Source organism: Streptomyces sp. XM4193, from assembly GCF_023072595.1.
In the GTDB taxonomy this organism is placed as follows: Bacteria; Actinomycetota; Actinomycetes; order Streptomycetales; family Streptomycetaceae; genus Streptomyces.
In genome coordinates this window covers 230,687-458,235 of record NZ_JALLGK010000004.1, presented here as the reverse complement: position 1 = coordinate 458,235, position 227,549 = coordinate 230,687, and the positions used below count along the sequence as shown (strand labels likewise).

Sequence of the window (227,549 nt, the reverse complement as noted above, 5' to 3'; positions counted from 1 at the left end):
AGCAGCAGGGCGCGAAGTTCGCCGACTACTTCGACTTCGCCGAGCCGTTCACCGAGCTGCCCAGCCACCGGGTGCTGGCGATGCTGCGGGGCGAGAAGGAGGAGGTCCTCGACCTCGGTCTCGATCCGCTGGCCCCGGGAGAGGCCGAGCAGGCGGGCCCGACCCCGTACGAGGTGGCGATCGCGGACCGCTTCGGCATCCAGGACCGGGGGCGCCCCGCTGACAAGTGGCTGCGCGAAACGGTGCGTTGGGCCTGGCGCACCAGGGTGCTGGTGCATCTGGGCATCGATCTGCGGCTGCGGCTGCGGCAGTCGGCCGAGGACGACGCGGTCGGCGTCTTCGCCTCCAACCTCCGCGATCTGCTGCTCGCCGCGCCGGCCGGCACCCGCTCCACGATGGGGCTGGACCCGGGGCTGCGGACGGGTGTGAAGGTCGCCGTGGTCGACTCGACCGGCAAGGTGTCGGCCACCAGCACGATCTACCCGCACGCCCCGGCGAACAAGTGGGACGCCTCGCTCGCCGTGCTGGCGGCGCTGGCGAAGGAGCACTCCGTCGACCTGGTGGCGATCGGCAACGGCACCGCCTCCCGGGAGACCGACCGCCTCGCCGGCGAACTCATCACCCGCCACCCGGAGTTGAACCTCACCAAGGTGATGGTCTCCGAGGCCGGCGCCTCGGTGTACTCCGCCTCCGAGTACGCCTCGCGCGAGCTTCCGGAGCTGGACGTGTCGCTGCGCGGCGCCGTCTCCATCGCCCGTCGGCTCCAGGACCCGCTGGCGGAGCTGGTCAAGATCGACCCCAAGTCGATCGGTGTCGGCCAGTACCAGCACGACCTCGCCGAGACCAAGCTCTCGCGGTCGCTGGACGCCGTCGTCGAGGACTGCGTGAACGGCGTCGGAGTGGACGTCAACACCGCCTCGGCGCCGCTGCTCTCCAGGGTCTCGGGCATCAGCCCGACCCTCGCCGAGAACATCGTCTCCCACCGGGACGCCAACGGCCCCTTCCACAGCCGCAAGGAGCTCAAGTCCGTCGCCAGGCTGGGGCCCAAGGCCTTCGAGCAGTGCGCCGGCTTCCTGCGCATCCGCGGCGGCGAGGACCCGCTGGACGCCTCCAGCGTGCACCCGGAGTCCTATCCGGTGGTGCGCAGGATGGCCGGCCGGACGGGCGGCGCGGTGGGCGATCTGGTGGGCAACACCGCGGTGCTGCGCTCGTTGAGGCCGGATCAGTTCGTGGACGAGACCTTCGGACTCCCGACGGTGACGGACATCCTGCGGGAGCTGGAGAAGCCGGGTCGCGACCCGCGGCCGGCGTTTCGCACCGCGACCTTCAAGGAGGGCGTCGAGAAGATCGGTGACCTCGCCGAGGGCATGGTCCTCGAGGGAGTGGTGACCAATGTCGCCGCCTTCGGGGCGTTCGTGGACATCGGCGTGCACCAGGACGGCCTGGTGCACGTCTCGGCGATGTCGAAGAACTTCGTGAAGGACCCCAGGGAGGTGGCGGGGCCCGGCGATATCGTCCGGGTGAAGGTGCTCTCGGTCGACGTGGAGCGCAAGCGCATCTCGCTGACCCTGCGGCTGGACGACGAGGTCCCGGCGGCGGGCGAGCGTCCCCGGGGCAGGGGCGACGCCTCCGGCCGGCGCGGCGGCGCGGAGGGCGGCGGTGGCGGCCGGGGCCGTTCCGGCGCGGGCCGCGAGGACGGCGGCGGCAGGCGGCAGGCAGGCGCGGGCCGCGGCGCCAAGGGCGGCGGCGCGGGTCGGCGCGAGGCTGCGCCGAGCGGCGCGATGGCCGACGCCCTGCGCAAGGCCGGGCTGCTGGACGGCCGCGGCTGAGCCGGTTTCGAGGCGGTACGGCTGCCCGGCTCTGCTGTCGGGGCTGTCGGGGCTGTCGGGGCTGTCGGGCAGCCGTACCGGACGTGCCCGCGCGCCGGCTCTTATTCCGTTGACTCGCCCCGTCGGGCGTCCTACGGTCGTCCGTGGCCCTGTCGTCGAGGTGAGGAGAGGCCGTTGCGCATCTGAGGTCATGAGACACCGTGTGCCCCTGGTGGCGACCGTGCACGTGCACATTCCGTGCGCCGGTTCGGCCCCTTCCCGCCGAGAAGCGTTCTGCTTCCCGCGGCGGACTCCACGTGTGTGACCTCGGAATGCGAGCCGTCTCCCGGCCCCATCCGTCCTCGCCCTCTCAAGGGCCGGGTGTCTCCTGTGCTGCTCCCCATTTCGCTCGACGGCCGCAGGAGGCCTCATGTCATTCGCGTCATCCTCCGCTCCCCCTCCCCCGCGCCCGGTCGACAGCGGCGGACCCGGCGCTGCCTGGTCCGTGCTCGCCGACGGGCTCACCTTCGCCTGGCCGGACGGCTCCCCGGTCTTCGAGGACCTCAGCGTCAGCTTCGGCTCCGGCCGCACCGGGCTCGTCGGCGACAACGGCACCGGCAAGTCGACGCTGCTGCGCCTGCTCACGGGCGAGTTGACGCCCAGCGCCGGCACCGTACGGGTCTCCGGCGAGCTCGGCCGGCTGCCGCAGGACCTCGGGCTGCACACCGACCGCAGGGTCGACGAGGTGCTGGAGATCGCCGACCGGCGTCGTGCACTGCACGCGATCGAGGCCGGTGACGCCTCGGAGGAGAACTTCACCGCGCTCGGCGACGACTGGGACGTCGAGGAGCGCGCCTCGGCGACGCTGGCGGGCCTCGGCCTGGCGCACATCGGGCTGGACCGCACCGTCGGCGAGGTCTCGGGCGGCGAGGGCGTACTGCTGCGCCTGGCCGCACTGCTGCTGCGCCGTCCCGAGATCCTGGTTCTCGACGAGCCCACCAACAACCTCGATCTGGCAGCACGCCGGCGGCTGTACGAGGCGGTGGAGGGCTGGCGCGGCGTACTGCTGGTGGTCAGCCACGACCGGGAACTGCTCGAACGGGTCGACCGGATCGCCGAGTTGCGCGAGGGCCGGGTCCGCTTCTTCGGCGGCAACTACACGGCGTACGAGGAGGCCGTCGCCACCGAGCAGGCGGCGGCCGAGCGCGCGGTGCGCGTCGCGGAGGGCGATCTGAAGCGGCAGAAGCGCGAACTCTCCGACGCGCAGGAGAAGTTGTCCAAACGGGTGCGCTACGGCAACAAGATGCACGCCAACAAGCGGGAGCCGAAGATCGTGATGAACGCGCGCAAGCGCGAGGCCCAGGTCTCCGCGGGCAAGCACCGCATCATGCACGAGCAGAAGCTCGCTCAGGCGGGCGAACGCCTGGAGGAGGCGTCCGAACTGGTCCGCGACGACCGGGAGATCCGGGTCGATCTGCCCAGCACGGAGGTCCCTTCGGCCCGTCAGGTGCTGAGCGTGCGCGAGCTGGTGCTGCGCACCGGGAGCCGGGTCACCGTCGATCTGCACGGTCCCGAACGAGTGGCGCTGACCGGCGCCAACGGCTCGGGCAAGACCACGCTGCTGCGGACCGTGGCGGGTGAACTGCCCGCACAGGAGGGCGGGTTGACGCTCCATGTGCCGATGCGCTTCCTGCCGCAGCGGCTGGATCTGCTGGACGACGGCTTGTCGGTCGCGCGGAACGTCGCCCGCTTCGCCCCTCGGGCCGGCGACAACCGGATCCGGGCGCAGCTCGCCCGCTTCCTCTTCCGGGGCGCCGCGGCCGACCGGCTCGCGGGCGGGCTCTCCGGCGGCGAACGCTTCCGCGCGAGCCTGGCCGCACTGCTGCTGGCCGAGCCGGCACCGCAACTGCTGATGCTCGACGAGCCGACGAACAGTCTCGACATGGCGAGCATGCGGCAGTTGGTCACCGCGCTGGAGTCCTATCGGGGCGCACTGATCGTGGTCAGTCACGACCCGGTCTTCCTGCGGTCGATCGGCGTGGACCGGTGGCTCGCGCTGGACGAGGAGCTGACAGAGATCGATCCGCTGTAGCGGCCGCCGGGCGGGGCGGCGCCGCGAGGCGGCGCTGTGCGGCGGCCGGGCGGGACCGGCCGCCTCCCGCACACGGGCCGGCGCGGCGGCAAACTCCGGTCCACCGAAACGTCATCCACACAGGGTTACTCAGGCGTAGCGAGCACTGCTTGAATAGACAAGCCAGCGCGTCAGCCCCAAGTCTCCCCCAGGAGCGACAGGTGTCCCACCGTACGAATCGAAGGAAATCCAGGCAGTTCGGCACGGTGCGTCTCGCCGCGCTGACCACCGCACTCACCGCCGTGTGCGCAGCAGCGGCCGTACCCGCGGCGCACGCGCAGTCCGAGCGCACACAGCCCGAGCGCACACAGTCCGAACGCGCGCAGTCCGAGCCGTCCGAATCCTCGGGCCCGGCGCTGCGAGTGCTCAGTCACAACGTCTTCCTCTTCAGCAAGCTGCTGCACCCCAACTGGGGTCAGGACCACCGTGCCGCGCAGATCCCGCGGCAGGACTGGTTCGGCGGCAACGACGCGGTGGTGCTCCAGGAGGCGTTCGACAACTCCTCCTCGGACGCCCTGCTGGAGAACGCGGCGGACCGGTACCCGCACCGTACGCCGGTGCTCGGCCGCTCCCGCGACGGCTGGGACGCCACCCACGGCGCGTACTCCGCCGCCGCCGTGGAGGACGGCGGGGTCGCGGTGCTCAGCAAGTGGCCGATCGTGCGCAGCGAGCAGTACGTATACGAGGAGGGCTGCGGCATCGAGGCGCTGTCCCAGAAGGGCTTCGTCTACACGGTGCTGGACGTGGCCGGCAGCAACGTCCACCTCGTGGGCACGCACACGCAGTCCACCGACCCTGGTTGTGCGCAGGGGCGCCCGGCCGAGGTGCGCAGCGCCCAGTTCCGCGAGTTGAGCGCGTTCCTGGACCGCAAGGAGATCCCGGCCGACGAACAGGTCCTGGTCGCCGGGGACTTCAACGTCGACTCCCACAGCGAGGAGTACCCGCGGATGCTCGCCGACGCGGGGTTGGCGGACGTCGACAGCCGCAGCGGACTGCCGTACTCCTTCGACACCGAGGACAACTCGGTGGCCGCCGACCGCTACCCGGACGACCCGCACGAGAACCTGGACCACGTGCTGCACCGCGAGGGCCACGCGCGGCCGCAGTCCTGGGGCAACGAGGTCGTCGCGGAACGCTCCGAGCCGTGGACGGTGCGCAGTTGGGGCAAGGAGTACACCTACACGAACATGTCCGACCACTATCCCGTCGTCGGCGGCTGAGCGTACGCTCCCGCACACCCCATGCGGCTGGGCCCGGTCTGTCGAGCAGACCGGGCCCAGCCGCGGGATCAACGCAGGCGGGCGATCAACTCCCCACGCCCACCGACTCCTTCTCCTCGGCCGCCGGCTTCTGCGTGGACAGCTTCTCGCCCTCCACGTCGACCGACGGCAGCGCGCGGTCGAGCCACTTCGGCAGCCACCAGGCGGAGCGGCCGAGCAGTGCCAGCACGGCCGGCACCAGAGCCATCCGGACCACGAAGGCGTCGAAGAAGACCGCGATCGCCAGTCCGAAGCCCATCATCTTGATCATCGGCTCGTCCGAGGCGATGAATCCGGCGAAGACACTGATCATGATGACGGCCGCCGCGGCGACGACCCGAGCCCCGTGCGCGAAGCCGGTGACGACGGCCTCGTGCGGGCTCTGCCCGTGCACGTACGCCTCGCGCATCCGCGTCACCAGGAACACCTCGTAGTCCATCGCCAGTCCGAAGACCACGCCCACCAGGAAGATCGGCGCCATCGAGACGATCGGACCGGTCTGGGCGACACCGAGCAGGTCGGCGAGCCAGCCCCACTGGAAGACCGCCACGACGGCGCCGAGCGCGGCCAGCACGGAGAGCAGGAAGCCGAGCGCCGCCTTGAGCGGGACCAGCACCGAGCGGAAGACCAGCATCAGCAGCACGAAGGCGAGCCCGACGACCAGTGCGAGGTAGGGCACGAGCGCGTTGTTGAGCTTCTCGGAGAAGTCGATGTTCATCGCGGTCGAACCGGTGACCATCACCTCGGCGCCGGTCTCGGACCGGGTCTCGCCCGAGGTGTCGCGGATCTCGTGGACGAGGTCCTGGGTCTGGGTCGCGGTCGGACCGGTCTCCGGGACGACGTTCAGCATGGCGGCGTCGCCCGCGCGGTTGAACTCCGGCGGGGTGACGGCCAGCACGCCGTCCAGCGAGCCCAGTTGCTTCGCCACGCCCTGCACCGCGGACTGCGGGTCGCCTTCGACGTCGTTCGTGTCGACGACCACCATCAGCGGGCCGTTGGCTCCGGGTCCGAAGCTCTCGGCGATGATGTCGTACGCCTTGCGCTGGGTGGACTCCTCGGAGCGCGAGGAGTCGTCGGGCATGCCGAGTTCGAGCTGGGTGACCGGAAGCGCGATGACACCGAGCCCCAGCACCGCGGTCAGCAGCACCGCCACCGGGCGCCGCAGCACCAGCTTCGCCCAGCGGGTGCCGAGCGACTCCTTCGGCGTGGCCGGGTGGGCCCCGCCCTCGCCCTCGTCGCGGGTCTTGCGGGTGCGCCGGCCCAGCACCCGGTCGCCGGCGAAGCCGAGCACCGCGGGCACCAGGGTGAGCGCGACCAGTACGGCGATGGCGACGGTGGCCGCGGCGGCCAGACCCATCTTGGTGAGCAGCGGTACGCCCACCACCGCCAGGCCCGCGAGGGCGATCAGCACGGTGAGACCGGCGAACACCACGGCCGAACCGGCGGTGCCCACGGCGCGTCCCGCCGCGGTGTCGGCGTCGTAGCCCTCGGCGCGTTCGGAGCGGTAGCGGGAGACGATGAACAGCGCGTAGTCGATGCCGACCGCCAGGCCGATCATCGCGGCCAGGATGGAGGTCACCGCCGACATGTCCATCAGCGGGGCGAGCGCGATCACGCCGCCGACGCCGATGCCCACCCCGACCAGTGCGGTGATCAGCGGCATGCCCGCCGCGACCAGCGAACCGAAGGTGATCACCAGGACGATCGCGGCGACCAGCACACCGATGACCTCACCGGTTCCGGTCTCCGGCTCGGTCTCCAGCGCGGTGCCGCCGGTCTCCACCACCAGGCCGGCGTCGCGGGCGGACTCCGCGACCTTCTCCAGCGCCTCGCGGGACTCCTCGGTGACCTCGCCCATCGGCGCGTCGTAGAGGACCGTCGCGTAGACCGTCTGCTGGTCCTTGCTGATCGCCTTGGCCTCGTAGGGGTCGACGACGCCGACGACGTCCTTGTCCTTGCCGAGGCCGGCGACGGCCCGGTCGACGGTGCTCTTCGCCTCGCCGCCGGTCAGGCGGGTGCCGTCCTCGGCGCGGAAGACCATGCGCGCGGTGGCGCCGTCGGCGTTGGCCTCGGGAAAGCGCTCCTCGAGCAGGTCGAAGGCGCGCTGGGTCTCGGTGCCCGGCATGGCGACGGACATGCCGGGTGTGCTGGCCGCGGTCGCGGCGCTGAACCCGATTCCGGCCAGCAGCGCCAGCCAGATCAGCGCGACGATGCCGCGGCGCCGGAATGAGAACCGGCCTAGTGCGGAGAGAAGTGTTGCCACGGGGGTAGCTCCCGTCGGTTCGTACGGTGGGCAGGGTCTGGCGCGCCTCGGGGCCGGTCTCGGCCCCGGGCGGTGGGTGGTGCGGTGGGTCCCGGTCCGCCCGGCCGCCGTGGGCGCGGCGCTCGGGCCGGTCCGTCCCCGGGTCGGCGGTGGGCGGAGGTCAGTCCCCCGGGGGTCCCTTCGGGTCGGTGGCCGGGCCGGCGGACTGCGGGCCGGTCGAATCAGGAGCGGTGGCCGGCACGGGCTGCGCGGAGTCGCCCTCGACGGGCGCTCGCAGTCCGAAGATCGGCAGTACGACCTCGTCGACCAGGGTGACGACGTACTCCTCGTCCGGCTCCAGCCCGTCGATGAAGACGCGCGAGAACAGCGCGCCGAAGATCAGATGCGGCACGTACTTCACCGCGGACGGCACCTCGGCGATCTCGCCCCGCTCGACCGCGGCGTCCAACAGCCGCTGGAACGCGACGAGTTCGGGCTCAATGATCGTCTCGCGCATCGCGCGCAGCAGCTCGCCGTCCGCCTGCATGGCGGAGCCGAGCGCCCGCATCAGCGGTACGTCCCTGGCGGCGTCGCGCCCGGCCCATCTGGCCAGCTCGCGCAGGTCCTCGACCAGGCTGTCGCGGCCGAGCCCCTCCATCGGGGGCGGCGGCGCACCGCACAGCTCGATCGCGGAGACGACCAGCCGCGACTTGTTCCCCCACTGGCGGTAGAGGGTTGCCTTGCTGGAACGGGTGCGACTGGCGACGGCGTCCATCGTCAGCGCCTCGTAACCCACTTCGCGCAGCAGGTCCAGCACCGCGTCGTAGAGCTCGCGCTCGCGCTCGGGGGTGAGCTTGCTCCGTCCCGAAAGCGGGCTGCGGCTGCATCGGATCGACATGCCCGGCACTCCTCGACGTGCTCGGTGGAACCGCCATCGAAACGGTTCCGTACTCCAGAAGCGTAGGGAGCGGCGATGCGAAACGCAAGCGGATCGATACGGCTGAGTTTCGCATCACATGCCGTACGCCGCACGGCTCGTCGGCCGGACGCTCGTCTCACGGACGCACGCCTCACCGGACGCTCGTCTCACGGGTGCACGCCTCACCGGACGTCGGCGGACTCCAGGATCGCGCGCAGACGCGACAGGCACTCGGCGACGAAGGCGGGGAAGGTCGTCCAGTAGTACGGCACACCGCTCACTGCCACCGCGACGGCCCACGCACGGGCCCGCGACCAGGTCGCGTCGTCCAGGCCCGCGGCGTCCCAATACGCCTGCCGGGCCTCGGACGGAAGGTCCCACACGGGCGCGTGCTCGGCGTCGGGGAACCCCACCGAGAGGCAGCCGAAGTCGATGACCGCCTGCAACTTCCCCTGCCGGACCAGCAAATTGGAGGGTTTGAGATCGCCGTGCAGCCAGACCTGCGGGCCGGACGGCTCGGGCAGCGCGAGCCCGCACTCCCACAGCTCTCGCAGCCGCGCGAGGTCCAGGTCGAGCCCGCGGATCGCACCGCAGGCGTCGAAGGACTCGCCGATCCGGCTCGCGCACGCGCGCAGCACGCCTCCCCGGTACCCGCCGAGCTCTCCGCGGCGTTCGGCACCCAGCAGCGGCGCGGCGTGCAGACTCCGCACGACCTCGGCCAGATCCGCGCCGAAGGCGGGCCAGTCGGCCACCGTGCCGGCAGCGGCCTCCTCGCCCTCGATCCAGCGGTGCACCGACCAGACGAGCGGGAACACCGGACTCGGCACACCAGCGTGCACCGGCTCGGGGACGCGGCAGGGCAGATGCGCCGCCAGCCGCGGCAGCCACTCCTGCTCCTTGCGCACCGCCCCGGCGTTGTCCCGGGTGCGCGGCAGCCGTACGAGCAGCCGGTCGCCCAGTCGGTACATCGTGTTGTCCGTCCCGGCGCCCGCCGGCGAGACGGACAGGTCCTGCCACTGCGGGACCTGCTCGCGCAGCAGCGCCCGCACGACGCTCTCGTCCGCACCGACCTCGTTCTCGTGAAGTGCCACGCCGGCACTCTCGCGAACGGACGCGCTCGGGGCCACCGAATTACCCGCGCCCGAACCACCGCGGCACGCGGCGGGTGAACGGCTGTCGCTCCGTGCGGGTTTCACAACTTCGCTGAGACAGCGATACTGCACAACACGGTCGCCACCGGTGCGCGGACCGTGGCACCACCGAGGGACGAGAGCGAGAAGGGCAGCGCGGATGACCGAGAACTCCGAGCACACTGAGCACGCCGGCCCGGCCGCCCTGACCGTCGACGAACTGGCGGCGCGCGCCGGGGTGACGGTGCGCACCATCCGCTTCTACAGCACCCGCGGACTCCTGCCCCCGCCGCGGATCGGGCCGCGCAGGGTCGGCCGGTACGACCACGGACATCTGGCGCGGCTGGCCCTGATAGAGGAGTTGCAGAGCCAGGGCATGACGCTCTCGGCCATCGAGCGCTACCTCCAGCGGCTGCCCGAGGAGACCACCGCCCAGGACCTGGCGATTCACCGCGCACTGGTCGCCTCCTGGATGCCGGACAGCGCCGACGAGGTGACCCGGGAGCAGCTGGAGCGCCGGGCCGGCCGGCCGCTTGCCGACGCCGACATCGAGCGGCTGGAGGCGATGAACGTGCTGGTGCGCGGAGCGGATCCGGCGGTCTTCGAGGTGGACGCCGGTCTGCTGCCGCTGGGGGTGCGGCTGTTGGAGCTGCCGATCTCCCAGGAGGCGGTGGTCAGATCGCGGCAGCTGATGCTGGACCACGCGCGCCAACTGGCGGGCGAACTGAGCAAGTTGTTCCGCGAGGAGGTCTGGGACCCGTACCGCTCGCAGCAGCCCGACGAGGAGGAGGTGGAGCGGATGAAGACCCTCTCCGCCCATATGCAGCCGCTCGTGGTGCAGGCCCTGCTGACGGCGTTCCAGCGTTCACTGCGCGAGGAGTTGCGGGGCACGTTCCCCGAGGAACGCGCCCCGCGACTCGGCCCGCGCTGAGCACCCGGCCCGCCGCAGGGCGACCGGGACGGAACGCCGGGTCGGCCCGGCGTTCCGGGGCCGGTCAGCTGTCGCGGAAGGTCTCCCCCGCCGCTGCCTTCGCCAGCAGCAGCTCCGGCGGGGCGAAACGGTCGCCGTAGCGCTGCTGCAGCTCGCGGGAACGCTCAACGAAGCCGTTCAGGCCGCCTTCGTAGCCGTTGATGTACTGGATCGCGCCACCGGTCCACGGCGGGAAGCCGATGCCCATGATGGAGCCGATGTTGGCGTCGGCGACCGAGGTCAGGACGTTCTCCTCAAGACAGCGGACGGTGTCCAGCGCCTCTGCGAAGAGCATCCGCTCCTTCATGTCCGCGAACGGGATGTCGGGGGCGGGCTCCTTGGTGAAGTGCTCGCGCAGACCGGGCCAGAGCCGGGTGCGCCGGCCGTCCTCGTACTCGTAGAAGCCCGCGCCGCCGCTGCGGCCCGGCCGCTCGAACTCGTCGACCATGCGGTCGATCACGGCCTCCGCCGGGTGGACCGGCAGCTCTGCTCCCTGTGCCAGCAGGGCCTTTCGGGTCTCGTCGCGGATCTTGCGCGGCAGTGTCAGCGTCAGCTCGTCCATCAGGGACAGGACCTTGGCCGGGTAGCCGGCCTGGGCCGCGGCCTGCTCGACGGAGGCCGGCTCCACGCCCTCGCCGACCAGCGCGACACCCTCGTTGATGAACTGGCCGATCACCCGAGAGGTGAAGAAGCCCCGGCTGTCGTTGACCACGATCGGGGTCTTCTTGATCTGGCGCACCAGGTCGAAGGCGCGGGCGAGCGCCTCGTCGCCGGACTTCTCGCCGCGGATGATCTCCACCAGCGGCATCTTGTCGACCGGCGAGAAGAAGTGCAGCCCGATGAAGTCCGCTTCGCGTTCGACACCGGTGGCCAGCTCGGTGATGGGCAGCGTGGAGGTGTTCGAGCACAGCAGCGCGTCCGGCTCGACGACGTGCTGGATCTCCTGGAACACCTTGTGCTTGAGGTCGGTGTTCTCGAAGACCGCCTCGATCACCGCGTCGCAGCCGGCGAGGTCCTCGACCTGGGCGGTCGGTGTGATGCGGGCGAGCAGCTCGTCGGCCTTCTCCCGGGTGGTCCGGCCGCGCGAGAGGGCCTTCTCCACCAGGGCGCGCGAGTAGTCCTTGCCCTTCTCCGCGGCCTCGGTGGTGACGTCCTTGAGCACCACCTCGATACCGGCCCTCGCACAGCTGTAGGCGATGCCCGCGCCCATCATCCCGGCGCCGAGCACCGCGGCCCGGCGGACCGTACGGGGTTCGACGCCGGAGGGGCGGCTGGCACCCGAGTTGACCGCCTGGAGGTCGAAGAAGAACGCCTGGGTCATGTTCTTGGAGGTCTGGCCGACGACCAGCTCCGTGAAGTACCGGCTCTCGATGGTCTGCGCGGTCTCGAAGTCGACCTGGGAGCCCTCGACCGCGGCGGCCATGATGTTGCGCTGGGCCGGGTAGGGCGCGCCCGCGGTCTGCTTGGTGAGGTTGGCCGGGAAGGCGGGCAGGTTGGCCGCGAACTTCGGGTGGGCCGGGGTGCCGCCGGGGATGCGGTAGCCGTCGGCGTCCCAGGGCTGGCGTGCCTGCGGGTTGGCACGGATGTGGGCGAGCGCGGAGGCGAGCATCTCCTCGCGGGTGGCGACGACTTCGTGCACCAGCCCCTTCTCCATCGCCCTGGCCGGGTGGTACTGCTGCCCCTGGAGCAGGACGTTCAGCAGTGCGTCGGCGATGCCCAGCAGCCGCACCGTGCGCACCACTCCGCCGCCGCCGGGCAGCAGACCGAGCGTGACCTCGGGCAGGCCGATCTTGGAGCCGGGCGCGTCCAGCGCCACCCGGTGGTGGCAGGCCAGGGCGATCTCCAGACCGCCGCCGAGCGCCGCGCCGTTGACCGCGGCGACGACCGGGACGCCGAGCGTCTCCAGCCGGCGCAGATCGCGCTTGACGCCCAGGCCCCGCTCGAAGACCTGCGGTGCCGTCTCGGGGGTGGCGCGGATGAGGAGGTTGAGGTCGCCGCCGGCGAAGAAGGTCTTCTTCGCGGAGGTGACGACGACGCCGCGCAGCGCGTCCCCCTCCGCCTCCAGCCGGTCGACGACGGTGGTGAGCGAGGTGATGAAGCCCTCGTTCATGGTGTTGGCGGACTGGTCGGGGTCGTCCAGCACGAGGGTGACGATGCCCTCGGCTGCGGTGCCTTCGTGGCCTTCGACGCCCCGCTCCCAGCGGATGGTGGTGGGCTCGGACATGTGTGAGGTCTCCTGGCGGATCGGGCGGTTGAGGACGGGGCGGACGTCAGAGACGCTCGACGACGGTGGCGATTCCCATGCCGCCGCCGACACACAGCGTGGCCAGGCCGTACCGCTGGTCGCGGCGCTCCAGCTCGTCGACGAGGGTGCCGAGGATCATCGCGCCGGTGGCGCCGAGCGGGTGGCCGAGGGCGATCGCGCCGCCGTTGACGTTGACCTTGTCCAGGGACAGGCCCATGTCGCGCACGAAGCGCAGCACGACGGCCGCGAACGCCTCGTTGATCTCCACGAGGTCGATGTCCTCGATCGTCAGGCCGGCCTTGGCGAGCGCCTTGCGGGAGGCGGGGGCGGGGCCGGTGAGCATGATCGTCGGGTCGTCGCCGGAGACGGCGGCGGAGACGATGCGGGCGCGGGGGGTGAGGCCGTGGCGCTCGCCGACCTCGGCGTTGCCGATGGCCACCAGCGAGGCGCCGTCGACGATGCCGGAGGAGTTGCCCGCGTGGTGGACGTGGTCGATCCGCTCGACCCAGTGGTACTTCTGCAGCGCCACCGCGTCGAAGCCGCCCATCTCGCCGATACCGGCGAAGGAGGGCTTGAGCTTCGCGAGCGAGTCGGCGGTCGTACCGGGCCGCAGGTGCTCGTCGCGGTCCAGCACGGTCAGCCCGGAGCGGTCGAGGACCGGTACCACGGAGCGGTCGAACCGCCCTTCCTTCCACGCCTGGGCGGCACGCTCCTGGGACAGCTCCGCGTACTCGTCGACGTCGCGGCGGCTGAAGCCCTCGACGGTGGCGATGAGGTCGGCGCCGATGCCCTGGGGCACGAAGTTGGTCTCGAAGCTGGTCATCGGGTCCATCGCCCAGGCGCCGCCGTCGCTGCCCAGCGGTACGCGCGACATGGACTCCACGCCGCCCGCGAGGATCAGGTCCTCCCAGCCCGAACGGACCTTGGCCGCGGCCAGGTTGACCGCCTCCAGACCCGAGGCACAGAAGCGGTTCTCCTGGAAGCCGGCGACGGTGTCCGGCAGTCCGGCCGCGATGGCGGCGATCTTGGCGATGTCCGAGCCCTGGTCGCTGTGCGGGCTGACGACGCCCAGCACGACGTCGTCGATCGCCGCCGGGTCCAGGTCGGGGAAACGGCGCCGGACCTCGTGGATCAGTCCGACGACCAGGTCGATGGGCTTGGTGCCGTGGAGCGAGCCGTTGGCTTTGCCGCGCCCCCTGGGGGTGCGGACGGCGTCGTAGACGAACGCTTCGGTTGTCACGGTCTGCGGCCTTTCACTTGCGGGAGTTCAGCGGTGGTGGCGGGGACGGATACGGCTGGGGGTCGGACGGGGTGGGGCTGGGTCGCGGCTGGGTTGCGGCTGAAGGACGGCGGGGCGTGCGGACCGTGCGGAGCGGTCAGCCGAGCAGCGAACGGCCGATGATCTCCTTCATGATCTCCGTGGTGCCGCCGTAGATCGTCTGGATACGGCCGTCGACGAACGCCTTGGCGACCGGGAACTCGGCCATGTAGCCGTATCCGCCGTGGAGTTGGAGGCACCGGTCGGTGACCCGCTTCTGCAGTTCGGTCGCCCACCACTTGGCCATCGAGGCGTGCACCGCGTCGAGCCCGCCGGCGGAGTGCTCGGCGATGCAGCGGTCCATGAAGCTGCGGGTGACGGCGATCTCGGTCGCCATCTCGGCAATCTCGAACCGGATGTGTTGCAGCTTGGCCAGCGGACGGCCGAACGCCTCTCGTTCCTTCACGTACTTCTTGGTGAGCTCCAGCAGATGCTCGGCGGTGGCCACGGCGGCGACGGCGATCCCGATGCGCTCCTGCGCCAGATGCGTCATCAGGTGGATGAAGGCGCCGTTCAGCTCGCCGAGCAGATTCTCCTTCGGAACCACCACGTCGTCGAAGAACAACTCGGCGGTGTCCTGGGCCTTCTGGCCGATCTTGTCCAGGTTGCGGCCGCGCTCGAAGCCCTCGGCGCCGCGTTCGACGACCAGCAGGCTGAGCCCCTTGGCGCCGCCCTCGGGGCTGGTCCTGGCCACCACGACGACCAGATCGGCCAGGATCCCGTTGGAGATGAACGTCTTCGCGCCGTTGAGCACCCAGTGGTCGCCCCGGTCCTCCGCGGTGGTGCGGATCCCCTGGAGGTCCGAGCCGGCGCCGGGCTCGGTCATCGCGATGGCGGTGATGGTCTCGCCCGAGCAGAAGCCGGGCAGCCAGCGGCGCTTCTGCTCCTCGGTGGCGAGCGCGAGGAGGTAGGGGCCGATGATGTCGTTGTGCAGGCTGAGGAAGAGCCCCGAGGCGCCCGCCGTCGCGAACTCCTCGACCAGCACGGCGCTGTAGCGGTAGTCCGGCTCGCCACCGCCGCCGTACTCCTGCGGCATCGCCATTCCCAGCAGCCCCTGGCGGCCCGCGGCCAGCCAGGCGTCCCGGCTGACGATGCCGTCCTTCTCCCACTGGTCGTGGTGCGGCAGCACCTCCTTGGCCAGGAAGGTCCTGACCGATTCACGGAAAGCGTCGTGGTCCTCGGTGAAGATCTGGCGCGGCATGGTCGTCATGGCTGCTGCCTCTCGTCGGGCCGACGGCAGACGGCCGGGCGGCGGGTGGTGGCTGGTGCGGCGGCTCGTGGCTGGTGCAGGGTTGGTGGCTCGTGCGGGCGGTCAGTCGGGCGGCTGCGACCTCACCGGAGCGGGACTGTCCGGGTCGGTGGAGCCCTCCGGCCGGGCCAGGGCGGGCACGCCCCAGTCCGCGGCCACTTCGGCGGTGTGCCCGCCGATCGGCGCGGGGGCGGTGCGCACCGTGGTGGGGGTGGCGGAGAAGCGCGGTGCGGGCGCCGGCTGGGTCAGCCCGTGCCGTTCGACGTACGTGCCGCGTGCGGCGAGATGCGGGTGGTGCGGCGCCTCGGTCATCGAGAGCACCGGCGCCACGCAGGCGTCGCTCTCGGCGAAGACCCGCGCCCACTCGTCCCGGCTGCGGGTGCGCACCCGGGCGGCGATGATCTCGCGCAGCTCGCCCCAGCGGGTGAAGTCCTCGCGCGGCGGCAGCCGTTCACTGTCCACCACCGTCGGCCCCGCGCCGTCCCCGGCCAGCCCGAGGAGTGCCAGGAACTCCGCGTAGAACTGCGGCTCCAGAGCGCCGACGGCCAGGTGGCCGCCGCAGGCGGTCTCGTACACGCCGTAGAAGGGGCAGCTGCCGTCGAGCAGATTGACGCCCCGGCGGTCCTGCCAGGCCCCCGCGGCGAGCATGCCGTGCAGCATCGCGGTCAGATGGCTGGTGCCGTCGACGATCGCGGCGTCCACCACCTGTCCCCCGCCGCCGGCCCGTACGTGGTGCAGCGCCGCGAGCACGCCGGTGACCAGGTAGAGCGAGCCACCCGCGTAGTCGCCGAGCAGGTTGATCGGCGGTACGGGGGCGCCGTCGGCCGGACCGATCATGCCCAGCGCGCCGGTGACGGCGATGTAGCCGATGTCGTGGCCGGCGCGCGGCGCGAGCGGGCCGTCCTGGCCCCAGCCGGTCATCCGGCCGTACACCAGGCGGGGGTTGCGCGCCGTGCACGCCTCGGGGCCGACGCCCAGTCGCTCGGCCACGCCGGGGCGGTACCCCTCGATCAACACGTCGGCGCGCTCGGCGAGTTCGAGCACGGCTCCGGGACCGTCGGACTTGAGGTCCACCACGACGGAGCGCTTGTTGCGACCGGTGAGGTCGTGTGCGGGATCGATGCCGAGCGCCGCCCCGCCGGGGCGGTCCACCCGCACCACGTCCGCGCCCAGATCGGCCAGGAGCATACCGGCGAACGGTCCGGGTCCGATCCCGGCCAGCTCCACGACCCGCACCCCGGCCAGCGGCCCGTACTGCTGCGACTGCGCTGTCATCGCACCTCTTCACCGCGTGTGACACCAATGATGTAACACCGGTGATGCTAAGAACGTGTTCCACTTTGCACAAGCCCCCTCGGACGCACGGCGCACCTTCCCCGGCGGAACACCGCCCCGTTGGCGCGAAGCGCCTCTGCGCGGCCCCGCTCGGTGTGCCCGCCCCGCCACGCCGTACGGTCGGGAACACCCCAGGACAAGGAGCAGACGTGCCAAGGAAGTACGACGTCGTTCTCTTCGGTGCCACCGGGTTCGTCGGCCGACTCACCGCCGAGTACCTGGCCGAGAACGCACCCGAGCACTGCCGTTGGGCGCTGGCGGGCCGCGACACGGCCAAACTCACCGCGCTGCGCGCCGAGTTGGCCGCCCGCTTCCCCGAGCTGGCGGAACTGCCGCTGCTGCGCGCCGACTCCGGCGACCCCGACTCACTGCGCGAGCTGGCCGGCTCCACCCGGGTGCTGGCGACGACGGTCGGCCCGTACCTGCAGTACGGCGAACCGCTGGCCGCCGCCTGCGCCGACGCCGGCACCGACTATCTCGACCTCACCGGCGAGCCCCAGTTCGTCGACACCGTGTACGTCAACCACCACGCCCGCGCCCGGGAGACCGGCGCCCGGCTGGTGCACGCCTGCGGCTTCGACTCCGTGCCGCACGACCTCGGAGTGCTGTTCACCGTGCTCCGGATGCCGCAGGACGTTCCGCTGCGCGTGGAGGGGTACGTCCGCGCCAAGGCCGGGATGTCCGGCGGCACCTTCGCCTCGGCACTGGAGTCGTTCGCCCGTTGGCAGACCATGTCCGCCACCGCCAGGGCCCGCCGCGAGCTCGAGCCCCGCCCCCGCGACCGGCGCATCTCCACCCCGGTCGGCCGGATCCGTCGCGCCAAGGGGATGCCGGCCTGGGCCGTACCGCTGCCGACCATCGATCCGCAGATCGTGGGCCGTTCGGCGGCCCAACTGGAGCGGTACGGGCCGGACTTCGAGTACCGGCACGCCGCCGCGGTCCGCCGGCTTCCGGTGGTGGCCGGCGGAGTGCTGGGGGTCGCCGGCATCGCACTGGCAGCCCAGATCCCGCCCGCGCGGCGGAAGTTGGGCGCGAAGCTGGCCCCCGGAGACGGACCGAGCGAGAGCCGCCGGGCCAGGAGCTGGTTCTCGGTGCGCTTCACCGCGACCGGAGGCGGACAGACCGTCCGCACCGAGGTCAGCGGCGGGGACCCCGGCTACGGCGAGACGGCGAAGATGCTCGCCGAATCAGCGCTCTGCCTGGCCTTCGACGAACTGCCGCACACCAGCGGGCAGGTGACGACGGCCGTCGCCATGGGCGAACCGCTCATCGAGCGGCTGCGCGCGGCCGGCATCGTCTTCCGGGTGGCCTGAGGCACGGCGCCGCCCGGTCCGCGTCCGCGTCGGCCTCCGCGTCCGCGTTCCGGCGAGGGCGGGCGCGGTACGCGGGCGGGCGCGGTACGCGGGCGGGCGCGGTACGCGGGCGGCGGGCGAGAGACCGCTGCCCACCCCGGGTGCCGGCCGCTCGTCGCCGAGGCCGCGGCCCGGTGCGGGGTCGGCCCGGTGCGGGACGGCCCGGCCCGGTGCGGGGCGGGCCGGTTCAGCCGGGTGCGGCGAGTGCGTCGCGGCAGAGCCGGTCGGCGAGGCGGGTGGTCTCCGGCTGGCGGTACTCCCTGGCCAGCGACAGGACGTGCGCGCACGCCGCGTCCGCCGAGACCCGGTGGCCCGCCGACACGTACACCGGTTTGACGCCGCGCCGGGTGCGCAGGGCGGCGCCGACCTCCTCGCCGGTCTCCGGGTCCAGCAGCGGCGCCCGGGCACCTCGCTCGGCGCCCAACTCGCCGTGGTGGAAGCCGAACGGGTTCTTGGCGACACCCAGGCAGGGCATCGCGGTGACCACGCCCAGATGACTCGCCAGTCCGAAGCGGCGCGGGTGCGCGAGCCCGTAGCCGTCGCACACCACCAGGTCCGGCCGGGCGTCCAGCCGGGACAACGCCTCGAGCACCGCCGGCAGCTCCCGGAACGCCAGCAGTCCGGGACGGTAGGGGTACGGGACGGGTCCGCGGGCCGTCGCACTGTGCACCACGCGCAGCTCGGCCGCGTCCAACAGCACTGCCGCCGCCGCGAGTCGGCCGCCCGCGTCGTCGTACGCCACGTCCACGCCGGCGACGAGTGTGCCCGGCGCGCCGGGTGCCGGGGAGGAGTCGACGAGGTCGACCCGACCGCGCAGCCTCAGCTGCGTCGCCACCGCCTCCTCGTCGTCGGCCGGGGTGCGGTGCTCGTCCGTGGTCCTCATCCGCCCCACGCTACGCCCCTGTTCACCGCGCCCGGTCCGCACTGCGGCGGGTCCGCACGGCACGCGGCAGCACACCGCACACACCACCCGGCACAGGGCAGAGCCGGCACCGGACCGCGGCGCGCAGTGCCGCCGGGTCCCGCCCGACAGATCCGGCGCTCGTCTAGCGTGGCGGTCATGACGCGTTGCGAGAGCCCGCACGACCGTCCGCCCGAGGACGCCGGTTGGCGCGAGGCGGGTGGACGGATCTGGTCACGGCTGGGCGGCGACCCCGCCGATCTGCGGCGGCTGCGGCACGTTCGCGCGCACGGGCTCGCGGCGCGGCTGCCGGTGCTGGATCTGGCGCGCGCCACCACCGGTGTGTGCGCGCTGGCCGCGGCCGAGTACGCGAACCCGGGCGCCCGGGTGGAGCTGTCGGACGCCCGGGTGGTGGCGGCCTTCCGCAGCGAGCGGCTGCTGCGCGTCGACGGCCGGGCGGTGAACGGGTTCGCGCCGCTGTCCCGGTTCTGGCGCACCGCCGACGGCTGGGTGCGCACCCACGCCAACTACCCGCACCACCGTGCCCGTCTGCTCGCGGCCCTCTGCCTCCCGGACCCGGGCGCGGACAGCGAGCAACTGGTCGAACGGGTCGCGCGGACGCTCGCCGAACGCGACGCCGAACAGGTGGAGCGGGAGGTCTTCGCCGCCGGTGGTCTCGCGGTGGCCGTACGCACGCCCGCGCAGTGGCGGGCGCATCCGCAGGGCGCCCTCGGCGCCGGCGAACCGCTGCTGCCGGCCCCCGTGCGGTTGGACGGTGCCGCGCCGATCGCGCCGCAACGGCCTTCCCGTCTGCGGGTGTTGGACCTGACGAGGGTGCTCGCCGGGCCGGTGGCCACCCGTACGCTCGCGCTGCTCGGCGCGGACGTGCTGCGGGTGGACCCGCCGCAGCTGCCGGAGAGTCCGCAGACCCACGCCGATGTCGGCATCGGCAAGCGCACGACCCGGCTCGATCTGGCGAACGGCGGGGACCTGCGCACGTTCCGGGAGCTGCTCGCCGAGGCCCATGTGGTCGTCACCGGCTACCGGCCCGGCGCGCTCGACAGGTTCGGGCTCTCCCCCGACGCGCTGGCCGAGCGCAGAGCGGGGCTGGTGGTCGGCACGCTCAACGCGTGGGGCGAGGAGGGGCCATGGGCGGGACGCCGCGGTTTCGACAGCCTGGTCCAGGCCGCCTCCGGCATCGCGCTCGTCGAGGGGGACGAAGAGCGCCCCGGGGCGCTGCCGGCCCAGGCGCTGGACCACGGCACCGGCTATCTGCTGGCCACCGCACTGCTGCGGGCACTGAGCGCGCAGCGCGCGGGCGAGCCCGGCAGCGTACTGGTACGGGCGGTGCTCGCCCGCACCGCACACGCCCTGCTCGACTGGCCGCCCAACGCCCCGGACACGCCCGGCGCCGGGCCGGGACGCCCACCCGGCGGCGGTGCGCCGACGGCTGGGGACACCGACCCGGAACCCCTGCTCCTGGAGCGGGACAGCCCCCTCGGCAGACTGCGGTACGCCGCCCCGCCGCTGGTCCACGACGGCGGCCCGGACGACTGGTCCCGAGCGCCGGGCGTCCCCGGCGCCGATCCACCGTGCTGGGAGCCCCGCTGACGGCCGGTCGGACGCCGGCGCCCGCAGCCCGTTCCGGCGGACCCGGGACGACGGACCCTAGTGCCAGCCGCCGTGGCCGCCCGAGTGCGGGTCCTTGGGGCCCTCCGGCAGCTCCCGGCCCTCGCCCCGCTCCCCCTTCTTCGGCTTCTTGCGGCGCACGTCGACGCCGCCCCAGAGGGCGAGCCCGCTGACCGTGATGCGCGGTGCGCCCGCGGTGCCGGTGCCGGTGGCGCCCTGCTCGAACCCGCCCATGATCCCGATGCCGGTGACCTCCACCTCGGCGTCGTGCGGGACGATGATGTCGATGCCGCCCATGATCGCGAACGCCTTGATCTCCACGTCGCGGTCCTCGAACCGGGCCTGACGCAGGTCGATCTCGCCGCCGCCCCAGAGGGTGAAGCAGCGGAAGATCCGCGGCATGATCCAGCTGCCCTTGCGCACGAACCCGCCCATCACCGCGACTCCGGTGCGGGAGGTGGGGGTCGCGCCGTAGCGGTCGCGCCAGCGCTGGACCGACGCTCCGGCGGTCTGCGTACCGTCCGCGGCCCCGAGCGCCGTGTCCGAGCCTGGTTGCGGCAGATCCTGCACCAGCGGCACCAGTTCACTGCGGGTGCGCGAGGCGTACGTGGCTTCCAGGCGCTCCTCGAACTCCTCGGTGGTCAGCCGTCCTTCGGCATAGCCGTCTCGAAGCCGTTCGGCGATGGCGTCGCGGTCCGCGTCGGAGGCGCGCATCTCGGGGAGGTCCTTGGTCATGGCGAAAGCCTACGCAGGGAGTTGCGGCCGAGCGAGGCCGGAGTCCGCCCGGCGGGAGCGGCCCGCTCGCTCCCGGTCGCGACGCGGGCGCACCGGCATCACGACCGGTGGCGCACCGGCCGTCAGGAGCCGACCCGCACGAGCGGTTCGATCACCACGACAACGGCGATTCCGGCGACCAGCACCGCTCCGGCGACCCTGGTCCGGCCCCAGCGGCTGAGCACGATCGCGGTACCGGAGCAGATCAGCGCGACGCCGTACAACCCCAGTGTCACCAGCGAGGGTTGGGCCGCGAAGCGCACCACCATCCCGACGGCGACCACGACCATCACCACCGCGGCGGTCACCGCGCGCACCAGCCGTGCCTGGCGTGGCGTCAGCCGCCCCCTGCGCGGAAGAACGGAGGCGGCTGCGGACTGGTCACCCTGACGGAGCGCGGTCATGTTCACGAGCGTAATCGGTCGCCCCACGCGGGGTCACCACCAGGTCCGTGGTCAGATGCGCCAGCCCGCGGCGCGCGACCCTGCGGCCGCCGCGTCCGTTCCCGGCAGCCGGCCCGCAGGACCCGGCACCCGGCGCGGCGGACGGGCCGAGACCGCCGGACGAGCGGACCCCGGCAGCCGATCGGGACGCGGCGTGCGAGTGGGCCGGCGGCCGGACCGGGGGCAACAGCTCGGCGTGCACGGAGAGTTCGACCGCGCCGAGTACGCGCCGCAGCGAGCGCGGCAGCGAGTCGTCGCCGACGAAGGCCGCCACCGTCGAGGGCGCGGATCCCGGCTGGCGGTAGCTCAGCGCCACCGGCCGCACCGGGACCGCGGCGCGTACGGCGGCGTCGAACACCGCGGGACGGAACGGCCCCTGGCGGCGTCCGCACCAGGTGGTGCCCTGAGGGAACGCCACCACCGTCGCCCCCCTCCCCCAACGCCCGCGCCAACCGGTCCACCACCAACGGCAGTTCCCTGAGCCGCCGCCGCTCGATGAACACCGTCCCGGCGGCGCGGGCCAGAGCGCCGATCACCGGATAGCTGTCGACCTCCGCCTTCGCAAGCATCCGCCCCGGAGACACCGCCGCCAGCACCACCACGTCCAGCCAGGAGATGTGGTTGGCCACCACGAGCGCCGGGCCCCGGCCGCGCCGGCCGCGCACCCGAAGCCGTACGCCCAGCGCGCGCAGCAGCGTCCGGGACCACAGCCGCACCAGCGCATACCGCAACCGGCGGCCGGTGCAGGCGCACACCGGCGCGCAGAGCGCACCGACGCACAGCACCGCCGCGGTTGCGGCGACCCGCAGGGCGATACGGGCCGCACCGGCCGAGGGCGGCGCGGCCGGCAGGCACCGTCCGACGGTGCACGTCGCGGACGGCAGCCAGGGCCCGGCCGCACCGCCGTGGTAGCCGGTCATCGCGGGGCGAGCCCCAGAAAGTGCCGCAGATAGCGGGGGTTGGTGTCGCGGAGCGAGAGCAACACATAGAAGTCGGCGGCGTCGAACTCCGGATCGTGGGCCGGCTCACCGCAGACGCGGGCGCCCAGCCGCAGATAGCCGCGCAGCAGCGCGGGCAGCGGCGGCGGCTCGGTGAACCCGGCCCGCCCCCGCGCGAGTTCTGTGCCCGGCGGCAGCCAGGGACGGCGCGGGCGCACCCGGTGCTCGACGGGCGCCGCCCAGCGCCCGGCCGAGGTGCGCCGGTACACCTCCGCGGCCACCGCGCCGCCGTCGCCCAGCGGTACGGAGCAGCAGCCGGCGAGCCAGTTGTGCCCGCTGCCGATCAGATAGCGGGCGATGCCGGCCCACATCAGCGCGATCACCGCACCGTCCCGATGGTCCGGGTGGACGCACGAACGCCCCACCTCACCAGGTCGTTGTGCAGGGACGCGTGCGGGGCGAGGTCGAACTCGGCGTCCGCGTAACGCCCTTCGGCCGCGCGGGCGCCGTGCGGCGGGAGCAGTCGGTAGGTGCCGACGACGGCGCCGGTGGCCTTCTCGGTGACGAGCAGATGGTCGCAGTGGGCGTCGAACCGGTCGCTGTCCAGGCCGTTGTCCGCTCCCGGCAGCCGCGCGCCGAACTCCGCGCCGAACACCTCGTGTCGCAGTCGCTGCGCGGCGCGCACCTGGCCGTCGTCGACCGCGAGAGCGACGGTGTAGCCGCCCTGCGAGGCGGCGTCGAAGACGGGCGGCCGGTGGGTGGGGGCTGCAGGTCGGCGGGTGAGGACGGTGGGTGCGGTCATGGCGCGCTCCTGGACTGTGGCCTGGACGGCTTCGGGGACGGAAGACTTGCCGCGACCTCCTTCCTCCCCGTGCGCGTTGGATGTGCGGTGGCCGGCCGACGTCGAGCCGATGTGCGCGGGTTGAAGGGTCTGCGGCTGCGTACGGCCAACCGACGCACGGGTGACGCGCCGTGGCCCCGCAGGCGCCGCGGGGGTTGCGAGCCGGCCCCGCCCGCACGCACCGCACCCCGCCGCACGCACCGCGCCCCGCCCGCACGCACCGCACCCCGCAGCCCCACGCGCGGACCGCACCACGCCGCGCGACCCACGCGTCCGCGCACCCGCTCGGAAGATTTCTGTCCGCCCCGACTACTGCGCGGGCGGGGGCAGTTGGCAGAATCTGCGCATGACGGGCGGCGCGACCCGGCGCGGCAACTGCCCGAGGCACCGACTGACGGGAGCGGACGTTGACCCGGTCGAACTTCACCGTCGAGGTGAGCGGCACCTCCGGATCGCACGCCGGGCTCTGGCCCGAGGGCGAGATCTTCATGCTGCTCCCCGAGGGGGAGCACCGCGCGGAGAACGCCCTGGCACGCGTCGGGCTGGTGAAGGCCGGCGGCCCGCTGAGCCCCGACGAGGCGACCTTCACACCCTCGCCCGAACCGGCCGGCGGCCCGACCACCGTCACCGAGGTGGAGACCCGTACGGCCAGGCTGGCCCGACAGGACGAGGAGCACCCCGTGCTCGTCCTGCACGACCCGGACAAGCGGTTGGTCTGCTCGGTGCACCCCGATCCGCTGGCCAAGGGCGAGCCCCAGCAGTTCTCGGTCTACGACGACCACGGCGAGCAGCTGTGCCACATCTCACGCGGGCGCTCCGCCCGCAGCCGCAGGGCGTACTGGCGGATCGACCAGCCGGGCGGCGAAGCACCGCTGATCGGCTACAAGGGCACCGTGGCCGGCTGGCTCGGCTTCGCCCTGCTGACGCCGCTGTGGCTGCTCTTCTTCGCGGTCTCCCTGCTCATCACCCTGGTGACACTGGGCAACACGACCGACCTCATCGTCTGGAGCTGCCCCCGCCGCACCGCCTGGCGCCGTCCGGGCACGCTGCGGGCCGCGATCACCTTCCGCTACATGAACTCCCTCTACGCCTGGGACGATTCACTGGCCGACCACCGCATCGTCCACGCCCAGGCAGCCCTCCACCAGTTCACCAAGTACCGCGCGGAAGGCTGACCGCGGCCCTGCGCGCGCACCGCACCACCGCCCCTGCGCGGCGGCCGGGCGCGGCTCGTCGGCCCCGGGGTGCCGGGTGCGGTGGGCTGCGCGACACTGGCGTCATGCCGGAGCTGCCAGAGGTCGAGGCCCTGCGCCAGTACCTGACGGACGCGGTGGCGGACTGCCGCATCGCCTCGCTGACGCCTGTCGCGGTGAACGTGCTCAAGACCTGGGACCCACCGCTGGAGGAGCTGGTGGGCCGGGTGTGCACCCGGGTCGAGCGCCACGGAAAGTTCCTGGACCTGTGCACGGCGGACGGGCCGCATCTGGTCGTCCATCTGGCCCGTGCCGGCTGGCTGCGATGGCGCGCCGAGGAGCCCGCCCGCACCCGGCCGGGTCGCGGGCCGCTGGCGCTGCGGCTCCGACTCGCGGACGGCCGCGGCGGGTTCGACCTCACCGAGGCCGGCACCCAGAAGCGACTGGCGGTGTACTGCGTGCACAGACCCGAGGACGTGCCCGGTGTCGCACGGCTGGGGCCCGAGCCGCTCGCGGACGCCTTCGACGTCACCGCGTTCGCCGAACTGCTGAGGGGCCGGCGGCACCGGATCAAGGGCGTGCTGCGCGACCAGAGCGTCATCGCCGGCATCGGCAACGCGTACTCCGACGAGATCCTCCATGCGGCCCGGATGTCGCCCTACCGGCTCGCCTCCGATCTCGACCCCCGGGAGGTCGGGACGCTGTACGAAGCGATGCGCGGCACGCTGCTGGGGGCGGTGGAACGCGCGAGGGGGCTCGCAGCGCAGGACCTCAAGTCCGAGAAGAAGAGCAGTATGCGGGTGCACGGCCGGGCGGGGCTGCCGTGCCCGGTGTGCGGTGACACGGTGCGCGAGGTCTCCTTCCGCGACTCCTCGCTCCAGTACTGCCCCACCTGCCAGACCGACGGCCGCACCCTGGCCGACCGCCGGATGTCGCGACTCCTGAAGTAGACCGGCCCACGCACCGCCCCGCCCCGCACCGGCCAACCGGCCCCGCGTCGGCGCGCCTCCGGTCGCCCCCGGGCCGGTGACACAGGCGTCGGTCGGGCGCGGCCGGCGGCGGGCCGGTCGGCCTCACCCGGCCGTCGAGCGCGGTCCCACGACCGACCGCCGCCGCCAGCAGACCGCCGCGACGACCGCGACGGTCAGCACCGCGGAACCGCCCGCGACCGCCGCCGTGCTGATCTGCCCCTGGCCGCCCTCGTCGGCAACGGCGTTGCGGACGGGCCCGGTTGCGCCCTCGGCCCGGTCCCGACCGTCCTGCCGGGCGTCGCGCTGCGGCCCGGCCGCGGCGGTGCTCGTGTCGCTGCCGCCGGCTCCGTCCTCGGCGTCGGGTGGCGTCTCGTCGATGCGGAAGGCCGCCGCCCACTGCTCGCCTCCGGGGCAGACACCGTGCACGTCCCACTCGGAGGTACGGCCGCCGGGGCGCGAGTCGTCGAACTCCGCCTTCTTCGAGATCTTCGCCCGGCCCCGGTAGGACGGCCCGCCCCGGGGGTCCTCCTCCTCGGGCGTCACGCGCGTCAGCCGGGCGCGCTGCCCGGTGAAGGCGGGTGAGCGGGCCTCGATGCGCCGCGGTGCCCCGCCCTCAACGCGGTCGCAGCTGACCAGCACCGTCACCGTGCTGCCGGGTTCCACCAGACGCGGGGTGGCGTCGGCGTCCGCGGCAGCCGCGGGCCCGGCCGCCAGGGCGAGCAGACAACCGGCGCCGCCGAGAGCGGACAGCAGCTGGGGAACAGGACGCATGGTGCTCTCCGTCTCCTCGGCGCTTCACCCCGGACGCCCTATGCGACATTCCGGTCACGCCGTGTGGCACCACGCTAGATTTCGGGCCCGCGCGCCGCACGCGCCGTACGACCAACCCGGTGAGCGGCGCGAATCGGGCCGCTGCGGAGCCGTCCGGCAGCTCTCCGGGCCGTTCGTCGGCCCGGCCCCGCGGGCGGTCAGTGACACCCGCGTGGCACTCAGTGACTTCCTGCCGGAACGGCGGCGATCGGGCAACGGGCGTGCAGCAGCACGGCGTTGGCGACCGAGCCCAGCGAGAAGGACGGCGGACGCAGTCGGTGGCGGTGCTTGCCCACCACGACGAGGTCGGCCGACTCCGAGGCCGCCACCAGCCGCCCGGCGGCGTCGCCGGGAGCGACGATGTGCTCGACCTGGACATCCTTGAAACGGCCCTGGAGGAACGGCCGCAACCGTTCCCGCTGCGCGTCCTCGGCGATCTTGGCGATGGCCGGGCCCTCCCCCTCGCCGGGGTCCGGGTAGTTGCCGAGCAGGGCCAGAGTGGAGAAGGGAACGGCGTGGGTGGTGACGACCTGCAGCAGCGCCTCGCTCCGCTGGGCCTCGGACAGCGCGAACTCCACCACCTCCGTGGAGGTCTCCCCCGGTTCGAGGCCCAGCACCACGCGTCCGTGGGACTCCGTGTCCGTCTCGCCGGCGCGGTCGCGGTGCGGGACGACGACGACCGGGCAGGTCGCCCTGGCCGCGGCGGCGCGCCCGTTGGAACCGAGCAGCAGGCTGGTGAAGCCGCCCCGGCCGCGCGAGCCCAGCACCAGCAGCTGCCCGTGGCCGCTCATGTCGGGCAGCGCGGCGGCGGGAGCGCCGCTCAACGTCGTGTAGCGCACCTCCGGCAAAGCTTTGCGCTCGGCAAGTCGCTCCCGCACCCAGTCCAGAACAGGGTCCTGACCGGCGGGCGGCGCCATGGGCTCGGTGCTCGCGAGACTGTGGGCGTTGGGCGGCCAGGACCACACGTGCACGATCAGCACTTCCACACCGCGCTGCGAGGCCGCCGCGAGCGCCCAGTCCAGTGCGCGCAGGCTGTGCCCGGAGCCGTCCACCGCGGCGATTACGGGGAGGGCGGTCATCTCGAATCAGTCCTCTCGGCACCGAGGGCGGGGTCCACGGGGTTGTCCGTGCCCCCAGGGTGCGCCTGCTCTCCGGGCACCGCGACAGCTGAGGTCCGGCCGTGCGGCCCTCGCGGGGCCCCGGCCGACCGCTTCGTGCGACCTCCGCCGTGCCTCTCGGCCACCCGCGACCGACCTCAGGGTGTCACTGGGTGTCACTGGGTGTCATTCGGGGTTCGGACGGTGCGCGCCGACCCCGGACCTCCGGGCCGGTCGTACCCGAAGGGATGAACCAGCGACCGGGCGCGAGGGGACGCCGACCTCGGCAACCACCCGTTCCCTGTACACGACATGATCGTCTTCCTGGCCAATTGGGCCGGTTTGCAAGGGACTTGAAAGGACGTCAGGATCAAGATCAACTGACGTCGGATCAGGTAGCCGGTGTAAATAAACGTGTCGTCATAGTTATGCTGCTTCCGGTTCAGCATCGGGGGTTGCGTTCACGGCCGGTCCGTTTGGTGTGCCCGGATGCTGTCCTTTCGCCTGTCGTCCCACATTTCTCTGTTGGTTGAGGCTGCTGATGACTCGTCGTGCTGGATCGCCTCCCGGAGGTTCCCGGCCCGCCTCGGCTCTCGTCTGGGTACTACCCACCGCGGTGACCGCGGTCGCCGCTCTCGCGGCGACCTTCCTGGTCTCCTCGGGCGCACGAGTGCCGATTGCCTGGATTGGCCTTGCGGCCACCGTCTCCGTGGCGGTGACCGCCGCCGAAGCCGCGCGCCGGGGCCGATTGGCCGCGGCGCTGCGTGCGGAGGTCCAGGAGCGGAACGCTGCTCTTGCCAGGCAGGAGGCCGAGACCGCACGCCTGGCGCAGCAGCAGCTGCCGGGCGTCGTCCGCAGGCTCCGCCAGGGCGACTTCCCCGAGGACGTGCTCAAGGACCTCTCCGACGACTCCCCCGCCGGGCTCACCCCGGAGTTCAGGGCCGCGCACCAGGCGGTGCTGCGGACCGTCGTGGACGCGGTGTCGGCCGAGGAGGACCTGCGCGACTCGGCACAGCGCGCCTTCGTGAACATCTCCCGCCGCGTCCAGGCCATCGTCCACCAGCAGGCCAGTGAGCTGCGCGGGATGGAGGACCGGCACGGCCAGAGCCCGGCGGTCTTCGGTGACCTGCTGCGGCTGGACCACGGCACCGCGCTGATCGGACGCCTGGCGGACAGCATCGCCGTGCTCGGTGGCGCCCGTCCGGGCCGTCAGTGGAGCCGTCCCGTGCCGCTGTTCAGCGTGCTGCGCGGTGGCATGTCGCGGATCATCGACTACCAGCGGGTCGAGCTGCACTCGGTCTCCGAGGTCGCGGTCGTCGGTCCCGCGGTGGAGCCGCTGATCCACGCGCTCGCGGAGCTGCTGGACAACGCCACGCGTTACTCTCCCCCGCAGACCCAGGTCCATCTCACCGCCGTGGACGTCCAGTCCGGCATCGCCATCGAGATCGAGGACGGCGGTGTCAGCCTCAGCGAGGAGGCCCGTGCCCGCGCCGAGCGGATGCTCCAGCAGGCCCAGGCCGGCCTGGACGTCAACGACCTCGGCGAGACCCCCCGACTCGGCCTCGCGGTGGTGGGCCGGCTGGCCCAGGCGTACGGGTTCCAGGTGTCGCTGCGCACCTCCGCCTACGGCGGTGTGCGCGCGGTCCTGATCGTTCCGCAGGAGCTGATCACCACCGCGCCGGCCACCGGCAGGGCGCACGGTATCGGTGCCTCGTCCGGGCCGCGCCCGACCAGCCCCCGCAGGGTCCCGGAGAAATCCGCCGTGACCGAACAACCCGCGGCCGAGCCCACGCTCCGCGCCGTCGCCCCGCTGGACCGATCCGGCGGTGGCCCCGAGAGCATCCCCGAAGTCACCGAGCGCACGCTCAGCGGGCTACCGCAGCGCAAGCGACGCAACCGCGTGACAACCCCGGCGAACCACGAACCGGCCCCGGACGAGGCGAAGAGCGAGCAGCCGCCCGTGGAGCCCGGGATGTGGATGGCCGCGTTCCAGAGCGGCGTGACCGGCGAAGGCGCCGGCTCGTCCTCCCCCGCCACAAGTAACCGTGAAGCGTCTTCGGAAAAGAGTGAGCAGCCATGATTCAGCAGCGGCCCAACCTGGACTGGATGCTCAAGGACCTCGCCGACAGTGTGCCGCAGACCCGACATGTGGTGGTGCTATCGGCCGACGGACTGCGCATGGGCGCGCACGGCTCGGACGACGACACCGCCGACCGCCTCGCCGCGGCCTGCGCCGGACTGCAGAGCCTGGCGGGCGCGGTGGCGGCCGAACTCCCGCGCAGCGACGGGCAGATGCGGATGGTCGTCATCGAGCTGGACGGCGGCTTCTTCTATCTGATGGCCGCGGGCTCGGGCGCCTATCTCGCCGTACTCGCCGACGAGGGCGTGGACGCCGGGTTGATCGGAGCCCGGATGCGGGACCTCGTCGCCAGGATCGGTCAACACCTCAGCACTCCCCCACGCAATGACGGACCGGTCGAATGAGAGAGGGTGACCAGGAATGGGACGAGGGATCGCCCGAGAGGCTTTACGTCATCACCGGAGGGCGTAGCGCCTCCACCGCGGACAGCTCGCTCGACCTGGTCACCCTGATCGTGGCCAGGTCCGGACCGACAGCCGGCATGCAGCCGGAAGCGGCGTCCATCCTGCGGATGTGCCACTCGCCACTTTCGGTGGCGGAGGTCTCCGCCTATCTCGAACTGCCGATGAGCGTCGTCACCGTGTTGGTCGACGACCTCCTCGCCTCCGGCAAGATGCATTCGCGCGCGCCGGTGGCCGCGGCTCAACTCCCCGACACCGCACTGATTGAGGCAGTGATCCATGGACTTCAAAGGCTCTGAGACGGTCGCCGGGCCGCGGAGCGAGGACGCACTGCCGGAGACGGCCACCGCCGCGGTCAAAGTGGTGGTGGTGGGCGGCTTCGGCGTGGGCAAGACCACGCTGGTCGGCTCGGTCAGCGAGATCCGTCCGCTGACGACCGAGGAGACGATGACCCAGGCCGGGGTCGGCGTCGACGACACCGTGGGGGTGGAGCGCAAGACCTCCACCACCGTCGCGATGGACTTCGGTCGAATATCTCTCAACGAGGAGTTGGTCCTCTACCTCTTCGGCACCCCCGGTCAGCAGCGGTTCTGGTTCCTGTGGAACGGACTGTTCGACGGTGCGCTCGGCGCCGTCGTGCTGATCGACACCCGCCGTCTGGAGGTGAGCTTCGACGTCATCGGCCGGCTCGAGGAGCGGGGCGTCCCGTTCCTGGTGGCGGTCAACTCCTTCCCCGACGCGCCCGGTTACCCGCTGGACGAGCTGCGCGCCGCGCTGGACCTGCCCGGCAGCGTGCCGATCGTCGCCTGCGACGCGCGCGACCGGGCCTCCAGCCGTGACGTGCTCATCTCTCTGATGCGCTATCTCCACTCGCTCGCCGCCACCCGGGAGGTCTCGTGAGCACCCCCTCGCACAGCTCGGCCCCGCCGCCGGGCTGCCCCGCCCACCAGCTGGGCCAGGGGCAGCTGCGCAGGCTCTACGGCCCGGAGGCGGAGGGCGATCCGAGCGCCCTGTACGACGAGCTGCGCGCCGAGCACGGCCAGGTCGCGCCCGTGCTCGTGCACGGCGACCTGCCGGCCTGGCTGGTGCTGGGCCACCGGGAGAACCTCGACGCCGCCCGTACGCCCTCGCGCTTCTCCCGGGACTCCCGCCACTGGCGGGCCGCCCAGGAGGGCCTGGTGCCGCCGGACCACCCGCTGACGCCGATGACGGCGTGGCAGCCGGTGTGCCACTTCGTCGACGGCTCCCAGCACGAGCGGCTGCGCGCGGCCGTCACCGGTTCGCTGGCGCGGTTCGACCGCAGGGGCGTGCGGCGCTATGTCACGCGCTTCGCCCACCAGTTGGTGGACCGCTTCGCGGACGCCGGTGAGGCCGAACTGGTCGCCGAGTTCGCCGAGCATCTGCCGATGCTGGTGATGACCCAGCTCATGGGCATGCCCGAGGAGTACGGCCCGCGGCTGGTGCAGGCGGCCCGTGACCTCATAAAGGGCACCGAGACGGCGGTGGAGAGCAACGACTACGTCACCACCGCGCTGCGGCAGCTGGTGGAGCGCAAGCAGACCCAGCCGGGCCACGACTTCGCCAGCTGGCTGATCGAGCACGAGTCGGCGCTCAGCACGGACGAGGTCACCGAGCATCTGCGGCTCGTCCTGATCGCCGCGTACGAGACGACCGCCAACCTGATCGTCAACACGCTGCTCATGGTCCTCACCGACCGGCGCTTCCGGGCCAGCCTGTCCGGCGGTCACATGACGCTGCCGGACGCGCTGGAGCAGGTGCTGTGGGACGCACCGCCGCTGTCGACCGTGCTCGGGCGCTGGGCCACCGGCGACACCACGCTCGGCGGTCAGCAGATCAAGACCGGTGATCTGCTGCTGCTGGGGCTCGCCGCCGGGAACACCGACCCGGAGATCCGCCCGGACCTCCACCAGCCGGTGCACGGCAACCGCTCCCACCTGGCCTTCAGCAGCGGGCCGCACGAGTGCCCCGGTCAGGACATCGGCCGGGCGATCGCGGACACCGGAATCGACGTGCTGCTCGCCCGGCTGCCCGATCTGGGTCTGGGGGTGAACGAGACCGAGCTCGTCTGGGACTCGTCGCTGATGTCCCGTCATCTGCGGCAGCTGCCGGTGCGGTTCACCCCTGCGCAGGAGCGTCGCGGCAAGCCTGCCGCCTCGTCGCCGGCGCCGGAGCCGAGCACTCCCGCTCCGGCACCCGCGGCACAGCCGGACCGGGCCGCCAGGACGCCGCATCAGGCGACGTCCTCCAACCCCCTGCCGCCGCCCAATCCCGCTTCGGGGCCCGCCCCCGAGCCGGACCGGCGCAAGGAGCAACGCCCTTTGTGGCTGCGGCTGTTCGGCGGCAAGTGAGGCGCTGAAGAGGTTTCGCCAGGAGCGGCGGCCGACCGGTGAACGGTCGGCCGCCGCTCCGTTGTGCGGTGCGTGCGGCCTCCGCTCAGGCGGCCAGCTGGTCCCACCACCACGCGATCGACGGAATCGGCGGCGGCCCGGGGTCCGGGTCGCTCGGGGTGTCCCGATAGCTGATCTCGAACGCCGCGCCCGGCACCGGCAGGGGGTGCCGGTTGCGGGGGCTGGCGTACCGCGGTGCGGTGCGCTCGCCCTCGATGAAGCCGGTGATGTAGTAACCCAACGCGCTGGTGTAGCGCCGGAGTTCGGCGTCGCCCTCCTCGTTCAGCCGTGCGCGCAACCGCAGGAAGAGCGACATCGCCCGGTCGCGCAGCGCCACCGCTTCCGGCAGCACGTCCGCCGGGGTTCCGCCGCGCGCGTGCACGAGCACATTGACCAGGTTCTGGTCGGGGACCTCGAGGTGGTCCTCCTTGGCGAACGAGAACAGGTCGTTGTCGCAGCTCACCACGAAGCCCGCGGCGTCGGTGAGCGCCTGTACCGGCGCCGAGTACAGCACGTCCGGCGCGAGGTGGATTCCCTCCGCCGCCTCGACGAACGTCATCGTGAAGCGCGTGCCGTTGACCGAACCGCGCATGCCCGCGAAGTCGTTGAGGGCGGGCATCACACCGCGCTCGGTGTTGGCGGTCTGCCAGGACGCTCCCAGCAGCCAGTCCCTGGCGCCCTCGCCGAACCTCCGCAGCTGGTACGGCGAGAGCAGCTGCCTGCTGCGCCGCACCAGGTCGTCCAGGGAGGCGGTCAGACGCGACTGCGGCAGCATCGAGGAGCCCGGGGCTTCGATGGCACGGATCAGCCGGGCGCTGTGGTCGGTGATGTCGGCCGCGCCGGTGCCCTCGTCGCCGCTGTCGTGCCAGTCGTCGAGGGCGGTGGCCCAGTAGTTCCAGAGGATGAACAGGAGCAGGATGTCCTGGTCGCCCCGCGGCGCCATCCGACAGCTGTAGTCGACCGCGTTGCAGGCCAGGCCCCAGGCGCGCTCGGTCGCGTTCGGGTAGACGTCGAACTCGTCGACCCAGGCCAGCGCCCGCTGTTCGATCTTCTCCACTTCGGGGTGCAGCAGTTCGCCGCGCTCGTCGGGACAGTAGAACGGTGGCAACCGCCAGCCGATGGCCGGTTCACGGCCGGTGGGCGCGGGCATGTTCAGCTCCCCTTGCGGAAGAGCAGCAGCCGGGTCTCGACCGCGTGGTCGCGCCAGATCCGGAAGAGCTTGCCGTGGGTGAGCGCGGACTCCGTCAGCCTCTCGCGCTTGATCGGCGAGGGCTCGCCGGTGCGCTCCGCCCGCTCCAGCTCCGCGGTGCTCCAGGCCATCGACTGGACCCAGAACTCGGCGACGCCGTCGGTGATGTCCTCGTCCTGCTCCAGTTCGAGGCCGGCCTGGCGGGCGGACTGGATGTACTCGGTGAGGGTGCCGAGCCGCGTCTTGTAGTAGGCGTCGATGAACTCGGTCCACTCGGGACGGCAGATGAAGTGCTCCTGGATGCCGAACCAGCCGCCCGGACGCAGCGCCTTCGCGGCCACCGCGAACAACCGTTCGCGGTCCATGTAGCCGGAGCTCTCGATGGCGACGGCGCCGTCGTAGCGGGCCTCCTCGTCGAGTTCGTGCACATCCTGGGCGCGTGCCCGCACCCGGTCGGAGACCCCGGCCTGACGTGCGAGGTCGTCGATGACGGGTATGTGGTCCTCGGCCACCGTCAGCCCCTGCACGGAGGCGCCGTGCTTCTGCGCCCAGAAGATCGAACCTCCGCCCAGCCCACAGCCGATGTCCAGGATCTCCCCGCTCGGCCGGTGGTCGACGCGCCACTGCTGCGCGGCGTGCGTGAGCACTCTCTCCTGCGAGTCGGTGATGCGGCGGCGCAGCACGTCCTGCGCGACGGTGGTGTTCGGCGCCTCGTCCTTGCCGAAGAGTCCCAGGTGGAAGTGGACGCGGGGGCCGGGGCCGTACTTGTGGAGGATGTCCTTGGTCTTGCGCGAGTAGTACAGCGGAACCTGTGTCTCGTCGAACGCCGGACCTGAGGCGTCGTTCATGACGAGGTCGTTCTCCATGCGGGATCTCCAGAGTGATCAAGCTGCGGGGCCAAGCGATCAAACATTGCCCATGATGAACACTCACAATCTCACAGTGATCGGAACGTGACACTCCTCATCGCCAACTGCGTGTATTACAGGGGGATTTGATCGCATCTGACGCCACAACAGAAGTCCCGTGAATCTGACTTCGCATCACCTGACACATCGTCATCGCATGCGGCTCCGGCCGGAGAGTGACGGCGCTTCGGAACGAGGTGCCGACGACGCGGTTGCAACCTCGGACCCACCGGAAGGGTGGGTGCGCTCGTCACGGCCTCCGTGCCCGAGCAGTGGACCTCGCTGCCGACGAGTCGAACCCTCGCGAGTCCGCGCGGCAGAGCACGGGCCCCAACTCGAGCCTGCTCACGGCGTCGAGACACCGGCGTCAACACTGCTTCACTCCATTCGCCAGTGAAAGTGCCTATTTCGGGTGACTTGACGGAATGGCGCGACACCTTCTGCGGACCGGAGCCGCATTGTCGTCTGCGGGAGACGCGCCTCGCCGCGTCGGCGGCGGCTCCCGATCGTCGTTCCTTCGCACGCTCACAAGGAGACAGAGCTATGCAGCTCAATCGGAAGATCGCCGCCGGACTGGCCGCGGGTGCGCTCGCCGCGGGTCTGATGGGTTCGGTGCCGGCCGTGGCCAACACCCACGGTGCCGACAAGGCCCCCGCACCGCAGGCCGAGCAGGTCCGCGCCGTCGGAGGGACCGTGATCGCCCGTACCGGCGTGATCATCCGCGCCTACCCGACGACGACCTCCGCCAACCTCGGCTCCTACGCCTACGGCGCGCGCGTCCAGCTCCGCTGCCAGGCCGCCACCGAGAACGTCCAGGGCAACCGCCTGTGGTTCAAGCTCGCCAACCGCTCCGGCTGGGTCGCCGCCCGCTGGGTGCAGAACGACGCACCGCTGCCGACCTGCGTCCCGACCATGGTGAAGAAGGACGAGATGCCGGAAGGCAAGTAGAGCTCACCCTCTGCTCTCGTTTCCGAGCGGCCCCGGACTCCCACCGAGCCCGGGGCCGCTCGGCGTGTGCCACGAGTGGCGTGGTGGGCGCGCACGGGGCGGGCGGGGGCCGGCGGCGCGTACGGGACCGGCGGTGCGTACGGGACCGGCGGTGCGTACGGGACCGGCGGTGCGTACGGGACCGGCGGTGCGTACGGGGGCGCACGGACCGTACCGGCGTGCGGGCGCGGGCAGGGCCGGGACGGGCGGCCGGGGTCAGCCGGGCAGTGGCCAGTGGCTGAGACGGAGCCGGCTGGTGCACCGGATCTCCTCACCGGTCACGGGGTCGGTGAACTCCAGTGCGCGGGCGAGGAGTTGGAGCGGGCGGTCCCAGTCGTCGACACCGTGACGCACCGCGTCGGGCCCCGGCGGCGCGGTTGCCGAGTCGGGGCGGTGCGGGGCGGGGCGGTGCGGGTCGGGGCGCTCCGAGTCGGCGAGGTGCGGGGCGGGGTGGTGGGCGTCCGGGCGGTGGTCGTCGGGGAAGAGCGGGTCGTGCAGCAGGGGCAGGCCGAGGCCGCTCATGTGCAGCCGCAGCTGATGGGTACGGCCGGTGGTGGGCAGCAGCCGGTAGCCGGCCAAGCCGTCGCGGTGGCCGAGGAGTTCGATGCGGCTCTCGCTGTTGGGCTCGCCCGGGAGCTCCACCGCGGCGAGTCTGCCCGGAACCTTCTCGATGCGGTTGCGGACGGTTCTCGGGAACGTCAGCGCCGGATCGTGGCGGGCGACGGCCACGTACTCCTTGCGGACCCTGCGGTCCTGGAAGAGCGACTGGTAGGCGCCCCGGTCGGCGGGGCGGACGACGAAGAGCACCAGGCCGGCGGTGAGCCGGTCGAGGCGGTGGGCCGGCTGGAGTTCGGGCAGCGAGAGTTCGCGGCGCAGCCGGGCCAGAGCGGTCTCGGTGATGTGGCTGCCGCGGGGGGTGGTGGCGAGGAAGTGCGGTTTGTCGGCGACGACGATCCGCTCGTCGCGATGGACCACGCCAACCGGGAACGGCACCGCTTCCTCGGGCGCGAAGTCACGGTGGAACCAGACGTACAGGCCCGGCTCGTACCGGGTGCGGGCCTCGATCGACCCGCTCGCGGTGACGAAGCGGCCCCGCTCGACCATCCGGTCGAACTCGTCGGCGCCGGCGAACTCGGCGTACCGCTCGCGCAGATGGTCCACCACCGTCGCCCAGCGGCGCTCGGGGTCGGGCGGCAGCCTCAGCCGCACCGGGTCGATGCCGTGCCGCTGCTCCAGCGGCGCGGGCGGGGGCGCACTGCGACGGCGGCGTCTCATGGCGGTGACCACTTCCCTGGTGCGGCCGAGGCGGGCACGGCGTACGGACGCGCGCCGGACGCGTTCCGTTCCGGCGCGTGTCCGGCCGGCCCTTACAGGTCGTACAACAACGAAACAGGACCCCCACCGAGATGGAGGTCCTTCGCTGTGTCCGAGGGGGGACTTGAACCCCCACGCCCGATAAAGGGCACTAGCACCTCAAGCTAGCGCGTCTGCCATTCCGCCACCCGGACCGGTGAGCGTCGCGGCCTGGGCCGCGGCGACGGGGACAACAATACCAAGCCCCCGGAGTGCTTCTCACCTCCATTGCCGGTGGATTCGTTGCACGGATTCCGATTCGCCGGAAATGACGGGCGGGATCCGTTCACCGGCCCGTCCTCAGCCGGTCTCCCCCACGCTTCACAGCACCGGTCCGCGCAGCACCGACCGAGCGGGACGGGGCAGGACGGGACGGGACGGGGACGGCGTTGCGGAAACGTGGCGGCACCGCAACCCGAGCGGCAGGGCTGCCCGCAGGAGGCGCCCCACCGCCCGGGTGCGGTGTCCGTCAGCGGCGCTCGCGCGCCGGTGGCCGGATCAGTGGCCGGGGCGGCAGCGCAGGGAGCGCAGGTACTCGGCCGAGCGTCGGGCGGTGCTCAGGGAGCCGGCGGGGTTGGTGTTCGGGTCGGGAGCGTCGTCGCGCTCGACGAGCCAGTGGTGGTAGCGGCGGCGACGGCCCCTGGCGACGGCCGAGATGAACTCGACGTAGTCCAGGTCGCCGTAGCCGACGTCCGTCTGCTCGTAGCCCTCGGGCAGCGCCTCGTCGTGCTCGCCGTCCTTGACGTGGAAGAGCGGGAAGCGGTCGGGGTCGGCCAGCACGTACTTCAGCGGGTCCAGCGGGTCCGGGGTCCCGTCGGGGCGCTTGCTGAAGCGGTGCTGGGCGACGAAGGCCCAGTAGATGTCGAGCTCCAGCTTGACCAGCTTCGGGTCGGTCTCGGCCATCAGCAGGTCGTAGAGGCGGACGTCGGGTGCGTCCAGGGCGAAGCTGAACTCCTCGCTGTGGTTGTGCTGGTAGAAGGCGAGGCCCCGCTTGCGGGCGGCGGCTCCGTAGACGTTGAACTCCTCGGCGGCGCGCTTCCAGCCGTCGACGGTGTCGCCGTAGCGGTTGGGGTTGTTGGGCGTGCCGATGTAGGGAACGCCCAGTTCGGCGGCGTCGTCCAGCACCTTCTCCAACTGGGTGGCGAAGGTGTACGCGTTCGGGTCGCCGCCGTCGGCGTGGTAGCCGACGTGGCTGCCGATGGCGCGCAGACCGTTCTCGCGGAGCAGCCGCTTGAGCTGCCGGATCGAGATGTCGCCGGTCCCCTGGGTGTAGCCGGCGAACTCGACCTCGTCGTAGCCGTGGCGGGCGAGTTCCTCGAAGACCGGGCCGAAGCCCAGTTCCTGGACCTGGTCCCGCAGGGTGTAGAGCTGGATGCCCAGACGCCCCTTGGGAAGCAGGCGCTGTCTGCCGAACCCGCTCGCCTGGGCGGGGCTTGCCGCGCCGGCCAGCAGCGCGGCGGCGCCGGCGCCCGCCGCGACACCGAGGAAGGAGCGGCGGTCCAGTGCGGCGCGCAGGCTGTCGTAGCGGTCGGAGGATCGGTGCATGGCGGAGTCTCCTTGGCGGGTGCGGTGGGTGGTGCGGAAGGTGGACGGTGCGGCAGGTGGACGGTGCGGCTGTCGTGCGGTGGGTGGTGCGCGGCGGGTGGGTCGCGCGGGGGTGGTGCGGCGGGTGGGTGGGGACGGGGGTGCGGGCCGGGTGGGGAGGCGGTTTCGGGCAGGGGAGGGTGCGGCGGTGGGTTGTGCGGAACGCCACGGCGTCGGGGAGGCGCCGCAGGCGCGGTGCGAACGGGCGCGGGTCGTGGGCCCCGAGCGGAGCCGGGGCGCCCACGGGCGCGCTAGTCCGGTGCGGAGAGGTCGAGCAGCAGGTCCTTCACCGAGGTCGCGGGTACGCCGCCGCCCTCGTCCAGGACGCCGTCCAGCGCTTCGGGTTCGGAGCAGATGAGCATCGGTCCGTCCTCCTCCCGGTCCGGCAGACGGCCGTGGCTGCCGCGGATGGGTGAGGGGTCGAGCGGCACGACGGCCATCCGGTAGCGCATCCCGATCTTCTTGCGGGCGAGCGCGGTGGCCGCCCGCACCTTGACGTACGGGTCCTGCGGGTCCATGAAGAGTTCGACCGGGTCGTAGCCGGGCTTGCGGTGGATCTCCACCAACCGGGCGAAGTCCGGGGCCCGTTCGTCGTCGAGCCAGTAGTAGTAGGTGAACCAGGAGCGGGGTTCGGCGACGGCGACGAACTCGCCCGCCCGCGGGTGGTCCAGGCCGTGGTCCTTCTTGCCGGTCTCGTCGAGGAGTTCGGCGACTCCGGGGAGCTCTTCGAGCACCTCGCGGACGGTGGCCCGGTCGGCGGGGTCGCGCACGTAGACGTGCGCCAGCTGGTGGTCCGCGACGGCGAACGCCCGCGAGGTGGCGGGGTCCAGGTACTCCATGCCGTCCTGGGTGTGCACCTCGACGAGTCCGGCCCGGCGCAGCGCCCGGTTGATGTCCACCGGCCGGTCGACGGCGGTGATGCCGTACTCCGAGAGCACCACCACCCGGCGGCCCAGCTCGCGCGCGTCGTCGAGCAGTGGGCCGAGCGCGGTGTCGATCTCGCGCGCGGCGGCGTGCGAACGGGGGTCGTCGGGGCCGTAGCGCTGGAGGTCGTAGTCCAGGTGCGGTACGTAGGCCAGGGTCAGGTCGGGCCTGCGGGTGTGCAGCAGATGGCGGGTGGCGTCGATGATCCACTGCGAGGAGGTCAGTCCGGCCCGCGGTCCCCAGAAGGTGAAGAGCGGGAACTCGCCGAGCTTGTCGACCAGTTCGTCGTGCAGCTCGGGCGGGCGGGTGTAGCAGTCGGGCTCCTTGCGCCCGTCGGCGTAGTAGATGGGGCGCGGGGTGACCGTCCAGTCGGTGTCCGCGCCCATCGCGTACCACCAGCAGACGTTGGCGACGGTGTAGCCGGGGCGGCGTTCGCGGGCGGTGTGCCAGATCTTGTCGCCGCCGACGAGCGCGTTGTGCTGGCGCCACAGCAGTACGTCGCCGAGCTCGCGGAAGTACCAGCCGTTGCCGACGATGCCGTGGTCGGTCGGGAGCTTTCCGGTCAGGAAGGTGGACTGGGCGGCGCAGGTGACCGCGGGCAGGATGGTGCGCAGCGGCGCCGAGGTGCCGCCGGAGGCGAGGGCCCGCAGCCGCGGCATGTGGGTCAGCAGCGCCGGGGTGAGCCCGACGACGTCGAGGACCAGCAGTGGCTGGACTCGGGGTGTGGTCACGGCTGCTCCTTGAGTCCGAGGTCGGTCAACAGGTCGCGGGCGACGACGAGTTCGGCGGCGATGCCGTCGGCCAGCTCGTCGGCGTCGGTGGGGCGCAGGCCCTCCGGGAGCGCCTGCCAGGTGTAGGTCTCCACCTCCAGGTGGTGGGTGCGGGCGCGCGGGCCGCCCAGGAGGTGGCCGAGCGTCTCGCGCAGCACCTGGAGGGTGGAGGTCAGCGGCGGCTCCAGCTCCGCGTGCAGCGGCACGTGGAGGTGGACCCGCCAGGGACCGTCGGTCGCCAGCGCGTGCTCGCCGGCCAGCGCCAGGTCGAGGTCGTCTGCGCCGCGCACGCCCCCCGGCGCGGCGACGCGGGTCTGGTGCAGGAAGCGCGGTTCGACGAAGCGCTCCAGCGCCGCGCGCTCGTGCGGCTCGTGCGGCCGGGCACTGTGGAGGGCCGCGGAGAGCTGCACCTTGTGGACCGGCACCCGTGCCTCGTCCAGCAGGGCGACGGCTGCCGCGGGGTCCTCGAAGGCGGTGGCCAGATGGCAGGTGTCCAGACACATGCCGACCCGGTCGACCGGCGGCGCACCCGGTGCCCGCAGCGCCGCCACCGCCTGGGCGGTGGTCTCCACGGTGCAGCCCGGTTCGGGTTCCAGCCCGATCCGGATGCGGCGGCCGGTGCGCGCCTCCAGCGCGTCCAACTCCTGTGCGAGAGCGCGGAGTTGTCCGTGGGCGACGGCCAGGCGTTCGGCGTCGAAGTCGGTGCGCCAGGCGAGCGGCAGAGTGGAGACGGTGCCCTCGGTGACGTCCTCGGGCAGCAGCTCCGCCAGCAGTTCGGCGAGGCGGACGGTGTGCCGCAGGCGCTCGGGTTCGGTCCAGTCCGGCCGGTACACCCGGTACTTGACGCGTTCGTCGCCGAAGCCCTGGTAGGGGAAGCCGTTGAGCGTGACGACCTCGAGGCCGCGCCGGTCGAGTTCGCCGCGCAGCTGGTCCAGCCGTCGCCGATCGGCGACGAGCGCCTCGGCCGCCGGATGGGCGAGCCACAGTCCGATGCCGAGCCGGTCCCGGCCGAGCCGGCGGCGGACCGGCTCGGCGTGGTCGCGGAGCTGGGCGATCACACCGTCCAGCGTTTCGGCCGGGTGGACGTTGGTGCAGTACGCGAGGTGGACGGTCGAGCCGTCCGGGTGGCGGAAGCGCACGGGCTCACTCCCCGCCGCGCAGCACGGAGTTGCCCTCGTGGGTGGGTGCGGCGGGCTCGGCCGCGTCCAGTTCCAGACGGCCGCTGAGGCCGTAGAACTCCACCGGGTTGCGCCACAGGACGAGGTCCACGTCGTCCTCGGTGAAGCCGGCCGCGAGCATCGCCTCGCCGACGCGCCGCGGGGTGAGCGGGTCGCTGTTTCCCCAGTCCGCGGCGGAGTTGACCAGGACGCGCTCGGTGCCGTGGGAGCGCAGCAGCGCCACCATGCGGTCGGGGTCCATCTTGGTGTCGGGGTAGATGGAGAAGCCGCGCCAGCAGCCGGAGTCGGTGGCGGCGGCGACGGTGGTCTCGTTGAGATGGTCGATCAGTACGTGCTCGATGGGCAGGTCGGACTCCCGCACTACGTCCAGGGTGCGGGCGAGGCCGGCGGCCTTGTCGCGGTGCGGGGTGTGGACCATGGCCGGCAGCTCGTGGTCGACGGCCATCTGCAGCTGGGCGGCGAGCGCGCGGTCCTCGGCCGGTGTCATGGAGTCGTAGCCGATCTCTCCGACGGCGACGACCCCGTCCTTGGCCAGATAGCGCGGCAGCTCCTCCAGCACCGGGAGGCAGCGGGGGTCGCCGGCCTCCTTGGGGTTGAGCGCGATGGTGCAGTGGTGGGCGATGCCGTACTGGGCCGCGCGGAAGGGCTCCCAGCCCAGGAGGGCGTCGAAGTAGTCGTAGAAGCTGGCGGGATGGGTGCGCGGCTGACCCAGCCAGAAGGAGGGTTCGACCACGGCGCGCACCCCGGCGTCGTACATCGCCCGGTAGTCGTCGGTGGTGCGGGAGGTCATGTGGATGTGCGGGTCGAAGATGCGCATCAGATCTCCTGGCCGGTGGGGCGCTGCTCGCCGGGGGCTGTCGGTTGGGGGGCTGCGGGGCCGTCCACGAGGGACGGGGCGGTCGTGGAGCGGCCGGTGGCGGGGTGGTCGGTGACCGAGTGGTCCGCGACGGGCCGACCGGTGGCGGGATGGTCGGGGGCCGGGTGCGCCGGGACGGGGTGCGCGGCGAGTTCCAGCAGCCGGTGCAGGTCCTCGGGCACGGTGCGGCCCGCGGCGGTGCGCTCGGCGGCGAAGTCCCGCAGCATCCGGGCCAGTTCGTCGTCTCCGGCGGCGCGGGCGGCGAGGTCGTGCACCTCGGCCAGCGGGATTCCGACGAAGAGGCACTTGAGGACGGCCTGGCGCCAGTCGTGCGGCGCGAGGCAGCGGGCGCCGTAGGGTCCCAGCGCGGCGGCGACCAGCCGCGGGTCGTTGGTGCGCAGCGCGTCGTGCACCAGCTCCGACCCGTCGGTGTCCGGGGGCAGTTCGGGCAGGGCCTCCAGTACGGCGAGGCGTTCGGCGGCGTTGCCGCGCCGGTAGAGCTCGGCCAGGCGCTCGGCCGGCGGGCGGTGCTCGACGAGCAGCGCGACCCGCACCCGTACGGCGTGCGGCGCACCGCAGGCCCGTTTCGCCGCGGCGAAGGAGATCTCCAGTCGGTCCGGCTCGGCGAGCGCGCGCTCGAACCAGTCCTGGGCACGTTCGTCGAGCTCGGACCGGAGCGCGCCGAGCCGGTCGCGGTCGGCCGCGGTCACCGCTGGGCCGCCTTGAGGAAGTGGAGGGACTGCTCCGCGAGCGCAGGACCGGCGTGGGAGTCCCTGGGCAGCTCGACCGAGACCAGGCCGCGGTAGCCGGCGTCGGCCAGCGCGGTGAGCACCGGTGAAAAGTCGATCTCGCCCTGGCCGAAGGGAAGGTGCTCGTGCACGCCGCGGCGCATGTCCTCGATCTGGACGTGCCGCAGCCACGGCGCGCTCTGTTCGACGCACACCTCGGGCGCAAGGGGCTCCAGGCACTGGCAGTGCCCGATGTCCAGGGTCAGGCCCAGCTCCGCCGGATCGCCCAACTCCTCGCGGAGCCGGTGGAATCCGGCCAGGTCGCCGAGGAGATGGCCGGGCTCGGGCTCGACGGCCAGCGGTGTGCCGCGCCGCCGGGCGCTCTCCAGGATCTGCTCGAAGCTGTGCCGCAGCCGTTTCCAGCCCTCCTCCTCGGTGGAGCCCTCGGGCAGCACACCGCTGAAGCAGTGCACGGCGTGCGCGCCGAGGTCGGAGGCGATCTGTACGGCGGTCTCCAGCAGCGCGACCCGGGTGGCGCGCGCCAGCGGGTCCGCCTCGACGAGGGTGGGGTGGTGCTTGCGGCGCGGGTCGAGCAGGTAGCGGGCGCCGGTCTCCACCGTGACGCCGAGGCCGTAGCGGTCCAGGGTGTCCGCCAACTGCCGGGTGCGGAAGGCCAGTCCGGGCGCGAGCGGGTCGAAGTGCATGTGGTCCAGCGTCAGCGCCACCCCGTCGTAGCCGAGGTCGGAGAGCATGACGACGAGATCGCCGAGCCTGAGGTCGGTGAGGCCGTTGGTGCCGTAGGCCAGTCTGAGGCTGCTCATGTGGGGCTGACCTTTCGGGATACGCGGCGGGCCAGCGGCAGCAGGGCCAGCAGCGGCAGGGCGGTGGTCACGGCACCGGCGCGGGCGGCCAGGGACGCCTGCAGCGGGATCATCGCGCGGATGCCGCCGCCGACGGCTCGTTGCAGCAGCGGCGGTGAGGGGTTGAGGGCGGCGTGGGTGTAGCCGCGTCCGCAGGTGGTCGCGTAGAGCGCCGCGCCTCCTGCGGCGGTCGCCTCGGTGGTGGTGCGCGGCGGACGCAGGCCGGTGAGGTGACCGGTGACGGCGGCGGTGGTGGCCAGCGCCGTCAGCGGAGCGAGCGAGGAGCCGCCCCCCACCTCCTCGCGCGAGACCGTGGTCACCGCGAGCGTGTGCGCGCCGAGCACTCCGGCCGCGGGGAGGGCTCTGGCCATCTCGGCGGGGCGGGTGGCGGCGGCGCCGAGCAGCACGTCCAGGGTGCGCGCGGAGGCCATCGCGGCGGGCCCGGCCGGGGTGTTCTTCAGCCACAGGTCGTACGCCCAGACGCTCGCCGCCAGTGCGCTCGCGGTGCGCAGCGCGGGCCGGCCGGCCGCCGCCGCGAAGCCCAGGCCCGCAGCGGTCAGGCCGACCGAGGCGCCGAGCGCCGCGGCGGGGCTGATGCGGCCGGCCGGGATCGGGCGGTCGGGTCGCTCGACCGCGTCGATCCTGCGGTCCGCCCAGTCGTTGAGCGTCATGCCCGCCTCGTAGAGGCAGAGCGAGGCGGCGGCGGCCAGCGCGGTACGGGCGCGCGGCGGGCCGCCGGTGGCGGTGGCGCCGACCAGCGCGTCGCCGGGGACGCTGAAGACCGCCGACACCCGCAGCAGCGACGCCCAGTCCCGGGCGCTCATGCGCGGTCCGCCAGACGCTCGGCCAGCTGCGCCAACTCCCGCTCCTGGCCGGCGAGATCGGCGGGCCCGCTGTCCGGGTCCTTGAAGTAGAAGCCGAGCCCGTCGACGGGTCCGCGCAGCCCGAGGGCGTCGGCGCGGGCGAGGATGCGCGCGAGGTCCAGTACGAGCGGCGCGGCGAGCGCGGAGTCGCAGCCCTGCCAGATGGTCTGGAGGATCATCCGGGAGCCGAGGAAGCCGTCGAAGGCGATGTGGTCCCAGGCGGTCTTCCAGTCGCCGAGCGCGGGCACGTCGTCGATGTGCACCTCGCCCTCGGGGACCTCGGGGAGGTTCTCGGCCAGTACGCGCTCCTTGCCGGCGTTCTTGGCCGCGGCCGCGGCCGGATCGGCGAGTGCCGCGCCGTCGCCGCCGCCCAGGAGGTTGGTGCCGGACCAGGCGCGCACGGTCAGCGCACGGCTGCGGAACATCGGCGCCAGCACCGAACGCAGCAGCGTCTGGCCGGTCTTGCCGTCGCGGCCGGCGTACGGCACCTCGGCGGCGCGGGCGGTGTCCTGCAGGTCGGGGTGGTGCAGCCCGGTGGACGGGGTGAAGTTGACGTATCCGCAGCCGGCGCGCAGGGCCGCGGCGGCGTACAGCGAGCTGGGCGGCAACTGCCCCTGGGCGGCGGCCGGTTCGGTGCTGGCCACATTGACGACGACGGTCCGCTCCAGGCCGTTGTCGCGGGTGAAGTCGGTCAGGTCGGCGGCGAAGCGCTCGATGAGTTCCTCGGTGGTGCGGGTGTCGCCTCGCTCGGGACCGCCCGGGCGTATTCGGCGTTCGACGGCGGCCAGTTCGGCGGCGACCGCGGTGGGCAGTCCGTGGGCGAGCACCCCGGCGCCGACCAGCTCCTCGGCGCGCTTGGGCAGCGGGGTGCAGGCGGTGTCGTGACCGCCGAACAGGAGGTCGGACAGCGGCGGCAGGGCGCTGTCGGCGAACACCGGGGTCTCGGTGAGGAGTCCGGTCGGCGGCTGGAGACCGGCGGCGAGGGCGGCGCAGCCCACGATGGTGGTGGTGGCGACCGAGCCCCTGGCTCCGATCAGCCACACCCCGGTGCGTGGTCGGTCGCCCGGCGACCGCTCGCCGCTGTCGGGCTGCGGGGCGTCGTGCGCTGTCACGTCGTGGTTTCGCTCACTCACGTGGGTCTCCAAGGGGGTCGTACGGGCCGCTGGTTGCTCTGGGTGGTGCGGGGTGGGACGGGTGGAGCGGCGGGGAGGAGTCGGCGATCTCCTCCCCGCCGCGGTGGTCAGCCGCGGCCCCCCTCGGGCCTGCGGGTGACCGGTCGTGGCAGCCGTCGTACGTCCTCGACGGATGCCTGCTCAGTCGCCCCGGCCGACTCGGGGTTCACGGTCGGTGGAGTCGGTGTGGGCCGTGGGCTCTTTGGGGGCCGTGGGGTCTTGGGGCTCCGTGGGGTCTGTCGGGTCCGTGGGGTCTGTCGGGTCGCCGAGGTCCTGGATGCGGATGTCGCGGAAGGCGACCTCGTCCTCGTCGCCGTGGTTCTGGATGCCAATGTGTCCGCGTGTCAGGTCACGGTCGGGGTCGGTGCTGGTGAAGTCGTTGATCTTGATGTCGTTGAGCCAAATCTGGATCCGGTCCTCCTCTACCCGGATCTCGTAGCTGTTCCACTCCCCCGGCGGGTTCAGTGCGGCGTCGCGGGCTTCGATGTCGGCGGACTGGAAGCCGTAGATCGCACCGGTGGTGCGGTCCTCGGCGTCCGTGGCGTCGATCTGGATCTCGTAGCCCTGGTTGACCGCGTCCATCGGGTCGTCGCTCGCCGGGAAGCCCACGAAGACACCGGAGTTGTCGTCTCCGGCCATCCGCCAGTCGAGCTTGAGGGAGTACGCGCCGAACTCCTGGGCCTCGTACCAGAGCAGTCCCATGCCGCCCACGGACGTGAGGGTCTTCTCCCCCTCGTCCAGGACGAACGAGCCCGGCCCGGCCTGCTTCCAGCCGTCGGTGCCGGTGCCGTCGAAGAGCTGCTTCCACTCCTCCTCGGCGCCGTCCGGGGAGCAGTCGGCTTCCTTCTCGCCGGTGGCGTACTGGATGCCGCCGAGGAGGTGTTGGCGGAACGCCGGCTCGGTGAAGGACTCCTTGGTGTGGCCGCCGCCGGTGTAGAAGGCGCGACCGCCCTCGTAGGGCTGGCACCAGGAGATGGGGTGGTCCTCGCCCATGTTCCCGCCCTGGTACGAGCTCTCGTCGAGAGTCGCCAGCACCTTGGCGCGGTCGCGGGGGTTGGTGCCGTAGTTGTACCACTCGTCCGTCCGCTCCCAGGTGGGGTCGAGATGGGCGGTGGCGGGGTGGTCGTGGTCCTCGACGTTGATCTGCGCGGACTGGATGTGCGGGTGGGAGTCGAAGTACGCGCCGACCAGGCCGCCGTAGAACGGCCAGTCGTACTCGGTGTCGGCCGCGGCGTGGACGCCGACGTAGCCGCCGCCGTCCTCGACGTAGCCCTCGAAGGCGTTCTGCTGCTCCTCGTTCAGCACGTCGCCGGTCGTGGAGAGGAAGACCACGGCCTGGTACCGGGCGAGGTTCTCGGCGGTGAAGTCCGCCGCGTCCTCGGTGTCCTCGACCGCGAAGCCGTGCTCGGCGCCGAGCTCCTGGATCGCGGCGATGCCGTCGGGGATGGAGTCGTGGCGGAAGCCCGCGGTCTTGGAGAAGACCAGGACCGTCGACTCGGCCTGCTCGCCGGTGGTGCCGCTCGCCTCGTTCGGTTGGGCCTGCGCGGGCAGGGCGGCCGTCCCCAGTGCGAGGACGGCCGCTGCCGCGGCCAGGCGGGTGCTCTTCACCATGGCTGCTCCTGCTTCCCGTGCGTCAGTCGGTGGTCAGGGTGAAGTCGTCGACCTGGAAGAGGTCGTCGCCCTCGCCCCCGGTGAAGACCAGGTGGAGGGTGTCCTCCGCCGACGGGTCCTCGGGTGCGGTGATCGCGGTGCTCACTTCCTCGAAGGTGCCGCTGCCGCCGGTCGCCGGTACGTCGACGGTGCCGAGCAGCTCGCCGTCGGCGCCGCCGAGCCTGATCTCGATCGCGCCGCCGTCGCTCCCGGCGGCCACCTCGGCGCTGAACTCGGTTACGCCCGCCAGGTGGTAGGGGGTGAAGGAGATCCAGTCGCCGTTGCCGATCGAGCCCACGGCCTTTCCGCCGGCCGCCGCGTCGTTCTCGACGACGGAGGCGCCCTCGGAGGCGTCGAAGTGCTCGGCCTGGCGGTGCTTGGGCTGGAGCTTGTTCTGGTCGTGGGTGGTCAGCGGCGGCAGCTCACCGGCGCCCTGGTCGGTGTACTCGGCGTCGAAGACTCCGAAGATGTTGGCGTTGGGGTCGTGCTCGCCGTCGGCCGAGGTCTTGATCGTGCCCGAGCAGCCGTTGGCCGAGGTGATGGGGTGGCCGTGGCTGTCGTGGCCGAGGACGTAGGTGACCTTGACCTTCTCGCAGTCGATCTCGCCGTCCTCGGGGTCGGTCACCTCGACCTCGAAGGGGATCTCGTCGCCGAAGCTGAAGAGCGAGCCGTCGGCGGGAAGCTTGAGCTCGACGGTGGGCGCGGTGTTGCCGACCGTGATGTGGACGCTGGCGCTGCCCGTCTTGCCGGTGGTGTCCTCGGCGGTCACGGTGGCGACGTAGGTGCCGTCCTCGGTGTACGTGTGCGTGGGGTTCGCCTCGTCGGAGGTGCCGCCGTCGCCGAAGTCCCAGCTGAAGGTGAGCTCGTCGCCGTCGGCGTCGTCGCTGCCCTCGGTGGAGAAGGCGACCTCCAGCGGACCCTGCCCGCTGGTCACGTCGGCGGAGGCGCGGGCGACCGGGGAGTGTCCGTCGGTGGCGTTCTCGATGCGGTAGAGCGCCGAGTTCTCGTCGCCGTTGAAGTAGCCGGTGCCGTAGTCCAGTACGTAGAGCGCGCCGTCGGGGCCGAACTCCATGTCCATCACCTGGGTGCCTTCCCAGAGGAAGTCGTTGATGGACTCGACCTGGCCCTGGTCGTCCTGGGAGATGCGCTTGATCCACTGCCGGCCGAACTCGCCGGCGAAGAAGTCGCCGTCGTACTCCTCGGGCAGCGCGATGTCGGAGCCGCTGTCCGGGTCGTAGCGGTAGACCGGGCCGCCCATCGGGGACTCGGAGCCGTCGCCGAACTCGGGCACGGAGTTGCCGTCGTAGTTGATCCAGCCGGGCTTGGCCTCGGGCAGCTCGGTCAGGCCGGTGTTGTGCGGGGAGTTGTTGACCGGGTTGGCGCAGTCGAACTTCTCGCCCGAGGACTGGTCGGCGAAGTCGTAGTCGACGTAGGCGTCGTTGTCGCCGTGGCAGTAGGGCCAGCCGTAGTTGCCGGCCTCGGTGATCCGGTTGAACTCGACCTGGCCGGAGGGTCCGCGGGAGTCGCTGGCGGAGCCGGCGTCGGGCCCGTAGTCACCGAGGTAGACGGTGCCGGTGGGCTTGTCGACGCTCATCCGGAAGGGGTTGCGGAAGCCCATCGCGTAGATCTCGGGGCGGGTCTTGTCGGTGCCCTCCGCGAAGAGGTTGCCCTCCGGGATGTCGTAGCTGCCGTCCTCGCCCACCTTGATGCGCAGGACCTTGCCGCGCAGGTCGTTGGTGTTGGCGGAGGAGCGCTGGGCGTCGAAGGAGGGGTTGCGGTCGGCCCGCTCGTCGATCGGGGTGTAGCCGTCGGACTGGAAGGGGTTGGAGTCGTCGCCGGTGGAGAGCAGCAGGTTGCCGTCGCCGTCGAAGGCGATGTCGCCGCCGACGTGGCAGCAGATGCCGCGGTTGGCCGGCACGTCCAGGACGGTCTGCTCGCTGTCCGGGTCGAGCTTGTTGTTCTCGTCGAGGGTGAAGCGGGAGAGGCGGTTCACCCCGTCGAAGGGTTCGAAGTCCGCGGCGTCGCCGGTCTCCGGTGCGTCGCCCGAGGGGGTGTCGAGCTTCGGCGCGTAGTAGAGGTAGATGGCCCGGTTCTCCTCGAACTGCGGGTCCACGCCGATGCCCTGGAGGCCCTCCTCGTCGTGGTCGTAGACCTCGACGCGGCCGGCCAGGCTGGTGGTGCCGCCGGAGTCGGTGATGCGTACGGCGCCGTCGCGGGAGGTGTGGATCACCGAGCTGTCGGGGGTCACCGCCATCGTCATCGGCTCGCCCATCTCGGGCTCGCCCTTGGCGAGGGTGACCTGCTGGAACTCGGCGGCAGCCGGGTTGTCGGGGGCGTCGGGCCCGTCGGACGGCTGATGCGCGGCGGCCGGGCCGGCGGCGCCGAGGGCACCGCCGATCAACAGCGCGCTCGCGCACGCCGCGAGCGTGGTGCGGAACCTCTTGGGTGTCCTGTGCACGCGTGTCCTCCATGAGGTTGTGCGGTCATGAGGTGCGGTTGACACAGGCGCGCGCCGTCGCGCCGGGCTTCTGCTCCTGGCCGGGCTCGCGAGCCGGGCCGGCGGGGGTGGGGTGAGGGGTCGGATCGGTGTCGGAAAGAGGTGCCGAGCAGGGGGAGTTGCGTGAGGGGGCGCTCGGCTCCTGTACACACCATGGGACCGTAACCGTGATCGTCTGGTTCGGAAAGACCTTTGACAAATGGGAAGTTGACTTCATCCTCGATCAGGACAAAGCGGGATTCGGGCATGGGAACGAGCCCGGCAGAGCGTGAAGATCACGTCTGCCGGGCTTTCGCCGGCCGTACACCGGGTCGTCAACACCCGCTCAGCTGCGGGGCGTTGACGACCGCGGCGGGGTCAGTCGGGTGTCAGTCGCTCCCGAAGGCCGCGTCGAAGCTGGCGCTCGGGGGCTCGTAGTCGTACGCCTTGAGCTTCGCCAGCGCCTCGGGCGCACCGGCGAGCCGGTCCATTCCGGCGTCCTCCCACTCCACCGAGATCGGGCCCTGGTAGTCGATAGCGCGCAACATGCGGAACACGTCCTCCCAGGCGACGTCCCCGTGGCCGGCGGAGACGAAGTCCCAGCCCCGGCGCGGGTCGCCCCAGGGCAGGTGGGAGCCGAGCCGGCCGTTGCGGCCGTCCAGGCGCCTGCGTGCCTCCTTGCAGTCGACGTGCAGGATGCGGTCCCGGAAGTCCCAGAGAAAGCCGCTGGGATCCAGGTCCTGCCAGACGAAGTGGCTGGGGTCGAAGTTCAGGCCGAACGCGCTGCGGTGGCCGACCGCCTCCAGGGTGCGGTGGGTGGTCCAGTAGTCGTACGCGATCTCGCCGGGGTGGACCTCGTGGGCGAACCGCACGCCCTCGGCGTCGAAGACGTCCAGGATCGGGTTCCAGCGGTCCGCGAAGTCCTGGTATCCGTCCTCGATCATCTTCGGAGGCACCGGCGGGAACATCGCCACCAGATGCCAGATCGGCGATCCGGTGAAGCCGATCACCGTGCGCACCCCGAAGGCAGCGGCCGCCCGTGCGGTGTCGGCAATCTCCGCCGCCGCACGCTGCCGCACGCCCTCGGGCTCGCCGTCGCCCCAGATGCGCGAGGGCAGGATGAGGCGGTGGCGCTCGTCGATGATGGCGTCGCTGACGGCCTGGCCGACCAGATGGTTGGAGATCGCCCAGCACTTGAGCCCGTACTTCTCCAGCAGCTCGTGCCTGCCCTGGATGTAGCCGGGCTCGTTCAGTGCGCGGTCGACCTCGAAGTGGTCGCCCCAGCAGGCGAGTTCCAGACCGTCGTAGCCGAAGTCGCGCGCGTGCGCGCAGACCTCCTCCAGGGGCAGGTCGGCCCACTGGCCGGTGAACAGGGTGAATGACCTGGGCATGGGACCTCCGTGACTAGCCGGCGGCGGCTGTGGGCTCGGTGGACTGGACGGGCTCGTGGACGAGGGGGGTGTAGACGCAGTCGCTGTGCGCACTCTCCTCCACCGCGGCCAGCACCCGCTGGACCTGGAGACCGTCGGCGAAGGACGGCTGCGGCTGCCGTTCCTCCGCGATGGCACGCACCAGGTCCGAGGCCTGGTGGACGAAGGTGTGCTCGTACCCCAGACCGTGGCCCGGCGGCCACCAGGCGGAGAGGTAGGGGTGCTGCTCCTCGGTGACCAGGATGCGGCGGAAGCCGGAGTGGCTGGCCGGTTCCGTCTGGTCGTGGAACTGGAGCTCGTTGAGCCGCTCCAGGTCGAAGGCGAGGGATCCCCGGTCGCCGTTGAGCTCGATGCGCAGCGAGTTCTTGCGACCCGCGGCCATTCGGCTCGCCTCGAACGAGGCCAGCGCGCCCGAGGCGAAACGACCGGTGAACACCGCCGCGTCGTCGACCGTGACCGCGCCGCGGGCGGCCGGGTCCTCGGGCAGCGGACGCTCGGTCACGAACGTCGCGATCTGCGCCGAGACACCGGCGAGCAGCTCGCCCGCCAAGTGCTGGCCGAGGTCGACGATGTGCGCGCCGAGATCGCCGAGCGCCCCCGAACCGGCGGCCTCCTTGCGCAGCCGCCAGGCCAGCGGGAACTCGGGATCGACCAGCCAGTCCTGGAGGTAGGTCACCCGCAGATGGCGCAGCGTGCCGATGCGCCCCTCGGCGACCATCTGCCGGGCCAGTGCCAGCGCGGGCACCCTGCGGTAGTTGAAGCCGACCATCGCCAACTGCCCACGGGCACGGGCGGCTTCGGCGGCGGCCACCATCGCCTCCGCCTCCTCGACCGTGTTGGCCAGCGGCTTCTCGCACAGCACGTGCTTGCCGGCCTCCAGTGCGGCGATGGCGATCTCCGCGTGGCTGTTGCCGGGTGTGCAGATGTCGACGAGCGAGACGTCGTCACGGGTGATCAGTTTGCGCCAGTCGGTCTCGGTGGCGGCCCAGCCCAGCCGGGAGGCGGCCTGCTGCACGGCGACCGGATCCCGGCCGCAGAGGGCGGCCATGTACGGCTTGCGGGGCAGGTCGAAGACGCGCCCCGCGGTGCGCCACCCCTGTGAGTGGGCGGCACCCATGAAGGAGTAGCCGACCATGCCGACCCCCAGCACCGGGAGTTCGGACGGCTGCGGTTCGCCGTCCTCCTTCCCGGGCTGGACGGCGGCACGGTCGGTCTCGGCGCTGGTGGTCACAGCGCCCGAAGTGGTCGACACGGATGTCCCCCTGTCAGTTGAAGCCGGTCGGCATGTACTCGTCGACGTTGTCCTTGGTCACGACGGCCGAGTAGAGGGTCAGCGAGGCCGGGATCTCGAACTCCGCCAGCCCGCCGATGCCCTTGCCCTGGGCCAGTGCGCGCGCCAGATCGATGGCGGAGGCGGCCATGGTCGGCGGGTAGAGCACAGTGGCCTTCAGTACGCCCTTGTCCGCCTTGATGGCGTCCATGGCGTGCTTGGAACCGGCGCCGCCGACCATCAGGAACTCGTCCCGGCCGGCCTGCTCGATGGCGCGCTCGGCGCCCACGCCCTGGTCGTCGTCGTGGTTCCACAGGGCGTCGAACTGCGGCTGGGCGCGCAGCAGTTGGGCCATCTTCGACTGCCCGGACTCGACCGTGAACTCGGCGGCCTGACGGGCCACCTTCTTGATGTTCGGGTAGTTCTTCAGAGCGTCGTCGAAGCCCCTGGTGCGATCCTGGGTCAGCTCCAGGTTGTCGACGCCGGCCAGCTCGACGACCTTGGCGTTCTTCTTCTTCTTGAGCTGCTCGCCGATGTAGCGGCCGGCGTTGAGGCCCATGCCGTAGTTGTCGCCGCCGACGTAGCAGCGGTACGCCTGGGGGTTGTCGAAGATGCGGTCGAGGTTGACGACCGGGATTCCGGCCCGCATCGCCCGCAGGCCCACCTGGGTCAGCGCCTTGCCGTCCGAGGGCAGGATGACCAGTACGTCGACCTTCTTGTTGATCAGCGTCTCGATCTGGCCGATCTGCTGGGCGTTGTCGTTGGAGCCCTCCGTCATCTCCAGCGTGACGTCCTCGTACTTCTCCGCCCGGCCCTTCGCCTGCTCGTTGACCGCGTTCAGCCAGCCGTGGTCGGCCTGCGGACCGGCGTAGCCGATGGTGACCTTCTTGCCGGGCTTGTCGTCGGCCACCTGGGCGGCCGAGTCCTCGCTCTTGCTGTCGTTGCTCTCGTTGCTGGTACAGCCGACCAGCATGGCGCCGGCGGACGCCGCCGCGGCGCCGAACAGGAGTCTTCTGCGGCTCGTACTGACCGCCTGCGCTGCTGAGTTGAGCGACTTCATGGCATTTCGACCCTTCACTGATTGCCGCTTCGAACGGGTGAAACCTCTGGGTGGGGCTGGATGGTGCGGGGTGGCTCTCGGGCCGCGGGCGCCGGCCGTCGCGCCGGTGGTGGCACTCGTCCACCGGCCGGTGGCGCGGCGCTAGTTGTCCGTGCGGTTGAGCCTGCGCTGGAGCAGTACGGCGGCCACGATGATCGCGCCCTTGGCGATCTGCTGCGGCGCGCTCTGCAGGTTGTTCAGCGCGAAGAGGTTGGTGATCGTGGTGAAGATCAGCACGCCCAGCACCGAGCCGACGATGGTGCCGCGACCGCCGGAGAGCAGCGTGCCGCCGATGATCGCCGCGGCGATGGCGTCCAGCTCGTACAGGTTGCCGTTGGTGTTCTGGCCGGAGCCGGTGAGGATGATCAGCATGAACGCCGCGATGCCGCAGCACAGCCCGGACAGCAGGTAGAGCATCAGGCGCTGGCGCTTGACGGCGATACCGGCCAGCCGGGCCGCCTCGGCGTTGCCGCCGATCGCGACGGTGCGCCGGCCGAAGGTCGTACGGTTGAGCAGCAGCCAGCCGAGCACCGTCACCACCGCGAAGACCAGCACCAGCGGGGGTATGCCGAGGACGTAGGCGTCCCGCTCACCGAGGCTGAGGACCGAGTCGACGGTCACCATCTGGGTCTTGCCCTCGCTGAGCTGGAGCGAGAGACCGCGCGCGGAGGCCATCATGGCGAGGGTGGCGATGAAGGGGACCATCGGCCCGTAGGCGATGAGCACCCCGTTGATCAGTCCGGCGCCCAGGCCGACCAGGACGGCGCACATCAGCATGCCGCCGAAGCCGAAGTCCTGGGTGGCCAGCGTGGTCGCCCAGACCGAGGCGAGCGCCACCATCGCCCCGACGGACAGATCGATGCCGCCGCCGATGATCACGAAGGTGATGCCGACCGTCACCACGCCGATCACCGACGCCTGGGTCAGGATCAGTTGGAGGTTGCCGGTGCTCAGGAACTGGTCGGGCTTGGTGAGCGCGCCGACCAGTACGAGGATCGCGAGCACGCCCAGCAGTGCGAGCGTGCGCAGGTCCACCCAGCCGGGGAGCGCGGGCCGGGCCGCGCTGCTCGTCGGCGGCCCCGCTGGGTCTGTCTTGCTGAGGGAGGGCGGGGAGTTCAACACTTAGGGCCTGCCTTCCGGCTCTGGCGAGCCTTCCATGACGAGATCGAGCACCCTGGACTCGTCGAGTTGCTCCGCGGGTGCGGTGTGGACGACGCGGCCCTCGCGCAGGACGAGCACCCGGTCGGCGAGCCCGAGCACCTCGGGCAGTTCGCTGGAGACGAGCAGGACGGCGACGCCCTGGTCGGCCAGCTGGCGGATGAGCGCGTACAGCTCGGAACGCGCACCGACGTCGACGCCCCTGGTGGGCTCGTCGAGCAGCAGCACCCGGCAGCCGCGCAGCAGCCAGCGGGCCAGTACGGCCTTCTGCTGGTTGCCGCCGGAGAAGGTGCGCACGGCGCGTTCGGGGTCGTTGGGGTGGAGCGCGAGCTCCCCGGTGCGCGCGCGGGCGGCCGTGCGTTCGCCCTCGCGGTCCAGCCAGCCGCCGGTGGAGAAACGGGGCAGCGAGGAGAGCGTGACGTTGCGGGTGACCGACTCCATCATCAGCAGGCCCTGGGCCTTGCGCTCCTCGGGGGCGAGCCCCAGGCCGGCCTTCACGGCCGCCACCACGCTGCCGGTGCGCAGCGGCTTCCCGTCCAGCACGACCCGTCCGGCGGTCGGCCTGCGCGCGCCGTAGACCGTCTCCAGGATCTCCGACCGGCCGGAGCCGACCAGTCCGGCCAGGCCCACGATCTCGCCGGGCCGCACCACCAGGTCCACCGGCTCGAACTCGCCGCGCCGGGCGAGCCCTTCGACCCGCAGCACGGGTTCGGCGCTCTCGTCGAGCGGCTCGGTGCGGCGCGGGAAGGAGTACTCCACGTCGCGGCCGGTCATCAGCGCGACGATGTCCCGGGTGGCGGTGGACTGCGCGGGCAGACCGCCGGCGACCGCGCGCCCGTCCTTGAGCACGGTGACCCGGTCGCCGATGCGGCGGATCTCCTCCAGGCGGTGGGAGATGTAGATGACGGCGACGCCGTCCGCGGTCAGCTCGGCGACGATGCGGAAGAGGTTCTCCACCTCGTCCGGGTCGAGCACCGCGGAGGGCTCGTCCATCACGATCAGCCGCACCTCGTGGGAGAGGGCCCTGGCCATCGAGACGATCTGCTGCCCGGCGGCGGAGAGTTCGCCCACCAGGGCGCGCGGGCTGATCTCCGGGTGCCCGAGGCGGCTCAGCAGCGAACGGGTCGCCCGCTCGGCCTCGCGCGCCCGGATGAAGCCCGCGGTCGCCAGCTCGTGGCCCAGGTGGACGTTCTCGGCCACCGACAGATGGGGCACCAGGTCGAGTTCCTGGTAGATGGTGGCGATCCCCTTGGCCGTGGCGGCGCTCGGCGAGCTGAGCGTGACCGGGGCGCCCTGCCAGGTGATCTCTCCGTCGTCCGGCTGGTGGGCGCCGGCCAGGACCTTGATCAGCGTGGACTTGCCCGCGCCGTTCTGTCCCAGCAGGCAGTGCACCTCACCGGGCGCGACCTCCAGATCGACGCCGTCCAGCGCGCGTACACCGGGGAAGGACTTGGTGATGCCGGTCATGGTGAGCACCGGCGGCACCCGGGAGGGCCGCTCGCCCTGCCTGCCGGAGGCGTCCGGTGGCGGTGCGGAGGGCGGCTCCTGGACGGGCGGCGACTCGGGGGGTGAATCCTTGGGCGGGGGAGCCATGGCTGGCCTCCTGGGCAGTGTGTGCGCCGGTGTGCGGGCAGGACTGATCGCGGTGCGGGCGCGGGTACGCGGAAGCGGCTCGTGCGTGTCAACCGCTCGGGGACCGGGACGAGTTGACGAAATGTCAGGATGTTGCGGGCGGGATACGGGCCTTGCGTGTGCGGTGGTGCGGGTGCGGTGGTGCAGGTGGTGCGGGTGGTGCTTGTGCGGTGGTGCGGATGTGCGGTGCCTGTGCTGCGGCTGTGCGGGGCGGAAGAGCTGTCGCGGGAGAGGTCAGGCGGAGGAGAAGACGTGGTCGCTGATCAGCCGCGCCGCGCCGGTGACCCCGGCGGCGGCACCCAACTCCCCCAGCACGATGGGCAGGTTGCCGGTCGCAAGCGGCAGCGACTGGCGGTAGACCTGGGTACGGATGCTGGCGAGGAGGTTGTGGCCGAGGCCCGTCACCCCACCGCCGATGATCACCAGACCGGGGTTGAAGAAGCTGACGAGCCCGGCCAGCACCTGTCCGGTGCGCGCACCGCCGGCCCGGATGAGCTCCAGACTGGCGGCGTCGCCGGCCGCTGCCGCCGCGGCGACGTCGACCGAGGTCAGGGTGCCGGCCGCGGCCAGTCGACTGGCGAGCTCCGGCGAGCCGCCCTCGGTGGCCGCGATCTCCGCGTCCCTGGCCAGGGCCGCACCGCTGAAGTAGGCCTCCAGGCAGCCGGTGTTGCCGCAGGCGCACGGCCTGCCGTCCGGCTCGGCCCGGATGTGGCCGATGTCGCCGGCGCTGCCGGTGGTGCCCCGGTAGACCTGGCCGCCGACCACGATGCCGCAGCCGATACCGGTGCCGATCTTGACGCAGATGAAGTCGCTGACGCTGCGGGCGACTCCGGCCTGCTGCTCCCCCATGGCCATCAGGTTCACGTCGTTGTCGACCATGACCGGGCAGCCGAGCTCCTGGCTCAGCGCCTCGCGCACCGGGAACCCGTCCCAGCCGGGCATGATCGGCGGCGCGACCGGAACGCCCTCGGGGTAGCGGACCGGGCCCGGAACACCGACCCCGGCACCGTCGAACTGGCCCGCCAGGCCGTCGTCCTGGAGCTTTCTGGCCATGGCGAGCGCCTGCTCGAAAACGGCGACCGGCCCCTCGCGCACGTCCATGGGCTGGTTGAGGTGGCCGAGGATCTCCAACTCCGCGTTGGTCACCGCGACATCGATCGAGGTGGCACCGATGTCGATGGCCAGAAAACGCAGCCCGGGCGCGATCCGTACGTTGTGCGAGCGGCGTCCGCCGCGGGAGGCGGCCAGTCCGTCGGCGACGATCAGCCCGGTCTCCAGCAGGCGGTCCACCTCGACGGCCAGCTTGGACCGGGAGAGCTCGACCCGGTCCCCCAGCTGCGCCCGGGAACTCGGCCCGCCGTCGCGCAACAGCCGCAGCAGTCTTGCCTGGTGAGGGTTGGCAGGTCGTGCCGTCATACGTCTCACCCTGCCCTCCTTCCCCGGCCTGAGGTGGGGAACCCGTGCCCCGTACCGTCCGGCGGTCGCGACGGACTGGTGCCGGCGACCGGCCGCTACGACCGTGGCGATGCTCAACATCCCGCCGTGGGGCGGGCTTTCACCAGGGAACGTAGCAGCGCTCAGCTGGACTGGGAAGAACTTTGACAGCACATAGCCAAACTTCTTCTCCTGAAAGGACAAAGATGTGACGCGCAGCAATCGGGCCGTCTCCTACCAACCGGTACGCCCGCACCCGCCCCACCACCACGGACGCCACCGCCCGGACCCGGCCCCTCCGCCGGCGGAGCCGCGCCCGACCGGCGGCCTCAGGTGCGCCCCTGCTCCTGCGCCTCGCCCAACTCCCCGGCCGGTCCCATCCAGTCCGCGCGCACGACGGTGAAGCCGGCCTCCTCGTACGCCTCGCAGACCCGCACATCGTCGTCGACCACCACTCGCACCCGGCGGCGCTCGGCCAGCGACCGCAGCAGAACGAGCTTGGCCACCCTCGCGGGGCGGAAGTCCCGGTTCTCCCGCATCCAGAGCTCGCCCGCCGGCAGGCCCTGCTCGGCCAGCCAGCGCTCGGTGTCGCGGCGACAGCGCTCGGGCCGACCCGTGACGTACCCCAGCTCGCACTCCCGGGCCCACTCGCGCGCGAGCCGCACCCCCTCGGGCAGCGGCGGGTCCTGCCGGGCGGCTCGGAAGAAGGCCGCCCAGTCCTTCGGCCGCGACTCCAGGAAGTGGAGTCGGTGCCGGGTGTCGCAGAGAGTGCCGTCCAGGTCGAAGACGGCCAGGGGCGCCGGATTGCTGGTCACCGCATCGCTCATGGCGGCAGCGTAGGGCCTGTCCGTCGGTCCCTGCCGGATCGGTGGGTGAGCGCCGCTGCCCGGCGCGGACCCGGGCGGCGGGCAGCGGGGTCTGTCGTTCGGGTGCCCCCGGGCGTCGCGCCGGGCGGTGGACGGAGTCGGAGCGGACGCGGCGGCGGGACAATGGGCAGGCACCTCGCCCCGACCAGTTGCAGGAGTCCACATGGGACGCGTCACCGTACGGCGCCCGGTCACCCGGATCCGCGGGGGCTCGGTCAGCCGCCGCCCCGACACGCTCGTCGCCGAGGAGCCGATGGAGATCAGGCTGGGCGGCAGGCCGCTCGCCATCACGATGCGCACTCCGGGCGAGGACTTCGCGCTCGCGGTCGGCTTCCTGGTGAGCGAGGGCGTACTGGCGCGGCACTCCGAGCTCAGTGGTGTCGCCTACTGCGCCGGCACCGCCATGGACGGGGACGTTCCGTACAACACGTACAACACCGTGGACGTACGGCTGGCGCCCGAAGTCCCGCTGCCGGACGTGAGCCTGGAGCGCAACGTCTACACCTCCTCCTCCTGCGGGCTCTGCGGCAAGGCGTCGCTGGACGCGGTGCGCACCCGCAGCCGCTGGCCGCTGCCGCCCGCCGGCGGGGACCGGCTCTCCACCGACACCCTCGCCGAGCTGCCGGACCGACTCCGTTCCCGGCAGCGGGTGTTCGACCGCACCGGCGGACTGCACGCCGCCGCGCTCTTCCGCTTCGACGGCGAACTGGTGGACGTCGCCGAGGACGTGGGGCGCCACAACGCCGTCGACAAGCTGGTGGGCCGCGCCCTCCAGGAGGACCGGCTGCCCTTGGCGCACACTGTGCTGATGGTCTCCGGCCGCGCCTCCTTCGAGCTGGCGCAGAAGGCCGTGATGGCCGGAATCCCGGTGCTGGCGGCGGTCTCCGCGCCGTCGGCGCTGGCCGTGGAGCTGGCCGAGGAGACCGGGCTCGGGCTCGCCGGATTCGTGCGCGGCACCTCGATGAACCTCTACGCCGGCGAGGACCGGTTCGCGCTCCCCTCCCCCCGCGACGCCACCGCCCCGACGTCCCGGCCGGATTCCGCTTCCGCCCCGTCCGAGCCCGACGCCACCACGCCGAATTGACCGAGGAGCAGCCCGTGCCGATCGCCGATTTCTGGTTCGACCCGTCGTGCCCCTACAGCTGGACCGCCTCCCGCTGGCTGCTGGAGGCCGCCGAGGTACGGGAGTTGGAGCTGCACTGGCACGTGATGAGCCTGTCGATCCTCAACGAACACCTCGACGAGGACCCCGAGGGCGACACCGAGGGGTATCTGTGGGGGCCCGCACGGCTGTGCGCGGCCATCGCCGAACTGCACGGCGAGCAGGCCCTCAGCCGCTTCCACACCGCGTACGGAGAACAGGCCCTGGTGCGGGGCGAGTGGCCCGGGTTCGAGGCCCCGCTGGCCGCCGCCGGCCTGCCGACGGACCTCGCCGACACGGCGTGGACGACCGCGTACGAGGAGCCGCTGCGCGCTTCGCACGCACAGGCCGTGGCTCTGGTCGGAAACCGCGTCGGAACGCCGGTGCTGGCGATCACGGAGGAGGACGGGGAGCGGCACGCCCTGTTCGGGCCCGTGGTCGCCCCGGTGCCTCGCGGTGAGGCGGCGGGGCGGTTGTGGGACGGGGTGCGTGCGCTCGCGACGACGCCGAACTTCTACGAGTTCCGCAGGCCCGCCCCCGGCGACCCGCCGCTCTGATCGTCCGGGCCGGACGACGGGTCGTCCGCAGCCGTGGCGCCGGACGGGCCCGGGGAACCCCCCGAACCGGAGTCGTCCGGCGCGTCCCCCGGGTGCGGGACGTCCGGGGCGGCCTCCTGGTCCGGGACGTCCGGCGCGTCCCCCGAACCCGGGACGTCCGGGGCGGCCTCCGTCCGTGTCGCCTCGGCCGCCGCCGCGTCGGCCGCCGCCTCCGCGCGCTCGGCCCGGCGGCCGAACCGTCTGGCGATCACGGCGCACACCATCAGCTGGAGCTGGTGGAAGAGCATCAGCGGCAGCACGGCCAGCGACGCCTGGGCGCCGAACAGCACGGCGGCCATGGGCAGTCCGGCGGCCAGCGACTTCTTGGAGCCGGCGAAGAGCAGGGTGATCCGGTCCTCGGTGGCGAACCCGACCTTTCGGCCGGCGTACCAGAGGAAGCTCAGCATCAGCGCCAGCAGCACCGTCTCCGCGCCGAAGAGCCCGACCAGCCGCCACGGGGAGACCGCGCTCCAGACGCCCTCGTTCATGCCCTGGCTGAACGCGACGTAGACCACCAGCAGAATCGAGCCGCGGTCGGCGCGGGAGAGCAGGCTGCGGTGGCGGGCGAGGAAGTCCCCGATCCAGCGCCGCAGCAGCTGGCCCGCGACGAAGGGGGCGAGCAGCTGGGCGCCGATGCCCAGCATGACGTCGGCGGAGAACCCCGCCACCTCGGTGCGGATCAGCAGCGCCGCGAGCAGCGGGGTCAGCACGATGCCCAGCATGCTGGAGTACGTCGCGGCGCAGATGGCGCCGGGCACGTTGCCGCGCGCGAGCGAGGTGAAGGCGATGGAGGACTGCACGGTGGAGGGCACGATGCACAGGAAGAGGAGCCCCATCCACAGTTCCTCGGTGAGCACGTGCGGCACCAGGCCCCTGGCGGCGAGCCCGAGCAGCGGGAAGAGGACGAACGTCGCGCAGACCACGGCCAGATGGAGCCGCCAGTGGCGCAGCCCGTCCACCGCCTCCCGGGTGGACAGCCGCGCGCCGTAGAGGAAGAACAGCAACCCGATCGCGATCTTCGCGGCGAGAGAGGCGACCTCCTCGGCGCTTCCACCGACCGGGAGCAGGGCCGCCAGTACGACCGTGGCGAGGAGCAGGACGAGGAACGGGTCGAGCAGTCGTACCAGGCGGCGCATGGAGAACACTGAATCACGGGGCGCAGGACCGTCGCCGCTCCCCGCGGTGTTATCTCCGGCACGTACCCGGGGCATGCTGCGGACAGGGACCGGGCACCCGCCGGACCGGAACGGAACGAGGAGGCCCGCATGTGGAGATCCCGCGAAGGGCTCGACCGGTCGGCCCGAATCCCGGGCCCCGCAACGGTCGTTGCCCGGCGACCGCCTTCCCGACTCCGACTTGATCGGTTAACGTCAGCAGGCTGTGTGTGCACCACAGCACAGCGTTGTGAGGGAGAGAGCAACCGTGCGTGAGTTCACCGCCCCGCCGCTGACGACCGTCCCGCAGTCGGGGGGCCTGGCCGACTCGGTCTTCGAACGTGCCGAGAAGGACCCCGGACAGGTGGCGCTCGCACGCAAGGACCGCGACGGGGTCTGGCGGGATGTGACCGCGGCACAGTTCCGCGACGAGGTCCTGGCCGTCGCGAAGGGGCTGTTGGCCGAGGGCGTCCGGTTCGGCGACCGCGTGGCGATCATGTCCAGGACGCGCTACGAGTGGACTCTCTTCGACTACGCGCTGTGGACCGTCGGCGCCCAGTCGGTGCCGGTCCATCCCACGGCCTCCTCGGAGCAGGTGGTGTGGATGTTCTCCGACGCGGACGTCACCGCCGCGGTGGTGGAGTCCGAGGACCACGCCATGACCGTCGGCGCCGCGATCGGTCAACTCCCGCTGCTCAAGCGGCTGTGGCAGCTGGACGCCGGTGCCGAGGAGCAGCTGCGGGCAGCCGGGGAGCGCATCGACAGCGAAGTGGTCCACCGCCACCGGATGGCGCTCACCCCGGACACCGTGGCGACGATCGTCTACACCTCGGGCACCGACGGCCGTCCCAAGGGGTGCGTGCTGACCCACTCGCACTTCATGTCGGAGTGCGACAACGTGAGCGCCTTCTGTCGGCCGCTCTTCAGCTCGGGCCTCAAGCAGCCTCCCTCGACGCTGCTCTTCCTCCCCCTCGCCCATGTCTACGGGCGGATGGTCCAGGTCGCCGCGCTGCGCGCCGGAGTCCGCATCGGCCACCAGCCGGAGCTCAACGCGGAGGCCCTGCTGCCCGATCTGCGGACGTTTCGGCCGACGTACATCCTCGCCGTCCCCCACCTCTTCGAGCGGATCTTCGACGGCAGTCGCCGCGCGGCCGAACTCGAGGGCCAGGCCGACGCGTTCGACAAGGCCGTGGACGTGGCAGTGCGGTACGCCGAGGCGGTGGAGCGCAAGGCCTTCGGCGAGGGCCCGGGGCCGGGGGCGAAGCTGCGCATGCAGCACCAGCTGATGGACCGCCTGGTCTACGCCAGGCTGCGGGAGGCGCTCGGCGGCCGGCTGCGGTACGCGGTGTCCGGCGGCTCCTCGATGGACCGCCGCCTCGCGCTCTTCTACGACGCCGCGGGGTTGCGGATCTTCGAGGGCTACGGACTGACCGAGGCCACCTCCACCGTCACCACCAACCCGCCCGAGCAGACGCGCTTCGGCACCGTGGGCCGGCCGATTCCGGGCACGACGGTCCGCATCGCCGAGGACGGCGAGATCCTGGTGCGCGGCGGGCAGGTCTTCGCCGGCTATCTGCGCGATCCGGCGGCCACCGCGCAGGTGTTGAAGGACGGCTGGCTGGCCACCGGCGACCTGGGCGAGCTCAGCGAGGACGGCTACCTCACGCTGACCGGCCGCAAGAAGGACATCCTCGTCACGTCCGGCGGAAAGACCCTCTCCCCCACGGTGCTGGAGGACCGGGTGCGCAGCCATCCGCTGGTCGCCCAGTGCGTGGTCGTCGGCAACGACCGCCCCTTCCTCGCCGCGCTGGTCACGCTGGACCCCGACGCGGTGGCCCACTGGCTGGCGATGCAGGAGCGCCCCGCCCCCTCGCCCGCCGACCTGGTCAACGACGCCGGGCTGGAGCGCGAGATCCGCCGTGCCGTGGTCGCGGCCAACACCCAGGTCTCCAGGACCGAATCGATCCGCACCTTTCGCATACTGGGCCAGCGGTTCACCGAGGAGCAGGGGCTGTTGACCCCTTCGCTCAAGCTCAGACGCCGGGCGATCGAGAAGGCCTACGAGCACGAGATAGACGCCCTGTACCGCGCTGCCTGAGGCGGTCGGCCGCCCGCCTCCGTGCGCACCGGCACGCTCGCGGGCCCGTCCGCCGCGGGGCGCGGCCCCGTGTGCCGCCGGGCGCACCCCCGTCCCCCTCGCCCCGCCTCCCGGTGCGCCCTCGTACTGTGTGTTCCCGCCGGGCGCAATCGTTCCGTGTGCCCGCGTCCCCGGCGGCCCTGTGCGTGCCGCGGTGTCGCGGGGGCGGCCGCGTGGCATCGTGCGCGGACCGGGTCCGGGGGGGGCGAATTCGCCGCACGACCAATCCGACCGCGCCTCGGCTACGAACCGCAGGTGAAGCCGCGTATGGGAGGAACACACATGGGGTCTGAACGCCCAGCAGTCCACCGCCGGTCCGTCGGCCCGGTGACGAAGAGTGGTGCGGTCCTATGAAGGAGGCCGTCCACATCTCCGGTGTCACCGATCCGGGACCCGATCTCCAGGAGCTGTTGAACCACGTCGCGCGCGGCGACGCGGACGCCTTCGCCGCGGTGTACGACCGGGTCTCGGCTCCGGTGTTCGGCCTCGTGCGCAGCGTGTTGAGGGACCCCGCCCAGGCCGAGGAGGTCGCCCAGGAGGTGATGGTCGAGGTCTGGAGGCGTGCGGCGCACTTCCAGCCCGACCGCGGCAGCGCCATGGGATGGATCATGACGCTGGCGCACCGCCGGGCGGTGGACCGGGTGCGTTCCGCGCAGGCGGCGACCGACCGCGAGGAGAAGGCGGCGCTGCTGGAGCGCACACCCGCGTTCGACGAGGTCACTGAGCAGGTCGAGGCGCGGCTGGAGGCCGAGCAGGTACGACGGTGCCTGCGCACGCTGACCGAGTTGCAGAACCAGTCGGTCACGCTGGCCTACTACCGCGGGCTGACCTACCGGGAGGTGTCCGAGCTGCTCTCCGTCCCGCTGGGCACCGTCAAGACCCGGCTGCGGGACGGTCTGATCCGACTTCGTGACTGCCTGGGGGTGACCGGATGAGCTCCGCCGACCTGCACACACTGACCGGCGCGTACGCGGTGCACGCGCTCTCCGAGGAAGAACGCGCGGCGTTCGAACGGCACTTGTCGGCCTGCCGCCCGTGCGCGGAGGAGATCTCCGAGCTGAGCGCCACCGCCGCGCGGCTGGGCCAGGCCGTGAGCGACGCCCCGCCGCCGGAGATGCGGCAGCGGGTGCTGGACCAGATCGCCACCGTGCGGCAGGAGCCTCCGAAGGTGTCGGCCCGTGGGCGCGGGGGACGCGCGGGCGGCGCCCGTACGGCCCGCGCACTGCCGAGGCTGGTGCTGGCGGCCTGCCTGGCGGGGGTGGCGGCGTTCGGCGGCATCGCGGTGTGGCAGTACCAGCAGGCCGAGGACGCCCGGCAGCGCGCCGAGCAGGCCCAGCAGCGGTCCACCGACATCAGCGCCCTGCTGACCGCCCCGGACGCCAGCGTCGAGACCAGTGAACTGCCGGGCGGCGCCACCGGCACGGTGGTGGTCAGCCGCGAGCGGAACCAGGCGGCGTTCCTCGCCTCCGACATGCCGACACCGCCGCGCGGCAAGGTGTACCAGCTCTGGTTCAACGACGGTGGCACCATGCGTTCGGCGGGCCTGATGGACGCGCAGTCCGCGCGCCCCGCGACCGTGATGGCCGGAGACCTGGACCGGGCCTCGGGAATGGGCATCACCGTGGAGCCCGCCGGCGGTTCCGACCAGCCGACGTCCGAACCGTTGGCGGAGATGGAGTTCCCCGGATGAGTCCGGATCCCGAACGCAGGGTGGCGGTGGTGCTGTTCACCGCCGACCTGCGCGTGCACGACCATCCGCCGCTGCACACCGCCGTGCGGCGCGCCGACGCCGTCGTCCCGCTGTTCGTGCGGGACGACGGGGTGCGGGCGGCTGGGTTCGTCGCCCCCAACCGGGCGGCGTTCCTCGCGCGTGCGCTGGAGTCGCTGGACGAGGAACTGCGCGCCAGGGGCGGGCGGTTGGTGGTGCGCGAGGGCGCGGTGGCCGAGCAGGTGCGCGCGGTCGTCGAGGAGGTCGGCGCCCAGGAGGTGCACCTGGCCGCCGATGTGAGCGGCTACGCGGCGCGGCGCGAGGAAGCCCTGCGCACGGCGCTGGAGGGTACGGGAGCCGCGCTGCACGTTCACGACGCGGTGTGCACGGTGCTGCCGCCGGGCGAGGTGACGCCGACCGGCAAGGACCACTTCGCGGTCTTCACGCCGTACTTCCGCCGCTGGTCGGGGAGTTCGCCCCGCTCGGTGCTCGCCGCGCCGCGGCGGCTGGAGGTGCCGCCCATCGCCTCGGCCGCGCTGCCGCCGCTCGAGGTGTCCGGCGTCTCGCCCCGACTGGCGCCCGGCGGCGAGCGGGAGGGCCGGGAGCGGGTACGCCGCTGGCTGGCGCGTTCGGCGAGCGGTGTCGACGCCTACGAGGAGCGGCACGACGACCTTCCGGGCGACGCCACCTCGAGGCTCTCGCCCTATCTGCACTTCGGCTGCCTCTCCCCCGTCGAACTCGCCGACCGCGCGCAGCGGCACGGCGGTGTCGGGGCGGAGGCGTTCGTGCGGCAGCTGGCGTGGCGCGACTTCCACCACCAGGTGCTCGCGGCCCGTCCGGCCGCGGCGCACGCCGACTACCGCTCGCGCGGCGACCGTTGGCGGAGCGGCGCCGCGGCCGAGCGCGACGCGCAGGCGTGGCGCGAGGGCCGTACCGGTTACCCGGTGGTCGACGCGGCGATGCGGCAGCTGAGCGCGGAGGGCTGGATGCACAACCGCGCCAGGCTGCTGGCCGCGAGCTTCCTGACCAAGACGCTGTATCTGGACTGGCGGGTGGGCGCCGCGCACTTCCTGGAGCTGCTGGTCGACGGCGATGTGGCGAACAACCAGCTGAACTGGCAGTGGGTGGCGGGCACCGGTACCGACACCCGGCCCAACCGGGTCCTCAACCCCCTGGCGCAGGCCAGGAGGTTCGACCCGGAGGGCGTGTACGTACGACGCTGGGTGCCGGAGCTCGCCGGGGTCGCGGGACGTGCGGTGCACGAGCCGTGGAAGCTGCCCGCCGAGCGGCGCGCGGAGCTGGACTACCCGGAACCGCTGGTGGAGTTGGGCGCCGGGGCGGACCGTATGCGCCGCGCCCGCGGTCTGGACCGGCCCGGCTGAGCACCGTGCGGGCGCCCGGTGCTCGGCCGGCGGGACGGTTGACGCGGGTCGAGTCGGGCACGGCGGATCCGTCGAGTGCGGCGGGCGGGTCTGGCGCGGCAGACCGGTGAGACGGGGTGGGCGCGGCGGGCGGGTCAGCCGTGGCGGGCGAAGAGCTCGCGGAGGCCCGCGAGATCGGCCTCCTTCTGCGCCTCGTCCTTGTACCGGCCCTCCTCCTCCCGGCCCTCGACGAGGACTTCCGGGGTGAAGGAGAGGCCGAAGAGGTAGCCGCGCAGGCAGTAGTCGAAGCCGGACTCGCCGAAGAGGTCGATCTCCTCGCTGCGGCAGTACTCCTCCAGCCCGTCGGAGACGTGCCAGCTCTCGCCGTCGCACCAGAAGACGCCGCCGGCATAGTGGATGGCCCGGCCCGCGGAGTCCGTGAGGTTCAGCGACTCGTAGTTCTCCGGGCGGTCGCGGACCAGCGCGACCAGGGACTCGGGAACGCCCTCGTACAGCGACTCCTGGAGGGCGAAGTCGTCCTCGGCGTACAGGTTCAGCGACGCCTCGTGGTCGAAGGTCAGCAGCAGCACGCGGCCGTCCTCCGCGAAGTACCAGACCGCGGACTGGCCGCCGCCGTCGTTCCAGGCCAACCGGCGTGCGCCGGCCACCTCGACCGGCTTGACGCCCGCAAGCTCGTCCATGACGGCGGCCCTGCGCCGTACTTCCGGGAGGGGTGTCGCCACCAGGGCGTTCCACGTCTCGTTGCTCATGGCCGAAGGCTATCCACCACCTCTGACAACACCGGCCCCGCCCGACCCGCCGCTTTCCGTGTCCCCTCGGGTGACGCGGTTGCCGTCGGGTGTCGGCGGGTGTCGGCAGGCGTCGGCGGATGTCGGCGGATGTCGGCGCGAGCGAGGGTGGGCCCGTCCGTCGGTCCGAGAAGGCGAACCGGCAGATGCTGTCGCGGCGTTGCCGACCCTGGAGGACGAGCTCACGGAAGCGGCCGGGGAGCCGTTCGCGCTGCCGGTCCCGCTCCGCCCGCTCCTGCTTCAGGACGGACTTGCTGTTCCGTCAGGGTTGCGTGCCTCGGTGATGCAGTCGTGCAGCCGGTTGCGCACGGCCCGCAGGTCGGTCATCTTCCGGTCGAGACGGTCGCGTTCGGCCTCGAGCAGGTCCAGCAGTTCCGGTGACGCCTCACCGGAGTCGGTGAACGGCAGGACCTCGCGGATGATTCTGCTGGGCAGGCCCACGGAGTAGAGCTGCTGGATCAGCCCGACCCGTTCGACGGCGCCGGCCGGATACCGGCGCTGGCCGCCCGGACTCCGGGTGGAGTGCAGCAGATCCTGCTGCTCGTAGTAGCGCAGCGCCCTGACGCTGACGCCCGCCTTCGCGGCGACTTCCCCGATCCGCACCACGGCCTCCCGACTCGGCTCCAGCTCTCGCTTGCACCTGACACTGGCGTCAGGTTTTAGCGTAGCGAACACCGGGGCGCACCAGCCCTTGCCGGCTCCGGAGCAGTGCCCCGCACATCTCCGACCCACCTCTCGGGTCCCGGGAAGATCAGCAATGTTCAGCAGAAACACGGCCGTGATCGGCGGGAGAGCAGCGTGATCGACATGACCGACGCCAAGACCATCGTCGTCCTGGGTGCCACGGGACAGCAGGGAGGATCGGTCGTCGCAGCGCTGCGGGCCGACGGCTGGGCCGTGCGCGCGGTCGTGCGGGACCCGTCCGGCCGGCGGGCCCGTTCCCTCTCCGCCGCCGGTGTCGAAACCGTCCGCGGTGACCTCGGGGACCCGGAGTCCCTCCGCGCGGCCTTCGCCGGCGCCCACGGTGTGTTCAGTGTCCAGCCGAACTCCGGGCAGGCGGAATCCGAGGTGACCGACGAGGACGAGGTCCGCTTCGGCACGGCAGTGGCTGACATCGCCCAGCACTGCGGCGTCGCCCACCTCGTCTACAGCTCGGCGGTCACCGCGGGCTCGACAACGGGGGTCGGTCACCTCGACACCAAGAACCGCGTCGAGGCCCATATCCGGAATCTCGACATCGCCGGCACCGTCGTTCGACCAGCCACGTTCATGGAACTCCTGGTGACCCCCGGAACGGGGCTCGCCCGGGGGCACCTGTCCTTCCTGATGCGCCCCGACCAGGCCATGCAGTTCATCGCGGTGCGCGACATCGGCCGCATCGTCGCCGCGGTCTTCGGCGCACCCGGTCGATACGTCGGCCGCACCATGGAGATTGCCGGTGACGCTCTCACCGGCAGCGACCTGGCCGAGCAACTGACCCGGGCCGCTGGTCGGCCGATCGGATACACCCGGCTGCCGACGACGCCGGAACAGAACGAGGTCCTGGGCAGGTTGGCAGCACTCGTCGACGACGGCAGGCTGGCGGGCAACGCGAACCTCGACGCCTTGCGCACCGAGTTCCCTTCGCTGTTGCGCTTCGACCAATGGTTGGCGGGCCCCGGTGCGGGCCTGCTCGACCGGGCGCTCCGTTCCACGGACACGGGCATCGCTCCGCGCTGAACAAGGCCCGCTGTGCGATCCGGCCGGGCCCGGGTGCGGCCGGCCACACCTCGGTCAGAAGCTCGGGCAGGGCGGGCGAGAGGTGCCGATCAGGGTGCTCGCCACCGGCGGATCAGGCCGTGGCGGGGAACGTCGGGCTGTCGCGGATCCGTGCGAGCAGTTCGGGCACCTCGTACGTCCCGGTCTCCGCACCGGGCATCGTCGCCCGTCGGAAACCGCTGGTCGTCCAGATCGCCCAAGCAGCGGCCGAAGTTGTGGCCGGGGCTTGAAGATCTCCCAACACGACGCCGAGCAGGAGACGTTGCCGACAGCCACCGGCTCCGGCTTCGCTCCGCCCTGATCGTGCGGACGGGGACGGCCAAACGCAGTCCGCCGAGCGAGGTCGGCAGTCCGGGCCCCGGAACTGCACGATCGGCGAGCCGATGCTCACCGGTTCGGTGTCAACCGCTGTGCGGCTGTTCTCCGAGGCCGGTCAGGGTGGTGCTCCGCAACTGCCGGTCGAGGGTGTGCACCAGGCGTGTGACCGGTCTGTGCCCTTGCGGGATCCGCGGATAGCGGCGGAGGACGGCTGTGAGCGACGGGGTGGCGCAGCGCAGTGCGCAGCCCATCGGGTCCTGCCCGGGGCGGAGTTCGGGACACAGCTCGAAGACCCGGACGGTGTGCGCCGCGGCGCGCAGGATGTGGTTGACCTGGGCGGCGTCGGCCAGCGGATGGAGGTAGGCGGAGGCCGCGGCGTCGCCCGCCGCCGTCGCCGCGTGGAAGGCGGCCGGCGAGGAGGACTCCCGGCCCGCACGGTGCGCCGCGGGAGCCGTCACCCGCTGGGCCCGGGACCGGGGTTGCCCGCCGGCGAAGGCGGCTGCCGCCAGCAGGGCCTCCCGGGGCCGGTCGTCCTGCGGATGCGCTGTCTCGAAAACCGGCAGCACCTGCTCGGCGCAGGCGAGCGCGAAAGCGGTGACGGCCCTGATGTCGTCCGTCGTCAGGGGGAGGTCGGGGGTGCGCGGGGGTTTTCTGCCCGAGGGGCCCGGCTGGAGGTTCATGCACAACGATCGTAACTTCGAACCTTCGGTGGAGGCTTGGCCGGCCTTCGCCCCGTTCCTGCGGGGCTTGGAGCCGTCGAACCTTCAAAGGAGAGTGGGATGCGACCAGTCGATCTGGCACGCGCGGTGGCTCTCTCGCCGCAGGCGGTGCGCAACTACGAGGAGTGGGGCGTGCTGCCGCCCGCTGCGCGGCTGCCCAACGGGTACCGGCGGTACGGACCGTTGCACCTGGCGGCGCTCAGAGCCTTCGTCGCGCTGGTCGGAGCTGCCGGCCACGGCCCGGCGCGCGAGATCATGGCGGCCTTCCAGTCCGGCGAACCGGCCCACGCCTGGGAGACCTTGGACGCGGTGCACGCGCGGGCGCTGACCGAACGGCGCACCGTACGCCTCCTCGACGCGGCTCTGGACACCGCCGACGGGCGGTCGGCCCGAGGGCCCGGGAGCAACGCCGATGAACAGCCGCTCGGGTCGGGGGAGCTGGCCCGCAGGGTCGGGGTCACCACGACCGCGCTGCGGGGCTGGGAGCGGGCGGGGATCCTCTCACCACCACGGGGACGCACCGGACATCGCCGCTACGGCCGCCGGGACGTCCGCGACGCCGAACTGGCGGCGCTGCTGCGGCGATCCGGCCACGGCCTCACCGAGATCGCCTCCGTGCTGGCCGAGATCCGTCTGCGCGGGGGCGTCGGCCGCGCACGGCAGGCGGTCCGGGAACGCGCCCGCACGATCGACCGCGACGCCCGCGCACTGCTGTCCGCCTCGGCCGCGCTCTCCGGCTATCTGGCGCTCCGGGAGGAACGGTCGGGCCCGGCGGACGGGACGCAGCCGCCCTGACACCGCCGCACTCACCCGCACTCAGCCGCGCACCCCCGCACGCCGCCGTCGGACGCGCCCGCCGCGCCCCCGGGCCGGTGCACGCACCCGGACGACCGGCGCGCCCCGAACCGCCGCACACCGACCCGACCGCCGTGCGCCAGAACCGCCGCGCACCCCGGACCGCCGCGCACCCCGGACCGCCGTACGCCCCGGACCGCCGTGCCCGGCCCCGGACTGCCGCCGGGCGTACGGCGGTTGGCGTCGCTCAGCCGCGCTTCGGCGGCAGCGGGAAGAAGCCGCTGGTGCGGGCGGCGTACTCGGCGAAGCCCGGGCGGTCGGCCATGCTCTTCTCCAGCAGTCGCTTCCCGCTCCCGACGGTCAGCAGCAGGCTCATGACCACCGGCGAGACCAGCACCGCCGCCGCGACCGCCGGGTCACCGGCGGCCAGCAGGAACAGCCCCCACCAGACGGCGAAGTCGCCGAAGTAGTTGGGATGCCGGGTGTACTGCCACAGCCCGCGATCCATGATCATCCCGCGGTGGGCCGGATCGGCTTTGAAGCGGGCGAGTTGATGGTCTCCGACCGCCTCGAAGAAGATTCCGACGCACCACAGCAGGACACCCGCCACCACCACCGCGGGGACCGGTTCGGGGAGATAGCAGGCGGCCTGCACCGGCAGCGAGATCAGCCAGACGAGCGCGCCCTGGAGCAGATAGACCTTGCGGAAGGCGTAGGCGTCCCTGCTGCCGGGGGCCTTGCTCAGCATCCGCTCGTAGCGCGGGTCCTCGCCGTGGCCGGCGCCGCGCCGGGCGATGTGCACCGCCAGCCGCAGACCCCAGCCGGCGGTCAGCACCAGGGTCAGCAGCCGCAGCCCGCCGTGGCCCTGGCCGGCCGAGAGCAGGTACGAGACCAGGGCCACCGCGGCGAAGGCCGCGCCCCACGCGCTGTCGACGATCCGGTGCATGCCGCGGGAGCGCGCCAGCAGGAAGGTGACGCACATGACCGCGAGCGCGGCGAGCGCGGAGTACAGCAGGTTGGTGGCGAAGTCCGCCCAGGGGTAGTCGTTCACGCCGCCACCCGCTGCGCGCCGAACCGGTCCGTCGCGGCCCCGTCGAAACCGCTGTCGCCCTCGGCGGTGGGCCGCACCGCGAGCAACTGGTCGACGCCCATGCGTCGTTCCTCGAAGGCCAGCGCACCGCCGACGAGGTAGAGCTGCCACACTCTGGCCGTCTCCTCGCCGACCAGTGCGACCACCTCGGTCCACCGCTCCTGGAGCGTGCGGTACCAGGCCCGCACGGTGTGGACGTAGTCCTCCCGCATCGACTGCACCTCCCGCACCTCCAGCCCCGCGTTCTCCAGCAGGGTCACGGTGTCCCCCATCGGACGCATGTGCATGTCGGGGGCGATGTACGCCTCGATGAACGCGCCGCCGCCCGGCGCCACCGAACCCCGCGACATCTGCTGGACGAGGAGCCGGCCGCGCGGACGCAGCATCCGGTGCAGGAGCGCGGCGAACGCCGGGTACTCGGCGTCGCCGACGTGCTCGCCCATCTCCACCGTCGCCACCGCGTCGTAGGAACCGTCGCCCCTCAGATCGCGGTAGTCCGTGCGGCGCACCTCCACCAGCTCCTCCAGGCCGCGCTCGGCCGCCTGCCGGCGCACGTGCGCGGCCTGCTCCGCCGCGAGCGTGACGGCGGTGACCCGCACCCCGTAGCACTCAGCGGCGTACAGGGTCAGCGAGCCCCAGCCGCAGCCGACGTCCAGGAGCCGCATCCCGGGGGCGAGCGCCAGCCTGCGGCAGATCAGGTCCAGCTTGGCCCGCTGGGCGTCGTGCAGACCGTACGCGGCGGCCGAGCCGTCCTCCCGAACCGCGCGCGCCCCGGGCTCCCGGGCCCAGTGGGCGCAGGAGTAGGCCATCGTCGGGTCCAGCAGCAGGGCGTAGAAATCGTTGGAGAGGTCGTAGTGGTGGGCGATGACGGCCTCGTCGCGGGACTTGCTGTGCAGCGCGCCCTCGGGTCGGGCCTCGCTGCGCGGACGCGGCGGGCGCGGGCCCACCGCTCCCAGCCGCAGTGCGGTCCTCGCCGCCCGCAGACCGGTGCGGTCGCGCACCAGGCTCCTGGCCGTCGGCGGCCGCAGACCGCCCTCGCGCACCGCGCTCCACACGGCGCGCAACCCCTCCGCGAGGTCTCCCTCCACGGTCAGGTCGCCGCTGATGTACGCGCGGGCCAGGCCGAGTTCGTCCGGCTGCCAGACCAGGTGGCGCAGCGCCCGGCGGTGGCGCAGCACCAGCACCGGGGCATCGGCGGGCCCGCTCTCGCTGCCGTCCCAGGCGCGCAGCCGTACCGGCAGCGGGCCGCCGAGGAGTTCGCCGACGAGGCGGGTGATCTGGGGTGCGGCTCCGCTCACTGGGTGGGCTCCTCTGTGCTGTCGGACCGGGCCTTCCCGGTCGGTGTGCCGGTTGCCCCGGACGGTGCGTCGGACGCGCCGGGTGTGCCGGGTGTGCCGGGTGCGGTGAGCAGGAACTGCTGGACGTCGAGGTAGCCGGAGCGGAACCCTGCCTCGGAGTAGGCGAGGTAGAAGGTCCACATGCGGCGGAACGTCTCGTCGAAGCCCAGCTCCTCGACCTGCTCGGCGCGGGCGTGGAACTCCTCCCGCCACAGTCGAAGCGTCTCGGCGTAGTGCGGGCCGAACCCGGCGCTCCGGGTGATCTCCAGGCGCGGCGCGGCCTGTTCGGCGACCGCCTCGGTGGAGGGCAGCATCCCGCCGGGGAAGATGTACTTCTGGATCCACGTGTGGGTGCGGCGGGTGGCGAGCATCCGGTCGTGCGGCATGGTGATGGCCTGGAGCGCCACCCGGCCGCCGGGAGCGAGCACATCGGCCAGCTTGGCGAAGTAGGTGGGCCAGTACTCCACGCCCACGGCCTCGATCATCTCGACGCTGACCACCGCGTCGTACTCGCCGGTCACCTCCCGGTAGTCCCGCAGCTCGACGGTGGCCGCGTCCCGGTGGCCGGCTGCCGCGATACGGCTCAGCGCCAGCTCCCGCTGTTCCCGGGAGAGGGTCACACTGGTCACCCGGGCGCCGCGTGCGGCGGCCCTGATCGCCAACTCGCCCCAGCCCGTGCCGATTTCGAGCACACGAGTGCCCGCGCCGACCTCCGCGAGGTCGAGCAGCCGGTCGATCTTGCGGTGCTGCGCGTCGGTCAGCCGGTCGGGCGTGGCGGGCAGCGAGCGGAAGATGCCCGAGGAGTACGACAGGCTGCTGTCGAGGAAGAGCGCGAAGAGGTCGTTGGACAGGTCGTAGTGGCGGCTGATGTTTCGCCTCGAACCGCTCGGGGTGTTGCGCTGGGAGCCGGGCTGGCGCGCCGCCCAGACGCCGCGCAGCCGTTGCAGCGGGGCCGGGACCAGGGTGGCCATCTCGGAGGCGAGCACCGTGAGGACCGCGACGAGGTCGGGGGCGTCCCACTCGCCCGCGAGATAGGACTCGCCGAAGCCGATCAGCCCGGTGCGGCCGAGTCTGGCGTGGAAGGCGCGCGGATCACGGATCTCCATCAACGGGCCGCCCTGCCCGAGGAGTTCACCGTCGGGCAGGCGCACCCACAGGGGCAGCCGGGCGACCGCCCGGCGCAGCAGCCGCTCGGTGACACGCCTGCGGACGGCCGAGGCCGACGGCACCGAGGCGACGTCCGGCCAGCGTTCGGGGTCGATCGCGCTGGGGCTCGGGGAGAGGGTCGTACTCACTCCACACCTTCCTGGGGCTGGTGACGGGGACGGGGACGCACGGGCAGGCCGCGCAGCCAGAGCAGCACTCCGTGCGCCCTGATGGCGGCGCTGACGGCGAGCGTCGGCCAGGGGTGCCGGACGGCTGCCCGCAACAGGGCGGCCGTGCCCGGCGGTTGGCGTTCGCCGCGCACGGTCGCGGTGAACGGACGGGAGCCCTCGTGCTCCCAGTGGACGGCGAGGTCCACGAGGCGCTCGGGCAGCGGCAACCGCATCCGGTAGCCGCCCTCGACGGGCAGGAACGGCGAGACGTAGAACTCCTTGGCCGTCTCGGCGCGGCCCCGCTCGTCGGTGCGCAGCAGGTAGCAGTGACGCTCGCCGTAGGTGTTGTGGACCTCGGCGACGACGCAGCGAAGCCGCCCCTGCGGGTCGTGGCACCAGTACAGCGAGAGCGGGTTGAAGACATGGCCGAGGACGCGTGCGTTGGCCAGCATCAGAACGCGTCCGCCGGCCAGGTCGACGCCCCGTGCGGCCAGGAAGCGCTCCAGCCCCTCGCGGATGGTGGGCGCGGTGCCGGCGAAGTGGTCGGCGGAGCGGAAGCGGGCCAACGGCCGCAGCAACAGCGGAAGCCGGGGCGGCCGGGCGAGGTCGATCAGCCACATGTACGTGCGGTGGCGCACCAGGTGCCGCTTGGGTGCCGTGCGCACATGGGTGACCCGGCAGCGGTAGAGAGCGGCGGCCGCGGGCGGGTCCGGTGGCGCGCTCGTGGGCGCGTTGTGCTCCTGGTTCGCCCGGGCGGGGTGCGGCGCGTTCACCAGCGCACCCCCAGCGCCGCCGCGGCGTCGACCCCCGAGCGGCAGCCGTCCTCGTGGAAGCCCCAGCCGTGGTAGGCGCCCGCGTACGCGGTGACGGGCCCGGCCAGCTCGGGCAGCCGCAGCTGCGCCGCCCTGGTGCGATGGGTGAAGACGGGGTGCTCGTAGACCATTTCGGCGAGCACCAGACCCGGGTCGATCCGGTCGCCGCCGCCCAGGGTGACGACGTACTCCCGGTCGGCGTCCAGCCGTTGGAGCCGGTTCATGTCGTAGCTGACGCGTACGTCGTCGGCTCCGGTCTCGCAGTGCGGCATCAGGTAGTTCCACGAGGCGCGGGCACCGGAGCTGCGCGGCAGTACGGAGGTGTCGGTGTGCAGCAGCGTCGCGTTGCGCGAGTAGCGGAACGCGCCGAGGACTTCGCGCTCGTCCGGGGTGGGGTCGTCGAGGAGCGCGAGCGCCTGGTCGGGGTGGACGGCGACGACCACGCCGTCGGCCTCCTCGACGGCGCCGCCGGCGCTCTCCAGCCGCACGCCGTCGGCGGTCCGGCGCACCGAGCGCACCGGGGAGCCGAGGTGCACGGCGGTCAGCTGCTCGGCGATGCGGTCGACATAGCTGCGCGAACCCCCGGTGACGGTGCGCCAGGTGGGCGAGCCGCCGACCGAGAGCATCCCGTGGTGGTCCAGGAAGCGGAAGAGGTAGAGCGCGGGGTAGCGCAGCGCGGTCTCCGCCGGGCAGGACCAGACCGCCGAGACCAGCGGAATGGCGAAGTGGCTGACGAAGTACGGCGAGAAGCGGGAGCGGCGCAGGAAGTCGCCGAGGGTGACACCGGCCGCCGTCCCGTCCTCCCCCTCCGCCGCCGGGCCGGCGGCCGAGCCCTCGGAGTGGGCGTCGGCCTGCCGCAGCAGTGCCCTCGCGGCACGGTGGAAGCGCGGCACCTCCGCGTACATGCGCAGGGTGCGGGGGCGAAGTGCCCGACTCGGCTTGGCGAACAGCCCGGCCGGGCCGCGGGCTCCCGCGTACTCCAGACCACAGCCCTCGCACCGCACCGACATGCTCATCTCCGACTCCTGCGTGGCGACGCCGAGTTCGGCGAAGAGCCGCAGAAGGTTCGGGTAGGTCCGCTCGTTGTGGACGATGAAGCCGGAGTCGACGCGGTGGACCCGGCCGTCCGGGGTGGTGAGGTCGTGGGTGTGGGCGTGGCCTCCGAGCCGCTCGTCTGCCTCGTGGAGCGACACCTCGACGCCGCCGCGCTGCAGCACATGTGCCGCGGTCAGGCCCGCGACTCCGCTGCCCACCACGGCGATTCGGCGCCGGTCTGCCGCCATGTCGGTCCTCCTGAGTGTTCGGTGCGCGGGGTTGCGCCGGAGCACGCGCGCGCTCGCGACGCGTCTGTCGCGGGTGATTCGGTGCCGCGGGCGGAACGGATTGGTCCGGCGGCACGAAAGTCGAGCTCGGAGCCGATTTTTCATTTGTTCGAGTGAACGACCAATCCGCCCCCGCAGCAGCACCGAATGCGGGGTGTGACGGGAAACAGAGCACGGAAAGCGACACGCAACGCACTTGCCGCGTTCAGCGGAGTGCTGGCCGCCCTGGCCGCGCTCGCCTTCGCCGAGCTCGCTTCCGCCGCGGTACGACCGGAGGCCTCTCCGGTCACCGCGGTCGGCTCGGCGGCGATCGACCAGGCACCGACTCCGGTCAAGGACTGGGCGATTCGCACCTTCGGCGAGGACGACAAGCTGGTGCTCCAGCTCGGCATCGTCGCCGTACTCACGGTGTTCGCGCTGGTGGCGGGCGTACTGGCGCAGCGGTTCCGATGGCTCGGCACCGCCGGAGTGCTGGCGTTCGGACTGGTCGGCGCGGGAGCCGCGCTCAGCAGGCCGAACAGCGGACCGACGGACGCGCTGCCCTCGCTGGCCGGCGCACTGGTCGGCGCGGTGGCGCTCCATCTGCTGATCGAGGCCGTGCGCCGCGCCCCCTGGCTCGCCTCCGACGAACAACGCACGCCCGACGACGAGGCGGAGTCCGACCTCCCCGGGACCGACGCCCCGCCCCCCGGCGGCACGCCCCGTGACCGCGACGGAACGGCTTTCGACCGGCGCGGATTCGTTGCGGTGGCAACAGCGACGGCTGCCGTCTCGGCGGGTGCGGGCCTGCTCGGCAGGCATCTCAACGCCGGTACGGGCGCCGAGGCCGCCGCCTCGCGCGAGGCGGTACGGCTGCCCGCGCCCCGTTCGGCCGCGCCGACGATCCCGCGCGGCGCGGAGCTGGCGGTGCGCGGCGTGGCGCCCTTCACCACCCCCAACCGCGACTTCTACCGCGTCGACACCGCGCTGGTGGTGCCGAAGGTCAACGCCGACACCTGGCGGCTGCGCATCCACGGCAAGGGCGTACGGCGGGAGTTGGAGCTGGATTTCCAGGACCTGCTCTCGCGGGGCCTGGTCGAGCGCGACATCACGATGTGCTGCGTCTCCAACCAGGTCGGTGGCCCGTACGTGAGCAGCGCCCGGTGGCTGGGCGTACCGCTGGCCGAGCTGCTGCGCGAGGCGGGTGTGCGTCCCCCCTCCAAGGGCGGGCCGGCCGACCAGCTGGTCTCCAAGTCCGTGGACGGGATGACGATCGGCACTCCGGTGGAGACCGTGATGGACGGCCGCGACGCGATGCTCGCGGTCGGGATGAACGGCGAACCGCTCCCGTTCGTCAACGGTTTCCCGGTGCGGATGCTCGTTCCGGGTCTGTACGGCTACGTCTCGGCCTGCAAATGGCTGGAGGAGCTGGAGCTCACCACCTTCGAGGACACGGACGTGTACTGGGTCAAGCGCGACTGGGCGCAACGGGCGCCGGTCAAGACCCAGTCCCGCATCGACGTGCCCGAGCCGCTGGCCACTCTCAAGCCCGGCACGGTACGGGTGGCCGGTGTCGCCTGGGCGCAGCACCGCGGGATCGACCGGGTCGAGGTGCGGGTCGACGAGGGCCCCTGGCAGGAGGCCAGGCTCGCGGCCGAGCACACCAAGGACACCTGGCGGCAGTGGGTCTACGAGTGGCCCGCCCGTCCGGGACGTCACCGGCTGGAGGTCCGCGCCACCGACGGCGACGGCGAGCTCCAGACCGGTGAGCGCGTCGGGACCGTACCCGACGGCGCGACCGGCCGGCATTCGGTGGTGGTCAACGTGGACTGACCCGCCGGCCGCACGTTCCGCCCGCGACGCGGCCCCGGAACCGGCCGGCCCCGCCCGCCCGGCGGGAGACCGACCCGGTGGCCCACACCCCCGTGGTGCACCGACACCCCTGTGGGCGAGCTCCGTTCGGAGCCTCGCCACACCTCGCAACCCCTTGGAGATGAATCACATGAACGCCCGTATCCGTCGCAGCACCATCGCCGCCGTCGCCGCCCTCGTTCTGCCCTTCTCGGTCATGGCCTGCGGCAGCGACGACAGCGACAGCAGCAGCGACGACAGCACCGCGGCAGGCGAGGAGACGCCGGGCCAGGACGACAGCGACAAGTCCGAGGAGAGCGACGAGAAGGAGACCGCGTCCGAGCCCTTCGGTCCGGGCTGCGAGGCCGTTCCGGAGAGCGGTGACGGCAGCTTCGACGGCATGGCCAAGGACCCGGTGGCGACCGCCGCCGGCAACAACCCCGCGCTCTCCACCCTGGTGAAGGCCGTCGGTGCCGCGGACCTGGGCGACACGCTCAACTCCGCCGAGGACATCACGGTGTTCGCGCCGACCAACGACGCCTTCGACAAGATCCCGAAGGCCGACCTGGACGCCCTCCTCAAGGACAAGGACGCCCTGAGCAAGGTCCTCACCTACCACGTCGTCGACGAGCGCCTGGCGCCGAAGGACCTGGAGGACGGCGAGTACGCGACGCTGGCCAAGGAGAAGCTGACGGTCGCCGGTTCGGGCGAGAAGTACGAGGTCAACGACGAGTCGAAGGTCGTCTGCGGCAACGTCCAGACCTCCAACGCCACGGTCTACATCGTCGACACCGTGCTGATGCCGGCCAAGTGACCGGTACCGCCCGCCACTTCGGCGGGCGGCGCACACCTTCCGGTCGGGCCCGCGCGGTCCGGGCCCGACCGGAAGCGGAATCCGCCGGGGGCGGGGCCATCGTGAAGTCGCGTCGGCCCCGCCCCTGGTGGGCTGTGACGGGACGCCGCGGACACCGCTTCCGAAGAGTGCGGGTATGAGCGGAAACGGAAGCTCTTGCCGTACCCCACCGGTGGCCATAACTTCACCCCCATGGAACTCGAGCTGCGGCATCTGAAGGTCATTCGGGCGATCGGTCAGGAAGGCAGCCTGACCAGGGCGGCCACCACTCTCGGGCTGGCGCAGTCGGCGCTCAGCGGACAGCTGAAGCGCATCGAACGCGCCCTGGGCGGGCCGCTGTTCGAACGCGACCGCGCCGGCGCACGTCCCACCCCGCTCGGCGAGCTGGTGCTCACCAGAGCCAGAGTCCTGGTCCCGGCCATGCGCCAGCTCCAGGACGACGCACGAAGATTCGCCAGCTCCTGGCAGGACTCGCCGCGCTTCCGGATCGGGAGTTCGCACGGGCCGCTGCTGGGGGCGCTGATCGACCGGATCTCGGTGACCCACCCGGAGGCGCTGCTCTCGACGCACACCTCCTGGTCCACCACCGAGCTGTGCGAACTGCTGGTCGAGGGCCGACTGGACTTCGTGCTGACCGGCGTCTGCGGGCAGAGCGCTCCCCCGCGCTCGGACGCCCTGGACTGGCGCACAGTGGGCCGCGATCCGGTCTTCGTGATGCTCGGCGAGGGCCATCCGCTCGCCGAGGAACCGCAGTTGGAGCTGAGCAAGCTGGCCGAGCAGCGCTGGGCGAAGGCCCCGGGCGAAGGCTGCTTCCGGGACTGCTTCACCGCCGCGTGTGCCCGCGCGGGCTTCACCCCGATCTCCTTCTTCGAGACCGACGCCTCGGCCTGCGTCGAACTCGTCCAGCTCGGCAGGGCGGTGGGCCTGTGCCGCGCCACCTTCCCGCCCACCCCCGGCGTGGTGACGGTCCCGCTGGCCGGTACGCCGCTGAGCTGGCGTCACATCATCGGCTACGACCCGGAGTCGACCGCCGCGAGCACCGCGGCCTCCGTACTGCTGCACGCCCGCCAGGCGCACTCCGAGGCCGCCCGCCGCAACCCCCGCTACGTGGACTGGCTCGCCGCCAACGAGCTGTTCGGTACTGCTCACTGACGGTCCGATATGCGGTTACATCACATGACAAGAGGGCCACTCTGACAGGTACACGCCGCGCGTTCGACTGGCTACTTTGTGACCGACCCCACATAGAGCAGCGAGGAGAACCCCCATGCTCCGTAGCAGACGTACCGCGATCGCCGCCGCCGCCGTCGCGGTTGCGGCACTCGGCGTCACCACCCTGCCCAGCGTCGCCGGCGCGCAGCAGGCCACCCCCGACAGGACCGCAGCGGTCGAGAAGGCGACCGAGGGCGTCAGCTCCGGCCTGCTGAAGGCCATGGAGCGCGACCTCGGCCTCACCGCCGACCAGGCCAAGGTCCGCATCGCCAACGAGGCCGAGGCGCTCAAGCTCGAGCCGACCGTCCGCAAGGACCTGGGTGCCGCGTTCGCCGGCTCCTGGGTGACGCAGAAGAGCGCCGACCTCTTCGTCGCCACCACGGACAAGTCGCAGCTGGCCGCGATCGAGAAGGCGGGCGCCACCGCCAAGCTCGTGGACCACAGCGTCAAGTCCCTGGAGAAGGCGCTCAAGAAGCTCGACACGGCCGCCGAGAAGTCGGCCGGCACGGTCGCGCCGGTGCGCTACCTCGACGTCAAGACCAACAAGGTCGTCGTCCTGTCCGCGAAGCCGGCCGAGGCGAAGAAGCTCGTCGCGGCCAGCGGTGTGGACGCCGGCGCCGTCAAGGTCGTCAAGTCCGACGAGGCGCCGCAGCCGATGTACAACCTGGTGGGCGGCGACGCCTACTACATGGGCGGCGGCCGCTGCTCGGTCGGCTTCTCCGTGCGCCAGGGCAGCACCCCCGGCTTCGCCACCGCCGGCCACTGCGGCCGCGTCGGCACCGCCACCTCCGGCTACAACCAGGTCTCCCAGGGCACCTTCCGGGGATCGGTCTTCCCCGGCAGTGACCGCGCCTGGGTCGCGGTGAACAGCAACTGGACCCCGACCCCCACGGTCAAGGGCTCCGGTTCGCGGGTCGCCGGCTCCCAGCAGGCCCCGGTCGGCTCCAGCATCTGCCGCTCGGGTTCCACCACCGGCTGGCACTGCGGCACGATCCAGCAGCACGGCACCAGCGTGACCTACCCGGAGGGCACCATCACCGGTGTCACCCGCACCTCGGTCTGCGCCGAGCCCGGTGACTCCGGCGGCTCCTACATCTCGGGCTCCCAGGCCCAGGGCGTGACCTCCGGCGGCTCCGGCAACTGCCGCACCGGTGGCACCACCTACCACCAGCCCATCAACCCGATCCTCAGCGCCTGGAACCTGACCCTGGTCACCGGCTGACGATCGTCCCGCTGAGGGAACCCCGGCACCGCCGGGAGCGCAGACCGAGCACGACTCGGCAGCGCCGAGCACCACGGCGCACCGCGGCCCGCCGGATCATCGATCCGGCGGGCCGTCGGCATGTGCGCACCCGCGCGCCTCCCCGCCGCCGCGCGCCCCGCCTCCCCGCGCGCCTCCCCGCGCGCCTCCCCGCGCGCCTCCCCGCGCCGGCTCTACGCCGGATCGCGGTCCATCGTGCGGGAGCCGCCGACCGGGAGGTTCCACAGGTCCTGCGCGCGGTTGCCGGCCGCGGCCCAGGCCCGCAGCAGCCGCTCTCCCGGCTCCAGCGGCGGCTCGCCGGAGAGCAGGAAGGTCGCCCAGTGCATCGGCGCCATGCAGCGGGCGCCGAGGTCGGCGTGGGCCCGCACCGCCTCCTCGGGGTCGGTGTGCACCGGACGCAGCATCCAGGACGGGTCGTACGCCCCGATCGGCAGCAGCGCCAGATCGATGCCCGGGTGGCGGCGGCCGATCTCGGCGAACCAGTGCCCGTAGCCGGTGTCCCCGGCGAAATAGAGCCGGTGGCCGGCCTCGCGACTGAGCACCCAACCGCCCCACAGCGAGCGGCAGGTGTCGGTGAGGGTGCGACGGGACCAGTGGTGGGAGGGGACGAAGTCGAAGCGGACGACGCCGCCCTCGGGCGAGGGCAGCTCCGCCGCCTCCCACCAGTCCAGCTCGGTGACGTCGGTGAACTTCCGCCTGCGGCACCAGCCGGCCAGCCCCGCGGGCACGAACAGCGGTGTGCTGCGCGGCAGTCGGGCCAGCGTGGGGGCGTCCAGATGGTCGTAGTGGTTGTGCGAGATCACCACCGCGTCGATCGGCGGCAGCGCCTCCCAGGCCACTCCGACAGGTGTCACCCGCTTCGGAGTGCCCATGATCTTGCCGGACCAGACCGGGTCGGTGAGCACCGTCAGCCCGCCGATCCGGACCACCCAGCTGGCGTGCCCCGCCCAGGTGACCGAGAGCCGTCCGGTCGCCGGCTCGGGCAACGGCGCCGGAGCGTACGGGAGTTGGTCCAGCTGCGCGCGTGCGCTCTCGGAGGGCCGCAGCGATCCGGTACGGGCGGCCCTGAACAGAGTGCGGAAACCCGGCAGCGGGCTGGTGAGCCGGTCGGAGAAGCTGCGCGGCCAGTCGCGGCGCTCGCCCCTGCGACGTGGAGCGGCGAGCTCCGGAGCGGTGAACTCCTCGCCACCGCCGGGGAGTTCGTCCCCCGAACCGGCCTGCTCGGTCTGCTCAGTCATCGCTGTCCCTCAATCTCTGCGGGTCCCGGTCAGTGAGGTGAGCAGGCGCCGCAGCCGCCGCGACGCCTCTGGTTCCCACGCCGCCCGGCCCACCGCCGGTTCCGGCTCCCGGGCCGCCGCCCGGTCCGGGCCCGGCCGCGCGGGGGCGAGCAGCTGTGTGTCGAAGCGCGCCCGCAGGGTCTGCGGCGGCTCGCCCAGCCGGTGTCCGCCGCGCACCCAGGGTCCGCCGAGCGCCACCGTCAACTCGGCTTCCAGGGACGCCGATCCGGTTGCTCCGCGGCGCCGCAGTTCCGGTCCGAACGGCGACAGGTCCGCGTAGAGCGCGCCGCCCAGACGCGGCGGGCGGCACACCGCGCCGGCTTCCACCAGCGCCCGGTGGAGCCTCGCACCGTACGCCGCGCGGGCCCGTACCCGTGCGCGGTGCTCGGTGCGCAGCGCCTCCGGCTCCTCCAGCGCGACCGCCACCGGGCCCCGCGCCTCCTCGGCGAGGCCGACGCCGAGATCGAGCAGCACACGCTCCACCGCCCGGGCCAGCTCCGCCCCGCGCCGGGTGTGCGGGAACCTGGCCGCCGCGGCGGGCGGGCCGTCGGGGAGCAGCGCCTCCCGCAGATCCACCAGTACGACGGCGGTGCCCGCCTCCGGCAGTCCTCCCGGCACCTCCAGCATCTGAGCAGGCGAGACGATCACCGTCTCGTGCGGATCGAAGGTGGTGTCCCGTCCGCTCTCGTCGCTGATGATCAACAGCCCCAGGGAGGCGGCCGCTTCGCACACCTCGTGCAGCAGCTCCGGCGGTGCGCAGGTGCCGGTCGGGTCGTCCGCGACCGAAAGCACCAGCACCCGGGGGTCGGCGCCGGCGGCACGCGCCCTGCACACCGTCTCCAGCAGCGCGAAGGGGTCGGGCACTCCCCCGCACTCCGCGGGCACCGGCACATGATGGACGGGCCGTCCCAGCAGCCTCGCCTGCGGCTCGTACCAGTCGGCGCAGGGTCGGGGGAGCACGACCGCGCCCGGCCCCACGGCGGCCAGCAGCGCCAGCAGCAGCACGGAGCCGCCGGGAGCGAGCACGACCCGCTCGGGCTCGGTGTGCAGGCCGCGCCGCCGCCAGTAGCCGGCGGCGGCAGCCGTCGGGGCGCCGGTCGCGACCTCGCCTCGCGCCATACCCACCTCCGCTCGCCGTGGCGCCCGCGCTCGGGCGGGAGCAGCACCGCGTTCCACACTCGCAGAAGCCGCGTCCGGCCGCCGCTCAGCGGGGTGCGCACCGCCACGGGTGGAAAACGCCGGGCAGGGTAGCGTTCCCGGGGTGAAGAGCAGAGTGAGCAGGGTCGACAACGTACTGTTCCGGAAGGTCGCCGGTCGCAGGCTGCCCGGGGCCGACCGGGTGCTGCCGCGGCTGAGCCGCAGCGCCAACCACGGTCTGCTGTGGTTCGGTACGGCCGCGGCGATCGCCACCCTCGGAAGTGACCGGGCCTCGGCCCGGCGCGCCGCGCTGCGCGGCACCGCCTCGCTGGCCCTGGCCTCGCTGGTGACCAACACACTGGCCAAGCGCGCCGTCCGGCGCGACCGCCCGCTGCTCGGTCCGGTGCCCTCCATCCGCCACCTCAAGCGGCAGCCGCACACCACGTCCTTCCCCTCCGGGCACTCCGCCTCGGCCGCGGCGTTCGCCACCGGAGTGGCGATGGAGTCCCCGGCCCTGGGCGCGGTGGTGGCTCCGGTGGCCGCGGCAGTGGCGTTCTCCCGCGTCTACACGGGGGTGCACTACCCCACCGACGTGGCCGCCGGCATCGCCATCGGCGCGGGCGCCGCACTGGTCGTACGCCGGCTGCTGCCGTCCAGACAGCTCGTACCGCCACCGGTGCGCGCCTCGGTGCGCGCTCCGCGACTGCCGGACGGCGCGGGCCTGGTCGTCGTCGCCAACTCCGGTTCCGGCCCGACGGACGAGCCGCCGGAGGAGGTCATAGGCGCGGCGCTGCCCGAGGCCGAGGTCATGGTCTTCGGCCGGGACGGCGACGAGGACCTGCCGGCCGTGCTGTCCAGGGCCGCCAAGCGCGCGGCCCAACTCGGCGGAGCGCTGGGGGTGTTCGGCGGTGACGGCACCGTCGGTGCCGCGGCCGGCGCGGCGTTGGAGGAGGGGCTGCCGCTGGCCGTGCTGCCCGGCGGCACCCTCAATCACTTCGCCCACGACCTGGGCATCTCCGAGGTCTCCGAACTGCGCGAGGCGCTCGCCTCCGGCGAGGCGGTCGAGGTCGACCTCGCCCGCTTCGGCGAGCACGGCACCTTCGTCAACACCTTCGCCCTCGGCGTCTACCCGGAGCTGGTGCGGGTGCGCGAGCGCTGGTCCCCCAGGATCGGCAGCTGGCCCGCCGGAGTGGTGGCCGCCTGGCAGGTGCTGCGCGAGTACGCGCCGGCCGAGGTGCACATCAACGGCTCCCGGCACCGCGTGTGGCTGCTCTTCGCCGGCAACTGCCGCTACGACGGCCTCGGCCTCGCCCCGCAGAACCGCTCCAACCTCGCCGACGGCCTGTTGGACGTACGGGTCGCCTACGCCGACCACTGGGCCCGCACCCGCCTGCTCGCCGGTGCCCTCGCCGGGACGTTGCAGCAGTCGCCGGTACACGGCGCCGCTCTGCTGCGCAGGCTGCGCATCGACTGGATCGAGCCCGGCACCCAGCTGGCGCACGACGGTGAGGTCACCGACGCGCCCCGGGCGCTGACGCTCTCCAAGGCGGCGGGCGGGTTGACCGTGTACTGCCCGCAGACCGCGCCCGACCTCACCGGCCCCGTCGCGCTCTGACACCGGCCGGCCGGCGCCGGGACGCACGGTCGGCCCGGCGCCGGGCACCCGGGCAGCACCAGCACCAGCACCAGCACCAGCACCAGCACCGCCTTACCCGCCGAAGAACGACGGAGGAAGACACATGCGCATTCTGGGAACGTCCCTGCGGATCTGCGTCGACGATCTGGAGGCCGCCGTCCCCGTCTACGAGCGCCTGGCGGGGACGCCGGCGGCGCGCTTCGAACTCGGCGCAGTGAGCGTCGCGGCGGTCGGCCCGTTCCTGGTGATGAGCGGACCGCCCGACGAGCTGGACATCCTTCGGCGCATCAGCGCGACTCTGTCGGTGGACGACGTCATGGCGGCGGCCGAGGCGCTGCGGGAGGTGGATGCGGACATCCTGGTGGGTCCGCGCCAGACCTCGGCCGGACGCAGCCTGGTCGCACGCCTGCCCGACGGCACCATCTTCGAGTACGTCGACCAGCCGGACCATTGAGGACGGCCGTGCCCGCGCACCCGCCGAAGGAGCCGCCGGACCGGGCCGTACCGTCGGACGGGCTCGCGGCGCCGGACGGAACCGTACCGCCGGACGGGCTCGCAGCGCCGTCGGCGGCGGTCGTGCGCAACCTCGGCGGCGATCCGGACGGGGCGGCCTGGCTGCGCCGACTCCCGCGGCTCGTCGAGGAGTTCACCGCGCGCTGGGATCTGCGCGTGGGCCGGCCGTACCCCGGCGGCAGCTGCTCGTGGGCCGCACCGGTTCGGCGCGCCGACGGTGCGCCCGCCGTGCTCAAGCTGAGTTGGCCGCATCCCGAGGCGGCCTGCGAGGCGTTGGCGCTGCGGCACTGGGCGGCCGTGGAGAATCCGGCGGCCGTACGCCCCTGTGCCTGGGACGAGGAGCGGTGGGCGCTGCTGCTCGAACGCTGCGAGCCCGGCACCGGCCTGCTGTCCCCCGAGCAGCCCGCCACCCCGGTCGAGCGCCTGACCGCGGGGCTGGACCTGCTGCGGGAGCTCTGGACGCGTCCCCGGGAACTTCCCCGTCCCGACGCCTGTCCACCGGAGTTGGCCGAGGTGTGCGAGGGCTGGGCGGACCTCGTCGAGGAGCGCTTCGCGCGCACGGGCGCGGTGCTGGGCGCGGACCCCGGGCCGGTACGCCGTGGGGCGGCGCTGCTGCGGGAACTCCCCCGCCGGGCGCCGGGCAGGGTGCTGCTGCACGGCGACTTCAACCCGGGAAACGTGCTCACCGCCCGGCGCCGCTCCCACGTGGCCATCGACCCCAAGCCGATGATGGGTGATCCGGCGTACGACCCGTGGCCGCTGCTCGATCAGCTGCCCGCCCGACTTCCCCTGCGCGCAAGGCTGTTGCTCGCCCAGGAGCACACCGGGCAGCCGGCCGATCGGCTCGCCGCCTGGGGCCTCGCCCGCACCGTCGAGTACGCACTGTGGTCGGCGGACCGGGGCGGGACGGCGGACGCCCGCGCCGCGCTCGCCGGTGCCTCCGCACTCGCCGACCTGGCACAGGCCTGACTTCTGCCCACCCGGCCGCGGCCGTCCCGTCGCGGCCGTCCCGTCGCGGCCGTCCGGTCCGGTCGCCGCCGCCCGGTCGCCGCCGCGTCGCGCCGGCGCGGGTCCGCGGTTGCCGACGCTCTCACCCGGACGGACCATGGGAGGCGCGCCGCAACTGTCGTCGGCGGCGCGATCCGGAGGTACCCATGGCCACGGCCGAAGACATCATGCACCCCGGTGCGCAGTGGATTCCCGCACACGAGACGCTCGACCGCGCCGCTCAGCTGATGCGTGAGCTGGACGTGGGGGCGCTGCCCGTCAGCGACCAGAACGAGCGGATGTGCGGCATCATCACCGACCGCGACATCGTCGTGGAGTGCGTCGCGCACGGTCTCGACCCGTCGAGGATCACCTGCGGTGACCTCTCGCTCGGCACTCCGCGCTGGGTCGACTCGGACGCGGACGTCGGTGAGGTGCTGGAGGAGATGCAGGGCCACCAGATCAGACGGCTGCCCGTCATCAAGGACAAGCGTCTGGTCGGCATGATCAGCGAGGCGGACCTCGCACAGCATCTCTCCGAGGAGCAGATCGCGGCCTTCGTGGAACGCGTCTACGCTCACTGACAGCGGGCCGGGTACGTCCCTTCGAGAGCGGACCGCCCGCTGCCGGCACCACCGAACGTGCGGCGTTCACCGCACCCCACGACCGGGGCACCCGTGCCCCGCCCGGGCCCGCCGACCGCATCGCGAACGATATGACACCGGTCGGCGGGCCCACTCCTGTCTCGGTCCGGCTCGTGCACCGGACCGCCGGGACGGGCCGGTGCACGGGCGGAGAAAGCGGCGCTCGCCCCGGCGCTCCTCGCGACGCTCGCCCCCGGCGCTCCTCAGCGCCCGCCGGCGCTCCCGTCGCCACCTGCGCCCCGCGGGCCGTCCGCGAACACCCGCCGGTAGAGGGCCAGTTCCTCCTCCACCGCACGGATGATCGTCTCGGCCCGGCGGAAGCCGTGCCCCTCGCCCTCGAAGGCGAGGTAGGTGTACGGGACGCGGTCCCCGATCTCGGCGAGGAAGCGGTCGCACTGCTCGGGCGGGCAGATCACGTCGTCGAGCCCCTGCAGCAGCAGGAACGGGACGGACACCCGGTCGGCGAGCAGCACCGGCGAGCGTTCCCGGTAGCGGTCGGGCACCTCTTCGAGCCGTCCGATCAGCGACTCCGTGTAACGCGACTCGAAGTCGTGGGTCTCCCCGTCGGCCCAGGCGGCCGGGTCCAGGATGGGGTAGCTGATCGCCGCGGTCGCGTACAGGCCCTCCACGGAGGGCGCGACCAGCGAGGAGGCGGACGTCCAGCCGCCCGCGCTGCCGCCCCGAACGGCCAGCCGCGTGCCGTCGGCGGTGCCCTCCCGGGCCAGCTCGCGCGCGACGGTGGCGCAGTCCTCGACGTCGACCACGCCCCACTGCTCGCGCAGCCGGTTGCGGTAGACGCGACCGTGGCCGGTGGAGCCGCCGTAGTTGACCTCGGCGACACCGATACCGCGCGAGGTGAAGTAGGCGAGCTCCAGGTCGAGCACGAGCGGCGCCCGCCCGGTGGGCCCGCCGTGCGCCCAGATCACGTACGGCGGTGCCTGGCCCTGGGGGCCGCGGTGGTCGGGGTGGTGCGGCGGATAGATGTGGGCGTGCACCGGACGGCCGTCCGGGCCGGTGAAGGTGCGCTGCTCGGGCCGCGGGAGGAACGCGGGGTCCACGGCGTCGGTGTGGTGCGCGGCCAGCACGCTCAAGTGCCCGGTGCAGGTGTCGAGTTCGACGATCTCGTAGGAGCTGTGGGGACTTGCCGCGATGCCCGCGACCCGGCTGCCGCGCACCGCGAGCGCCGCGCTCCACTCGCTCCACGGCCCCGGTGCGTCGGCCAGTTCGCCGGACCCGGTGTCCAGTATCGCCAGTCGCGCACCGCCGCGGCCGTGCAGCGTGGCGACGAGTCCGTTCTCCAGCGGGGCGAACCAGCGGTGGCCGAGCTTCCAGAGCGCGTCGGCGAACTCCTCCTCCCGCGGGCAGAGGTTGACCGGTGTGCCGCCGCCCGGGTCGACCCGGTGCAGGTTCCACCAGCCGGTCCGGTCCGTGGCGGCCAGCAGGCTGCCGTCCGCGGCCCAGTCGACCTGTACGACCGACTCCTGCGGTCCGCCCAGCACGGTGCGCGTCGCTTCCAGCCGGCCGTCGGCGGTGACCTCGGCCAGCCGCAGTTCGGTGCCGTCCCACGGCATCGCCGGGTGGTCCCAGACCAGCCAGGCCAGCTGCCGCCCGTCGGGCGAGAGCCGGGGGCCGGTGAGGAAGTCGTGGGCGTCGTCGGTGAGTTCGCGCAGCGCACCGCGGTCCTCGGCCGCCGAGCCGTCCAGCGGCACCGCCACCAGCACGCGCCGCACCTCGGTCGGGCCCTCCCCCGTGAACTCCTCCAGCACGCACCAGACTTCGCCGCGGTCGGGCAGCACCAGCGGATCGACGAACCGCAGTCCGCCGCCGACCGCGCCCAGCGGCGTCAACGGCACCGGTTCGCCCCCGGAGGCGCCCGGGGTGCTCGCCGCGTGATCGGCGCTCGCCGCGTCGGGGTCGAGTGCGTAGAGCCGCTGGTCGGCGAAGTGGGAGAAGACCACCAGCGGCCCGCGCCCCTCGCGCGGGACGCCCGCGAAGGGCTGGCCGCCGTACTCGATGACCCGGCTGCGCACGTTCCAGGGCGCCGGCAGCACCGACTCGGCGACCGGCGAACCGCTGCCGTCCCCCGGGCTCAGCCTCATCAGCGTCCGCCGCCCGCCCTCGGCCGGCCGGGGCGCGGTCCACCACAGCTCGTCGCCGATCGAAGTCAGGAACTCCGGTCGTCCGTCGTGCGCCGCGACCAGTGCGGCGTCGATCGGCGAGGGCCAACTGCCGTACGGAGCCTCGTGGTTCACCATCGGGTGGGCCTCCTGGGGTCAGCCCACTTCCTGCTGTGGGCAGTCGGGGGTGCCGGCGGGGCGCCGGGGTGCGGTGCCCGCGGCCGACTGTGCTGAACGGGTGCGGTACGGGTGCGGTACGGGTGCCGGCCGTAGGCGCGGTGCTGCCGGGTGCTGCTCGGGCGGCTCGGGTGGTGTGCCGCCGCGCCGCCGGGGTGCGGGGCGCGGCGGCGGGGTCACAGGCCCAGTACGGCCCGGTCCAGGGTGCGGACGCCGAACTGCAGGGCGTCCACCGGGACCCGCTCGTCCACACCGTGGAACATCGCGGCGTAGTCGTACCCCGGCGGCAGCCGCAGCGGGGAGTAGCCGTAGCCCTCGATGCCGAGCTGGGAGAACTGCTTGGCGTCCGTGCCGCCCGACATGCAGTACGGGATCACGTGGGCGTCCGGGTCGTGGTGCTCCAGCGCCTCGCGCAGCACCGCGTACGTGCGCGAGTCGACCGGGGCCTGGAGCGGCTGCTCGCGGTGGTAGAAAGACCAGTCGACGTCGGGACCGGTCAGCTCATCGATGGTCGCCTCGAACTCCGCCTCGGTGCCGGGCAGCATCCGCCCGTCGACGCCCGCGGTGGCCGTGCCGGGGATCACGTTCATCTTGTAACCGGCGTCCAGCATCGTGGGGTTGGCGCTGTTGCGCACGGTCGACTCGACGACGGCGCGGGCGGGGCCGATCGCGTCGAGGAAGGCGTCGACGTCCCAGTCCGGGTCGTCCAGCCGGGGCTCGGGCAGGCCCCGCACCCGCGCCAGCTCCAGCAGCGCGGCGCGCACGGTCGCGGTCAGTCGCAGCGGCCAGTGGTACTCGTCGATGCGGTGCACGGCGGAGGCGAGGCGGCCGACGGCGTTCTCGTGGTTGACCTTCGAGCCGTGGCCGGCCCGGCCGCGCGCGGTCAGCGTCATCCAGGCCGTACCGCGCTCGCCGGCCCCGACCGGGTAGAGCCGGGTGCCGTCACCGGTGTGGAAGGTGAACGCGCCGGACTCGCTGAGCCCTTCGGTGCACCCCTCGAACAGCTCGGCGTGCTGGTCGGCGAGGAAGCCGGAGCCGAACTCGGCGCTGTCCTCCTCGTCCGCGGTGAACGCCAGCACCACGTCCCGCCGGGGCCGGACGCCGCCGCGCGCCCAGGAGCGGACCATGGCCAGGATCATCGCGTCCATGTTCTTCATGTCGATGGCGCCCCGGCCCCACACCACCCCGTCCCGGATCTCGCCGGAGAAGGGGTGCACGCTCCACTCGCTCGCATCGGCCGGGACGACGTCCAGATGGCCGTGGAGGAGCAGCGCGTCGGCGCCGGGGTCGGTGCCCTCGATCCTGGCGACCACGTTGGTCCGGCCGCTCGCCTTCTCCAACAGCTGTGGCCGGATGCCGACTTCGTCGAGCCGGGCGGCCACGTACTCGGCGGCGGGCCGCTCCAGCCCCTCGCCCCGGCCGTGGTTGGTGGTGTCGATCCGGATGAGGTCGCTGGTGTAGGCGACCACCTCCTCCAGCGCCTGCTCGTCGCAGCCGACGGGCCGGGGGTCAGCCATAGGTCTCCTCCACGGCGTTCGAGACGACGGTGGTGACCGCTTTGAAGCAGCGGATGCCCTCGTACATGTTCGGGGAGCGGTAGGCGACGCGGCGTTCGCCGGTCTGCCGCACGCCGGGCACCACGGTGGCGGCGCCCGCCAGGTGCTCGGCGTCGAACTCCATCTCCACCTCGTGCGGCCCGCTGACCGGCTCGGTGCGGACGGCCAGCCGGACGGCGGCCGCGGCCGCGGCGCGGATGTCGGCCGCGGTGCGGGCGGGGGTGCGGCAGACGGCCGCGTAGCGCGAGACGTAGTCCTTGACGGCCACGGTCTCGGCTTCGGGCGCGTAGCCGCGGGAGTCCTCACAGGCACGGTCGTCGCCGGTGACCAGGACGACGGGCACGCCGTACTCGGCGACGACCAGCGAGTTCAGCAGGCCCTCGCTGGCGCGCACCCCGTCGACCCACACCCCGGTCAGGGAGTTGGCGAGGTAGGTGTGGGCGAGCACGCCCTCGTCGCCGGCGCCGGTGTGGTAGCCGATGAAGGCGATGCCGTCCACGTCGCCGTGCTGCACGCCCTCCACCATGGACAGCGCCTTGTGCCGTCCGGTGAGCATCTGGACGCGCTCGTCGAGCTCCTCGAGGAGCAGGTTGCGCATGGTCCAGTGGGCCTCGTTGACCAGCACCTCGTCCGCGCCGCCGGCCAGGAAGCCGAGGGCTGCCGCGTTCACGTCACTGGTGAACATCGAACGGCACCGCTGCCACTGCGGGGTGCCGGGCAGCACGTCGGCAGGCCAGGTGACGCCGGTGGCACCTTCCATGTCCGCGCTGATGAGGATCTTCATACCGGGCAACGTTAGCCGCCGTGCGGTGGGCTGAGAAGCCCGGTCCCGGGCGCGGCCGGGACCGGGTCGAAACGGCCGGTTCGACGGCTCGGTCAGGCGGAGGTCTTCTCCACCTCGGCCGCGAGATTGGCCAGAAGTTCGTCGTGGATTCGAGCCAGGCCCTTGGGCGCGAACGTCCGCTCGAAGAAGCCGCCGATGCCGCCCGCGCCGTCCCAGACGGTCCTGACGACGACCCGCGCCCTGCCGGTGCCGGCCGGGCTGACGGTCCAGGTCGTCACCATCGAGGAGTTGCGGTCCTTCTCGATCAGCTGACCGTCGCGCGGTTCGGTGACCTCCAGCAGGCAGTCGCGCACGCGCTTGCTGGTCGCCTGGAGCTTCCAGTGCACGAGGGTGCCCTCCCCGTCGCCGCCCTCGCGCACCTCGTACTCGCTGTACTGGCCGGGGAGCACCTTGCCTCGGACCTCGCGGTAGTCCGCGAGGGCGTCGAAGACATCGTCGGGGTCGGCGGCGATCTCCCGCTGCGTCGTTGCCTCGACCTGTGCCATGTGGCTCCTCCTGTGCCTCTGAGCGACCCGCAGGCCCTCGGCCTCGACCGGCTCAGCGGTCGCTGCGGGATGACTGGCGGCCATCCCATCACCCCGAGCCCGGCCGCCCAAATCCGGTTTGACAGCCTGCATGCGAACAGGTGTTCTATTGATAGCGAACCAAGGAGGCAGCATGCGCTGGGACAACCTGCGAAGCGAAGGACCGGAAGCCCTCTTCGGCACGGACCGGGTCACCCGCACGTTCGACACCCCGGAGTTTCGCGGGATCACGTTCCACGAGGTCAGGGCCCGCTCGATCGTGAACCGGGTGCCCGGGGCGTCGAAAGTGCCCTTCGCCTGGACGGTGAACCCCTACCGCGGTTGCAGCCACGCCTGCGTCTACTGCTTCGCACGCAAGACCCACAGCTACCTCGACCTCGACACCGGCCTCGGCTTCGACTCCCAGATCGTGGTGAAGGTCAACGCCCCCGAGCTGCTCCGCCGCGAGCTCGCCGCCCCGCGCTGGCAGGGCGAGCACATCGCCATGGGCACCAACGTGGACTGCTACCAGCGGGCGGAGGGAAAGTACGCGCTGATGCCACGCATCCTCACCGCGCTGCGGGACTGCGCGAACCCGTTCTCCATCCTGACCAAGGGCACGCTGGTGCTGCGCGATCTGGAGCTGCTGCGCTCGGCGGCGGCCATCACCGAGGTCGGTGTCTCGGTCTCCGTCGGCTTCCTGGACCAGCAGCTGTGGCGCACCGTGGAGCCGGGCACCCCCGCTCCGCAGCGGCGCCTGGACGTTGTGCGCACCCTCGCCGAGCACGGCATACCCTGCGGGGTCCTGATGGCCCCCGTCATCCCCTTCCTCGGCGACTCACCGGCCCAACTGCGCGAGACCGTACGGGCGGTGGCCGCCGCGGGCGCCAGCTCCGTGACGCCGCTGACGCTGCATCTGCGGCCCGGCGCCCGCGAGTGGTTCATGGCCTGGGTGGCGCAGCACCACCCGGGGCTGGTGCGCCACTACGAGGCGCTGTACGCCGCGGGCGCCTACGCCCCGACCTGGTACCAGCGGCGCATCACCGGCCAGGTGCACGAGCTCGCCGCCGAGTACGGCCTCGCACCCGCCGCCCCCGGTGTCGCCCGCCGTGCGGCCCCGGCGCGCGAGAGCGCCGCCGCGCGGCCGGCCGAGCGGGTGCCGGTGGGCTGCGAGGCGAGCCCCGAGGAGTCCGCGTACACCCAGATGACGCTGCTGTGAGCGGCGTGCGATGCTGCGTCGATGCAGATCAGAGAAGCGAGCGAGGCCGACTGGCCGTCGATCTGGCCCTTCCTGGGGGAGATCGTGCGGGCCGGCGAGACCTACACCTACGACCGTGACCTCTCCGAGGAGGACGCCAGGTCGATGTGGATGATCCCCTCCCCGGGCCGCACGGTCGTCGCGGTCGAGGAGGACGGCACCGTCCTCGGCACCGCCAAGATGAACCCCAACCACATGGGCGGCGCCTCCCACATCGCGAGCGCCAGCTTCATGGTCGACGCCGCACACAGCGGTCGCGGCACCGGGCGCGCCCTCGGCGAGCACGTGATCGCCTGGGCGCGCGAGCAGGGGTACCGGGCGATCCAGTTCAACGCGGTGGTGGAGACCAACTCCCGTGCGGTGGCGCTCTGGCAGTCGCTCGGTTTCGAGATCATGACCACCCTGCCCGAGGGTTTCCGGCACCCGACCGAGGGCTTCGTGGGACTGCACATCATGTACCGGCAGCTCTGAGGCGCCGGCGCACGGCCGGGCTCCGACCGCACCGTGCGCCCCGCGCGGGCCGCCGGTGTCCCGCTTTCCCGGTGTCCCGGTGTCCCGCTCTCCGTGTTCCCGCCCACCGCGGTGCGGACGGCGGCGCACGACGGGGAGGGCGAGCAGCCGGGGCGCACCAAAGCGCCGCCCGTGGCGGCGTCAGGGGCGGGGCAGTCGGGCGAGCGCGGTCGTGGCCGTCTCGCGCAGCTGCGGGAAGCCGGTGGCGGCGGTCAGCACCGGCCGCGCCCTGACGTCCCGCAGCACCCCCAGCCCCTCCACGCAGGCCCGGGCGATCGGCCAGTAGTGACCCGGACCCGCGAGCAGCCGACGCAGCGTGGCGACCAGCACCGGCACCGACTCCGGCGCACCGAGTCGCGCCAGCAGCCGCACCGGCTCCAGCGCGTAGGCGGTGCGCAGCTCGTTGCCCGCCAGCGCGGCCGCTGCGCGGGCGGTACGGGGGTCGCCGAGCCGCGCCAGCGCCTCGGCGGCGGCCGAAGCCCGTACCGGCTCCCGGTAGTTGAGCAGGAAGACCAGGGTCTCGAAGGCCCGGCGGTCGCCGGCGCCCGCCAGCGCGCAGGCAGCCACCTCCTGCGCCCACACCGGATGCCCCTGCTCGGTCAGCACGCGTGCCAGCGCGTCCCTGGCCGGCCTGGCGGTGCGCGGTTCCCTGGCCGCGGCCCGTACGGACCAGGTGGCCAGCCGCTCGTAGGCCCGCGGCCCCGAGCGCTCCGGGTCGCCGGTGGCCGCACCCCGCGAGGCGTCGGCACGGGCGCGGTGCAGCAGTGCGCTGAGCCAGTCGTCCATGCCCTCGCATCACCCCTCGGGTTCGGCGGGCGGCGAGGACCGTCGGTCCGTCGTGCCCGTGCCAGACATCCTGGCCAACTCATGCCCCGGGTATTCCAGTTACTCACCAGTCACCACGGAAGCGGCCGGTGGGCGCGGGTCACGTGTAACGTTCGGCGCATGCCGCAGCCAGTCAAATCCACCCGTGCCACCGCCCCGTCCCAGCGACTGAAGATGCGCCGGGAGCTGGCTGCTGCCGCCATGAACCTCTTCGCCACCAAGGGGTACGAGGCGACGACGGTCGACGAGATCGCAGCCACCGCGGGCGTCGCCCGACGCACCTTCTTCCGCCACTTCCGCTCCAAGGAAGAGGCGATCTTCCCCGACCACGACGACACCCTGGAGCGGGCCCGGGCCGTGCTGGACGCCGCTCCCGCGCACGAGAACCCGTTGGACACCGTGTGCCGGGGCATCAAAGAGGTCATGAAGATGTACGCGGCCTCCCCGGCAGGCAGCGTCGAGCGCTACAAGCTCACCCGCCAGGTGCCGGCGCTGCGCGAGCGGGAGATCGCCTCGGTGGCCCGCTACGAGCGCCTGTTCACCCGCTACCTCCTGGGCCACTTCCCCGAGTCGGCCCACCGGGACGGCGACGACGACCCGCTGCTCGCCGAGGTGGCCGCCTCCGCGGTGGTCACCGCGCACAACCACGTGCTGCGGCGCTGGCTGCGCGCGGGCGCCCAGGGCGATGTGGAGACCCAGCTCGACGGGGCGTTCGTCATCGTGCGGCGCACCTTCGGCACCGGCTTCAGCCACCACCGCGAGACACCGGGCGCGGCGCCCTCGGCCACCGCGCGCGGCGAGGTGCTGGTCACCGTGACCCACACCGACACCCCGCTGCCGCAGATCATGCGCACCATCGAGTCGGCGCTGCACAGCCACCGGGCGGGCAGTGCCGAACAGCGGTCCGCCGGCGCACGGTTCACCGGCGCACAGGACTCCGGCGCTCAGTTCACCGGCGCTCAGGGCTCCGAGGGACAGAGCGAGGGCGAGGAGCCGGCAGGCGAGAAGCCCGTCGCCGAGGGGACGACCGGCGACAAGCCCGCCGACGACAAGCCTGTCGGCGAGGGGCCCGCGACCGGCTGACCGGCGTCAGCCCTCCGGTTCGCTCGGGCGCAGCCTGGCGTGCAGATGGGCGTCGTGGAGGCCGTCGCGGTGCAGCAGTGCCCGGCGCCGGGTGCCCTCCAGCGCGTAGCCGCTTCGGTGCGCCACCCGGCAGGACGCCTCGTTGTGCACCGAGTGCGTCAACTCCAGCCGGTGGAAACGCGGTTCCGCCAGCGCCCACTCGCCGGCCGCCCGTACGGCACGTGTCGCCACTCCCCCGCCGCGCGCCCGCGGAGCCGTCCAGTACGTCACCTCCGCCTGGCCGCTCATCGCGACGAACCTCCCCAGCGAGATCCGCCCGAGCACCTCGTCGCTCCGGCCGTCCGCCACCGCCCAGTGCGCACCCTCACCGGCCGTCCAGGCACCCCGCCACTCCTGGATCCAGCGCCGCGCCTCCTCGGTGTCGTCCAGCCGGCGGTTGTGCCAACGCCTGATCACCGGGTCCGCGAACACCTCCAGCAGCGCCCCGGCGTCCTCGGCGCGCCACGGACGCAGCACCAGCCCGCCCTCCACGCCCAGCGAGGGCTGCGTGCCCGGCGCGAGGCGAGCGGGGTCCATCAGGGGAGAGATCAGCAACGGCATCGCCCCATCCTGCCCCGCGCACGACCCAGCCGCTCCCGCGGGCCCAACAGCCGCACGGCGCACGGCGGTCGGTCCCGACTGCGCGAGCCCCTGGGCGGCCTCGCGGTCCGCACACACCGGCCGCCGAGGCGCCGCACGGGCACTGCGGTCCGGCGCCGGACGGCCCCGTCGGCGGGGCGGCACGGCCCGAGGCGGCGTACGGGCGCGGGAGGGGCGCCGCGTATCGTTTCGAGGCGTCAGCCCAGGTCACCACAGGCCCGCCCCGGAGGTCCCCATGACGTCCCCGACGTCCCCGTCGCCGGTCAACCGGCTCCGACCGCGCCGCACCTGCCTGGCCGTGCCCGGCAGCAACCCGCGCTTCCTGGAGAAGGCACAGGGTCTGCCGGCCGACCAGGTCTTCCTGGACCTGGAGGACGCCTGCGCACCGCTGGCCAAGGAGGGCGCCCGGCACAGCATCGTCGAAGCTCTCAACTCCGGTGGCTGGAGCGGCAAGACCCGCGTGGTGCGGGTCAACGACTGGACCACGCAGTGGACCTACCGCGACGTGGTGACCGTGGTGGAGGGAGCCGGCGACCGGCTGGACTGCCTGATGCTGCCCAAGGTCCAGGACGCCGGCCAGATCCACGCGCTGGATCTGCTGCTCACCCAGATCGAGCGGACGATGGGCCTGGAGGTCGGCCGCATCGGCATCGAGGCGCAGATCGAGAACGCGCGCGGGCTGATCGCCGTGGACGAGATCGCCGCGGCCTCGCCGCGCATGGAGACGATTGTCTTCGGCCCAGCCGACTTCATGGCGTCGATCAACATGAAGTCGCTGGTGGTGGGCGAGCAGCCGCCGGGCTACCCCGCGGACGCCTACCACTACATCCTGATGCGCCTGCTGATGGCCGCCCGCGCACACGACCTCCAGGCGATCGACGGGCCCTATCTGCAGATCCGCAACCCCGACGGTTTCGCCGAGGTCGCCGGCCGCTCCGCGGCGCTCGGCTTCGACGGCAAGTGGGTGCTGCATCCCGGTCAGATCGAAGCCGGCAACGCGATCTTCTCGCCGAGCCAGGAGGACTACGACCACGCGGAGCTGATCCTGGACGCGTACGACTGGTACACCTCCGCGGCGGGCGGCGCGAAGGGCTCCGCGATGCTGGGCGAGGAGATGATCGACGAGGCGAGCCGCAAGATGGCGCTGGTGATCTCCGGGAAGGGGCGCGCTGCCGGGCTGCGGCGCACCTCGGTCTTCGAGCCGCCGGCCGACTGAGGCCGCCCCGGGGTGCCGCCCTGCCGCGGCAGGGTGGCACCCACACCCCCGGAAATCGACTCGAAGCCCTTGCGGCGGCTGGTTTTCGCGGCCGAAGCCCGATCTTCGGTGAAAGTCCGGACGAGATTCTGCGCAAGATCGTCGGCGTTCCGGCACCGGACGCACCCGGTCCCGAGCGACAAATGTGCCGGTCCGCGTGATTTCCCTCGCATCCGGCGCCCGAACACGACCCATCGGTAACCAGGAGCGCGCGCAGCCGACTTACCCGGTTGGTGTGTTGAGCGGATACCATCGCGTTAAAGCCGTGGTCTCAACGCTCTGCGCGGCACCCTCCGCTACGAAGGTCTTCCATGCCCCACAGCTCATCGTCCAACGGTGGCGTTCGTCTGGCCCGTGGCAGCTCCCCCTGGCTGCTTCCCACCGTCGCCACCGCCGCCGTAAGCCTCGTCTGTGCCCGCCGGTCGAAGAAGGCGGCGGCGCTCGCCGTGCCGACGACCGCGCTCGCGGCGGGCATGCTGTGGTTCTTCCGCGATCCCGAGCGGGAGATCACCCAGGGCCGGGTCATCTCCCCGGCCGACGGCGTGGTGCAGAGCATCATGCCGTGGGCGGACGGCCGGACGCGCGTGGCGATCTTCATGAGCCCGTTGAATGTCCACGTCAACCGTGCGCCGCTGGCCGGCACCGTGACCTCCGTCGAGCATGTGCCCGGTGGTTTCGTCCCGGCGTTCAACAAGGAGAGCGAGCACAACGAGCGCGTGGTGTGGCACTTCGACACCGAGCTCGGCGACATCGAGATGATTCAGATCGCCGGCACGGTCGCCCGCCGGATCATTCCGTACGTCCCGCAGGGCACCAAGGTCGAGCAGGGCGAGCGGATCGGCCTCATCCGCTTCGGTTCCCGCGTGGACATCTACCTTCCCGAGGGGATCGAGCCCGCCGTGGAGGTCGGTCAGACCACTACCGCTGGGGTGACTCGCATTGACCGCGATTGACAGTGACCCACCTTCGTCGTGGGAGGTCGACGACGACCTCGACGACGACGAGATGCCGCTCTCGACGCGCCTGTCGATAGCGGACACCCTCACCCTCGGCAACGCCACCTGTGGCTTCATGGCCGTGTACTTCACCACCACCGGCGTCCTCATCCCGCACCTGACGGGCAACGACGACGGCGGCATGGCCCGGCACAGCGCGGCGACCGCCGTGATGCTGATGCTGCTGGCCTCCATCTTCGACCTCTTCGACGGCATCGTCGCGCGGAAGCTGCGCAGCTCCGCGATGGGCGCCGAGCTGGACAACCTCTCGGACCTGATCAGCTTCGGTCTCGCGCCCGCGTACTTCGTGCTGGTCTGGGGCATGGTCGCCAGCGACGCGCACCAGCACGTCTCGGCGCTGGCGGCGATCGTGGTGCTGTTGGCGGTGGTGCTGCGGCTTGCGAGATTCTCCTGCGTGACGCTGCGGGAGGGCATCTTCCAGGGCATGCCCAGCCCCTTCGGGGCGCTGACGATCGTCTCGATCGTCCTGCTGGAGCTGCCGTTCATCCCGACCCTGATGGCGATCGTGGGCACCGCGTGGCTGATGGTCAGCCGGGTCGAGTACCCCAAGCCGCGCGGACTGCTCGCGGTGGCGATGCTGGCCTGGATCGTGACGGCGATGGGCATGCTGGCCGCGTGGGCGTTCGACGCTCCCGGCGGTGAGCTGCTGCTCCAGACCGGCTGTGCGCTCCAGGTCGTGCTCGGCGCGGTGATCCCGCTGTTCGCCACGGCCCGCCGGGTGAACACCTTCCGCGACAACCGCCGCGAAGCGCGGCTGGCGGCGCGCGGCTGATCGGCTTCCCCGACCGACGAAGGGCCCGGAACGAGAGATCGTTCCGGGCCCTTCGCCATGTGCGCCGTTCGCCCCGGTGCTCCGGGCCCGGCCGGTGAGCGCCGTACGCGGGTTCGCTGCCGCGCTCCCGGCGTACGGCGGTCGCCGGCCGCGCCCCGCGTACGCCGTTGCGGCCGGGTGCGCTCCGGCGGGGATCCCGGTGGTGTCAGCCGAGCTGTTCGGCCGCGAGAGCGGCTGCCGCGCGTTCCAGCAGCGGGCCGGCCTGTGCCATGGACCGTGCGGGGTCGGGCTCCAGCTCGGAGAGCGCGTACACCGCCTCGATACCGGCCGCGCGCACGGCCTCCTCCTCGATCGCCAGCCGGCCGCAGACCGCGACCACGCGCTTGTTCGCGGCGCGGGCGGCGGCGGCGACACCGGCGGGGGCCTTGCCGTGCAGGGTCTGGGCGTCCATCGAGCCCTCGCCGGTGATGACCAGATCGGCCCGGGCCAGCGCGGCGTCGAAGTCCAGCACGTCCATGAGCACCTCGATGCCGGGCCGGAACGCGGCCTCCAGCCCGACCAGCGCGGCGTAGCCGATACCGCCCGCGGCGCCCGCGCCGGGCGCCGCGGCGCACTCCCGGGCGCGGGGTCCGACCTCCTCGGCGAGCACCTGCGCGAACCGGGCGAGCGCGGCGTCCAGGGTCGCCACGTCCTCGTCGGTGGCTCCCTTCTGCGGCCCGTAGACGGCCGCGGCGCCGTGCGGTCCGGTGAGCGGGTTGTCGACGTCGCAGGCGAGGACGATCTCCACGTCCGCCAGCCGGGGGTCCAGTCCGGAGAGGTCCGCGCGGGCCAGTCCGGCGAGCGGGCCGCCGCCCGGGCCGACCGGTGCGCCGTCGGCGTCCAGCAGCGCGACGCCGAGCGCCTGGAGCATGCCTGCGCCGCCGTCGTTGGTGGCCGAGCCGCCCACGCCGAGGACGATCGTGCGGGCGCCCGCTTCGAGCGCCGCGAGCAGCAGTTCGCCGGTTCCGCGGGTGGTCGCGGTGAGCGGGGCGAAGGTCCCGCGGGGCAGCAGCTGAAGACCGGATGCCTCGGCCATCTCGACGATGGCGGTCCCGCCGCGCAGCGCCCAGGAGGCCGTCACCGGAGAGCCGAGCGGGCCGGTGACCCGCGCCTCCCGCTGCTCGAAGCCCCCGGCCACCGCGGCGGCCACGGTGCCGTCGCCGCCGTCCGCGACGGGGAGCGCCTCGACCACGAGGTCGGGGCGGACGCCCTGCAGGCCCGCGGTCACATGCTCGGCGACCTGCACCGCGGTCAGCGATCCCTTGAACTTGTCGGCGGCGATCAGCACGCGCTCGATCTGCGTCATAGAGGTCGTCCCTTGCTTGTCAACGTGCGTCGCGCCGTCTGCGACCTTATCCGCACCGCCCCGGGAAGTGCCATGAGTCCCGTCCGGATTCCCGTCGTGTCAACCACCGTTGACAGTGCGCCGTGCGTCAACCTACATTGACACTCATGGCCGACTCAGAAGCACGGGACGCGGTCGACGCCGCCGGCGCCGCCCTGCACCAGGACCCACGGATCGGACTGCACGCCGTCGCCGCGCTGCGACGACTGGTCGAGCGCCTCGAAACGCTCCAGGTCGACAACGCCCGCCGCCAGGGCTGGTCCTGGGACCGGATCGGCGCGGCGCTGGGCGTCAGCAGGCAGGCGGTACACAAGAAGCACTCCAGGAGGTAACCCATGTTCGAACGGTTCACCCCGGCCGCCCGGGCGGCCGTCGTCCGCGCGCAGGAGAACGCGCGGCAGCTGCGACAGGAGGAGATCCGGACCGAGCATCTGCTGCTCGCCCTGGTTCAGGACCCGACACTGCCCGGCCGGGCCGCTCTCCGGCGACTCGGCGTCACCGAGCGGGCGGCCCGGGAGGAGCTGACGCTTCTCGACTCCCCCGGCGGCCCGCTGGCGCAGGAGGACGCCGCGGCGCTGGCCTCGCTCGGCATCGACGTCGAGGAGGTGCGCCGCCGGGCCGAACAGAGCTTCGGAGCGGGCGCGTTGGAGGAACCGGCCCCACGCCGCGGACGTACGGGACTGCTGCGCCGCAGGCGACGGCCGGGCACCGGGCACCTCCCGTTCACCCGGGAGGCCAAGCAGGCGCTGGAGTGCTCTCTGCGGGAGGCAGTGCGCCGCGGCGACCGGTCGATCGGGTCCGAGCACCTGCTGCTCGGCCTGCTCGACGAGGCGGACCGCAGGACGGCCGCGCTGCTCGGCCGGTTCGGCACAGACCCGGCGACGCTGCGGGCGCAGATCCTCGAGGACCTGGCCGCGAAGGCGGACTAGCCCGCGCCACCGGCCGGGTCGTCGGCCGTACCGCCGGGAGCGGCACCGCTCGCTGCGACCGGCGCGCGGCCCCGGCCCGCGTCGTCCAGGGCGCCGCGGCGGCGCAGTGCGCGCCACACCGCCTTGGCCGCGTTGTGGCCGGACATGCCGTGCACCCCGGGCCCCGGCCAGGTCGCCGACGAGCAGAGGAAGACGGCCGGGTGCGCGGTGGCGTACGGGACCCGGGCGAGCCGGGGGCGCAGCAGAGTCTGGAGGCCGGAGTAGGCGCCGCAGGCGATGTCGCCGCCGACGTAGTTGGCGTTGCGCGCGGCGAGTTGGGGCGGCCCCGCGGTGGCACGGGCGAGCACCAGATCGCGGAACCCCGGGGCGAACCGCTCCAGTTGGCGCTCGATCGCCTCGGTGAGGTCGCCGTCCCAGCCGCTCGGCGCGTGGCCGTACGCCCAGAACGTGTGCTTGCCCTCGGGCGCCCGGGTGCTGTCGATCAGGGTGGGCTGGGAGGTGATGAGGAACGGCGCGTCCGGAGCCCTGCCGTGGGTGCTGACCGCCCGCAGCGCGGCGCTGATCTCCCCGTCGGTCGGTCCGATGTGCACCGTGCCGGCGCGCCGGGCGTCACGGGACGTCCAGGGCATCGGACCGTCCATCGCATAGTCGATCTTGAACGCGGACGGGCCGTAGCGGAAACCGGCGTACGCCCTGCCGAGACCGGCGATGCGCGCCAGCGCGGTGGGCGAGGTGTCGAACACGTACGCCTTCGCCGGCGGCAGCTCGTCCAGCCGCCGGACCTCCACGCCGGTGTGGATGGAGCCCCCCAACTCCCGCAGATGACCGGCGAGTGCGTCCACGATCGACTGGGACCCGCCGCGCGGAATCGGCCAGCCGCGCTCGTGCGCGGCGAGCGCGAAGAGCATCGCGATACCGCCGGTGGCGTTGGTGGTGGTCGGGGTGATGGCGTGCGCGGCCAGACCGCTGAGCAGGGCGCGCGCCTTCTCGTCGCGAAAGCGCCGGCCGAGCCACGCGGCGGGCTGCACCGCGCTCAGCCCGAAGCGCGCGACGGTGAGCGGATCGCGGGGCAGCCCGTCCCAGGGCACCTTCATGAAGTCCGCCGCCACCGTCTCCCAGCGGCCGACGTACGGGCCGATCAGCCTGCGGTAGGCACCCGCGTCCCGCGGGCCGAGCGAGGCCGCGGTCTCGCCGAGGGAGCGCGAGAGGACGGCCGCGCTGCCGTCCGGGAAGGGGTGGGCCATCGGCACTTCGGGGTGCAGCCAGTGCAGCCCGTGGCGGGCCAGCGGCATCGTGTCGAAGGCGGGCGAGCCGATCGCCAGCGGGTGCACCGCCGAGCAGGGATCGTGCCGGTACCCCGGGAGCGTCAACTCCTCGGTGCGCGCTCCCCCGCCGATCGATCCGAGCGCCTCGAAGAGCTCGACGCTGAGACCTCGTCGGGCCAACTCCACCGCCGCGGTGAGGCCGTTGGGACCTGCTCCGACCACGACGACGTCACGCGTCCACGGCACTGTGGATCTCCCCTCGGGAACGGAGGTTCAGCCGGCAGCACCTGCCAGCAGGGAGAGAATACGCTCCAGTGTTCGCTCGTCACCGGCCGCACCGAACGGCAGCGCGTTGGCGTCCGAGTCGACCCGGTACGGCTCCCCCGCGACGGTCCGCTGCACGCCGCCCGCCTCGGTCACCAGCAGCAGTCCGGCGGCGTGGTCCCAGGCCTTGTCCCAGGAGAACACCGTCGCCTCCAACTCGCCGGTGGCGATCGCCAGATACTCCAGCCCCGCCGACCCGCAGGCGCGCGGCGCGACGCCCTCGGTCCAGAGCCCGAGCAGAGCGCGCTTCTGTCGGTCGTCGGTGAAGTCCGGGTGGGAGACGGCGACTCGCAGCGCGGCTCCGGGCGGCGGCGAACCGGCCGTCAGCACACGGCCGTTGAGCCGGGCGCCGTGCCCCAGACGCGCCGTGGCGAACTGCTCGCGTGCGGGGGCGTACGTCCACGAACCCAGCAGCCGGCCACGGTGCGCCAGCGCCACCAGGGTGCAGAAGCCGTCCTCGCCCCGTACGAACTGCCGGGTCCCGTCGACCGGGTCGACGATCCACACCGGGGCGTCACCGGCGAGGGCGGCATAGCTTGCCGGGTCCGCATGGACGGCCTCCTCGCCGACGACGACGGAGCCCGGCAGCAGCGCCGTCAGCACCTCGGTCAGCCGTGCCTCCGCCTCGCGGTCGGCGACGGTGACCAGATCGTGGGGGCCGTTCTTCTCGATCACCTCGTGGGCCGCGAGCCTGCGCCAGCGCGGCACGATCTCCGCGGCGGCGACCTCGCGCACGGCCTTCTCCACTGCGACGACAAGCTCCTCATCGATCATGTGCCCCATACAAACACGCCCCACCGACACACCCGCGGGCGGGCGGGAAGGGCGCCCGACCCGGCCGCACGGGGCCCAGCGGCGGCGCTGTCTCGCGCTGACCGACGGCGGGGAGTACGGGGCGCAGGCGCTCCCGGGGCGGACGTTCCCCGGGGCGGGACGGCAGGGACGGGGCGGCGGGGCGGCCCGGGCGTCGGACGGGCGCGGTCGGGGTCGGTGGCTGTCGCGTCCGATGCGGCCGACCCGCGAACCGCCGTCGCCGGCGGGGCCCCTCGGCGGCCCGCGGTCGACTGCCGCGGGCCGCGGGGTTGTTGGGGGGCGCCCGCGGTGCGGGGCGGCCGGCGGCCGTTCGAGCTGCCGGGTCGGTTCGTCTCCGGGTGGGCTCGGACGTACGGCTCAGCCTGTCGAACCGGGCGCCGTGCCCTGCGGGTCGAGTGCGGGGATGATGTCGCGGCCGTAGCCGTCGACGACCTCCTCGCGGGCGTCGTGCATCGCGTACAGCGCGAACTGGTCCACGCCCAGGTCGCGCAGCCGTCGCAGTTTCTCGATGTGTGCCTGCGCGGGGCCGAGCAGGCAGAAGCGGTCGATGATCTCGTCCGGCACGAAGGCGGTGTCCGGGTTCCCGGCGCGTCCGTGGTGGCTGTAGTCGTAGCCCTTGCGCTGTTTGATGTAGTCGGTCAGCTCCTCGGGCACCATCGAGGAGTGCTCGCCGTAGCGGGCGACGAGGTCGGCGACGTGGTTGCCGACCATGCCGCCGAACCAGCGGCACTGCTCGCGGGCGTGGGCCAGATCGTCTCCGAGGTAGGCGGGAGCGGCGACGCAGACCGTGATGGAGTCCGGGTCGCGGCCCGCGTCGGCGGCGGCTTCGCGCACCGAGCGGACCATCCACTCGGTGAGGTAGGGGTCGGCGAGCTGGAGGATGAAACCGTCCGCCTTCTGTCCGGCGAGCGCGAGCGCCTTGGGGCCGTACGCGGCCATCCAGACCGGGAGGCTGCCGTTCCGGACCCAGGGGATGGTCAGCGGTCGGCCGTCGACCAACGCCTCGCGGCCCTCGGCCAGTTCACGGATGGCGGTGATCGCCTCCCCGAGCGAGCGGAGGTTGTTCGGGCTGCGGCCCGCGACCCGCATGGCGGAGTCGCCGCGGCCGATGCCGCAGACGGTGCGGTTGCCGTACATCTCGTTGAGGGTGGCGAAGGTGGAGGCGGTCACCTCCCAGCTGCGGGTGCCGGGGTTGGTGACCATCGGGCCGACCTTCAGACGGTCGGTGTGGTCCAGGATGCGGCTGTGGATGACGAAGGGTTCCTGCCACAGCACCGCGGAGTCGAAGGTCCAGCCGTGGGTGAAGCCGTTGCGCTCGGCACGGCGCATCAGCGAGACCGTCGCCGAACCGGGCGGGTCGGTCTGGAGGACGAGTCCGAAGTCCATCTGTTGCTCCTGTCGTCCTGGCGGGTTCAGTCGAGGTACTGGCAGGTCGCGCGGGGCAGATAGCGGCCGTCGCCGGCGGAGCCCGTGTAGCGGCCGTCGTCGATGATCACGCGGCCGCGGGAGAGCACCGTGCGCACCGCGCCGGTGATCCGCTTGCCCTCGTAGGCGGAGTAGTCAACGTTCATGTGGTGGGTGTCGGCCGAGAGCACCTGCTCGGCCCGCGGGTCGTAGATGACAACGTCGGCGTCGGCGCCCGGTGCGAGGGTGCCCTTGCGGCCGGCGAGGCCGAACATCCGGGCCGGGGTCGCGCAGGCCAGGTCGACCCAGCGGCGCCGCGAGATGTGGCCCTCCACCACTGCCTGGTGGAGCAGGTCCATCCGGTGCTCGATGCCGGGCATGCCGTTGGGGATCTTCCTGAAGTCGCCGCGTCCCAGCTCCTTCTGGCCGCTGAAGCAGAACGGGCAGTGGTCCGTGGAGACGACCTGGAGGTCGTTGGTGCGCAGTCCGCGCCAGAGCGAGGCCTGGTGCTCGCTGGGCCGCAGCGGGGTGGAGCAGACGTACTTGGCGCCGCCGAAGTCGGGTTCCGCCAGGTTGTCCAGGGACAGGAAGAGGTACTGCGGACAGGTCTCGCCGAACACCGGCAGCCCCAGATCGCGCGCTGCCGCCAGCTCGGCGACGGCCTCGGCGGCGGAGACGTGCACGACGTACAGCGGACAGCCGGCGACCCGGGAGAGCTGGATGGCGCGGTGGGTGGCCTCGGCCTCCAGCAGGACCTTGCGCACTTCGCCGTGGTACCGGGGGTCGGTGCGGCCCGCGGCGACGGCCTGCTCGGCGAGCACGTCGATCGCGATGCCGTTCTCGGCGTGCATCATGATCAACCCGCCGTTGTCGGCGCCGCGTTGCATGGCCCGCAGGATCTGGCCGTCGTCGCTGTAGAAGACGCCCGGATAGGCCATGAACAGCTTGAAGGAGGTCACCCCCTCCTCCACCAGCCCGTCCATCTCCTTGAGAGTGCCGTCGGTGACCTCGGAGAGGATCATGTGGAAGCCGTAGTCGACGGCGCAGTTGCCCTCGGCCTTGGCGTGCCAGGCGTCCAGCCCCTCGCGCAGCGCGTGCCCGCGGGACTGAACGGCGAAGTCGACGATGGTGGTGGTGCCGCCCCAGGCCGCGGCCCTGGTGCCGGTCTCGAAGGTGTCGGCGGAGAAGGTGCCGCCGAAGGGGAAGTCGAGGTGGGTGTGGCCGTCCACCCCGCCGGGCAGGACGTAGCGGTCCGTGGCGTCGATGACCCGCGCCGCGCCCTCGCGCCAGCCGTCGGCCACCTCACTGCCCCGGGCCGCGAGCGCGACGACCCGCTCGCCCTCGATCAGGACCTCCGCCTCCAGCTCCTCGTTGGCGGTGATGACCAGTCCGCCGCTGATGACCGTACGACTCATGTCAGCCCCTTCCGCCGTGCTCGGACGCGCCGTGCTCGGTGCCGCCGTGCTCGGACTCCGCGCGGCGCAGGGCGCGTTCCAGTACGGCCGCGCCCTCCTCGGCCTCGGCGACGGTCAGCGAGAGCGGCGGCGCGATCCGCAGCGCGGAGCCGGTCAGTCCGCCCTTGCCGATCAACAGGCCCTCCTCGCGGGCGAGTTCGAGCACCCGGGCGGCGGCTCGGGGGCCGTCCAGCTCGATGCCGATCATCAGTCCACGGCCGCGCACCTCCACCACGACGTCCAGGCCGGCCGTGGCCGCGCGCAGCCGTTCGATGAGCAGTCCGCCGACCCGGCGGGCGTTGCCCTGGAGGTCGTGCTCCAGGAGGTGTGCGAGGTTGGCGTTGCCGGCGGCCATGGTGATCGGGCTGCCGCCGAAGGTGGAGATGGAGTTGCCGTCCAGGCAGTTCATGACCTCCGCGCGGGCGACGACGCCGCCGATGGACATGCCGTTGCCGATGCCCTTGGCGAAGGTGAGCATGTCGGGCGGCCCGGCCGCCGCGTGCGCCTGCCAGCCCCAGAAGTGCTCGCCGGTACGGCCCCAGCCGGTCTGCACCTCGTCGCTGATCCACAGCACCCCGTGCTCGGCGAGGACTTCGCGGAACGCGGCGTACAGCCCGTCCGGGGGCGCGGTGAAACCGCCGACGCCCTGCACCGGTTCGGCGATCAGCGCGGCCGGGCCGCGGGCGCCCTGGGCGAGCATGTCCCTCAGGTCCTCGACGCACGCCTGGATGAACGCGGCGTCGCTCAGCTCCGCGAAGGGACCGCTGCCCCGTACGCCGCCGTGCACGTAGAGCGTCTGGAGCGGAGAGAGGCTCGTCGGCGACCAGGAGCGGTTGCCGGTGATGCCCACGGTGGAGAAGGAACGGCCGTGGTAGCTGTTGCGCATCGCGAGGATCTGGTTGGAGCCGCGGAAGGTGGTGGCGAGCAGCAGCGCCGCGTCGTTCGCCTCGGTGCCCGAGGTGGTGAAGAAGACGCGGGCGTCGGGGATGCCGGAGAGCGCCGCGACGCGTTCGGCCAGTTCCACCATGGGGCGGTTGAGGTAGAGGGTCGAGCTGTGGATGAGCCGGCCGGCCTGCTCGCTGACCGCCTTGGTGACCTCCGGCAGGGCGTGCGCGGTCATGGTGGTCAGGATGCCGCCGAAGAAGTCCAGATACCGACGTCCCTCGGAGTCCCAGACGTGCCGGCCCTCACCGTGGACCAGCTCGATCGGACGGTCGTAGTAGAGGGAGAGCCACTCCGGCAGCACCGCACGGTGCCGGTCGTGCAGCCCGGGGTGGGTGCCGTACGCGGGGGCGGGTCGGTCGGGGCCGGCGTTGGTGGGGGCGGTGTCGGTCATGGCTGCACCAGGTTTCCGTAGGCGTCGGGACGGCGGTCGCGGTAGAAGGCCCACTCCTGCCGGACCCGGTCGAGGAGGCCGAAGTCCAGGTCGCGCACGAGGAGTTGCTCGGACCGGTCGTCGGCGACACCGCCCACGAACTGGCCGCGCGGGTCGACGAAGTAGCTGGTGCCGTAGAAGTCGTTGTCGCCGTACTCCTCGACGCCGACGCGGTTGATCGCGGCGACGAAGTACTCGTTGGCGACCGCGGCCGCCGGCTGCTCCAGCTGCCACAGGTGGGAGGAGAGACCTCGGGAGGTCGCCGAGGGGTTGTAGACGAGCTGGGCGCCGGCCAGTCCCAGTGCGCGCCAGCCCTCGGGGAAGTGCCGGTCGTAGCAGATGTAGACGCCGATCCGACCGACAGCCGTGTCGAAAACCGGCCAACCCAGGTTGCCGGGACGGAAGTAGAACTTCTCCCAGAAGCCCTTGAGCTGAGGAATGTGGTGCTTGCGGTAGCTGCCCAGCACGGTGCCGTCGGCGTCGATCACCACGGCGGTGTTGTAGTAGAAGCCCGCGTCCGCCACTTCGAAGACCGGCACCACCAGCACCATCGAGGTCTCCCGGGCGAGCGCGCACATCCGGGTGACGGTCGGGCCGTCGGGCACCGGCTCGGCCCAGCGGTAGTGCTCGGGGTCCTGCACCTGACAGAAGTAGGGGGCGTTGAAGACCTCCTGGAATCCCATCACCCGGGCTCCCTGTCGGGCCGCCTCGCGGGTGTGCTCCTCGTGCTTGGCGATCATCGATTCGGTGTCGCCGGTCCAGGTCGCCTGGACGAGTGCGGCACGCACGACGGCGGGAGCGCCGCCGCTCTCCCCGGCCGATCCCGGCCGCGCAGGACCGGGGGTGGGGTCTTGGTCCGAGCCAACTGCTGTCATGAGCTGCTCCTTTGCCGGGGCGTCAGCCCTGCCTCCCGCCGGGGCGCACGCGCCCGGGCGCCAAGGCGTCACCCCTGCCAGACGCGGGTAGATCGGCGCGAGGAAGAGACGGTATGCCTCGTCACGTTACGTCGCAAGCAGTTCGGCGCAACGTCACCGAATTGGCCATGGCCGCGTCGGCGCCGGAGCGGCGAGCGGGTACCCGCGTGGTCGGATCAGCGGTGCGCGGGGCGGCGGCAAGTCCCCCTGCTCCGGCCGGGGTTGGCGGCGACGACGCCCTGCGGGCCCGGGCGCGGCGGTGCGGGCAGACAGCACGTTCCGGGGTATCGAACCCTCGGGCGTCCTGCTCTAGGCTCGCGCACCATGAGCGACTCGCTGCGCGACCCCGCCCACCTCGCCGTCGCCGCCGTGCTCGGCGTCCTGCTCGGCTGGCTGCTCCGCAACGCCGCCCTGCGCCGGGCCCGGCGGCGCAAGCAGCGCTTCTTCGGACTGCCCGACCACAGCGAGACGGCCCTGGTGGTCGGGCGCGACGCCGGCAGCGACGGTGCGGTGGCCAGGCCCGAGGTCTTCGCGCTGCTGGAGCTGTCCGCGCTGATAAAGGAGTGCGGGGCGCAGGCGGGCGTGGTCTGGGCGGACTCCGCCCACCAGGGCTTCGGCGAACGCACGGAGTTCTGCCTCGGACCGCCGGTCTCCAACCGGCGGATGGCCGCGCATCTGCGGTCGCTGCTGCCGGGCGTCGTGGTCAGCACCGACCCCGAGTCGGGCCAGGACCGCGGCACCTTCGTCATCGGCTCCGAGCACTACAAGCTGGACCCCGGCGCGGTGGAGTACGTGCTCCTCGCCCGCCTCACCGCGGGCGAACACACCCGGCCGGTCTTCCTCGCCTGCGGCCAGCGGCCCGTAACCCTCCAGGCCGCGACCCGCTACCTGGCACGGCAACACCGTCGGCTGAGCCGCAAACACGGCCCGGAGGGCACCTTCTGCCTCCTGCTGAAGGTGGTCAACTCCCATGCGTACGGGCCGGACGTCGTCGAGCTCGTCGCCGACGTCACCCGCCCGGCCTGCGCGGCACCGCGCACCCCGGCCGAACCGGCCGAGGAGGGCACCGTCCGCAAGCGGCTCACCCGCGGCTGACGACTCGCGGGACCGCGGCGTGTGCGCGGGGCACCGGTCGCTCCGGCACCTGCGCAGATTCGCCCGCGGGTGAGCGGGGCCGTACGGCTGCTCGTCGCCGCAGCGCGGTGTGGCGTCGGTGCCGCGCGCAGCGCCGGGTTGCCAGACTGCCCGGCGTACCCCCTTGCGCAGCTCCCCGCGCCGGAGCGCGACGCGCGGCTGCGGTCGGGTACGGAGAGGGGCGTTGCCTGTGTCCTGCGACGGCCGGTCAGACCTCCGCGGCCTCCGCGTAGCTCTGCGACAGCTCGGGCGTGCCGTCCACCGCCCAGGCGTGGCCCGCCTCGACGACGTCCAGCACCCGCCCGGAGGCCAGCCGCACGACCGGGCGGCCGTCCTCCAGCACTTCCCAGTGCGCGCCCGCCACGCCGCGCACCAGGACCGTGCCCAGATAGAGGCCCGCGTCGCTGCCGAGTCGGAGCAGCACCTCGGGGTCGTCGCGCCAGCGCGGCAGCAGCTGGTCCAGGGACTCCAACGAGCCCACCGAGTCGTCGAGTTCGACCCCGTGCTCGGCCGCCTGCGCACGCAGCACCTCGCACTCGGCCAGCAGCTCCCCGAGCCCCTGCTCGCTCACCTCGCCCCGGCTCATCACCCCGGCTCCGCGGGAGGTTCCGTGCTTCTTGCGCCAGTTGTCCAGGAACGGGATGTTCATGCCTCTCAGGGTCGCATCCGCTCCGGCCGCCGGGCCACCGGCGCGCTGCCCCGGCTTCGCCCGGCGCACGGCGCACGAGGCCCCAACTCGCCGTCCCCTTGGCCTGATCGACACCTTGACGCCGCCGTGAGGTCTCCCGCCGGTGACCCTGCGCTGGTCGGATCGTCCCGGCGCTGAACCGTTCCGCCGGACAGCTGCGCCACCGCACCGCCCGCGAACTGCCGCCCCCGTCCCCGCATCGCCACATCCCGAAGCCTGCCGCTCGTGCGCCCGGCACCGCACCGGCGCCCGCCACCGCCGCGTCCCGCCCCGGGCCGGACGCGCACCCGCCCACCCGCGCCGCACCCGTGCGGCAGCCGCACCCGGACGCCGGTGTGCCGCGGGCCCGACCGACGAAGGGACACCGATGCGTACCCGCTTGCGCACCACCGCCGCCGCCACAGGGCTGGCCGTACTCTTCTCCGGACTCCCGGCGCTCACCGCCGCATCGAGCGCCCAACCCGTCGCGCCGGGTGCGTACGCCGCTCCCGCCGCCGAGCGTCCGCTGCCACTGGAACGCCACTACGACAACCGCGCCGTCAGCGACGAAGGACGCCCGGACCGGGCCGACTTCGACGGCGCCGGGAACTCCCTGACCTCGGCCGACCTCGACGCCGCCGGCTGGCGTCCCGGTGCCCGGCTGCGGCTGGACGCCGCCGAGCTGCGACGGCCCGACCGCGCGCCCGGCCGCCCCGACAACGTCCTCAGCGACGGCCAGCACGTCCAGCTGGGCGGCCGCGGAAACGGCAACGGCGACCAGGACGGCACCGGCAACGGCAACGCGCTGTCCTTCCTGGTCGCCGCCACCGCCCCGGACCGCCCCGGCAGCGCGGTGACCGGCACCGGAACCGTCCACTACGCCGACGGTGGCCGCGCCCCGTACACCCTCACCGCGCACGACTGGCGCGCCGGCCCCCTCACCACCAAGGCGCTCGCCCTGCCGCGTATCAACACCCCCGCCGGCACACGTGCGGAGAGCGCCCGGCTCTACGCCGTGACCGTTCCGGTGGACCAGGGCAGACGGATCGCCTCGATCACCCTGCCCAAGGACCCCGGACCCGCCGCGGACCTGCATGTCTTCGATGTCGCCGTCCGCTCCGGCAGCCCGGGCTGGACGGGGAGTTGGGCCGCGAGCACCGGCGGGTACACCGAGGTCGGCCCGTGGCGGGACCGGACGCTGCGCCTGGTCGTGCGCACCAGTGGCGGCGGCGAGTCCGCGCGCGTACGGCTGGCGAACACCTTCGCCGACAAGCCGCTGGACATCGGACGCGTCACCGTCGCCGTACAGGACGAGGACGCCGCCACCAGGTCCGAGCCGCGCGCGGTGACCTTCGGGGGCCGGCAGGCACACCGCGTACCGGCCGGCGCCGAGGCCGTCAGCGATCCGCTGCGGATGCGCGTGCCCGCCGACACGACGCTGCTGGTCAGCATGCATCTGCCCGGTACGGTGACCGCCGCCCCGATCCACGCCGAGGCGATCCAGCGCTCCTACGCCTCCGCCGACGGAGCGGGCGATCTGACCGGACGCCGCGACGGGCGAGGCTACCAGCCGGAGTTGACCTTCTGGCCGTTCCTCACCGGGATCGACGTCTCCGGCGGGCCCGGCTCGATCGTCGCGCTCGGCGACTCCATCACCGACGGTGTCACCTCCACCGAGGGCGCCAACCGCCGCTGGCCGGACGTGCTCTCGCGCCGCCTCCTGGAGGGGCGCGGCGGCTCCGACGTCCCCGCGTACGGCGTGCTCAACCACGGGATCTCCGCGAACCGCGTCGCCTCCGACCGCTACGACGGCGACGGCAGCGACCCCGACACCGCCGGCGTCAGCATCCAGAACCGCCTGGAGCGCGACGTCTTCGCGCAGACCGGTGCCCGCACCCTGGTCGTCTTCGCCGGCATCAACGACATCCGCTGGGGCGCCACTCCCGAGGAGGTGCTGACCGGGCTGCGCGCCGTCGCCGACCGGGCACGGGCACGCGGGCTGCGGGTGCTCGCCGCCACCCTCACGCCCTGCGAGGGCTACCACGACTGCTCGCCGGAGGTGGAGGCCAAGCGCACCCGTATCAACGGCCAACTCCGCGGCGGGCGCAGCGGGTTCGACGCGGTGCTCGACTTCGACGCCGTGGTCCGCGACCCGGCCCGCCCGGCGCGGATGCTGCCGAAGTACGACAGCGGCGACCACCTCCACCCGGGCGACGAGGGGCTGCGCGCGCTCGCCGAGTCGGTGGACCTGCACGCCCTGGTGCCGCGCAGCCGCTGAGCCGTGCGGCGCCCGCCGCATGGCTGCACGCCGACCCCCGCGCCGACGGGTCCGTGGACCGTCGGACGGCACGGACGGCACGGGCGGGAGCGTACGAACCGCGGCCCCGGAAGCGGTGTGCGCAGGCACCGGCGCGCGTGTACGGGGCGCGGTGCGAGCGGGGTGTGCTTCCGTACGGACGCCGGCCCGGGTGCCGACCCCGGGCAACGCCTCCCGGGCGCCGAACCGGGCAGCCGCACCAGGCAGCCCAACCGGGCAGCCGAACCCGGGCAGCCGAACCGGGAGCGTCAGCCGGCGTGCGGGGCGGGCCCGGTGCCCGGCGGGCGGCGGCGCAGGGCCTCTACCGGCAGCGCGGGCAGCGTACGGCCCCGGTGCCCGGTGGTGGTGACGGCGGCGAGCAGCGAGTTGAGCACCGACTCCTCCACCGTGTCCAGCGCGGCCTCGAAGAGGGGGTTCAGCGCGGAGTCCGCAGGAGCGGGCCCGGGCCTCTCCGCGTACGGCGAGGGCGGCTCGGGGTCGCGCGGCTCGGGGTCGCGGGCATCCGAAGCCCGCCGGGTGGCCGCGGTGGTGGAGAAGGCGATGGCGTAGTCGCCGCTGCCGTGGCCGTACGCGGCACCGACCCTGGCCAGCGCGAACACCGCCCGCCGTGCCAGCCGTCCCAACTGCCGGGCGTCCAGCGGCGCGTCGGTGCCGACCACGATCATGCACGAGCCCTTCTCGGGCGGCGGCGCGTCCGGACGCAGGCCGAGCCCGCCGGGGGTGAGGAGTTCGCCGCCGATCCGCAGAGTGCCGCCGAAGTTCGCCTGCACCAGCGCGCCGAGCGTGTAGCGGGTTCCCTCGCCGGGCAGTGCGACCACTCGCGAGGCGGTACCGATGCCGGCCTTGAAGCCGAGCGCCCCGGTGCCAGTGCCGGCGCCGACACAGCCCTCCGCGACGGGTCCCGCGGAGGCGCCGTCCAGGGCCGCGCGCACATGCTCCTCGTGCACCGGCCGGGCGCGGATGTCGGAGAGGTGGCCGTCGTTGCACTCCCCCACCACGGGGTTGAGGCTGACGGTCGACGCGCACTCGGGACGTTCCAGCATCCAGCCCACCAGGGCGTCGGCGACCCGGAACGCCGACAGCGTGGAGGTGAGCAGTACGGGAGTCTCCAGCTCGCCCAGTTCGGCGAGCTGGGTGGAGCCGATGAGCTTGCCGTAGCCGTTTCCGGTGAACACCCCCGCGGCCACCGGCCGTTGTGGGCTCACCCGCTCGCCGGGCAGGATGGCGGTCACTCCGCTGTGGATGTCCGGCGAGCGGCGCACCGTGGTGTGCCCGACGCGCACTCCGGGGACGTCGGTCAGCGCGTTGTGGACGCCGCTGGGGAACCCGCCGACCGACAGGCCCCACTCCGCGGCGCGCAGACGCCCCGTGTTTCCCGTACGCCCCTGCATCCCCACGTGGCACTCCCGGCACTCATCGGATCCGTGGACCGTTCGACCCTACAGATCGTTGCGCGCACGACCGGAGCGTGTGGCGCGCCCCGCCGCCGGTGCGCGCCCGTACCGTGCTGGAAGCGACCGGAGCGGTCGCAGGCCGGTCGTGCGGGGCACCCGGGACCGGCCGCCGAGCGGGCGCGGAACCGGCGTGGCGCGGAACGGACGTGAGAAGTGAACGGGGTCGAGTGATGTTCGGTGACGGGGAGTTCGTCCCCACGCGGGCGACCAAGGCGCTGGCCGGTTACGAGGGGCCGCGGCCGCTGCTGGCGCCGAGGGTGTTCGTGGCGATGCTCGCGCTGCTGGTCGCGCTCGGCCTGGTGCTGGGCGTGAGTCTGGGCTCCAGCCTCACGGTGGCGTTCTGTTTTCTGCCGGCCTTCGTCGCCGGTGTCGGCACGGTGCGGCAGACCGCCGCCGCGGCGGGCGCCGGCTTCCTGGTCGTCCTGGTGGCGCTCTGGGACGACGACCGCATCGGCGAACCGACCCCGGCGCTGGTGGTCGCCGGGATCGGCGCGCTCTGCGTGATCGTCTGCCATCTGCGCATCCACCGGACGGAGGAGGTGACGAGGCTGCGGTCGCTGGTCGCCGCTCTCCAGCGCCAGTTGCTCCAGCCGCTGCCGGTGACGACCGGGCAGCTGTCCGCCGACGGCCTGTACCAGCCCGTCGAGGTCGACAGCCTGATGGGCGGCGACCTGTACGACCTGGAGACCTCCCCGTACGGCACCCGGGTGCTGATCGCCGACGTCCAGGGCAAGGGGCTCCAGACCGTCGGCACCACCATGGCGCTGCTCGCCGCCTTCCGGGAGGCGGCCCACCACGTCGCCGAACTGCCCCGCGTGGCCGACGCGTTGGAGGACGCGGTGCACCGCCACAACGCCCGCAGCGCGGCGCGCGGCGAACCCGAGCGGTTCGTCACCGCCCTCCTGCTGAGCTTCGACGACGAGGGGCGGGTCAGCGTCGTCGACTGCGGCCACGTCAGCCCACAGCTGGTGCGGCACACCGCACGCGAGGTGCTGCCGATCGAGTTCCCGGACCCCGGACTCCCGCTGGGCATGGGCGAGTTGGCGCCTGGACCGCGCACGCTCAAGGAGTTCACGCTGCCCCGTGACGCCACTCTCTTCGTCTGCACCGACGGCGTCACCGAGTCCAGAAGCGCCGACGGCGACTTCTACCCGCTCGAGGACCGGCTGCGCGCCTGGGCCGCGGACCCGCCGGAGCAACTCACCGAGGCGCTGCGCAACGATCTCCACACCTTCATCGACGGCAGTCCCCGCGACGACATCGCCTGGCTCACCCTCCGCCGCCCCTGAGGGTCCACCTGGCCCATGTGCCGCCGCGTACGCCCCGCACGCCGCGCACCGCCCGCACGCTAGAGGCGCTCCGGACGCTCGGGCCGCGTGCCCGCACCCGCCCGGCGTTGCCTCGAACTCGGCGGCAGCCTTCTCGCCATGAGCGGGCGCGAACGCGCCCGGTCCACGCAGAAGCCGGGCAAGGCCGCCGGCGAGGTCAGCCCCCGTGAACCGGACGTCCCGCTCGACGACTCCCGCTCGGCAGGGTGACACCCGACGAAGGAAGCCACCGCCACAGAACCCGCAACGGTCCGGATCAACGACGGCTACCCGCTGGTGAGCGCGCGTGCCGAGGTGTACACGTCCAGCACCGCCAGACACAGCGGCGTCAGCGAGAGCAGCACGGCGATCTCGACGATGTCGAGCAGCCGTCCCCAGAACGGGGTCAGGCCCGATCGCGGCACGATCAGCGCGATCGCCATCAGCAGCAGCGCTCCCGCCGCCAGGGCTGCCGAGAGCCACAGCGTCCGCAGTCCGCTGCCCTGCGAACCGCCAAGCAGTTCCGTGGAGTTCAGCACCAGCCCGACGACCAGCAGCGTGAGCGCCGTCGCGCCGGCGACCATCGCACAGGCCACCTGCGCCGAGTAGCGGAAGAGCCGCGCGCGCATCAGCAGCGCGAGCCCGGAGGCCAGGGCGAGCAGTTGGGCCCAGAGGTTGCCGGAGAAGCCGAGCACCGCGGCGCTGCCCACCACGACCGCCGAGAACCCGCCGACGAGCCCGATCAGCACCTCGTGGCCGCGCCGCGCCTGCGCCGCGATGCGCTCCGCGTCGATCGGCCCGGGGTCGGCGGGGGCGAACGGGTCCTCCTCGCTGTTGTCCGAGCTGTCGTAGCCCGAACGCGGCGCCGCGTACCCGATGGGAAGCCTGGCGAACCGCGCCGACATCCCGGGCAGGAAGGCCAGTACGCCGATGGCGACCGGCGCGCAGACCGACGCCGCCGCAAGCGCGCTGCCGTCGCCGAGGATCGCCCCGAACGTCGCCAGCACGCCCGTGGTGCCGAGCACCGCGGCGCCGACGAAGAGCGCGTCGTTGCCCGGCATCGCGGAGATCATCACCACCGCGGCGACCAGTACGGCCGCGCACGCCAGGAGGAACTGCAACCGCCCGACGCCGTGGCCTTCCTGGAGGGGCAGCAGCGCCGAACCCGCGAGCGCCGCGTGCGGCAGCGCCGCCAGGCCGAGCGCGGTGGCCGAGCCGGGGTCGTCGTAGAAGCGCGCCCGCACCGGCGCCAGCACCAGCAGCAGCACCGCCGCCACCGCGGCGACGACTCCGGGCAGCCCGTGCATGTCCCGGTCGGCGGAGTCGGCGAACCAGAGCACCAGCGCCATCAACGACATCAGCGCCACCGCGCCGACCAGCCCGGAGATCCGCAGATAGCGGTCGTTCCACAGCGTGCGGTCGCGAGTCACCGCGCTGGCCACCGCGTCGGAGACATCGTCGAACACCACCGGCGGCAGCGAACGGGCGAAGGGACGCAGCGTCAGCACCTCGCCGTCCGTCACGCCCAGACCCAGCAGGGTTCGCGCGCTGTCCAGCACGCTGCCGTCGCGCCGCACCAGATGGTGGCCGACCAGCTCGCCCTCCCCGGGCGCCTGCCCAGTCAGCCGCTGCACCTCCGGATACAGATCGGCTACCGGTACGTCCTCGGGCAGCGCCACATCGATACGGCTGCCGGTCGCCACCACGGTGACCCGGCAGTAGCCGGTCGTCGCGGATGATCGTGAGAACGTCGTCGCGGTGGACGGCGGCGTCGTCACTTCTGGGCCCCCTCGTTCGCGGTGTGCGCGGTGCCGCGCCTCGCTGGTAAGTCGTGCGGTGGTCGTACGGTCCCGTTCGGCGCGCACCTCTCGCGCGCTGTCCGCCCGGCGGTGCGGGCCGCATCGCCTCGTGCACGGCGCCCGCTTCACCACGGCACGGAAATCGGTCGACTCGCCGCGAAGCGGCAACAACCCTCCGGAACACGGCCGGTAGTCGATCCGGGACCTTGAGCGACACCCTACCGCCCACCTGCCGTGACCCTGTCAGTAGGATCGTCCCGCGCGGATGGGGACCGCCGCCAAGGGGGCGACGACGGGTGAACTCCGCGCGGAACCAGAGGGATTGGGTACGCGTGAGCCAGATCGTCATCAAGCGCCGGAGCCGGGTGCTGCCCGCCGACGTGCCCGCCGAACCCCTGACGCTGGAGTCGCCGCCCGAACTCCCCCGCGGCCAGCAGGAGGGGGTGTGGATGCAGGTCCTGCCCATGCTCGGCATGGGCGGCTCGCTGGTCTTCTTCTTCAACCCGACCCAGCCGCACACCTTCATGCGGATCATGGGCCTGATCATGCTCGTCTCGATGGTCGGCATGGTCGTCGCGATGTTCGTACGGTTCCGCCGCGGCACGCTGGGCGAGATGGCCCAGAGCCGGCGCGACTACCTCAAGTACCTTGCCCAGACCCGCCGTACGGTCCGCAGAACCGCACGCAGCCAGCGCGACGCTCAGCTCTACCTCCACCCGCCCGCCGACCAGCTCTGGTCACTGGTCGAGGCCGGCGACCGCGTCTGGGAACGCCGCCCCGCCGACCCCGACTTCGCACAGATACGCGTCGGCCTCGGCACCCAGCAGCTCAACACTCCGCTGGTGGCGCCCGACACCGCACCGGTCGACGAGCTGGAGCCGCTCACCGCGGGCGCGATGCAGCGCTTCATCGCCACCCACAGCTCGCTGGACGACCTGCCCGTCGCGGTCTCGATGCGGTCCTTCTACCACGTCACCGTCTCAGGCCGTCCCGAGAGCGCACACGGCACCGCCCGCGCGATGCTCGCCCAACTCGCCGCCCTGCACTCCCCCGACGATCTGGTGATCGCCGTCGCCGCCAGCGGCGCGGAAGCCGCCGCACGCTGGGAGTGGGCCAAGTGGCTCCCGCACGCGCAGCAGCCGGGCGAGGCCGACGGAGCGGGCAGCGGACGGCTGATCACCGACGATCTCATCGAGTTGGAGGACCGGCTGCGCGTACGGCTGGAGGGCCGGTCCCGCTTCACCGGCGAGGCTGCACCGCCCGACCGCGCCCACCTGGTCGTACTGCTGGACGGCTCCTCGGTGCCGCCCGGCTCCGCCTTCGCCGCCCCCGAGGGCATCCAGGGCGTCACCGTCATCGAGGTCATCGCGGGCGAACTGCGCGAGCCCCGCGGCGCGTTGGCGATCGCCGCCCAACCGGACGGACTCCGACTCACCTCCGCCCAGGGCATGGTCTACGAGGGCACCCCCGATGTACTCGGCCCCGAGGCCGCCGAGGCGCTGGCCCGCCTGCTGGCCCCCATCCGCATGGGCAGCGGCGGTGACGACGACGCGCCCCTGCTCGCCAACCTGGAGTTCACCGACCTCCTCAACCTCGGCGACGCCGACTCCGTCGACACCTCCCGCACCTGGCGGCCCCGTTCACAGGCCGACAGGCTGCGCGTACCGATCGGCGTCGGCGAGGAGGGCCAGCCGATCATGCTGGACCTCAAGGAAGCCGCCCAGGACGGCATGGGCCCGCACGGTCTGTGCGTCGGCGCCACCGGATCCGGCAAGTCGGAACTGCTGCGCACCCTCGTACTGGGCCTGGCCGTCACCCACAGCTCGGAGACCCTGAACTTCGTCCTCGCCGACTTCAAGGGCGGCGCCACCTTCACCGGCATGTCGGCGCTGCCGCACGTCTCCGCCGTCATCACCAACCTCGCCGACGACCTGACCCTCGTCGACCGCATGGGCGACTCGATCCGCGGCGAACTCAACCGACGCCAGGAACTGCTGCGTTCGGCAGGCAACTACGCCAACATCCACGACTACGAGAAGGCCCGCGCCGCCGGCGCCGCACTCGACCCGATCGCCTCCCTGGTCATCGTCATCGACGAGTTCTCCGAACTCCTCACCGCGATGCCCGACTTCATCGAGATGTTCATCCAGATCGGACGCATCGGCCGCTCGCTCGGCGTCCACCTGCTGCTCGCCTCGCAACGCCTGGAGGAGGGCAAGCTGCGCGGGCTGGAGACCTACCTCTCGTACCGCATCGGTCTGCGCACCTTCTCCGCCTCGGAGTCCCGCACCGCGCTCGGCGTACCGGACGCGTACCACCTGCCGTCCGTCCCCGGCTCGGGCTACCTCAAGCACGGCACCGAGGAGATGGACCGCTTCAAGGCCGCGTACGTCTCCGGCGTCTACCGGCAGAACGACGACCACTCCGCCGACCTCGGCCCCCGCCCCGTCGAACGCCGCGCCGCGCTCTTCACCGCCGCCCCGGTGCCCGTCACCTACTCCGAACCCGACCCCGAACAGCTCGCCGCTGCCCTCGCCGCCGCCCGCCGCGAGGACGACGCACTGGCCGACACCGTCCTGGACGTCATCGTGCGACGGCTGGAGGGCCAGGGCCCGCCCGCCCACCAGGTGTGGCTGCCCCCGCTGGACTCCGCGCCCGCACTCGACCAGCTCCTGCCCGGACTCACCGTCGTCGAGGGCCGCGGCCTCACCCAGCCCGAAAACCCGCAACTCGGCCGCCTCACCGTCCCGTTCGGCATCGTCGACAAACCCTTCGAGCAGCGCCGCGAACTGCTCACCCGCGACTTCTCCGGCGCCGCCGGCCACATGCTCGTCGTCGGCGGCCCGCAGTCCGGCAAGTCCACCCTGCTGCGCACCCTGGTCTCCGCCTTCGCCCTCACCCACACCCCGGCCGAAGTCCAGTTCTACGGCCTGGACTTCGGCGGCGGCGGCCTCTCCGCCCTCCAGGACCTCCCCCACGTCGGCGGCATCGCCTCCCGCCTCGACCCCGAGAAAGTCCGCCGCACCACCGCCGAAGTCATCGGCATCCTCAACGAGCGCGAGGAGTACTTCCGCACCCACTCCATCGACTCCATCGCCACCTTCCGCCGGCGCCGCGCCGGCGGCGAACTCCCCGACCAGCCGTGGGGGGACGTCTTCCTGCTGGTCGACGGCTGGGCGAACCTGCGCCAGGAGTACGAGGTCCTGGAGGAGGTCGTCACCGACCTGGCCGCACGCGGACTGGGCTACGGCATCCATGTCGTCCTGACCGCCTCGCGGCACATGGAAGTGCGCGCCGCGCTCAAGGACCAGATCCTCAACCGGCTGGAACTGCGGCTCGGCGACCCGCTGGACTCCGAGTTCGACAGGCGCGTCGCGAGCAACGTCCCGGCCAACGTTCCCGGTCGGGGTCAGGTGCCCGAGAAGCTCCACTTCATCGGCGCCCTGCCCCGCATCGACTCGCGCCACTCGGTCGAAGACCTCGCCGAGGCCGGCAACGAGCTGGTCAAGTCGGTCGCAACCGCCTGGCACGGTCCCCTCGCCCCGCCCGTACGCCTGCTGCCGCGCACCTTCCCCGCACACCAGCTCCCCGCCGGCCACGAGAGGCCGGAGGAGGGCGTCGCCTTCGCACTCGACGAGAACAGCCTCCAGCCCGTATTCATCGACTTCGAACGGGACCCCTTCCTCCTGATCTTCGGCGACAGCGAATCGGGCAAGACCTCACTGCTGCGACTGCTGATCAAACAGATCACCGAGCGCTACACCCCCGACGAAGCCCTGATCATGCTCGGCGACTACCGCCGCTCCCTGCTCGGGTACGTGCCCGACGACCACCTGCTCGAGTACGCGGCCATGTCCAACGCCATGGAGACGCACATCGAGTCGCTCAACAGCCTGATGGTCCGACGAGCACCCCAACCGGACATCACCCCGCAGCAGTTGCGCGACCGCAGCTGGTGGGACGGCCCACGGTTCTTCATCGTCATCGACGACCACGAGCTGGTGTCGACCTCCAGCAGCAACCCCCTCGCCACCCTGGTCGACAACCTGCCCTACGCCCGCGACGTGGGCATCCGCTTCATCGTCGCGCGCAGTTCGGCCGGCGCCGCACGCTCCACGTACGACCCGTTCATGCAGCGTGTCCGGGAACTCGGCGCCCAGGGTCTGGTTCTGTCCGGCGACCCCATGGAGGGCGAGGTCATCGGCAACATACGTCCGCAGCCCCTCCCGCCGGGCCGCGCCTTCTTCGCCTCCCGCAAACGCGGCAACCCCATCGTCCAGATCGGCTGGCTCCCCGAGGAGCACTGAGCGGACAGCGGTGAGGGGCGTTACCCGGCCGGGTAACGCCCCTCACACACACGACAGGACACTCGTGCCGCTCGCCGCGCCTCAGATGTCGAAGCGCCCCGCGGCCTTGCGGTCGCTCGCCTGGTACTCGCCGCTGGCCTGGCGGACCTTCGAGGCTATCTGCATCAGCGTCCGCTCCATGCTGTCCGCCCGCTGATCCCACGTCACATGCACACGCATATAGGCGCTCTGCGCCTCGCCCTCCCAGGTCTGGGCGACCTTCTTCACTTCCTGCTGCACGCGCTCCAGATCACCGCGCAGCCGCTTCGCCGCCGACTCGATGTCGGCCGCGGCCTTCTCCAACGAGCCGTAGTTCACTACGAGCTGGCTCGGGTCACTCGCCATTTCACGCCTCCAAGCAGTTGGTCAGATCCACTCGGTCACCGTCGAAACGATGACCCCCGTCTAGAACTTGTCGAACCCCGAGTACTTCTGCGAGCCGACGCCCGTGTCCTGCATGGACCCCATCGTCGTCCCCTGCGGAACACTCGACAGCGGCACACCGTTCCCCTCGATGCCGCGCATGCTCTGCAGCACGTTCTCGTCGTTCGCACCGCTGTCGCGCCGGGTCTCACCGATCGCCGTCCTGATACCGCTCAGGATCTTCTGCAACGCCACATGGTCCTGGTTGATGCGGCCCTGCTGACTCTTGAACTCCGCAGCACCGATTCCGGACCAACGCCCGGCCAGTTCATCGATCGCCGTCTGCAGGCCCCGCACCTGCTTGTCCATCGACTCAAGCACCGAGCCGAGGTTGTTCTCCAGATTCTTCAGGTCAACCCCATTGACCTTCTGCGCACCAGCCATCTCATTCCCCTCTCAACATACGGTCAGTGAACGACGAACCGAACCCTCGCCAGCCGCAGCACAAAACACAGCGGCAAGCCCACTGCACCCCCTACGGTCCCTCTGAAACTATCAGCAGGAAACCACCAGGCGCACTAAAATCTGACAACAACCTCGTCTCGGCGTACGAAAAGCAGTGCATTTCTGCGCGCCGACCCGGCTCACCTCGGCCCATGCGCCCATTCGGTCCCCTCTCCGAACGGATTGCGGAGCTGCACATCATTCTCACAATCCATTCCCGACACAACGGCTCGCGCCATCTGGATCAGGACCTTCATGCGATGCTCCACCGCAAGGGTATAGAGCAAATTTTCACGCAGCTCACCGCGCAGCGCGTTGTACCCGTAACCTGAACGCACTTCACTTCGATCACATCTCACGTACAGGTTCAGATCCTGAATGTTTCCGGAGACGAATCTGATCTCCGCGTAATCACCGATCAGCCGCACGTCCTTCCCCGGCTTCTCTTTCGGGTGCTTCAGAGAAGTCAACTCTTGATCTTTTACCCAATCGAAACCAGCGACAACACTATTTCTTTCATCTACTTCTGACTCAAGTACGCAGGTATCAATACGCGAACGAGGCGAGGACAATAGTTTCTCACCCACACCCCGGAGATTCCTTGACTCTTTTACGATTCTCACTTTCTCTTCTTTGGTAATTTCATCGAAACGACCGGGGTGACTCTCCGACACGTCCGCCACATTTTCATACCCTTTAAAAGATCCACCACAAACACTGTTCCAATTAATTTCAGGGGCAGAGGGTGGCGGCGCCCACGCACAACCCCCTACAAGCATCACAGAGAAGGCACAGAGCACACTAACTCGATGAGCACGCATTTTCTACCTTAGCGACTTGAGAATTCCCTCAGCATACGACCAGCCATTCGACTGTTTATCAGATGCATCACTAGACAAACCTCTGCCCCCATCGTGATTACTGGAGTATGACGACTCCATCTCTGTCAGCCTCAGTGAAATTTGATCCCTTAGATCACCCGAATGAGCTCCCTGCCTACTCTCACCCTGGTCGTCATCGTCATCAAAGCCCATGTAGTGCTCAAACGCCGAAATTGCAAGGTCTCCAACGATCGGGAAAGCGACCATCCCAACCGTGGCCCCAGGTGGGCCAGCAATTGCGCCGCCAATCGCAGCTCCGGCTGCAGCACCTCCTACGCTATTCAGTGCAGAACCACCTTCCGCCAAGCTCCACGTCGTCCACGATCCCGATTCCTCCGAATCTTTGTCAGCCGATTCTCGTTCATCTTTCTCCAAGGAATCGAGGTACTCATTTCGCGCCGCCGCCATGAGGCCTTGATTGTATGCTCCGGAATCGAGCGCACTCTGAACTCGGTACCTGTCACCTGCATTGTCTTCCATGACACTGGCCGTATAGATATGCTGTGCGGTCGCCATGGCTTCATACGCATTCGAATGCTTAGCGACTTCGATCATGAAATCTCTTGCCGTATCGAGGGGTACGTCACCGATGCCGTTGTCTTGGGAGTCATAGATGCCACTCGCAATTAGTTCCGCATTGTTAAATCCGCCACGCATAGCGGTTGCCTTTGTGAGTTCGTCAATATAGCCAGATCCGATCCGAGCAGCGCTATCGACTAGGCCAGGAGCGTTATGCAGCAGCTGCTCCTCTTTGCTCCTGACATCCTCGCCCATTATTTTCATGACTTCGCGTGCGATATTAGCTGTATCCGCGTCCCTGTTGAGGCCAGTTTCATCCCAGGGGACTCCCAGAGACGCGGACTGCAGTGCTCTGCCAAGGTCACGATGCAGGTATTCAGGCTTGACTGTGACGCTGGTCTGGTCGGCAATCCAGTCGCGTTCCTTGATCAGATAACGGAGGTCGTGGGGGTTATTCAAGGCGTCCTTGGCGGCTTCTGGATTATTGCCCAATGCGTGCATGTAACCGCGCATTGGGTCTGCTCCGTGGTCGTCACCTCCGAAGTTTAGCCAAATATTGTCCGGCTGCTGCTTCCAATCTTCAGAGTCCATCTTCTTGTCGAAGTCGATCAGCTTCTCGCCGTAATTAATCAGGAAGCGCGAATCGTAGTCCCCCTCTCTCATGAGGGCACTCATTACCTGAAAGTTGTATGGCGGGCGGCCAGGCTCCGGAGTCTTCCGTTCAAGCTCGATCCTCTCAGGCCCGAGGGCGAGGACATCCTTCTTCCACTTCTTCATTGCATCGCTGTCAGAGTGTGTCGCGGTGGCCAAGGTGTTCCCCAAGGACTTCTGCAACTTCTCGATGATCTTCGCGCGGCCGTCCGAAACTCCCGGATCGTTCACCATGTCGTTCCACTGAACAAAGAGCTTCTTTGCTCCGACACCGGCAGTGAACTTCTCGGTGAAATACGGGTCGCCTTGCCGATTCGTGAGTATCGAGTTCAGACGAGTCATCTCGCGGTCGCTGGCCTTTTCTCCCTTGCCGATTATTTCCTCAGCTTCTTTTGCCTGCTTTACTGCCTCCTCCATCGATTTCGATGCAGCCTTGATGCTGTCTACAGTGCCTGCGTTGAAGCCTGGTTTGGATCCGTTTCGGTCCTGCATGAGCGCCCAGTTGAGTGCCCGGTCCGCCTCGGTCGCCCGGTTCAGTAGCGTATTGATTTGCGTGTTGTATTCATTTATTGTCTCGCGGAGGTGCTTCTGAATCGTCTGTCTCTGTTTGAAGTCCTCCTCGGGTGAATCGAATAGCACTTTCCCAGTCGTCTTGTTCAGTGACAGATGGGTACTCTCAGCCACCTCTGAGGCGATCCCCTTGAGCTTCTTCTGGACGCTTTCCAGTTCCTCGACAGCGCTGCGGATAAGGCCGTAAACAGCTTTGGATTCCTTAGATGCGTCTTCTAGTTGGTCATAGACCTTTGTAAAATTCCGTCGCCCGGCCTCCGCGGCCTTCCCGTCCCAATCACGACGTGAAAGTTTTCGTGTAACCGTCGACTGAAAGGAGTTTGCGATCCCGATCAGCTCATCCGGCAACACTCTCCACCTGCTGGCAGCCTTCGTGAGACCTGACAAGTCGGCGCCCACGACTGTCTCATAGCTGAGCGGCATCTAACCTTCTCCCACCGAGTTCAGTTCTTCGACTTGAACTTGGTTCCCTGGTTCATGTCCTGCAAATCCATCTCGGCAGCCGCTGAATTGAGACCGCCCGCCACTCCGTTCTCAATGAGCCTGTCCAAGTGGTCGACCTGCTTCTCCCAGCGCTCCTCGAAAGTCCGTATGCCTTTCTGGCACTGAAAACCCTTGAGCCCGGACGTTGCCTTCTTGATCGCATCCACCGCAGAGTTGTCTGCCTTCTTCAGGTTCGCCCTGGTCGTGTCTGCCTCTTTCGCTTTCTTCCTGAGCAGTGCCGGCGTTATCACCACAGCACCGAAGTCAGGGCCGGGCCCCGGTATTTCTTTTCCATTACTGTCGTATTCGGGCGCCAAGCCGGCCAAGTTGAGCTTTGCTCTGTCCTGCTCGACTTCTGCCTTTATGGAGTTCCATTCACCTCGAAAAGACATCGCTAGTTCCCCCATTGCTCCATAAGATCAGGTCCGAGATATCCTCACGCAGCGGAGATGACCACCAGAGTCACTGCGGTACCCGTGTGCGGCGGCGTAGGAGTACGCCGACTACGGCTACGCCGAGGAGTGCGACAGCGCCGACGGCGATGGCCGGCACCAGGAGTGAATTGCTGTCCTTCTCCGACGCGTCGCCCTGGGTTTTCTGGTCTTCTTCGCTTATGTCGCTGCCGCTCTTGCCGTCGTCAGGCCCTTCCGACGAGTCAGACTTCTCCTCCTGCTTCGCGTAGTACTTGGAGAAGAGGGGATTCTTGTCCGGGTCGCCGGGGTCAATGCTGTCGTCCGCAAGTGCAATACGCGGACGTACGACGCCGTACCCGATGTACTTACTTGGAATCTCGCCAGTCTTCGGCTTGCCGGCCGTATCGATCAGCACTCGAAGCACCTGGTTAGCCGTCCACTCCGGATACTTCGACCAAATGAGTGCGGCAGACGCTGAGGCGATTGCCGTTGCGGCACTAGTTCCTTTGCCGTCGAGGCAGGTGGCTGTGTTCCTCTCACACCTCATCGCCATACGATCGCCTGGCGCTGCCAGAGCAAGATGTGCTCCGTATTGGGAGAAGTCCGTAACCTTTCCGCTCTCGCCGGTAGCCCCCACGGCTACCACACCTGCGTAGCCAGCCGGGTACGCAGTCGCGTTTGTCCCCTCGTTACCTGAACCGGCAAAGAGCAACACGTTGGCTTTGTTTGCCCTGTCAATCGCTGCTTGCACGGCCGGATCTTCTCGATTACTTCCACCGAAAGACATGTTGATGATGTCGGCGCCACTTTTCACGGCATGATCGATGGCCTCGGGAATTTTACTGAAGAGATCAACAACTCCTGGACTGACCGTGACGGGTATAATTTCCGATTCTGGCGCCAGCCCCTGTATGCCTCCTTCTTCCCCACTCCCTGCGATAAGTGCTGCCATTGATGTTCCGTGCCCGCCCAGGTCGCGGTAAGGGGACTTCGAGGGAGAGAAGAGATTCTTCCCTTTGATGAGTTTTCCTCGCAGCTCTGGCAAGGTCCCATCTACGCCGCCGTCGATAACCGCAACGGTGATGCCTCGCCCCTTACTCTCTTCCCACATACTTTCCGCATCCATGGCGTCGAGGTACCACTGCCTTTCTTTAACAGAAGCAGCTGACGCACTCTGCGGTACGCCAGAACCCAGCCATAGACCGAGAACAACGGCCACGACTGTGCACCGCCTAGCGATACGCCTGTTTCCACGAAAATTTTCACGCACGATCTGCTACTGCCGATCAGGAGTCGGAGCCAATTACGGGTGGAACCGTCTTCTTATTGTTTCTGTTCCAGGTTTCCACGCTTTCCTTCAGATACCCAGGCCCGTCAGCGGCGCCACGTCTGGCTTCCGTGTTCTGTTTGGGCGTGTTCGACCGCCCAGAGAGAGGAGGTCCAGCCGGTCCTGGGACATTGCTGGAGGAGCGGTTGGACGGCATGCTGCTCACCACACCTGACCTGCCGCCGACGGCTCGCCCTGGCTCCGTAGCCAAGCTTCGACGGGTGGCCTGGCTCTGTGACGCGGGCCCGAATCCTTGTGAAGAGCCGCCGATCACGGTTCCACGGGGCATCCCCGCTTGACTCGGTCCGTTGGAGACGGGTCGGGCGGTCCCTCCGTGAATACCGGTGGCGGGCGTGCGCGTCATACCCGGCCCGAAGGGTGACGTCACCGGCTTCTGGCTTGGCACTGGATTGAACGCGCTGGCCGGAACACCTGACCGGCCACCAGAACTGACTGGGGAGATGCCGGCTACCGGGCTCACGTTGGTCTGAGGTGCTGCACTCGCGGGAACGTCGGCGCCTATCGGGCCCGGAAGCACAGAGCCCGGCAAGCGTGAAGGACCAGAGACAGTGGCTGAGTCCAGCTCCGTACGCACTCCCCTGTCCAATTCGCCGCCAGCAGGGTCCTGGGCACGTTGCTTGGGCTCTTCAGAGGAGGACACGGACTCTGGTTGCTTGCGTTCGTGGCCCTCCACCACGGCGCCACTCTGCGCGATAGTGCTGGTCTGCTGGCCATTGAGGGCCGTCGAGGACGTCTCGATCGGGCCTACCGGACGAGGCACCTCGATACCGCTCAGCGGTGAGAAATTCGGGCGGGTGGGGGAGGCTACGTCTTTGGCGGCTTCGCTGTAGTAGGAGTTGAGACGAGTGATGACACGCAGTGCGTCCTGACGGTCCTTCTCCGACTGGCTGCCGTCCTTGAGGTCGGGCATCGTCTTCTTGGCGTAGCTCAGCCCGTCGCTGGCGACGAAGAGAGCGGATCCGACGAGGGTGGCGTAATCACCGAGAGCGCGGCCCTCCTTGGCGAAGCTCTTCGTCCAGGTGCGCAGAGCCTCACCGGACTCGCCCTCCCACTCGGCCTTCTTCACGAGGCGTTCGAGGTCTTGGACGATGGTGTAGATCTTCCGTGCAGCGACGCTGACGGCGTCGCTGCGGGTGGATATGTCGTCGGGTCTGGCGCCGGCGACGAGAGCGTGCAGCTCCTTGTGGCTCAGGCCCTCCGAGTTGTCTGCAGGCAAGGCGTGTGTCCCCCTTTCTCGGGTCTCAGTAGCTTTCGGCTTCGCTGCCCGTGCCCGCGGACCGCTCGTCGCGGGTGTCCGGGCGGGGCTCCGGGGTCCGGTAGTGCTCCCGGGCGTTCTCCTGGAGCTTGTGGAAGCGCGCGATCTGCTCTTCCTCGGCGTTGTCGAAGCCCTTCTTGGACATCTCGACGACCAGGCTCAAAGCCTCGATCTGCTCGGAGAAAATGCGCACATAGCGCTCCAGTTCGACACGCGCCTTGTCGTACGCCTTCGACAGATCGTCGGCATGCGCCAGATTGGCGCCGCCGTACGCGTCACGGGCCACGATCTGCTGACGAACCTTCGCCTCCGAGGCGGACGAATCACGCAACTCGTTTGCGACGAGGTCGACTTGCTTGCGCAGCCGCGTCAGGGTCTCCGAGTCGAGAACCAAATCCCCGTCAGCTGTCGGCAGTTCCCCGCTGCCGTTCGTGCCTCCGACATGGTCGAGCGCCACGGCTCAATCCCCCCCACAGGTTCGGCCATTACGGTCCGTACAAGTTTACTCACTACGTACATGACACGTGAAGCAGTGAGCACATGATTACAGCGATGTGCTTTGTGGTCTGCACCACACCAAAACCCCAGGTGGGCACGGTAGTTGACAGCCCAGCAGGAACACGCGTGACGGGATATCGGCTTCTGTCCTGACAGATGGGACACCGTGACTGCCCGCGCACCGAGCCGCTCCCGGGACGGTGCGCTGGGCCGTCGGGCATCCGGTGCTCGGCCGGCGCCGGTTCACGTGGCGTCGGAGGCACCGGCGGACGCGCCGCCGCGCGCGCGGTCGCGGAGGATGCGGGCGGCGGTGGCGATGAGGCCGACGAGGACGAGGACGGCGAGCAGGACGTACGTGGCCAGGCGTTCGTTGCGTTCGGCGTACGTCTCGTGGAGGTTGAGCGCCGCCGCCTCCGGTTTCTCGGCCTGCCGCACGCCCTCGCGCGCCACGGGGCGGTCGACGGGGCTGCTGTCCTCGGTCAGGGCCCGTACGGGGTCGACGACTCCCCAACCGATGTGCCGGTCGCGGCCGCTGACGGCGCGTTCGGCGGTCTGCTGGATCTGTGCGACGACCTGCTGGTGCGTCCAGGTCGGGTGCTTCTCGCGGATGAGGGCGGCGACGCCCGCGACGAACGGTGCGGCGAAGCTCGTTCCGTTGTCGACGCAGTGGCCGCCGAGAGGCACCGTGGAGACCACGTCGACGCCGGGTGCGGCGACTCCGACGAATTCGCCGCGCTGGGAGAAGTAGGCGCGCTCGTTGTTGCGGTCGGAGGCGGCGACGGCGAGGACACCCGGCAGTGCGGCGGGATAGGTGTTGACGGACTTGCCCGAGGCTCCGTCGTTGCCTGCCGAGGCGATGACCACGATGTCGCGGTCCAGTGCCCGTTGGACGGCGCCGGGCAGCTGCGAGTCCTCGTGCAACGGCCCCTTGGCGTCCTGGCTGATGTTGATGACGTGGACCCCGGCAGCGATCGCGTAGTCGATGGCTCGCACCAGGGAATCGACGTCGCCCTCGCCCTGCCCGTCGTTCTGGCGGATCGGGACGACAGTGGCTTCCGGTGCGAGGCCGGCGAAGCCCGTCTTGGCGCGCGGGCGGGCGGCGATGATGCCCGCGACCTTGGTTCCGTGACCGACGTTGTCGACGGTGGGACCGCGGGGTGCGCCCTTCGGCTCGTTCTTGCCGGGCTTGAGCAGGTCCTTGCCGGCTTTGCGGTCGACCGCTCCGGCCAGTTGCGGGTTCTTGGCGTCCACGCCGCTGTCGATGACCGCGACCCGGATGCCCTTCCCTCTGGATTCCTGCCAGAGACGGTCCAGTTGGACGCGTTGCAGCGGCCAGGGGCGGCCGGGGAACTGCTTGCCGCCGAAGCGGCACTCCCCCGCGTCGCTGAGCGCGAGCGGTGCCGGGTGCCGGGCGGCGGTGCGCTCCCCCGCGGCGTCGTGCCCGCTGGACAGGGCAGACGCCTGCTGCCCGGACGAGGCGTAGGCACCCGCAGGGGTTGCCGGTGCGGCGGCGGGGCCGGCCAGTACGAGGCCGGCCAGAGCGAGAGATGCGAGGGTTCGCCGTCGCATCAGGAGCCCTGGGGCAGTCGGGCGCCGCTGACGTCCAACCGCGGGCCGGTCGGCAGGAACTGGGCCCACTCGAACGGCACCGGGAGCGGCTTGACGTTCTGGTAACCCAGCCTCATCTGGGCCTCGTTGACCTTCTCCTCCTCCTTGCCGTCCTTCTTCGAACCGTCCGGATCGCCGTCCGTGCTGCTGTCGTTGTTGGACTGCACGGCGTACCGCAGACCGGTGTCGGTCAGCAGGAAAGTGCCGCCGGTGCCGGTGTCGCTGCCCTGGAACTGGCGGAAGAGCATGCCGGCACCGGGTGTGACGTAGGCGCTGGTGGAGCGGTCGGAGATGGTGCGCGGATAGTCCTTGGCGGCCCAGGTGGAACGGGTCGTGGTGCCCTTGGAGCCGTCGACGTCGCGCAGCACGCTGCACAGCGTCTGCCGCTCGCCGCGGTTGATCTGCTCGGTTCGGTGGACCGGCCAGTCCTTGCCGCTGGTCGGGCTGAGCGACCGGGAGACGGGCGTGATCGACTGCGGGTTCACCTCGTACGGCTTGGCCCGCTGGCGGAGTTCGGCCGTTTCGGGGTGGTACAGGACCATGAACGCGGTGAAGTCCGTGACCGGTACGACCCGGCCCTGCTCGACGAGGTAGTGCTCGTATCCGTCCGCGGTACGGGCGCGCAGGACCATTCCGATCCGGTTGGCGCTCTCGTCCAGGCCCTCGACGCCTGCCGGTGTGCCGATGGGGCCGCGCAGGTCGGGGAAGACCAGCGGGTCGCCGGTCGGGAGCGTGGCCAGCCACTTCCTGTCGACCGGCTGCGGGGTGCCGTTGGTCACCGCGCGGTTGAGCAACTCCCGCTGGCGGTCCTTGAGTTGGTACTTCTTGCCCTTGGGGTCGACGAGGTACTCGGCGCGGCTGCCGCGCTCGCGCACGTACATGACGTCGCCGCCGCGCAGCCGTCCCTTGCCCTCCACCGCGTCGTGCTCGTGGTCGCCGAGCACGAAGGCGGCCTGGCCGGGAGTGCGTCCCACACCGCCCGGCTTCTCGCATACGGCCCAGCGCATGGCCCGGCCGGCCTCCTTCTCGTCCGGCAGCCTGTCCGGTGCGTACGGGATGCCGACGGTCGGCCCGTGCGGTATTCGACCGCTGTCGAGCTCCTTCTCCGCGACCTTGACGATCTCGAAGGAGTCCGAGGTCAGCAGCAGTTTGGCGGAGGCGAGATTGAGCACGGGGTGCAGCTGCACCTTGCCGTCGGTCTCCAGCACGACGTACCGGGTGGTGGAGTCGCTGCCGATGATGACGTTCTTCTTGGGCTGGTCCCAGTCCTTGGGCGCCAGCGGCTTGAACATCCCCCAGGCGCCGAAGCCGACCAGCAGCAGCACACCGACGATCAGACCCGGCAGAAACCCGCGGATCGGCTTCGGTGCCCCCTCGTCGCTCCCGGAGGGCGAGGGTTGCAGGAACGCGGCGACGGTGCGCTTCTTCTCGAAGGTGTACGCGTTCAGCTCATCGCGCCTGGATGCCATCGGCTGGTCTGCTCCCCCTGGGCTGCCCGGTGTCCGGCGCCCGGTCCACGGTCCTCACCTGCGCGCCACGGGCAGGTGTGTGAATTCCCCGCCGGACATTGTGCCTCTCGGCTACCGGAGCAACACACTCGGGTGTCCCCAACCCGTCGCGCCCGCACGGCCGTTGACGGACAGCGGGCGCGCAACGGGCCTTCCACCGGCCGCCACGGCCGCACGGGGCCCGCAACAGCACGGAAGGGCAGCACCGCCCCGGGGCGAACAGTCCGGCTGCGCCACGCCTGCGGGAGTAGACTTAGTCCAGGAGTTGGTCCACCAACTTTCTTCCGCTTGGAGGCAGCCGTGGAAGCAGCGCGTCAGTACAACGTCCATGAAGCCAAAACCCAGTTCTCCCGCATCCTCGAGCAGGTGGCGACAGGCGCGGAGGTGGTCATCAGCAAGGCCGGCGAGCCAGTGGCCAAGGTCGTTCCGCTCCGCCCCAGTGTCCGAAGGACCGGACGCGGGTCGATCAGCGGGCAGGTGCACATCCCGGAAGACTTCGACGAACTGCCCGAGGACGTGGCGGACGCTCTGGGGATGCGCTGATGCGGCTACTGCTCGACACGCACGTCGTCATTTGGTGGCTGGCGGACTCGGAGCAGCTCACGCCCGACGTTAAGGAGCTGCTGGACACCGAGCCGGCGGTGTACGTGAGCGCGGTGTCCCCCTGGGAGATCGCGATCAAGCAGTCGTTGGGCAAGCTCGGCGAGCCCGAGGACCTGGCCGAGAGGGTGCGGGACAGCCAATTCAGCCAGCTGCCGGTGACCGCCGGCCACGGGGTTCGGGCCGGGCGGCTGCCGGCACACCACCGGGATCCGTTCGACCGCCTGCTGGTCGCTCAGGCACAGATCGAGGGCATGACCCTGGTGACACGCGACAAGTACATCCCGCAGTACGACGTACCGGTCCTGCCCGTCTGACTCGCCCCCGCCCCGGCGGTGCTCGCGCCCTACAGGTCGAGGTCGGCGACGACCGGGGCGTGGTCGGAGGGGGACTTGCCCTTTCGGGCCTCGCGGTCGACGAAGGAGTCGGTGACGGCCGCGGCGAAGGCGGGGTTGGCGTAGACGTGGTCGATGCGCATGCCGCGGTTCTTGGGGAAGTTGAGCTGGCGGTAGTCCCAGAAAGTGAAGGCCACGTCGTACTTCAGCGCTCTGGGGCTCAGCTCGGTCAGCCCGGTGGCGGCGAGCGCGGTCAGGGCGTCGCGCTCGGGGTCGGTGACGTGGGTGGAGTTCTCGAAGAGGGAGATGTCCCAGACGTCCTCGTCCTTCGGTGCGACGTTGAAGTCGCCGAGGATCGCGTACGGGGTGTCGCCGCCGGCCTCGCGGGCGGCGGTGTCGCGCAGGGCGGCCAACCACCGCAGCTTGTACTGGTAGTGGGCGTGCTCGGGGTCGCGGCCGTTGGGCACGTAGACGGACCAGACGCGTACGCCGCCGCAGGTGGCGGAGACCGCGCGGGGCTCCAGGACACCCTCGAACTCCGGGGCGTCCGGCAGCGCGGTGACGGGGTCGGTGAGACCGACGCGGGAGAGGACCGCGACGCCGTTCCACCGGCCGGTCGCGGTGAACGCCGCCTCGTAGCCGGCGTCCGCGAGCGCCTGGGCGGGGAACTGCTCGGCGGTGCACTTGAGCTCCTGAAGGCACAGGACGTCCGTCCCGCTGGACTTCAGCCAGTCCAGCAGCCGCTCGAGTCGCGTGTTGATGCCGTTGACGTTCCAGGTGGCGATTCGCATGAGGAGAACCTATCGCTCACCTCTGACACTCGGCCGTCCGTCCCACGCCGGTCCGCGCGGGCGGGACGGCGTCGGGCGCGCACGCCGGACCGGCGCCGGTCGTACGGGGCGCCCGCGCGCGTGACGGACGTGCCAGGCGCAGTGCCCGGGGGCGGGTCCGTGCAGCCGTCGAGCAAGCGGGAGACGCGGCGCGGGCCGGCGGCGCGGTGCGCGGAAGACGCGGCGCGGGCCCTCAGCGCTCAGAGTGTCGCGGACTCGCCCGGCAGCAGTCGGTCGTGGTCGGCGCCGCCGAGCCCGGGGCCGGTGGGCCCGAGCATCCGCTCGTAGATCGGGAAGGCGTTGCCGCCGAGCAGGCCGTCGTGGATGTCGTACGCGCGGCGCGGCGCCAACTCCCGTACGTAGTCGACGATTTCGGAGAACTTGCTCCAGGGCGCCTGGAGCGGCAGCAGCAGTGTCTCCACCGGGGCGTCCGGCACGGTGAGCGCGTCGCCGGGGTGGAAGACGCGCTCGTCGACCAGGAAGCCGACGTTGGTGACGCGCGGGATGTCGGGGTGGATGACGGCGTGCAGTTCGCCGTGGACCGCGACACGGAATCCTGCCGCCTCGAAGGTGTCGCCGTGGCCGACGGTGTGGACGCGGCCGGGGAACGCGGGCGCGAGCTGTTCGGCGACGCTGCGCAGCGTCCACAGTTCGACGGAGGGGTCGGCCTCCAGCGCCGTGCGCAGCCGGCGCTCGTCGAAGTGGTCGGGGTGCTCGTGGGTGACGAGCAGCGCGGTGGCGCCCTGCGCCGCGTCGTCCTCGCTGAACCCGCCCGGGTCGATGACCAGGGCGCGACCGTCCCGCTCCAGCCGGACGCTGGAGTGGCCCTGCTTGGTGAGCCTCAGCGGCGGACGGTCGGAGGAGGAGAACGAGGAGGACGACGAGGACGCGGCCGAGGGCGTGGCCGAGGGCACGGAGGCGGACGGTTGCGAGCTGGGCATGTCCGCCATTGTGCTACTCCTCCGGGGTCGTTTCCTCCCGTACGACGCGCTGTGCGACGCGGAAGGCGGCGTCGGCGGCCGGCAGCCCGCAGTAGACCGCGGTGTGCAGCAGCACCTCGCGGATCTCGGCGGGTGTGAGGCCGTTGCGCAGCGCGCCGCGCACGTGGTCGGCGAGGGCGTCCAGCTGTCCGGTCGCGGTGAGGATGCCGAGCGTGGCGACCGAGCGGGTACGGCGGTCGATGCCGGTCCGCGACCAGGCCTCGCCCCACTCGACGCGGGTCAGGAAGCTCTGGAAGTCGGCGGTGAAGTCGTCGGTCTCGGCGGCGATGCGGTCCACGTGGCCGTCGCCGAGCACTTCGCGGCGCAGTCTGGTGCCGGCCTCCACGGCGTCGGCGCGGCCAGTGGTGCCGGTGCCCGCGGTGAGCTCGCCGACGGCCCATCCGAGCGGTGAGGAGGCGGGTTCGGCGATCGGCGCGACGGCTGCCGGGGCGGGCACGTGGTTGGGCCTGGCCGGCAGCACGCTCTGGGCGCCGGTGGGCTGGCCGCCGTCCGGCTGGTCCTGCCAGGCGGTCTCGAAGTGCTGCATCAGCAACTCGGTGACCTCGCCCGGGCGTTCGACCGGCGTGAGGTGCGCGGCGCCGGGGATCATCGCCAGTCGGGCGTCGGGGATGCCGGCGACCAGCGCACGGGCGTCGGCGGGCGGTGCGAGCTGGTCCTCGGCGCCGCACACCACCAGCGTGGGGATGCCGATGCGCGGCAGCACGTCGCGGACGTCGAAGGCGGCGTTGGCCTCGCAGGCGGCGATGTAGCAGCCGGGGTCGGTGGTGCGCACCATCTGCACCGACCACTCGGCGATGGCGTTCTGCGCGCCGATGAAGTCGCCGGTGAACCAGCGGTCGGGGGTGGTGCGGGCGACCGGGTCGAGCCCGTTGGTGCGGATGACGACGCCGCGCTGGCGCCATTCGTCGGCGGTGCCCTGGCGGGGCGAGGAGGAGATGAGCGCGAGGGTGGTCAGCCGTTGCGGCTGGGTGAGGGCGAGTTGGGCGCCGATCGCGCCGCCGATGCCGCAGCCCGCGTACCCGAAGCGGTTCTCCCCCGCGTTGTCCAGGGTGACCAGCAGGCGTTCGGCGAGGTCCGCGACGGAGGCGGCGGGGTGTGCGGGGGCGCCGCCGTGGCCGGGGAGGTCGAAGCGCAGTACGCGCCACTCCCGCGTCAGCTCCGGTATCTGGCGGTCCCACATGTGCCAGGTCGCGCCGAGCGCGGGCCCGAGGACCAGCAGCGGCGCTCCGGCCGGGCCGTCGATGCGGTACTGCAGTGCTCTGGCCGTCGCCGTCGCCGGCTGCTCGGTCCGCTGCTGTGGCACCGGGCGGCTCACCGCCCTTGTCGCCGACTGGTTCACGCTCTCGCTGCTCTCACTCACACGGGACACGCTACCCAGTGCTACCGCCGGTACAGAACCCGGGCGGTCCCGGAGAACGCCTCCGTCGCCGGCACGCTCCCGCGGCACGGAGGCCGACGGCGAACCACGACGTGGGAGGCCGCTTGCGGAGGTTGGGGCCCGAATCAGAATTCGGCGGTGGAGACGACGTAGACCTGCGGGCGCTCGGGCCGGGAGAGGTCGACGGTGATCCTGAGGTCGGGCCGGTTGCCGGGGTTGCGGACGGTGGTGCCGAGGAACTCCGTACCGGACCGGCGCAGGTCCCAACCCACCACGTCCGCCTGCCCGTGGCTGACCGCCGACCCCTCGGTCAGCTCCTCGCGGCCGGAGCCGTGGGCGGCGAGGAAGGCGTCCAGCTTCTCCGGCGAGGTGCGGAACTGCGTGTACAGGGAGCTCTTCTGCCAGCTGTTGGTCTCGAAGTACGCGACGTAGGTGGAGCGGCTGGGGATGGGCACCTCGTAGATGCGGCGGGTGACCTTGCTCGGCCACTCCCACACCAGGCTCGTCGCCGAGGCGACCTGCTCCTTGTCCTTGCCGCTGTCCCGGCTCTGGAACCCCGAGAGCACGAGGTAGCCCGCCGGCACGGCGACCAGCAGGACCGCGATCACGGCGGTGACGGCCCGGCGGAAGGTGAGCCGGGGCCGCTCCGAGGGCTCGGGGTCGGGCTGCTCGCCGGTGGGCGGCGGCTCGACCTCGTCGGTGGTGCCGGTCGTCACCTGCTCACCATCCGGGTGCGGGGCGCCAGGCCGAGCTGGGCGGCGGCGCGCTCGTACCGCTCGTAGCGCTCCAGCCGGCGGCGGTTGGCGCGGCGGAAGCGGCGGGCGACGAGCCGGGCGAGGTCGGCGGCGCCCACCATGCCCGCCTCCGGGCCGAGTTGGGCGCGTACGACGCGGGCCTCGGGACGGTAGCCACGACCGGTGAGGTGGCGGCGGTACGCCTCGGTGGCGGGGCCGATCAGCAGGTCGTCGGCGGCGCTGACGCCACCGCCGATGACGAAGCAGGACGGGTCGAGGGCGGCGGCGAGGTTGGCGATGCCGATGCCGAGCCACTGTCCGATGTCCTGGAGGAGCTCGACGCACATCGCGTCGCCCTCGCGGGCCAGCTCGGTGATGAGCGGGCCGGTGATGTCGGAGACGGTGCCGCCGACGCGGTCGATGATGTTGTACGCGACCGGGGAGTCCGCGGCGGCCAGCTCGCGGGCCTCGCGGACCAGGGCGTTGCCGGAGCTGTACTGCTCCCAGCAGCCCCGGTTCCCGCAGGGGCAGCGGTGGCCGCCGGGCACGACCTGCATGTGCCCGAACTCGCCGGCGACCCCGTACTTGCCGCGCTTGACCTTGCCGTCCTCCAGGATCGCGCCGCCGATGCCGGTGCCCAGCGTGATCATCACGAGGTGGTCCTCGTCCTTGCCGGCACCGAAGCGCCATTCGCCCCAGGCGGCGGCGTTGGCGTCGTTGTCGATCAGGACGGGGACGGCGAGTCTGGCCTGGAGCGACTCGCGCAGCGGCTCGTCGCGCCAGGACAGGTGCGGTGCGAACAGGATGCGGGAGCGCTCGGCGTCCACCCAGCCCGCTGCCCCGATGCCGACCGCGTGCACGTCGTGCCGGTCGGAGAGGTCGAGCACCAGCTCGGTGATGGTGTCCTCGACGACCTTGGGGCTCTTGGACTTGTCCGGCGTCTCGGCCCGGAGCTTCTCCAGGATGGTGCCATCCGCGTCCACGACGCCCGCCATCACCTTGGTCCCGCCGATGTCGATACCGACGGTCGGGACACGGGGCGCGGACAGATGTGAGCGCCGCTCCCTGGTGGAGACGGTGCGCAGCACGGTGGCGCGGGCAGCCGGCTCGGAGCTGCGATCACGGTGCGTACTCATCGACTCGATTGTGCCTTACGCGGCGCTGCCCGGGGGCGGCGGAGCCGGAGACCGTTCCAGCTCGTGACTGAGCTCGTCCAGTTCGCTGCCGCCGGCCATCTCCCGGGTGAGCCGGTCGAGGGTGATCGACTCCTTGGCGTGCGAACCGGCCATCTCGCCGCGCTTGAGCAGTACGAAACGGTCGCCGACCAGGTAGGCGTGGTGCGGGTTGTGGGTGATCAGCACGACGCCGATGCCCTCGTCCCGGGCGGCGGCGACGTACTTGAGCACGACCCCGGACTGTTTGACGCCGAGCGCCGCGGTCGGCTCGTCCAGCACCAGGACGCGGGCGCCGAAGTGGACGGCGCGGGCGATGGCGACGCACTGGCGCTCGCCGCCGGAGAGGGTGCCGATCGGCTGGTCCACGTCCCGCAGGTCGATGCCCATGCGCAGCAGTGCGCGGCGGGTGGTGCGGCGCATCTCGGCCACGTCCAGGCGGCGCAGCGGGCCGCGGCCGACGCGGGGTTCGGAGCCGAGGAAGAAGTTCCGCCAGACCGGCATCAGCGGCACGACGGCGAGGTCCTGGTAGACCGTGGCGATGCCGCGGTCGAGGGCTTCGCGCGGCGAGCCGAGGCGGGCAGGTTCGCCGTCGATGGTGTACGTGCCGGAGTCGTGCGGGTGGAGTCCGGCGATGATCTTGATGAGGGTGGACTTGCCGGCGCCGTTGTCGCCCAGCACGCAGCTGACCGAGCCGGCGTGCACGTCCAGCGACACCTCGCTGAGCGCGGCGACGTTGCCGTAGGACTTGGTGACCTTCTCCAGCCGGAGCAGCGGGGCGTCGGCGGCCGGCTGCTCGGCGGGAGCGGCGCTCTCGGACGCGGCCCCCGCGTCGGCCTCCGCGTCGGCTCCTGCGGTGGTCCCCGCGGCTCCCGCGTTGGTCCCGGTGTCCTCGGCCGGGTGGGCGCCCTGCTCGGGGCGGGCGCTCTCGGGCTGTTCGTCGGTCATCGGGTGGCCTCCGCGCGCTTGCGAATCCAGGCGTTGAGCAGCGCCGCCAGCAGCAGCATGGCGCCCAGGAAGAACTTGAACCAGTCCGGGTCCCACTGGGCGTAGACGATGCCCTTGCTGGCGATGCCGAAGATCAGCGCGCCGATCGCGGCGCCGGCGGCGGACCCGTAGCCGCCGGTGAGCAGACAGCCGCCGATGACGGCGGCGGCGATGTAGATCAGCTCGTTGCCGACGCCTTCGCCGGACTGGACGACGTCGTAGCTGAAGAGCAGGTGCTGGCCGAGCACCCAGGCGCAGAAGGCGACACCGGCGTACAGGCCGATCTTGGTCGCCTTGACCGGAACGCCCACCGCCCTGGCAGCCTCCGAGTTGCCGCCGGCCGCGAAGATCCAGTTGCCGGCGCGGGTGCGCAGCAGGACCCAGGTGGCGACCGCGACCAGCCCGAGCCACCACAGCACGGTGACCCGCAGGTTGAAGCCGCCGATCTGGAAGGAGGAGGCGAACAGCTTCTCGGCCTCCGGGAAGCCCTCCATGTCGCCGATGGACTTGGTGGAGACCGTGCCCGAGATCAGCTTGGTGAGGCCGAGGTTGAGGCCGGTCAGCATCAGGAACGTGCCGAGCGTGATGATGAAGCTCGGCAGCCCGGTGCGGGTGAGCATCCAGCCGTTGAAGACGCCGACGGCCAGCGTGACCAGCAGCGACATGCCGATGCCGACCCACACGTTGGCGGTCATCTGGTAGCTGAACATCGACGAGACCAGCGCCGAGGTGGTGACCAGCACACCGGCCGAGAGGTCGAACTCGCCGCCGATCATCAGCAGCGCCACGGCGACCGCCACGATGCCGATCGTGGAGGAGGCGTAGAGCACCGTCGAGAGGCTGCTCGCCTTGAGGAAGGTGTCCGCGGCCACGGCGAAGAAGACGAAGACCGCGACCGCGCCGACCAGGGATCCCAGCTCCGGGCGGCTGAGCAGGCGCCGGGGCAGGGAGCGTACGTGCGGCGGCTCGGCGCCGGCCGCCGGGTCCTCCTCGGCGGTGGCGGCGGAACCGGTGGCGGTGCCCGTGGCTGGGCTGTCGGGGGCGTCGGGGCGGTGGCTCATCGGGTGCCCCTGCCGGTGTACTCCTCCAGCGCGTCGGCGTCCTCGCCGGTCAGCACCTGCGGACCGGTGAGCACCGGTTCGCCGCCGCCGAGCATCGTGGAGTTGTAGAGGTAGAGCCAGAGCAGGTCGACGGCCTGGTACCCCTGGAGGTAGGGCTGCTGGTCGACGGCGAAGGTGATCGACTCGTCCTGGAGCCCGCTGACGACCTTCTCGTTGAGGTCGAAGGTGCTGATCTGCGCGTCGCTGCCGGCCTGGTCCGCCGCCTTGGCCGCGGTCCCGGCGAAGGGCGCTCCGAGGGTGACCACGGAGTCGATGTCGGGGTCCGACTGGAGCTTGGACTCCAGCGAGGACTCGACCGAGGGCATGTTGGTGCCCTCGACGTAGAGGTTCTCGATCTTGCCGTCGAACTTCTCGCGGACGCCGTCGCAACGCTCCTCGTGGCCGACGTTGCCCTGCTCGTGCAGAACGCAGACCGCCTTCTTGCGGTCGCGCTCGTTCAGCTCCTCGCCGACCGCCTCCCCCGCGGTGACCTCGTCCTGGCCGATGTGCGCGAGCGCGCCGAAGCTCTTGGACTTGTCCTGCCCGGAGTTGATGGTGAGGACCGGGATTCCGGACTTCACCGCCTTGGCGACCACGGCCTTCATCGCGGCCGGCTTCGCGAGAGAGACCACGATGCCGTCGACGTCCTGGTCGATGGCGGCCTGCACGAGCTGGGCCTGTTTGCCGGCCTCCTTGTCGTGCGAGTAGAGGAACTCGATGTTGTCCTTGACCGCCGCCTGTTCGGCGCCGCTCTGCACGATGTCCCAGAAGGTGTCGCCGTCGCCGGAGTGAGTGATCATGGCGACCTTCCAGCGCGGCGTGTCCACCGCGGCCTTGCCGCCCGCGCCCTTGGCCCGCTCCTCCTCGGCGCGTTTGCCACCGGTGCTGCTGCACGAGGTCAGGGCGAGGGAGAGCACCACGCCCACGGCGAGTACGGCGGCCCTGCCGCGCCCCGTGCGGGTCGCGGCTCCTTCTCCGTACGCCCGGCCTGATGCGCTCGAACGCACCGGCCCACGACTGCGAAACGTCTTCACGCTGGCCACTGGCTCCTGCCCCTCGTACTGATCGTGTCGCCTCACCTGCGGACTCCACCGCGGGGCCGGCCGGACAAGTATCCGCCACTGTGCCGGGAGGGTGACACCTGGGTGAAGGGGGCGGGCGCGGCCGGGACCGCCCCCTTCACCAAACCCCCGCACGGAGCGCGCGGTTGGTACCGTTCGCGGCTTTCCGCGACGCCGCCGCACGGCCGCGGAAGGGGCGGCGTGCGGCGGTCGGTTCGCGGGCGCGGCGGGCGGGCGTACGGGCGAGCGCGCGGGGGCGCTTCGTTCACGGGCGCGGCGCGGGCGGCGGTACGTGCGAGCGCGGCGTCCGGCGGTACGGGGGCGACCGACCCGCGCTGTCGGGCGCGGGCCGGTCGTGTCGGTGCGGGCGGGCGCGACGGGGCGCCCGGCTCGGGCGGGTCGGTCAGCCGCCGAGTTCCCGGTGGCGGGCGGCGAGTGCCGCGGCGCCCTGCTCGGTCAGCGAGCCGAAGAGCCGCAGTCGGGAGATGCCGCCGTCGGGGAAGATGTCGATCCGTATCTGCGTCACCGCGGGCACGTCCGAGAGGACGAAGCGGTGCACGGTGTCCGGCTGGAGACGTGTGCGCGGCAGCAGTTCGTGCCACTGGCCGTCCTCGCCGTCCCGGCCGACGAGCGCCGCCCAGCCTGCGGAGTTGCCCTTGAGGTAGGCGGTGTCGATCTCCACCGCGCGGATGTCGCTCTGCCCGGTGAGCGCGTAGTGGATCCAGTCGTTGCCCTTGTCGCGGCGGCGGCGGGTCTCCCAACCGTCGTCCATCTTCTGCGACCGGCCCGGCTGGATGGTGTGGTCGGCCGGGGAGTAGAAGCGGTCCGAGGCGTCCAGGACGGCGCCGCCGTTCTCCAGCGCCACGGTGTCGAAGGCGCCGAGCGCGGCGAGCCAGGCCGGGTCGGGGACGACCTCGCCGTGGACCCGCAACCGGGCGATGCCGCCGTCCGGATGCTGCTTGAGCCGCAGGTGGGTGAAGCGCCGCGGCGCGTCGACCGCGAAACCGTTCGCCGCGTGGCCGCCGACTGCCGTGCGGGGTACGAGAGTTGTCCACTCCACCCGCTCGTCGAGCAGGTCCTCGGGAGAGGCGGAGAGCGGGGCGCTGGTCGCCTCGACGGAAACGGCCTGCGGGTAGTTGCCGCGGAAGTGGGCCGTGTCGACGACGATGCCGTGGATGACGCCGGGCGTGCCCAGGCGCACCAGAGCCCAGTCGTGGTCCTCGTCGACGGGGTGCGGGGTCTCGGCGCCGGTGCCGCGCCTGCGGCGGGTCTCCCAGCCGTCCATGATCTTGCCCTTGTGCCCGAACAGGCTGGGGTCGAAGACGGCCCGACCGGGCAGCAGCAGGTTCTCCCGCTGGGCGAAGAACTCGTCGTTGGCGGCGATCACCCCGCCGCCGAGCCTGCGGTCGGCGAGGTCGACGTGGTGGGCGAAGGCGAACTCCTCGCTGCGGTAGTCCGCGTACGGGTCACCGCCTCCGTAGGGGTTGGCGTCGCCGGTGAAGCGGGTGGGTGCGGGGCTTGCCGCGGTCATGCGGAGTTCCTTTCGATGAGTCGGCCGCTTCGCCCGATGGCGCGGCCGTGGTCGGTGATCCGCTGTCCGCGCAGCCAGCTGGACCGTACGACTCCGTGCAGGGTGCGGCCCGCGTAGGCGGTGACGCGGTTGCGGTGGTGGAGGTGGTCCGGGTCGACGGTGAACGTCTCCTCCGGGGCGAGTACGGCGAAGTCGGCGTCCATACCGGGGGCGATGGCCCCCTTGGCGGTGAGTCCGGCGAGCGCCGCGGGGGCGGTGGACATCCAGCGGACGACGTCCGCCAGGTCGTGGCCGCGGGCGCGGGCCGCGGTCCAGACGACGGGCAGACCGAGCTGCAGGGAGGAGATCCCTCCCCATGCCTGACCGAAGTCGGCGGTCTTCAGATCTGCCGTGCAGGGTGAGTGGTCGGAGACGACGCAGTCGACGGTGCCGTCGGCGAGCGCGGCCCACAGGGCGTCCTGGTTGGCCCGCTCGCGGATGGGCGGGCAGCACTTGAACTCGGTCGCCCCGTCGGGGACTTCCTCGGCGGTGAGCGTCAGGAAGTGCGGGCACGTCTCGACGGTGATCCGCACGCCCTCGCGGCGGGCCTCGGCCAGCATCGGCAGCGCGTCCGAGGAGGAGAGGTGCAGGACGTGGACGCGGGCGTCCAACTCGCGGGCGAGGTCGATGAGTCGGGCGATGGCCTCGTTCTCCGCGGCGCGGGGGCGGGAGGCGAGGAATCCGGCGTACGCGCCGCCGCTCGCCGGGGGCGCCTCGGCGAGATGGTGCGGATCCTCGGCGTGCACGATCAGCAGTCCGTCGAAGCCCGCGATCTCGGTCAGCGCCGCGCGCAGTTGTGCGGCGTCCAGCTCGGGGAACTCCTCCACGCCGGACGGCGAGAGGAAGCACTTGAAGCCGAACACGCCGGCCTCGTGCAGGCCGCGCAGCTCACCGACGTTGCCGGGGATCGCGCCGCCCCAGAACCCGGTGTCCACATGGGCCTTGTCGGCCGCCACGGCGCGTTTGACGTCCAGATGCTCCGAAGTGGTGGTCGGCGGCAGGCTGTTGAGGGGCATGTCGAGCAGCGTGGTGATGCCACCGGCGGCGGCTGCCCTGGTGGCCGTCCAGAACCCCTCCCACTCGGTCCTGCCCGGATCGTTGACATGGACGTGGGTGTCGACGAGACCGGGCAGCAGGGCGTCCTTGCCGCAGTCCACGAGCTGCGGACCGTCCGGGAGCGGGGTGTCGTGCGGCAGGACCGAGTCGATGCGTCCCTCCCGCACGGCGACGACCGCCGGGCGGACGCCCTCGGGGGTGACGACCCGGCGGGAGCGGAACAGCAGTTCCGCCTCTCCGGGGTCGGCGGACTTCTGCGGGTTTCGCGGGGACTGTGCGTGCCGCGGTGGCTCTGCGGACAACCCGACCCTCCTCAAAGTGCGTTGGGGCGAAACGCTGTGAACATGACGAACGCGGTGAACATGACGAACACTGCGAGCACGGCGAATATCGCAAACACCGTGAACATCCGTGCGGCGAACGTGGCGGGCAGGCGCGCCGGGTGCCGGCGGCTGCACGGGCAGTGCGACGGCGGTCGGGAACGTACAGCTGACGGGGCGGGCCGCACGGGCGCCACCGCAGCCCTGGCGAGTTCCACAGTGCGGAATTTCAACGTTCTGTTGAAGAATCCCCCTTCGACGGGCCTTCCGTCAAGGGGTGGGCTTCGCTCCTCGACTTCCACAATCCGGAGTTTGTAGGTTTTCACCAAACGAAATGGATGTTCCGTACCGCAAAATGGAGGACCTGCCGTACCGCCCCCGTCCCACTCCGCCGGCCATGGGCCGACCACCACGGAGAACACGGACACCACGGGGCTGACCGGCGAGAACCCCGAGGCGGCACACCGGCCGCCCGTACGGGCCGCCCGGTACGATGCGCGCAGCCGCCTCGACCGGAACCGAAGGGAAAGCGCCACGTGCCGCCGTCCGAGCGCAAGACCACCAGCACTCCCGCCGCGAGCGGCGGCGTCCAGTCCCTGGAGCGCGCATTCGACCTCCTGGAGCGCATGGCGGACGCCGGCGGCGAGGTCGGCCTCAGTGAGCTCTCCAGCAGCAGCGGCCTCCCGCTGCCCACCATCCACCGACTGATGCGCACCCTGGTCGCCTGCGGCTACGTGCGCCAGCAGCCCAACCGCCGTTACGCACTGGGCCCGCGCCTCATCCGGCTCGGCGAGAGCTCCTCACGCCTGCTGGGCACCTGGGCACGCCCCTACCTGGCCAGGCTGGTCGAGGAGACCGGCGAGACCGCCAACATGGCACTGCTGGACGGCGACGAGGTCGTCTACGTCGCACAGGTCCCCTCGCGGCACTCGATGCGGATGTTCACCGAGGTCGGGCGGCGCGTGCTGCCGCACTCGACCGGCGTCGGCAAGGCGCTGATGGCGCACATGCCCGACGAGGAGGTGCGCGCCGTGCTCGCCCGCACCGGGATGCCGGCCGCCACCGACCGCACCCTCACCACCCCCGAGGACTTCCTCGGCGCACTGGAGATCACCCGCGACCGCGGCTTCGCACTGGACGACAACGAGCAGGAGATCGGCGTGCGCTGCATCGCGGTGCCGATCCCCGACTCCCCCACCGCCGCGGCGATCTCGGTCTCCGGACCCGCCGGGCGCGTGACCGACCCGGCCACCGAGAAGATCGTGCCACTGCTCCAGGACGTCGCCCGCGAACTGTCCGTGGCACTGGCGAGCAACGGCTCACCCACCGGCTAGGCACCGGCCCCAGCGTCCGACCCCTGCCTCCGGCCCCGCGTCCGGCCGCCGCGCATCTCCGCACACCGGCCCGTAGCCACGAAGCGGGCGCCGGGCGCGGCGGGCGGGTGCGTATCGCGGGGCCAACACCGGTCGCGCGCAGGGGCGTTCACCTGCCCGGGGAGGAGACCGGACGGCCGGAGCGCACCGGACTCCGTCCCGCAGACGGCACGGCGCGCGCCACCCGGGTCCGTACCCGCCCGCACAACGCGGCAGCGCATACCGCCGCCGCCTCCTTCAGCAGGCGTCCGTGAAGTCGACGAACCCGGCGATCACGTCGCGCAGTTCGGCCAGCGGGTCGGCGAGCGCACTCACCGAGCCCAGCGCCGCCAGCACCAACAGCAGTGCCTGGCGCAGTTGATCGGGGTCCAGGACCTCGGCCGCGGCCATCACGTCGAGTGCGGTGAGCTGCTCCTCCGCAGCTTCGCGGTCCGGCAGATCCGCCTGGTGCCCGGCCAGCGCCAGTCGCAGAGCCGAGACCGCCTCCGCGAGCGTGGGCGGCGCTCCGGTCGCCGACTCCGCGGGCGGCGGGGCGCTCGACCGCCGCGCCGCCAGTTCCTCTGTCGGCTCACCGCCCACGGCGGTTGTCCCCCACCCAGTCACCTTGCCCCTGACGCCGTGGTGTGTGTCACCGGACCGTGCGGCGCCGTTCGACACCGCGGGCACGCCCTGTGGGGCGCGCCGAACCGCTCTGTGCAGAAGTGCTCTTGCTGTGTTCCCTGTGGGGATCGTCACACTCCGCTCATGACAGCTCACTGCCGGCGGCGGAGGTGACAGTAAACGCCACACTCCGCGCAACAGTCCATGCAGAAGGCTGATTTCGGCCGCCCTCATCCACCCGCACCACACCGCGCACCCCGATGTGCCTCCCCCTCAGGAGGGACCCCCTTCGAACACCGCACACCCAGGAGCGCACCCCCGACTACCCTGCCCGCCGTCGCCGCCCGACCCCTCTCGCGCCAACACCGCGCGACGTCAACACCGCGCCGCACCAACACCGCTCCGCGTCAACACCGCACCGCGCCCACGCCGCACCCGACCGACAAACGGGCGCCGCACGCCGCCCCGCCCCGCGGCAACACCTGCCCACGCGCCCGCACCGGCACTGTGTGCCAGCGACCACGAAGCCGGACACGAGCGCCCAAGGAGCTGTCGCAAACGGTCAACACCGCACACCTCAGGGGGACTTCGCGCCGACTCGAGTGGTCACTACAACACTCTGGGTCGCCTTCGGCGTACGCTCGGCATATGGCTGAGTCCTTGTACCCCGCACGCATCGCCGGCCTGCTTCTCGCGGCAGGCGGCGGACGGCGACTTGGCGGTCAACCCAAGGCGTTGCTCTCCCATCGGGGCCGCCCGCTGGTCGAGCACGCGGTGCGCACCCTGCGCGCGGGCGGATGCGGTCCGGTGCTGGTGGTGCTCGGCGCACAGGCCGACACCGTGCAGGAGAAAGCCGACCTCGGCGGCTGCCCGCTGGTGGTCAATCCGGACTGGCAGCAGGGCATGGGGTGTTCACTGCGCGCGGGCCTGCGCGCGGCGGCGGCGCTCGAGTCACCGCCGGACGGACTGCTGGTGGCACTGACCGACCAGCCGGGCATCGGCCCTGAAGCGGTGGCTCGGGTGCTGCACGCGTTCACCTCTCCGGCCTCGCTGGTGATGGCCTCCTACGAGGGGCGCCGCGACCATCCGGTACTGATCGGCTCGGAGCACTGGAAGGGCGTGGCGGCGACGGCGGCCGGAGACCAGGGGGCCCGTCGCTATCTCCGCGAACACAGCGGCAGGATCACGCTCGTCGAGTGCGCGGACGTCGCCGACCCGGCGGACATCGACACCCCCGAGGACCTCGTCCGGCTCGACTGAACAGCCGACCGCGGCCGACCCCGGGGCACATTCGGCGACAGGCCGTGCACGCACGGAGACACACCGTCGGCTTGGCCGAAAAAATATCTCGACATCAACGATCTCGATGTCAACAGAGCGTTGAGATTCCGCGATAAGGAAACTATTCTCCAATTTGCAGATGGTTGCTGGCACGCAGTGTCAGGCATCCGTACACGCGCTTGTGATCTTGGTGGCGCCCCGAGGGCAGCACCAGGCAGCACCGCCCGCTAAGGAGTGACAGCCCATGTCCGCACCAGCGCCGTCACCGCTGGCCATCGTCGATGTCGACCCGAGCCAGGCACCCGCCCGTCAGGACGAGGTGCTGACCGACGCGGCACTGGCATTTGTCGCCGCGTTGCACGAGCGGTTCACCCCGCGCCGCGACGAGCTCCTCGCCCGCCGCGGCGAGCGCCGTGCCGAGATCGCCAGGACCAGCACCCTCGACTTCCTGCCCGAGACCGCCGAGGTGCGCGCCGGTGACTGGAAGGTCGCCGAGGCCCCCGCCGCGCTGAACGACCGCCGGGTGGAGATCACCGGTCCCACCGACCGGAAGATGACCATCAACGCCCTCAACTCGGGCGCCAAGGTCTGGCTCGCCGACTTCGAGGACGCATCCGCTCCCACCTGGGAGAACGTCATCGGCGGCCAGCTCAACATGACCGACGCCTACCGCAGGCAGGTCGACTTCACCGACGAGAAGAGCGGCAAGAGCTACGCCCTGCGCCCCGCGGACGAGCTGGCCACCGTGGTCATGCGCCCGCGCGGCTGGCACCTGGAGGAGCGCCACCTGCGCGACGCGGACGGCAAGTCCGTCCCGGGCGCCCTGGTCGACTTCGGCCTCTACTTCTTCCGCAACGCCCAGCTGCTGCTGGACCTCGGCAAGGGCCCGTACTTCTATCTGCCGAAGACGGAGTCCTACCTCGAGGCCCGTCTGTGGAACGAGATCTTCGTCTTCGCGCAGGACTACCTCGGGATTCCGCAGGGCACCGTGCGCGCCACCGTGCTGATCGAGACGATCACCGCGGCGTACGAGATGGACGAGATCCTCTACGAGCTGCGCGACCACGCCTCGGGCCTGAACGCCGGCCGCTGGGACTACCTCTTCTCCATCGTCAAGAACTTCCGGGACGGCGGCGAGAAGTTCGTCCTGCCGGACCGCAACGCCGTGACGATGACGGCCCCGTTCATGCGCGCCTACACCGAACTGCTGGTGCGCACCTGCCACAAGCGCGGTGCGCACGCCATCGGCGGCATGGCCGCGTTCATCCCCAACCGCCGCGACCCCGAGGCCAACGCCAAGGCGCTGGACAAGGTCAAGGCGGACAAGGACCGCGAGGCCGGCGACGGCTTCGACGGCTCCTGGGTCGCCCACCCGGACCTGGTGCCGGTCGCCAAGAAGTCCTTCGACGAGGTGCTCGGCGACAAGCCCAACCAGAAGGAGCGGCTGCGCGAGGACGTGCAGGTCGGCGCCGCCGATCTGATCGCCATCGACTCGCTGGACGCCAAGCCCACCTACGAGGGCCTGCGCGCCGCCATCCAGGTCGGCACCCGCTACATCGAGGCGTGGCTGCGCGGTCTGGGCGCGGTCGCGATCTTCGGGCTGATGGAGGACGCGGCGACGGCCGAGATCTCCCGCTCGCAGATCTGGCAGTGGGTCGACGCCGGTGTCGTCTTCGACGACGCGCCGCAGGGCCGGGACAAGGCGACCGCCGCGGTCGTCCGCGAGATCGCCGCCGAGGAACTGGCCGCGATCCGCGCGGAGATCGGCGACGAGGCGTTCGCCGCGGGCAAGTGGCAGCAGGCGCACGACCTGCTGTTGGAGGTCTCGCTCAACACCGACTACGTCGAGTTCCTGACGCTGCCCGCGTACGAGCTGCTCGACTGAGCCACCGAGGCACCGCGGTTCGTTCCGCGGTCGACGCACCACCGACGAGCGGGTGCGGTACGGAACTCCCGTACCGCACCCGCTCGTTCGCGTCCGCCCGCCTCCCCGCCCGGCCCGGTCCGGCCCCCGCCCGGCTCCGGGCCGCGCCCCCCGAGCACCGGCCCGGCCCGGCCACCGGCGGCCGGAGGCGCCGCCGGACCAGCGCCTGCCTCACCGGCCCGGTCGGTACGCACACCGCCCGCCCCTGCGCGCCGCCGGCCCGTACCGCGTGCGCTCGCCGGAACCCCGACTCGAACTCCCGGGTCCGTACCGAGCGCTGCCCGGCCGGACGGGCGCACCCCGCCCGCGGCGGCCCGTCCCGTCGCACGCCGGAATGCCGAAGGGCCCGGATCACCCGCCAACGGCGAAGGGCCCGGATCACCGCCAACGGCGATCCGGGCCGATGCAGGCCGGGCCGGGCCAACCGGCCGACGCCCAACTGTCAGTGGGCGACAGCCGGTTCGGGGGCTTCCTCCTCCTGGGTGCGCCTGCCGACGTGGTGGAAGAGCAGGTTGAGCAGCACGGCCAGTACGCAGCCGGTGCTGATGCCGGAGTCGAGGATGATCGTCAGTTCGTCGGGGAACTGCGAGTAGAAGCCGTGCGCCATCTCGGGGACCAGGCCGACGCCCAGGGTCACCGCCGCGATCAGGCTGTTGGAGGTCTTGCCGAGGTCCGCCTGGGCGAGCGTCTGAACACCGCTGACCGCGATGGTGCTGAAGAGCACGATGCCGACCCCGCCGAGGACCGGCAGCGGTACGGCGGAGATCAGCGCGGCGGCGAGCGGGCAGAGTCCGAGGACGACCATGAACGCGCCGGCGACCGCGACCACGAAGCGGCTGCGCACCCTGGTCATCGCGACCAGCCCGATGTTCTGGGCGAAGGCGCTGGCGGCGAAGCCGTTGAAGAACGGGGCGATCGCGCTGCCGAGGGTGTCGGCACGGAGGCCGGCGGCGATCGTCTTCTCGTCCGCGGGCCGGCCGACGATGCGTCCGAGGGCGATCACGTCCGCGGTGGACTCGGTCATGATCACCAGCATCACGATGCACATGGAGACGATCGCGGGCAGCGAGAACTGCGGTGCGCCGAAGTGGAACGGGGTGGGGAAGCCGATCAGGTCCGCGTCGCCGAGACCGGTGAACTCGGTCATCCCCATGGGTATCGCGACCAGGGTGCCGACGACCAGGCCGAGCAGGATGGACACGGACTTCACAAAGCCGCGTCCGAAGCGGTTGAGCCCGATCGTCACCGCGAGCGTGATCGCGGCGAGTGCGACGCTCTTGCCCGAGGCGCCCTCGCCCTCGGCGCTGCCGTCGGTGACCCAGCCGAGCGCCACCGGCAGCAGCGAGAGACCGATCAGCGCGATCACGCTGCCGGTGACCACGGGTGGGAAGAACCGCACGAGACGGCAGAAAAACGGGCTGATGAGAAAGCCCAGCAGCCCCGCGACGATGACCGCGCCGAAGATCACCGGCAGTCCCGCCGCACCGCCCTCGGCCGCGATGATCGCGGTCATCGCGGCGACGCCGCAGAAGGAGACGCCGTTGACGAACGGCAGCCGGGCGCCGATCTTCCACACGCCGAGCGTCTGGAGCAAGGTGGCGATGCCGGCGGTGAAGAGGCTTGCCGCCATCAGCAGCGTGGTGTCACCGGTGTCCAGGCCCGCCGCCGCGCCGATGACCAGGGGCACCGCGACGACGCCGGCGTACATCGCGGCGACGTGCTGGAGTCCGCTGGTGATCATCTTCCACGGCGAGAGGATCTCGTCGACCGGATGCCGGCCGCCGCCCTCCTCGTCGGCGGAACCTGCGGAACCGGCCTCGGCCGGGTCGGGTGTGCGGTCCGGGTCGGGTGTGCGGTCCTGATGGATCCCGGGCTCTGCGGCCACTGCGGACCTCCTGTCGTTGAACTGCGCCGCGCCAGCGGTGCGAGGGTTTCAGGGAGGTGGTGCGAGTCGTTGGGCCGGCACCCCGGGTGCTCGGGGTGGGAGCACATCGCGGGAGGGGTGGACCGCGGGTGGGGTGGGGCGCTGCCGGAACGGGTACGTGGAGCCACTGCGGCGTACGTACACCGTCCCGGCAGCGTGTTCAGGACCCCGCTCGGGTCCTGAACCACCGGCCGGGAGCCGTCCCTCCCGGCCGGAGTCTGAAGTCTGCGGAACGCGGCGGGCCCGTGGGGTGCGAGCGCCGCGGTCCGCGCACACGGCGGTTGCCGCGGAAGCCTCGGTCGTCCTTTGCGGACATTCGGTTGTGGGGCCCGTGCGCCGCGCCTGCGCGGGCGGGCCGCTGCCGTCGGGCGGGGCCGACGGGCGGGGCGCAGACGCACCGTGCACGGTGTCCGCAGTTCCGCGAGCACGCGGTCTTCGGGTGCGGAGCCGCGGGTGGGGCTCTTCGTGCGCTGGCCTCCTCGTGCGCGGGGCCTGCGGCTGCGGGGCGTGGAGGGGAGCGGGAGCGTCGCCGGCGTAGACGGTGGTGGGCCGCGCCAACCGCCCCGTTCTCCCCCGGGCTTCGCCGCCGCCCGGTGCGCACGCCCCGAACTGCGGGGGCGTGCGCACCGGTTGCGGGCAGCGGCGCAGCGCGGGGTCCGTCCCTAGAGGTTCGTCAGGTCCACCGGGATCAGCGCCTCGGCACCGTCGCGGAGGATGGTGGCCTCGATCAGCCCGTACGGGCGGTCGGCGGCGAAGTAGACCGCACCGTCGTCGGTCTCGTTCTCCATGCCGAACGGCTCCAGGTCCACCAGGAAGTGGTGCTTGTTGGGCAGCGAGAAGCGGATCTCGTCGATCTCGCTGCGGCTGTTGATGACGCGTGCGCCCATCTGGTAGAGCGTCTGCTGGAGCGAGAGGGAGTAGGTCTCGGCGAAGGCGTCCAGCATGTGCTTCCTGGACTGCTCGTAGGAGCGCTCCCAGTTGGGCATCCGGTCCTCGTCGCTGGTCCAGTTGTGCCGCCAGACCCCGGTGACCTCGGTGGCCAGGATGCGGTCGTACGCCTCCTTGAGCGTGGTGTACCGGTCCTTCACATAGCCCCAGAACTCCGAGTTGGTGGAGTTCATGACCGTGAGGTCCTTCAGTCCCGAGAAGACCTCCCAGTGCTCACCGTCGTAGGTGATCTGCGCGGTGCGGGTCTCCTGGCCCTGTCGCACGAACGAGTGCTTGACCTCGTCGGCGCCGATGAACTGCGAGCCGGAGTCGGAGTTCTCGATCCGCTCCCAGGCGTACTCCTCGATCCGGATGCGCGCCCGGTGGATGGGCTCCTGGGAGTCGACGAAGTGACGGGCGAGGTGGATGCCGAACTGCTCGGCGGACTCGATGCCGTACTTCTTGGCGAAGGCGTACACCGTGTTCTTGGTGGTGTCGGTCGGCAGCACGTTGGCGTTGGAGCCGGAGTAGTGCACGTCCTCCATGTCGCCGGAGAGGGCTATGGAGACGTTCAGGTCCTTGATGTGGTGGGTGTCGCCGTCACGGGTGATCTTGACGACGCGGTTCTCGGCCTTGCCGTACTGGTTCTGGCCCAGCATGGTCGGCCGGCCGCGGTGGCTCGGGTTGGTGCGAGAAGTAGCAGTCATCTCGGTCGTCAGCTCCCTCGGTACACGGAGTAGCCGAACGGGTTGAGCAGCAGCGGTACGTGGTAGTGCTCGCCCGGGACGACCGCGAAGACGATCGTGACCTCGGGGAAGAAGACACCGCTGTCCCTTGCGCGGGGGGCGTCCTGCTGTTCCTCGGCTTGCCTGGTGAAGTCGTCGTTGTGGGTGGGTGGTTGGGCGCCGGATGCGGCAGTGGCGCCCGCGTTGTCGGTGGTTCCTGCTTTGCGGGAGGCGAAGTACGGCTCGACCTCGAAGACCAGACGTACGTGGGCGGTGCCCTCCGGAAGTGCCGGAAGGTCCTTGCAGCGCCCGTCGGCGTCGGTGCTCGACGCCCCGAGCGCGTTCCACTCCTCCCGCGGTCCGCCTCGTGCGGACAGCTGTACGGCGACCCCCGCGGCAGGGCGTCCGAGGCTGGTGTCCAGGATGTGCGTGGACACCGAGGCGGTGGTCTCCGTGCTCATGAGTGCGCTTCTCCTTCTGCGAGGCGGGTCAGCCGGATGCGGTTGATCTTCACCAGCTCGGTGCGGACGTTCTCCCGCTCCCGCTCCGGCGTGTTGTCGATACGGCCGCGGAGCGCGTCGCGCATCTGCTCACCGGTGAGCCCGGTGGCACAGATCAGGAAGACGTGCCCGAACCTGTCCTGGTAGGCCAGGTTGAGTTCCAGCAGTTCGCCGCGCAGCTCCTCGGAGGCCCCCGCCATTCCGCCCTGCTCGCGGGCGGAGGTCGGGTCGCCCGGCTTGGGGCGGCCGATCGGCGGGTGGGCGGCCATGGCCTCGGCCAGATCCGCCGCGGTCAGCTCGGCCGTGGCGGAGTCGCTGGCGGCGAAGAGACCTGCGGCGTCACCGTACGGGCGACGGGCAAGCAGCTTGGCCGCCCAGGTGGTCGAGGCACACACCTCCAACAGGTCCGCGCGGGCGGCGGCCTCGTCGGCGGCGTTGAACCGGGTCAGCCCCGGTGTCGGACTCGGAGTCACGGGGGCTCCAGTTTCTCGGCGGTGCCGTGGTGGTCCCGTTCGGGCTGGGGAACAGCTAAACCCCACGACAACCGGACGTCAACACTTTGTTGAAAGTTCGTCTCGGGGTTTCTCCACCCGCCGGACGGAACGGCCGACCGACCGGAGGCCGCCACCACCACCGCGCCGGAACACCACCCCTCGGCATCCGCGCAGCTCAGAGCCGCGGAACCCGTCCCTCCGCCCGGCCGGCGGCGCACCGGCGACGCTTCGGCGGCACCAGGTCCGCCACCCGTGCGCCGCCGGCCCGCCGCCGGCAGCCGTCACAGCAGTTCACCCCGCCGCCGGGTACGCGCGTTCACCTCGCTCAGCCGGTCCCTCAGCGGCGCCCTGCGCGCCTGCAACCCGTCCTCCAGCAGATCGGCGATCAGATGCGCCACCTCCGGCAGCACCTGACCCAGCTCCACCGCCCGCACCGCCCCCTCGCCCGGCTGCTCCCAGACGCACGGTTCGACCCCCAGCCCCGGCGAGACGATCCCCGCCTGCCCGAGGAGCCCGCGCAGCCGCTCCGCCGCACACCGCGCGTTCGCACGACGCCCCTCGGCGATCACCGGTCCACCACCGCGCACAGATCCTCGCGCCGCGTCTCCCACTCGCGACCACCGCTGGGCGGACGCAGCCAGACGAGACCGTCCTCCTCCTGCTGCACCACCCCCACCCGTTCCGCCCGCAGGTCGTACACCGACCCGCCAACGGCCACCTCCACCGCCGAACCCGGCACACACCCGTCCACGAGCGGCACCAGCCGCCCCACCAACCGTTCGATACGATCGGCCATGTCAACACCCCAGTCAGGTAGTTGGCCACGCCCCCGGACTGTTCGCGCAGTCGCGGGGGTCTTCTCATCTCGACACCGGGCTCAACGACCGTTGTTCAAGATCAGTTGACACTCGACTGACACACTCTCAACTGCTGCGGGCCCGCACGCGGTTGTCGCCTCCCCTCGTCCGGGAATGCCTGGCACAGTGGAGTGATGGATGGCACGAAGCCTGCGGCGGGCGACAACATCGCCGTCCTGCGCAGAGCCCGTGGAATCGGCCAGGAGGCCCTGGCCGCCAGGGCCGGAGTGTCGGTGTCGTTGCTCAGGAAGATCGAACGAGGACACCGGGCCGCGACGCCACCGGTCGTCGCGGCGATCGCCAGAGCCCTGGGTGTCAGCACCGGACGCCTCAACGGAAGCCCGTACACGGACCCCGTGGAGCTGGAGACGCAGCTCAACTCGCTGCGGGGCGCAGTCAGGCGGCACACCCTCCCCCGGGAGGACGTACCGGCTCCGGAGGTGCTGGCGAGCAACCTGGCGAAAGCCTCCGCCCTGCGATCCGACACCCGGTACGGCGAACTGCTCGAACTGCTGCCGACCCTCCTCGGCCAGGTGACGGCCTCCGCGCTCACCGCGAGTGGGGACGCGACGGCCTGGACCCGCGTGGCGGACGTGTACGGATGCGCCTTCGCCGTGGCTCACCGCCTGGGCCAGGCCGATCTCGCCGAGACCGTCGTGGCCCGGCAGGCATGGGCCTCCTCCCGAACCTGGAATCCCGCGGCAGAGGCGGCAACAGCCTGGAACGAGGCGGGAGTTCACCAGAGCGCCGGTGACTACGCGGACGGACTGGCGATCGTCGACCGGGCCATCACCGCCTTCGAACGCACCCGCGCCCGCGGGAGCGAATCGGCGATCGTCCTCGGTTCGCTGCATCTGCGCGGCGTGGTGCTGGCCTCGCGACACCGCGACCGTGCGGCCACGGAGTCCCATCTGAACCTGGCCAAGAGCCTGTCCGGGCAACTGCCGGAGGACCGGCTGCTCCACAACCTCACCTTCGGTCCGGGGAACACCGCGCTGTACGAGCTCGCAGCACGCGTCGAGCTCGGCCAGCCGGACAAGGCGTGGGAGATGGCGGAGCCGTTCTCCACACAGCCGCCCAAGGGGCTCCGCCCCAACCGTCTGGGCCGCCTGCACATCGACGCGGCCAGGGCCCGTCTCGCCCTCGGCGACCACGGAGGCGCCGAGGAATCGCTCGGCGCCGCCTTCAAAGTGGCCCCCGAGATGACACGCCTGCATCCAATGGCACGCGAGGTGCTCCGGGTCATGCTGGTCGCGCACCAACGCGCGAGGCCGAGCCTGTCCGCCATGGCGAGGCGATCCGGACTCCGCTAGGACCTGTTGCGAAAGTCGATCTTGATGGCGCTAGGGTTCCGCCTGACATCGTTCGGTGCAGGGAGGGGTGGGGCCTGTGAGCACTCAGGTGAGGACCCGTATTTCGGCGTATGCCATCGCTGTGGAAGATGATCGGCTGTTGTTGGCTCGCTTGTCGGATGCTTCGCCCGTCTTCATGCCCGGTCTGTGGCACTTGCCTGGTGGGGGCATCGATCCAGGCGAACAGCCCGTCGAGGCGCTGGCCCGCGAGCTCATGGAAGAGACGGGCCTTGAACTGATCGAAGCCCACCTGCTCGACGCGAGGACATACTCAGCCCAGAGAAGCGGGGCCAGCTGGAGCCTGACCGCACTGTTTTACGCGGTAGCTCTCAAGGAAGGGGCGCCGACGGTGACCGAGGTTGACGGTTCCACCGAGGCAGCAGTCTGGATCCCTCTGGTCGACGTGCAGGACGACACTGTGCTGTCACCGGCTGCTGCCGACGCTGTGCGCATGCTGGACCGCGCCATGACGACGTTCACAGCCACTCGTTGAGGACTGCGATCAGCTCGGTCGCCTCGTAGCGAACGGCCAACTTGTCATACCTCGTAGCCACGGCACGGTGGCGCTTGAGGCGATTGGTCCCGCACTCAACGGCGTACCGTTCGCGATAGTCACACTTGTCGAACTCTGCGGGCCTCAGTGCCAGGCGACTGGCGGTCGAGGTCGACGTGGAAGCTCGTACTGTGGAGAGGTGGTTGGAGGACGCCTCTCGGGTACCACACCCGCGAACGAGAGAGGCCGTGGCAACCGTCGTGGGGGTGAGCGCTGCCGTGTTGTGGCCGTCCAGGGTGAGGCAGGCAGTGAAGAGCGGATCGGATCGCGAGGTGGTGGCGACGTACCCGTACCGGAACGCGTGCCCCACGTCGGTCTGGACAAGCCTTGTGGACCAGGCGGAGAACGTCATCGAGTACGCCGGATACACGAACTACTTCATCTGGCAGGAGCAACCGCGATTGACGGAACGCCTCCGCGAGAAGGCAGAGTCCGGCTGCGAGGTGCGGTTCCTGGTCGGAGACCCGGACAGCCGGGTCACCCGGGACCGGGAAGCCGTGGAGAACGTCCCCCTGACACTGACGACGCGGATTCGGATCACTCTCGGCGCACTGGAGGCACTCAGAGAACTGCCCTGCGTGCAGGCGCGGTTCAGCGACCAGCACGTGGCTCTCTCGGTGTTCCGGTTCGACGACCAGATGCTGGTCACGCCGCACCTGTCCTCGCTGCTGGGACACGAGAGCCCGACACTCCATCTGCGACGACTCACGGAGGACGGCCTCTTCGATCGGTTTGCCGGCCACGTGACGGCCCTGTGGGAGTGTTCCGACAGATCCGTCTGGTGACGCCTCAACCGCCCTCGGATTCCGGCCCGTTCCAGATTCCGAAGGCGTCTTCACGACCGACAACAGAGCCCGGGCGCGAGGAACCGGGGCCCTGCCCCTGAACCACGGAGGACTTCCAAGGCGGGCCCTCGGCAAGACATCAATGGACGCCGCTGGGACACACGAGCTCGCGCAGCCTCCCCCGCGCGCCCAACTACCGGGCGGGCGGGGCTACTTGGAGCCGTTCTCGCGGTTGAGGTAGTTGTAGACGGTGAACCGGCTGACGCCGAGTGCGGTGGCGACCGTCTCGACGCCGTGGCGCACGGTGAACGCACCACGGGTCTCCAGGATGCGGACCACGGACTGCTTGGTCTTGCGGTCCAGGTCCTTGAGCGGTTTGCCGTGCCGCCGCTCCAGGTCGACCAGTAGATGGTCCAGTGAGTCCGAGAGGTGCGGCAGCCGCACGGCGAGCACCTCCTCGCCCTCCCAGCTCAGCACGACATCGTCGCCGCTCGCCTCGTCCGGGCCGACTATCTCGCCGCCCATCGCGTCCACCAGCGGCTTGACGGCCGCGGCGAACGGGTGCTCCCCCGCCCCGCTCATGCCTCACGCTCTCCTTGCTCCGCGTCCACCACGGTGACCTGGAGGGAGATGCGGTCCGCGCCCGCGTCCAGGCTCCTGCGCAGCAGCGACTGAACCACCGCCAGCACCTCGTCCGCCCCGCCCTCGGCCGTATTGCCGAAGGGGCCGACGTCCACGGCGTCCAGATCGGCGTTCTGCGCGACCTCGCGGGCCACCACGGCGTGCCGAGGCGCCTCGTCCAGATCGAACGGCTCGGTCGTGAACTCAACTTTCAATCGCACGCGCTCAACGTACCGCGCGCCCCCGGCGCCGCCACCACCCAGAACGGACAGTCCAGACGGACCCCTTGACAGCACACTCGACCTCGCTGCAATCTTCCACCACATAGAAAAACACTTCCGCCATACGGAAGGAGCGTTCGACCTCATGGGCTTCACGGATACCCGCTTCACGGTCAACCTCTCGATCCTCTTCACCGAGCTCCCCCTGCTGGAGCGTCCCGCCGCCGCGCGTGCGGCCGGCTTCACCGCGGTCGAGCTGTGGTGGCCGTGGCCGGACAACCCCACGCCCGACCGGGCCGAACTCGACGGCCTGCGCGAGGCGCTGGAAGACGCGGAGGTCCAGCTGACGGGCCTGAACTTCTACGCCGGGCAGCTCCCAGGACCCGACCGGGGCGCGCTCTCGCTCCCCGGCGAGGAGTCGGAGAAGTTCCGGAAGAACGTGGACGTCGTCGCCGACTTCGCCGCATCCGTCGGCTGCCGCGCACTCAACGCGCTCTACGGCAACCGCACACCGGACGCGGACCCCGCCGAGCAGGACGCACTGGCGCTGGAGAACCTGACGCTGGCCGCCCGCGCGGCAGACCGCATCGGCGCCGTCCTCCTGATCGAGGCGCTCAACGAGACCGAGTCGCCGCTCTGCCCGCTGGTCAGCTCCAAGGCCGCGGTCGACCTCGTCGAGCAGGTGAACGCCGCCACCGGGCTGGGCAACGCCAAGTTCCTGATGGACCTCTACCACCTGGCGATGAACGGCGAGAACCTCGCCGAGGTCATCGACCGGCACACCGCCGTCACCGGCCATGTGCAGATCGCCGACTGCCCGGGGCGCGGCGCGCCCGGCACCGGCGACCTGGACTTCGCCGACCTGCTGCGGCAGTTGCGGCAGGCGGACTACGAGGGCTGGGTGGGCCTGGAGTACAAGCCGAGCGACACCCCGAGCGCCGGCTCCTTCGCCTGGCTCCCGGCCCCGCTGCGCGCCGCTCGCTGACGTCGCGCCGAGAACGACTCCTCTCTCGTTCAGGACCTCCCCCAAGGACCCGCGCCACAGACCCGCGCAGCGGACTCGTGAACAGGGGCTCGCACGGCGAGCGGTGTCGTACCGACAGCGTCGTCACTCACCAACTCCCCCTGCCCGGGGGCGACTTCCGGGCGCGCGGCGGGACGGCCGCGCGTCCGGGGGACCCGGGCGGCACCACACGGAAGGCAACACCACAGATGAGCAACGAACTTCCCCGGATCGCCTGGATCGGCCTGGGCATCATGGGCTCCCCCATGGCAGAGAACCTGCTCAAGGCCGGGTACCCGGTCACCGGCTTCACCCTGGAGAAGGAGAAGCTGGACCGGCTCTCCGCCAACGGCGGCACCCCGGCCTCCTCGATAGCCGAAGCGGTGGCGGAGGCGGACGTGGTGATCACCATGGTTCCCGCGGACCCGCAGGTGAAGACCGTGATCCTGGGCGAGGACGGCGTTCTCGCGCACGCCCGTCAGGGCGCCACGATCATCGACATGTCCTCGATCACCCCGCAGACCTCGATCGCGGTCGCCGAGGCCGCCGCCCGGGCGGACAAGGGGCTGTCGGTGCTGGACGCCCCGGTCTCCGGCGGCGAGGCCGGTGCGGTCGAGGCCGTGCTCTCCATCATGGTCGGCGGCGAACAGGCCGACTTCGACCGGGTCAAGCCGATCTTCGACGCGCTCGGCAGAACGGTCATCCGCTGCGGCCCGCACGGCAGCGGCCAGACGGTCAAGGCCGCCAACCAGCTGATCGTGGCGGTCAACATCCAGGCGTGCGCGGAGGCCGTGGTCTTCCTGGAGAAGTCCGGGGTGGACCTGGACGCGGCGCTGGACGTGCTGGCGGGCGGGCTCGCCGGCTCGACGGTGCTGGAGCGCAAGAAGGAGAACTTCAAGAAGCGGGACTTCAAGCCCGGCTTCCGCATCGACCTGCACCACAAGGACATGGGCATCGTCACCGACGCCGCCCGCAGCGTGGGGGCCTCGCTGCCGGTCGGCGCCGTCGTCGCCCAGCTGGTGGCCTCGCTGCGCGCCCAGGGCGACGGCGGGCTCGATCACTCGGCGCTGCTGCGCTCGGTGGAGCGGCTCTCCGGCGACACTGTCTGAGTCGCACGAAAGGCCGCGCGGCCCGGGTCACTCGAAGCGCCCGGAGCAGCCGCAGCTCCCGCCTCGCAGGCGGCTCCTGAGAAAACGCTGCACCGGCCTCGCCGGGTCCGGCCCGCCCCGAGCGGCCGTACTGTCCCGGGGTCGTCGCCGACGCCACCGCCCGACCCGCACCACCCCGCCGCCCCGTCGCGCCGCCGCGCCCGGCAGGGGCCCGAATCGCCTCGCCCGTACGGACGTTGAGGTCGCCCGCGAGAGGTCGCGCGGGGCGAGCGTCCGCGCGGAGCCGCCCGTGTGCGGCGCCCCTCCGGGCGCGCGTCCGCACCGTTCGGCCCGAGGCGCCCGGCGGAGCCGCACCGCGCAACCGGCGCCCCGCGCCGGCCCTGCCGCTGCGCGGATTCCGCCCCCGTTCTCCGGATGGCGGCGCCGACAACTGTCCTGTCGCGCCCAAGGCGCCGCCATCCGGAATTTCAACAAACTGTTGACGCATCGCGGCAGCCGTCCATACGCTCCCAATCCGCGGAAGCTGACTTCCGCAGCCCAGCACGGAAGGTCTAACCCGAGAACATGGCGCAACGAACCCTGACGACCGAGTCCGGCGCACCGGTCGCGGACAACCAGAACTCCGCCTCCGCCGGCGCAGGCGGCCCGCTGCTCCTCCAGGACCAGCACCTGCTGGAGAAGCTCGCCCGCTTCAACCGCGAGCGCATCCCCGAGCGCGTCGTGCACGCCCGCGGCTCGGGCGCCTACGGCCACTTCGAAGTGACCGACGACGTCACGGAGTTCACCCGCGCCGCCTTCCTGGACACCATCGGCAAGCGCACCGAGGTGTTCCTGCGCTTCTCGACCGTGGCCGACAGCCTCGGCGGCGCAGACGCCGTACGCGACCCGCGCGGCTTCGCGCTGAAGTTCTACACCGAGGAGGGCAACTACGACCTGGTCGGCAACAACACCCCGGTGTTCTTCATCAAGGACCCGCTGAAGTTCCCCGACTTCATCCACTCTCAGAAGCGCGACCCGTTCACCGGCCGCCAGGAGCCGGACAACGTGTGGGACTTCTGGGCGCACGCCCCGGAGGCGACCCACCAGGTCACCTGGCTGATGGGCGACCGCGGCATCCCCGCGTCCTACCGCCACATGAACGGCTACGGCTCGCACACGTACCAGTGGACGAACGAGGCGGGCGAGGCGTTCTTCGTCAAGTACCACTTCAAGACCAACCAGGGCGTCCGCAGCCTGAGCAGCGAGCAGGCGGCCGAGCAGGTGGGCAAGGACGCCAACAGCCACCAGACCGATCTGCTCCAGGCGATCGAACGCGGCGTGCACCCGTCCTGGACGCTGTACGTGCAGGTCATGCCCGCCGCCGAGGCCGCGGACTACCGCTTCAACCCGTTCGACCTCACCAAGGTGTGGCCGCACGCGGACTACCCGCTCCAGCGCGTCGGCCGCCTGGTGCTCGACCGCAACCCGGACAACGTCTTCGCCGAGGTCGAGCAGTCGGCCTTCTCGCCGAACAACTTCGTCCCCGGCATCGGCCCCTCGCCGGACAAGATGCTCCAGGGCCGGCTCTTCGCCTACGCCGACGCGCACCGCTACCGGCTGGGCGTCAACCACACCCAGCTCCCGGTCAACGCGCCCAGGGCCACCACCGCCGAGAACTACGGCCGGGACGGTCTGATGGCCACCAACCCGCAGGGCCGGTACGCCAAGAACTACGAGCCCAACTCCCACCAGGGGCCCGTGCAGAGCGACCAGCCGCTGTCCGCCCCGTACGCCCTGGACGGCCACACGGGCAACCACGCACCGGTCGCGCACACCAAGGACGACGACTTCCACCAGGCCGGTGAGCTCTACCGGTTGATGTCCGGGGACGAGCAGCAGCGCCTGGTCGCGAACATCGCCGGCGGCCTGTCCCAGGTGACCCGCGACGACGTCGTGGAGAAGAACCTCGCCCACTTCCGCGCCGCCGACCCCGAGTACGGCCGCCGCGTCGAGGAAGCGGTGCGCGAGCTGCGTGAGAGCTGATTGGGAGGTCGGCTCGCACGCGATTCCCGTATCGCCGGTCGTACACATCCGGTGGAGGGGTGACCGGCGGTACGGGAACACCCTCACAAACTGCCCGGCGGTGCGAACGTCCTGTCGCGCCCAGCTCGCCCCGCCGGGCGACCACTTCCCTCCCGACAGGCCCTGTGCGTCCCGTGGTTCACGGACGCACGGGGCCTGCCCCGTCACCGAACGCGCATCCCCCATCTGGTTTCGGTGACCGGCTCCGGGTGAACATCACTCGATGAGGCCGACTCGCCCGCGGCGCGGGGCCGCCTGCGCCCGCAGGGACGCGCAGAAGCCCCGACTCGCCGTTCCCGCGCGTCACTTCGGCCCACGGGACCTGGAGGGAAGACCGAGATGACGGAGAACGTGCCGGTACGTTGCCCGGACTGCCGCCGGGAGCACGCCTACGCACCTCCGCACTACCCCTGCGCCTGCGGCGCACCCGTCGGCCTGGACATCCACGCCGAGGCCGATCCCAAGCCGATCCGCCGCCGCACCTGGTCGGACTCATGGGTCCGGGTGCGCTGCGTGGAGTGCGGGCGCCAACAGGACTGGCCGGCACCCGAACTGGGCTGCTCCTGCGGTACGTTGCTCCGCCTCCCGCTCCGCTCCGAGCAGCCCTCGCGCACCCCGGACTCCCCCGCCGGAACGTCCGACCCGTCCGCCGACCAGCCCGGCCGCCGATCCGGCGAAGGCCGCGGCGAGCACTTCGACGAGCCCGCGCAGGGGCGCACGGCACCGGACCCCGATCAGCCGCAGAACCCCTGGGCGGACCGGGAGTTCGACCGGACACAGCCGCAGCCCGGGGCGAGCGACGAGGAGTCGGAGCCGGTGGGCCGGCCCGCCTTCCGCCCGGTGACGATCCGTACCGCCAGGGACGCAGTGGTCGCGGCGGGGCGCTACGTGCGCTGGCTCGGCTTCGAGGGCGTGCGCACCTCGGAGACCAGACCCGCCTCCGGCGTCGATCTGCGCGGCCCCGGAATGGTCGCCCGGGTCGACCCGACCACCACCCCGACCAGCCTGCGCGCCGTCGAAACGCTGTGGCTGAACGGACTCAACGAGTCGGCCGTACCCATCTGCTTCTCCCTCGCGGGCTACGCGCGCGACGCCAGGGCGCGCGCGGACTCACTGGACATGCCGCTCTTCGTGCTGGACCTCACCGGCGCCCCGCAGCCGGTCAACACCGCCGCCGACGAACTGATCGCCGAACAGGACTGAGAAGCCCTCCCGGCTCCCGGCTCCCGGCTCCTCACCGACGACGCGCGCCCGTCCGACGGGGCAGCGGGTCCCACGCGTCGACGGCACGGCTCTCGCGCCGCCCGTGCGGGTTCGGCGCGTCTTCACGGCACGCGGGGCTGCTCACCGTGTGCCGCCCGCCGCGCCTTCCTGCCCCGCGGCTCCGCAGCCGCGGGCCCCGCACCACCACACCGCCGCGCGGCATCAACCCGGCCCCTCCGCACGCCCGTTCCCCCCGCCGCAGGGTTCCTCCGCGCCGGGACTCCGTCGTGGGCAGCCCCTCCGTGCGTTCCGGTGCGCCGACCGGCTCCGTGATCGACCGAGGCCACCCGAAGTCCGTCCGGATGCCCTTGACTCCCCCGGCACCGCACTCCTACATTGTTTCCATATAGCAGAACGCTAATTTCGCATTGCGAAAGTCAAGCTCATGCGGTGACCGTCCCCGCCAGCGGAGCGAGTAGCGATCCCTCACCAGTGATTCCGCCCTGCCCCGACTCCTCCGGAGTCCGGCGGCGCGGGTCCGAGCAGTTGAGACAGGAGCACTCATGCCTCGTATGACCGCTGCCCGCGCGGCAGTCGAGATCCTCAAGCGCGAGGGCGTCAGCGACGCCTTCGGCGTTCCGGGCGCCGCGATCAACCCCTTCTACAAGGCGCTCCAGGAGGGCGGCGGGATCCGCCACACCCTGGCTCGGCACGTCGAGGGCGCTTCGCACATGGCAGAGGGCTACACCCGTACCTCGCCCGGCAACATCGGTGTCTGCATCGGCACTTCCGGCCCGGCAGGCACCGACATGGTCACCGGGCTGTACTCCGCCATCGGCGACTCGATCCCGATCCTGTGCATCACCGGCCAGGCGCCGACGCACGTGCTCCACAAGGAGGACTTCCAGGCCGTCGACATCGCCTCCATCGCCGCGCCGGTGACGAAGAAGGCGACCACGGTGCTGGAGGCGGCCCAGGTTCCGGGCGTCTTCCAGGAGGCGTTCCACCTGATGCGCTCCGGCCGCCCCGGGCCGGTGCTGATCGATCTGCCGATCGACGTCCAGCTCACCGAGATCGAGTTCGACCCGGAGCTGTACGAGCCGCTGACGCCCTACCGCCCCTCGGCCACCCGTGCGCAGGCCGAGAAGGCCGTGCGGATGCTGACCGCGTCCGAGCGTCCGGTGATCGTCGCCGGCGGCGGCGTGGTGAACGCGGACGCGAGCGAACTGCTCGTGGAGTTCGCTGAGTTGACCGGCACTCCGGTGATCCCGACCCTGATGGGCTGGGGCACGATCCCGGACGACCACGAGCTGAACGCGGGCATGGTCGGCATCCAGACCGCGCACCGCTACGGCAACGCCAACTTCCTCGACTCCGACTTCGTGCTCGGCATCGGCAACCGCTGGGCGAACCGGCACACCGGCTACAAGCTGGACGTCTACACCCGCGGCCGGAAGTTCGTCCACGTCGACATCGAGCCGACCCAGATCGGCAAGATCTTCGCCCCCGACCTCGGCATCACCTCGGACGCGGGAGCCGCGCTGGAGCTCTTCGTCGAGGTGGCGCGGGAGCTGAAGGCGGCCGGCGAACTCCCGGACCGCACGCAGTGGTCGGCCGCGACCCAGCGCCGCAGGGCGGAGCTGCAGCGCCGTACGCACTTCGACGACATCCCGATCAAGCCGCAGCGGGTCTACGAGGAGATGAACCGGGCGTTCGGCCCGGAGACGCGCTACGTCTCCACGATCGGCCTCTCCCAGATCGCCGGCGCCCAGATGCTCCACGTCTACCGGCCCCGGCACTGGATCAACTGCGGCCAGGCCGGCCCGCTCGGCTGGACGGTCCCGGCCGCCCTCGGCGTGGCGGTGGCCGATCCGGACAGCCCGGTCGTCGCCCTGTCCGGGGACTACGACTTCCAGTTCATGATCGAGGAGCTGGCGGTCGGCGCCCAGCACCGCATCCCGTACGTGCACGTGCTGGTGAACAACTCCTACCTCGGACTGATCCGTCAGGCTCAGATCGGCCTGGACATCAACTTCCAGGTGAACCTGGAGTTCGAGAACATCAACGCCCCCGAGCTCGGCGTCTACGGCGTCGACCACGTCCGCGTCGTCGAGGGCCTGGGCTGCAAGGCGATCCGGGTCACCGACCCGGCCGAGCTGGGCCGCGCCTTCAAGGAGGCGGCCGAGCTGGCCCGGGAGCACCGCGTTCCGGTCGTGGTGGAGGCGATCCTGGAGCGGGTCACCAACATCGCGATGAGCAGGACCGCGGACATCAGCGACATCAGCGAGTTCGAGGAGCTGGCGACGGAGGCGGCGCACGCGCCGACCGCCATCGCGCCGCTGAAGTCCTGAGGCCGCTCCGAAGTCCCGCCGCCGCGGCGGGACTTCGGACTCTGCAACGGCGGCATACACGCTCGCGCCTCCTCCGGCACGCGCCACCGGCCGCGCCGCCGGGCACCGACCGCGCCGCCCCACCGCCGGACACCGCGCACCACCCGCGCGGGCCCGGGGGCGGGGCGGCGCTCTCCCGTGGGTGACTAATCAAGTTTGACTACTTACTCCGCGGGGGCTACTTTCGACCGTGCCCAAGGCAGATCCGACCGAGGAGCAGCGACTGCATGACCTTCCGCACCGACATCCCCACCGAGTCCGTCACCGGGCACGCACCGACCGAGGAGGAACTACGCACTCTGCGCGAGTGGTTCACGCACTACGACGCCTGCGCCGCCCGGGGCGAGACGGCCAAGCTGGCCGAGCTGGCGCACTTCCCGCTGAACCTGGTGACCGACGACTCCTCCGGCACTCCCTGGTGCGGCCGGTGGAGCCGCGAGCAGTATCTGAGCGTGATGGGTGAGGTGATGGGCGGCGGTGACGACGTGGCCTTCGAGTCGACCCGCACCCCCTTCTTCCTCGGCGGCTCGCTCGCCGTGGTCTTCACCCGCTCCACCATGACCGCGGCCGGCGTCTCGTACCAGCTCGACTACGCCGACATCCTGGTCCGTACGACGGACGGCTGGCGGTTCCAGACGATGGTCCAGTCGGGCTGGGGCGAGATGATGGCGCAGGGCGAGGCAGCCGCGTCGTAACCACGGGCCCCGGGCGGCCGGAGCCGGCACGCGGGCGGCACCGTACCGCCCGGGACGAACCCGCCGGCGGTACGGTGCCGGGTCGGGAGACGGGCCGGGAGACGGGTCGGAGACGGGCCGGGAGTCGTGCCGCCCGGGCTGTCCCGCCGGCGCATAGGGCAGTATCGAGGGGTGTACACGGGGGAGAGCCAACACCGCAGCCAGTACGGGCCCGACCGGGTCGCACCGAGTCCCGCGCGGCCCGCCGCCCGGTCGCCCCGCGGGCGGCGCAGGTTCGCCGCCTGGCTCGCGGTGCTCCTGCTGATCCCCGGCACGGTGCCCGCGGTGGCACGGGCCATGGACGTCGACGGCCCGACGCCGGTGCCCCAACTGCTCGCGTTCCTGCCCTGGTTCCTCGCCCCCGGCTGGCTGGCACTGCTGGCCGCCGTGGTGGCCAGGCGTTTTCTGCTGGTCGCCTGGTCGCTCGCGCTGCTCGGTACGACCGCCTGGTTCCTCCAGCCCTACGGAAGCGGCCAGACCGTGCCCTCCCGGGAACCGAGCGCGCAGATCCGGGTCCTGACCGCGAACCTCCGCTTCGGCGAGGCGATGGACGCGTTCCTGGAGGCGCTGCGCAGCCACCGGCCGCATCTGGTCTCGGTCCAGGAGTGCGACAGCGGCTGCGCACGGACACTGCGCAGCCGGGAGGTGCGTCGCACCTACCCCCACCAGGTCATCACCGGGAACGAACCGGCCGAGGGCTCCGCGGTGTTGAGCGTCTACCCGCTCGCCGCGGGGGCGCGGGTACCGGGCGAGCTGTCGATGCCGAGCGCGGTCGCCGACGTGGAGGGCATCGACGTGAGGTTCCAGGTCGCGCATCCGATGCCGCCGATGCCGGACTCCATGGACTCCTGGCGGCGTGAGCTGGGGGCGCTGCGCGCCATGGCGAGCGGGCGCGGAGAGACCCCGACCATCATGGCGGGCGACTTCAACGCCTCGCAGGACCATGCGGCGTTCCGCGCCATCGTCGACACCGGGATGCGCGACAGCGCCCGGCTGCTGGGACGTTCACGCACCCCGACCTGGCCGGTGCCGTACTCGCCGCCGCTCGGCGCGCAGATCGACCATGTGCTGGTGAGCGAGGGCCTGACCCCGGTGGACGCGCAGTTCTTCGAGCTGTCCGGCAGCGACCACCAGGCGCTCCTGGTCGACGTACGCCTGTACTGACCCGGCGCACGGCGCACGGCGCACGCGGCAGGTACGACACCGCCGACGCGCACGACCTCCTGCTGCCTCCCGGGCCGGCGCAAACCGCCCCCACGGGCCCCTACGGTCCGGCGGACTCGCGCACGGCGCCGTGTCCGGGCTCGCCCCGGTCGCCGTCGCCGCCGTCCGGCGGGCCCGGCGCCGTGCGGGCTTTGGCGTGCGGGACCACCATCGGGGTTCCGGCGCGCGGATCGGGAACGATGTCGCAGGGCAGACCGAAGACCTCCTCGACCAGCTCCGAGGTGAGCACCTCCCCCGGCGGGCCCTGCGCGTGCACCGCACCGGCGCGCATCACCACCAGGTGGTCGGCGAATCTCGCGGCCTGGTTCAGATCGTGCAGCACGGCCACGACCGTACGGCCTTCGCGGTTCAACTCGGCGCACAGCTCAAGGACTTCGTACTGGTGGGCGATGTCCAGGAAAGTGGTGGGTTCGTCGAGCAGCAGCAGCTCGGTCTGCTGGGCGAGGACCATGGCGATCCAGGCCCGCTGGCGCTGCCCGCCGGAGAGCTCGCCGGCCTGGAGGTCGGCGATGCCCGCCAGATCGGTGCGCTCCAGCGCGAAGGCGATGGCCGGCTCGTCGTCCGGCGACCACTGCCTGAACAGTGTGTGGTGCGGAAAGCGGCCGCGGCCGACGAGGCCCCGCACGGTGATGCCCTCGGGGGCGATCGGGCTCTGCGGCAGCAGCGCCAGGTGCCGGGCCGCCTCCTTGCTCCGGTAGGAGTGCAGATCGGTGCCGTGCAGGCTGACGCTGCCGCTGTCCGGCTTCAGCAGCCGGGCGAACGCCTTGAGCAGCGTGGACTTTCCGCAGCCGTTGGGGCCTATCACCGCGGTCAGGCTGCCGTGCGGGATGTCGAGGCTGACGTCGCGCACGACGGGTTGGCCGCCGTAGGAGAGCGTGACGCCGTGAGCGCTCAACCCCCGTGCCGGGCCGGCGGTTTCGCCGGCGGCGGCCGGTTCGGGGGCGGGTTCGCGGGCGGGTTCGAGGCTCGCCGGTTCGCCGGCGGGGGCGGTGGCCCGGAGGTCCGTGGCGGAGCGGCGGTGGGCCGGATGCGGCTGGTCGGCGGTCACAGAATTCCCTTTCGCCATTCGCGGGTCAGCAGATAGCCGAGGTAGGAGCCGCCGACCGCCATGGTGTAGATGCCCACCGGCAGATTGTCGAACAGCGGCAGCTGCTGGGCGCACAGATCGGCCAGCACCAGCAGCAGAGCCCCGACGAGGGCGGCCAGGAAGAGGTGCGGACCGGTGCCGCGACTGAGCCGCTTGGCGATCTGCGGCGCGGTCAGCGCGATGAACGCGATCGGCCCCGCCACCGTCACCGCGCCCGCGGAGAGCGCCACGGCGAGCAACACGGCCCAGGTCTTCGTACGGGCGGGGTCGGCGCCGAGTCCGCCCGCCAGTTCGTCGCCCATCTCGCCGATCTCCAACTGCCGTGCGATCAGCGCGGTCAGCGGCGCGGCCACCAGCAGGACGGCCCAGATGACGGTGGCGTCGCTCCAGTCCTTCGCCGCCAGCGAGCCGTTGACGTACGAGGTCAGCGCCGCCGCCTTGTCGCGCTCGACCGCGTAGACGACGTACTGGGTCAGGGCGGTGGACATCGCGGCGACACCGATGCCCGCGACCACCAGTCGGCCCGGGTTGCGGAAGCCGGTGCCGGTGGAGACGTACACCAGGGCCATCGCGGCCAGCGCACCGCCCAACGCCCCCAGCGAGACCGGGACCCGGCCGGGCAGCAGCAGCGCGACGGCCGCCGCTCCGGCGCCCGCGCCGGCGGCCAGACCGATGACGTCGGGGCTGCCCAGCGGATTGCGGGTGACGGACTGGAAGAGCGCGCCGGACAGGCCGAGCGCGGCGCCCGTCGCGAGCGCCACCACCAGGCGGGGGCCGCGCAACCGCTCCACCACGAAGGCGTCGGCACCGCTCGCGCCGCCGGTCAGCGCGGCCGGGAGATCCGCCGGGGCGATACCGACCCGGCCCATGGTGAAGGTGGCGAAGGAGGCCGCGACCGTCAGCAGCAGAACGCCGACAGCCGTCAGCACCGCGGCGCGCCGGACCGGCACCGCGAACCCCGCGCCGAAGGCGACCACCCCCGTGGGCGGCGCGGTACGGGTCCCGGCGGTGGCCTCCGTCGCGGTCGGGCGGGTCGGCGGGAGGACGTCCCCCGCGGGGTCGGTGTTCACGAGGCCCCCTTCATACGGCGTACGGCGAGCAGCAGCGCGGGAGCGCCGAGGAAGGCGGTGACCACGCCGACCATCAACTCCTGCGGACGCAGCAGTACGCGGCCGACGATGTCGGCGAGCAACAGCAGAATCGGGCCGGCGATCGCGCAGAAGGCGAACTGGAGCCGGAAGTCGACCCCGACCAGGGCCCGTACGACGTGCGGAACCGCCAGTCCCACGAAGGCGATCGGTCCGACCGCGGCGGTCGCGGCGGCGGCCAGGAGTGTCGCCGCGAGCAGCCCGCCGCCCCGCAGCAGCGCCGGGTTGGCGCCGAGCGAGGTGGCCGACTCGTCGCCGAGCGCCAGCGCGTTGAGGCCGGAGGCGAGGAGGATCGCGACCGCGAGGCCCGCCAGCGCGAAGGGCAGCACCGCCGTGAAGACGTCGAAGTCGCGTCCGCCGAGCGCGCCGACGACCCAGTAGCGGTAGCTGTCGAAGACCTGCGGCCGGCTGAGGGTGACGGCCTGGATGAAGGCCGTGAGCACCGCGGTGAGCACCGCGCCGGCCAGCACCAGCCGCACCAGGCTCGTACCGCCGCCCGCGGAACCGATGAGGTGGACCAGCAGTCCCGCCAGAAGGGCGCCCGGCAGGGCCCACCACACGGCCTCGGTGGCGCTGGTCGCGCCGAGGAACGCGGTGGCGGTGACCACCCCGGCCGCGGCGCCGGTGTTGATGCCGAGCAGTCCGGGCTCGGCGAGCGGGTTGCGCGACACCCCCTGCATCAGTGCGCCCGCGACCGCCAGGCAGAGCCCGGCCAGCACGCCGAGAACGGTGCGCGGGTAGCGGCTCTCGACGACGGTCGTGACGTACGGGTCGGCGGTCCCGGACAGCACGTCCAGCACCTCCCCGACGCCGGTGGCCCGGCTGCCGAACATCACGCTCGCGAGCATCACGAGCGCCAGCAGCACGAGTCCGGCCGACAGCAGCAGAAGGTTCCGGAGGACGCCGGCACCGCGGCGGGTGCGGACGTCGCCGGTTCCGGCGGGCGGCTTGGTGAGGGTGGTCATGGGGAGTACGACGTACCTTCGTCTTCTTCTCGGCGGTCTCGCGCCCGGCGCGTGCGGCCGTCGCGTGCGGCCGGCCCGGAGCGGGCCGCGGGCGGCGGGCGGGGACGAGCGGCGGGCCGAACCGGGGCGGACCGTACGGGAGTTGTCCGCTCCGGCCGGGCCCGAGGGGTCAGTCCCGGCCGCCGCGCTCGCCGGACTTGTCGAGCTTCTCCACGGCCTTGTCGATCAGCGGCAGATAGCGGTCGACGACCCAGGGGACGGTCAGCGGGTTGATGATCGAGGAGGCGGTCACGAAGGCGTTGTTCTCGCTGGCGACGACCGTGCCGCGCTCGATCGCGGGGATGGCGGCGTACAGCTTCTGCGACTCCACCTCCCTGCGCGACTTCTTGTCGCTGTAGAAGGTGAAGACGAGGTCGCTCTTGTTGAGCTTCTCGGCGTTCTCCAGGCCGATGAGGGCCGAGTCGGTGCCCTTGGTCTCCTTGAAGGTGTTGACCACCGGATCGACCTTCAGCCCCAGTGAGGAGACCATCTCCACCCGCTGCTCCTCCTCCTGGAACACGCCCAGGCTGCCGGGGCCGTTGGTGTAGATGTAGGAGAAGCTGACGTCCTCGTACTCCGGGCGCTTCTTCGCCGCGTCCGCGAGCCGGCCCTCGATGGTGCCGATCAGCTTCTCGGCCTTCTCGGGCTTGCCGAGCGCCTTGGCGATCAGCTCGATCTGCTCGTCCCAGTTGGTGCTCCAGGGCAGGCCCGGGTACGCGACGGTCGGGGCGAGGTCGGAGAGCAGGTCGTACTGGTCCTGGGTGATGCCGGACCAGGGCGCGAGGATCACGTCCGGTTCGAGTTCGAGGATGGCGTCCATGTCGATGTCCTCACCGCCCTTGAACTGCTTGGGCAGTTCGTCGCCCTTCTCGGTGACGGCCTCGTGGACCCACGGCAGATAGCCGCTCTTGTCGCTGCCCCACGGGTACTCCTCGACGCCGACCGGGGTGTGGCCGAGGGCGATGGCCGTCTCGGCCGAGCCCTGGCCCAGCGTGACCACCCGCTCGGGCTGCTTCTCGATCTTCGCGGTGCCGAGCGCGCTCTTGATCGAGACCGGGAACGAGCCGTCGCTCCCGCTCGATCCGCCCTTGTCGTCGTCATCGGCCGAGGAGCAGCCGCTGAGCAAAAGGGCGGACACGGCCGCGACGGCGAGCAGCGATCCGCGGCGCGCGCCGGAGAACCAGGTGGACATGGTGACCTCGTGGAGTCGTGGACCGCTCTGGGCGGTGGATGTTCATCGGATCGAGTGGTGCCGAAGGCGCCGGCACGGGCACGGCGGTGAGCCGTCGGGCACGTGCGCCGGTCGGGGAAACGGCACGAACACCGTCTGACCTTAGGCAAGCCTAAGTAAACATACCCTTATCGGATCGGCCGGTGTCCACCACCCCCGCGCCTCCCGTCGGTTGCCGCCTCCTCGGCGTCCGGCGGTGCAGCACCGCGCCGCGCCGAGCGGGACGCGACGGCACGAGGCGCGTCACCAGCGCGGGGAGGGCCGGCGGGCGTCGTCCCGGCACCGGCCGGCGTGCGTCCCGGCACCGGCCTGCGGACGTCCCGGCACGGGGGCGGTGGGGTGGACGCCGCGCGCGGGGACGCGTCGCGTACGGTCGGCCGTCGGCCGTCGGCCGTCCGGATCCGGCACCCGGCCGCGACTCCCGCAGGCCGCCCGGGTGCCGTGGCCCTCGACGGTCGGGGCGGCCGGGGCCCATGAGCCCACTCACAGGTGGGAACCGCACGGATCCCGGTCACGTTCTACACAAGCAGCGCCCCCGCGCGGAACCTTCGGGCACCGGCGGCGGATTCTCCGCCGTCCCGCCCCGGTCCCGTCCGATGCGCGGACCCGGATCGTCCGGGCCGGGCGGGCGCACCAGCCGAGGAAGGGCCCCGGGTTGAATCTGCTCGACGTCGTACTGCTGCTGGCCGTCGTGGCCTCCGCCGTCTCCGGCTACCGCCGGGGACTGGTCGCGGGCGCCGTGTCGTTGGCGGGCTTCGTCGGCGGCGCGGTGATCGGTGTCTGGCTGCTGCCCCACACCCTCGAACTCGTGGAGCGCGGCACCGGTTTGGCGCTCGTCGTCGCGCTCGCCACGGTCCTGGTGCCCGCCGCGCTCGGCCAGGGGCTGGCCGCGAGGCTGGGCTGGAAGCTCCGGGAGTCGCTGCACTGGGTCGCCCCCGCGCGCTGGCTCGACGGCGTCGGCGGTGCGCTGGCGAACGCGCTGGCGGTTCTGATCGTCGCCTGGGTGGCTGCGAGCGCGCTGGTCTCCTCCCCCACACCCGAGCTGAACCAGGCGATTCGCGGTTCCTCGGTGCTCGGCGCGGTGGACGACCGGCTGCCCGAGCAGGCGCCCACCTGGTTCAGCCGCGCGACCGGCGCGCTCGCCACGGCCGGTTTCCCCCAGGTCTTCAACCCCTTCGAGCGCGAGTCGGTCGCCGAGGTGCCCGAGCCCTCGGGCGACAACGTCACCGCCGCGGCGCGCACCGCGGCGCAGCGCAGCACCGTGAAGGTCGAGGGCGTCGCCGAGGTCGACGGCCGTCGGCAGGGCCAGGAGGGCAGTGGGTTCGTCTACGCGGACAAGCGCGTGATGACCAACGCCCACGTGGTCGCCGGGGTCAGCGATCCGACCGTGCAGATCGGCGGCGTCGGCCGCCGGTACGAGGCGCAGGTCGTCCATTTCGACGCCGATGTCGACGTGGCGGTGCTGCGGGTGCCCGAACTGAGCGCCCCCGTACTGCGGTTCGCCGACGACGCGGGCCGCGGCGACGGCGCCGTGGTGGCCGGCTACCCGGAGAACGGCGGACTGGACCTGCGCGCGGCCACCGTCGCCGGCCGCACCCAGGCGCGCGGCCAGGACATCTACGGCTCCAGCGTCGTCACCAGGGACATCCACCCGCTGCGCGGCAACGTGCGACCGGGCAACTCGGGCGGCCCGCTGCTGACTCCGGGCGGCCAGGTGTACGGCGTGATCTTCGCCAGATCGGTCAGCAACCCGGAAACCGGGTATGCGCTCACCGCCGACCAGGTGCGTTCCGCCGCCTCTCGCGGAGACGCGGCGACCGAGCCCGTCGACACCGGCTCCCGCAGCGCGCTGTAGGCCCAGGACGGCCGGCGACCCCGACCCGAGCCGCCGGTAGCTGATGGCGGTTCCGTCGAGGACCCCAACGACGCTGTGGCCCCGCAGGACTCCGACAAGTTGATCTCGCTCGGCACACCCGGACCGTTGCACGGTCGATCCGGGGCGGTCCACCGCACTGTGCGCAGCCGAAGCAGCCGCCCTCAGTCCGGCTCCGTGATCCGCCGCAGGGGCCTCAGCGACGGCAGCCGGCGAGGAGGAGGGCGACCATGCGCCCCGCGTCGGCCCGGTCGTAGTCGGGGCCGGTGATGCAGAGGTTTCCGATGGCGCGCATGAGCGTGTAGGCGGTGATCTCCGGGTCGACCTCGTCGGCGGCGACGCAGGCGTCGAGCAACGTCGCACAGGCCGGCACCAGGGTGTCGAGCATGAGGGTGTGGAGGTTCTCCAGACCGGGGTCCCCCGAGCCCAGCGCGGCACCGAGTCCGTGCTTGGTCACCAGGAAGTCCACGAAGGCGTCCGACCACTGCGACAGAGCGGTGAACGCGGAGGCCGACTCCTCCAGGAGCCGGGGGGCCAGCGCGGCGCAGGTGTCGATCTGGTGCCGGTAGACGGCGGTGACCAGATCGGCACGTGTCGGGAAGTGCCGGTAGATCGTGCCGACGCCGACGCCCGCGCGTTCGGCGATGTCCCGGATCGGGGCCTGGACGCCCTGGTCCACGAAGGCCGCCGAAGCAGCCGCCAGCACACCGCTGCGGGTGCGCTGTGCCTGCGCTCGGCGCACGCCTGTCCCTTCGGGCACGGAGACCCCCCTTTACTCGCGGAACAATGTTCCGCTACTTTGACGGAACGACGCTCCGCCAAAGTATGGCAGAGCGCCTCACGCCGAAAGCGCAGGCCCCTCATGTTCTCCACCCTCCCCGACCAGCGGATCGTCGCGGTCAAGCCCCTCACCGTCCCCGCACCGGGCCGCAGCCTCGATCTCCAGGTGAAGGTCACCGCTCCGGTCTCGGACCGCAACCTTCCGGTCATCGTCTTCAGCCACGGCAACGCCTGGTCCCTGGACGGGTACGCGCCCCTCGTCGACCGGTGGGCGGCGGCGGGGTTCATCGTCGTGCAGCCCACCCATCTGGACTCGCGCCGCAACGGCATCGGTTGGGAGGATCCGCGCTTCGCCACCGTCTGGCGGGTACGGATCGCCGACCTCCACGCGGTCCTCGACGGCCTGGACGACATCCTCGACCGGACGGTCGGCACGGACGCCCGCGTCGACCACGAGCGCATAGCGGTGGTCGGCCACTCCTGGGGCGCACAGACCGCCGGTGCGATCCTCGGCGCGCGCGTGTTCGACGCAGACGGCGTCCCCGGAGAGGACTTCTCCCACCCCTCGGCATCAGCGGGCGCACTGATCGCCGCGACCGGAACCGGCGACACGCTCACCCCCTTCGCAGCCGAGCACCTTCCGTTCATGAGACCGGACTACTCCGGCATGAGCGCCCCGGCCCTGGTCGTCGCGGGCGGCAGGGACCGCTCCCAACTCTCCACCCGCGGTCCGGACTGGTTCACCGACGCCTACCACCTCAGCCCGTCCCCCAAGAACCTGCTCACCCTCGCGGAGGGCGAGCACACGCTGGGCGGTCTCGCCGGCGAGGCGGTCGCCGAGACCACCGATGAGAACCCGGCCCGGGTCGCCCTCGTCGCCGACGCGGTCTCCGCCTGGCTCCACGACGCCCTGAAGATCGACAGTGCCGCGTGGACCGCCTTCGGCGACCGAGCTGCGACTGCCCCCGACGACGAGGCGTGGAGCATCGTCGGCAAGTAGCCCCGACCGCTCCGCCCGTACCGCTCGCGGCATCGACGCGGAACAACGCAAACGGGGCCGCGGCGAGCGGCCCGTCCGCGCACACATGCGCACACAGGTCTCCCACCCGGCCCCGCGCGGTGTGCGCACGGGGCCGGGTGCGGGCGTCAGTGACCGACGTCGTTGAAGGCGAAGTTGAAGATGAACAGCGCGGTCAGCAGCCACATGAAGAGGCCGGGTTCGCGCCACTTGCCCTGGGCGAGCTTGATCGCGGTGTAGGCGATGACGCCCGCCGCGACGCCGTTGACGATGGAGAAGGTGAACGGCATCAGCACGGCCGTGAGGAATACCGGGATCGCCACCGAGCGGTCCTGCCAGTCCACGTGCCGCGCGTTCTGCATCATCATCGCGCCGATGACCACCAGCGCGGCGGCGGCGACCTCCCCGGGCACCACCTGTGCGAGCGGGGTGAAGAGCAGCATCGCGGTGAAGATGAGTCCGGTGACGGTGGCCGAGAGCCCCGTTCTGGCCCCCTCCCCCACGCCGCTGGCGGACTCGATGAAGACGGTCTGGCCGGAGGCGCTGGTCGCGCCGCCGATCGCGCCGCCGGCACCGTCGATCAGCAGGGCCTTGTTCAGCCCCGGCATCCGGCCCTTGGAGTCGGCGAGCTTCGCCTCCTGGCCGACGGCGATGATGGTCGCCATCGCGTCGAAGAAGCCGGCCAGCACCAGGGTGAAGACGATCATCGTCACGGTGGTCGCGCCCAGCGCCGCGTAGCCGCCGAACTCGATCTGGCCGAAGAGGCTGAAGTCCGGGGAGGAGACGAGCGCGGAGGGGATCTCGGGCGAGGCCAGCCCCCAGTCCTTGTCGCTCAGGTCGTAGATCTGGGTGACGGCGAGGGAGAAGACCGTGCCGACGCCGATACCGATGAGGATCGCACCGGGGATGTTCCTGGCCAGCAGCATGAACATCGCGAGCAGCGTGATGCAGAACGCGAACACCGGCCAGCCGACCAGCTGGTTGCCCACGCCCAGAGTGACCGGGGGGCCGCCCTCGGCGCCCGGGCCGACGAAACCGGCCTTCTCCAGCCCGATCATGGCGACGAACAGGCCGATGCCGATGGTGATGGCGTGCTTGAGGCCCATCGGGATCGCGTTCATGATCTTCTCGCGCAGGCCGGTGATCACCAGCAGCATGATGACCACGCCGTAGATGACGCACATCCCCATCGCCTGGGGCCAGGTCATGCTCGGCACGACCTGGGTCGCCAGCACGCCGGAGACGCTGAGGCCGGCCGCGAGCGCCAGCGGCACCTTGCCGACGATGCCCATCAGCAGGGTGGTGACACCCGCCGCGAGCGCCGTGGCGGTGACCACGGCGGTCGCCGAGAGGGTGTCGCCGTTGACGTCCTCGACGCTCAGCAGCAGCGGGTTGAGCAGCAGGATGTAGGCCATCGCCATGAAGGTCGTGACGCCGCCGCGCACCTCCCGCCCGACCGTCGACCCGCGCTGGGTGATGTGGAAGTAGCGGTCGAGCCAACCTCTTCCGGCGGGCGGGCGGGAGCCCTCTCCCGCGTCCTCCGGCGAGGACGTCGGCTCTACCTTCGACTGAGACATTGTGCGAACTCCCAAGGTTCATAGGGGCGCCCGCGAGACGTACGGCGTACGCGGGGTTTGGGATGCACGACGCGGGGGACGGCCCGAGAACGTGGGACTGGGTGGATGGGCAAGGGTGGTACGGGCCCGTCGGAACCGACGGGAGACTCGCGGCGAGCGCCGGGGCCGCCGGTGCGCGGCCGGTCTGTCGCTGTGTTCCTCTCTGCCGCCCGGGATGCGCCGGTGCGGCGCGGACGGGAGCCGGCCGGCGCGGGTGGGGCCGGGAGGCGTACGGCTTCATACGGCGTTCATCTGCTGTGTGGGCCCAGTAGACAGGGGCGACGACAGCAGGGTGCAGTCACCGAACGCATGAAGCGGTTGGCTGGTGGCACCGCCGGTCTTGTAGATTCGAACGAACCTCTGGGTGGCGGAGAACTCCGGTGCCGCCACAGCACCACACAACAGAAACGGTGAGCGAGAAGATGCGGCTGCGCGCTCTGCTGGAGACGGAGTCCCTGGGCCTGCGACTGGTCGGCGGCGAGGACGAGCTGGACCGCACGGTCCGCGGAGTGATGACCACCGACCTGAGGGACCCGAGCCGGTATCTGTCCGGTGGCGAGCTGGTCCTCACCGGTCTGGCGTGGTTGCACGACCCGGCCGACGCCGAACCCTTCGTCCGGACTCTGGCCGGCGCCCAGGTGGCCGGTCTGGCGGCCGGCGAGGCCGAGGTGGGCGGTGTGCCGGAGGATCTGGTGGCGGCGTGCGCCAAGCACCGCATGCCGCTGTTCACCGTGGACGAGCAGGTCGCCTTCGCCACCATCACCGAGCACGTCGTGCGCCAGGTCTCCGGCGAGCGGGCCGGTGATCTGGCCGCGGTGGTGGACCGGCACCGGCGGATGATGACGTCCGGGCCCGCGGGCGGCGGTCCCGAGGTGGTGCTCGACCTGCTCGCCGCCGACCTGGACCTGCGCGCCTGGGTGCTCTCCCCCACCGGGCGCCGGGTCGCCGGCGCGGGGCCTGCCTCGGTCTCCGGCGGACCGGTCGCCGAGGTCCACCAGGACCTGGCCGGCGCCCACCTGGCCGCGATGCGCGCCGGCCGCATCGGACCGCACCGCACCACGGTCACCGCGCCGTCCGAGCCGGGCGGCGCGCCGGCGTCCACCACGTACTCCCTCTTCCCGGTGCGCACCCCGGCGGAAGCGGCGCCGCCCGCACCTGACGTGCGCGAATCGCTGCTGTCCGACTGGCTGTTGGCCGTCGAGGCCGACGCCGGAGACTGGCCGGCCGAGCGGATGGAGCTGGTGCACGGCGTCACTCAGCTGATCGCCGCGGAACGGGCCCAGCGGGACGCCGCCCGCACCGTGCGGCGGCGGCTTGCGCACGAGGTGCTGGAGCTGATCCAGGGGGGCGCCGCACCCGCCGAGATCGCCGCACGGCTGCGGGTGGCCACTCCCGTACTGCTGCCGGGGCTCGACGCCTCACCGCACTGGCAGGTGGTGGTGGCGGCCGTGGAGTGGAAGGGCGCCGACTTCCCGCCGGGCCCGGTGGCACAGGCGCTGCTGGAGGAACTGCTGGTCGGCCCGGCGACCGGCGAACAGGGCGGCGGCGACCGGATCGCGGTGGCGCACAGCGGCGAGGAGGCGGTGGCGCTGGTGCCGCTGCTCTCCGAACCCGAGCACCACGGCGACGGCGGAGCCGGCGAGCACGCCGCAACGGGCGGTTGCGCGGCCCCCGCCGCGGGCCGGCCGCTGGACGCGGACGGGCTGCTGGGCGCCGTACGCCGACCGCTGACGCGCGGACTGGGCGAGGACGGCCGCGTCACCTTCGGCGTGAGCGCGGCGGTCACCTCCGCCGAGGGTCTGCGCGGCGCGCTGGAGGAGGCCAGGCACGCACGGCGGGTCGCGGCGGCGCGCCCCGGCCCGGTGTGCGCCTCGGGCCACGAGGAGCTGGCCTCCCACGTACTGCTGCTGCCCTTCGTACCCGACGACGTACGGCGGGCGTTCACCGCCCGGCTCCTCGAACCGCTGCGCGACTACGACGAGAAGCACCGCGCGGAGCTGGTGCCCACACTCCGGGCCTTCCTGGAGTGCGACGGCTCCTGGACGCGCTGCGCCTCCCGGCTGCATCTGCACGTCAACACGCTGCGCTACCGCGTCGGGCGGATCGAACAGCTCACCGGCCGTGACCTTTCGCGGCTGGAGGACAAGCTCGACTTCTTCCTCGCCCTGCGGATGAGCTGAGCACCGCAGACCGTACGGGCCGCGCAGGGAGCGCACCTCGTACGGCCCCCGTGGGCGGCAGAGCAGGAGCAGCCCGGCGCGGATCGACGGCGCGGACGAGCGCGCTGTGCGGCCGTCACGGACCGCGGCGGGCAACGGCCGCGCACCGTACGGGCGTTGGCCGTCCGCGGTACCGGACCGGCGGTACGGGCTCGGCGGTACGGGGCGGTACGGGCTCGGGCCCGCCCGTCCGGCTCTCGGAGGCGTACGGAGCGGTCAGCGCAGCCGGCGGCAGTGGAGCGCGTCGGGTGTGCCGGCCGAGCCGAGCCGGTTGGTGTGGGCCACCCCGGCCAGATACTCGTCGTCCGCGCACTGGCCCTTGTGGCGTCCGCGGGCGAAGTCCCCGCCGCCGGGGCGCTCACCGCGGGCGTCGCCCTTGTCGAACCAGACGGTGCGGCCGTCGGCGCCGAGCCGCTCGGGAGCGGCGGGTGCGCAGAGCACCGAGGACATCCGGGCGCCGCGGACGCCGTAGCCGGTCACCATCTGCCCCTGCGGGCACTGGAGTTTGGTGTAGCCGGGCGCCCAGTCTCGGCCCGGCTCGACGTGCCGCTCGTCGGTGACGGCACGCGGCTCGCCGTCGGACTGCCACAGGCCCTCCCCCGAGGCGTCGCCGCACAGACCGCGGTTGCCGGTGTGGCTGATCCCGAGCAGCCGCTCCCCGTCCGGGCAGGCGGCCTTGCGCGCGCCGGGGTCGAAGTCCGGCAGCCCGCGCATCCGCCGCGACTGCACGAAGTCGCCGTGGTCGGGGCTGAGTTGGGACCAGCGTGCGGGCTGCGGCACCGGCCCGGTCCGACTTTCGGACTCGATCAGCCGGGTCCAGGCACCGGCCCGCCAGTCGTCGCCGTCGTAGAGGCCCATCCGCTCGCCCTCGGCGTCCCAGTGCAGCAGCCCCCAGCCGTTGCCCTCGCCGCCGCGGTGCCAGCCGACGATCGGCCAGTAGGCGAAGTCGGCGTCGGTGCGCACGAGGTGGTCGACGAAGTTCTCGAACCAGGCGCGGTTCTTGGGGTCGGTGTCGTCCCGGCCGCCGACACCGAACTCGCTGATCCACACCGGAGCGGTGAAGTGCTGCCCCTCCTCGCCCGAGACGTAGAACGCCTGGCGGTCCAAGACCTCGATCAGCTCCTCCGGGGAGAGGTCCCGGTAACGGGGGTCGCTGGTCTCGCCGATGCCCGTGGCACCGCTGTGCCGGGGGCCGGTGTAGCCGTAGAAGTGGGCGGAGTAGACGAGCTTGCCGGAGTCGACGAGGGTGTGCGACAGCTCGCGCACCGGCTCCAGCGTGGGCCGCTCGTGCGGGAGTCCGTCGACCGGCAGGCCCGTCCAGTTGATGCCCTCGATCACGATCAGCAGATCGGAGTCGGCCTCGGTGAGGATGCGGTCGCCCGCGCGCTGGGCGGCGGCGAACCAGTCGTGGTCGTTGCCCCAGCCCCAGTTGGGGTCGTCCCAGACGTCACGGCGCACCTCGTTGTAGAGGTCGGCGCCGACGACGCGGTCGTTGTCCCGGTAGCGGCCGGCCATCAGGACCCAGTCGTCCTCCCACTGCCGCGCGGTGCGGCTGGTGTTCCACCGCTCGTTCCCGTCGACTCCGCAGCACCAACGGGTGGTGCCGGTGTGGTTGTTGAGGATGACGGCGAGGTCCGCGTCGGTGAGTGCCTTCACGACACTGTCGAAGACCTCCAGCGGGGTTCTGCCGCGCAGCTCGGGATTGGCGGCGACGGCGCGGTCGGCGACCGGATCGCTGTCGTGCACCATCTCGTTGGAGAAGGGCAGTCGCACGCTGTTGAGGCCGAGCTCGCGGAAGCCCTCGATGATCTCCGCCATCGGCGCGCGGTCGAGCCCCAGGGGGACGCGGCCGGCGTTCTCCCCCGCGTGGTGGTTGGCGTCGTCGTCCTTGTCGCCCGACCCGTTCCAGGTGCCGCTGGCGCCGTGCCAGTTGCCGGAGCGCAGCTTGAAGCGGTCGCCGTCGGCGTCGACGATCCAGCGTCCGCGGGTGCTGAGCGGCGGCGTCCACTGCGCGTCGTCGACCTTCGGCGGCGCGGCGCTCTCCTGCGCGTCGCCGGCCGGGGCACGGGGCGGCGCGGCCGTCGGCCCGGCGGCGGACGCCGGGGCGGGCAGCAGGGTCAGCACCAGCGGCAGCAGGGCGGCGGCCACAGCGGCCCTCACCGGAATTCTCTGCACGACGTTCGCCCCTCGCTTCGCGGGAGAGCCGGGTTCGGCCATGACCTCGACATCATCGCGGACCAACGCTCGGAGCACCACGGTGCGTTCGAGCCGTACATCCTCGGCGCGCACGGCGGGTGCGGTACGTTGGAGGGTTCGCCCGGAGTCGGGACAGCGCGGTGGAGCGCGCCGTCGGACGAACGCGAACAGGACGAACACGAACAGGACGGACGCGAACAGAGCGGACGCGAGCAGAGCGGACGCGAACAACGACCGGAGGCGACAGCGATGGGGATCTTGCCCGAGCCGCCCTCCCGGAAGGTCCGGGGTCGAGGGCGGCGGGTTCCGAGAGGAACGAGATGTCCCGTACGGACGGCACCGACCCCCTGTGGGTGCGCCATCTGCGGCACGACCCACGACCGCTGCACGACCACCGCGCAGGCGGTGACTGCGATCTGCCGCCCCGGCCCGCCAGGGCACCCTCCGGCACGCGCTGCCGCTGGGAGCACCCCGAGACGCTGCTGTTCCGCCGCGGCTGCTGCTCGGGCTGCCACCGGCGCGGCTGCACCCGGGAGTGGCAGCTGCTGAGGAAGGTGAGCAACCGCAGGGAGCGGTACGAGGGCCGACGCATCGCCCGCGATCAGCTGCGCACGGCCGACCGGGGTGAGCGCTGAGAACCGGTCAACGGGCTGCGGGCGGCAGGGAGTTCGACTGCCGCCCGCGGCGGGGCAGCGGGAGGCGGGAAACGAGCGGCGCCGGAGAGGGGGAGCGGCGAGGAGTGGCGACCGGCCCGGAAGCCGGACGGCGGAATTCTCGGACGGCCCCGCGGGTTCGTGACTCACCGCGACCACTCGGGCACGAAAAGCACCTGCCCGGTGCGACGGGGGATGCACACCGGGCAGGCACAACTCCTTTGTACCGCATGTGCGGACACTTGGGCACCTGATCCCGGAATGCTGTGCACCTCATCGGTGAACGCCGGACGAGTTCCGGCCATTGCACCGGATGCCCGCCGAGGCCGGAACTCGCACCGCCGAGCCGCCCGAAAGAGGGCCGCGGCGCGCCGGAGCCGTACGCGGCAACCACCGGATCGCGCAGTTGAACCCCGGTCGCACCAAGGTCATTTGGCCGATTCTCCACGCAACCCCGCGCCCCACCACGTCAGTTGGCGACACGGTTGCACTTGCGAGCGAGAAACCCCTGAACAGAAGTTTGTGAACTGATTCACACCAGACCCTTGGCCAGACCCCTTGATCCATGCTGAGATTCGTCCCACATCTCGCGGATCTGGCATCGAGCTCAATGGCGCGCTTGGGAGGGCACTGTGGCGGAATCCGCCATGTCTGGTTCGGTACGGCCGGGTTACGGGGAGGGAGATGACCCGCTGGAACGAGCGGTCTGGCGTCTGCGCTCCCGCGGCTGCTGGGGAGACGCGGCGGCACTCCTGGCCCCGCGGGCCGAGCAGGACGCCGGGTTCGCCGTCCACCGCGCCGCCCTGCTGGTGGAGGGCTGCCTCTTCACCGCGGCCGGCTGGGCCGAGGCGGAGGACGCGGTACGTGCCGCGGAAGCCCTCGCCGTCGACCCCGTGGCGCGCGGCACCGCCGCCTGCGAACGCGGCCAACTCGCCTACGCCGCCACGGTGGTGGGCAACCGGGACCGCTCCGACGAGGCACGTGCCGCCCTGGGCCGCGCCGCCGCACTGATCCCGCCCGCGGCCCCCGAACGGGCCCTGGTGGACTTCCGCCGGGGCCTTCTGGCCGAGCACCTGGCCGACAACCCCGAATCGGCCCGCGCCGCCTACCGCCGGGCACACGCGGGAGCCACCGCCAACCAGCACACCCTGCTCTCCTCCTTCACCTGGCGCCATCTGGCCGGCCTCGCGCTGCGCAGCGGGGACCTGACCGAGGCCCGGCACGGCTTCGCGGAGTCACTGAGACTGCGGGAGGAGCTGGGCTATCTGGTCGGCATGGCGCCCGCGCTGGCCTCTCTCGCCGATGTGGAGGCGGAGCCGGAGGCCGGCCGGCTCCGGGCCGAGGCACAGCGCCTCTTCCGGCTGCTGGGCGGCGTACCCACCTGGCTCGAAGGCCAACTCGCCGCAGCCTGACCGCCCGGGCGGGTCGCCGCACGCCGCGTACGGCCCGCACGGCACGTACAGCCCGCCCGGTCGTACGGCGCCCCGCGACGCTCGTACAGCCCGCCCGCTCGTACGGTGCCGCGCGGCCCGGCGCCGCAGGGCGTTCGCCGCCTGCACACGCTCGCGACACCGAGCGTCGGAACGACCGGGGTGCACGCCGGAGCACGCCGGCAGCGGTGCGCTCAGACGCTCAGCTGCTCGCGCAGCAGCGTCTCGGCCTGCTCCAGGTCTCCGGCTGCGAGCGCGTCCAGCAGCGCGCCGTGCAGTCGGCCGCGCACCCGCAGTCGCTCCGGGGTCGCCGGAGCACGCCAGGCTCGCAGGCACAACTCCTCGACCATCGCGGCCAGTTGGCGGTTGCCGCCCGGCTCCACCAGCGCACGGTGGAAGGACTGGTCCGCGACCGCGTAACCGGCGGTGTCCCCGCGTGCGGCGCACCGGTGCGCGGTCTCCGCGAGCGGCCGCAGCGCCTGCCAGACGCCGGCCGGGCGGCTGCGGGCGAGCGCCAGCACGGTGGGGACCTCCAGCAGCGCACGTAGCTCCGCCAGCTCCGCCAGCTCGTCCGGCGTACGTCTGGCGACCCGGAACCCCCGGTTGGGCACGGTCTCCACCGCGCCCTCCGCGGCGAGCTGCTGCATCGCCTCACGGACCGGTGTCGCCGACACACCGAAACGCGCGCCGAGCAGCGGCGCGGAGTAGACCTCGCCGGGCACCAGCTCCCCGCTGAGCAGCGCCTCGCGCAGCGCCGCGAGCACCTGCCCGCGGACCGAGTGCCGCTGGGGCGTGCGCGGCGGCGCGGGCTCGCTGTGGACGTGTTCACCGCGTGCGGCTTCGGCCTGCGAGCCCGCGCCCTCGCGCACGGGCGCGGGCTCTCCGCGCACCGCGGTGGAGCCGGTACGGACCGGGGAGGCGCCTGCCGCTCCGCGCGCGAGCCCGTCCGCCGGTGCGCGCACGGGGTCGGGCTCCGGTATCGGGCCGCCGTCGCCGTCGGTCTCCGCCGCGGGGGCGGCGGCCGGCGACGGAACGGCAGGCCGCGCGGCGGGCTCGGACGGCGCGCCGATCTGGCCGGGAACGGCCGCACGCGTCGTACGCTCGCTCATCCGCACCTCCTGCCGCTCGTCTCGCGCTCACCAATTGTCCGATGAGCACCATAGGCCGCCGGTGCGGGAGATCAAACACGGGCGACATCGGGTAAGGTAAGGCTTACCTGCAAGTGATCGCTACACCGGGAACGCCGATGGCTCTGACGGTCCTCACGCCACCCCCCGCCGCACCGGCCGGGGACTCGCCCTTCACCGCCGCCTACGCGCGCCTCGCCGAGGTGCTGCCGGGACTTCGCGTGCTCGAGCTGGGCAGTGGCGAGGAGCTTCCGCAGGGAGAGAGCTGGGTCACCACCGACGAGCTGGCGCTCGGCGGGCCGGCCCTCGAGGGGTTCCTCGACTGGGACACCGACCAGCTGCTGCGCGACTACGGGCGCCAGGCGCGCCGCGACGTGGTCGCCACCTTCGGTCTGCACCGCTACGCATGGCCGGCCACGCTCATGATCACCTTCCCGTGGTTCATGGCGCGCCGGGTGCCGCGGCTGCCCGCTCACACCGTTGCCTTCGACCGCCGGTCGGGCCGGATGGCCCTGCGCCTGGGCGAGTTCGCCTGCCTGCCCGACGACCCCGCGGCCGGACTGCCCGGCGCCAGAGTGGTCCGGGACGAGGCGGCGCTCTGCGACGAGGTGCGCCAGGCCGTCGCCGAGCATCTGGCGCCGGTGCTCTCCGCCTTCGGGCCGCTCATGCGCCGCCGTCCGCGCGCCCTGTGGGGTGTCGCCTCGGACGAGATCACCGAGGGCCTGTGGTACGTCGGCCGGCTGCTCGGCCAGGAGCGCGCCGGCATCGAGGCCGCCGAACAGCTGCTGCCCGGCGCCACCGCGCCGTACCCCGTCGGAGCGGGATTCCGCGAGCTGCTCACCCCCGAGGGCGACGCCTTCCCCACCCGGACGCGCGCCAACTGCTGCCTCTTCTACACGCTCCGCCCCAAGGACACCTGTGTGACCTGCCCGCGCACCTGCGACGCCGAAAGAGTCGAGCGCATGACCGGGCACGGCTGAGTCGTTCGAATCTTTCGTTCGCAATTCACCCTCCCCGAGGGCTCTTTGGCGTCGAGTTGAGCCGAATCGCCGTGTGCCTCACGGACTTTCGGCCAGTATGCGGCGCGAAAGCAAAACCACGCGAAAGCGTAGCCACGGCCAAAAGGGCCGAACTAGGGGCAGGAAAATGACACTTGCGGCACTGGCGGACGTCTCCTTGAACTGGGTGCTGGCGGGTGCGGTGTTGCTCCTCGGCTTCCTCGGTGCCATCGCGCTCGTCGCGCGTGGCCGCAAGGACGACGAGGACACCTCCGCGGCGGCCGACTCCTGGGAACGGATGGAGGAACGGCGCCGACGCAAGGAGACGGTGTACGCCACCGCCTCCTACCTGCTGCTCTTCTGCTGTGCGGGGGTGGCCGCGGCGCTCTCCTTCCACGGGCTCGTCGGCTTCGGCCGGCAGAATCTCAACCTCTCCGGCGGCTGGGAGTACCTCGTGCCCTTCGGGCTCGACGGCGCCGCCATGTTCTGTGCGGTGATCGCGGTGCGCGAAGCCAGCCACGGCGACGCCTCGGTGGCCTCGCGCATGCTGGTGTGGGCCTTCGCCGGAGCCGCCGCCTGGTTCAACTGGGTGCACGCACCGCGCGGTTCGGGCCACGCGGGCGCCCCGCACTTCTTCGCCGGCATGTCGCTCTCCGCCGCGATCCTCTTCGACCGCGCGCTCAAGCAGACCCGCAAGGCCGCGCTGCGCGAGCAGGGCCTGGTACCGCGCCCGCTGCCGCAGATCCGCGCCGTGCGCTGGATCCGCGCACCCAGAGAAACGTTCCGCGCCTGGTCGCTGATGCTGCTGGAGGGCGTGCGGACGCTGGACGAGGCGGTCGAGGAAGTCCGCGAGGACCGGCGGAACAAGCACGAGGAGGGTGTGCGGCGCAAGGAGCAGCACAAGCTCGAACGAGCCAGGATCAAGGCGCTGGGCAGGCAGCACCGCGGCTGGCGCCGTGGCGGCGAAGCCCCCCAGGTGCAGCTGGAGGTCGCTCCCGCGAGCGGGCCCGCGGGAGGCACCGCGACCGGCGCCACCGCCAAGTCGATCCCCGCACAGCAGCAGGGTGAGGTGGAGGCGGGCCAACTGCCCGTGCGCACCCGGCCCGCGCTGCACGGCGGGCTGGAGGACGAGCGCGGGAAAGCCGGGAAGGCGGGGCGCGGGCCGGGGCACGACGGCCGTCCGTACGACGGCGAGCAGCGCACCGACGGGTACGAGGAGGACGGCTCCGCGGGGCCGCGGCTGGACTCGCTGGAGGAGAAACTCGCCGCGATCGAGCGGCAGTTCGGCTAGCCGGGCCGATGCCCGGCGGGCGGAGGGGGTGCGGGTTCGGCGTGCGCGCCGGCCCCGCACCCCCTCCGTGTGCCCGCCCGTCAGCGGCCGACGGCGGGCTCCCAGACGCCGATGACCGTACGGTCCTCCGTGTGGCCCTTGGACGGCAGCTGCGCGTCCCCGAGGAACTCGGTCAGATTCGGCGGGGCCGCGGCGTTCCACCGGGTGCCCAGCTCCTCGCCGAACGCCTCCTGGGTGCGCAGCGGCTCCGCCATCCCCTCGCTGCACAGCAGCAGCGCGTCCCCGGGCTCGGCGACAGAGGTGCGGAAGAGGAACGGCGGCGTGCGCGGCGCGAGCAGGTCCTGCGGATCGACCGGCACCCGGGCCAGCGCGCTCGCGGCACTGGAGGGAAGCGCCCCGCCCGAACCGGGTCCGTCACCGATGACCATGGCCGGCCGGGCCGGCGGGTGGACCGGCTCCAGGTCCTGCCACTGCCCCGCCCGCAGTCGGAACAGCCCGCCCGCCCCCACCCCGAAGAACAACCGGATCCGACACCGCGGATCGGCGGGCAGCACCAGGCAGCGCAGTGCCGCTGTGTACTGGGTCGGGTCGTATCCCTGCTCGACGGCGCTGGCGCGCAGCCGCCCCAGTGTCCGGGCGGTCAACCTGCCGAGCCCGGACTTGAGCGAGGCACGGCGTTCGCTGCGCAGGTCCTCCGAGAGGCGGTGCCGGCTGCGTCCGACCGCCGCCGTGATCTCCTCGCACGCCTCTCTGGCGGCGAGATGGCCCTCCGCGTGCCGGCTGGCCCCCGTCGCCAGCACGAGCACCAGCAGCGCCGAGTCACCGCTGCCGAAACGGGCGGTGAGGAGCGCGTCGCCCCGGGGCCGCCCCTGGTGGCGGGCCAGATCGCCACGGGTGGAGACCGCCCTGACCGTCAACGGCCCGTGGTGGGCTCCGTCGAGCACGGTGTCGGGGGTCAGCGCGTGCAACCTGTCCGGATCGGCTGCCGGAAGCATCGCCGGTCCGGCGACCGGTGCGGGCCGGGGCGACGGCAGCCCGCTTCTGCGTCTGACGAACGGAGCCTCCCGCGGGCCGTCACGGCCCGGCGTGCGCGGCTCGGTGCCACGCTGCGCGGCCGGGTCGCCGGCCCGTCCGAACGCCGCCCGGCCCCCCGCCGCGGTGCGAGGGCCGCCGCTGTCCGGCTGCGGAACCGCGCCCGGCGGAACCGCCTCGCGCGGTGAACCGAACCGACGGGGCTCCGGGCCGCCGTCGCCCGAACCCGCCGCGAGCGGGCCGGTGTTGCCCGGTACGGCGCCGGAGCCCGCGCCACGCTCGTCCGCGTTCCGGGGCCCGGCGTCCCGGGGCCCGGCGTCCCGAGGGCCCGCGTCCCCGGGGTCCGCGGGGAGGGAATCCGCGCTGCGGGGAGTTGTGCCACGAGGCTCCGCGTTCCCGGGGCCCGTGCCGCGGGAGTCGCCGGGTCGCGGGTCGGCGGGGCGCGGGTCGGTGGGCCGGTCGGCCCTGCCGGGTGCCGGGCCTTCGTCCGGTGTCGGCGGCGCCCCCGCGGCGGCCTCGTCGGCCCGTTTCGCGCCCGTGTCCGGGCTCGGACGTCCCACGACGCCGCCGGAACCGACCGTACGGGCGGCCGAGCGGAAGCGTTCGTCGATGGTGTCCCCCGCGGTGCTCTCGCCCGCGTCGTTCCCCCCGCGCGTCTGCGCGTCGCTGTCGGCGTCGAGCTGCCCGCCCTCGTAGAGCTCGCTCCACCAGTCGGGCGCTCCGGCCCCGTCCCCCTGCCGATTCATGCCCTTATTGTCCCCGCAGAATCGGCCCCGGCCACCTCTTCTTCCTCAAGAAGCTTCCAACAGGCCGATATTGGCCCTCGCGGTCCCGCCCGCGCCCGGTGCCGTCCATCGCGCCGCGCCGCGCTCGTACCACCGGTCCGGCCGAGGGCGGCCCCCGGAGCGGCGGCTGCTGCCCCGTGGCCGCTCAACCCGCCCTGCCGCGCGAGCACTTCGGTGTGTCACGCAGTCTTCGTTTGCGATGACCGACCGGGCCCGCCGTTGCTACGCTCCCCGCAGTGCGGAGCGCGCGGGACGACCGACGGGAGCAGCACGATGGCGAAGTCAGGTGGCACCAGGGCCGCGACGGGTCTGCTGGCCGCGGCCCTGCTCACGGCGCCGGCCGGCCTTCAGCAAGGAGCGTCCGCCGCCGCGCCCCCGGAGGCTGCGCCCCGCGCGGCCGAGCCGGTGCGCCTGGTGACCGCGAACGTGCCGTTCACCCTCTCCGGTGCGAAGGCGCGCGCCCAACTCCGTCACGTGGCCACCTCCGGGGCGCAGGTGGCCGCCTTTCAGGAAGTGCGCACCCGCGAGGTGGGCCGCATCCTCGATCAGGAGACCTCGCCGGGCAAATGGGCCGTGCACCAGCCCTCGGGGGCCGCCGGAGCGTCCGCGGTGGCGTGGGACAAGGAGCGCTTCGCCGCCGTCGACAAGGGGTCGCGTCTCGCCTTCCGCGGCCCGGACTACTCCCGCCATCTGCTCTGGGTCACGCTCCGCGAACGCAGCGGCGGGCAGCAGTACACGGTCATCGGCCTGCACTACCCGCCGAACGCGTCCAAGGACCCGAAGATGCGCGAGCTCTACCGCACCATGAACGCCAACTACCGTGCGCTGGTGGGAGACTTGAAGAAGCAGGGGCGCCATCCGATCGCGGGCGGCGACTGGAACAACCCGCTCGACGTGCCGCGCGAACCCTGGGGCCCGGTGCAGGTCAACAAGAAGCTGTCCATGACCACCAACTGGCGCCAGGGCACTGCCTGCAAGAGTGGCAGCAGCGCACGCGGCGGGCGGATCGACGGCTTCGCCTACGCCGCCGCCCGGTACCGGCTCCAGCAGCAGGGATGCATGAAGCGGCTGCACTCCGACCACCGCCCGGTGTGGATGACCTTCACCGCGGGCTGACCCCGGCCCCGCCGCCCGCACCCGGGCCGCACCCCGTCACGGCCGTGGCGAACTCTCCTGCGGCGCGAGGGAGTTCCACAGGTGGTGCAGGGCGTACGAGCGCCAAGGCCGCCAGCGTTCCGCGTCCGCGGGCGTCCCACCGAGCCGCTCCAGGCCCTGCCGTGCGCCCGCGTCCGAGGCGAGGAAGACGTCCGGGTCGCCGAGCGCGCGCATCCGCAGATAGCCGGCCGTCCAGGGGCCGATGCCGCGCAGGGCGAGCAGCGAGCGCTCCGCCTCGTCCCGGTCGGCACCCGGGTCCAGCGCGATCCGGTCGTCGGCCAGTGCCGCCATCAGCGTGCGCAGCGCGGCCCGGCGCGCCTCGGGCATGCCCAACTCGCCCAGCTCAGCCTGCGCGAGGGCTTCGGGCGCGGGGAAGAGGTGGGTGAGGGTGCCGCTGGGCTCGGGCAGCGGTTTGCCGTACGCGGCGACCAGTCGGCCGGCCAGGCCGCGCGCCGCGCCGACGGTCACCTGCTGGCCGAGCACCGCGCGCGCCGCGAGCTCCGGGGCGTCGGCGGCTCCCGGTGAACGCAGCCCCGGAGTCGCCCGCGCCAGGTCGCCGATGCGCGGGTCCGCGCCGAGGCTCTCCAGCACCGCGTGCGGATCGGCGTCGAGGTCGAGGAGTCTGCGCAGCCGCTGGACGGCGGCGGTGAGGTCCCGTACGTCGCTCAGCCGCAGCCGGCACTCCAACCAGCCCGGGCCGCCCCTCTCCCCCACCTCCGCGACCGCGTGCCCGTACGGCAGGGCGAGGGTCCGCCGGTAGCGGCGGCTGCCGGGAGTCCCGTCCATCGACTCGATGCCGGGCACCGCACGGCGGCCGAGGAAGTCGAAGAGCTGCCGGCCGGCGAAGGGGCCTCGGTGGGCCAGACGCAGTCTGATGCCGTCGCCGCCGGCAGGGGTTCTGGCGGCGCCGCGCAGGGCGGTGGGGGTGCTGTCGTAGATCTCCCTGACGGTGTCGTTGAACTGCCGGACGCTGGAGAAGCCCGCCGCGAACGCGATTTCGGTGACGGGCAGCGCGGTGGTCTGCAGAAGCACCCGCGCGCTGTGCGCCCGTCCGGCCCTGGCGAGGGCGACCGGGCCCGCGCCCAGCTCCTCGGTGAGCTGCCGCTGCACCTGACGGGTGCTGTAGCCCAGCCGCCGGGCGAGCCCTCCGACGCCCTCCCGGTCGACGACTCCGTCATTGATCAGCCGCATGGCCCGGCCGACCGAGTCCGCCCGGATGTTCCACTCCGCCGAGCCGGGCACGGCGTCCGGGCGGCAGCGCTTGCAGGCGCGGAAACCGGCGGCCTGAGCCGCTGCGGCGGAGGCGTGGAAGGTCACGTTGCCGCGCAACGGCGTCCGGGCGGGGCAGCTGGGGCGGCAGTAGATGCGGGTGGTGGTGACGGCGGTGAAGAACACCCCGTCGAAGCGCGCATCGCGGCTGCGCACCGCCTCGTACCTGCTCTCGTCGTCCATCACCACTCCAGTGTGGGCCCGTGCCCGGCGTACGCACTGGCGGAATTCGGACACCGCCGACGGCCTCCACCTCGACTCGGCAAGCGCGCGGGCGGGTGTGCGGCCGAGCGCGTGCACCCCATGCCGGAGGTGCGCGGCGGTACGGTGCGGGCGTCTCAGGCGTCCTGCCAGAGTCCGCGCAGATGGTCCTCCAGCACCTCTCGTGCCTGCTCCAGGTCGAGGTGGCCGACCAGCACCTGGGTCGTCAGTCCGTCGGTGAGGGCGAGTAACCTCCTTGCCTCACGGGCGGGTTCACCGGCGCAGTCGGCCTCCGCGAGCAGTCCGGCGAACAACTCCTGGGCCTGGCCGTAGGCGGTTCGCAGCAGCTCCGCCAGCCCGGGACTGACGACCGCCTGGGCGACGAAGGCGAGCCACACCCGCGCCTGCGCGCGCTGCTCCTCCTCCACCAGCGCGACCTGGTGGGCGGTGTGGCCGAGCGCGGAACGGGCGGACTGCGCCGGGCTGCTGGTCAGCCTGTTGCGGGCGCGGGCCATGGCCTGCTCGCCGACATGGGCCAGGGTGAAGGCGAGCATCTGCTCCCGGGTGCGGAAGCAGCGCTGGACCGCCCCCATCGAGACCTCGGCCCGCCGGGCGACATCGCGCAGTGTGACGCCCTCCAACCCGCGCTCCTCGGCCAACCGGCAGACGGCGTCGGCGATGTGGCGGCGGCGCGCCTCGTACTCCACCTGTCGCGGCATAGCGGCTTCCTCTCTCGGTCCGGGCCCCAGCCTATTCCGATGCACTTGCATCGAAACAACGCTAACGTATGTGATGCAAGCGCATCGAAAAGAGGACGTACATGCAGACCAGCACCCCGCACGAGGACTGGTGGGAGCGCACCGCCGCAGCTCAGACACAGGCGGTGCAGAGGGGCGAGGCGACCGCGGCCGAACTGGTGGAGAGCCATCTGGACCGCATCGCGGCCCTCAACCCCGAGGTCAACGCCGTGACGCAGCTGCTCGCCGAACGGGCACGCACCGACGCCGAGGAGCAGGACCGCCGCACGGCCGCCGGCGAGCGGCCCGGACCACTGGCCGGCGTCTGCTTCACCGTCAAGGAGAGCATCGCCGTACGGGGCGTGCCGACCACCCACGGGGCCACCCGGTTCAAGGACCTGGTGGCCGCCGAGGACGCCCCGCCGGTGGCCCGGCTGCGAGCCGCCGGCGCCATCCCCGTCGGTCACTCCAACATGCCGACGCTCACCCTCGCCGGCATGCACACCCGCAGCGAGCTCTTCGGCGACACCCTCAACCCGTGGGACCGCTCCCGCACTCCGGGCGGCAGCAGCGGCGGCGACGCGGTGGCCGTGGCCTGCGGGCTGACCGCGCTGGGGCTCGGCAACGACGCGGGCGGCTCGATCCGCGTACCGGCCTCCTTCTGCGGTGTGGCCGGGCTCAAACCGACCACCGGCCGGTACGCCGCCGACCACCGCATCGGACCGCAGGACCCGCCGCTCGGCGCGCAACTCTGCGTGGTGGACGGGCCGTTGGCGCGGTCGGTGGCGGATCTGCGCCTGGCGCACGAAGTGCTCGCGGGAGCCGATCCGGCCGATCCGCGCAGCCTTCCGGTACCCGTGCGCGGCGAGGCGCTGCCCGGCCCGGTGCGGGTGGCGGTGGTGACCGACCCGGGCGGGCTCGGCGTCCACCCCTCGGTGGTGGACGCCCTGCGGCGCGCGGCCGACGCGCTGCGGGACGCGGGGTACGAGGTCGAGGAGATCGACGACGTACCGCGGCTGGCCGAGACGCTCGACGCGTACGGCAGTCTGCTGATGTCCGAGTTCGCGCCCGGCTGGCCGACGGTGCGCACGCTGCTCGGCGAGGGCGGACACCGGTACATCGAGATGTCGATGGCGCGGGCCCGCACCGTCGACCTGCCCGAGTACCAGCGGCTGACCGGCGTACGCCTGGGCCTGGCCCGGGACTGGTCGCGGCTTCTGGAGCGCTGTCCGCTGGTGCTCGGCCCGGTCTTCACCGCACCGCCGCCCGCACCGGGAACGGAGTCCCGCGACGAGGAGGGCCACCGGCTGGTCGGCGAGGCGATGAGGCTGTGCACGGCGACGAGCTTCGTCGGACTGCCCGCGGTCGCGGTGCCGACCGGCTCGGCCGACGGCCTCCCCACCGGAGTGCAGCTGATCGGCAGGCCCTTCCGGGAGGATCTGTGCCTGGACGCCGCCGAGGCCGTCGAACAGCGCCTCGGCGTGCTGACCCCGGTCCGCGTACCGGCCGTCTGACCCGCCGGGCCCGGAGCGGGACGCGACCTCGGCCGCCCCGGGACCGGCCGGACTCGGGAGAGGGCAGAACTGTCGGTCGGGATCGGGCCGGTCAGGGATCGGCGGGTCAGGGATCGGGCCGGTCAGGGTTCGGGGAGGCGCTGGAGCAGTCCCCAGGTGAACTCGGCGAGCACCGGCCGGATTTCACCGTCCGGCGCGTCGGGCGCCTCGAAACGCAGCCGCCAGCGGGTGGGTGCCGACCCCTCCAGCGGGATCGCGGGCGGGAAGGCGCGGGCGACCTCGTCCACCGTGCACGACCAGGGCCGCAGGTCCGCCACCGTGCGAAGCGTCGGGCCGGGCGCGGAGGGCGCGCGCACCAACCACTCGTTCCACACCGGGCCGCCCGGCACCGCCAGAACCTCCAGTCGCAGATCCGGCCAGAGCGGAAGCGGCCACAGAAACGCCCGGAACTCCAGATCACCGACGGCGCGGCGGCCGACCGACTCCGGTTCGCCGAGCGCCGAGCGGTAGCGGCCCAGCGCGCCCCGGCCGCGCGGTGCGCGCACCATCGCCTGCCAACGCCGGTTGGCCTCCCGCATCCTGGCCCGGTCGACGCCCAACTCCCGCAGAGCGTCGGCGACCAGATCGGGCTGGAAGTCGGCCATCCGCCGCAGCAGCACCAGCTGGAGATCCGTCTCGTCGAACGCGTTCACGCCCGACTCCCCTCACGGCGAAGGGAGTCGGGCGCGTGCACGGCGCCCTCCGCACCACGGATGCGGGGGTTGGCGCGCTCGGTCCGGCTCGGCTTCCACACGCGGCCAGGCTACGACCGGTGACCGCCGTATCGGTGACCGCCGCGCTTGTGCTCGCCGCGCGACCTGCCGTCGGCGTCCCGGCGCTTGTACTCCTTGCGCTGCTCGGCCCGCAGACGTGCGTCGGTACGCGCGGCCAGCCGCTCGTCCTCCCGGCGCAGCCTGCGGTAGCTCTCCAGCCGGCGGGGCGCCAACTCGCCGTCCGCCACTGCGTCCTGTACGGCACAACCCGGCTCGGAACGGTGACCGCAGTCGCCGAACCGGCACTGCCGCGCGAGGTCCTCGATCTCGCCGAACGCCCGGCCCAGCCCCTCGCCCGCGTCCCAGAGGCCGACCCCGCGCAGCCCCGGGGTGTCGATGAACACCCGGCCGGACTCGGTGGCGTACAGCTCGCGCGTGGTGGTGGTGTGGCGGCCCTTGCCGTCCCGGTCGCGCACGGAGGCCACGTACATCACCTCCTCGCCGAGCAACGCGTTGGTCAGCGTGGACTTGCCCGCGCCGGAGACGCCGAGCAGCACGCTGGTGCCGTTGCCGAGCAGCGCGGAGAGCTCGGCAACGCCCTCGCCCGCCGCAGCGCTGACGGGGACCACCGGGACACCCGGAGCGACGGCGGCCGCGTCGGCGAGCGCATGCTCCAGGTCCGGTGCGAGGTCGGCCTTGGTGAGGACGACGACCGGCGCTGCCCCGCTGGACCACGCCAGCGCGACGAAGCGCTCCAACCTGCCCTGGTCCAACGGGCCGGCGAGGGAGACGCAGATGACGCTGCGGTCGATGTTGGCGGCCAGGACCTGTCCGTCCGAACGCTTGGAGGACGCCGAACGCCAGAAGGCAGTGCGCCGGGGCAGCAGCGCATGGACGAACGCGCCCTGCCGGCGGTCGGGTTCGACCACCGCCCAGTCCCCGGTGCAGGGCACCCGGGCCGGATCGCCGGTGGCGACGAGCCCGGTGTCGGCGAGGATCGTGGTGACTCCCTCGCCGTCGGCGACGACCACGTCGAGACGGCCGCGGTCGACCCGCACCACCCGGCCCGGCACCAAGCCGCGGTCGAGGTACGGGGTGAAACTCTCGGCGAACCCCTCGTCCCAGCCGTAGCGGGCGAGCGGGTGTGCCGTGCGGAGCGGAGACGCGGTGCCGCGTGAGGACACGGCGTCGTGTGCTGTCGAAGAGACAGATGAAGACAACGGAGGAACCCTTCGAACCGAAGGGCGGCCCCGAGAACCCGTGACGACGGGCGGGGCGGACGCCGGCGGGTCCGCGCGAGCGGAACGTCAGCCGACGGGCGCCGATCTCGGGCCGCACTTGGAGTGTTGGACGGTCGCGGTGCGGGCGAAGCCCTCGGTCAGGACAGTCATCAGCACTCACCTCCTGCTCTTCCCGGCCGGTCGCGGGACCGGCGGCGTGCGGCACCGGCGGGCGCGCGGTACGTCGCCGACGCTAGCGGCACCCCACTTCGGGCGCCAACGGTTTTTCGACGACCGCCGCCCCGGGCGCGTCTCCCCCGGCGGCGTGCCCTGTACCGGCAGCCGCACCGCACCGGCCCGTTCCGCACCGGCCCGGTCTGTGCCCGGCACGGCGCCGCAGCGGCGTGCGTGCGGCAACCGGCCGCGGGGCGGCACCCGTTCACCGCTCGCCGGACGCAACTCGCCCGCCCCCGGCGGGACTTGGGACTTCGCCTGCTTCGGGCCGCAGGCCCGGCACTCGCCGCCCCGACCGGCCCCGCGGACCGAACCCGTACGCAGGTGCACCCCGTTCGCCCGCTCGGCCGGCAGGCCGTGGCCCCGTCCGGGCGCCCGTCCGTCCGTCCGGCAGGCCCGTGTCCGGCCGGCGCGCCGGGCCCGCCTCAGCCGGCGATCGGGGGCGGGAGGATCTGCACCGGCCGGCCCGGTGCGCGTCCGTGGCGGCGCCACTCGCGCGGATAGCCGAGCGAGACCTCCTGGTGCGGTACGCCGTCGATCCGCATCAGCCGCGGAATGTGCAGATGCCCGTAGACGACGGTCGCGGCGCGGAAGCGGGTCGGCCAGTCGGCGGTGGCCTCGGTGCCGCACCACAGCGCGAACTCCGGGTACCAGAGCACGTCGGTCGGCTCCCGCACCACCGGCCAGTGGTTGATCAGCACGGTGGGCAGGTCACCCGAGAGCTCGACCAGCCGCTTCTCGCTGTACTCGAGCCGGGCGCGGCACCAGGCGTCCAGCGTCGGGTACGGATCGGGGTGGAGCAGATGCTCGTCGGTGCACACCACGCCGGCCTTGGTCGCCCGGCGCAGTGCCTCCTCCTTGGTCGCCACTCCGGGCATCCGGAAGCTGTAGTCGTAGAGCAGGAACAGCGGTGCGACCACGACCGGGCCGCCGATCCCCTCGAAGACCGGGAACGGGTCCTCGGGGGTGACCACACCCAACGACCGTGCCAGCTCCACGAGATGGCGGTACTTGGCCTCGCCGCGCAGCTGCACCGGATCGCCGGGCGCGGTCCACAGCTCGTGGTTGCCCGGGACCCAGACCACCCGCGCGAACCGCTCGGTCATGATCCGCAGCGTCCACTCGATGTCCGCGACCGTCTCGCCGATGTCGCCGGCGATCACCAGCCAGTCCTCCGGCGACTCCGGCTGGATGGCCTCGGTGATCTCACGGTTCTCCTGGTAGCGGATGTGGAGATCGGCGATCGCCACCAGCTTCGCCGCCCGGCCCTGCGCCCCCGGCTCCGGTGCGGCGCCGGGCTCGGCGGCACCGGTCGGTTCCACCGTGCCGCGCACTTCGTACGGCGTCGTAGGCATCCTGCTCCCTCTCGCGGACCGGTTGATCGTCGCCCCGAGCGTAGGCGCAGGCCACCGCCGATGAACAGCCGCACCCGGTACGGGAGATGGCGGACCGGCCGGTCCGGGCTCCGCACGGGGGACGGCACGGGCGGAGCACCGCTTGCTACCGGGCGGTAGGGTCGCCTTAGAGGATCGGAGGAGTTCCATGGCGCGCACCCTGCGGGTTTCGGACAGCATCGAGATCGCCGTCAACCCGTCCACCGCGTACGAGCAGGTGAGCGACCCGACGAAGATGGGCCGCTGGAGCCCGGAGAACCTCGGGGCGACCGTTCGGGACGAAGAACGCGCCGCCTTCGTCGGCATGGTCTTCGACGGGCGGAACAAGCGCGGCGCCTTCCGCTGGACCACCCGCTGCGAGGTGATCGCCGCCGATCCCGGGGAGCGGTTCGCCTTCAGGGTGCGGGCCATCGGCGCCCGACGCCCGCGGCTGCGCGCCCCGATCGCGACCTGGGAGTACCGGTTCGAGTCGACCCCCGTCGGCACCAGGGTGACGGAGACATGGATCGACGACCGCTCCTGGCCCGACTTCGCGGCCGGGATCTTCGACCGGATCGCCACCCGCGGCCAGACCTTCGCCGACTTCCAGCGAGGCAACATCCGCCGCACCCTGGACAACCTCAAGAAGGCGCTGGAGACCCCCGCCGACGGTCACGACCGGCGCTGAGCCGCCGCACCTCGGCCGCACCCCGTACGACACCGGGCGCGCGGCCGAGCCGCGCGAGAAGGACCGCACCACGAGCTCGGCACCACGAGCACCGCGCGGCGAGCACGGGCTTCCGGCTCCCGGCACCTCCACCGCACGCGGCCTTCACCGGCGGCAGCCGAGCGACGGACACCCGCGAACTCTCCACCACCGGACCGCATGTGACGGCGCGTCAAACTACGGCCCCCGGGGCTCGGGCGTCGCCGACCGCGGCCGGACTCAGTCGGTCGTTCCGATCACCCGTGCGGGCACTCCCGCGACCACGGTGCCCGCGGGGACGTCACGGGTGACCACCGCACCGGCAGCGACCACCGCGCCGGCGCCGACGGTCACCCCCTGGGTGACCACGGCGGAGGTTCCGATCCACACGTCGTCCTCGACGACGATCGGTGCGAAGCAGAGGTGCTCGCGGCGTTCGGCCTGCGGCAGCGGATGGCCTCCGGTGATGAGGCTGACCCTGGGCGCGATCATGACGCCGTCGCCGATGCGGATGCCTCCCCGGTCCATGAAGGTGCACCCCTGGTTGACGAAGACCCTCTCCCCGAACGTCGTGTTCAGCCCGTACTCGGTGAAGAACGGCGGGTAGATCACCACCGACTCCGGCAACGGACCGCCGAACACAACCGACAGTAGTTCGGCGCGACCTTCGCTGTCGCTGAACGGAAGCACATTCAGCCGGGAGGTCGCATCGGTCACCTCGGCGACCCGCTCCGCGTGACGTGCGAACTCGGGTGTGCGGACAAACATGATCTGTTCAGTGCGGGACGACATGCGCCGATCCCACCACCGCGCTGCACGCTCGATCAAACAACCCGCAACCGCTCCGGACACAACCTCTGGTTGTGCGACTACGGTGGCAGACGTGGATGTGGAAGCGCTTCGGACGTTCGTGACCGTCGCCGGGACCGGCCATTTCCAGGCCGCGGCCGACGAGTTGGGGGTGAGTCAGCAGGCGGTCTCCAAGCGGATCGCCGCCCTGGAGCGCCGCCTGGAGGTCGTGCTCGTGGTGCGCACCCCCAGGGGTTCTCGCCTCAGCCCGGACGGGCAGGTCTTCCTGCCGCACGCCAGGGCGGCGGTGGCGGCCGTCGAACGGGCCGAGCAGTCCGTGCGCCCGGGGAGCCGCCCGCTGCGGATCGACGTCCTCAACCGGCGCATCCTGCCGGCGCAGGCCGTCCACCGCTTCTACCGCTCCCGCCCCGGAACGGAGTTGGACGCCGTCACCCTGAGCGATGCGAACGCCGCCCGGGCCGCCCGTGCGGTGCTCGAGGGAACCGTCGACGCGTCCTTCCGTGCCCTGCCGGCGGACCGCGCACCGGCCGGGCTCAGCTTCGAACGCCTTCTGGACGCACCCCTGGAGCTGCTCGTCGGGCCCGGCCACCCGCTGGCCGGCTCTCCCGCGGTCACCCCCGCCGAGCTGGTCGGTCACCGGATCTGGATTCCGGGGATCGCACCCGGCACGGAGTGGGCGTCGTTCTACCGGTCGCTGGCCGAGACCTTCGGTCTGAGCATCGACGCACTCGGCCCCCATTTCGGCGACGAGGCGCTGATGGACGCGCTGGCCGAATCGGCCTCGCTGGCCACCCTGGTCGGCGGCGGCGACCGGTACCTGTGGCCGCAGACCCACGATCTGCGGCGCGTCCCCCTGCACGATCCGACGCCGGTCTACCCGCACCTGCTGCTGTTCCGCACCGGGGACCGCCACCCCGTGCTGACCGCGCTGCGCGAGCATCTGCGCACGACGGCCCCACAAGCCCCGCGCCGGGTGTGGACGCCGGAGTGGGTGGCGGGCTGAGCGACAGCCGGACCCGCCGGACGCCGGCCGGGCCCTACGGGCTGTCGAACTCGCACCAGACGCATTTTCCGGCGCCCCGCGACTCCACTCCCCAGCGGTCCGCCAGCCGGTCGACCAGCAGCATCCCGCGCCCCGTACGGTGCCACTCCTCGGCGTGCAGCACCTTCGGCTGGCGCGTGGAGCGGTCCGCGACCTCGATGCGCAGCCGGCGGTCCGCGCCGCCGAGCAGCCGTACGGTCACGGTGACGCCCTCCTCGGTGTGCAGCAGGGCGTTGGTCGCCAGCTCGTGAGTGGTCAGCACGATCTCCTCGGTGAACTGGTCGGCGCGCCAGGCCCTGGTGGCGTCTCTGACCATGTGCCGCACCCCGCTCAGCGCCTCCATGTCGCCGGGCGCGACGTACTGGTGGAGCCGCCGCCCCACCTGCGGGTTGACCGGGGTCTCGCGCCGCAGCAGCAGCACCGCGATGTCGTCCTCGCCGGAGGTCACCCGCGGCGACTCCACCAGCCAGTCCGCGAGCCGGTCGAGGTCCGAGGGCCCCAGCGGCACCGAATCCGCGAGGGCCTGCACCCCTTCCTCGATGTCGCCGCCGGGCCGTTCCACCAGACCGTCGGTGTAGAGCAGCACCGTCTCCCCCACCGCCAGTTCCAACGCCGTCTCCCGGTAGTCGAGCGGGCCCAGATGGAGAAGCCCGAGCGGGAGGGAGCCGGCCACCGGCAGCGGCCGGCACTCGCCGTCGCCGCGCATCAGCAGCGGGTCCAGATGGCCCGCCCGCACCATGCGCAGCCAGCCGGTGGACGGGTCGATCTCCGCGTAGAGGCAGGTGGCGAACCGCTCGGTGTCCAGGTCCGCGAGGAAGGCGGAGGCCCGGGCCATCACGGTGGTCGCCGGGTGGCCCTCGGCCGCGTAGGCGCGCAGCACGATCCGCAGCTGGCCCATGACCGCGGCGGCGTGGGTGTCGTGGCCCTGCACGTCCCCGATGACGATCGCGACCCGGCCGCCGGGCAGCGGGATCACGTCGTACCAGTCGCCGCCGATCTCGCCGAGCTGTCGCGCGGGGCGGTAGCTGACAGCCGTGCGGACCCCGGCCAGCCGCGGGATGGAGTGCGGCAGCATGAACCGCTGGAGGTCCTCGGCCAGCCTGCGCCCCTGGTCGAAGAGGGTGGCGCGCTGGAGGCTCTGCGCGACGCTGCTGGACATGGCGTTGAGCAGAGTGCGCTCGTGGGCGTCGAAGTCGTGGCGCCCGCGGTAGAGCAGCCCGAGCGCCCCGATGACCCGCGCGTGGGCGACCAGGGGCAGGCAGACCGCCGAGCCGACGCCCTCCGGCTCGACGTACGGCCACAGCTGCGGATAGCGCTCGGCGAACTCCTCGCCGGAACCGATGTAGACCGGCCGCATGGTGCGGACCACTTCGCTCATCGGCAGATCGGCGTCCAGCCTGGTCAGACTCGCGTCCGAGGGCTGGTCGACGTCCTTGCGCTCGGCGATGATCCTCAAGTGGTCGCCCTCGACCAGGCCCAGCCCCAGACTGGTCGCGTCGAGCCGGCTGAGCACGCCGGGGCTCTCCAGCACGTCCAGCACGTCGCGCACCGAGCGGGCGGTCGCCAGCGCGGCGGTGGTGTCGCCCAGGACGGCGCTCACGCCGCTCTCGGTCGCCTCCAGGCTGAGCCGGTCGGTGGAGTGCCTCAGCTCGTCGGTGGCGTCGCGCAGAATGCCGACGATGCGGTGCGGACGGCCGTCCACGATCCGCCGGATGTACGCCTGGACGTGGTTCCAGCGTGTTCCGCCCTCCAGGGTGCGGACCCGGAAGTAGGCGCCGAAGCTGTTCCTGCCTTCCTTGATCGCCTGGGAGGTCAGCAGGTCGAGGCGACTGACCTCGGCGGGCGGAAAGTACCCGTGGAGACTCTGCGGGCGCATCTCGTACTCGTCGGGGGGCAGCTCCAGTACGTCTCGCGCGGCACTGTCCAAGTGCAGCAGGTTCTGGTCGAGGTCCCAGTCGAAGACGCCCATCCGGTTCAGCGCGAGGATGCTCTCCACGCTGGTCGGCCGGTTCTCGTGCGGCGGCGTCGCCCCGGACATCGCTCCTTGAGTGTCCATCGGCACTCCCGTGCTGACACGGCGATCACACCTACTCTGTCATCCTTCGTCCGATTCTTCGACTGGTGTCCCTGAGCCTGTCCAACTGCTCACTGACTTCGGCCGAACGCAGCAACCGCTGCCAGGCGCGCATGTCCTCCTCGCTGTCCGGATCGGTCCGCGAGCCGCCCTGCTCGGCGTCGATTTCCGCGCGGGTGCGACGGGCCACCACCGCCTGGACCATCGCCGCGATCGCCGCCTCCCGCCGCCGGTCCTTGGCTGCGCGGGCCGCGGCCGTGGTGGCGGCCGGCCAGACCCGGTCGACGGCGGCGTTCACCGCGGCGCCCACCAGCACGGCGAAGGCCGACATCCCGAGCCAGAGCAGCAGCGCCACCGGGGCCGCCAGCGAACCGTAGATGCTCTGCCCCTCGACGGCGCTGCGCAGATACGTGCGCAGACCGACCGCGCACAGCACCCACAGCAGCAGCCCGACCAGCGCCCCCGGCAGATCCTCCCGCCAGGGCGAACGCACGGGCACGGAGACGTGGTAGAGCGTCGCCAGGAAGGAGACCGCGAGCAGCAGCACCACCGGCCAGTACAGGTACTGCACGAAACCCTGGAGCGCCGGCCACCACTGGACCGCCGCGCGGGGCCCGATCAGCGTCATCGGGACGATCACGGCACCCACGACCAGACCGACCACGTACAGGCCGAAGGCGAGCAGCCGGGTGGCGACGGCGTTGCGGTAGCCGTCCAGGCCGTACATCACGGTGATCGTCCCGATGAAGACGTTCATCGCCCGCGATCCGGACCACAGGGCGAAGACGAAGCCGAAGGAGAGCAGCCCGGGCCGTGCGCTGTTGACCAGATCGTCCAGCAGCGGGACGACCAGCTCGGCGACGCCGCGCTCGGAGAGCATCGCCGAGGACGCGTCGACCAGCTGGTCGCGCACGTGCTGGAGGATGCTCGTGCCCGCCAGGGAGTCCACACCGCTCAGCAGTCCGAGCAGCCCGAGCAGCAGCGCGGGCAGCGAGAGCATCGTGAAGAACGCGGCCTCGGCCGCCATCCCCATCACCCGGTACTCCGCGCAGGAGCGGTAGGTGTCCTTCAGCAGCAGGTAGCAGAGCTTGCGCTTGGGGACGTTGCGGTAGATCGCCCGCATCGAGACCGTCGTCGTCTTCGCCGCTGTTCCGGACCCATTCTTCGATTCCCCCGTCTCCAGTCCCACGGGGGTCAAGATAACGGGCGGGTGCACGCGGCAGGAGGGCGCCCGCCTCCGCGACCTCCCGGCGCACGGCGGTGGGGCCGGGGCCTGCGGTGGGAGGCGGTGGGACGGGACGCACGGTGGGCGCCGAAGGTACGGGCGCGGGTTGGGCGCCGGAGGTACGGGCGCGGGGCGCGTCCCGCCGCCCGTCACTCCCGGTGGGGGCCGCGGAGTCGCGAGCGCAGGTCCTCCGGCGGGTGGAAGCGGGCCCAGCGCTCGGGGAACTCGGCCGGCTGCTCGCCCGTCACGCCTCCGGAGGGCGAGTTGCCGGTGTGCTCGGGGCCTGCGCCGGTGGCCGGTCGCGCGCCGCCTGCGGAGCCGGAGGCGCCGGCAGCAGGCGAACCGCCACAGGTGTCCGGTTCGGCCGGGGTGGCACCCGACCGACCGGGAGCACCGGCACCGCCCGCGGCAGCCTCCGGCTCCTCGCCGCGGTCACGGTCGTCGCCGCGGTCACGGTCGTCGCCGTCGTCCTCGGGGTCCTCGTCGACGTCGGGATCGTCGGCGTCGGGGCGCTCGCTCTCCGTGGTGGTCCCGTGCTGCCGGCCCTTGCGGGCGGCTACGGCCGCGACCAGGGCCGCGGCCTGGTCCTCCTTGAGCTGCTCCCTGGCCCGCCGGGCCGCGGCGGTGGCCACGGAGGGCCAGACGCGGTCGATCGCCGCGTTGACCGCGGCGCCCACCAGCACGGCGAAGGCGGAGACGAAGATCCACAGCAGTACGGCGACGGGGGCGGCCAGCGAGCCGTAGATCGTGGGCCCCTCGACCGTGCTGGTGAGGTAGACCCGCAGCAGGAAGCTGCCGCCGACCCACATGATCAGCGCCACCAGCGCGCCGGGGATGTCCTCCCGCCACGGGGACCGGACGGGCACCGAGACGTGGAAGAGCGTGGTCAGGAAGACGATCGAGAGCAGCAGGATGACCGGCCAGTAGAAGAACCTGACCACCCACTCCAGTTGGGGCACCCAGCCCACCACCACCTCGGGCCCGACCACCATCAGCGGCAGCGCGACCGCGCCCAGGAGGATGGCGACGACGTAGAGCAGGAAGGCCAGCAGCCGGGTCTTGACGATGCCGCGGTGGCCGTCCAGCCCGTACATCACGGTGATGGTGTCGATGAAGACGTTGACGGCGCGCGATCCGGACCACAGCGCGAGCGCGAAGCCGAACGAGACGATGTCGGGCCGCCCGTCCTTGATGACGTCGTCGATCAGGGGCGTGGCGATGTCCTCGACGCCTCGGTCCGAGAGCACCTTGGAGGACGCCTCCAGGATGTTGGCCCGGACGTTCTCGATGGTGTCGGTGCCGATCCAGGCGTCCATGTAGCCGAGCAGGCCGATGAGTCCCAGCAGCAGGGGCGGCAGGGAGAGCAGGGTGAAGAACGCCGCCTCCGCGGCCAGGCCGAGAACCCGGTACTCGATGCAGGAGTTGACCGTGTCCTTGAGCAGCAGCCAGCTCAGACGCCGCTTGGGGATGTTTCGGTACAGACGGGCCGTCCTCGGCTTGGGTTCCGGCTGCTCGTCATCGGTCGTTCTCGCTGCGCACACGCTCTCAACGTAGCCGTACACGGAGGGTGCTCATGCACCGGTGACACGCTCACCCCCTTCCCGGGCGAGCGGAGAAGGCACGTTTCAGCGGCCCGTCGGCACGAGGCGCGGGGCGACCGTGATGGGATCGACGCATGGAAACCCGCACCGTCACCACCTGGTCGCTGGAGCAGACCTCGCCCCGGGACCTCATCGCCGTCCAGCAGTCGGACAGCCTGTCCGGGATACGGATCGCCCGGGCGGCGGTGCCGAGCCCGGAGTTCAGCCGTTTCCTCTACACCTCGGTGGGCGCGGACGTGACCTGGACGGATCGCCTCGGCTGGGACCGCGCGCGGTGGTCGGCCTTCCTCGAACGGCCGGGTGTGGAGACCTGGGTGGCCTACGACCGGGACACCCCGGCCGGTTTCGTGGAGCTGGACGCACAGGACGAGGGCGTCGTGGAGATCGGCTACTTCGGCCTGCTGGCCGCCTTCCGCGGCCGCGGCATCGGTGCACTGCTGCTGAGCGAGGGCACGGCCCGCGCCTGGGACCTGGCCGACCGGCTGCCCGGCCGCCGCCGGACCGAGCGGGTCTGGCTGCACACGTGCAGCAAGGACGGGCCGTACGCACTGGCGAACTACCGACGGCGCGGGTTCCGGGTGTTCGACACCAGGACCGAGGAGGAGCCGGCGGTGGACACTCCGGGCCCCTGGCCGGGAGCGTGACGCCCACGGCCGGCCACCGGTCGTCCGTCGCCGGCCGCCCGCCTCGCGGTCACCTCTCCCCCACCCCGCACAGCTGCCCCGACCGAACCTGCCGGAGCTGCCGCACACCGCCCTGACCTGCGACGATGTGAGCGAATCCACATGTCTCACAGAGTAGGACCGAGTTGTCCGCATCGCGGACGAAGCTGGACTGGATCCAAATCAGCGTGCAAGTCTTCCGTCATGTCCGGAGCTGGAACCGCCTTGGTGAGTCGACGTCACGTCGACCTCGGCCGCATGTCCAGCGCCATGTGTTGAGCGGGCTGACAGTCCCAGCACAGCAGCACCGAACCGCCCCCACCGTCGCGGGCGTTCCCCCTCTCCGAGCTCTCCCCCTCTGCCGCGGGGCACCGGCGCGTGCCCCGTTTCCGCAGGTCCGAGCCTTCTTCACCCGAGCCGCCGCACCCCGTCAGCCCGAAGGACGATTCCGCCATGGCCGACAACGCCAAGCCGACCGCTGCCGCCCCAGCTCGCCGCAAGGCGGGTCGCCACCGCGGCGAGGGGCAGTGGGCCAAGGGACATCTCACCCCGCTGAACCCGAACGAGCAGACCAAGAAGGACGATGACGGTCTCAACGTCCGGACACGTATCGAGACGATCTACTCCAAGCAGGGGTTCGACTCGATCGACGGCGCCGACCTGCGCGGACGGATGCGCTGGTGGGGTTTGTACACCCAGCGCAAGCCCGGCATCGACGGCGGCAAGACGGCGGTGCTGGAGCCGGAGGAGCTGGACGACAAGTACTTCATGCTCCGGGTCAGGATCGACGGAGGCCGGCTGACCACTCGTCAACTGCGTGTGGTGGGCGAGATCTCCGAGGAGTTCGGCCGGGGCACCGCCGACATCACCGACCGGCAGAACGTCCAGTACCACTGGATCCGGATCGAGGACATGCCGGAGATCTGGCGCCGGCTGGAGGAGGTCGGGCTCTCGACCACCGAGGCGTGCGGCGACACCCCGCGGGTGATCCTGGGCTCCCCAGTCGCCGGAATCGCCGAGGACGAGATCGTCGACGGAACGCCGGCGATCGACGAGATCCACCGCAGGGTGGTCGGCAACCCCGCCTTCTCCAACCTGCCCAGGAAGTTCAAGTCCGCGATCTCCGGTTCGCCGCTGCTCGACGTGGCGCACGAGATCAACGACGTCGCCTTCGTGGGTGTCGACCACCCCGAGCACGGGCCCGGCTTCGACGTCTGGGTGGGCGGCGGCCTCTCCACCAACCCCAAGATCGGTGTACGGCTGGGTGCCTGGGTCGGTGTCGACGAGGTGCCGGACGTCTTCGAGGGCGTCATCGGGATCTTCCGCGACTACGGCTACCGGCGGCTGCGCACCCGGGCCAGGATCAAGTTCCTGGTCGCGGACTGGGGCGCCGAGCGGTTCCGGGAGGTGCTCGAAGAGGAGTACCTGGGACGGAAGTTGGTCGACGGGCCCGCGCCCGAGGCTCCCCTGCAGCAGTGGCGCGACCACGTCGGCGTGCACCGGCAGAAGGACGGCCGCTACTACGTCGGCTTCGCCCCGCGAGTCGGCCGGGTGGACGGCGCCACGCTGACGAAGATCGCCGATCTCGCCGAGGCGCACGGCTCGGGCCGGGTGCGCACCACCGCCGAGCAGAAGATGATCGTGCTCGACGTGCCCGAGGAGCAGGTCGCCTCGCTGAGCGAGGAGTTGGGCGCGCTGGGGCTCACCACGACCCCCTCGCCCTTCCGGCGGGGCACGATGGCCTGCACCGGCATCGAGTTCTGCAAGCTCGCGATCGTGGAGACCAAGGGCCGGGGCCAGTCGCTGATCGAGGAGCTGGAACGTCGGATGCCCGACTTCGACCAGCCCGTCACCATCAACATCAACGGCTGCCCCAACTCCTGCGCCCGCATCCAGGTCGCCGACATCGGTCTCAAGGGCCAGCTGATGCTGGACGAGAACGGCGAGCAGGTCGAGGGCTACCAGGTGCACCTCGGGGGCTCGCTCGGCCTCGAACCGGGCTTCGGCCGCAAGGTGCGCGGCCTCAAGGTCACCGCCGCCGCGCTGCCCGACTACGTCGAGCGCGTGCTGCACAACTTCCAGCAGCAGCGCACCGACGGCGAGCGTTTCGCCCAGTGGGCGGCCCGGGCCGAGGAGGGCGACCTCAAGTGAGCGAGCGAGCGGCGCCGTACTACTGCCCGTACTGCGGCGAGGAGGACCTGCGGCCGTCCGAGGAAGGTCCGGGCGCCTGGGAGTGCGCGGACTGCAACCGGGCGTTCGCGGTGAAGTTCCTCGGGCTGCTGGCCGCGGGCTTCCGCGGCGGGGCGTCCGCTCCCGCGGACACGTCACCGACGCACGACCGGAGCGGGGAGGAGCACCGATGAGCACGGACGCGGAGCTGCGCGAGCTCGCCGAGGAGGCGGGGCGTCGGCTTGAGGACGCCACCGCGTCGGAGATCCTGCGCTGGGCGACGGAGACCTTCGGCGGGCGCTTCTGCGTGACCTCCTCGATGGAGGACGCGGTCGTCGCCCATCTCGCCTCGCGGGTACGGCCCGGCGTCGACGTGGTCTTCCTGGACACCGGCTACCACTTCCCCGAGACCATCGGCACCCGTGACGCCGTCGCCGAGGTGATGGACGTCAACGTCACGACCCTCACGCCCCGTCAGAGCGTCGCGCAGCAGGACGCCGAGTACGGACCGAGGCTCCACGACCGCGACCCGGACCTGTGTTGCGCGCTGCGGAAGGTCGAGCCGTTGGAGAAGGGTCTGGCCGGCTACACCGCGTGGGCGACCGGGCTGCGCCGGGAGGAGTCGCCGACCAGGGCGAACACTCCGGTCGTCGGCTGGGACGAGCGGCGCCGCAAGGTCAAGGTCTCCCCGATCGCGCGCTGGAGTGCTGCCGATGTGGAGGAGTACGTCGGCGCGCACGGCGTGCTCACCAACCCGCTGCTGACCGACGGTTACGCCTCCATCGGCTGCGCCCCGTGCACCCGCCGCGTCGCCGCCGGCGAGGACGCCAGGGCCGGCCGCTGGTCGGGCAACGCCAAGACCGAGTGCGGACTGCACGGCTGATGGCCCCGACGACGAGCAGGGAGCGGGAGATGACGACTGCGGGCTCCGCAACAACCGGGCCGCCGACCGACATCGGCACCGACACCACCGACACCGACACCGACACGGCGACCCACCCGGACGCGCACACCGCCGCGGACAGCGGTGGCGTGACGGTGTGGCTGACCGGGCTGCCGAGCGCCGGAAAGAGCACCCTGGCGCGGGAGTTGGCGCCCCGGCTGCGCGCCGGGGGCCGCCGGGTGGAGGTGCTGGACGGCGACGAGATCCGCGAGTTCCTCTCCGCGGGGCTCGGCTTCTCCCGCGAGGACCGCCACACCAACGTCCAACGCATCGGTTTCGTCGCCCAGTTGCTGGCCTCGCACGGGGTGACCGTGCTGGTGCCGGTGATCGCGCCGTACGCCGAGTCCCGCGAGGCCGTGCGCGAACGGCACCGGGCCGCGGGCACCGCGTACCTGGAGGTGCACGTGGCGACGCCGGTGGAGGTCTGCTCGGTCCGCGATGTGAAGGGCCTGTACGCCAAGCAGGCCGGCGGCGAGATCACCGGCCTGACCGGCGTGGACGACCCGTACGAGGCTCCGGTCGATCCGGACCTGCGGATCGCCGCGCACGAGCAGAGCGTCTCGGAGTCCGCCGCGGCGCTGGAGTCACTGCTGAGGGAGAGGGGACCGGCGTGAGTGTCACGACCACCGCCACCGAGGAGAAGGACAGCCCGTACGCGCTCAGCCACCTGGACGCGCTGGAGTCGGAGGCCGTGCACATCTTCCGGGAGGTGGCGGGCGAGTTCGAGCGGCCGGTGATCCTCTTCTCCGGCGGCAAGGACTCCATCGTGATGCTGCACCTGGCGCTGAAGGCGTTCGCGCCGGCGCCGGTGCCGTTCGCGCTGCTGCACGTGGACACCGGGCACAACTTCCCCGAGGTGCTGGAGTACCGGGACCGCACGGTCGCGCAGCACGGGCTGCGGCTGCACGTCGGTTCGGTCCAGGAGCTGATCGACCGCGGCGAGTTGCGCGAGCGCCCGGACGGCACTCGCAACCCGCTCCAGACGGTCCCGCTGCTGCGCGAGATCGAGGCGGGCCGCTTCGACGCGGTGTTCGGCGGCGGGCGGCGCGACGAGGAGAAGGCCCGCGCCAAGGAGCGGGTGTTCTCGCTGCGCGACGAGTTCGGCGGCTGGGACCCGCGCCGCCAGCGTCCCGAACTGTGGCAGCTCTACAACGGACGCCACTCCCCCGGTGAGCACGTACGCGTCTTCCCGCTGTCGAACTGGACCGAGCTGGACGTCTGGCAGTACATCCTGCGCGAGAAGATCGAGCTGCCCGCCATCTACTACGCGCACGAGCGCGAGGTGTTCGCGCGCAGCGGCATGTGGCTGGCGCCCGGCGAGTGGGGCGGGCCCGGCCGGGGCGAGTCGCTGGAGCGCCGCCGGGTGCGCTACCGCACCGTCGGCGACATGTCCTGCACCGGCGCGGTCGACTCCGACGCCGACACGATCGAGAAGGTCATCACCGAGATCGCCGCCTCCCGGCTCACCGAGCGGGGTGCCACCCGGGCGGACGACAAGCTCTCCGAGGCCGCGATGGAAGACCGCAAGCGCGAGGGGTACTTCTGATGACCACCGAACAGACCGCCTTCGAGGCCGATCCGACGGCGGCCGCGGCGACCGCGCTGCTGCGCTTCGCCACCGCGGGCTCCGTCGACGACGGCAAGTCCACCCTGGTGGGCAGGCTGCTGCACGACTCCAAATCGGTGCTGAGCGACCAGTTGGAGGCCGTCGAGCACGCCTCCCGCAACCGCGGCCAGGAGACGCCGGACCTGGCGCTGCTGACCGACGGTCTGCGCGCGGAGCGCGAGCAGGGCATCACCATCGACGTCGCCCACCGCTACTTCGCCACTCCCCGGCGCCGGTTCATCCTCGCCGACACCCCCGGGCACGTGCAGTACACCCGGAACATGGTCACCGGAGCCTCCACCGCCGAGCTGGCGATCATCCTGGTCGACGCCCGGCACGGAGTGGTCGAGCAGACCCGCAGGCACGCCGCGGTGGCCGCGCTGCTGCGTGTGCCGCACGTGGTGCTCGCGGTCAACAAGATGGACCTGGTCGACTACGCGGAGCCCGTCTTCGCGGACATCGCGCGGGAGTTCACCCGGTACGCCGCCGAGCTGGGTGTGCCCGAGGTCACCGCCATTCCGATCTCGGCGCTGGCCGGCGACAACGTGGTGACCGCCTCCGCGCGGATGCCCTGGTACGGCGGCCCCACCGTCCTGGAGCATCTGGAGACGGTTCCGGTCGGCCACGACCCCTCCGAGGACGTGGCGCGCTTCCCCGTGCAGTACGTCATCCGCCCGCAGACCGCCGAACTGCCGGACTACCGCGGCTACGCGGGCCAGATCGCCTCCGGCACCCTGCGCGTCGGCCAGCGGGTCGCGGTGCTGCCCTCGGGCCGGACCAGCACCGTCGAGGCCATCGACGCGCTCGGCGAGCAGGTCGACGTCGCCTGGGCCCCGCAGTCGGTGACGCTGCGGCTCACCGACGACCTCGACATATCCCGCGGCGATCTGCTGGTGCCCGCCGACGACCGTCCCGAGCCGAGCCAGGACCTCACCGCGACCGTCTGCCATCTGCACGACCGTCCGCTGCGTCCCGGCGCACGGGTGCTGCTCAAGCACACCACCCGCACCGTCAAGGCGATCGTCAAGAAGCTTCCCTCCCGGCTGACCCTGGACGACCTCTCCCAGCACCCCGAGCCCGGCGAGCTGGTGGCCAACGAGATCGGCAGGGTGGTGCTGCGCACCGCCGAACCGCTGGCGCTCGACGCGTACGCCACCTCCCGGCGCACCGGATCGTTCCTGCTGATCGACCCGGCCGACGGCACCACCCTGACGGCGGGCATGGCCGGTGACGCGTTCGCGGAGAAGGCCGACGAGCTGCGCGCGGCCGAGCGCGACGACGACGGCTGGGACTTCTGACAGATGATCGACTCGGTTTTCACCACCTTCGACCAGCGCGGCGGCCGGATAGGCGACGGCGTGGTGGGGAGCGGGCACGGCGGCATCGACCGATGTACGCGATGCCGAACCGCCCCAGCCCCGCCACCAACTGCCTGAGTCTCGAAGGGACTTGCCCCATGTCTGCACCCACCGCCCGTTCCGGTTCCCGCCGCCGCACCCTCACCGCGCTGGCCGGCGCGGCCGTGTTCCCCCTGCTGCTGACCGCGTGCGGCTACGGGTCCGAGGCGTCCGACGAGGCCAAGGCGCCCAAGGCGGAGGGCGAGAAGGTGGGAGGCCTGGACGAGGTGAAGGTCGGTTTCTTCGCCAACGTCACCCACGCCACGCCGCTGGTCGGCTTCGGCGGGGAGGGGCTCATCCAGAAGGAGCTCGGCGGCACCCAGGCCAAGCCGTATCTCTTCAACGCCGGTCCGTCCGCGATCGAGGCGCTCAACTCCGGCTCCATCGACATGACCTGGATCGGTCCCTCGCCGGCCATCAACGGCTACACCAAGGCCGCGGGCAAGAACCTGCGGGTGGTCGCCGGAGCGACCTCGGGCGGCGCCTCGCTGGTCGTCGATCCCGAGAAGATCAAGAGCGAGGCGGATCTGAAGGGCAAGCGGATCGCCACCCCGCAGCCCGGCAACACCCAGGACGTGGCGCTGCTCAACTACCTGAACGAGAAGGGCCACAAGGTCGACCCGGAGACCGGCAAGGGCGACGTCTCCGTCATCCGGCAGGACAACAAGGAGATCCCGACCACCTTCCAGCAGGGCGATCTGGACGGTGCCTGGGTGCCCGAGCCGACCGCCTCCAACGTCGTCGACAAGGGCGGCAAGGTGCTGATCGACGAGCGCGACCTGTGGGACGACGGAAAGTTCGTCACCACCCATCTGATCGTCTCGCAGAAGTTCCTCAAGGAGCACCCGGAGGTCGTCGAGGCGGTCGTCCGCGGCTCCGTGAAGACCAACGCCTGGATCAACGACAACCCCGGCAAGGCCCGCGAACAGGTCAACGCCGGGCTGGAGAAGCACGGCGGCAAGAAGCTCCCCAAGTCCGTGATCGACCCGGCGTTCCGGAACATCGAGGTCACCGACGACCCCCTGGCCTCCACCCTCGACGAGCAGGCGAGGAACGCCGTCAACTCCGGGCTCCTGGACAAGGCCGAGATCAAGGGGATCTACGACCTCTCGATCCTCAACAAGGTGCTGAAGGCCGAGGGCCGGCCGGCCGTCGAGGACGCCGGGCTCGGCGCCAAGTGACCGTGACCGCCCACCCATCACCCCAGTAGGAGGTGGCCCGCGATGGCAACCGCACTTCTCAAGGCGCCGGTCGACGAGCAGACCGAGCACGGCTACGCGGCGCGTATCGACCACGTTTCGAAGTCATTCGGCCGGCAGGGCGAGCAGCAGCTCGTGCTGGACGACATCTCGGTGGACGTCGCACCCGGCGAGTTCGTCACCCTGCTCGGTGCGTCCGGCTGCGGAAAGTCCACCCTGCTCAACCTGGTGGCCGGGCTGGACCGGCCGTCCGCCGGTTCGATCCACGTACCCGGCGGACGGGCGGCGCTGATGTTCCAGGAGCATGCGCTCTTCCCCTGGCTGACCGCGGGCAAGAACATCGAGCTCGCGCTGAAGATGCGCGGACTGCCCAAGGGTGAACGCCGCGGCGAGGCGGAGCGGCTGCTGGAGCTGGTACGGCTCCGGGGCGCGCACGGCAAGCGGGTGCACGAGCTCTCCGGCGGTATGCGGCAGCGAGTGGCGCTGGCGCGGGCGCTCGCCCAGGACAGCCAACTCCTGCTGATGGACGAGCCGTTCGCCGCGCTCGACGCCATCACCCGGGACGTGCTGCACGAGGAGCTGACCCGCATCTGGCGCGAGACAGACGTCTCGGTGCTGTTCGTGACGCACAACGTGCGCGAGGCCGTACGGCTGGCCCAGCGGGTGGTGCTGCTCTCCTCCCGGCCCGGCCGGATCGCCCGCGAGTGGCGGGTGGACATTCCCCAGCCGCGCCGTATCGAGGACGCCGCCGTCGCGCAGCTGTCCGTCGAGATCACCGAAGAGCTGCGGGGAGAGATCCGTCGTCATGGCCAACACTGAGACAACGGGCTCGGCCCGTGAACGGCACCGGGCCGACCCGGTCACCGCCGACGGCGGCGCGGGCGGACCGGACAGCGGGTCCGGCGGCGCGAGCGGCAACGGCGGACCCGGCGGCAACGGCAGCGCGGGCGGACCGGACAGCGCGGGCGGCGGGGAGCAGGCCGCCTCCGACCTCGCCGGGCTCGAAGCCGGGCTGGACGCACTGGACAGCAAGTCGGCCGCCCGCACCTCGCTGGGCCGGGTGCTGCTCACCAAGGTCCTCCCGCCCGTGGTGGCGATCGCGCTGGTGCTGCTCCTGTGGCAGCTGGCGTTCGCGCTGGAGCTCAAGGAGGACTACCAGCTGCCCAGCCCGCTCCAGGTCGGCAGTGCGATCGGCGACCTGTGGCTGAAGGGCACCCTGCTGGAGGTCATCTGGACCAGCGTCTCGCGCGGGCTCCTGGGCTTCGGCATCGCGATCGTCATCGGCACCCCGCTGGGTCTGCTGGTCGGCAAGGTGTGGTTCGTACGGGCGGCCATCGGGCCGATCCTGACCGGGCTCCAGTCGCTGCCCTCGGTGGCCTGGGTGCCCGCGGCGATCATCTGGTTCGGGCTCTCCGACGCGATGATCTACACCGTCATCCTGCTGGGCGCGGTGCCCTCGATCGCCAACGGGCTGGTCTCCGGCCTCGACCAGGTTCCGCCGCTCTACCGGCGTGCGGGGCGGGTCATCGGGGCGACCGGGCTGGCCGGCGTACGGCATGTGCTGCTCCCCGCCTCGCTCCCGGGCTATCTCGCCGGCCTCAAGCAGGGCTGGGCGTTCTCCTGGCGCTCGCTGATGGCGGCGGAGATCATCGCTCGGTCCCCCGATCTCGGGGCCGGGCTGGGGCAGTTGCTGGAGAACGGGCGCGGCAACCAGGACATGGCCATGGTCCTGAGCGCGATCCTGCTGATCCTGGTCGTCGGCATCGCCATCGACCTGCTGGTCTTCGCCCCGCTCGAACGTCGGGTGCTGCGCAGCCGCGGCCTGCTGGTGAGCCGCTGACACCGCCCGCGACGAACGAGCCCGTTCCGTCCGACCCACACCGAGAGAAAGCCGGATGAACCGCTTCCCCCACGCACTGCCACGGCCCGGCACCGGGCCCCGGCCGACCCTGCTGGTCGTCGCGCACGGCAGCCGCGACCCGCGGCACGCCGCGACCGTCGCCCGGCTCTGCGCCCGGCTGCGCCTGCTGGCGCCCGGGGCCCGGGTGGAAGCGGCACATCTGGACTTCAACGCGCCGAGCGTGCCGCAGGTGCTGGAACGGCTGCACGCCGAAGCGGTGGCCGAGGGCAGGCAGAGGTGCGAGGTGGTGGCGCTGCCGCTGCTCCTCACCCGCGCCTTCCACGCCAGGACCGACATCCCCGCCGTACTGCGGGACTCCGCCCGCGCGCTGCCCCGGCTGTCGGTCACCCAGGCAGAAGTCCTCGGCCCCGACGCCCTGTTGGTCGCCGCGCTGGAGCGGCGGCTGCGCGAAGCCGGGGTCCGGCCCGGCGACATCGGCTCGACCGGGGTCGTACTGGCCGCGGCGGGCTCCTCCGATCCGGAGGCGATCGCAGTGATTGCCGACGTCGCGCGGGAGTGGCGGCGCACCACCGGCTGGTGCGCTGTGCGTCCTGCGTTCGCCTCCGCCTCCGGCCCGCGCACCGAGGAGGCGGTGCGCGCGCTGCGCACCGAGGGGGTGCGACGCATCGCCGTCGCCCCGTACGTGATCGCCCCCGGGCGGCTGCCCGACCGGATCGCGGCGGGCGCGCTCGAGGGCGGCGCGGATCTCTGCGCACCCGTACTGGGCGACGCCCCGGAGATCGCACGGCTGCTGCTGCGCCGCGCGCAGGAGCAGCTGCACCCCTCCGCGGCCGGGCGCGGCGGCGGTCTCCTCCGCGGATCCGCGGGCCTGCGGCCGGGGCCGGACGCGGCGCGGGCCGCCTGAGCCGCCACGCCTGCGGAAGGCGGGTGCTGCCCGGCCGGCCTGCGGTACGCGGACGGCGGGCCCGTTCCGTCCGCGCACCCGGCCCGGAGGCGTATCGGCGTGGGTGGTCGCGGAGACGAAGACGGAGGCGTATCGGCGCCGGCGGTCGCGGGGACGGGGCGACGGCGGCGTATCGGCGTGGGTGGGAACGGCGCCGGGCACGCGGGCCCGGCGCGCGCTTCAGGATGCGGTGGCCCGCGGCGCTTCGTGCTGTCGCGGCCCGAGCAGTGCAGAGCGGTACGGGTGGTGCCAGAGCCCTTCGCGTTCCAGGAGCGGGAGCACCCCCTCGCCGAACCAGTACGCCTCCTCCAGATGCGGGTATCCCGAGAGGACGAACTCCTCGATGCCCAACTCCCGGTACTCCTTGATGAGTTCGGCGACCTCGGCGTGGCTGCCGACGAGCGCCGTGCCCGCGCCCCCGCGCACCAGCCCCACTCCGGCCCACAGCCCGGGGTGGATCTCCAGCGCGCGGCTGTCGCCCGACTTCCGGTCGCCGCCGTGGAGTTCGAGCATGCGCCGCTGTCCTTCGGACTCGCTCCGGTGCAGACCGCGCTGCACGGCGGCGACCGTCGCCGGGTCGAAGCCGTCCAGCAGGCGCTGCGCCTGGGCCCACGCCTCGGCCGAGGTGTCGCGGGAGATGACGTGCAGACGGATGCCGAAACGCACCGTACGCCCCTCCTCGGCCGCCGACGCGCGCACCCGGTCCAGTTTCCGCGCGACCTGCGCGGGCGGCTCTCCCCAGGTGAGGTAGACATCGCTGTGCCGACCGGCGACCGCCACCGCGGCGGGCGAGGACCCGCCGAAGTAGACCGGCGGCACCGGATCGGGGAGCCGCGCCAACTCGGCCCGCTCCACCCGCAGATGGGCGCCGTCGAGGCTGACGCTGCGACCGGCCCACAGCCCCCGTACGACCTCCAGGAACTCGCCGGTTCGGGCGTACCGTCCGTCCTTGTCGAGGAAGTCACCGAAGGCGCGCTGCTCCTCGCTCTCTCCTCCGGTGACGACGTTCAGCAGCAGCCGGCCGCCGGTCTGCCACTGGTAGGTGGACGCCATCTGGGCGGCGAGCGTGGGCGAGATCAGGCCGGGCCGGAAGGCGACCAGGAACTTGAGGTGTTCGGTGTTCTCGCTGACCAGCGCGGTGGTCAGCCAGGCGTCCTCGCACCAGGTGCCGGTGGGCGTCAACGCACCGGTGAAGCCGACCTGTTCGGCGGCGCGGGCGATCTGGCTGAGATAGCCGACGGAGGGCGGCCGGTCGCCGCCCGAGGCGGTGGTGGGCGTACCGTGCCCGCCGCCCACCACATGGCGGCTGTCGCCGCTGGTGGGCAGGAACCAGTGGAAGGTCAGGCTCATGTCTCTCTGCTCCGGGAGGTGGAAGTCGTAGGGGTCCGGTCAGGCCGCGACGGAGACCCGGGCGTCACCGGGGCCACGGACGTCGTGCGGGCCGCGAGCGTCGTGCGGAGTGGGAGTGTCGTGGGCAGCGGGGGCTTCGTGCGGAGTGGGAGTGTCGTGGGCGGTGGGAGTGTTGCGGGGCGCGAGGGCGTCGCGGGCGGCGAGAGCCCTGGTGAGGCGTCCGACCGCGGCCTCGACGCCCTCCGCTGCCTCCCGGCCCAGCGTCAGCCCGCCGTCCGCGTCGAGCGACAGCTCGCGGTCGGTCACGAACCAGCCGCGCAGCACACTGTCGGTGCCGAGCGAGGTGAGAACGGGCCTCAGTCCGTAGTCGATGGCCAGTACGTGGGCCGGGGTGCCGCCCGTGGCGAGCGGCAGCACCGTCTTGCCGGCCAGTGCGGACTGCGGCAGCAGGTCGAGCAGCGTCTTCAGCAGCCCGCTGTAGGCGGCCTTGTAGACCGGGGTGCCGATGACGACCGCGTCCGCCTCGGCCACGGCCGCCAGCGCGGCGGCGATGGCGGGGTGGGAGGCGTCGGCGGCGAGCAGCGCGACGGGTGGCAGGTCGCGCACGTCCAGATGGTCGACGGTGTGTCCGGTGGCGCTCAGCCGCGAACCGACGTGGCGGACGAGGGCGTTGGTGCGCGAGGTGGGTGAGGGGCTTCCGGTGAGGGCGAGTACATGCGCCATCGCTGGCTCCTTCTCGGTGGTGCGGTGCGGGTGCAGAGGCGGGACGGGTGTGCGGCGCGGGTGTGCTCGGATACGCGCCGCGGGTGTGCGGCGCGGGTGCGTTCGGCGGCGGACGGCGGGGCGGGGCCGCTGGGTCCGTGTGGCCGTTTGGGGCAGCCGGTGCGCGAGCGGCGCGAGCGCCGTGCTCAGGTCCGGTCGGGCACGTACTTGTAGCCGACCCGTCGCACGGTGACGATGCTGTCGCGCCGCTCGACGCCGAGCTTTCGCCTCAGTCGGGCGATGTGCACGTCGACGGTTCGGCCGTCGCCCGGATAGTCGTAGCCCCAGACGGTGGAGACCAGCGACGCCCGCGAGTGCACCCGGTGCGGGTGGGCCACGAGATGGGCGAGCAGCTCGAACTCCAGGTAGGTCAGGTCGAGTTCGGTGCCGTCCAGCAGTGCCACATAGCGCTCGTGGTCGATGACGACGGCGGCCGGGCGCGTCTCCGGGACCTCGACGACCGGCGGCTGCTGCGCGGGCCGCTCTCCGCTCTGCGTCACCTCCGCCACCGTCGCGGGCGCCCCGGCCGGCGGTGTTCCGGCGGCGGCCCGGCCCGTGGCCGCGGGTCCGGACGGGGCGGAGGGCAGCGCCGCAGGCGGCTGGGTCGCGGTGCCGGGTGCCAGTGGCGGCGGCCCGGACGTGGGCAGCCTGGGATCGACGCGGCGCACCGTCACCGTCGATGCGAAGAGTTCGGCCGGCGAGGTGCCCTCCGGGGCGAGTACCAGATAGCCGACCAGCGGCACGTCCTTCGTGCGGCGCGGATCGACGACGCGCAGGTGGCGGCTGCCGGCCGACACGACGGAGAGGGCGGGGGCGGGGGTCAGGACGGGCTGCGACACGGGAGGCTCCTGAGGTGCGGTGTGTGGAGGGGGATTCGGCAAGATGCCGAGTGGTCCGGGGCGCGCGGGGGTGGGCAGGCGGGGTGGGGCGGGCGCACGGGCCCGCCCCACCCGCCGGTCAGGCCGCGGCCGGCGTGTAGTGGGCGGCTTCGTCGCCCTCGAGGATGTAGCTGTGCCGGCCGTCGACGCCGACGGGCACATCACCGGCGACGGTGATCCGGTGCAGACGACGGGGCAGGTCGCCGTAGTCGTCCGGGGCGTAGTGCTGGGTGCTGCGGTTGTCGAAGAGCACGACGTCCCCCGGTTCCCAGACGATCCGGAGCAGGTTCTCCGGGCGGGTCACGTAGGACTGGAGGATGCGCAGCAGGTCCCTGGACTCCGAGGAGTTCAGGCCCACCAGGCTCTGCGCGAACCCGCCGATGAACAGACCGCGTTCGCCCGATTCGGGGTGGACGCGCACCACCGGGTGCGCGGTGCGGTACTTGGTGGAGACGAACTTCGCCCGGTGCTCGGACGCCGCCTCGCTCGACGGCCTGGAGTGGGTCGCGTAGTCGTAGTCGTTGGTGTGGACGGCCCACAGCCGGTCCGCCAGCTCGCGCAGCGCCTCGGGCAGATCCCGGTACGCGGTCTGCGAGTTGGCGATCAGGGTGTTCCCGCCGTAGGGAGGTACGACGAGACTGCGCAGGGTCGACGCCTTGGGCGGCGTGCGCACGAAGGTGACGTCGGTGTGCCAGTGGTTCGCGCGGATGCCCTCGCCGCCGTCGACGGGCAGGATGTTGGGGCGTCCGTCGACGGAGTCCACCGTCGGGTGTGCGCCGGTGAGTTCCCCGAAGAGCCCGGCGAAGCGCAACTGTCCCTCGTCGTCGAGGTGTTGGCCGCGGAAGACCAGCGCCTTGTGCTCCAGGAGGGCGGCGTTGATCTCGGCGACCAGCGCCGGCTCCAACGGTTTGGAGAGGTCGACGCCGACCAGTTCGGCGCCGATGCGACCGCCGATGCGGCGAATGTCGAATGCGGTGGTGGTCATGAGGGTTGCTGCCTTTCGTTGCGGGTGCGTCGTCGGGTCGGGTGGTTCGGGGTCGGCCTGTTCGGGGTCGGCCGCCTCGGGGGTCGGGTGCGGCCGGCCGGCGTCACGCCGGGGGCCGGGGCCGCCAGGAGGTGAGTCGGCGCTCCGCCCACAGCAGCAGCTGGTTGAGCAGCAGCCCCAGGGCGGAGATGGTGAGGATCCCGGCGTACATCTGCGGGATCGCGAAGTTGTACTGCGAGGAGTTGATGAGGAAGCCGAGGCCGGCTTTGGCGCCGACCATCTCCGCCGCGACGAGCACGAGGATCGCCGTGCCGCCGGCGAGCCGGATCCCGGTGAAGACGGTCGGCAGCGCCGCGGGCAGGACGACCTTCTGCAACAGCCTCGGCGCCGACAGGTCCATGGACCGGGCCAGCCGTATCAGCGTGGGGTCCACGGTGCGTACGGCGCTGACGGTGTTGAGCAGGATCGGCCAGGTGCAGGCGAAGAGCACGATGGCGACCTTCGAGGTCTCGCCTATCCCGAGCAGCAGGATGAAGACAGGCAGCAGGGCGAGCGCCGCGGTGTTGCGGAACAGCTCCAGCAGCGGGTTCAACAGGTCCGCGAGCGGCCGGTACCAGCCGATCAGCAGTCCCAGCGGCACGGCGCCGAGCACCGCGAGGCCGAAGCCCAGTCCCGAACGGACCAAGCTGGCCTCGGTGTTCTCCCAGAGCCGGCCGTCGAGCGCCAACTCCCACCAGGCGGCGGCCACTTCGGTGAACGGAGGGAGGAACGTACGGTCCGCCAGCTCCAGCCGCGGAGCGAGCTCCCAGAGTGCCAGCAGCGCCACCACAGCCACGCTGCGGGTGAACGCCAGCCGACTCAGCCGACCCAGGACGCGCAGCGCACGGACGCCGCGGGCCGGGGTGTCGCCCTGCGGCGGCGGGCCCTCGGAGCCGCTGCGCGCCGGCGCGGGTTTCTCCAGCACGACGGTCATCGCGCGACCGCCTCCCTCTCCAACTCCTGTGCACGGTCGACCTCTTCGTGCAGCAGCTGCCACAACCGACGCCGGTGCAGGGCGAATTCGGGAGAGGACCGCAGATCGGCGTGTGCGGCACGGGCCTCGCCGAGCTCGATGGGGACGACGTCCTTGATCCGGCCGGGGCGGGAAGTGAGCACCGCGACCCGTTCGCCGAGGTAGACGGCCTCATCGATGCCGTGGGTGATGAAGACGATCGTCTTCCCGGTGCGCTCCCAGATCCGCAGCAGCTCGTCCTGCAGCGACTCCCTGGTCTGCGCGTCCAGCGCGGCGAAGGGTTCGTCCATCAGCAGGACCCCGGGGTCGTAGGCCAGGCTGCGGGCGATCGCGACGCGCTGTCGCATGCCGCCGGACAGCTCGTGCGGGTGCCGGTCCTCGAAGCCGCCGAGGCCGACCAGCTCCAGGTACTCGCGGGCCAGCGCGGCCCGTTCGCGACGGGGCGTACCGGTGGCCTCCAGGCCGAACTCGACGTTCCCGGCCGCGGTGCGCCAGGGCAGCAGCGCGTACTGCTGGAAGACGATGCCCCGGTCCAGCCCGGGGCCGGTGACGGGGGTGCCGTCCAGCAGGATCTCGCCGGAGGTGGGCCGGTCGAGTCCGCCGAGGAGGTCCAGGAGCGTGGACTTTCCGCAGCCGCTGGGGCCGACGACCACGGTGAACTCGCCTGCCCGGATGTCGAGTTCGACGCCGTCCAGGGCGAGGACGGGGTCTCTGCCGCCGCGCGCGGGGAAGGTTCTGCTCACCGCGCGCAGGCTGATCTTCGCTGTCATACGCGCTCAGTCCCTCTTCTCGTTGCGGGGCTCCGCGGTGGTCGGGGAGTCGTTGAACTCGTTGGTGTAGATGTCCGAGACCTTCACCTGACCGGCCTTGATGTCGCCGCGCTTGCGCAGCCAGTCCAGCCAGAGGTTCAGCTCCTTCGGGGCGATGCGGCCGCCGGTGCCGGCCACGCCGTAGGAGCGCCAGTGCTCCAGTGCCGCGGTGTCCTCGTTGCGTCCGCGGTCCTTGATGACCTTCTTCTTCAGCTCGACGACCTCAGCGCGCGGCGTGGCACGGGCCCACTCGATGGCCCGGCCCACTCCGGTGACGAAGGCGCGCACGGTCTCCGGGTTGCGGTCGATGAAGCGGTCGGCGATGACGTACGTGCCGGCGCTGGAGTCGCCGAGGATCGCGTGATCGCTGAACAGGATGCGCACACCTCCGCGTTCCAACGCCTTCTCGCGCAGCACGCCGTCGAGGGCTCCGAGGTGTATCTGCTGCTTGCGCAGGGTCTGCTCGATGTTGACGGGCGGTACGACGAGCCGTTCGACGCGTTCGGCCTCCTTCTCGCTGAGGCCCTCGCGCTGGAGGTAGATGTCCAGCATCGCTTCGGCGTGCGCGCCGAGGGTGTTCATCCCGACCTTCTTGCCGATGAGGTCGCGAGCGGTGCGCACCGATCCGTCGTCCAGGGTGGTGAAGCCGTGGTAGGCGTCCTTGTCCGAGCCGTAGTAGCTGATCACCGCGGTGACCGGCGCCTTGGCTGCGGCGAGCTTGATCACCGCCCCGTTGAAGGCGCCGCCGAAGTCGACCTCGCCGGAGGCGGCGGACTGGATGTCCTGCGGACCGGAGATGGTGTTGCCGACCCATTTGAGCTTGACGCCCTCCAAGTAGCCGAGTTCCTCGGCCAGTTCGGCGGGGGTGACCTGGCCGGCCCAGCCCTGGTAGCGGAGGGTGTCGGTGGAGCCGCCGGAGCCCCCGCCGGTGGCCCGGCCGCAGCCGACGGCCACCGCGGCGGCACCGGTGAGAGTCAGGAACGCGCGTCGGGTCGCGAGTAGGGGAGACAAGGGAGAACTTCCTGTCGGACGGGTGCGGCGGGCCGGGAGGGACGACCTGCCCACCGGACGCGGCGCGGGGCACACGGCGGTGGGTGCCGGACTCGGCGCGAAACGGCGCGGAAAGCACCGTCCGCATCGGGCCGGGCACGGCGCGAAACGATCCCGGGGCAGCACGAAGAAGGCGGGGAACGAGAACGGAAAAGGCGCGTGAAAGGCACACGGAGACAGCCCGCTGACACCGAGTGGAGAATCTCGGAGAAAACCGGGGCATTCCCAGATGAGGCACGCGAGAAAAGCCCGGTCGAACGGGAGTGTTCTCCCTCCGCGACCGCCGCCGCTTTCCGCCGGACCCGCGGTGTGCGCCCGCCTCGTCCGCAGTGCCCGCAGAGCAGGCACCGAAGTGGGACGGGTCGCTCAGCGCCTGCGGGCGGAGAGCGGCGGCGGGATCACGGAGCCGACGGAATCGGCGTCGTCACGGCCTCGGAAACGACCCGGAGATCGTTCCGCGGCAGGTGGGGAGGGAGGGGTCAGCTGGGCGCGGTTCAGCGGCAAGCGGCACAGAGTGCGCTTGCGTGACGTCGAAGGTCGACGTGGCGACGCGATACGAGAACTTCAGCTTGACTCACAATCGATGACCCTGCCATCAACTCCGGTCCGCCGTCAACGCTTTCCCGAAGAATCTCGCCATGCGGGAATACCGAGGTCCGCCGCCTCGACGGAGGCGTTCCGCAGAGGCGACGCAAGAGCCGGTGAGTCCCTCGTCCTTCCGCAGTGGGGAGAATTCCCCCGCCCTTTGCCGTTCCTCCGCGCATCGCCTTCCGCGGTTCGCCTTCCGCGGTTCTCCTTCCGCGCCTCTTCTTCCGCGCGGTGATGTCCGACCGCATGCCGCCGAGGCGCGCTCGCGTCCGAAGGCGGTCGGAAGCGGGGGCGATTGACCGGGGGCGGTATCCCTGCCACTGTGGGGCCATGCTGATCGGCACGCGCCTCTTCGCCCGCCACCACGTGGACTTCGTCCGCGTGGCGAGCGCGCTGTGTCCCCGCGACGGACGCTGACAGCCGCGCGACCCTGATCCGCAGCGAGCAGCCCGGTATCCACGGGCGCGGCTTTCTCCGCCCTGCGTCGTCCCGCCCTCGCCCTCTTCCGGCCCGGCCGCACGACGCACACGCACCTGCCCCGCGCAGCTGCGTCCCTTCGCACCGATTCCGCCCGGTGCAGCGTGCGCCACCTCCGCGTCCGCTCACCACTGCCTCCGGGGAACACCATGTCGACCACGCTCCAGCCCGCCGCCCTCACCTCCGAAAACTCGCACGGCAGCGGAAACCTCACACCCACCACGCTCGCCGAGATGGTGCGCTCGTTCGCGGCGCGCCCCGAACTCTGGGCCGCACAGGTGCAGTTCACCGAGCCGGAGCGGTTCTACACCCGGCTGGAGGTCACCGACGCCCACGAGGTGTGGCTGCTGACCTGGCTGCCCGGGCAGGGCACCGAGATCCACGACCACGGCGGAGCCAGTGGCGCCTTCACCGTCGTACGCGGTGCACTCACCGAACGCACCTTCCCGCGGTCGCCGCACCCCGTGCACACCACGCCGTGGGAGCTGCCGACCGAGTCCATCCGCGCCTTCGGCCCGCGCCACACGCACCGGGTCACCAACCTCTCCGTCGAGCCGGCGGTGAGCATCCACGCCTACTCCCCCGCACTCGCGGCGATGTCCTACTACCGCCAACTCGACGACGGGAGCGTGGAGTTGGTACGCACCGAAGGAGTCGACCGTTGACCGCCGACCCGTCCCGCACCACTGTCGAGCACGCGCCCGTCCGCCCCGCGCAGGCGGCGGAGGCCGGTGGCATCGACGCGCATCTGGCCGCGCTCCGGGCCGGCTTCGAGCGTCCGGACCCGGCCGCGGCG

At 72.0% G+C, this 227,549-nt stretch carries 197 protein-coding genes, 1 tRNA gene and 4 pseudogenes (2 of these 202 running past the window's edge); 84 read left to right on the top strand and 118 right to left on the bottom strand.

Translation table 11 applies throughout. The features are described from left to right. The 3 genes from MTQ01_RS14980 to sph form a co-directional block, all read left to right on the top strand. Positions 1-1,829, top strand: partial view of a Tex family protein gene (locus MTQ01_RS14980; protein ID WP_247490581.1) — the 3' portion only. 601 nt of this gene lie to the left of the window's left edge; the window shows 1,829 of its 2,430 coding nt (coding positions 602-2,430); the start codon falls outside the window, past its left edge; the stop codon is at positions 1,827-1,829. Between the two features lie 409 nt (positions 1,830-2,238). Continuing rightward, positions 2,239-3,900: an ABC-F family ATP-binding cassette domain-containing protein gene (locus tag MTQ01_RS14975; protein WP_247490579.1), complete on the top strand. Its 1,662-nt coding sequence runs from the start codon at positions 2,239-2,241 to the stop codon at positions 3,898-3,900. A 200-nt stretch (positions 3,901-4,100) separates the two neighbouring features. Continuing rightward, entirely contained in the window at positions 4,101-5,159 is a 1,059-nt protein-coding gene (gene sph / locus MTQ01_RS14970; RefSeq protein ID WP_247490577.1) for a sphingomyelin phosphodiesterase, read from the top strand. Between the two features lie 85 nt (positions 5,160-5,244). Here sph and MTQ01_RS14965 read toward each other — a convergent pair whose 3' ends face one another. The 3 genes from MTQ01_RS14965 to MTQ01_RS14955 form a co-directional block, all read right to left on the bottom strand. After that, positions 5,245-7,461, bottom strand: coding sequence for an MMPL family transporter (locus MTQ01_RS14965; protein WP_247490575.1), 2,217 nt, complete (start codon positions 7,459-7,461; stop codon positions 5,245-5,247). Between the two features lie 160 nt (positions 7,462-7,621). After that, entirely contained in the window at positions 7,622-8,338 is a 717-nt protein-coding gene (locus tag MTQ01_RS14960) for a TetR/AcrR family transcriptional regulator (RefSeq protein WP_247490573.1), read from the bottom strand. Positions 8,339-8,541: 203 nt separating this feature from the next. Then, on the bottom strand, positions 8,542-9,450 hold the full coding sequence (locus MTQ01_RS14955) for an aminoglycoside phosphotransferase family protein (protein WP_247490571.1): 909 nt from the start codon (positions 9,448-9,450) through the stop codon (positions 8,542-8,544). A 199-nt stretch (positions 9,451-9,649) separates the two neighbouring features. Between MTQ01_RS14955 and MTQ01_RS14950 the strand changes: the two genes are divergently transcribed. Further along, the gene (locus tag MTQ01_RS14950) at positions 9,650-10,420 is read left to right on the top strand and encodes a MerR family transcriptional regulator (protein ID WP_247490569.1); all 771 of its coding nucleotides are present in this window, start codon (positions 9,650-9,652) and stop codon (positions 10,418-10,420) included. Positions 10,421-10,484: 64 nt separating this feature from the next. Here MTQ01_RS14950 and MTQ01_RS14945 read toward each other — a convergent pair whose 3' ends face one another. The 4 genes from MTQ01_RS14945 to MTQ01_RS14930 form a co-directional block, all read right to left on the bottom strand. Then, positions 10,485-12,683 carry a 3-hydroxyacyl-CoA dehydrogenase NAD-binding domain-containing protein gene (locus MTQ01_RS14945; protein ID WP_247490567.1) on the bottom strand — a complete coding sequence of 733 codons (2,199 nt, stop codon included), beginning with the start codon at positions 12,681-12,683 and terminating at the stop codon, positions 10,485-10,487. Between the two features lie 46 nt (positions 12,684-12,729). Then, positions 12,730-13,944, bottom strand: coding sequence for an acetyl-CoA C-acetyltransferase (locus tag MTQ01_RS14940; protein WP_247490565.1), 1,215 nt, complete (start codon positions 13,942-13,944; stop codon positions 12,730-12,732). A 136-nt stretch (positions 13,945-14,080) separates the two neighbouring features. Further along, positions 14,081-15,223: an acyl-CoA dehydrogenase family protein gene (locus MTQ01_RS14935; RefSeq protein WP_247490717.1), complete on the bottom strand. Its 1,143-nt coding sequence runs from the start codon at positions 15,221-15,223 to the stop codon at positions 14,081-14,083. Positions 15,224-15,334: 111 nt separating this feature from the next. Beyond that, complete coding sequence (locus tag MTQ01_RS14930; protein ID WP_247490563.1) at positions 15,335-16,546, bottom strand: CaiB/BaiF CoA-transferase family protein; 1,212 nt, start codon at positions 16,544-16,546, stop codon at positions 15,335-15,337. A gap of 209 nt (positions 16,547-16,755) precedes the next feature. Between MTQ01_RS14930 and MTQ01_RS14925 the strand changes: the two genes are divergently transcribed. Further along, entirely contained in the window at positions 16,756-17,919 is a 1,164-nt protein-coding gene (locus MTQ01_RS14925; RefSeq protein ID WP_247490561.1) for a trans-acting enoyl reductase family protein, read from the top strand. Positions 17,920-18,145: 226 nt separating this feature from the next. Here the strand turns inward: MTQ01_RS14925 and MTQ01_RS14920 are convergent, their stop codons facing one another. After that, entirely contained in the window at positions 18,146-18,841 is a 696-nt protein-coding gene (locus tag MTQ01_RS14920) for an endonuclease V (protein WP_247490559.1), read from the bottom strand. A gap of 177 nt (positions 18,842-19,018) precedes the next feature. On the opposite strand from MTQ01_RS14920, the gene MTQ01_RS14915 reads away from it, so the two are divergent. Further along, complete coding sequence (locus MTQ01_RS14915; RefSeq protein WP_247490557.1) at positions 19,019-20,470, top strand: CoA transferase; 1,452 nt, start codon at positions 19,019-19,021, stop codon at positions 20,468-20,470. 57 nt (positions 20,471-20,527) lie between these two features. Here MTQ01_RS14915 and MTQ01_RS14910 read toward each other — a convergent pair whose 3' ends face one another. The 4 genes and pseudogenes from MTQ01_RS14910 to MTQ01_RS25310 form a co-directional block, all read right to left on the bottom strand. Beyond that, a complete protein-coding gene (locus tag MTQ01_RS14910; RefSeq protein ID WP_247490555.1) occupies positions 20,528-21,223 on the bottom strand; it encodes a DUF1707 domain-containing protein in 696 nt (231 codons plus the stop codon). Between the two features lie 122 nt (positions 21,224-21,345). After that, the gene (locus tag MTQ01_RS14905; protein WP_247490553.1) at positions 21,346-21,666 is read right to left on the bottom strand and encodes a hypothetical protein; all 321 of its coding nucleotides are present in this window, start codon (positions 21,664-21,666) and stop codon (positions 21,346-21,348) included. After that, complete coding sequence (locus MTQ01_RS25315; RefSeq protein WP_374207748.1) at positions 21,644-22,123, bottom strand: hypothetical protein; 480 nt, start codon at positions 22,121-22,123, stop codon at positions 21,644-21,646. The genes MTQ01_RS14905 and MTQ01_RS25315 overlap by 23 nt, the downstream gene beginning before the upstream one ends. 79 nt (positions 22,124-22,202) lie before the next feature. Further along, a pseudogene (locus MTQ01_RS25310) lies at positions 22,203-22,301 on the bottom strand (1-acyl-sn-glycerol-3-phosphate acyltransferase); the annotation flags it as partial. Positions 22,302-22,326: 25 nt separating this feature from the next. On the opposite strand from MTQ01_RS25310, the gene MTQ01_RS14900 reads away from it, so the two are divergent. Continuing rightward, positions 22,327-22,617 (top strand): hypothetical protein, encoded by a 291-nt coding sequence (locus tag MTQ01_RS14900; RefSeq protein ID WP_247490550.1) that lies wholly within the window; start codon positions 22,327-22,329, stop codon positions 22,615-22,617. Between the two features lie 4 nt (positions 22,618-22,621). Here MTQ01_RS14900 and MTQ01_RS14895 read toward each other — a convergent pair. After that, a pseudogene (locus tag MTQ01_RS14895) lies at positions 22,622-23,445 on the bottom strand (GNAT family N-acetyltransferase). Positions 23,446-23,891: 446 nt separating this feature from the next. Between MTQ01_RS14895 and MTQ01_RS14890 the strand changes: the two are divergent. Both MTQ01_RS14890 and MTQ01_RS14885 read left to right on the top strand, forming a co-directional pair. Further along, a complete protein-coding gene (locus MTQ01_RS14890) occupies positions 23,892-24,659 on the top strand; it encodes a hypothetical protein (protein WP_247490548.1) in 768 nt (255 codons plus the stop codon). A gap of 104 nt (positions 24,660-24,763) precedes the next feature. Next, positions 24,764-25,627, top strand: coding sequence for an Fpg/Nei family DNA glycosylase (locus tag MTQ01_RS14885; RefSeq protein ID WP_247490546.1), 864 nt, complete (start codon positions 24,764-24,766; stop codon positions 25,625-25,627). A 123-nt stretch (positions 25,628-25,750) separates the two neighbouring features. On the opposite strand, the gene MTQ01_RS14880 is transcribed toward MTQ01_RS14885, so the two are convergent. Together MTQ01_RS14880 and MTQ01_RS14875 are read right to left on the bottom strand one after the other, a co-directional pair. After that, positions 25,751-26,419: a hypothetical protein gene (locus tag MTQ01_RS14880; protein WP_247490545.1), complete on the bottom strand. Its 669-nt coding sequence runs from the start codon at positions 26,417-26,419 to the stop codon at positions 25,751-25,753. A 218-nt stretch (positions 26,420-26,637) separates the two neighbouring features. Beyond that, on the bottom strand, positions 26,638-27,537 hold the full coding sequence (locus tag MTQ01_RS14875) for a universal stress protein (protein WP_247490543.1): 900 nt from the start codon (positions 27,535-27,537) through the stop codon (positions 26,638-26,640). 559 nt (positions 27,538-28,096) lie between these two features. On the opposite strand from MTQ01_RS14875, the gene MTQ01_RS14870 reads away from it, so the two are divergent. Genes MTQ01_RS14870 through MTQ01_RS14850 form a run of 5 tightly spaced genes read left to right on the top strand, consistent with a single transcriptional unit; the run spans position 28,097 to position 32,465 of the window. Further along, complete coding sequence (locus MTQ01_RS14870) at positions 28,097-29,635, top strand: ATP-binding protein (RefSeq protein ID WP_247490541.1); 1,539 nt, start codon at positions 28,097-28,099, stop codon at positions 29,633-29,635. Continuing rightward, positions 29,632-30,039: a roadblock/LC7 domain-containing protein gene (locus MTQ01_RS14865; protein ID WP_211042699.1), complete on the top strand. Its 408-nt coding sequence runs from the start codon at positions 29,632-29,634 to the stop codon at positions 30,037-30,039. Before MTQ01_RS14870 ends, MTQ01_RS14865 begins: the two co-directional genes overlap by 4 nt. After that, a complete protein-coding gene (locus MTQ01_RS14860; protein WP_247490535.1) occupies positions 30,036-30,395 on the top strand; it encodes a DUF742 domain-containing protein in 360 nt (119 codons plus the stop codon). Before MTQ01_RS14865 ends, MTQ01_RS14860 begins: the two co-directional genes overlap by 4 nt. After that, entirely contained in the window at positions 30,376-30,996 is a 621-nt protein-coding gene (locus MTQ01_RS14855) for an ATP/GTP-binding protein (RefSeq protein WP_211042688.1), read from the top strand. Before MTQ01_RS14860 ends, MTQ01_RS14855 begins: the two co-directional genes overlap by 20 nt. After that, positions 30,993-32,465, top strand: a complete 1,473-nt coding sequence (locus tag MTQ01_RS14850; RefSeq protein WP_247490533.1) for a cytochrome P450 — start codon at positions 30,993-30,995, stop codon at positions 32,463-32,465. Before MTQ01_RS14855 ends, MTQ01_RS14850 begins: the two co-directional genes overlap by 4 nt. A gap of 85 nt (positions 32,466-32,550) precedes the next feature. On the opposite strand, the gene MTQ01_RS14845 is transcribed toward MTQ01_RS14850, so the two are convergent. Beyond that, positions 32,551-33,654, bottom strand: coding sequence for a terpene synthase family protein (locus MTQ01_RS14845; protein ID WP_247490531.1), 1,104 nt, complete (start codon positions 33,652-33,654; stop codon positions 32,551-32,553). A gap of 2 nt (positions 33,655-33,656) precedes the next feature. Then, complete coding sequence (locus MTQ01_RS14840; RefSeq protein ID WP_247490530.1) at positions 33,657-34,559, bottom strand: cyclopropane-fatty-acyl-phospholipid synthase family protein; 903 nt, start codon at positions 34,557-34,559, stop codon at positions 33,657-33,659. Positions 34,560-35,144: 585 nt separating this feature from the next. Here MTQ01_RS14840 and MTQ01_RS14835 point away from each other — a divergent pair. Continuing rightward, a complete protein-coding gene (locus MTQ01_RS14835) occupies positions 35,145-35,549 on the top strand; it encodes an SH3 domain-containing protein (protein ID WP_247490528.1) in 405 nt (134 codons plus the stop codon). A gap of 255 nt (positions 35,550-35,804) precedes the next feature. Here MTQ01_RS14835 and MTQ01_RS14830 read toward each other — a convergent pair whose 3' ends face one another. The 19 genes from MTQ01_RS14830 to MTQ01_RS14740 form a co-directional block, all read right to left on the bottom strand. Further along, positions 35,805-36,863: a pseudouridine synthase gene (locus tag MTQ01_RS14830; RefSeq protein ID WP_247490526.1), complete on the bottom strand. Its 1,059-nt coding sequence runs from the start codon at positions 36,861-36,863 to the stop codon at positions 35,805-35,807. 148 nt (positions 36,864-37,011) lie between these two features. Next, positions 37,012-37,096 (bottom strand) — tRNA-Leu (locus MTQ01_RS14825). 343 nt (positions 37,097-37,439) lie between these two features. Then, positions 37,440-38,486 (bottom strand): sugar phosphate isomerase/epimerase, encoded by a 1,047-nt coding sequence (locus tag MTQ01_RS14820; protein WP_247490523.1) that lies wholly within the window; start codon positions 38,484-38,486, stop codon positions 37,440-37,442. Positions 38,487-38,776: 290 nt separating this feature from the next. Continuing rightward, positions 38,777-40,180 (bottom strand): alkaline phosphatase family protein, encoded by a 1,404-nt coding sequence (locus MTQ01_RS14815; protein ID WP_308294399.1) that lies wholly within the window; start codon positions 40,178-40,180, stop codon positions 38,777-38,779. Next, positions 40,177-41,358, bottom strand: coding sequence for a metabolite traffic protein EboE (gene eboE / locus MTQ01_RS14810; protein WP_247490521.1), 1,182 nt, complete (start codon positions 41,356-41,358; stop codon positions 40,177-40,179). Before eboE ends, MTQ01_RS14815 begins: the two co-directional genes overlap by 4 nt. Positions 41,359-41,362: 4 nt before the next feature. Next, positions 41,363-42,214, bottom strand: a complete 852-nt coding sequence (locus MTQ01_RS14805) for a TatD family hydrolase (protein WP_247490520.1) — start codon at positions 42,212-42,214, stop codon at positions 41,363-41,365. Beyond that, positions 42,214-42,963, bottom strand: a complete 750-nt coding sequence (locus MTQ01_RS14800; RefSeq protein WP_247490518.1) for an EboA domain-containing protein — start codon at positions 42,961-42,963, stop codon at positions 42,214-42,216. The genes MTQ01_RS14805 and MTQ01_RS14800 overlap by 1 nt, the downstream gene beginning before the upstream one ends. After that, positions 42,960-43,802, bottom strand: a complete 843-nt coding sequence (locus MTQ01_RS14795; protein ID WP_247490516.1) for a sugar phosphate isomerase/epimerase — start codon at positions 43,800-43,802, stop codon at positions 42,960-42,962. Before MTQ01_RS14795 ends, MTQ01_RS14800 begins: the two co-directional genes overlap by 4 nt. Next, a complete protein-coding gene (locus tag MTQ01_RS14790; protein ID WP_247490514.1) occupies positions 43,799-44,665 on the bottom strand; it encodes an SCO3242 family prenyltransferase in 867 nt (288 codons plus the stop codon). Before MTQ01_RS14790 ends, MTQ01_RS14795 begins: the two co-directional genes overlap by 4 nt. Then, positions 44,662-45,816, bottom strand: coding sequence for an inositol-3-phosphate synthase (locus MTQ01_RS14785; RefSeq protein WP_247490714.1), 1,155 nt, complete (start codon positions 45,814-45,816; stop codon positions 44,662-44,664). The genes MTQ01_RS14790 and MTQ01_RS14785 overlap by 4 nt, the downstream gene beginning before the upstream one ends. Positions 45,817-46,017: 201 nt before the next feature. After that, complete coding sequence (locus MTQ01_RS14780) at positions 46,018-47,487, bottom strand: ThuA domain-containing protein (RefSeq protein ID WP_247490512.1); 1,470 nt, start codon at positions 47,485-47,487, stop codon at positions 46,018-46,020. A 22-nt stretch (positions 47,488-47,509) separates the two neighbouring features. Then, entirely contained in the window at positions 47,510-49,984 is a 2,475-nt protein-coding gene (locus MTQ01_RS14775; protein WP_247490510.1) for a PQQ-dependent sugar dehydrogenase, read from the bottom strand. A 407-nt stretch (positions 49,985-50,391) separates the two neighbouring features. Then, complete coding sequence (locus MTQ01_RS14770; RefSeq protein ID WP_247490508.1) at positions 50,392-51,393, bottom strand: sugar phosphate isomerase/epimerase; 1,002 nt, start codon at positions 51,391-51,393, stop codon at positions 50,392-50,394. Positions 51,394-51,406: 13 nt separating this feature from the next. Continuing rightward, the gene (locus tag MTQ01_RS14765; RefSeq protein WP_247490713.1) at positions 51,407-52,567 is read right to left on the bottom strand and encodes a Gfo/Idh/MocA family protein; all 1,161 of its coding nucleotides are present in this window, start codon (positions 52,565-52,567) and stop codon (positions 51,407-51,409) included. Between the two features lie 130 nt (positions 52,568-52,697). Then, positions 52,698-53,762: a substrate-binding domain-containing protein gene (locus MTQ01_RS14760; protein ID WP_247490506.1), complete on the bottom strand. Its 1,065-nt coding sequence runs from the start codon at positions 53,760-53,762 to the stop codon at positions 52,698-52,700. 141 nt (positions 53,763-53,903) lie between these two features. Then, positions 53,904-54,923 carry an ABC transporter permease gene (locus MTQ01_RS14755; protein ID WP_211041754.1) on the bottom strand — a complete coding sequence of 340 codons (1,020 nt, stop codon included), beginning with the start codon at positions 54,921-54,923 and terminating at the stop codon, positions 53,904-53,906. Further along, positions 54,924-56,426: a sugar ABC transporter ATP-binding protein gene (locus MTQ01_RS14750; RefSeq protein ID WP_247490711.1), complete on the bottom strand. Its 1,503-nt coding sequence runs from the start codon at positions 56,424-56,426 to the stop codon at positions 54,924-54,926. A gap of 399 nt (positions 56,427-56,825) precedes the next feature. Then, positions 56,826-58,007: an ROK family transcriptional regulator gene (locus MTQ01_RS14745; protein ID WP_247490504.1), complete on the bottom strand. Its 1,182-nt coding sequence runs from the start codon at positions 58,005-58,007 to the stop codon at positions 56,826-56,828. A gap of 347 nt (positions 58,008-58,354) precedes the next feature. Then, positions 58,355-58,852: a hypothetical protein gene (locus tag MTQ01_RS14740; RefSeq protein WP_247490502.1), complete on the bottom strand. Its 498-nt coding sequence runs from the start codon at positions 58,850-58,852 to the stop codon at positions 58,355-58,357. Positions 58,853-59,054: 202 nt separating this feature from the next. Here MTQ01_RS14740 and fdhD point away from each other — a divergent pair, with 202 nt between their 5' ends. Then, entirely contained in the window at positions 59,055-59,975 is a 921-nt protein-coding gene (gene fdhD / locus MTQ01_RS14735) for a formate dehydrogenase accessory sulfurtransferase FdhD (RefSeq protein ID WP_247490501.1), read from the top strand. 14 nt (positions 59,976-59,989) lie between these two features. Then, a complete protein-coding gene (locus MTQ01_RS14730; RefSeq protein WP_247490499.1) occupies positions 59,990-60,589 on the top strand; it encodes a DsbA family protein in 600 nt (199 codons plus the stop codon). Here the strand turns inward: MTQ01_RS14730 and MTQ01_RS14725 are convergent. Further along, a complete protein-coding gene (locus MTQ01_RS14725; protein WP_247490496.1) occupies positions 60,547-61,764 on the bottom strand; it encodes a bile acid:sodium symporter family protein in 1,218 nt (405 codons plus the stop codon). The two genes, MTQ01_RS14730 and MTQ01_RS14725, sit on opposite strands and share 43 nt — an antisense overlap. A gap of 286 nt (positions 61,765-62,050) precedes the next feature. On the opposite strand from MTQ01_RS14725, the gene MTQ01_RS14720 reads away from it, so the two are divergent. From MTQ01_RS14720 to MTQ01_RS14705, 4 genes are all read left to right on the top strand, one after another. Beyond that, positions 62,051-63,880 (top strand): AMP-dependent synthetase/ligase, encoded by a 1,830-nt coding sequence (locus MTQ01_RS14720; RefSeq protein ID WP_247490494.1) that lies wholly within the window; start codon positions 62,051-62,053, stop codon positions 63,878-63,880. A gap of 389 nt (positions 63,881-64,269) precedes the next feature. Beyond that, positions 64,270-64,854, top strand: a complete 585-nt coding sequence (locus MTQ01_RS14715; RefSeq protein ID WP_247490493.1) for a sigma-70 family RNA polymerase sigma factor — start codon at positions 64,270-64,272, stop codon at positions 64,852-64,854. Beyond that, positions 64,851-65,609 carry an anti-sigma factor domain-containing protein gene (locus tag MTQ01_RS14710; protein ID WP_247490491.1) on the top strand — a complete coding sequence of 253 codons (759 nt, stop codon included), beginning with the start codon at positions 64,851-64,853 and terminating at the stop codon, positions 65,607-65,609. The genes MTQ01_RS14715 and MTQ01_RS14710 overlap by 4 nt, the downstream gene beginning before the upstream one ends. Further along, positions 65,606-67,009 carry a deoxyribodipyrimidine photo-lyase gene (locus MTQ01_RS14705; protein WP_247490489.1) on the top strand — a complete coding sequence of 468 codons (1,404 nt, stop codon included), beginning with the start codon at positions 65,606-65,608 and terminating at the stop codon, positions 67,007-67,009. The genes MTQ01_RS14710 and MTQ01_RS14705 overlap by 4 nt, the downstream gene beginning before the upstream one ends. A gap of 134 nt (positions 67,010-67,143) precedes the next feature. On the opposite strand, the gene MTQ01_RS14700 is transcribed toward MTQ01_RS14705, so the two are convergent. Together MTQ01_RS14700 and MTQ01_RS14695 are read right to left on the bottom strand one after the other, a co-directional pair. Next, complete coding sequence (locus MTQ01_RS14700; RefSeq protein WP_247490487.1) at positions 67,144-67,758, bottom strand: hypothetical protein; 615 nt, start codon at positions 67,756-67,758, stop codon at positions 67,144-67,146. Positions 67,759-68,037: 279 nt separating this feature from the next. Then, positions 68,038-68,400 carry a MerR family transcriptional regulator gene (locus tag MTQ01_RS14695; protein WP_247490485.1) on the bottom strand — a complete coding sequence of 121 codons (363 nt, stop codon included), beginning with the start codon at positions 68,398-68,400 and terminating at the stop codon, positions 68,038-68,040. A 204-nt stretch (positions 68,401-68,604) separates the two neighbouring features. Here MTQ01_RS14695 and MTQ01_RS14690 point away from each other — a divergent pair, with 204 nt between their 5' ends. Beyond that, positions 68,605-69,516 (top strand): NmrA/HSCARG family protein, encoded by a 912-nt coding sequence (locus tag MTQ01_RS14690; RefSeq protein ID WP_247490709.1) that lies wholly within the window; start codon positions 68,605-68,607, stop codon positions 69,514-69,516. 119 nt (positions 69,517-69,635) lie between these two features. After that, the gene (locus tag MTQ01_RS14685; RefSeq protein WP_247490484.1) at positions 69,636-69,785 is read left to right on the top strand and encodes a hypothetical protein; all 150 of its coding nucleotides are present in this window, start codon (positions 69,636-69,638) and stop codon (positions 69,783-69,785) included. A gap of 171 nt (positions 69,786-69,956) precedes the next feature. Here MTQ01_RS14685 and MTQ01_RS14680 read toward each other — a convergent pair whose 3' ends face one another. Then, positions 69,957-70,553 (bottom strand): putative immunity protein, encoded by a 597-nt coding sequence (locus MTQ01_RS14680; RefSeq protein WP_247490482.1) that lies wholly within the window; start codon positions 70,551-70,553, stop codon positions 69,957-69,959. Between the two features lie 99 nt (positions 70,554-70,652). Here MTQ01_RS14680 and MTQ01_RS14675 point away from each other — a divergent pair, with 99 nt between their 5' ends. Then, entirely contained in the window at positions 70,653-71,387 is a 735-nt protein-coding gene (locus MTQ01_RS14675; RefSeq protein WP_247490479.1) for a MerR family transcriptional regulator, read from the top strand. Between the two features lie 247 nt (positions 71,388-71,634). Here the strand turns inward: MTQ01_RS14675 and MTQ01_RS14670 are convergent, their stop codons facing one another. From MTQ01_RS14670 to MTQ01_RS14650, 5 genes are all read right to left on the bottom strand, one after another. After that, positions 71,635-72,438: a DUF1295 domain-containing protein gene (locus tag MTQ01_RS14670; protein WP_247490477.1), complete on the bottom strand. Its 804-nt coding sequence runs from the start codon at positions 72,436-72,438 to the stop codon at positions 71,635-71,637. Next, positions 72,435-73,775: a cyclopropane-fatty-acyl-phospholipid synthase family protein gene (locus tag MTQ01_RS14665; protein ID WP_247490475.1), complete on the bottom strand. Its 1,341-nt coding sequence runs from the start codon at positions 73,773-73,775 to the stop codon at positions 72,435-72,437. Before MTQ01_RS14665 ends, MTQ01_RS14670 begins: the two co-directional genes overlap by 4 nt. Continuing rightward, positions 73,772-75,109, bottom strand: coding sequence for a cyclopropane-fatty-acyl-phospholipid synthase family protein (locus MTQ01_RS14660; RefSeq protein WP_247490473.1), 1,338 nt, complete (start codon positions 75,107-75,109; stop codon positions 73,772-73,774). The genes MTQ01_RS14665 and MTQ01_RS14660 overlap by 4 nt, the downstream gene beginning before the upstream one ends. Continuing rightward, the gene (locus MTQ01_RS14655) at positions 75,106-75,795 is read right to left on the bottom strand and encodes a DUF1365 domain-containing protein (RefSeq protein ID WP_247490707.1); all 690 of its coding nucleotides are present in this window, start codon (positions 75,793-75,795) and stop codon (positions 75,106-75,108) included. Before MTQ01_RS14655 ends, MTQ01_RS14660 begins: the two co-directional genes overlap by 4 nt. Positions 75,796-75,899: 104 nt before the next feature. Beyond that, a complete protein-coding gene (locus MTQ01_RS14650) occupies positions 75,900-77,225 on the bottom strand; it encodes an NAD(P)/FAD-dependent oxidoreductase (RefSeq protein ID WP_247490471.1) in 1,326 nt (441 codons plus the stop codon). Positions 77,226-77,411: 186 nt separating this feature from the next. On the opposite strand from MTQ01_RS14650, the gene MTQ01_RS14645 reads away from it, so the two are divergent. The 4 genes from MTQ01_RS14645 to MTQ01_RS14630 all read left to right on the top strand — a co-directional run bounded on the left by MTQ01_RS14645 (position 77,412) and on the right by MTQ01_RS14630 (position 82,381). Continuing rightward, the gene (locus tag MTQ01_RS14645) at positions 77,412-79,076 is read left to right on the top strand and encodes a molybdopterin-dependent oxidoreductase (RefSeq protein ID WP_247490469.1); all 1,665 of its coding nucleotides are present in this window, start codon (positions 77,412-77,414) and stop codon (positions 79,074-79,076) included. 169 nt (positions 79,077-79,245) lie between these two features. Continuing rightward, on the top strand, positions 79,246-79,908 hold the full coding sequence (locus MTQ01_RS14640; protein ID WP_247490466.1) for a fasciclin domain-containing protein: 663 nt from the start codon (positions 79,246-79,248) through the stop codon (positions 79,906-79,908). A gap of 231 nt (positions 79,909-80,139) precedes the next feature. Then, positions 80,140-81,099, top strand: coding sequence for a LysR family transcriptional regulator (locus MTQ01_RS14635; RefSeq protein ID WP_247490465.1), 960 nt, complete (start codon positions 80,140-80,142; stop codon positions 81,097-81,099). A 115-nt stretch (positions 81,100-81,214) separates the two neighbouring features. Further along, positions 81,215-82,381, top strand: a complete 1,167-nt coding sequence (locus MTQ01_RS14630) for a S1 family peptidase (RefSeq protein WP_247490463.1) — start codon at positions 81,215-81,217, stop codon at positions 82,379-82,381. Positions 82,382-82,593: 212 nt separating this feature from the next. Here MTQ01_RS14630 and MTQ01_RS14625 read toward each other — a convergent pair whose 3' ends face one another. Continuing rightward, on the bottom strand, positions 82,594-83,658 hold the full coding sequence (locus MTQ01_RS14625) for an MBL fold metallo-hydrolase (RefSeq protein ID WP_247490461.1): 1,065 nt from the start codon (positions 83,656-83,658) through the stop codon (positions 82,594-82,596). A 9-nt stretch (positions 83,659-83,667) separates the two neighbouring features. Beyond that, a complete protein-coding gene (locus MTQ01_RS14620) occupies positions 83,668-84,816 on the bottom strand; it encodes an aminotransferase class I/II-fold pyridoxal phosphate-dependent enzyme (RefSeq protein ID WP_247490458.1) in 1,149 nt (382 codons plus the stop codon). 142 nt (positions 84,817-84,958) lie between these two features. On the opposite strand from MTQ01_RS14620, the gene MTQ01_RS14615 reads away from it, so the two are divergent. From MTQ01_RS14615 to MTQ01_RS14600, 4 genes are all read left to right on the top strand, one after another. Beyond that, positions 84,959-86,449, top strand: a complete 1,491-nt coding sequence (locus tag MTQ01_RS14615; RefSeq protein ID WP_247490457.1) for a bifunctional phosphatase PAP2/diacylglycerol kinase family protein — start codon at positions 84,959-84,961, stop codon at positions 86,447-86,449. 124 nt (positions 86,450-86,573) lie between these two features. Then, positions 86,574-86,924 carry a VOC family protein gene (locus MTQ01_RS14610; RefSeq protein ID WP_247490456.1) on the top strand — a complete coding sequence of 117 codons (351 nt, stop codon included), beginning with the start codon at positions 86,574-86,576 and terminating at the stop codon, positions 86,922-86,924. An 8-nt stretch (positions 86,925-86,932) separates the two neighbouring features. Next, the gene (locus tag MTQ01_RS14605; RefSeq protein ID WP_247490455.1) at positions 86,933-87,952 is read left to right on the top strand and encodes an aminoglycoside phosphotransferase family protein; all 1,020 of its coding nucleotides are present in this window, start codon (positions 86,933-86,935) and stop codon (positions 87,950-87,952) included. 185 nt (positions 87,953-88,137) lie between these two features. Continuing rightward, positions 88,138-88,554 (top strand): CBS domain-containing protein, encoded by a 417-nt coding sequence (locus tag MTQ01_RS14600; RefSeq protein ID WP_247490454.1) that lies wholly within the window; start codon positions 88,138-88,140, stop codon positions 88,552-88,554. 263 nt (positions 88,555-88,817) lie between these two features. On the opposite strand, the gene MTQ01_RS14595 is transcribed toward MTQ01_RS14600, so the two are convergent. From MTQ01_RS14595 to MTQ01_RS14580, 4 genes are all read right to left on the bottom strand, one after another. Next, positions 88,818-90,869 (bottom strand): prolyl oligopeptidase family serine peptidase, encoded by a 2,052-nt coding sequence (locus MTQ01_RS14595; protein ID WP_247490452.1) that lies wholly within the window; start codon positions 90,867-90,869, stop codon positions 88,818-88,820. Positions 90,870-91,084: 215 nt separating this feature from the next. Then, on the bottom strand, positions 91,085-92,425 hold the full coding sequence (locus tag MTQ01_RS14590) for a M20/M25/M40 family metallo-hydrolase (protein WP_247490450.1): 1,341 nt from the start codon (positions 92,423-92,425) through the stop codon (positions 91,085-91,087). Then, complete coding sequence (locus MTQ01_RS14585) at positions 92,418-93,248, bottom strand: M55 family metallopeptidase (protein ID WP_247490448.1); 831 nt, start codon at positions 93,246-93,248, stop codon at positions 92,418-92,420. Before MTQ01_RS14585 ends, MTQ01_RS14590 begins: the two co-directional genes overlap by 8 nt. Positions 93,249-93,340: 92 nt before the next feature. Next, positions 93,341-93,793 (bottom strand): SRPBCC family protein, encoded by a 453-nt coding sequence (locus MTQ01_RS14580; protein ID WP_247490447.1) that lies wholly within the window; start codon positions 93,791-93,793, stop codon positions 93,341-93,343. A 172-nt stretch (positions 93,794-93,965) separates the two neighbouring features. Between MTQ01_RS14580 and MTQ01_RS14575 the strand changes: the two genes are divergently transcribed. Next, entirely contained in the window at positions 93,966-95,030 is a 1,065-nt protein-coding gene (locus MTQ01_RS14575) for an Rv2578c family radical SAM protein (RefSeq protein ID WP_247490445.1), read from the top strand. A gap of 21 nt (positions 95,031-95,051) precedes the next feature. Next, positions 95,052-95,540: a GNAT family N-acetyltransferase gene (locus MTQ01_RS14570; RefSeq protein ID WP_247490444.1), complete on the top strand. Its 489-nt coding sequence runs from the start codon at positions 95,052-95,054 to the stop codon at positions 95,538-95,540. A 180-nt stretch (positions 95,541-95,720) separates the two neighbouring features. On the opposite strand, the gene MTQ01_RS14565 is transcribed toward MTQ01_RS14570, so the two are convergent. Further along, on the bottom strand, positions 95,721-96,365 hold the full coding sequence (locus tag MTQ01_RS14565; protein WP_247490442.1) for a HEAT repeat domain-containing protein: 645 nt from the start codon (positions 96,363-96,365) through the stop codon (positions 95,721-95,723). 159 nt (positions 96,366-96,524) lie between these two features. On the opposite strand from MTQ01_RS14565, the pseudogene MTQ01_RS14560 reads away from it, so the two are divergent. Further along, positions 96,525-97,280 (top strand): annotated as a pseudogene (locus MTQ01_RS14560) (TetR family transcriptional regulator); the annotation flags it as partial. Positions 97,281-97,493: 213 nt separating this feature from the next. Here MTQ01_RS14560 and MTQ01_RS14555 read toward each other — a convergent pair. Next, complete coding sequence (locus tag MTQ01_RS14555) at positions 97,494-98,087, bottom strand: GNAT family N-acetyltransferase (RefSeq protein WP_247490440.1); 594 nt, start codon at positions 98,085-98,087, stop codon at positions 97,494-97,496. A gap of 274 nt (positions 98,088-98,361) precedes the next feature. Here MTQ01_RS14555 and MTQ01_RS14550 point away from each other — a divergent pair, with 274 nt between their 5' ends. From MTQ01_RS14550 to pssA, 3 genes are all read left to right on the top strand, one after another. Then, positions 98,362-99,342, top strand: a complete 981-nt coding sequence (locus tag MTQ01_RS14550) for a CoA ester lyase (protein WP_247490438.1) — start codon at positions 98,362-98,364, stop codon at positions 99,340-99,342. Positions 99,343-99,692: 350 nt separating this feature from the next. Then, positions 99,693-100,334: a phosphatidylserine decarboxylase gene (locus MTQ01_RS14545; RefSeq protein WP_247490436.1), complete on the top strand. Its 642-nt coding sequence runs from the start codon at positions 99,693-99,695 to the stop codon at positions 100,332-100,334. Continuing rightward, entirely contained in the window at positions 100,321-101,169 is an 849-nt protein-coding gene (gene pssA, locus MTQ01_RS14540; RefSeq protein WP_374207742.1) for a CDP-diacylglycerol--serine O-phosphatidyltransferase, read from the top strand. Before MTQ01_RS14545 ends, pssA begins: the two co-directional genes overlap by 14 nt. A gap of 205 nt (positions 101,170-101,374) precedes the next feature. On the opposite strand, the gene MTQ01_RS14535 is transcribed toward pssA, so the two are convergent. Beyond that, on the bottom strand, positions 101,375-102,514 hold the full coding sequence (locus MTQ01_RS14535; protein ID WP_247490434.1) for a glycerate kinase: 1,140 nt from the start codon (positions 102,512-102,514) through the stop codon (positions 101,375-101,377). Between the two features lie 146 nt (positions 102,515-102,660). Here MTQ01_RS14535 and MTQ01_RS14530 point away from each other — a divergent pair, with 146 nt between their 5' ends. Next, entirely contained in the window at positions 102,661-102,885 is a 225-nt protein-coding gene (locus MTQ01_RS14530; protein WP_247490432.1) for a hypothetical protein, read from the top strand. 3 nt (positions 102,886-102,888) lie between these two features. Further along, complete coding sequence (locus MTQ01_RS14525) at positions 102,889-103,482, top strand: Clp protease N-terminal domain-containing protein (protein ID WP_247490430.1); 594 nt, start codon at positions 102,889-102,891, stop codon at positions 103,480-103,482. Here the strand turns inward: MTQ01_RS14525 and MTQ01_RS14520 are convergent. From MTQ01_RS14520 to MTQ01_RS14495, 6 genes are all read right to left on the bottom strand, one after another. Further along, entirely contained in the window at positions 103,479-104,993 is a 1,515-nt protein-coding gene (locus tag MTQ01_RS14520; RefSeq protein WP_247490428.1) for an NAD(P)/FAD-dependent oxidoreductase, read from the bottom strand. The genes MTQ01_RS14525 and MTQ01_RS14520 overlap by 4 nt on opposite strands. 27 nt (positions 104,994-105,020) lie before the next feature. Continuing rightward, a complete protein-coding gene (locus MTQ01_RS14515) occupies positions 105,021-105,845 on the bottom strand; it encodes an inositol monophosphatase family protein (RefSeq protein ID WP_247490426.1) in 825 nt (274 codons plus the stop codon). A gap of 396 nt (positions 105,846-106,241) precedes the next feature. Beyond that, positions 106,242-107,270 carry a TIGR03842 family LLM class F420-dependent oxidoreductase gene (locus MTQ01_RS14510; RefSeq protein ID WP_247490424.1) on the bottom strand — a complete coding sequence of 343 codons (1,029 nt, stop codon included), beginning with the start codon at positions 107,268-107,270 and terminating at the stop codon, positions 106,242-106,244. 26 nt (positions 107,271-107,296) lie between these two features. After that, complete coding sequence (gene hydA, locus MTQ01_RS14505; protein ID WP_247490422.1) at positions 107,297-108,703, bottom strand: dihydropyrimidinase; 1,407 nt, start codon at positions 108,701-108,703, stop codon at positions 107,297-107,299. Position 108,704: 1 nt separating this feature from the next. Beyond that, a complete protein-coding gene (locus MTQ01_RS14500; RefSeq protein WP_247490420.1) occupies positions 108,705-110,078 on the bottom strand; it encodes an aspartate aminotransferase family protein in 1,374 nt (457 codons plus the stop codon). Continuing rightward, on the bottom strand, positions 110,075-110,992 hold the full coding sequence (locus MTQ01_RS14495; RefSeq protein ID WP_282613663.1) for a nitrilase-related carbon-nitrogen hydrolase: 918 nt from the start codon (positions 110,990-110,992) through the stop codon (positions 110,075-110,077). Before MTQ01_RS14495 ends, MTQ01_RS14500 begins: the two co-directional genes overlap by 4 nt. A 363-nt stretch (positions 110,993-111,355) precedes the next feature. Between MTQ01_RS14495 and MTQ01_RS14490 the strand changes: the two genes are divergently transcribed. Further along, on the top strand, positions 111,356-112,126 hold the full coding sequence (locus MTQ01_RS14490) for a hypothetical protein (RefSeq protein ID WP_247490418.1): 771 nt from the start codon (positions 111,356-111,358) through the stop codon (positions 112,124-112,126). Between the two features lie 247 nt (positions 112,127-112,373). Here the strand turns inward: MTQ01_RS14490 and MTQ01_RS14485 are convergent, their stop codons facing one another. After that, positions 112,374-112,814 carry a DUF6278 family protein gene (locus MTQ01_RS14485; protein ID WP_247490416.1) on the bottom strand — a complete coding sequence of 147 codons (441 nt, stop codon included), beginning with the start codon at positions 112,812-112,814 and terminating at the stop codon, positions 112,374-112,376. A 406-nt stretch (positions 112,815-113,220) separates the two neighbouring features. On the opposite strand from MTQ01_RS14485, the gene MTQ01_RS14480 reads away from it, so the two are divergent. Then, positions 113,221-115,110, top strand: coding sequence for a GDSL-type esterase/lipase family protein (locus tag MTQ01_RS14480; RefSeq protein ID WP_247490414.1), 1,890 nt, complete (start codon positions 113,221-113,223; stop codon positions 115,108-115,110). 287 nt (positions 115,111-115,397) lie between these two features. Here the strand turns inward: MTQ01_RS14480 and MTQ01_RS14475 are convergent, their stop codons facing one another. Continuing rightward, positions 115,398-116,540: a P1 family peptidase gene (locus MTQ01_RS14475; RefSeq protein ID WP_247490701.1), complete on the bottom strand. Its 1,143-nt coding sequence runs from the start codon at positions 116,538-116,540 to the stop codon at positions 115,398-115,400. Positions 116,541-116,749: 209 nt separating this feature from the next. On the opposite strand from MTQ01_RS14475, the gene MTQ01_RS25170 reads away from it, so the two are divergent. Then, positions 116,750-117,892: a PP2C family protein-serine/threonine phosphatase gene (locus MTQ01_RS25170; RefSeq protein ID WP_247490412.1), complete on the top strand. Its 1,143-nt coding sequence runs from the start codon at positions 116,750-116,752 to the stop codon at positions 117,890-117,892. 305 nt (positions 117,893-118,197) lie between these two features. Here MTQ01_RS25170 and eccD read toward each other — a convergent pair whose 3' ends face one another. Beyond that, positions 118,198-119,688, bottom strand: coding sequence for a type VII secretion integral membrane protein EccD (eccD, locus tag MTQ01_RS14465; RefSeq protein ID WP_247490410.1), 1,491 nt, complete (start codon positions 119,686-119,688; stop codon positions 118,198-118,200). A 353-nt stretch (positions 119,689-120,041) separates the two neighbouring features. Here eccD and eccCa point away from each other — a divergent pair, with 353 nt between their 5' ends. Continuing rightward, positions 120,042-124,016 carry a type VII secretion protein EccCa gene (gene eccCa, locus MTQ01_RS14460; protein WP_247490408.1) on the top strand — a complete coding sequence of 1,325 codons (3,975 nt, stop codon included), beginning with the start codon at positions 120,042-120,044 and terminating at the stop codon, positions 124,014-124,016. 81 nt (positions 124,017-124,097) lie between these two features. Here eccCa and MTQ01_RS14455 read toward each other — a convergent pair whose 3' ends face one another. The 10 genes from MTQ01_RS14455 to eccB form a co-directional block, all read right to left on the bottom strand. Continuing rightward, positions 124,098-124,400 (bottom strand): WXG100 family type VII secretion target, encoded by a 303-nt coding sequence (locus tag MTQ01_RS14455; protein WP_211040370.1) that lies wholly within the window; start codon positions 124,398-124,400, stop codon positions 124,098-124,100. A 60-nt stretch (positions 124,401-124,460) separates the two neighbouring features. Continuing rightward, complete coding sequence (locus MTQ01_RS14450; RefSeq protein ID WP_247490406.1) at positions 124,461-124,862, bottom strand: WXG100 family type VII secretion target; 402 nt, start codon at positions 124,860-124,862, stop codon at positions 124,461-124,463. A gap of 200 nt (positions 124,863-125,062) precedes the next feature. Next, complete coding sequence (locus MTQ01_RS14445; protein ID WP_247490403.1) at positions 125,063-125,509, bottom strand: hypothetical protein; 447 nt, start codon at positions 125,507-125,509, stop codon at positions 125,063-125,065. 237 nt (positions 125,510-125,746) lie between these two features. Beyond that, a complete protein-coding gene (locus tag MTQ01_RS14440; protein WP_247490401.1) occupies positions 125,747-127,966 on the bottom strand; it encodes a hypothetical protein in 2,220 nt (739 codons plus the stop codon). Positions 127,967-127,986: 20 nt separating this feature from the next. Next, positions 127,987-128,433 (bottom strand): hypothetical protein, encoded by a 447-nt coding sequence (locus tag MTQ01_RS14435; protein WP_247490399.1) that lies wholly within the window; start codon positions 128,431-128,433, stop codon positions 127,987-127,989. Positions 128,434-128,488: 55 nt separating this feature from the next. Further along, a complete protein-coding gene (locus MTQ01_RS14430) occupies positions 128,489-129,565 on the bottom strand; it encodes a S8 family serine peptidase (protein WP_247490398.1) in 1,077 nt (358 codons plus the stop codon). A gap of 160 nt (positions 129,566-129,725) precedes the next feature. Then, the gene (locus MTQ01_RS14425; protein WP_247490396.1) at positions 129,726-131,003 is read right to left on the bottom strand and encodes a hypothetical protein; all 1,278 of its coding nucleotides are present in this window, start codon (positions 131,001-131,003) and stop codon (positions 129,726-129,728) included. Positions 131,004-131,028: 25 nt separating this feature from the next. Beyond that, positions 131,029-131,499, bottom strand: coding sequence for a hypothetical protein (locus tag MTQ01_RS14420; RefSeq protein ID WP_247490393.1), 471 nt, complete (start codon positions 131,497-131,499; stop codon positions 131,029-131,031). A 284-nt stretch (positions 131,500-131,783) separates the two neighbouring features. Beyond that, positions 131,784-133,109, bottom strand: a complete 1,326-nt coding sequence (gene mycP / locus MTQ01_RS14415) for a type VII secretion-associated serine protease mycosin (protein ID WP_247490391.1) — start codon at positions 133,107-133,109, stop codon at positions 131,784-131,786. Further along, the gene (gene eccB, locus MTQ01_RS14410) at positions 133,109-134,617 is read right to left on the bottom strand and encodes a type VII secretion protein EccB (protein WP_247490389.1); all 1,509 of its coding nucleotides are present in this window, start codon (positions 134,615-134,617) and stop codon (positions 133,109-133,111) included. Before eccB ends, mycP begins: the two co-directional genes overlap by 1 nt. Before the next feature lie 339 nt (positions 134,618-134,956). Here eccB and MTQ01_RS14405 point away from each other — a divergent pair, with 339 nt between their 5' ends. Both MTQ01_RS14405 and MTQ01_RS14400 read left to right on the top strand, forming a co-directional pair. Continuing rightward, positions 134,957-135,199 (top strand): type II toxin-antitoxin system prevent-host-death family antitoxin, encoded by a 243-nt coding sequence (locus MTQ01_RS14405; RefSeq protein ID WP_247490388.1) that lies wholly within the window; start codon positions 134,957-134,959, stop codon positions 135,197-135,199. Next, the gene (locus MTQ01_RS14400; RefSeq protein ID WP_247490386.1) at positions 135,199-135,573 is read left to right on the top strand and encodes a type II toxin-antitoxin system VapC family toxin; all 375 of its coding nucleotides are present in this window, start codon (positions 135,199-135,201) and stop codon (positions 135,571-135,573) included. Before MTQ01_RS14405 ends, MTQ01_RS14400 begins: the two co-directional genes overlap by 1 nt. A gap of 29 nt (positions 135,574-135,602) precedes the next feature. Here MTQ01_RS14400 and MTQ01_RS14395 read toward each other — a convergent pair whose 3' ends face one another. The 11 genes from MTQ01_RS14395 to MTQ01_RS14345 all read right to left on the bottom strand — a co-directional run bounded on the left by MTQ01_RS14395 (position 135,603) and on the right by MTQ01_RS14345 (position 147,126). Further along, the gene (locus MTQ01_RS14395; protein WP_247490384.1) at positions 135,603-136,382 is read right to left on the bottom strand and encodes an exodeoxyribonuclease III; all 780 of its coding nucleotides are present in this window, start codon (positions 136,380-136,382) and stop codon (positions 135,603-135,605) included. 239 nt (positions 136,383-136,621) lie between these two features. Continuing rightward, positions 136,622-137,266 carry an MBL fold metallo-hydrolase gene (locus tag MTQ01_RS14390; protein WP_247490699.1) on the bottom strand — a complete coding sequence of 215 codons (645 nt, stop codon included), beginning with the start codon at positions 137,264-137,266 and terminating at the stop codon, positions 136,622-136,624. A gap of 109 nt (positions 137,267-137,375) precedes the next feature. Beyond that, the gene (locus MTQ01_RS14385) at positions 137,376-138,725 is read right to left on the bottom strand and encodes an alpha/beta fold hydrolase (RefSeq protein ID WP_247490698.1); all 1,350 of its coding nucleotides are present in this window, start codon (positions 138,723-138,725) and stop codon (positions 137,376-137,378) included. Positions 138,726-138,925: 200 nt separating this feature from the next. After that, positions 138,926-139,516: a hypothetical protein gene (locus MTQ01_RS14380; protein ID WP_247490382.1), complete on the bottom strand. Its 591-nt coding sequence runs from the start codon at positions 139,514-139,516 to the stop codon at positions 138,926-138,928. Then, positions 139,513-140,670 carry an ROK family glucokinase gene (locus tag MTQ01_RS14375; RefSeq protein ID WP_211040358.1) on the bottom strand — a complete coding sequence of 386 codons (1,158 nt, stop codon included), beginning with the start codon at positions 140,668-140,670 and terminating at the stop codon, positions 139,513-139,515. Before MTQ01_RS14375 ends, MTQ01_RS14380 begins: the two co-directional genes overlap by 4 nt. Before the next feature lie 15 nt (positions 140,671-140,685). Further along, positions 140,686-141,654: an ATP-binding cassette domain-containing protein gene (locus MTQ01_RS14370; protein ID WP_247490379.1), complete on the bottom strand. Its 969-nt coding sequence runs from the start codon at positions 141,652-141,654 to the stop codon at positions 140,686-140,688. Continuing rightward, positions 141,651-142,754, bottom strand: coding sequence for an ABC transporter permease (locus tag MTQ01_RS14365; RefSeq protein ID WP_247490377.1), 1,104 nt, complete (start codon positions 142,752-142,754; stop codon positions 141,651-141,653). Before MTQ01_RS14365 ends, MTQ01_RS14370 begins: the two co-directional genes overlap by 4 nt. Then, positions 142,751-143,719 (bottom strand): substrate-binding domain-containing protein, encoded by a 969-nt coding sequence (locus MTQ01_RS14360; protein WP_247490697.1) that lies wholly within the window; start codon positions 143,717-143,719, stop codon positions 142,751-142,753. The genes MTQ01_RS14365 and MTQ01_RS14360 overlap by 4 nt, the downstream gene beginning before the upstream one ends. Before the next feature lie 538 nt (positions 143,720-144,257). Next, positions 144,258-145,385: an allantoicase gene (gene alc, locus MTQ01_RS14355; RefSeq protein ID WP_247490376.1), complete on the bottom strand. Its 1,128-nt coding sequence runs from the start codon at positions 145,383-145,385 to the stop codon at positions 144,258-144,260. Next, the gene (gene allB, locus MTQ01_RS14350) at positions 145,382-146,707 is read right to left on the bottom strand and encodes an allantoinase AllB (RefSeq protein WP_247490696.1); all 1,326 of its coding nucleotides are present in this window, start codon (positions 146,705-146,707) and stop codon (positions 145,382-145,384) included. Before allB ends, alc begins: the two co-directional genes overlap by 4 nt. 86 nt (positions 146,708-146,793) lie before the next feature. Then, complete coding sequence (locus MTQ01_RS14345; protein ID WP_247490374.1) at positions 146,794-147,126, bottom strand: hypothetical protein; 333 nt, start codon at positions 147,124-147,126, stop codon at positions 146,794-146,796. Positions 147,127-147,336: 210 nt separating this feature from the next. Here MTQ01_RS14345 and MTQ01_RS14340 point away from each other — a divergent pair, with 210 nt between their 5' ends. Beyond that, positions 147,337-148,134, top strand: coding sequence for an IclR family transcriptional regulator (locus tag MTQ01_RS14340; RefSeq protein WP_247490372.1), 798 nt, complete (start codon positions 147,337-147,339; stop codon positions 148,132-148,134). 276 nt (positions 148,135-148,410) lie between these two features. On the opposite strand, the gene MTQ01_RS14335 is transcribed toward MTQ01_RS14340, so the two are convergent. Then, on the bottom strand, positions 148,411-148,752 hold the full coding sequence (locus tag MTQ01_RS14335; RefSeq protein ID WP_247490370.1) for a DUF5955 family protein: 342 nt from the start codon (positions 148,750-148,752) through the stop codon (positions 148,411-148,413). A 669-nt stretch (positions 148,753-149,421) separates the two neighbouring features. On the opposite strand from MTQ01_RS14335, the gene MTQ01_RS14330 reads away from it, so the two are divergent. Together MTQ01_RS14330 and aceB are read left to right on the top strand one after the other, a co-directional pair. Further along, on the top strand, positions 149,422-150,033 hold the full coding sequence (locus MTQ01_RS14330; protein ID WP_247490368.1) for an NTP transferase domain-containing protein: 612 nt from the start codon (positions 149,422-149,424) through the stop codon (positions 150,031-150,033). A gap of 265 nt (positions 150,034-150,298) precedes the next feature. Next, the gene (gene aceB, locus MTQ01_RS14325; RefSeq protein WP_247490366.1) at positions 150,299-151,939 is read left to right on the top strand and encodes a malate synthase A; all 1,641 of its coding nucleotides are present in this window, start codon (positions 150,299-150,301) and stop codon (positions 151,937-151,939) included. Positions 151,940-152,420: 481 nt separating this feature from the next. Here aceB and MTQ01_RS14320 read toward each other — a convergent pair whose 3' ends face one another. The 6 genes from MTQ01_RS14320 to MTQ01_RS14295 form a co-directional block, all read right to left on the bottom strand. Further along, the gene (locus MTQ01_RS14320) at positions 152,421-153,863 is read right to left on the bottom strand and encodes a nucleobase:cation symporter-2 family protein (protein ID WP_374207740.1); all 1,443 of its coding nucleotides are present in this window, start codon (positions 153,861-153,863) and stop codon (positions 152,421-152,423) included. Between the two features lie 701 nt (positions 153,864-154,564). Beyond that, positions 154,565-155,536, bottom strand: coding sequence for a factor-independent urate hydroxylase (pucL, locus tag MTQ01_RS14315; protein ID WP_247490364.1), 972 nt, complete (start codon positions 155,534-155,536; stop codon positions 154,565-154,567). An 8-nt stretch (positions 155,537-155,544) separates the two neighbouring features. After that, entirely contained in the window at positions 155,545-156,015 is a 471-nt protein-coding gene (locus MTQ01_RS14310) for a hydroxyisourate hydrolase (protein ID WP_247490362.1), read from the bottom strand. Then, a complete protein-coding gene (gene uraD / locus MTQ01_RS14305) occupies positions 156,012-156,527 on the bottom strand; it encodes a 2-oxo-4-hydroxy-4-carboxy-5-ureidoimidazoline decarboxylase (RefSeq protein ID WP_247490360.1) in 516 nt (171 codons plus the stop codon). Before uraD ends, MTQ01_RS14310 begins: the two co-directional genes overlap by 4 nt. Before the next feature lie 302 nt (positions 156,528-156,829). Then, entirely contained in the window at positions 156,830-157,135 is a 306-nt protein-coding gene (locus tag MTQ01_RS14300) for a hypothetical protein (RefSeq protein ID WP_247490358.1), read from the bottom strand. Beyond that, positions 157,114-157,344 (bottom strand): hypothetical protein, encoded by a 231-nt coding sequence (locus tag MTQ01_RS14295; RefSeq protein ID WP_247490356.1) that lies wholly within the window; start codon positions 157,342-157,344, stop codon positions 157,114-157,116. Before MTQ01_RS14295 ends, MTQ01_RS14300 begins: the two co-directional genes overlap by 22 nt. A gap of 195 nt (positions 157,345-157,539) precedes the next feature. Between MTQ01_RS14295 and MTQ01_RS14290 the strand changes: the two genes are divergently transcribed. The 3 genes from MTQ01_RS14290 to MTQ01_RS14275 all read left to right on the top strand — a co-directional run bounded on the left by MTQ01_RS14290 (position 157,540) and on the right by MTQ01_RS14275 (position 160,095). Further along, positions 157,540-158,718, top strand: coding sequence for a helix-turn-helix domain-containing protein (locus tag MTQ01_RS14290; RefSeq protein WP_247490354.1), 1,179 nt, complete (start codon positions 157,540-157,542; stop codon positions 158,716-158,718). Positions 158,719-158,794: 76 nt separating this feature from the next. Then, a complete protein-coding gene (locus MTQ01_RS14285) occupies positions 158,795-159,250 on the top strand; it encodes an NUDIX hydrolase (RefSeq protein ID WP_247490352.1) in 456 nt (151 codons plus the stop codon). Between the two features lie 248 nt (positions 159,251-159,498). Then, positions 159,499-160,095, top strand: coding sequence for a hypothetical protein (locus tag MTQ01_RS14275; RefSeq protein ID WP_247490348.1), 597 nt, complete (start codon positions 159,499-159,501; stop codon positions 160,093-160,095). Positions 160,096-160,305: 210 nt separating this feature from the next. On the opposite strand, the gene MTQ01_RS14270 is transcribed toward MTQ01_RS14275, so the two are convergent. Beyond that, entirely contained in the window at positions 160,306-160,677 is a 372-nt protein-coding gene (locus tag MTQ01_RS14270; protein WP_247490346.1) for a helix-turn-helix domain-containing protein, read from the bottom strand. Then, on the bottom strand, positions 160,674-160,937 hold the full coding sequence (locus tag MTQ01_RS14265) for a thiamine-binding protein (RefSeq protein ID WP_247490344.1): 264 nt from the start codon (positions 160,935-160,937) through the stop codon (positions 160,674-160,676). The genes MTQ01_RS14270 and MTQ01_RS14265 overlap by 4 nt, the downstream gene beginning before the upstream one ends. 145 nt (positions 160,938-161,082) lie before the next feature. On the opposite strand from MTQ01_RS14265, the gene MTQ01_RS14260 reads away from it, so the two are divergent. From MTQ01_RS14260 to MTQ01_RS14230, 7 genes are all read left to right on the top strand, one after another. Next, a complete protein-coding gene (locus MTQ01_RS14260) occupies positions 161,083-161,922 on the top strand; it encodes a TIM barrel protein (protein WP_247490342.1) in 840 nt (279 codons plus the stop codon). A gap of 227 nt (positions 161,923-162,149) precedes the next feature. Then, the gene (locus MTQ01_RS14255) at positions 162,150-163,049 is read left to right on the top strand and encodes a 2-hydroxy-3-oxopropionate reductase (RefSeq protein WP_247490341.1); all 900 of its coding nucleotides are present in this window, start codon (positions 162,150-162,152) and stop codon (positions 163,047-163,049) included. A gap of 564 nt (positions 163,050-163,613) precedes the next feature. Next, positions 163,614-165,071 carry a catalase gene (locus tag MTQ01_RS14250; RefSeq protein ID WP_247490338.1) on the top strand — a complete coding sequence of 486 codons (1,458 nt, stop codon included), beginning with the start codon at positions 163,614-163,616 and terminating at the stop codon, positions 165,069-165,071. A gap of 378 nt (positions 165,072-165,449) precedes the next feature. After that, positions 165,450-166,313 (top strand): hypothetical protein, encoded by an 864-nt coding sequence (locus MTQ01_RS14245; protein ID WP_247490337.1) that lies wholly within the window; start codon positions 165,450-165,452, stop codon positions 166,311-166,313. Positions 166,314-166,876: 563 nt separating this feature from the next. After that, on the top strand, positions 166,877-168,664 hold the full coding sequence (gene gcl / locus MTQ01_RS14240) for a glyoxylate carboligase (RefSeq protein ID WP_247490335.1): 1,788 nt from the start codon (positions 166,877-166,879) through the stop codon (positions 168,662-168,664). A 266-nt stretch (positions 168,665-168,930) separates the two neighbouring features. Further along, on the top strand, positions 168,931-169,398 hold the full coding sequence (locus MTQ01_RS14235; protein WP_247490333.1) for a nuclear transport factor 2 family protein: 468 nt from the start codon (positions 168,931-168,933) through the stop codon (positions 169,396-169,398). Positions 169,399-169,569: 171 nt separating this feature from the next. Continuing rightward, positions 169,570-170,601 (top strand): endonuclease/exonuclease/phosphatase family protein, encoded by a 1,032-nt coding sequence (locus MTQ01_RS14230; RefSeq protein ID WP_247490330.1) that lies wholly within the window; start codon positions 169,570-169,572, stop codon positions 170,599-170,601. 100 nt (positions 170,602-170,701) lie between these two features. Here the strand turns inward: MTQ01_RS14230 and MTQ01_RS14225 are convergent, their stop codons facing one another. From MTQ01_RS14225 to MTQ01_RS14210, 4 genes are all read right to left on the bottom strand, one after another. Further along, positions 170,702-171,556: an ABC transporter ATP-binding protein gene (locus MTQ01_RS14225; protein WP_247490694.1), complete on the bottom strand. Its 855-nt coding sequence runs from the start codon at positions 171,554-171,556 to the stop codon at positions 170,702-170,704. 149 nt (positions 171,557-171,705) lie between these two features. Further along, positions 171,706-172,725: an iron chelate uptake ABC transporter family permease subunit gene (locus tag MTQ01_RS14220; RefSeq protein ID WP_247490693.1), complete on the bottom strand. Its 1,020-nt coding sequence runs from the start codon at positions 172,723-172,725 to the stop codon at positions 171,706-171,708. Positions 172,726-172,814: 89 nt separating this feature from the next. Next, entirely contained in the window at positions 172,815-173,861 is a 1,047-nt protein-coding gene (locus MTQ01_RS14215) for an iron ABC transporter permease (protein ID WP_282613660.1), read from the bottom strand. A gap of 169 nt (positions 173,862-174,030) precedes the next feature. Beyond that, on the bottom strand, positions 174,031-175,092 hold the full coding sequence (locus MTQ01_RS14210; RefSeq protein ID WP_247490328.1) for an iron-siderophore ABC transporter substrate-binding protein: 1,062 nt from the start codon (positions 175,090-175,092) through the stop codon (positions 174,031-174,033). A gap of 694 nt (positions 175,093-175,786) precedes the next feature. Between MTQ01_RS14210 and MTQ01_RS14205 the strand changes: the two genes are divergently transcribed. Continuing rightward, positions 175,787-176,986: a MarP family serine protease gene (locus tag MTQ01_RS14205; RefSeq protein WP_247490326.1), complete on the top strand. Its 1,200-nt coding sequence runs from the start codon at positions 175,787-175,789 to the stop codon at positions 176,984-176,986. A 214-nt stretch (positions 176,987-177,200) separates the two neighbouring features. Here MTQ01_RS14205 and MTQ01_RS14200 read toward each other — a convergent pair whose 3' ends face one another. Next, on the bottom strand, positions 177,201-177,764 hold the full coding sequence (locus MTQ01_RS14200; protein WP_247490324.1) for a TetR/AcrR family transcriptional regulator: 564 nt from the start codon (positions 177,762-177,764) through the stop codon (positions 177,201-177,203). Between the two features lie 102 nt (positions 177,765-177,866). Between MTQ01_RS14200 and MTQ01_RS14195 the strand changes: the two genes are divergently transcribed. Continuing rightward, the gene (locus MTQ01_RS14195; protein ID WP_247490322.1) at positions 177,867-178,784 is read left to right on the top strand and encodes a chlorophyllase; all 918 of its coding nucleotides are present in this window, start codon (positions 177,867-177,869) and stop codon (positions 178,782-178,784) included. A gap of 146 nt (positions 178,785-178,930) precedes the next feature. On the opposite strand, the gene MTQ01_RS14190 is transcribed toward MTQ01_RS14195, so the two are convergent. Continuing rightward, positions 178,931-180,379 carry an NCS2 family permease gene (locus MTQ01_RS14190; protein ID WP_247490321.1) on the bottom strand — a complete coding sequence of 483 codons (1,449 nt, stop codon included), beginning with the start codon at positions 180,377-180,379 and terminating at the stop codon, positions 178,931-178,933. 461 nt (positions 180,380-180,840) lie between these two features. On the opposite strand from MTQ01_RS14190, the gene MTQ01_RS14185 reads away from it, so the two are divergent. Beyond that, positions 180,841-182,598, top strand: coding sequence for a PucR family transcriptional regulator ligand-binding domain-containing protein (locus MTQ01_RS14185; protein ID WP_247490691.1), 1,758 nt, complete (start codon positions 180,841-180,843; stop codon positions 182,596-182,598). A gap of 255 nt (positions 182,599-182,853) precedes the next feature. Here the strand turns inward: MTQ01_RS14185 and MTQ01_RS14180 are convergent, their stop codons facing one another. After that, complete coding sequence (locus MTQ01_RS14180; RefSeq protein ID WP_247490690.1) at positions 182,854-184,854, bottom strand: glycoside hydrolase family 5 protein; 2,001 nt, start codon at positions 184,852-184,854, stop codon at positions 182,854-182,856. A 299-nt stretch (positions 184,855-185,153) separates the two neighbouring features. Here MTQ01_RS14180 and MTQ01_RS14175 point away from each other — a divergent pair, with 299 nt between their 5' ends. After that, positions 185,154-185,468 carry a hypothetical protein gene (locus MTQ01_RS14175; RefSeq protein ID WP_247490319.1) on the top strand — a complete coding sequence of 105 codons (315 nt, stop codon included), beginning with the start codon at positions 185,154-185,156 and terminating at the stop codon, positions 185,466-185,468. 650 nt (positions 185,469-186,118) lie between these two features. Then, complete coding sequence (locus MTQ01_RS14170; protein ID WP_247490318.1) at positions 186,119-186,898, top strand: hypothetical protein; 780 nt, start codon at positions 186,119-186,121, stop codon at positions 186,896-186,898. Between the two features lie 212 nt (positions 186,899-187,110). On the opposite strand, the gene MTQ01_RS14165 is transcribed toward MTQ01_RS14170, so the two are convergent. Continuing rightward, a complete protein-coding gene (locus tag MTQ01_RS14165; RefSeq protein WP_247490317.1) occupies positions 187,111-188,025 on the bottom strand; it encodes a GntR family transcriptional regulator in 915 nt (304 codons plus the stop codon). A gap of 137 nt (positions 188,026-188,162) precedes the next feature. Here MTQ01_RS14165 and MTQ01_RS14160 point away from each other — a divergent pair, with 137 nt between their 5' ends. Further along, positions 188,163-189,023 carry a (2Fe-2S)-binding protein gene (locus MTQ01_RS14160; RefSeq protein WP_247490315.1) on the top strand — a complete coding sequence of 287 codons (861 nt, stop codon included), beginning with the start codon at positions 188,163-188,165 and terminating at the stop codon, positions 189,021-189,023. Positions 189,024-189,189: 166 nt separating this feature from the next. Beyond that, positions 189,190-190,332 carry a DUF2637 domain-containing protein gene (locus MTQ01_RS14155; protein WP_247490312.1) on the top strand — a complete coding sequence of 381 codons (1,143 nt, stop codon included), beginning with the start codon at positions 189,190-189,192 and terminating at the stop codon, positions 190,330-190,332. Positions 190,333-190,412: 80 nt separating this feature from the next. Here MTQ01_RS14155 and MTQ01_RS14150 read toward each other — a convergent pair whose 3' ends face one another. After that, positions 190,413-192,110 carry a protein phosphatase 2C domain-containing protein gene (locus MTQ01_RS14150; protein ID WP_247490310.1) on the bottom strand — a complete coding sequence of 566 codons (1,698 nt, stop codon included), beginning with the start codon at positions 192,108-192,110 and terminating at the stop codon, positions 190,413-190,415. A gap of 312 nt (positions 192,111-192,422) precedes the next feature. On the opposite strand from MTQ01_RS14150, the gene MTQ01_RS14145 reads away from it, so the two are divergent. Then, complete coding sequence (locus MTQ01_RS14145; RefSeq protein ID WP_247490308.1) at positions 192,423-193,265, top strand: hypothetical protein; 843 nt, start codon at positions 192,423-192,425, stop codon at positions 193,263-193,265. Positions 193,266-193,301: 36 nt separating this feature from the next. On the opposite strand, the gene MTQ01_RS14140 is transcribed toward MTQ01_RS14145, so the two are convergent. Both MTQ01_RS14140 and MTQ01_RS14135 read right to left on the bottom strand, forming a co-directional pair. Continuing rightward, positions 193,302-194,756 (bottom strand): AlkA N-terminal domain-containing protein, encoded by a 1,455-nt coding sequence (locus MTQ01_RS14140; protein WP_282613658.1) that lies wholly within the window; start codon positions 194,754-194,756, stop codon positions 193,302-193,304. Between the two features lie 155 nt (positions 194,757-194,911). Beyond that, positions 194,912-195,493 (bottom strand): TetR/AcrR family transcriptional regulator, encoded by a 582-nt coding sequence (locus MTQ01_RS14135; RefSeq protein WP_247490304.1) that lies wholly within the window; start codon positions 195,491-195,493, stop codon positions 194,912-194,914. Between the two features lie 101 nt (positions 195,494-195,594). Between MTQ01_RS14135 and MTQ01_RS14130 the strand changes: the two genes are divergently transcribed. Then, positions 195,595-197,025, top strand: a complete 1,431-nt coding sequence (locus MTQ01_RS14130; RefSeq protein WP_247490302.1) for an amidase — start codon at positions 195,595-195,597, stop codon at positions 197,023-197,025. A gap of 122 nt (positions 197,026-197,147) precedes the next feature. Here MTQ01_RS14130 and MTQ01_RS14125 read toward each other — a convergent pair whose 3' ends face one another. The 3 genes from MTQ01_RS14125 to MTQ01_RS14115 all read right to left on the bottom strand — a co-directional run bounded on the left by MTQ01_RS14125 (position 197,148) and on the right by MTQ01_RS14115 (position 200,586). Further along, positions 197,148-197,669 (bottom strand): hypothetical protein, encoded by a 522-nt coding sequence (locus MTQ01_RS14125; RefSeq protein ID WP_247490689.1) that lies wholly within the window; start codon positions 197,667-197,669, stop codon positions 197,148-197,150. A gap of 158 nt (positions 197,670-197,827) precedes the next feature. Beyond that, positions 197,828-198,961, bottom strand: coding sequence for a ribosome small subunit-dependent GTPase A (gene rsgA, locus MTQ01_RS14120; protein WP_247490300.1), 1,134 nt, complete (start codon positions 198,959-198,961; stop codon positions 197,828-197,830). 695 nt (positions 198,962-199,656) lie between these two features. Continuing rightward, positions 199,657-200,586, bottom strand: coding sequence for a metallophosphoesterase (locus MTQ01_RS14115; RefSeq protein ID WP_247490298.1), 930 nt, complete (start codon positions 200,584-200,586; stop codon positions 199,657-199,659). A gap of 187 nt (positions 200,587-200,773) precedes the next feature. Between MTQ01_RS14115 and MTQ01_RS14110 the strand changes: the two genes are divergently transcribed. Further along, on the top strand, positions 200,774-201,292 hold the full coding sequence (locus MTQ01_RS14110; protein WP_247490296.1) for an SRPBCC family protein: 519 nt from the start codon (positions 200,774-200,776) through the stop codon (positions 201,290-201,292). A gap of 258 nt (positions 201,293-201,550) precedes the next feature. Here the strand turns inward: MTQ01_RS14110 and MTQ01_RS14105 are convergent, their stop codons facing one another. Then, on the bottom strand, positions 201,551-202,078 hold the full coding sequence (locus MTQ01_RS14105; RefSeq protein ID WP_247490688.1) for a DapH/DapD/GlmU-related protein: 528 nt from the start codon (positions 202,076-202,078) through the stop codon (positions 201,551-201,553). Between the two features lie 115 nt (positions 202,079-202,193). Here MTQ01_RS14105 and MTQ01_RS14100 point away from each other — a divergent pair, with 115 nt between their 5' ends. Beyond that, positions 202,194-203,123: a LysR family transcriptional regulator gene (locus tag MTQ01_RS14100; RefSeq protein WP_247490294.1), complete on the top strand. Its 930-nt coding sequence runs from the start codon at positions 202,194-202,196 to the stop codon at positions 203,121-203,123. Between the two features lie 34 nt (positions 203,124-203,157). On the opposite strand, the gene MTQ01_RS14095 is transcribed toward MTQ01_RS14100, so the two are convergent. The 3 genes from MTQ01_RS14095 to MTQ01_RS14085 form a co-directional block, all read right to left on the bottom strand. Continuing rightward, a complete protein-coding gene (locus tag MTQ01_RS14095) occupies positions 203,158-205,218 on the bottom strand; it encodes a SpoIIE family protein phosphatase (protein ID WP_247490292.1) in 2,061 nt (686 codons plus the stop codon). A 31-nt stretch (positions 205,219-205,249) separates the two neighbouring features. Next, the gene (locus MTQ01_RS14090; RefSeq protein ID WP_374207738.1) at positions 205,250-206,425 is read right to left on the bottom strand and encodes a YihY/virulence factor BrkB family protein; all 1,176 of its coding nucleotides are present in this window, start codon (positions 206,423-206,425) and stop codon (positions 205,250-205,252) included. A 185-nt stretch (positions 206,426-206,610) separates the two neighbouring features. After that, on the bottom strand, positions 206,611-207,930 hold the full coding sequence (locus MTQ01_RS14085; protein WP_374207751.1) for a YihY/virulence factor BrkB family protein: 1,320 nt from the start codon (positions 207,928-207,930) through the stop codon (positions 206,611-206,613). A 206-nt stretch (positions 207,931-208,136) separates the two neighbouring features. Here MTQ01_RS14085 and MTQ01_RS14080 point away from each other — a divergent pair, with 206 nt between their 5' ends. From MTQ01_RS14080 to MTQ01_RS14025, 12 genes are all read left to right on the top strand, one after another. Further along, positions 208,137-208,706 carry a GNAT family N-acetyltransferase gene (locus MTQ01_RS14080; RefSeq protein WP_247490291.1) on the top strand — a complete coding sequence of 190 codons (570 nt, stop codon included), beginning with the start codon at positions 208,137-208,139 and terminating at the stop codon, positions 208,704-208,706. 141 nt (positions 208,707-208,847) lie between these two features. Next, positions 208,848-209,003, top strand: coding sequence for a putative leader peptide (locus MTQ01_RS25305; RefSeq protein WP_374207737.1), 156 nt, complete (start codon positions 208,848-208,850; stop codon positions 209,001-209,003). Between the two features lie 174 nt (positions 209,004-209,177). After that, positions 209,178-210,875, top strand: a complete 1,698-nt coding sequence (locus MTQ01_RS14075; RefSeq protein ID WP_247490289.1) for a nitrite/sulfite reductase — start codon at positions 209,178-209,180, stop codon at positions 210,873-210,875. Next, positions 210,872-211,087 carry a hypothetical protein gene (locus tag MTQ01_RS14070; RefSeq protein WP_247490287.1) on the top strand — a complete coding sequence of 72 codons (216 nt, stop codon included), beginning with the start codon at positions 210,872-210,874 and terminating at the stop codon, positions 211,085-211,087. The genes MTQ01_RS14075 and MTQ01_RS14070 overlap by 4 nt, the downstream gene beginning before the upstream one ends. Then, positions 211,084-211,776 carry a phosphoadenylyl-sulfate reductase gene (locus MTQ01_RS14065; protein WP_247490285.1) on the top strand — a complete coding sequence of 231 codons (693 nt, stop codon included), beginning with the start codon at positions 211,084-211,086 and terminating at the stop codon, positions 211,774-211,776. The genes MTQ01_RS14070 and MTQ01_RS14065 overlap by 4 nt, the downstream gene beginning before the upstream one ends. A gap of 29 nt (positions 211,777-211,805) precedes the next feature. Continuing rightward, complete coding sequence (gene cysC, locus MTQ01_RS14060) at positions 211,806-212,450, top strand: adenylyl-sulfate kinase (RefSeq protein WP_247490284.1); 645 nt, start codon at positions 211,806-211,808, stop codon at positions 212,448-212,450. Then, the gene (gene cysD / locus MTQ01_RS14055; protein ID WP_211038382.1) at positions 212,447-213,382 is read left to right on the top strand and encodes a sulfate adenylyltransferase subunit CysD; all 936 of its coding nucleotides are present in this window, start codon (positions 212,447-212,449) and stop codon (positions 213,380-213,382) included. Before cysC ends, cysD begins: the two co-directional genes overlap by 4 nt. Further along, positions 213,382-214,740 carry a sulfate adenylyltransferase subunit 1 gene (locus MTQ01_RS14050; RefSeq protein WP_247490282.1) on the top strand — a complete coding sequence of 453 codons (1,359 nt, stop codon included), beginning with the start codon at positions 213,382-213,384 and terminating at the stop codon, positions 214,738-214,740. The genes cysD and MTQ01_RS14050 overlap by 1 nt, the downstream gene beginning before the upstream one ends. A 158-nt stretch (positions 214,741-214,898) precedes the next feature. Next, positions 214,899-216,020: an ABC transporter substrate-binding protein gene (locus MTQ01_RS14040; protein ID WP_247490280.1), complete on the top strand. Its 1,122-nt coding sequence runs from the start codon at positions 214,899-214,901 to the stop codon at positions 216,018-216,020. A 42-nt stretch (positions 216,021-216,062) separates the two neighbouring features. Next, positions 216,063-216,857: an ABC transporter ATP-binding protein gene (locus MTQ01_RS14035; protein WP_247490278.1), complete on the top strand. Its 795-nt coding sequence runs from the start codon at positions 216,063-216,065 to the stop codon at positions 216,855-216,857. Next, positions 216,844-217,878: an ABC transporter permease gene (locus tag MTQ01_RS14030; protein ID WP_247490276.1), complete on the top strand. Its 1,035-nt coding sequence runs from the start codon at positions 216,844-216,846 to the stop codon at positions 217,876-217,878. Before MTQ01_RS14035 ends, MTQ01_RS14030 begins: the two co-directional genes overlap by 14 nt. Before the next feature lie 55 nt (positions 217,879-217,933). Continuing rightward, on the top strand, positions 217,934-218,803 hold the full coding sequence (locus MTQ01_RS14025) for a sirohydrochlorin chelatase (RefSeq protein WP_247490274.1): 870 nt from the start codon (positions 217,934-217,936) through the stop codon (positions 218,801-218,803). 219 nt (positions 218,804-219,022) lie between these two features. On the opposite strand, the gene MTQ01_RS14020 is transcribed toward MTQ01_RS14025, so the two are convergent. The 7 genes and pseudogenes from MTQ01_RS14020 to MTQ01_RS13990 all read right to left on the bottom strand — a co-directional run bounded on the left by MTQ01_RS14020 (position 219,023) and on the right by MTQ01_RS13990 (position 225,649). Continuing rightward, entirely contained in the window at positions 219,023-220,192 is a 1,170-nt protein-coding gene (locus MTQ01_RS14020; RefSeq protein WP_247490272.1) for an LLM class flavin-dependent oxidoreductase, read from the bottom strand. A gap of 183 nt (positions 220,193-220,375) precedes the next feature. Further along, positions 220,376-220,915, bottom strand: a pseudogene (gene ssuE, locus MTQ01_RS14015) (NADPH-dependent FMN reductase); the annotation flags it as partial. A 185-nt stretch (positions 220,916-221,100) separates the two neighbouring features. Further along, positions 221,101-221,793, bottom strand: a complete 693-nt coding sequence (locus tag MTQ01_RS14010) for a winged helix-turn-helix domain-containing protein (protein ID WP_247490270.1) — start codon at positions 221,791-221,793, stop codon at positions 221,101-221,103. Between the two features lie 118 nt (positions 221,794-221,911). Further along, entirely contained in the window at positions 221,912-222,817 is a 906-nt protein-coding gene (locus tag MTQ01_RS14005) for a TauD/TfdA family dioxygenase (protein ID WP_247490268.1), read from the bottom strand. A gap of 103 nt (positions 222,818-222,920) precedes the next feature. Beyond that, entirely contained in the window at positions 222,921-223,790 is an 870-nt protein-coding gene (locus MTQ01_RS14000; RefSeq protein ID WP_247490266.1) for an ABC transporter permease, read from the bottom strand. Continuing rightward, on the bottom strand, positions 223,787-224,599 hold the full coding sequence (locus MTQ01_RS13995) for an ABC transporter ATP-binding protein (RefSeq protein WP_247490264.1): 813 nt from the start codon (positions 224,597-224,599) through the stop codon (positions 223,787-223,789). Before MTQ01_RS13995 ends, MTQ01_RS14000 begins: the two co-directional genes overlap by 4 nt. Positions 224,600-224,605: 6 nt before the next feature. After that, positions 224,606-225,649: an ABC transporter substrate-binding protein gene (locus MTQ01_RS13990; RefSeq protein ID WP_247490262.1), complete on the bottom strand. Its 1,044-nt coding sequence runs from the start codon at positions 225,647-225,649 to the stop codon at positions 224,606-224,608. 1,253 nt (positions 225,650-226,902) lie between these two features. Between MTQ01_RS13990 and MTQ01_RS13985 the strand changes: the two genes are divergently transcribed. Both MTQ01_RS13985 and MTQ01_RS13980 read left to right on the top strand, forming a co-directional pair. After that, a complete protein-coding gene (locus MTQ01_RS13985) occupies positions 226,903-227,418 on the top strand; it encodes a cysteine dioxygenase family protein (protein WP_247490261.1) in 516 nt (171 codons plus the stop codon). Continuing rightward, positions 227,415-227,549 carry the 5' end (the start) of a rhodanese-like domain-containing protein gene (locus MTQ01_RS13980; RefSeq protein WP_374207735.1) on the top strand. 351 nt of this gene lie beyond the right edge of the window, so 135 of the gene's 486 nt are visible here — the first part of the coding sequence; it begins with the start codon at positions 227,415-227,417; the stop codon falls past the right edge of the window. Before MTQ01_RS13985 ends, MTQ01_RS13980 begins: the two co-directional genes overlap by 4 nt.

Excerpts from the sequence above, each read along its gene's own strand:
- MTQ01_RS14840 (WP_247490530.1), bottom strand. The coding sequence starts at position 34,559 with ATGGAGAACGACCTCGTCATGAACGACGCCTCAGGTCCGGCGTTCGAC.
- MTQ01_RS14525 (WP_247490430.1), top strand. The coding sequence starts at position 102,889 with ATGTTCGAACGGTTCACCCCGGCCGCCCGGGCGGCCGTCGTCCGCGCG.
- MTQ01_RS14585 (WP_247490448.1), bottom strand. The coding sequence starts at position 93,248 with ATGAAGATCCTCATCAGCGCGGACATGGAAGGTGCCACCGGCGTCACC.
- MTQ01_RS14865 (WP_211042699.1), top strand. The coding sequence starts at position 29,632 with ATGATTCAGCAGCGGCCCAACCTGGACTGGATGCTCAAGGACCTCGCC.
- MTQ01_RS14750 (WP_247490711.1), bottom strand. The coding sequence starts at position 56,426 with ATGACCGGCATCACCAAGTCCTTCCCCGGTGTACGCGCGCTGGACGGC.
- MTQ01_RS14920 (WP_247490559.1), bottom strand. The coding sequence starts at position 18,841 with ATGAGGACCACGGACGAGCACCGCACCCCGGCCGACGACGAGGAGGCG.
- MTQ01_RS14020 (WP_247490272.1), bottom strand. The coding sequence starts at position 220,192 with ATGAGCCTGACCTTCCACTGGTTCCTGCCCACCAGCGGCGACAGCCGC.
- MTQ01_RS14975 (WP_247490579.1), top strand. The coding sequence starts at position 2,239 with ATGTCATTCGCGTCATCCTCCGCTCCCCCTCCCCCGCGCCCGGTCGAC.
- MTQ01_RS14740 (WP_247490502.1), bottom strand. The coding sequence starts at position 58,852 with ATGAGCGATGCGGTGACCAGCAATCCGGCGCCCCTGGCCGTCTTCGAC.
- MTQ01_RS14725 (WP_247490496.1), bottom strand. The coding sequence starts at position 61,764 with ATGCGCCGCCTGGTACGACTGCTCGACCCGTTCCTCGTCCTGCTCCTC.
- MTQ01_RS14650 (WP_247490471.1), bottom strand. The coding sequence starts at position 77,225 with ATGGCGGCAGACCGGCGCCGAATCGCCGTGGTGGGCAGCGGAGTCGCG.
- MTQ01_RS14440 (WP_247490401.1), bottom strand. The coding sequence starts at position 127,966 with ATGCCGCTCAGCTATGAGACAGTCGTGGGCGCCGACTTGTCAGGTCTC.
- MTQ01_RS14115 (WP_247490298.1), bottom strand. The coding sequence starts at position 200,586 with ATGCCTACGACGCCGTACGAAGTGCGCGGCACGGTGGAACCGACCGGT.
- MTQ01_RS14270 (WP_247490346.1), bottom strand. The coding sequence starts at position 160,677 with ATGAGCGGGGCGGGGGAGCACCCGTTCGCCGCGGCCGTCAAGCCGCTG.
- MTQ01_RS14110 (WP_247490296.1), top strand. The coding sequence starts at position 200,774 with ATGGCGCGCACCCTGCGGGTTTCGGACAGCATCGAGATCGCCGTCAAC.
- MTQ01_RS14715 (WP_247490493.1), top strand. The coding sequence starts at position 64,270 with ATGAAGGAGGCCGTCCACATCTCCGGTGTCACCGATCCGGGACCCGAT.
- MTQ01_RS14710 (WP_247490491.1), top strand. The coding sequence starts at position 64,851 with ATGAGCTCCGCCGACCTGCACACACTGACCGGCGCGTACGCGGTGCAC.
- MTQ01_RS14630 (WP_247490463.1), top strand. The coding sequence starts at position 81,215 with ATGCTCCGTAGCAGACGTACCGCGATCGCCGCCGCCGCCGTCGCGGTT.
- MTQ01_RS14620 (WP_247490458.1), bottom strand. The coding sequence starts at position 84,816 with ATGGCGCGAGGCGAGGTCGCGACCGGCGCCCCGACGGCTGCCGCCGCC.
- MTQ01_RS14860 (WP_247490535.1), top strand. The coding sequence starts at position 30,036 with ATGAGAGAGGGTGACCAGGAATGGGACGAGGGATCGCCCGAGAGGCTT.
- MTQ01_RS14485 (WP_247490416.1), bottom strand. The coding sequence starts at position 112,814 with ATGAACATCCCGTTCCTGGACAACTGGCGCAAGAAGCACGGAACCTCC.
- MTQ01_RS14430 (WP_247490398.1), bottom strand. The coding sequence starts at position 129,565 with ATGGATGCGGAAAGTATGTGGGAAGAGAGTAAGGGGCGAGGCATCACC.
- MTQ01_RS14765 (WP_247490713.1), bottom strand. The coding sequence starts at position 52,567 with ATGGTCGGCTACTCCTTCATGGGTGCCGCCCACTCACAGGGGTGGCGC.
- MTQ01_RS13995 (WP_247490264.1), bottom strand. The coding sequence starts at position 224,599 with ATGACAGCGAAGATCAGCCTGCGCGCGGTGAGCAGAACCTTCCCCGCG.
- MTQ01_RS14835 (WP_247490528.1), top strand. The coding sequence starts at position 35,145 with ATGCAGCTCAATCGGAAGATCGCCGCCGGACTGGCCGCGGGTGCGCTC.
- MTQ01_RS14690 (WP_247490709.1), top strand. The coding sequence starts at position 68,605 with ATGACCGACGCCAAGACCATCGTCGTCCTGGGTGCCACGGGACAGCAG.
- MTQ01_RS14330 (WP_247490368.1), top strand. The coding sequence starts at position 149,422 with ATGGCTGAGTCCTTGTACCCCGCACGCATCGCCGGCCTGCTTCTCGCG.
- MTQ01_RS14210 (WP_247490328.1), bottom strand. The coding sequence starts at position 175,092 with ATGTCCACCTGGTTCTCCGGCGCGCGCCGCGGATCGCTGCTCGCCGTC.
- MTQ01_RS14870 (WP_247490541.1), top strand. The coding sequence starts at position 28,097 with ATGACTCGTCGTGCTGGATCGCCTCCCGGAGGTTCCCGGCCCGCCTCG.
- MTQ01_RS14495 (WP_282613663.1), bottom strand. The coding sequence starts at position 110,992 with ATGACAGCAGTTGGCTCGGACCAAGACCCCACCCCCGGTCCTGCGCGG.
- MTQ01_RS14180 (WP_247490690.1), bottom strand. The coding sequence starts at position 184,854 with ATGGCCGAACCCGGCTCTCCCGCGAAGCGAGGGGCGAACGTCGTGCAG.
- MTQ01_RS14580 (WP_247490447.1), bottom strand. The coding sequence starts at position 93,793 with ATGGCACAGGTCGAGGCAACGACGCAGCGGGAGATCGCCGCCGACCCC.
- MTQ01_RS14590 (WP_247490450.1), bottom strand. The coding sequence starts at position 92,425 with ATGGCTGACCCCCGGCCCGTCGGCTGCGACGAGCAGGCGCTGGAGGAG.
- aceB (WP_247490366.1), top strand. The coding sequence starts at position 150,299 with ATGTCCGCACCAGCGCCGTCACCGCTGGCCATCGTCGATGTCGACCCG.
- MTQ01_RS14235 (WP_247490333.1), top strand. The coding sequence starts at position 168,931 with ATGACCTTCCGCACCGACATCCCCACCGAGTCCGTCACCGGGCACGCA.
- MTQ01_RS14845 (WP_247490531.1), bottom strand. The coding sequence starts at position 33,654 with ATGCCCGCGCCCACCGGCCGTGAACCGGCCATCGGCTGGCGGTTGCCA.
- MTQ01_RS14160 (WP_247490315.1), top strand. The coding sequence starts at position 188,163 with ATGGCTCTGACGGTCCTCACGCCACCCCCCGCCGCACCGGCCGGGGAC.
- MTQ01_RS14635 (WP_247490465.1), top strand. The coding sequence starts at position 80,140 with ATGGAACTCGAGCTGCGGCATCTGAAGGTCATTCGGGCGATCGGTCAG.
- MTQ01_RS14745 (WP_247490504.1), bottom strand. The coding sequence starts at position 58,007 with ATGACGGCACGACCTGCCAACCCTCACCAGGCAAGACTGCTGCGGCTG.
- MTQ01_RS14295 (WP_247490356.1), bottom strand. The coding sequence starts at position 157,344 with ATGGCCGATCGTATCGAACGGTTGGTGGGGCGGCTGGTGCCGCTCGTG.
- pucL (WP_247490364.1), bottom strand. The coding sequence starts at position 155,536 with ATGACTGCTACTTCTCGCACCAACCCGAGCCACCGCGGCCGGCCGACC.
- MTQ01_RS14290 (WP_247490354.1), top strand. The coding sequence starts at position 157,540 with ATGGATGGCACGAAGCCTGCGGCGGGCGACAACATCGCCGTCCTGCGC.
- MTQ01_RS14805 (WP_247490520.1), bottom strand. The coding sequence starts at position 42,214 with ATGCGCATCTTCGACCCGCACATCCACATGACCTCCCGCACCACCGAC.
- MTQ01_RS14570 (WP_247490444.1), top strand. The coding sequence starts at position 95,052 with ATGCAGATCAGAGAAGCGAGCGAGGCCGACTGGCCGTCGATCTGGCCC.
- MTQ01_RS14365 (WP_247490377.1), bottom strand. The coding sequence starts at position 142,754 with ATGAGCCACCGCCCCGACGCCCCCGACAGCCCAGCCACGGGCACCGCC.
- MTQ01_RS14700 (WP_247490487.1), bottom strand. The coding sequence starts at position 67,758 with ATGAGCAACGAGACGTGGAACGCCCTGGTGGCGACACCCCTCCCGGAA.
- MTQ01_RS14610 (WP_247490456.1), top strand. The coding sequence starts at position 86,574 with ATGCGCATTCTGGGAACGTCCCTGCGGATCTGCGTCGACGATCTGGAG.
- MTQ01_RS14885 (WP_247490546.1), top strand. The coding sequence starts at position 24,764 with ATGCCGGAGCTGCCAGAGGTCGAGGCCCTGCGCCAGTACCTGACGGAC.
- MTQ01_RS14395 (WP_247490384.1), bottom strand. The coding sequence starts at position 136,382 with ATGCGAATCGCCACCTGGAACGTCAACGGCATCAACACGCGACTCGAG.
- MTQ01_RS14795 (WP_247490516.1), bottom strand. The coding sequence starts at position 43,802 with ATGAGCAGCCTCAGACTGGCCTACGGCACCAACGGCCTCACCGACCTC.
- mycP (WP_247490391.1), bottom strand. The coding sequence starts at position 133,109 with ATGCGACGGCGAACCCTCGCATCTCTCGCTCTGGCCGGCCTCGTACTG.
- MTQ01_RS14050 (WP_247490282.1), top strand. The coding sequence starts at position 213,382 with ATGACCACCGAACAGACCGCCTTCGAGGCCGATCCGACGGCGGCCGCG.
- MTQ01_RS14140 (WP_282613658.1), bottom strand. The coding sequence starts at position 194,756 with ATGGACGACGAGAGCAGGTACGAGGCGGTGCGCAGCCGCGATGCGCGC.
- MTQ01_RS14175 (WP_247490319.1), top strand. The coding sequence starts at position 185,154 with ATGTCCCGTACGGACGGCACCGACCCCCTGTGGGTGCGCCATCTGCGG.
- MTQ01_RS14135 (WP_247490304.1), bottom strand. The coding sequence starts at position 195,493 with ATGCCGCGACAGGTGGAGTACGAGGCGCGCCGCCGCCACATCGCCGAC.
- MTQ01_RS14675 (WP_247490479.1), top strand. The coding sequence starts at position 70,653 with ATGCGACCAGTCGATCTGGCACGCGCGGTGGCTCTCTCGCCGCAGGCG.
- eccB (WP_247490389.1), bottom strand. The coding sequence starts at position 134,617 with ATGGCATCCAGGCGCGATGAGCTGAACGCGTACACCTTCGAGAAGAAG.
- MTQ01_RS14475 (WP_247490701.1), bottom strand. The coding sequence starts at position 116,540 with ATGCAGGGGCGTACGGGAAACACGGGGCGTCTGCGCGCCGCGGAGTGG.
- MTQ01_RS14215 (WP_282613660.1), bottom strand. The coding sequence starts at position 173,861 with ATGACCACCCTCACCAAGCCGCCCGCCGGAACCGGCGACGTCCGCACC.
- MTQ01_RS14545 (WP_247490436.1), top strand. The coding sequence starts at position 99,693 with ATGCCCCACAGCTCATCGTCCAACGGTGGCGTTCGTCTGGCCCGTGGC.
- MTQ01_RS14535 (WP_247490434.1), bottom strand. The coding sequence starts at position 102,514 with ATGACGCAGATCGAGCGCGTGCTGATCGCCGCCGACAAGTTCAAGGGA.
- MTQ01_RS14625 (WP_247490461.1), bottom strand. The coding sequence starts at position 83,658 with ATGACTGAGCAGACCGAGCAGGCCGGTTCGGGGGACGAACTCCCCGGC.
- MTQ01_RS14260 (WP_247490342.1), top strand. The coding sequence starts at position 161,083 with ATGGGCTTCACGGATACCCGCTTCACGGTCAACCTCTCGATCCTCTTC.
- MTQ01_RS14915 (WP_247490557.1), top strand. The coding sequence starts at position 19,019 with ATGACGCGTTGCGAGAGCCCGCACGACCGTCCGCCCGAGGACGCCGGT.
- MTQ01_RS14190 (WP_247490321.1), bottom strand. The coding sequence starts at position 180,379 with ATGTCTCAGTCGAAGGTAGAGCCGACGTCCTCGCCGGAGGACGCGGGA.
- hydA (WP_247490422.1), bottom strand. The coding sequence starts at position 108,703 with ATGAGTCGTACGGTCATCAGCGGCGGACTGGTCATCACCGCCAACGAG.
- MTQ01_RS14105 (WP_247490688.1), bottom strand. The coding sequence starts at position 202,078 with ATGTTTGTCCGCACACCCGAGTTCGCACGTCACGCGGAGCGGGTCGCC.
- MTQ01_RS14025 (WP_247490274.1), top strand. The coding sequence starts at position 217,934 with ATGAACCGCTTCCCCCACGCACTGCCACGGCCCGGCACCGGGCCCCGG.
- fdhD (WP_247490501.1), top strand. The coding sequence starts at position 59,055 with ATGGGACGCGTCACCGTACGGCGCCCGGTCACCCGGATCCGCGGGGGC.
- MTQ01_RS14080 (WP_247490291.1), top strand. The coding sequence starts at position 208,137 with ATGGAAACCCGCACCGTCACCACCTGGTCGCTGGAGCAGACCTCGCCC.
- MTQ01_RS14555 (WP_247490440.1), bottom strand. The coding sequence starts at position 98,087 with ATGCCGTTGCTGATCTCTCCCCTGATGGACCCCGCTCGCCTCGCGCCG.
- MTQ01_RS14550 (WP_247490438.1), top strand. The coding sequence starts at position 98,362 with ATGACGTCCCCGACGTCCCCGTCGCCGGTCAACCGGCTCCGACCGCGC.
- MTQ01_RS14400 (WP_247490386.1), top strand. The coding sequence starts at position 135,199 with ATGCGGCTACTGCTCGACACGCACGTCGTCATTTGGTGGCTGGCGGAC.
- MTQ01_RS14830 (WP_247490526.1), bottom strand. The coding sequence starts at position 36,863 with ATGAGACGCCGCCGTCGCAGTGCGCCCCCGCCCGCGCCGCTGGAGCAG.
- MTQ01_RS14935 (WP_247490717.1), bottom strand. The coding sequence starts at position 15,223 with ATGCCGCGCCAGATCTTCACCGAGGACCACGACGCTTTCCGTGAATCG.
- MTQ01_RS14125 (WP_247490689.1), bottom strand. The coding sequence starts at position 197,669 with ATGGCCGACTTCCAGCCCGATCTGGTCGCCGACGCTCTGCGGGAGTTG.
- MTQ01_RS14245 (WP_247490337.1), top strand. The coding sequence starts at position 165,450 with ATGACGGAGAACGTGCCGGTACGTTGCCCGGACTGCCGCCGGGAGCAC.
- MTQ01_RS14530 (WP_247490432.1), top strand. The coding sequence starts at position 102,661 with ATGGCCGACTCAGAAGCACGGGACGCGGTCGACGCCGCCGGCGCCGCC.
- MTQ01_RS14375 (WP_211040358.1), bottom strand. The coding sequence starts at position 140,670 with ATGAGTACGCACCGTGATCGCAGCTCCGAGCCGGCTGCCCGCGCCACC.
- MTQ01_RS14455 (WP_211040370.1), bottom strand. The coding sequence starts at position 124,400 with ATGGCGAGTGACCCGAGCCAGCTCGTAGTGAACTACGGCTCGTTGGAG.
- MTQ01_RS14030 (WP_247490276.1), top strand. The coding sequence starts at position 216,844 with ATGGCCAACACTGAGACAACGGGCTCGGCCCGTGAACGGCACCGGGCC.
- MTQ01_RS14065 (WP_247490285.1), top strand. The coding sequence starts at position 211,084 with ATGAGCACGGACGCGGAGCTGCGCGAGCTCGCCGAGGAGGCGGGGCGT.
- MTQ01_RS14450 (WP_247490406.1), bottom strand. The coding sequence starts at position 124,862 with ATGGCTGGTGCGCAGAAGGTCAATGGGGTTGACCTGAAGAATCTGGAG.
- MTQ01_RS14000 (WP_247490266.1), bottom strand. The coding sequence starts at position 223,790 with ATGACCGTCGTGCTGGAGAAACCCGCGCCGGCGCGCAGCGGCTCCGAG.
- MTQ01_RS14250 (WP_247490338.1), top strand. The coding sequence starts at position 163,614 with ATGGCGCAACGAACCCTGACGACCGAGTCCGGCGCACCGGTCGCGGAC.
- MTQ01_RS14960 (WP_247490573.1), bottom strand. The coding sequence starts at position 8,338 with ATGTCGATCCGATGCAGCCGCAGCCCGCTTTCGGGACGGAGCAAGCTC.
- MTQ01_RS25305 (WP_374207737.1), top strand. The coding sequence starts at position 208,848 with ATGTCTCACAGAGTAGGACCGAGTTGTCCGCATCGCGGACGAAGCTGG.
- MTQ01_RS14770 (WP_247490508.1), bottom strand. The coding sequence starts at position 51,393 with ATGCCCAGGTCATTCACCCTGTTCACCGGCCAGTGGGCCGACCTGCCC.
- MTQ01_RS14510 (WP_247490424.1), bottom strand. The coding sequence starts at position 107,270 with ATGGACTTCGGACTCGTCCTCCAGACCGACCCGCCCGGTTCGGCGACG.
- alc (WP_247490376.1), bottom strand. The coding sequence starts at position 145,385 with ATGACCGCGGCAAGCCCCGCACCCACCCGCTTCACCGGCGACGCCAAC.
- MTQ01_RS14035 (WP_247490278.1), top strand. The coding sequence starts at position 216,063 with ATGGCAACCGCACTTCTCAAGGCGCCGGTCGACGAGCAGACCGAGCAC.
- MTQ01_RS14760 (WP_247490506.1), bottom strand. The coding sequence starts at position 53,762 with ATGAAGTCGCTCAACTCAGCAGCGCAGGCGGTCAGTACGAGCCGCAGA.
- MTQ01_RS14680 (WP_247490482.1), bottom strand. The coding sequence starts at position 70,553 with ATGAACCTCCAGCCGGGCCCCTCGGGCAGAAAACCCCCGCGCACCCCC.
- MTQ01_RS14185 (WP_247490691.1), top strand. The coding sequence starts at position 180,841 with ATGCGGCTGCGCGCTCTGCTGGAGACGGAGTCCCTGGGCCTGCGACTG.
- MTQ01_RS14910 (WP_247490555.1), bottom strand. The coding sequence starts at position 21,223 with ATGACCAAGGACCTCCCCGAGATGCGCGCCTCCGACGCGGACCGCGAC.
- MTQ01_RS14595 (WP_247490452.1), bottom strand. The coding sequence starts at position 90,869 with ATGGTGAACCACGAGGCTCCGTACGGCAGTTGGCCCTCGCCGATCGAC.
- MTQ01_RS14640 (WP_247490466.1), top strand. The coding sequence starts at position 79,246 with ATGAACGCCCGTATCCGTCGCAGCACCATCGCCGCCGTCGCCGCCCTC.
- MTQ01_RS14195 (WP_247490322.1), top strand. The coding sequence starts at position 177,867 with ATGTTCTCCACCCTCCCCGACCAGCGGATCGTCGCGGTCAAGCCCCTC.
- cysC (WP_247490284.1), top strand. The coding sequence starts at position 211,806 with ATGACGACTGCGGGCTCCGCAACAACCGGGCCGCCGACCGACATCGGC.
- MTQ01_RS14075 (WP_247490289.1), top strand. The coding sequence starts at position 209,178 with ATGGCCGACAACGCCAAGCCGACCGCTGCCGCCCCAGCTCGCCGCAAG.
- MTQ01_RS14515 (WP_247490426.1), bottom strand. The coding sequence starts at position 105,845 with ATGATCGATGAGGAGCTTGTCGTCGCAGTGGAGAAGGCCGTGCGCGAG.
- MTQ01_RS14875 (WP_247490543.1), bottom strand. The coding sequence starts at position 27,537 with ATGACCGCCCTCCCCGTAATCGCCGCGGTGGACGGCTCCGGGCACAGC.
- MTQ01_RS14790 (WP_247490514.1), bottom strand. The coding sequence starts at position 44,665 with ATGAGCGCCCGGGACTGGGCGTCGCTGCTGCGGGTGTCGGCGGTCTTC.
- MTQ01_RS14480 (WP_247490414.1), top strand. The coding sequence starts at position 113,221 with ATGCGTACCCGCTTGCGCACCACCGCCGCCGCCACAGGGCTGGCCGTA.
- MTQ01_RS14780 (WP_247490512.1), bottom strand. The coding sequence starts at position 47,487 with ATGGTGAAGAGCACCCGCCTGGCCGCGGCAGCGGCCGTCCTCGCACTG.
- MTQ01_RS14950 (WP_247490569.1), top strand. The coding sequence starts at position 9,650 with ATGACCGAGAACTCCGAGCACACTGAGCACGCCGGCCCGGCCGCCCTG.
- MTQ01_RS14040 (WP_247490280.1), top strand. The coding sequence starts at position 214,899 with ATGTCTGCACCCACCGCCCGTTCCGGTTCCCGCCGCCGCACCCTCACC.
- MTQ01_RS14645 (WP_247490469.1), top strand. The coding sequence starts at position 77,412 with ATGCGGGGTGTGACGGGAAACAGAGCACGGAAAGCGACACGCAACGCA.
- MTQ01_RS14155 (WP_247490312.1), top strand. The coding sequence starts at position 189,190 with ATGACACTTGCGGCACTGGCGGACGTCTCCTTGAACTGGGTGCTGGCG.
- MTQ01_RS14820 (WP_247490523.1), bottom strand. The coding sequence starts at position 38,486 with ATGCACCGATCCTCCGACCGCTACGACAGCCTGCGCGCCGCACTGGAC.
- MTQ01_RS14150 (WP_247490310.1), bottom strand. The coding sequence starts at position 192,110 with ATGAATCGGCAGGGGGACGGGGCCGGAGCGCCCGACTGGTGGAGCGAG.
- MTQ01_RS14370 (WP_247490379.1), bottom strand. The coding sequence starts at position 141,654 with ATGACCGACGAACAGCCCGAGAGCGCCCGCCCCGAGCAGGGCGCCCAC.
- MTQ01_RS14880 (WP_247490545.1), bottom strand. The coding sequence starts at position 26,419 with ATGCGTCCTGTTCCCCAGCTGCTGTCCGCTCTCGGCGGCGCCGGTTGT.
- MTQ01_RS14905 (WP_247490553.1), bottom strand. The coding sequence starts at position 21,666 with ATGACCGCGCTCCGTCAGGGTGACCAGTCCGCAGCCGCCTCCGTTCTT.
- gcl (WP_247490335.1), top strand. The coding sequence starts at position 166,877 with ATGCCTCGTATGACCGCTGCCCGCGCGGCAGTCGAGATCCTCAAGCGC.
- MTQ01_RS14145 (WP_247490308.1), top strand. The coding sequence starts at position 192,423 with ATGGCGAAGTCAGGTGGCACCAGGGCCGCGACGGGTCTGCTGGCCGCG.
- MTQ01_RS14855 (WP_211042688.1), top strand. The coding sequence starts at position 30,376 with ATGGACTTCAAAGGCTCTGAGACGGTCGCCGGGCCGCGGAGCGAGGAC.
- MTQ01_RS14130 (WP_247490302.1), top strand. The coding sequence starts at position 195,595 with ATGCAGACCAGCACCCCGCACGAGGACTGGTGGGAGCGCACCGCCGCA.
- MTQ01_RS14255 (WP_247490341.1), top strand. The coding sequence starts at position 162,150 with ATGAGCAACGAACTTCCCCGGATCGCCTGGATCGGCCTGGGCATCATG.
- MTQ01_RS14945 (WP_247490567.1), bottom strand. The coding sequence starts at position 12,683 with ATGTCCGAGCCCACCACCATCCGCTGGGAGCGGGGCGTCGAAGGCCAC.
- MTQ01_RS14005 (WP_247490268.1), bottom strand. The coding sequence starts at position 222,817 with ATGACCACCACCGCATTCGACATTCGCCGCATCGGCGGTCGCATCGGC.
- MTQ01_RS14705 (WP_247490489.1), top strand. The coding sequence starts at position 65,606 with ATGAGTCCGGATCCCGAACGCAGGGTGGCGGTGGTGCTGTTCACCGCC.
- MTQ01_RS13985 (WP_247490261.1), top strand. The coding sequence starts at position 226,903 with ATGTCGACCACGCTCCAGCCCGCCGCCCTCACCTCCGAAAACTCGCAC.
- MTQ01_RS14435 (WP_247490399.1), bottom strand. The coding sequence starts at position 128,433 with ATGGGGGAACTAGCGATGTCTTTTCGAGGTGAATGGAACTCCATAAAG.
- MTQ01_RS14310 (WP_247490362.1), bottom strand. The coding sequence starts at position 156,015 with ATGAGCACGGAGACCACCGCCTCGGTGTCCACGCACATCCTGGACACC.
- MTQ01_RS14095 (WP_247490292.1), bottom strand. The coding sequence starts at position 205,218 with ATGGACACTCAAGGAGCGATGTCCGGGGCGACGCCGCCGCACGAGAAC.
- MTQ01_RS14930 (WP_247490563.1), bottom strand. The coding sequence starts at position 16,546 with ATGACAGCGCAGTCGCAGCAGTACGGGCCGCTGGCCGGGGTGCGGGTC.
- MTQ01_RS14565 (WP_247490442.1), bottom strand. The coding sequence starts at position 96,365 with ATGGACGACTGGCTCAGCGCACTGCTGCACCGCGCCCGTGCCGACGCC.
- MTQ01_RS14500 (WP_247490420.1), bottom strand. The coding sequence starts at position 110,078 with ATGACCGACACCGCCCCCACCAACGCCGGCCCCGACCGACCCGCCCCC.
- MTQ01_RS14575 (WP_247490445.1), top strand. The coding sequence starts at position 93,966 with ATGCGCTGGGACAACCTGCGAAGCGAAGGACCGGAAGCCCTCTTCGGC.
- MTQ01_RS14600 (WP_247490454.1), top strand. The coding sequence starts at position 88,138 with ATGGCCACGGCCGAAGACATCATGCACCCCGGTGCGCAGTGGATTCCC.
- MTQ01_RS14165 (WP_247490317.1), bottom strand. The coding sequence starts at position 188,025 with ATGAGCGAGCGTACGACGCGTGCGGCCGTTCCCGGCCAGATCGGCGCG.
- MTQ01_RS14490 (WP_247490418.1), top strand. The coding sequence starts at position 111,356 with ATGAGCGACTCGCTGCGCGACCCCGCCCACCTCGCCGTCGCCGCCGTG.